Below are 192,500 nucleotides of genomic sequence, written 5' to 3' on the forward strand. Positions count from 1 at the left end.
GAACGCGGACCAGCCGAGCCTGATGAGTGAGAAGAACATGTTGGGAAGCATGGCCATAGCGGGTGACAGCCCCGTATTCTAAGCTCTGAGGGACGTATTAAGTAGGGCGGAACACGTGAAATTCTGTCTGAAGATCGGAGGACCACCTCCGAAGGCTAAGTACTCCTTACTGACCGATAGCGAACCAGTACCGTGAGGGAAAGGTGAAAAGCACCCCGGCGAGGGGAGTGAAACAGTACCTGAAACCGAACGCCTACAATCAGTTGGAGGCCCCTTGAGGGCTGACAGCGTACCTTTTGTATAATGGGTCATCGACTTGGTCTCACAAGCAAGCTTAAACCGTTAGGTGTAGGCGCAGCGAAAGCGAGTCTTAATAGGGCGAATGAGTTTGTGGGATCAGACCCGAAACCGAGTGATCTAGGCATGGCCAGGTTGAAGGTGCGGTAACACGCACTGGAGGACCGAACCCACATCCGTTGAAAAGGATCGGGATGAGCTGTGCCTAGGGGTGAAAGGCCAATCAAACTCGGAGATAGCTGGTTCTCTGCGAAATCTATTTAGGTAGAGCGTCATCCGAATACCCCGGGGGGTAGAGCACTGGATGGGTAATGGGGCCCCACAGGCTTACTGATCCTAACCAAACTCCGAATACCCGGGAGTACTAGATGGCAGACACACGGCGGATGCTAACGTCCGTCGTGGAGAGGGAAACAACCCTGACCTCCGGCTAAGGCCCCCAATTCATGGCTAAGTGGGAAAGCAGGTGAGACGTCCAAAACAACCAGGAGGTTGGCTTAGAAGCAGCCATCCTTTAAAGATAGCGTAACAGCTCACTGGTCTAATCAAGATGTCTTGCGGCGAAGATGTAACGGGGCTCAAGCCATGAGCCGAAGCCGAGGATGCACATAGTGCATGGTAGCAGAGCGTAGTGTGACATAGTTCCATGCGTCCTTATCTTCCTGCGGGAAGAATTGGACGCAAGGAGCTTTCGATGAAGCGGGCGCGTGAGCGATCCCGTGGAGAGATCACTAGTGAGAATGATGACATGAGTAGCGACAAAGAGTGTGAGAGACACTCTCGCCGAAAGTCCAAGGGTTCCTGCTTAAAGCTAATCTGAGCAGGGTAAGCCGGCCCCTAAGCCGAGGCCGAAAGGCGTAGGCGATGGGAACCACGTTAATATTCGTGGGCCAGGAGGATGTGACGGATTGTGAAGGTAGTTCATCCTTATCGGATTGAATGGGCTGCTGATCAGTCCCTGGAAATAGCCCTCCATCAGACCGTACCCTAAACCGACACAGGTGGACAGGTAGAGAATACCAAGGCGCTTGAGAGAACGATGTTGAAGGAACTCGGCAAAATACCTCCGTAAGTTCGCGAGAAGGAGGCCCGGGTCCTACGCAAGTGGAATCCGGGGGCACAAACCAGGGGGTGGCGACTGTTTATTAAAAACACAGGGCTCTGCGAAGTCGCAAGACGACGTATAGGGTCTGACGCCTGCCCGGTGCCTGAAGGTTAAAAGGAGGGGTGAGAGCTCCGAATTGAAGCCCAGGTAAACGGCGGCCGTAACTATAACGGTCCTAAGGTAGCGAAATTCCTTGTCGGGTAAGTTCCGACCTGCACGAATGGCGTAACGACTTCCCCGCTGTCTCCAACATCGACTCAGCGAAATTGAATTGCCTGTCAAGATGCAGGCTTCCCGCGGTTAGACGGAAAGACCCCGTGCACCTTTACTACAGCTTCGCACTGGTATCAGGATTGTGATGTGCAGGATAGGTGGTAGGCATCGAAACCGTGACGCAAGTCGCGGTGGAGCCTCCCTTGAGATACCACCCTTCGCACTCTTGATATCTAACCGCGGTCCGTTATCCGGATCCGGGACCCTGCGTGGCGGGTAGTTTGACTGGGGCGGTCGCCTCCTAAAGAGTAACGGAGGCGCGCGAAGGTTGGCTCAGAGCGGTCGGAAATCGCTCGTTGAGTGCAATGGCAGAAGCCAGCCTGACTGCGAGACTGACAAGTCGAGCAGAGACGAAAGTCGGCCATAGTGATCCGGTGGTCCCGAGTGGAAGGGCCATCGCTCAACGGATAAAAGGTACGCCGGGGATAACAGGCTGATACTGCCCAAGAGTCCATATCGACGGCAGTGTTTGGCACCTCGATGTCGGCTCATCTCATCCTGGGGCTGGAGCAGGTCCCAAGGGTACGGCTGTTCGCCGTTTAAAGAGGTACGTGAGCTGGGTTTAGAACGTCGTGAGACAGTTCGGTCCCTATCTGCCGTGGGTGTAGGATACTTGAGAGGAGTTGCCCCTAGTACGAGAGGACCGGGGTGAACGAACCACTGGTGGACCTGTTGTTGCGCCAGCAGCAGTGCAGGGTAGCTATGTTCGGACAGGATAACCGCTGAAGGCATCTAAGCGGGAAGCCCCCTCAAAACAAGGTATCCCTGAGGGCCGTGGAAGACCACCACGCCGATAGGCCGGAGATGTAAGTGCAGCAATGCATTCAGTTGACCGGTACTAATCGCCCGATAGGCTTGATTTGATCCAGTAACAGACAGTGTTACTCAAAACCAAACAAGCAAACACATCCCATAATACAAGACCTGGACAACGTTGATTGTAACCGACGCAAGTTGCACGTGCCTGCCGCCACCCGGCGGTGACACAGCAACCGGGCGGCATCTCGCGCATTTGCTGAAGCAAATACGCTGCCTGCCGCTCGCCAGCCTTGCTTCGCAAGGCCGTCGGAATTGGATTTTTCTTGGTTTGGTGGCTACAGCACAAGTGAAACACCCGGTCCCTTCCCGAACCCGGAAGTTAAGCACTGTCGCGCCGATGGTACTTGGGCTCAAGCCCTGGGAGAGTAGGTCACCGCCAAACCTAGTAAAATCCAATAATCTCTCAATACGGTCTCAAAAAAACCTGACGCGGGATGGAGCAGCCAGGTAGCTCGTCAGGCTCATAACCTGAAGGTCGCAGGTTCAAATCCTGCTCCCGCAACCAGAACTAATTAACCTGACATATCAAAGGCTTCGGATCTACCATCCGGGGCCTTCTTCGTGTTTAGGCCTTCCGCAACCGACGCCAGCCGCAACAGCCCGGCCAGATCCCCCTCCAGCGTCAGATCCAGGCCAGCGCCCGCCGCCGCAGGCGTCAGCACGATCCGCTCCACCAATGCGCGCAGTGACTCTGGACGTGTCCCGTTTTCGTGCCGCTCCAAGTGCTCGTTTAGGCCACTTTCCGTTCGAATGCGACGGGGCTTTTCCAGCCCAATGCTGAGTGCCGCCGTCGCGGATTGTAGAAGCCATTGATGTAGTTGAAGATGGCCAGTTCAACGGCCCTACGCGTTGGCCACGACCTTCGCCAGATCAGCTCTGCCTTGATCGTTTTGAAGAACGTTTCGACCGCCGAGTTGTCGTAGCAATTTCCCTTGCCGCTCATCCACTGCCCCGGCAGTGCATGTTTACATGCATGAGAGGGGGACACGCTGAACCCGTGTTGTCGCAGGATTATCTGATAGTCATGAGAACAGTATTGCGATCCACGATCCGTATGATGAATGCAGCCCATAGGCGGTGATCTGAAGGCTATAGCCATGTTCAGCGCCCGGATCGCCAAGTCCCGCTTCATCCGATTGCTGATGGCCCAACCGATCACCCGCCGGGAATGCAGATCAAGGATCACCGCCAGGTAGAGCCAGCCCTCGCGCGTCCACACGTAACTTATGTCACCTGCCCATTTCTGATTGGGCGCATCTGCGCAGAAATCCCGGTTCAGCAGATTGGGTGCGATGTTGAAGGCGTGGTTGCTGTCCCCCTCTCGGCTGATTGCTTCGCAATCGTCTGCCGGGCAATGGTCGTCACCTTGTATTTCTTAGATCGTTCGACACGGATGCCATTCTCACGCATCAAACGCCCGACGCGACGATGGCCAATGTTCAGGCCCAACTCCTTCAGTTCCTCGGTCATCCGTGGGCGGCCATAACTGCCCAGGCTGAGGCGAGATTGTTCCTTGATATGCGCCAGAACGACCATGTCAGTGCGCTGCCTTTGACTGGCCGGGCGGCTGCGATAGGCCCGTAGACCGCGCTCACTGACATCCAGCACATTGCACATCCGCTTGGCGCTGAAGGTATCAGTGTGTTCTTCGATGAACCTGAACCTCATGGCTTTTGGCCCGCGAAGAACTGCGTTGCCTTTTTTAAGATCTCCCTCTCCTCCTTGAGAATGCGGTTCTCCCGTCGAAGCCGTTCATTCTCTCGGGCAAGGTCGAGGTCTTTGTCGGATACCACCTCGGTGTCGCGATGCGCTGTGATCCACTTGTTCAGGGTCGAAAGGCCAACACCCAAATCAGAGGCCACTTGCTTCCTGCTCAGCCCGCTCGTCAGCGCAATCCGCACCGCATCGGCCCGGAATTCTTCTGTCCGTTTCAGTCCCATAGTTCGTCTCCTTTGCTGCAATAAATGCTATCAAAGGAGCGGCATCAAACCGCGACACGTCCACTCATTCGGCAATTGAACAGAAGACGGGAAGCTTGACTCAGTAAAATGGTTTTGCCATTCAGCAAGTGTGACCGGTTCCGCGAGTGTTTCAATGCGCAGCGGAAGAAATAGGGAACACGGTGCGGCGTACCCATTAGGGACCAAATCCGTGACTGCCCCCGCAACTGTGAGCGGTGAGTGACGCTGAACATGCCACTGGGATCTTTCCCGGGAAGGCCAGCCGAACCAAGACCCGCGAGTCAGGAGACCTGCCGGACACAGGACAAAGACTTCGCTAGCGGAGTGTCTGCCCTTTTCCACCGGACGCCGGGGTGCGCGTCTGGCGCGGCTGCCGTTCAGGCTTCTCCGTGCCACTCTCCCCGTTGTTCATTCCTGATTGCAGGTGCGCCTGTGTCGTCGAATGAGGACGAAATGAAACTGAATTATCTGGCTGCAGCTCTGGCCGTATCCCTGCCGGTCACCGCATCGGCGCATTTCCAGCTGAACTACACTGAAAACGTGCTAATCGGGAAGCCCGGCGATGTGCCGATGGGGCTGGTGTTCTGGCACCCGCTGGAAAACGGCCATGTGATGGACATGGGCAAACCCGAAGAATTTTTTATGGTTCACAAGGGCGAAAAGGTTGATCTTTCGGACCGCTTGGAACCGGCCACATTCAAGGGCGCGGAGAACGAAGCCGCCGCCTACAGGGCGTCGGTTCCGGTCAAGCGCTCGGGCGACTATGTGGTGGTGACTGTGCCCGCGCCCTATTATGAGGAAAGCGAAGACATCTATATTCAGCAGATTTCCAAAGTCGTGCTGAACCGCAACACCCTGCCCACCGATTGGGATCAGCCGGTGGGCCTGGAAACCGAGATCCTGCCGCTGAACAAGCCCTATAACGTCATTGTCGGCTCTACCTTCTCAGGTCAGGTGCTGGCGGATGGAAAGCCGGTTCCGGGCGCCGAGATCGAGGTTGAGTTCATGGCATCAGAGCCTGACCTTGCGGCCTTTTCCACAACCAACCCGACGGTTCAGCCGATGTCCGGCGGCGCCATCGTTGCGATTGCAGACCAGAATGGCGTCTTTTCCTTTGGCATTCCGAAAGCGGGCCACTGGGGCTTTGCTGCTCTCGGCTCCGGCCCGGCGACTGAGCATGACGGCAAGGAACTCAGCCAGGACGCTGTGTTGTGGATCCACGCTGAAGAGCTGAAGTGAGAATAGCGCCATGCATATCGTAGACGGCGCACTGTCGAATCCGGTTGTGATCGGCGGCGCGGTTGCCGCCGTCGGCGGTATCGCCATGGGGCTGCGGAGCCTGCCGCTGGAACGTATTCCGGCGGCGGGGGTTCTTTCGGCCAGTTTCTTTGTGGCCTCCCTGATCCATGTCCCGATCGGGCCGAGTTCGGTTCATCTGATCCTGAACGGGCTTGCGGGCTGGTTCTGGGCTGGGCGGCCTTTCCGGCCCTGTTTGTCGGCCTCTTGCTGCAGGCGGTGTTCTTTGGCTTTGGCGGGCTGACCGTGCTGGGCGTGAACGCCGTGAACATCGCCCTGCCTGCAGTTCTGGTCGGGCTGATATTCCGACCGCTGGTGGCCCGCGGCTCGCCTCTGCAGGGCGCCATCTGGGGCGGTATCGGCGGCGGCGCGGCCATTGCTGCCACAACACTTGCTGTTGCAGTCTCGCTGATGTTGTCCGGCGATGAGTTTATCCTGGCCGCGAAACTGGTGTTCTTTTCCCATATTCCGGTGGTGATCATCGAAGCGCTTTTGTCCGGCGCTGCCATTTTCCTGGCGCGGCGTGTGAAGCCCGAGCTGTTTTTCGACACAAAAGGAAGCCTTGCATGATCCGCTCCTGCATTCTGATCCTTGCACTGCTGGCGCCGCTCCCGGTGATGGCACACAATGTTATCTCAGCTGTCTTTCCGTCCGGTTCCGACATTGAAGGCGAAGTGGGCTTTTCCAACGGTGACATGGCCGCGGACCTGCTGATTGAGATCTTTGACGCGGCCGGCAGCAAGCTGGGAGAGTCCAGAACCGACAGTGACGGCTTTTTCCTGTTCACCCCGTCGGAGCCTGTGACACATATCTTCCGCGGCGATCTGGGTGCTGGCCACGTGGCCGAGATGATGATGGACGGTGCGGAGGTCGCGCAGATCATTGGGCAAAGCCCGGGCGCGGCAGCAGTTTCAGCGGCTGCTGTCCGGACACCTCTGCAGCGCCGGCGGCGGCAGGGTCCGCGGGCCTCTCCGATCAAACCCGCTCCGAGCTTGCCACCATGATGCGCAATGAACTGCGCCCGCTCCGGCAGGAGCTGACAGCGTTCAAGAACAAGTCGGACTTTCAATCCGTGCTTGGCGGCATCGGCTATATCTGCGGCCTGTTCGGGCTGGGCTTCTACATTGCCGCACGCCGCAAGATCGGCAGCAGCGCATGACCTATGTTCTGACGGGCGAGGAAAAACCGCTCGGCGGTTTCGGCACCTTCCACGCCAAGGTCACAGCAATTGACCCGCGGATGCGCATCGTGATGACGGCAGCCTATGCGGTGGTGGTTGTCTCGCTCAGCAATCTTTGGGTTCTGGCGGCCGCTCTCGGCCTGTCTATGTGGCTGCTGGCCTTCTCTGGCCTGCCGCCCCGGAAAACGCTGAAACGGATGGCGATGATGGACAGTTTCATCATCTTCATGCTGGTGCTGCTGCCCTTTACAGTGCCGGGAACCCGGCCCTGTCCATTTGGGGCTGGAGGCCAGCTGGGAAGGCCTGTGGCGTGCAACCGAGATTGCCCTTACCGCCAATGCGGTGATCCTTGCGGTTATGACACTGGTGGGTTCGATGGAGCCGGTAACCATGGGCCACGCGCTCTTTGCCCTCAAGATGCCGGAGCGGCTGGTGCACCTGATGATGTTCACCATCCGCTACATCGACGTTCTGCGCGAGGAATACCAGCGCCTGCGCACCTCGATGAAGCTGCGCGGCTTCCGACCCGGAACCAATTGGCACACCTACCGCAGCTATGGCTATCTGGTTGGCATGATGCTGGTGCGCTCCATCGAACGGTCGGAGCGCATTCTGGCGGCGATGAAATGCCGGGGGTTCTCCGGCCGCATCATCCTGCTGGAGGATTTTCGTTTCAACCGGTCCGACCTGCTGTTTGCCGCGGCGTTGTCCGCCGCACTTGCTGCCCTGATCTGGGCGGAGGCCGCCTATGCCGCTTCTTGATTTGAACAATATCCACTTTGCCTACCCAGGGCTTGATCCGGTGCTGGAAGGCGCCTCGATGCGGCTGAACGCTGGTGAACGGCTGTCGATTTCCGGGCCCAACGGCGCCGGAAAATCGACACTGCTGAAATCATTATGGGGCTGCTTGTTCCCGCCAGCGGCACCGTCACCGCCTTTGGCAAGCCTTGCATGGCGGAAGCGGATTTTCACGAGATGCGCCGCCGCGTGGGCTTTGTGTTTCAGGACGCCGACGACCAGCTCTTCTGCCCGACCGTGGCCGAGGATGTGGCCTTTGGTCCGCTCAACCTGGGCAAATCCAAACAGGATGCCTTGGCGATTGTTGACAGCGTGCTGACCCGCCTGGAACTGATGCACCTGCGCGACCGGGTGACCCACAAACTGTCGGCGGCGAGAAGAGGCTGGTGACACTGGCCACGGTACTGGCCATGGAGCCGGCGGTGCTTATTCTGGATGAGCCGACAAACGCACTGGACCCGGACAACTACGCGCGGCTGGCCGGGATCCTGAAAGGGCTTGATCAGGCAATCCTTCTGGTCAGCCATGACCAGGAATTCCGTAAACAGATTGCTCCTGGAGGATATCGCTTGAAGGGCCGCGAGCTTATACGGGCTTAGGACGTGCGGCTAATCGAAACGAATGGCCCAAACATGAACCGGCACCCGAAAAAGCCCCTGCCCAACAACCCGTCCTCGCTCCAGGCTGGGCGGCAGGCAGCTGGCGGGTTCTCCTATCCGCCACGACCGGCCGCATTGCCAAATGGCATTGGTAGCTCAGGGTAACTCGGAATCCGTGCTACTTTTCGACATGTTGTTAAAAAGTAGGAGGGATATGTGAGATGGAACGTGTTCGGCGTGGCTTGATGATGGGCAAGCGGTAGCTTTAGAAACAGCCTACAGAGCGGCGAAGGCTTTTCGCGAGGATCTGCCTCAGGGGCTGGCCCGCCCCAGCTTAGAACTTGGCGAAGCTGCAAACCGCTTCCTGGGGCCCCTTGCTGAAACAGGGGTGCCGGAGAGTAAGGTTATCGAGGATATCGTGCAGCAGGCTGACGGCGGGCTGCACAAAATGGCAGCCCCGACCTTCTTCGGCTATGTCCTTGGTGCGTCGCATCCCGTTGGTGTAGCTGCTGATTTTTTAGTGTCAGCCTGGGGGCAGAACGCGGGTTCATCCTTTGAGACACCAGCAATCACGGGTATGGAGCGCGCCGTCTGCAACTGGGTTATTGAATTGCTGTCGCTGCCTGCCGAAAGCGGAGCCGGATTGGTGACCGGCGGTACGGTTGCAAACATGGCTGGCATTATGGCGGCACGCCATGCGCTGCTGGCCGCTCAGGGTTGGGATGTCGAAGCTGATGGGCTTTTCGGGGCACCGGAGATTCCGGTTTTGATCGGACAAGACGCGCATTCTGCGCCATTTGCAGCCCTGCGCTACGCCGGATTTGGAGCAAGCCGCACACAAACTGTAGCTGCCGACAGCGAAGGGAGGATTAAGCCGGACGCCTTTCGGGCAGCAATAAACCGGTGCAGCAAACCGCCGCTTGTGATCCTGCAGGCAGGTCAAATAAACACTGGCGCCTTCGATCCGTTTGACGAATTGATCCCAATGGTACGCGAGAAGAAGGGCTGGGTTCATGTCGATGGAGCGTTCGGGCTATGGCTCGCTGCAGTGCCCGAGCTTGCAGATCGGCTGGAGGGGGTCGGCGAAGCGGACAGCTGGGCAATCGACCTGCACAAGTGGCTTAACGCTCCTTTCGATGCCGGCATGGTTATAGTACGCGACCGTGCGCCGCTCGTTGCGTCGATGTCTGCCCGTGGCGCCTATCTGCCTGAGACCACTGAGCATTGGGAGCCAAGTGATTCAACGCCTGAATTATCCCGGCGGGCAAGAGGTGTCCCTAGCTATGCGATACTGCGGCATCTCGGCCGGGCGGGTGTTCGCGATCTTGTGGCGCACCATTGCCGCCTCGCGGAGCGGATTGCCCGAACGGTGTCTAACGAGCCCGGCTTAACAGTCCTGAACCGCATCCACAGCAACCAGGTTGCGATTTGCTGCGGCGACGGGACCGATGACGGCAAGCTCACCATGCAGGTCCTGCGGCGTGTTCAGGAAAATGGCAAAGTTTACCCGACACACGGCGAATGGGCTGGCCGCAAGATCATTCGGGCTTCTGTCATTGGATACGGCATGCAGGAAGAAGATGCTGACCTTCTTTCAACTGAAATAATTGATGCTTATCGCTGCTGTGTCGCGGATGTTCGCTGAATGGCTTGAATAGCAACTTGAAGCCCCTCCAGTTTACGCAAGCGGCAGGTGCCGCGAAAACCGGCTAGCCCTGCGGGAACATTGCCTAATTTGAAATGCTGCACCCGATGTGCGCCTGTACTGCCTGCGCCCCTGGCGCACGCAGACTCCCGCCAATGCCTCGGTCTATTGCATATTTATGCCGGCGCAACATGCGGAGTGACTGGTCAGCGGAGCTGATCCGGGTGCGCCGCGGCAAAAGCAGGGTGCGCCGCGCAGGCTGTTTCCACGGCGCAGATCCGTGGCAGGTTCGCAAAGTCCACTTCCCAGCGGCGTGCATTGTAAAGCTGCGGCATCAGGCAGATATCGGCGAGCCCCGGTGTTTTTCCAATGCAAAAGGGTGACTGGCTGAAGCCGGCAAGTAATGCTTCAAACGCTTGCAGGCCAGGCCGGATGAAATGCTGCATCCAGGCCTTGGGCATGTCCGCCGCACCGCTGCTGATCTGGGTCGCGTGTCTGGCCACTTGCAAGTTACAGACCGGATGCACATCCACCGCAACCGAATGGGCCAACGCCCGTGCCTTGGCACGCAGGCCTGGGTCTTTGGGCAATAGGCCGAGGTTCCGGGTTTCGTCCAGGTAATCCAGAATCCCCAGTGATTGGGTCAGACGCAGCCCGTCGATCTCAAGCACCGGTACAAAGCCCTGCGGGTTGCGGGCCAAGTGCTCCGGGCTCTTGTGCTCGCCCTTAACCAGATCAACCGGGACCGAGGTGTATTCGATTTCACCCAGGTTCAGCGCGATGCGCAGCCGGTAGCTGGCCGATGATCGCCAGTAGTCAAAAAGAAGCGTGCTGCCCATCGGCGTCCTCCGGTGCTGAGGAGGCAGCCCGATGGGCTGCCTTAATTGGTTTGGCCATATTCAGGTCTTATGCAATTCCTTGGCGTGCAGCCATTCGGCATGCTTGGGGGCCTTCTTGGTCTTGGACCATTCTTCCAGCATTTCCCATTTCACCGAGTCCAGCTTCTTCAGCAACGCCTCTTCCTCGGGATCCGGACAGGCCAGTTCCACCCGGTGGCCGTTCGGGTCGAAGAAGTAGATCGAGTGGAAGATCGAGTGGTCTGTGACGCCCAGAACTTCGACACCGTTGGCCTCCAGATGCTCCTTGAACTGGATCAGGGTCTCGCGGTCTTTCACCTTGAAGGCGATATGCTGCACCCAGACCGGCGTGTTGCGGTCGCGGTCCATCTCCGGCTTGGTCGGCAGTTCAAAGAAGGCCAGAACGTTGCCGTTACCTGCATCCATGAAGATATGCATGTATGGGTCGGGTTCATGCGTTGATGGAACATGGTCCTCGGCAATTGCCAGGACAAAGTCCATGTGCAGCATCTTGTTGTACCACTCTACCGTCTGTTTGGCGTCCTTGCAGCGGTAGGCGACGTGGTGGATCTGTTCGATTTTCAAGCGGTGTCCTCCCCAGGTTTCAGCGCGGCCGCGGCCAGCGCCTGTTTCAGGATCGCGCGTTTTCCAATGTGATTAGCCAGCACCAGCACCAGACGCGCATTCAGCGCATCGCTTTCGGCTTTGCTGAGGCCCTCATGCGCGGTCAGGAGATCTGCATAGAAATCGTCGGCGCGCTCGAGGTTGGCGGTCAGGATCAATTGGTCTTCGGTCATCTTGATCACTCCTTGCCGATGGCCCGGCGGATTGCGTGCCGGAACTGGTTTTCGTCAAAGCCGGGGCGGCGGGCAGCAACATGCTGGTCCGGGCGGATCAGGTAAACACCGCTGTCATGCTTGCCCAGATACCGTTCCTTCAGCGCCAGCGTCTTGTCATCCTTGATGGAGAGCGCCAGCCGGGTGACTTCAATACCTTCTTCCTCGATCACATCGGGGGCATCGGCGTCGATGGTGAGCAGCACGAATTTATCTCCCAGCTTGTCTAGCAAGAATCCGTCGCCCAGCGGCACGTCGGGGCAGGAAGAGCCTGGGCGGGTACGCTCTGGCCCGTCCAGTGCATCTGCCGAATTCAGCGGCGAGCCGTCATAGGTGCATGGCACCGACAGGCGGCCCGAGTTCACCAGCGGACGGGCGAATTCAAACTGTTCGGACAGGTCCAGAACCGCGTCACGCAGCACCCGGCTCATCTCGGACTTGGGCGTGATGAAATCGGTGGAGCGCGATGAGTTCAGGATGTTTTCATCCGCACCGTGAACCCGCTCGGTGTCATAGCTGTCCAGCAGGCTTTCCGGCGCGGTGCCGTCGATCACCATCTGCAACTTCCAGCACAGGTTGTCGGTGTCCTGAATGCCGGAGTTCGCACCGCGGGCCCCAAAGGGCGAGACCTGATGCGCGGCATCGCCGGCAAACAGCACCCGGCCATGGCGGAATTGCTCCATCCGGCGGCATTGGAATGTGTAGATCGACACCCACTCCAGCTCGAACTTCACGTCCTCCCCCAGCATCGCCTTGAGGCGCGGGATCACGTTTTCCGGGCGTTTCTCGCGCTCCTTGTCGATATCCCATCCCAATTGCAGATCAATCCGCCAGACACCGTCCGGTTGCTTGTGCAAAAGCGCCGACTGTCCTTTGTTGAATGGCGGGTCGAACCAGAACCAGCGTTCGGTCGGAAAATCCGCCTCCATAATTACATCGGCGATCAGGAAGTTGTCCTCGAACACCCGGCCGACGAAGTCCAGCCCCAGCATCCGCCGGGTCGGAGAGCCTGCGCCGTCGCAGGCGATCAGCCAATCGGCCTCCAGGTTATAGGAGTCTTCGGGCGTGTCGATTTCCAATGTCACATGGCTGGGATGAGTGCCGATGGCCGAAACCTTGTTGCGGCCGCGGATTTCGAGTGGTGCGCCCTGCTGCTGCAGCTCGCGAACCCGGTTCACCAGGTATTCCTCAAAGTAATACTGCTGCAGATTGATGAAGGCGGGGCGTTTGTGGCCTTCCTCCGGCAGCAGATTGAAGTCATAGACCTGACGTTCGTCAAAGAACACCTTGCCGGCATTCCACTGCACGCCCTTGTCCACCATCGGCTGGCCGCAGCCCAACCGGTCGAGGATCTCCAGGGGCCGCTTGGCAAAGCAGATCGCCCGGGAGCCGAAGCTCACCTTGTCGTTGTCATCCAGAATCACCACTTCGGTGCCGGCTTGCGCCAGGTCTATGGCGGCAGCCAGGCCGATTGGGCCTGCCCCGATCACCACCACCTTGCGGCGCACGGGGGCAGGGGCGTCCTGATCCGCGTGGCGCGCATAGGGGTACAACGGGACTTCAAAGATCTTGTTCATCAGGTCTCCTCCCTAATTCGGGTGCCGTCAGGCACAGCTTTACCGCTTCCCGGCGTGGGCAGCCGAGAGGATGGTCTAGCGTCTCACAGGTTCTGCCGGGGCGACACGATCTGGATCAAACCGCCCCGGTTGCAATTCCTGGCCGGGGCTCAGCCCTGCAGGGCCTCCCACATCTCCAGATCGCGCTGGGCGGTCCAAATACGCGGGGTGTCGATGCCGCGGGCCTCGTCATAGGCGCGGGCGACGTTGAAAGGCAGGCAATGCTCGTAGATCGCATAATCCGAGAACTTCGGGTCGCACTCGGCACGCACGGCGTCCCAGGCCTCTTTCAGGGTGCCATTGCGGGCGGCTACCTTGGCGGCGGGACGGTACGTGCTCTCGACAAAGCCGCGGGTGTTTTCGATTGCGGCATTCACCATGTCCTTGCCAACCAGCGCGTCGCCGCGGCCAGGTGCGATGGCGTCCACGTCGAATGACTTGATGTTGTCCAGCGTATCGCCCCAGTCGCTGAAGTGGCCGTCACCGCAGTAGCAGGCGGAGTGGTATTCCACGATGTCACCGGTGAACATAACGTTCTGATCCGGCACATGGATCACGATGTCGCCTGCGGTATGGGCCCGGCCCAGGTGCATCAGATCGACCCGCCGGTTGCCAAGATACACGGTCATATCGTCGGAAAAAGTCGTGGTCGGCCAGGTCAGGCCCGGAATGCTTTCATGGCCTTCGAACAGCCGCGGGAAGCGCTGGAACTCGCTGTCCCAGTCTTCCTGGCCGCGTTCCACCACCATGGCACGGGCCGCATCGCCCATGATGACCTGCTGCGCGCCAAATGCCGAGGCGCCCAGAACCCGCACCGCGTGGTAATGGGTCAGTGCCACATGGGTAATCGGCTTGTCGGTCACTGACCGAACGCATTCGATCACCTTGTTCGCCAGCCGCGGGGTGGCCTGTGCCTCAATAATCATCACGCTGTCGTCGCCGATGATCACACCGGAGTTGGGATCTCCCTCGGCGGTGAAAGCATAGAGGCCTTCGCCAATCTCATCAAAGGTGATTTTCTTTTCGGTCATGTCCCCTTGGGACGCAAAAGCTTTTGCCATGGTGGTCTTCCTTATCTTGCGTAGGGGTCTTCAAGGGCGGCCAGAACGGTGCCGGTGCAGTCGCCGAACCCGATGGAATAGCCGTCGCCCTTTGCCGCGCCCCGCAGGGTCAGCGTGTCGCCATCGGCAATGAAGGAGCGCTCTTCGCCACTGTCCAGCGTCAGTGGTTCCTTGCCGCCCCAGCTCAACTCCAGCAACGAGCCGCGGCTTTCCTTGCTTGGGCCGGAGATGGTGCCGGACCCCAAAAGGTCGCCTGCATTCATCGGGCAGCCCGAGGTGGTGTGATGTGCCAGCTGCTGCGCGGCGGAGTAGTACATTTCCTTGTAGTTGGTTCGCGCGATGGTGGTCGCCTCTTTGCCTTCCGGCGCCATGGTGACTTCCAGGTCGATGTCATAGAGCATCGGCCCGCAGTCCTTCAGGTGGTCCAGCAGCTCCACCTCGCGCTCGGGCGTGTCGCAGCGGAACGGCTCCAGTGCTGCTTTGGTCACGATCCAGGGGCTGATCGAATTGGCGGTCGCCTTTGCCTGGAACGGCCCCAGCGGCTGGTATTCCCAGGCCTGAATGTCGCGCGCCGACCAATCGTTCAGCAGCACATAGCCAAAGATATGGTCATCGGCCTCTTGCACAGTAATCGGACCGTCCGAAGGCGTGCCGACAATGGCGCCCATCTCCAGTTCGATATCGAACCGCGCGCAGGGGGCCCAGCGGGGGGCTGCATCATTGGGGCCTTTCAGCTGTCCCCAGGGGCGGCGCACTTCGGTGCCGGAGACCACCACAGAGGATGCCCGTCCGTTATAGCCGATCGGGATGTGCAGCCAGTTCGGCGGCAGCGCGTTTTCCGGGCCGCGAAACATTGTGCCAACGTTGAAGGCGTGGTTTTTGCCGGCATAGAAGTCGGTGTATTCGCTGACTGCAAAGGGCATGTGCAGCTCGGCATCCACAGCGGAGACCAGCAGGGCTTCCACCTTTTCCTGTTCGGCAGCGCCGTCGGAAAGCAGCGCAGTCAGCCGTTCACGCAGTGCGGCCCATACTGCGGGGCCTTCTTCCATCAGGTCGTTCCAATAGGGCACGTCGAACAGCGGCGCATCGCCCAGCTGGATCAGCCCGGTCTCTTCGGCGGCCTGCATGTCCAGGATCATGCCGCCAATGGCCACGCCGCAGCGCGGGTCATCGCCCTCAACAGAGAACACGCCATATGGCAGGTTGTTCAGCGGGAACGGGTGGGCCGCGTCATTGGCCGAGGCCACCCAGGATTTCAGCAGAGGCATGGTGTCTCCAGTTTCCGGATCCGAAGATCCTTTTCATCTTTCCGGAAGTACTCCGGGGGTGAATGGGCCGGTCAGGCCCAGAGGGGGCAGCGCCCCCTCACCATATTCATTTCAGGCCGGGCGTGCCGTCGAATTTCTTTTCGATGTCGTTCCAGCAGTCGATGTAGTCATCCTGCAGCGGCGCTTCCTTGGCAGCAAAGGCAGTCAGATGTTGCGGGAAGCGGGTCTCGAACATGAAGGACATGGTGTTCTCCAGCTTTTCAGGGCCGAGGTTGGAATTCGACGCGCCCTCGAATGCGTTTTTGTCCGGCCCGTGCGGCAGCATCATGTTGTGCAACGACATGCCGCCTGGAACAAATCCCTGCGGCTTAGCGTCATACTGGCCATAGATGTTGCCCATCAGCTCCGACATGATGTTCTTGTGATACCATGGCGGGCGGAAGGTATTCTCCGCCACCATCCAGCGCTCGCGGAACAGCACAAAGTCGATATTGGCAGTGCCCGGAACGCCCGAAGGAGCGGTCAGAACAGTGAAAATCGACGGATCCGGGTGATCGAACAGGATCGCCCCAACCGGGCAGTAGGTGGTCAGATCGTATTTGAAAGGCGCATAGTTTCCGTGCCAGGCAACCACATCCAGCGGCGAATGGCCGATTTTGGTCTCGTGAAACTGGCCGCACCATTTGATGGTTACGGTCGAGGGGGCTTCACGATCTTCAAACGCTGCCACCGGCGCCCTGAAGTCGCGCGGGTTGGCCATGCAATTGGCGCCGATCGGGCCGCGGCCCGGCAGTTCGAATTTCTGGCCGTAGTTCTCGCAGACAAAGCCGCGGCAGGGGCCTTCCAGCACCTCAACACGGTACACCAGCCCGCGCGGAATGATGGCAATCTCCTGCGGCGCGAGATCGATGATGCCCAGTTCTGTCGTAAAACGCAGCCTGCCTTCCTGAGGCACTACCAGCAGTTCGGAATCAGCGGAAAAGAAGTAGCTGTCCACCATCGACTCGGTGACCAGATAGATGTGGCTGGCCATGCCTACTTGCGTGTTCACGTCTCCCGCGGTGGTCATGGTGCGCATGCCGGTGAGCCAGGTCATGCCCTGATCTGAATGCGGCACCGGATCCCAGCGGTACTGGCCCAGCGAGATCACGTCCGGGTCAACGTAAGGCGCGGATTTCCAAAGCGGCAGGTCGATTTTCTCATAGCGGTGCGAGTGCTTTACCGACGGGCGGATCCGGTAGCACCAGGTCCGTTCCGGCGGGTCGGCGGTAAAGGCGGTGCCGCTCAGCTGTTCGCCGTAAAGGCCATAGTTGCACTTTTGCGGACTGTTCATACCCTGCGGCAGCGCACCGGGCAGCGCCTCACTTTCAAAGTCATTGGCAAAACCGGGCATGTAGCCCTCGTTCGGCCCCTGAAGAGAGGGGGCCTGGATCATTTCATGGGGATCGGCGGGCCGATTCATCGCGCGTTTCTCCTCTTGCTGCTTGCGGAATATTAGTTGTTTTTGTAACTAACAAGGGAGAGGGGAGCAAAATGAACGAAAAAGATGATTTTGCCTTGCAGGATTTCCTGCCGTATCTGTTGAACCGGGCGGCTGAGGAAAGCTCGCTGGGTTTCCAAAAACACTACAAAAACCGCTATGGAATGCTGCGCACAGAGTGGAGGGTGCTGTTCCACCTGGGCAACTACGGTGAGATGACCGCCAAGGAAATCGGTACGCGGGCAAAGATCCACAAGACCAAAATCAGCCGCGCCGTGGCCAAACTATCGGAAAAGCGGTTTGTGACCCGCACCCGCGATGAAAATGACCGGCGGGCCGAACATTTGACCCTGACTGCCGCTGGGGAGGCCGCCTATAAAGATCTGCGCGAACATGCGTTGCAGTTCGACACCGGCATCTGCGCCCGGTTCACCACCGGCGAAGTTGCAATTTTGCGGTACATGCTGCGCAATTTAGCAGAGATAGACCCATAGACATCGGCGCCTGGAATACCCAAGTAAGGCGGCGGTATTGAAGGTGAAAACATGATACAGATTGATGTCAATTCCGGACCGTTGATTGCCTGGCTGATGGAGCAGGGGCTTCAAGGCGCGCAGCAGCAGGATCTTTTGCAGGGATATTGCCAGCGTCTGGTCGATGCCGGAGTGCCGCTGTGGCGGTTCCACCTGGCACAGCGCGCCTTCCACCCGAAGTTCGGTGGTCTCGGCTTCAATTGGACCCGCACCGACGGCATCAGCCACGAGCACTACGAATACCGCGAGTCCCCGCGCGAGGAATGGCTGCGCAGCCCGTTCTTCCATATTCTGGAGCACAATCTGGAAGAGTTCCGGGAAAGGATCGAAGACAGTGCCCCGGCAGAATTTCCGCTGTTGCCTGAATTGCGGGAGCGCGGGGCGACCGATTACTTCGCCAAAGGCGTGCGGTTTGCACCGCCCGAAGCGGGTCCGAACGATCCGCGCCATCCGCAGGAAGGCATGCTGGTTTCCTGGTCATCAGACCGGCCCGGCGGGTTCAGCAACCGCGAGCTGGATCTGATCCGTACCACGCTGCCGCATCTGGGGCTGGCGCTGAAATCCTCTTCCAACCGGCAGATGGCCAGTGATCTTTTGCAGGTCTATCTGGGCCGCGATGCGGGCCGCCGGGTTTTGTCAGGCGAAATTCAACGCGGTTCCTCGCAGCAGATCGATGCTGTGCTCTGCCTGTTTGACCTTAAGGGCTTTACCCAGCTGGCGGAACGGCTGCCCGGAACCGAGCTGATCGAGATGCTGAACGGCTATTTCGGCCTGGCGGTGGAAACCATCCAGGCGCATGGCGGCAATATCCTCAAGTTCATGGGCGACGGCATGCTGACCATGTTCAACCTCGGCAGTATCGAGGAGGACGCCCATGCGGCCCTTGCGGCGGCCAATGAACTGTGCGGCAAAGTGCGTGCCTTCAACTCCGAGCGCGAAGAGCGGGGACTGCCCACCGCGGGCTTTACCCTGGCGCTGCACGCGGGAACCATCCTTTACGGTAATATCGGTGCAGAGAACCGGCTTGATTTCACCGTCATCGGCCAGGCGGTGAACCAGACCGCCCGGATCGCGGGGATGCACCGTTCGGTCGGCCAAAGCATCATCATGTCCGAAGACGTGCAGAAGGCGGCCAAAGGCACCAACCACGATCTGGTGTCGCTGGGCCGCTACATGCTGCGCGGAGTGGCCGAGCCGATTGAGCTTTACACCATTTACCGCGGCAATTGCGGCTGCGATGGCTAAACCGCCGCGGGGCAGGATCAGATACTGATCTCGACCCCCGGCAGGTTCACTTCCTTCATCATGTCGCGCAGCTCCTGCCGGGCGGCGATGTTGGAAATGTTCAGCTGCTTGACGCCGATATCCTTGAGATCCAGCAGCGTCAGCCCGCGCGGGAACAACTCGCGGAAAATCACCCGCTCGGAAAAGCCCGGTGCGACCCGGAAGCCGATCCGCTTGGACAGCATATTGATGGCGCGCTCCATCTTTTCCTTGTTGACCATGCGCTGTGTGCCGACGCGGTTGCGGATCACGATCCAGTCGATCGGCTTGAGCCCCGCCTGCGCCCGCAGCTGACGGGCGTTCCAGACCATTTCCGAGTAGACGGACGGCCCGGTAATCGCCTCACCCTTCTGGTCCACATGCGCCAGCAGGTCGAAATCGACAAAACTGTCATTCAAGGGCGTGATCAGCGTGTCAGCCAGCGAATGCGCCACCTGGCTGAGACGCGTGTGCGAGCCGGGGCAGTCGATCAGGATGAAGTCATGGCCAGGCTCCAGCGCCGAGACCGCCGCTGACAGCCGGTGGTCATAGATGTTTTCCCCCGGCTGCAAGCTATCCGGATCAATCTCCGGCAGTTCGTGCATTCCCACCATCGGCAGGTCCAGCCCTGCCTTCGCGCAGAAATCCTTGCGGTTCTCCAGATACCGCCCCATCGAGCGCTGCCGCAAGTCCAGGTCAAGCGCCGCCACCTTGTGCCCAAGCCGGGCCAAGGTGGTAGCAACATGCATGGACACAGTGGATTTTCCCGCGCCGCCCTTCTCGTTGCCGACGACAATAATATGCGCCATGTACAGGTCCCTTCGCTCGTGCCTTTGGCACGCTTTTATCTTTGCGCCCCTGTATAGGCTCTGGATTCGGTCAAGAAAAGCGGTCTGCGCGGGCTGGTAAACTTAGTGTATCACCTGTGTTTTGAAGGTCCCGCCGGCTTGCGGTTGGGACGGGTGTCGCCGCCTTTCCCAGGTTTGGCAAATGGAGCGCGGGCCTTGTTTTTCTTGCTGTTCGGCTTGCCGGCCGGCGGTTTGGGGCCCTTGGCTTTGAACGGTTTGGCTGCCGGTGCGCCGGGCTTTGCCATCCGTTTGGACGGATCCGAAGCGCCTTTGGGCTTGGCCGTGACTGCCGGAGCGGGCTTGCGGGCGCGGTCATCGGGGCGCGGTTCGCGGCGTTCTTCCCGGTCCTGCTTGCCGCTCCATTCCTTGCGCGGCGGCCGGCTGTCGCGGCCGTCATCGGATTTGGCGCGATAGGGTTTGGGGCCATCCTGCTTGCCGCGGTGCGGTTTTTCGCCGCGATCACGGTCGCCCTTGAACCCGCCCTTGGGGCCGCCGGGGCCACGGCGCTGGGCTGGTCCCAGATCAGGGGCTTCGGACAGCTGTGTCAGCACCGCGCCTGGCTCCAGCTCGTTCTTGCCGCCCAGTGCTTTCAGGAAGCCATCAACCGCATCCTGGCTGATTTCGGCAAAGGTTTCGTTTTCTTGTATCCGGATCGCCCCGATAACGTCGCGATCAATATTGCCGGCCTTGCACAGCATCGGCAGCACCTTGCGCGGGTCCGCACCAGCGGCGCGCCCGCCTGACAGCGAGAACCACACCGACGGGCCGAAATCCTTGCGTTCTTTGCGTTCCTTGCGCGGTTCCTCCGCACCGGCCGGGCGCAGATCTTCCGGCGCCGAATGGCGGCTGCGGAAAAGGCGCAGGTAGGTGGTGGCAATCTGCTCGGCAGAGAAATGCTCCAGCAGGGTCTTAACGCCTGCCTGTTCCTGCTCCGCAACAGGCTCCTGCCAGACAGGGTCGGCCAGCATCCGCTCCTCGTCACGTGCCATAATGTCGTCGGCCGAGGGCGCTTCGCAGTGTTCTGCCGTCAGCTTGGCCCACTTCAGCAGCCGCAGCGCCTTGCTGCGGGCCTTGGGCGGCGCGATCAGCGCGCTGACGCCTTTGCGGCCCGCGCGGCCGGTGCGGCCCGAACGGTGCAGCAGAGTTTCGTGGTTCGACGGCAGCTCGGCATGTACCACCAGCTCCAGCCCTGGCAGGTCGATACCGCGTGCGGCCACGTCAGTGGCCACGCAGACCCGGGCGCGGCCGTCGCGCATTGCCTGCAGCGCCTGGCTGCGCTCGGCTTGGGACAATTCGCCCGACAGCGTCACCACCGACAGACCGCGGTTGGTCAGCCGTGCCGCCAGACGGTTCACCGCCGCTCGGGTGTTGGCAAAAACAATGGAGCTGGGCGCCTCATAGTAGCGCAGCACATTGATGATGGCGTTTTCCGCATCCTGCTGCGCGACACTCATCAGCCGGTATTCAATGTCGGAATGCTGTTTGGTTTCGCCTGCGGTCTGGATCCGCTGCGCGTCTTTCTGGAATGTCTTGGCCAGGCTGGCAATGCCCGACGGCACGGTGGCCGAGAACAGCAGGGTGCGGCGGTCTTCGGGCGCTTCGCCCAGAATGAACTCCAGATCTTCGCGGAAGCCCAGGTCCAGCATTTCGTCGGCTTCGTCCAGCACCACGCCGCGCAGATTGCTGAGATCAATAGAGCCGCGCATGATGTGGTCACGCAGCCGCCCTGGTGTTGCCGCGACGATATGCGCACCGCGGGCCAGCTCTCGGCGCTCGTCGCGCATGTCCATGCCGCCGACGCAGGAGGCGATCACCGCACCGGCGCCCTTGTACAGCCAGCTCAGCTCGTGTTTCACCTGCAGCGCCAATTCCCGTGTCGGCGCAATCACCAGGGCCAGCGGCGCGGCAGCAGCCTCAAATGCCTCAGCCTCACCCAGCAGTGTCGGTGCCAGCGCCAGTCCGAACCCGACTGTCTTGCCTGATCCGGTCTGCGCCGAAACCAGCAGGTCTCGCTCGTTCAGCTCTGGCTGGGTCACAGCCTCCTGAACTTGGGTCAGGGTTTCATATCCGCGCTCTTGCAGTGCGTTGGCCAGGGCTTGTTTCACGAGGAGGGCTGTCTTTCCCGCAAGGCGCATACCGCCTCAGCGTCAGGAGAAAAGAAAGAAGGCTGCCCGTCCGGGGCAGCCTTCGGGAGTTTGGCAAAATACGGCAGGTGGCTTAGAAGCCCAGGCCTTCGTATTTCTTCTTGAACTTCGACACGCGGCCGCCGGCATCCATCAGGCGCGAGGTGCCGCCGGTCCAGGCCGGGTGCACGGTCGGGTCGATGTCCAGCGCCAGCTGATCCCCTTCATTGCCCCAGGTGGAGCGCATTTTGAGGATGGTGCCGTCGGTCATTTTGACGTCGATGAAGTGGTATTCGGGATGAGTGTCTTTTTTCATGATACCGCTCCTCAGGCTTTCTTGGGCTTGTAGTGTGCATCTTCTGCGATACGGGCCGACTTGCCGCGGCGCTCGCGCAGGTAGTACAGCTTGGCGCGGCGCACGCGGCCGCGGCGCACAACGGTGATGCTGTCGATGTTGGTCGAATGCAGCGGGAACACACGCTCCACGCCTTCGCCGAACGAAATCTTGCGGACGGTGAACGAACCGGCAATGCCCGAACCGTTTTTACGGCTGATGCAAACACCTTCGTACATCTGCACGCGCGAACGCGAGCCTTCGGTCACCTTAAAGCCGACACGGATGGTGTCGCCGGCTTTGAAATCAGGGATATCTTTCCCCAGGGCGGCGATCTGTTCCGCCTCCAGCTGTGCGATCAAGTTCATCGCAACTCTCCTAAATTGGCCTGCGGTTCTTTCCGCAGAGGTTTGCGCCGTCATGAGAGCTCTTGGTCTTCACCGGGTCCCGCCTTAGGCAGCCCGCCAGAGATCACGCAGTCTGTTTCTTGCTTCTGGCGGTCAGATCCCGGGTGAAAACCGAAGAAGATCTTCAGGTGGATTGATCCAAAAGCCAGCAGTCCGGAGCCGCAAAAGCGAATCCAGACTTGCGGACGTATAGGCAGAAATGCGGGCCGGATCAAGGGAAAGAAATGCAGGTCCGGCCGCAGCGGGGGCAGAGCAGGGAACCTTCGAGGATGACAGGCGTTTTACCTGATCGGAGCCAAGAGAGGAAGACAGATGGAGCAGGTGGATGCGGATGTCGGCAATGTTTTTGAGAAGATAGACAGCTGGGTGGACGGCTTTTTCAGAATCCTGCCCAATCTTGGCATCGCGCTGGTTCTGCTTGCCGTGTTCTGGCTGCTGGCCAGGCTGGTTGCCGGTGTCGTGAGTAGGGCAGGAAAAAGACGCGGGCGGGACAATCTGGGCGAGGTCGGCGCAGCCCTGATAAAATGGGCGCTGATCATTGTCGGTCTGATGCTGGCGATCACGGTCATTGCGCCCTCCATCACTCCTGCGGATCTGTTTGCCGGCCTGGGTATCGGCTCCGTTGCCATCGGCTTTGCCTTTAAGGACATTCTGCAGAACCTGCTGGCGGGGATCCTGATTCTGTTGCGCCAACCGTTTTCAGTTGGTGACCAGATTATCTCTGGCGGGCATGAAGGCACGGTGGAGCGGATCGAAACCCGGGCAACGCTGATTAATACATACGACGGGCGCCGCGTTGTCATTCCGAATTCTGACATTTACACCGATGCCGTCACCGTCAACACAGCGTTTGAGCAGCGCCGTTCGCAGTATGACGTGCAGATCGGTTGCAACGACAGCTGGGACGACGCCAAGCGGATCATGCTTGAGGCTGCGCGCGGATGCGACGGGGTGCTGGAGGACCCGGCGCCGGAAGCGCTGCCTTGGGCGATTGCTGACAATGGCAACAATATCCGCTTGCGCTGGTGGACCAAATCCGACCGGGCAAGCGTGGTGCAGACCTTTGCCCAGGTAATCGAGGCTGTCTACAAGGCGCTGGATGACAGCGGAATTGACATGCCGTACCCGACCCAAGTGATGCTGTTTCACGACCAGACCGAGGAAACCGATGGCGACCGCAGCCGGCATCGTGAAGGCTGGCCTGCGCGGCCCGATGGCAACAACCCCAGGCCGCTCCGGATCGCAGATGCGCTGGCCGGGAGGCGGCAGACGCAAAGTGAGGAGAGCCAAGAGTAACCGGGTTCCCGGACGGGCGTGGCTGCACAAGGCCGGTGGGCCTTGTGTCTGTCATACCGGCAATCTTAGCCGGTTTTGTCGTCCACTGCTGCATCAGGGGCGTTTTTCTTGACGGACTCGATGCCATTGTCGCGGCCAGAGGCGCTGGCGTAGCTTTGCGAGGTGCCGATCACCTGGCCATTGGTGGCTTTCAGGTTGAACATGTGCTTGCCGGCGGCTGTTTCCTTGCGCTCATACCGCCCATCATCACCAGCGTTCTTTTTAACTGACTCAATGCCGTTCTCAGCACTGGCTTTCTGCTTGTAGCCTTCGCTGGCCAGAATGTTCTCGCCGTTGCCTGCTTTCAGGCGGAAGCGGAATTCGCCCGCATTATCGGTATAAAGTTCGAATTTCCCAGACACCCTGCTCACTCCTAATTCCTGATGAATATGAGGGGACTTAATCACGGCTTGGGTCATCCGGCAATGTTTTGGGGCTGCTGCAAACGCGGAATCGGCGGTGCGGGCCAATCACCCGATCAGCGATTGTTGTCTTTCTTGCTGCTGTGAGCTTCCCATAGGTCAGGACGGCGGGCCTTGGTAATGTCTTCGCTCATCCTGTGCCGCCATTCCGCGATCTTGCCATGGTGGCCTGACATCAGCACATCCGGGATTGCGCGGCCGTTCCATTCGGCAGGGCGGGTATATTGCGGATGCTCCAGCAGGCCGGAGGAAAAACTCTCCTCCTCGGTCGAGGCCTGATTTCCCAGCACGCCGGGGATCAGCCGGACGGTGGCATCAATCAGTGCCTGCGCAGCCAGTTCGCCGCCGGTCATCACGAAATCGCCCAAGGAGACTTCCTGAATACCGTAATGGTCCAGTACCCGCTCATCGACGCCTTCAAACCGGCCGCACAACAGGGTCATGCCATCGCATTGGGCGAAGTTCTGCATCATCTGCTGGTCCATCCGGCGCCCCCGCGGCGACAGGTAAATCAGCGGCCAATTGCCCTTGGTTCCGGCCATCGTGTGCTCAATTGCGTTGCCCAGCACATCTGCACGCAGCACCATTCCGGCGCCGCCGCCTGCGGGAGTGTCATCGACATTGCGATGCTTGCCGGCGCCGAACTCGCGCAGATCCACTGTCTCAAGCTGCCACAACCCGTCCTGCAGCGCCTTACCGGTCAGGCTTTCGCCCAGCACTCCGGGGAAGGCTGCGGGAAACAGGGTGATGACCTTGGCTTTCCAAACGCCTGCGAGGTCCGGCGTGGGTGTCATCAGTTCACGCGGTTTCAGGGTCGGACGGATGGCCTTGCGGCCGTGGGATTTGCTTGGTGCTGTCATAATAATGCTGTTTAGTTCAGTCAGATTTTCGCGCAATAGAAAGCTTTGGCCCCTGCATGAATTCGAAACGCACTTCTCTGCCAGCATCCATTGAGCAGCAGGGCGGGTTCGAGGCCGCGCAGCGCCGTGCCGAAGCGCTGTGGCCCGGGATCGCTTCGGATCTGGGGCTCCCGGCTGCAGGCGCTTTGTTCAGACGGATGCAGGTCAACCCCAAAAAAGAGGATCAATGCTGCGTCTTGAGAGTATCCTTGCAGGACGGCAGGGAACTTGTGATGCGGGCTGACTTCGCCGAAGGAAACCTTCACCGGTATCAGGCGAACCTGAAACGCCACCAAACCGCAGCAGAGGCGCTGAAATTCACGACGGGCGTATCGGTGCCGCAGATTCTTTGGTGCGATCCCCAGTATAAGTACACGCTGATGGAATTGGCTCCTGGGGATACAGCATTCCAGGCATTGTATCTGGCTGGCTATGGGCTTGGGGACCGCGACCGGCTATTGCAGCGGATCGGCGCCGCGGTTGCTGCGCTGCACCGCTGCTCGGAGACGGATGAGCAGGTATTCTGGCCGATGCGGCATCTTGAAACCGTGTCACGGACTGCCGGTACCGTTCGTGCAGGAGAGGTGACCGTTGTAAAACCGAAGCGTTTCCTGGGGCTGTGTGCGTATCTGCACCGTGCTGGGCGGCGCGCCAGAGGTGTCAGATACCAGCCCGGCCTTGCCCACGGCGACCTGCATTTCCGGAATATTCTGGCCTCAGATGATCAGATTTCCTTTATCGATTTTTCCAGCCAGAGGTTTTCTATCGCCGAGCGCGATATCTCCAACCTATGGCTTGCAAATGGCCTGGACCATTTGTCCGGCCTGGACGGAGACGCTGGATTTGGCGGGGTTTCACAAGCAGATTGGGCGGCGTTCGAAGAAGGCTACGGGCGGCATGTTTCCCGTGAACCGCTTTTCCAGTTCTGCTTTGCGCTGCGGCTTTGGGAATCCTGGATCAGGTTCTCGGCATCCGGCCGCGCCGCCGGAAAGAAAGGTCAGAGGCAGCTTGAGCAGGTGGTTAAGGTTCTTGATTTACTTCTGGATCAAGAGCCGGGCTGAGCGGGGCCTGCCCGCTCAGAACAGCCCTTCGGGCGGATCGGCGATGATGCGGCCCCGGGTCTGGTCCACGGTTGGCACCGCCTCCAGAGTGAAAGGCAGCAGCACCGTGGCTTTCAGGCCGGGGCCGTGGATTTCCAGCAGGTCGGCGGCGCCGTGGTTCTGCACCGATTTCACTGTGCCCAGCAGGGTGCCGCCGGTGTCATACACTTCCAGCCCGATCAGGTCGGTGTGATAGAATTCGTCATCCGGCAGCTTTGGCAGCTGGTCGCGGCGGGCAAACAGGCGCAGGCCTCTGACTGCATCGGCCTGCTCTTTGGTTTCAACGCCGCTCAGCCGGGCGGCAAAGCCGTTTTTGACCGTTCGGGTCAGGGTCACCGTAAAACTCCGGCTGCCGTCCTCGCTGGTAAGCGGTGAATAGTCGCTGATTTCTTCGGGAATGGCGCAGAAGCTCTTGAGCCGCACCTCGCCGCGCACGCCGAAAGCGCCGGCCACCGCTCCCACGCAGATCAGGTCGCTCATGGTGTTATTCCTTTGCACAGAACCCAGCGCGCAGCCATTGGCCGCCAGAGTGTTCGCAGAGTTCGCTTTGGTGGTTGCGTTCAAAAAAGATGCCTGCGGTAAAAGCCACTGCAACAAAAAACACAAGCCGGATCAACCGTCCCATCGCGGGCCTCAGCGGGTTTCAAGCGGCAGGCTGGCCATCCGGCTTTCCCAGCCGGTTTCTTCCAGCTCCGGCGTGTCCGAGAACCGTTCCGGATAGCCAATGCAGAAATAGCCGATCAGCTGCCAGCCTTCGGGGGCGTTCAGGTCGCGGTTCAACTGTTCGGGGTCCAGCACCGACACCCAGCCCAGACCCAGTCCTTCGGCCCGAAGAGCAAGCCAGAACAATGTGATAGCGGTGACCACCGAATAGCGGCGCATCTCCGGCATGGTTGCGGCGCCCAGGCCGTGGCCCTGCGCAGTTTCATCGTCGCAGTAGACCGCCAATTGCACCGGGGCGTCGCGCATACCGGACAGTTTCAGCCCGGCATAACGCTCGGCGCGTTCGCCGGAATACCCCTCCAAGGCTTGCGCATTGGCAGTCTCAAAATTCTTCAGCGCAGCGGCACGGGCGGGGCTGCTGTCCACCCGCAGGATGCGCCAGGGTTCGCTGAGGCCCACAGACGGGGCAAGCGGAATGGCAGAGAGGCAGCGCATCAGCACTGCCTCTTCCACCGGATCGCTGCGGAACCGGCGCACGTCGCGCCGGAGCCGCATCAGCAGATCAAGCTGGCTGCGGAACTCTTCGGGAAAAGCGCCCCGCAGCTCCACGGAATTATTCCGCGTCTGCAGTTGCTGCGGAGGCTTCAGCAGCCTTTGCAGCTTTCTCTTCTGCGCGCTCCTGGGCTTTCTTGCCCGGGGCGCCTTTCTTGGGGTTGCTGCGCTCGGTCTTGGCACGGACACCGGCCGCTTCCAGCATGCGGGCGATACGGTCGGTGGGCTGCGCGCCGTGGTCCAGCCAGTGCTGCACGCGTTCCATGTCCATTTTCACGCGCTCTTCGCTGTCTTTCGGCAGCAGCGGGTTGTAGGTGCCCAGCTTCTCGATGAAGCGGCCGTCGCGCGGCATGCGGCTGTCAGCAGCCACGATGCGGTAAAAAGGACGCTTTTTAGAGCCGCCGCGGGCCAAACGGATTTTCATTGCCATGGGTACATCTCCTTTGATGGCGTTGTCCGGGGTTTGCCCCGGTTGTTCCTGTTGTCTGTTGTTATTCTTGGTGTTTCTTGTGGTGCCGAATGACTTCACCGATGATGAAGTTCAAAAATGCCTTAGCGAATTCAGGGTCCAGATCGGCCTGTTTTGCCAAGTCTTCAAGCCGCGCGATCTGCGCCGCTTCGCGGGTTGGATCAGACGGCGGAAGGTCGTGTTCAGCCTTGAGCCGCCCCACTGCCTGGGTGTGCTTGAACCGCTCGCCCAGAGTATAAACGAGGATCGCATCCAGGCGGTCGATGCTTTCACGGTGGCCCTTCAGCAGCTGGGCTGCGCGGACGGCGGGGTCTTGGGTTTCGGTCGTCATCAGGTCCTCCGCAGGGCAGCAATGCCAGGGCGTGCCGGGACAGCAGCGGGCATATGTCCGCTATTCACAGCAAGTAGACCGCCACAGCGCAGCAAATGGGTGTTCTGGTGCAACTCAGTCAAGTGCCCAACCCTCCGGCTTGAACAACGGGTCGGCGTAGTGGCCGATTTCCATTTCGATGCCATGCGCAATCTGGCTGTCCTTCAGGGTGTCCGGCGCAGGGTGGCGGTAGACCGCATCATTGCCGTCGATGGTTGCGGCGCTGTGGTCCTTGGCAGCGCCGAGCCGCTCCGCCAGCCGGATCGAATCGAGATTCTTGGGATCGATATAGCTGACCGCGGTCTCCCAGCCCAGATTTGAATAAAAATGTCCGCGAGCGGCCTGTACCGCCTCCAGCGCATAGCCCTTGCCGGCGGCACCGGGCCAGATGATCCAGGCGATCTCACGCTCGGGCCAGCCTGCGGGCTGCCAGCCGCCGGCCATGCCGTAAGTCTCGTCCGTGGCCTTGTCATGGATCATCCACATGCCGAAACCGCGCACCTGCCAATGGCCGATCTCAGCCGCATAGAGCATCCAGGCCTCGTAGGTATTCAGCGGACCGCCCATAAAGCGCGAGCGGTAGGAGCTGAAGGTGGCTTTGAAATCGGGGTAGTCCTGCGGTTCGGGGCCACGCAGTACCAGACGGCGGGTTTCGATCACCGGGATGTCAAAGGGCATCAGCTCGCTCCCTTCAGCGGAAGGTCGCGGCCGGGCCGGACTATGATCCCGTAACGGCGCATTAGTGCAGCAGGCCCCGTTCGGCCTGCGCGCCGGACATGCGGGCGGGCGGGACATGGCGCCAGACGCGGATATTGGGCGCGGGCTGCAGGCGGAAGCTGACCGGCTTTTCCGGGCGGGCGCCGACGCGTTGGGCCAGTGCGATGGAGGCGCCGTTTTCCTCGGGCACGTAGGAGACGATGCAGTCCCACCCGGCCTCGGCAAACAGCCAGTCGAGAACACATTGCGCGGCTTCGCTGGCGTAGCCCTTGCCGCGGCCCGTTTCCATCAGGTGCCAGGACAGTTCCGGTTCCGGCCAGCCTTTGGGGAACCAGGGGCCAACCAGGCCCACGGTCCGGCCGGTGCTGCGTTCAACCACGGCAAACAGGCCGTAGCCGTGCAGATGCCAGTGGCCGATGATGGTGGCAATCGACCACCAAAGCGAATCCGGATCTTCTGCCGCATCGATGAAGCGCGCCGCGCCCGCGTCGAGGAAGGCGGCATTGGCGTCGAACTCCGGGTCCGCCGGAGACATCAGCATAAGCCGTTTGGACTTTAGCCGCGGATACGGCGTTTGCACGTCAGTCATCTTGTACCCCTTTGTCCGGGCGGCGGACCGCCCGGCATAAATTTCACCCATCCAATGAGGGAGTATCGGGGAGACTGCGTAATTTTCAGTTAAACGGGCTGCATCCCGGGCTGCCGGTGCGGCCTGGTTTGTGCAAATTTGACAGAAGCTCATGCGTAGGCCTCCATCCCGCCGTCGCAAGGCGCCTCGGGGGCAGGGTGGCGGTAGACCAGCTCACGCCCGTGTTTCGGGTTGTCGAATTCCGCCTCGAACACCGCGCCAAGCCGTTCGGCCAGCGCCACCGAACGGGTATTGCCCGGGAAGATGTTGGAACTGAGTGCGGGCAGGCCCATCACCTCGTAGGCGTGGGTGCGGGCGGCCAATGCGGCCTCGGCCATGACGCCGCGGCCTTCGCCGGCCGGGAACGCCACCCAGCCCAGTTCCGGTTCCGGCCAGCCTTCGGGCTGCCAGATGCCGGTGATGCCAAGCGCCTCGCCGGTTTCCTTGCAGGTTATGGTCCAGAAGCCGAAACCGCGCATTGCCCAGTGGCCCACCGACATGGTGAACCAGCGCCAGGCTTCGTTGCGGTCGAGCGGGCCGCCAAATCCCCAGGAGCGTGCTTCGTCGGAGAAGAACGCTGCCACCGGCCCGAAATCCGCCGCCTCCGGTCCGCGCAGGACCAGGCGCTCGGTTTCAAGCTGAGGGATGGCGGGGAGCTGCATAGGTTACTTCTTCTTGCCGAAACCGCTGAGGCCCGCGGGCAGGCCCATGCCGCCGCCAAGACCGGGGAGGCCGCCGGGCAGGCCGCCTTTGCCGCCCATTGCCTTGGCCGCGGCTTCCAGCGCTTTGGGGTCCATCTGGCTGGGATCCATGCCGCCCATATCCGGCATGCCGCCCTTGCCGAACATGCCCTTCATAGCCTGTTTCAGCATCTTGCCTTTGCCCATCTTGCCCATCTTCTTCATCACGTCGGCCATCTGCCGGTGCATTTTCAGAAGCTTGTTGAGGTCGGAGACCTCCATGCCGGAGCCGGCCGCGATGCGTTTCTTGCGGCTCGCCTGCAGCAGCGCGGGGTTGGCGCGCTCTTTCTTGGTCATCGACTGGATCATGGCGATCTGACGTTTCAGCACCTTGTCGTCCATGCCGGCGTCCTGCACCTGCTTGGCCATTTTGCCCATGCCGGGCATCATCTGCATCATGCCCTCCATGCCGCCCATCTGGAGCATCTGTTCAAGCTGCATCTTCAGGTCGTTCATGTTGAACTGACCCTTCATCATGCGCTTCATCATCTTTTCGGCCTGTTCGGCCTCGATGGTTTCCTGGGCCTTTTCGACCAGCGCCACGATGTCGCCCATGCCCAGGATGCGGCCGGCGATCCGGTCTGCCTCAAAGGTTTCCAGGGCGTCCATCTTCTCGCCCAGGCCGACAAAGCGGATCGGCTTGCCGGTGACGGCGCGCATCGACAGCGCCGCACCGCCGCGGCCGTCGCCGTCCATCCGGGTAAGCACTACGCCGGAGATGCCGATCTTGGCATCAAATTCCTCGGCCACCTCGACGGCGACCTGGCCGGTCAGGCCATCGACCACCAGCAGAGTCTCGCGCGGGGAGACCACGTTGCGGACGTCCTCGACCTCCTGCATCAGCACTTCGTCGATGTGCAGGCGGCCGGCGGTGTCCAGCATGTAGACGTCATAGCCGCCCAGCGTCGCCTGCTGCTTGGCGCGTTTGGCGATATCGACGGGTTTCTGGCCGGGTACGATCGGCAAAGTGTCGACGCCGATCTGGGTGCCGAGCACGGCCAGCTGGTCCATCGCCGCCGGGCGGTAGACGTCGAGCGAGGCCATCAGGACCTTCTTGCCCTCTTTGTCCTTCAGGCGTTTCGCCAGCTTGCCGGTGGTGGTGGTCTTACCCGAGCCTTGCAGGCCGACCATCAGGACCGGGGCGGGCGGGTTGTCGACCTTAAGCTTGCCGGGGTCTTCGTCACCGCGCAGCACGTCGACCAGCGCGTCATGGACGATTTTGACCACTTGCTGGCCGGGCGTCACCGATTTGGTGACGGACTGGCCGGTGGCCTGCTCCTGCACCTTTTTAACGAAGTCGCGGGCCACCGGCAGCGAGACATCAGCCTCCAGCAGGGCGACGCGGACCTCGCGCAGGGCGGATTTGACGTCCTCTTCATTGAGGGCGCCCTGTTTGGTCAGCCGGTCAAAGACGCCGGAAAGGCGTTCGGATAGATTTTCAAACATGCCTTGCGGCCTCCTGTGCCGGTTTCCAGTTGTAGCGCCCCCGTATGTAGGGGACATGCGATCCATGCGCAAATGCCCCCAAGCTCCTCGTGTCAGTCGTGGGGCAAACCAAACGGGTTTGCCCCCACGGGCGTAACACGCTGGTGGGGGGCGATCCCTGGCACGGGCAGGGACCGGAAGACTCAGTGCTTCCGGACGTTGGAGCAGGCGTTACGCCGATTAACCGTCAGAGTCAACTGTTGCAAGGGGGGCTGCAGGCAGCCATGCATTGATCGCATCGGCCAGCTGCAGCGGGCCGCGGCCATTGGTAAAGGCTTCAACCACCGGGTGGCGGCCGGCGCTCATGCCGCCGTCCAGTACCAGCACCGGGCGGTAAAGCGTGCGGGTGCGGCCCTCGCTGCGGCTGGTGGTGCTTTCCACCTCGGCGTGGGACAGGTCGGCGAGCCGGTGTTCGGCCTCGCTGTAGCCGAACACCGACTGGCGCCGGATCACGATACTGCCGCCGGAGCGGTCGAGGATCACCTGCACCCGGCGCACAAAGAGGCAGAAGGCGGCAAAGCCCATACCGCCGCCCGCGAGGGCAAAGAAGATGCCGAACCAGAGGTTCGCGCCGCCGGTGCTGGCCGCGCCAAGACCTGCGCCAACAAAGACTAGGATAAACAGGGTAAGGGCGATGCCGATGAACCAAGGGTTATCGGCCAGGATCAGCTGTTCAGGCGTGTTGCGGGTGATTTTCATGGTGTAAGCTTACCCTGGGGAAAGCGGTCCTTCAGGGGAAAATGGCGGACTTTGCGTCAAATTCGTGTACGGGGCGCCGCCGCTACGCCCTCTGCGCGCTTGACTCGGGGCGGGGCGCTTGGCCAACATCAAAAACGGCCCCCTGCTGTCCATTCACCGGCACGGGGCGCTCAGAAGAGCACCGAGGCAGATCTTTGGCACAGGTAAGCTGCACGCCCTTGGCGATTGCGGTCCTAGGCGGGCATTCGCATCAGCCAAGGGAGGATCTAAGAACATGCGCGTTTTCACTATTCTGGGACCGTCGCAGTCCGGCAAATCAACGCTGGCCACGGCGCTGGCCAATCTGGACAGCGCTGCCGGCAAGCGGCAGGAGGTTGCAGGCGTTGCCGCTTTGCAGCCTTTTTCATTCATGGGCGAGGACTGGGCCGCAATCGACATCGCGGGCGGGGCCGACAATCTGGCGCAGGCGGGGCCTGCACTGGCGGCCAGCGACGCGGCCGTCCTTTGCGTGCCGGCTGATGCCGGGGCTGCGGTGCTAAGCGCGCCGTATCTGCGCAAGCTGGAGGAGGCGGGCATCCCCGCCTTTCTTTTTGTCAACCGCATGGACCAGGCAGCGGACCGGGTGGCAGAGATCGTTGCCGCGCTTCAGGCCTATTGCAGCCACAACATCATTCTGCGGCAGGTGCCGATCCGCGAGGATGGCCAGGTTGTGGGCGCTGTGGATCTGATTTCCGAACGCGCCTGGCAATACCAGGAGGGTAAGCCTTCGGCGCTGATTGAGCTGCCGGTGGCAATGTATGCGCGCGAGCAGGAGGCCCGCACCGAGCTGCTGGAAGCGCTGGCGGATTTTGACGACACGCTGCTGGAAGAGTTGATCGAGGATCAGAAGGTGATGCCGGAAGAGGTCTATGATGTGGCGACCAAGGTGCTGCAGCATAACGACCTGGTTCCGGCACTGATGGGGTCGGCTGAGAATAAGAATGGCATCCTGCGGCTGATGAAGTCCTTGCGGCACGAGGCGCCGGATGTGGGCGTGGCACTGGAGCGGCTGTCGCAGGACGGCGCGGTGGTGGCCGTCGGCTGCATGGCGGATCTGGTAAAACATCTTGGCAAGACGGTGATGGTACGCGCGCTGGACATAGGCATGGGCAATGGCGCCCCTGTCGGCGGCGCGGCACTGGGGTCGCTGACAGGGATCGGCGGCGCCGTGAACAACGCGTTTCAGGCAGGAGACATTGGGCAGGCGGTTAAATCGGATCATTTGAACCTGGGTTTTGCCTATGGGCCGGAAGGGGCGGCGCCGTTGCCGGATTGGGCGCAGCCGCGGCCTTCGACATTCCGGCGGGTGATCACTCCGTTGAATGAGCGCGACGATGCGCGGCTGTCGGGCGCGCTGGAACGGCTGGCGGAGATCGATCCGGCGCTGGTGGTGGGGCAGGATGAGGCCAGCGGCCATCTGCTGCTGAACCTGCAGGGGCCGCTGCATATGCGACGCATCAAGCAGGCTTTGAAAGACGAGTTCGGCGTCGAGGTGGAGGAGGGGCAGGTGCCTCCGGCGCTGCGCGAGACCATCAGCAAGAGCGTGCAGATCCAATACCGTCACCGCAAGCAGTCCGGCGGCGCGGGGCAGTTTGCCGATGTGGTGATCGAGGTGAAGCCGTTGCCGCGCGGCAGCGGCTTTGTGTTCGAGGAAACAGTGAAGGGCGGCGCGGTGCCCAAGAACTACATCCCCTCGGTCGAGGCCGGCGCGCGCGAAGCGCTGGCGCAGGGGCTGAACGGCCATCCGGTAGTGGATATCTGCGTGACGCTGAAGGACGGCAAGCATCACTCGGTCGACAGTTCCGACTATGCCTTCCGCACCGCGGGCAAGAACGCGGTCCGGGAGGCGCTGTCTGAGGCCGGCGCGGTGCTACTGCAGCCGATCATGCGGGTGCATATCCATGTGCCGTCCGTCTTCACCGGCGGGCTGGTGCCGGTGGTGAGCGGCATGAAGGGGCAGATTCTGGGGTTCGAGGCTGAGGACGGCGTGGCCGGCTGGGACGTGTTCGAAACCCTGCTGCCAATGTCGGCGCAGGATAATCTGTGCAACACGCTGGCCAGTGCCACCCGCGGTACCGGCTGGTTCAGCACTGATTTCGACCACTATGAAGAGGCGCGGCGGGCGGATTTCGCCGAGGCCTAGGTCCAGGCTGGCGCAAATCGGGGCGCAGGGGGCGGAACACCTCTTGCGCCCCGCTGCAGTTTTGCGTGATCTGCTCTGCAATTCGTCACTGATTTCGCGGAGCACGCCATGGACGCCTCATCAACCTATCAGGACAGCCTGCCTGTCTCTTCGGACGCGCTGCTGAAGCAGCTGGACGACTGGGGCATTGCCTATCAGCTGCACACCCATGTGCCGCTACGCACGGTGGAGGATGCCAAGGGCGTCGAGGAGCAGTTCATGGTGCCGGGCGAAAACGCGCTGCGGCTGAAGAACCTGTATCTGCGCGACAAGAAGAAGCGGAACTATCTGGTGACGCTGCAGCAGGACCGCGAAATCGACCTGAAGGCGCTGGGCGCGGAACTGGGCGCAGGCAACCTGTCCTTTGGTTCCGCTGGCAGGTTGCTGGAGAACCTCGGCATCCGCCCTGGCGCGGTCAGCCCGCTGGCGATGATCACCGGCGCAAAGAAAGGCGTCACCTTCTATATGGACGCCGCTGCACAGGAAGTGGATGTGATCTATATGCACCCGCTGGTCAATGACCGCACGGTGGCGATGAAACGTGCCGATGTGATGGCATTCTTTGAAAAGACCGGCTGCGAGGTCAGCTGGGTCTAACCGGCCCGTTCCTCCTCCAGCGCAAGATCCAGCGCGGCGGCAACATGGGCGGCAGAGGGGTTCACGAACAGGAAGCCGCCGGTCTCGAAACTGACGTCGTCGATGTGGTCAGGGAAGGCCAGCGGCAGTTCGGTGCAGGCCAGCAGAATGGCGGTGCCGGGCCGGGCGTGTTTGGCGCAAAACCGCAGCAGACGGCTCTGTGCGCCACTGGCCGCGCCGCCATGGAAATCCTCGTCGATCATGGCCTGCATTCCGATGATCTCTTCCTCTGGCAAAGGGTCATTGGCGCTGACCCCGTGTTCGGCGAGTACGCTGGCATAGTTGCGGGCCTGCATGGTGACAGCGGTGCCCAGGACCAGCGCATGGGTCGCGCCGATGGCGGCGGTGGCTTTGGCAGTGGAGTCAAAGATGCTGAGGATGGGCATCATTACCCCGTCGCGGATCGCATGCAGTCGCGCGTGCGGAGTGTTGGAGGCGATTAAGGCAAAATCACAGCCCGCGCGTTCCAGGGTCAGCATGGCCTCTCGAAAGACGGCGTCGAAAGCGGCCCAGCTGGCCTCATCACCAGGGCGGCCGCGCAGAGCGCGGGTCTGGGCTTGAACAACGGATTCGATGGCAATGGGCGGTACCGGTAGCGGCGATGTGGCGCCGCGCTCCGCGAAGAACCGTCCAGCGCCCTCGCAGATGGCGCGGTAGTAATCGACGGTGGAGGCCCAGCCGGCGCCGCCGAGAATGCCGATCTTCTTCATTGAGTTGCCTGCCCTTTAAACGCTGATGCTGGCAGATTGGCACGGCAGCGGAGGGGTGCCAAACTTAAAAGACCGCCGGCCCTCCCGATGGAGAGCTGGCGGCCGTGCAGATGTGCAGAGGATCAGGCCGCCAGGGCTTCGATCTGGGATTTTGCCTTGGCCAGGGCGCTGTCAGCGCCGGCCATCAGGGCGTCGGCGGCCACGATCTCAACCTCGGTGATGCCGATGAAGCCCAGCACGTGGCGCAGATAGGTGGTCGCAAAGTCGATGTCAGAGCCCGCCTGAGTACCGCCGGAGGCCACTGCGATGATGGCGCGCTTGCCTTCCAGCAGGCCGACGGGACCGGTTTCCTCGTAGCGGAAGGTGACGCCCACGCGGGCCACCAGGTCAATCCAGGCCTTGAGTGTGGACGGCACCGAGAAGTTGTAGATCGGCGTGCCGATCACGATGGTATCGGCCTGTTTCAGTTCCTCCACCAGCGAGTCGGAAAGGGCAAGCTGCTGCTTTTGTTCATCGCTGCGCTGGTTTGCCGGGGTGAAGTTGGCCCCGATCCAGGCGCCGTCCAGCAGCGGCAGCGGTGCAGCCAGATCGCGGCGGATCACATGGGAGGCGCCAAGGCGGCTGGTTATCTGCGCCGAAAGATCGCGGGAAACGGAGCCATCGATGCGGGCGGAGGAGTCGATATGGAGGATGGTACGGGCCATTACTGTATTCCTGTGCTTGTTGCTGGCAGGAATTTGGGTTATTGCATTTTCGAACGCAATGCCGATCAAATCACATGAATTGTGCGTTTTTGTGGGAGATGCTATTCCGCTGGCAAGGAGGCCGCCATGGATAATTGGGACGAAGTCCGCACCGCCTATCAAGTGGCCCGCATGGGCACGGTCAGCGGTGCCGCCGAGGTGCTGGGCGTGCATCACGCAACGGTGATCCGGCATATTGATGCGATCGAGGCGCGGCTGGGCGTTAAGCTTTTTCAGCGCCACGCCCGCGGCTATACCCCGACGGAATCCGGTCAGGACTTGCTGCGGGTGGCGCAGGCGACCGATGACCAGTTCAGCCAGCTGGTCGGGCGGCTGAAAGGGCAGGGCGACGATGTGTCGGGGGAACTGGTTGTGACATCGCTGGCGTCCTTTGCGCCGATGATGGTGCCAGCGTTGAAATTGTTTCAGGATATGCATCCGGGGCTGATCATCCGCTACCTGACCGGCGACCGGCTGTTCCGGCTGGAGTATGGCGAGGCGCATGTGGCGATCCGCGCGGGCAATGCACCGGATCAGCCCGACAATGTGGTGCAGCCCTTTATGAAACAGCAGATCGGGCTTTATGCCTCCACGGCTTATGCCGAAGAATACGGAATGCTGAAGGGTGTCGAGGATATTCCCAATCACCGGTTTGTCGGTCAGGATGATGAGAGCAGCAGGGCGCCGTTTTCGCGCTGGTTGCGGGCCAATGCGCCGGCTGAGGCCATCGCCTTTCGCTGTACCGATGGCTTTACGCTGAAGTCAGCGGTCCGCAGCGGTGCCGGGATTGGCTTTATGGCGGCCTGGGAGGCGCGGCGGCAACCGGATCTGGTAGAGATGATGCCGCCGCAGGAAGACTGGGAAGGCGCATTGTGGCTGGTGACCCATGTGGATCTGCACCGGACCACTAAGGTGCAGGCGTTCCTGACGTTCCTCAAGGAACAGGTAAAGGACTGGCAGCTGTGAGCGAGGCACTGCGCGGGCATCTGGCGATGCTGTTGTTTTCGGCCCTGGTGGCGGGGTCTTTCTCGCTGGGTGTCATGGTCGCCAACGAGATTGCACCAGCGGCCTTGAATGCGGCGCGGTTTGGTATTGCCGCTGTGGTGATCGGTGTCGCGGCGCTGGCCACCACCGGGCTGCAACGGGCGCATTTCCGGGCGCCGTGGCGGTTTGCGGTGCTGGGCGGGCTGTTCGGCGGCTATTTCGTGCTGATGTTCTACGGGCTGCAGACGGCGGCGCCGGTCAGCGCAGCGGCAGTGTTCACGCTGGTGCCGTTGATGAGCGCCGTGTTCGGCTGGCTGCTGCTGCGGCAGATCACTACCGGCTGGATGGCATTGGCGCTGGCGATTGGCGCGGCAGGCGCGGTCTGGGTGATCGTGCGTGGTGATCCGGGCGCCTTGGCTGCCTTTGAGATCGGCCAGGGCGAGGTCATCTATTTCTGGGGCTGCGTGCTGCACGCGATCTATACGCCGATGGTGCGCAAGCTGAACCGGGGCGAGCCGGCGGTGGTGTTCACCTTCGGGATGCTGCTGGCGGGCGGCGCGTTGCTGGCGGTATTCGGCTGGCAGGACATTCTGGCCACCAATTGGTCCCAGCTGCCCGGTATCGTCTGGATCGGTCTGTTCTATCTGGCGGTCTGTGCCAGCTCTGCCACCTTTGTGCTGCTGCAATATGCGGCGATGCGGCTGCCCTCGGCCAAGGTGATGGCCTATACTTATCTCACCCCCAGCTGGGTGATCCTGTGGGAGATCGCGCTGGGCCGCGGCGCGCCGCCGGGCCTGGTGCTGATCGGGGTGGCGATGTCGGTGGTGGCGCTGGTGATGCTGCTGGAAGGGGCGCGGTCGCGGGTCCCGGCCTGAACGCAACGGGCCTGAACGCAACGGGCCTGAACGCATTGGGCCTGACCGCCGGCGGGCCTTCGCCGCCGCTTGCGGCAGGTCAACGCAATTCCCTTGTTTTCCGCTATACTGGTCCTGAGGGACTCTTCGGATAGAGGAGGGAGAAATGTTCAAGCATATCATGGTGCCCGTTGATCTGCACATGCCCGCAACGGTCAAGAAAGCCCTGGATGTGGCAGCGGACTTTGCCAAAAATCACAGCTCGCGCGTAACACTGGTGCATGTGACGGATCAGCAGGTCAAGCGCGGGCATACGGTCGGGCCGTCAGGTGACGAGCTGGCGGACCTGGCAAACAAGATGGCGGCAGAGACCGGTGCAAGGGTGGAGGGGCTGCCGGTCTATTCTGTGGATGTCGGATCAGAGATCAACTCCATACTGCCCCGGACCGCTAAGGAGCTGGAGGTGGATCTGGTTGTGATGGGCACCCATATGCCGGGGATCCTGGATTATGTGTTTTCGTCCCACGCCAGCCATCTGGTGCTGCATTCCGAAACCTCGGTATTTGTGGTGCGCTAGGGGTCCGGCTGCGCGTCCTCTGACAGATGCTCGGCCTCCAGAAAGCGTTCAAAGGCATCCAGATTGACCGGCTCGAACTGGCCGAAGCCCTGCATCCAGACCGAGGCTGCGCGCATGGCATCCGGTTGCAGCTTGCACCATTTGACCCGGCCATGCTTTTCCTGCGCGATCAGGCCTGCGCGGGTCAGGATAACCAAGTGTTTTGAAATTGCTGCCAGCGACATCTCAAACGGTTCCGCCACATCGGTCACCGCCATATCGTCCTCCAGCAGCATGGTGAGGATCGCCCGGCGGGTGGGGTCGGCCAAGGCCGCAAAGACGGTGTCAAGAGGGTCGCTCATGCCTGATACTCCTACCCATCGTCCGGCAGTTTGACAATCTGTCCTGAACCGTCATGGTGGCGCCTTTCAAGCGCACGGGGATTGATGGCATGGCATTGAAATACTGGCTGGTGATATTCATTCTCGGCATCGGCTGGGGCATGTCGTTCATGTTCAATGCTATTCTGCTGCGCGAATTGGGGCCGTTGTCGGTGTCGATGGGGCGGGTCGGATTTGGCGCGCTGGGCTGCTGGATCTATGTGCTGGCGGCACGCAAGCGGGTGCCGGCAGAGCCTGGGCGCTGGCTGGCGCTGTTTGGTTTTGGAGTGCTCAGCTATGCCGGGCCCTTTGCCTTTTACGCGCTGGGCCAGCAGCATATCGCCAGCGGCGTGGCCGGGATTGTCAATGCGACCACTCCGGCGCTGGCGGTGGTTGTCTCCCATTTCTGGCCCGGCGGCGAGCGCGCAACCGGGTTGAAGTCTCTAGGGGTCGTCTGCGGGTTCCTTGGGATCGTGCTGCTGTCGCTGCCTCTGCTGGATAGCGGCCGGTCGTCGGAGATCTGGGCGGTGCTGATCACTCTGTGCGCGCCGCTGTGCTATGCCTTTTCGGTCAACATCGCGCGCCGCTTTAAGGATATGCAGCCGGTGGTGCTGGTGGCCATTGCGCTGACCGGGGCCACCGCGGCGATTGCGCCGCTGGCAATCTGGAGCGAAGGCCTGCCGCATGTGACGCGGATTGAGACCTGGGCCTCCTTGTTCATCATCGGTTTTGTGCTGACCTCAGCCGCTTTCATCGCCTTTTACTGGGTGCTGCCCAAGGTGGGGCCAACCAACATTACCCTGCCAACGCTGATCGCGCCGGTTTCGGCGCTGTTCCTTGGAACCTACATCCTGAAGGAGCAGCTGCTGGCAGAGCACCTGTGGGGCATGGCAGCGATCCTGCTGGGATTGTTGCTGATCGACGGGCGGATTGTGCGCTGGCGGATGGCAAAACCGCCCATTCGCTAAAATCAACCTTTTGGTTGAATATAGAAACTGGGTTGGATTGGCGCCAACGATTGCTGCGGCAGAGCGGCGCGGTTTTTCGATATATCAAATTATAACTTATAAATCAGTGACTTGGTGGCGCGTTGAATCTTCTTTCCTTGTAATTGACTCCTAAGCCCCATGGCCTTAGCAACCTCATAGAAATCGCGTGAGGATGGCGCCCGTGACCGACGACGACCAAAAGCAGCGCATGGCGCAGCTGGAGGAAAAGCTCGCGGCGGCGCGTAAGGCACAGCAGCCCAAGCCGCGCGCGGATGAGCACTATTCCATGGCCAATCAGGCTTGGCGGATGGTGATTGAATTGGTGGCCGGTCTCGGGATCGGCTTTGGCATCGGATACGGGCTGGACCTTCTGTTTGGAACCCTGCCCATCTTCATGGTGCTGTTTGTAATGCTGGGCCTTGCGGCTGGAGTGAAGACAATGCTTCGCACCGCGCAGGAGATCCAGGAACAGAAACTGGCCGATGAGGCCAAGAAAAATGCGCAAGACCGGGACTGATCCGACGGGATCAAACGCCGGCGACAGGAGAAGCGGACCGATGGGCAAAATTTTCTTTTACGCAGCGCTGGCGCTGGTGCTGGTATCCGGCCTGATTTTCGCCCCGGCGGAGTCAAAACTGGCAATCCACCCGATGGACCAGTTCAACGTGGCAGCGCTGTTTGGCGATCACATCTCCTGGTACACCCCGACCAACGTGACCCTGTGGATGGCGCTGGCTGTTGCCGCGGTGTTTGCGCTGCTGGTCATGGGCTCATCGCGCCGCGCCATCGTGCCTGGCCGCGCCCAGTCGGTCGCGGAACTGGCTTACGGCTTCATCTACAAGATGGTTGAGGACGTGGCTGGCAAGGACGGCGTCAAGTTCTTCCCCTACATCATGACCCTGTTCATGTTCATCGTGATGGCCAACTTCCTGGGGCTGATCCCCGGCTCGTTCACCACCACCTCGCACATCGCGGTGACCGCGGTTCTGGCGGCGCTGGTGTTCTTCACTGTGACCATCGTTGGTTTCGTCAAGAATGGCGCTGGTTTCCTGGGCCTGTTCTGGGTGTCGAGCGCGCCGCTGGCGCTGCGCCCGATCCTGGCCATCATCGAACTTATTTCCTACTTCGTGCGCCCCGTCAGCCACAGCATTCGTCTGGCAGGCAACGTGATGGCCGGCCACGCGGTTCTGAAAGTGTTCGCAGGCTTTGCCGCAGCACTGGGCATGTTCAGCTTCCTGCCGATCTTTGCCATCACCGCGGTTTACGCACTCGAAGTTCTGGTGGCCTTCATTCAGGCCTACGTCTTTACCATCCTGACCTGCGTGTACCTGAAGGACGCACTGCACCCGAGCCACTAAGGCCAGGATCTGAAAATCCGCGGGCGCAGCCTGTCCGGCGCGCCTGCTCCCCGAAATGCACATTCCATCGTAAGGAGAAACATCATGGAACTCGTAGCAGCAGCAGCACTCGGCAAATTCATCGGCGCAGGCCTGGCAGCAATCGGTTCCGGCGCAGCCGCAATCGGTGTGGGCCACGTTGCCGGCAACTTCCTGGCAGGCGCTCTGCGCAACCCGTCGGCAGCTGCCGGCCAGACCGCAACCCTGTTCATCGGCATCGCATTTGCAGAAGCACTGGGCATCTTCTCGTTCCTGGTTGCGCTGCTGCTGATGTTCGCCGTCTAAGACCTCAGGAACCTATTTCCTTACGGCCGGGCAGTGCGGCCTAAATCCGCACTGCCCGGTGTAACGGCAAGTTCCCAAGGAGGACGACATGGCATCTAATACGCAAGACGCAGCACACGGCGCCGCAGACGCAGCGCACGGGTCTGCTCCGGGTATGCCGCAGCTGGACTTCTCGACCTTCGGGAACCAGATCTTCTGGCTCGCGGTCGCTCTGGTCGTGATCTACCTCATCCTGTCGCGCGTCGCGCTGCCCCGCATTGCGGCTGTGCTGGCCGAGCGTCAGGGGACAATCACCAACGACCTCGCCGCGGCTGAAGACCTGAAAGCCAAGGCAGTCGAGGCCGAAAACGCATATAACAAAGCTCTGGCGGATGCCCGTGCCGAATCTCAGCGCATCGTTGCTGAGACACGTGTGGAAATTCAGGCCGGGCTGGACGAGGCAATTGCCAAAGCAGACGAACAGATCGCTGCCAAGGCTGCCGAGTCCGAAAAGGCAATCGCCGAAATCAAGGCCGGTGCGCTGGAAAGCGTGAAGGCTGTTGCCACCGACACCGCAGAGGCGCTGGTGACGGCGCTGGGCGGTTCGGCAGACGCAGACGCAATTGCCGCGGCAGTTGCCGAGCGGACGAAAGGATAAGGACATGCGCAATATTCTCGCCCTTGCCCTGACTTTCGGTGCAGCGTCGCCTGCCTTTGCTGCCGGCGGCGGCCTGGACCTGTCCAACACCAATCTGGTTGTGGGTCTCGGCTTTGTACTGTTCGTTGGCATTCTGCTGTTTGCCAAAGTGCCATCGCTGCTCGCAGGCCAGCTGGATAACCGTGCGGAAGGTATTCAGAAGGAACTGAACGAAGCCCGCGCGCTGCGTGAAGAGGCCCAGACCGTTCTGGCGTCCTATGAGCGTAAGCAGCAGGAAGTTCAGGCCCAGGCTGATCAGATCGTTGCTGCGGCCCGTGACGAAGCTGCCCGCGCAGCGGAACAGGCAAAAGCGGATCTGCAAACCTCCATTGCCCGCCGTCTGGCGGCTGCCGAGGAGCAGATTGCTTCGGCGGAAGCCTCGGCTGTGAAGGAAGTGCGCGACCAGGCGATCACAATCGCTGTTGCTGCTGCGGACCAGGTGATCTCCAAGCAGATGACTGCCGCCGAGGCCAACAAGCTGATCGACGCCGCCATCGCGGATGTGGACGCCAAGCTGCACTAAGCTGGGCACCACTGCTGAAATCAAAGAACCCGGCCCAAGCGGCCGGGTTTTTTTGCAAATTTGGGAGGGGATGATGTGAACCCATTCCGCAAAGTCGCGCGCCGCCGCAGATTGCCCGTGCCGTCCACTTTACCCGTCGCGTCCAGGTTCGTTTGGATCGTTTGAGAACAGTGCGATCTTGTTGCCTTGAGGATCGCGCAGGTACCCCACATAGAAGTGAGGCCCGTAAGAGGCACGAAAGCCGGGCTGGCCCTCGTCCGACCCGCCCGCAGAAAGCGCGGCGGAGTGAAGGTTGCGAACCTGTTGTTGATTGCACGCTTCAAAGGCGACCATAGACCCGTTGCCAGCCGAGGCGGGGCGCCCGTCGAAAGTTGGTTTAACGTAGAAGTCAGGCAGAATCGGAGACTGACCGGACCCAACAGGCAGTGCGTAACTAAGGCCCTCAGACCCCTCTTCCAGTTTGTATCCAAGGGCTGGCAGGAACGCAGAATAAAACAGTTTCGCGCACGCGATATCATCCGCTCCGACTGTGATATAGGCTATCATTTTTCGTCTTTCTTTCCGGCCTCCAAAGCCGGCACTGGTTTGACAGTGGCACAATTCGGTTTGCCCCGAATTCTGTTCACGGTTTCAGCCTCACCCCTTGCCGATCTCATGCTCCAGCCGCTGCTTTGCCACTTCGGCGTTGCGCTCGGCGCGCTGGTGGTCGGTGAGGGCCTGTTTCACATAGTCCAGATGCGCCTCCACCGCGGAACGGGCGGCTTGCGGGTCGCGGGCCTGCAAGGCGGCGTTGATGGCGCGGTGCTGCTCCAGCAGCGCTTCATAGGTGGTGTGCTGCTGGAACATGATCCGGCGGTTGTAGAAGACGCCCTCGCGCAGCAGATCAAACATCGAGCGCATCATGTGCAGCATGATGACGTTGTGGCTGGCGTCCATGATGGCGGAGTGGAACTGGGCGTCGAGCTGGGCCGCTTCTTCAGAAATGGCGGGATTGCCGGCCGCCTCCATCTTGTCAAAGATCGCCTGGATCACCTGCAGGTCATAGTCCGATCCGAACCGGGCTGCGCGCTCTGCGGCCAGCCCCTCCATGTCGCGGCGGAAGGAGAGGTAGTCAAACACGGCTTCGTCATGGGTGGCGAACAGCTGGATCAGTGCCGGCGAAAAAGCCGATCCCAAAACGTCCCCCACAAACACGCCGGAGCCTGCCTTGGAGGCAAGCAGCCCGCGCGCCTGCAACTCACCGATGGCATCACGCAGGGAGGGGCGGGAGACACCAAGCCTCTCCGCCAGCTCCCGTTCGGCAGGCAGCCGTTCACCAGGTGAGAGGATGCCGCGCAGGATCAACTGCTCGATCTGCTTAACGACGGAGGCGGAGAGTTTTTCGGGCTGAACTTTCTGAAATGGCATGCGGAGGCTCATCTGAATTGGTCAAATCATATGACCACGGGGGAGGGGGGGCTGCAAGTGCGGGCAGGGATCACGAAGGCTGTAACATTAGGTCAGTATTGTTGACATTACTTCGCGCGCTCCTACCGTGACACCAGATCCCAAGCCAGGAGAGCCAGGATGCAGTTCGATCAGATCTATGCCAGCCGGAACACGCGGATGAAGGCGTCGGAAATCCGTGAACTGCTGAAGCTCTTGGACCAGCCGGATATCATCTCATTTGCCGGCGGTATCCCGGACCCGGCACTGTTTCCGGCGGATGAATTTGCCGATGCATTCAAGAATGCGCTGACACCGGAACGGCAGGCCATGGCACTGCAGTATTCAGTGAGCGAGGGATATCTGCCGCTGCGTGACTGGATTGTTGAGGAAATGGCGAAGATCGGTATCGCCTGTGATGCGAACAATGTGCTGATCACCTCCGGCTCCCAGCAGGCGCTGGATTATCTGGGCAAGCTGTTCCTGTCGCCGGGGGATACTGCACTGGTCGGCTGGCCGACCTATCTGGGCGCGCTGGCAGCGTTCAACGCCTATGAGCCACGTTATGACCGGCTGTCTTTGAAGGGCAACCGAACGGCGGAAAGTTATGCCGAGGATGCAGCGGACGCGGGCAGCGCGGTGAAATTTGCCTATCTGTCGCCGGATTTTGCCAATCCAACCGGAGAGACCCTGGACCGCGCCGGGCGGCTGCGGCTGCTGGAACTGGCTGACAGCCTGGAATGTGCCGTCATCGAAGATGCGGCTTACCAGTCGCTGCGCTATGATGGGGAGGTGGTGCCGCCGGTTCTGGCGCTGGAGCAGGAACGGAAGGGCTCGATTGAGGACTGCCGGACGATTTATTGCGGTTCGTTCAGCAAGACCCTTTCGCCGGGTTTGCGGATCGGCTGGGCGGTGGCAGCCAAGCCGGTGATCACGCAAATGGTGCTGCTGAAGCAGGCGGCGGACCTGCATAGTTCGACAATCAACCAGATGGCAGTCCATGGCGTTGCCGAGGCCCGTTTCGATGTGCATGTGGCGCAGCTGCACGTAGTCTACCAACGCCGCCGGGACGTCATGCTGGCGGCGCTGGAGGAGCACATGCCGGAGGGTGTCAGCTGGACCCGGCCTGAGGGCGGCATGTTCGTGTGGATGACCCTGCCGGACCGCATGGATGGGGCGCAGTTGCTGGCCCGTTCTTTGGAGACGGAAAGGGTGGCCTTTGTGCCGGGGCAGGCATTTTTCGCCGATGGCAGCGGCCAGGACACGATCCGGTTGAGCTTTTCCAACTCTAACCATGCGGCGATTGAGGACGGGATTGCCCGGTTGGGCCGGCTGCTGGGCTCTGTCTAAGGCCGGATTGCCACCGGCTTGGCAAAAGATCGCCGGGTTGTGCGGGTTATCCACAAGATATGGTGTAGTTTGAGGCTGGTTCGCCCCGATTTGGGGATGCAGAGCGTTGACACACACGATAGGAACCGCTGAACTTTCTCGATCCGGAATCACGGAGGGGCAGCTTTGCGGTTTTCCAAGCTCAGGCTGAACGGCTTCAAAAGCTTTGTTGATCCTACCGAACTGGTCATTGCCGATGGGCTGACCGGGGTAGTGGGTCCAAACGGTTGCGGCAAATCCAATCTTCTGGAGGCATTGCGCTGGGTGATGGGCGAGACCCGTGCCAAGGCAATGCGCGGCGGCGGCATGGAAGATGTGATCTTTGCCGGTACTTCGTCGCGGCCCGCGCGCAACTTTGCCGAGGTCAGCCTGCAAATCGACAATTCTGAACGGCTGGCGCCCTCGGGGTTCAATGAGGCGGACGGGCTGGAAATCGTGCGCCGCATCACCCGCGATGTGGGCAGTGCCTACAAGTCGAACAGCAAGGATGTGCGGGCACGCGATGTGCAGATGCTGTTTGCCGATGCCTCGACCGGGGCGCATTCGCCGGCGCTGGTGCGGCAGGGGCAGATCGCCGAGCTGATCAACGCCAAGCCCAAGGCACGGCGGCGTATTCTGGAAGAGGCGGCGGGTATTTCCGGCCTTTATCAGCGGCGCCACGAGGCTGAGCTGAAGCTGAAGAACACCGAAGCCAACCTGCTGCGTGTCGATGACGTGATCGAGCAGCTGGCGGCACAGCTGGCGCAGCTGGCCAAGCAGGCGCGGCAGGCGCAGCGCTACCGCGAGATCGGTGAAAAGCTGCGCCTGGCCGAGGGCATGCTGCTGTACCGCCGCTGGCGCGAAGCGGATGCGTTGCGGCTGGCCTCCGAGGATGAGCTGCGGGCGCGGGTTGAGCAGGCCGCCAAGGCTGAGGCGCTGGTGCGTGCAGCCGCGGCGCAGCGCGGCACGTTTGAAGAAAAGCTGCCGCCCTTGCGGGAAGAGGAGGCGATTGCCGCTGCCATCCTGCAGCGGCTGGCGGTGCAACGGGATTCGCTGGGCGATCAGGAGGCGCAGGCGCGCCAGACCATCGAACGGCTCAGCAGTCGTGTTGTGCAGCTGGGCAACGACATTGAGCGCGAAGCTGGGCTCAACAAGGACGCCGGCGAAACCATCGAACGGCTGGAGTGGGAGCAGCGCGAGCTGTCCAAGGCCGGCGACGGGCATGACGGCAAGATGGCCGAAGCAGCGGAGCTGGCGCGTGATGCCGGCTCGATCTTGCAGGCACGCGAGGATCATCTGGCGCAGGTGACCGAGGATGTGGCCCGTCTGGCGGCTCGCCACCAGTCGGCACGCCGTGCATTAGAGGATTGCCAACGAGCTTTGGGCCGTTCCGAGGGCGAGGCTGTGAAGGCCCGCGCCGCCAAGGGCGAGGCGCAGGATGCCTTGGAACTGGCGGTGGAGAAATTCGAAACTTCGGTGGCCGTTGAGGAAGAGGCCCGTGAGGCCTCGGAAATGGCTGAAGAGGCGCTGGCCGATGCGGATGAGACCCGCACCGAGACACAAAGCCGGGAGGCCGAAGCGCGTTCGCAGCGCTCGGAAGCCGAAGGCGGGCTGGGCGCATTGCGTGCCGAGGTTACGGCGCTGGCCAAACTGGTGGAGCGGGATACCGCCGAGGGGGGGCAGATCCTGGACGAGCTGACCGTGGCTCCGGGGTATGAAAAGGCTCTGGGTGCGGCACTGGCCGATGATCTGCGTGCGCCGCTGGCGGAGGCGGACGGGCCGACGGGCTGGGTGTCGCTGTCCGGTTATGACCAGGATGCGCCCCTGCCCGATGGTGTGCAGCCGCTGGCGCTGTTTGTTTCCGGCCCTGATGCCCTATCCCGCCGGGTGGCGCAGATCGGACTGGTGGATGGCGATGCGGCAGCAGGGCTGCAGGCGCAGCTGATGCCAGGGCAGCGGCTGGTGACGGTTGAGGGTGACCTATGGCGTTGGGATGGTTACCGCGCTTGGGCCGAGGACGCGCCAAGTGCAGCAGCCCTGCGGCTGGAGCAATTGAACAAGCTGGAAGCGTTGAAACAGGAGATGGAACGTGTCAGCGCCACGGCGGACGGCGCGCGTGCGGCACATGAGATGCTGTTGCGCAAGCTGGAGGAGGTGACGCTGGCCGACCAGAACGCCCGCCAGGCGCGCCGCCTGGCCGACCAGCGGGTGGCTGACGCCGCGCGTGCGCTGAGCCGTGCCGAGGCAGACCGCAACCTGGCTGAGGCCAAACTTGAGACATTGGGGATTGCCGTCTCCCGCCATGAGGAAGACGCGCTGAGTTCCAGCCTGCAGCTGAAAGAGGCGGAAAAGGCGCTGGGAGATCTCGGCAATCTGGACCAGGCCCGCATTGCGGTTGAGGACATCAAGCAGTCGGTGGAGGCGGCGCGGATCACCATGCTGACTCACCGGTCCTCCCACGATGAGCTTCGCCGTGAAGGCGAGGCCCGCACCAAGCGCGCCCAGGAAGTGACCAAGGAACTGTCCGGCTGGCGCCACCGTCTGGAGAGCGCTGAGGCACGGATCGCAGAATTGGCCGAACGCCGCGAAGCCTCGCAAGAAGAGCTGGAAGAGGCGAATGCGGTCCCGGCGGAGATTGCCGGGAAACGCGAGGAGCTGAACGAGGCGATTTCCGAGGCAGAGGTGCGCAAGTCTGCGGCAACAGAAGCGTTGATTGCAGCCGAGGCCGAACTGCGCGACGCGGTTCATAAGGAACGCGAATGCGAGCGGCTGGCATCTGAGGCACGCGAAGCACGCGCCCGCTCCGAGGCGCGCAGCGATGCGGCCAAGGAGGCGGTGACCCAGGCCGCGGGCCGCATCATCGAGGCGCAGCAGATCACCCCGCAGGCATTGCTGGAGAAGCTGGGCGTTTCACCGGATGAAATGCCCGCCTCGGATGACCTGGAACACGACGTGGACCGCTGCAAGCGCCAGCGCGATGCTATGGGTGCTGTGAACTTGCGGGCGGAGGAAGATGCCCGCGGCGTGCAGAACGAGCATGACACGCTGGTCGCCGAGAAGCTGGACCTGGAAGGCGCGGTCAAGACCCTGCGCGACGGGATTGCCAGTCTTAACCGCGAGGGGCGCGAACGGCTGCTGACGGCGTTTGAGCAGGTGAACAACAGCTTTGCGATGCTGTTCACCCATCTGTTCGGCGGCGGCGAGGCCAATCTGGTTATGGTCGAAAGCGACGATCCGCTGGATGCGGGCCTGGAGATCATGTGCCAGCCGCCGGGCAAAAAGCTGTCGACCCTGTCGCTGCTGTCGGGCGGCGAGCAGACGCTGACCGCGATGGCGCTGATCTTTGCGGTTTTCCTGTCCAATCCGGCGCCGATCTGTGTGCTGGACGAGGTCGACGCGCCGCTGGATGACGCTAACGTCACCCGCTTCTGCGACCTTCTGGACGAGATGTGCCGCCAGACTGACACCCGTTTCCTGATCATCACCCACCACGCTGTAACGATGGCGCGGATGGACCGGCTGTTTGGGGTCACCATGCAGGAAAAGGGCGTTAGCCAGCTGGTTTCAGTTGACCTGAAGAAAGCAGAGGCGATGGTGGCCTAAGGCAGAGGCACTACTGGGATTGGTGCTTTTGTTTTCGAATTTATTAGTGGAGTGACAAATGAATATGCTCAAAGCAATTGCCGCATCCGTGGTCTTGATGATCCCGGTTGCCGCGGCGGCCCAGAATGTAGTCGCCAAAACCGGCGACAGTGTTGCCGGTTTCTTCAAGGATGAGGGCGCCAAGGTCGAAGTAACCACGGACAGCGTAGGTGATCCCAAACTGAAAGTTGAGTATTACGGCAACGATTTCTCAGTCTATTACTACGGCTGCGACAACAACACCAACTGCGAGGCCATCCAGTTCTTTTCCGGCTATCAGACAGACGGCAGCGTGCGCCTGTCCAAGATCAACGAGTGGAACAATGAAAACCGTTTTGCCCGCGGCTATGTCTCGGAAGAGGGTTCAGCCCGGATCGAAATGGATGTGTTCCTGGGCAACAAGGGCATGAGCCCGGATGATTTTGCCGAGGCAGTGGGGATCTGGAACCGCGCAATGCTGGATTTCGAAGCTTTCATTGACTGGTGAACCCACGTGTCACCGGATCGTGACACCAGCTTAACAAGTGAACCGCTAAGGTAGGGGCATGAAATGGATCATGCCCCTTTTTCTATCTCTGATGGCAGGCAGCGCGTTGGCCGGCGATTGGCCGCTGCGGCCCGGCGACACGGTGTTGGCGCAGGACGAACTGGACGCGCTGTCAGGCCGGTCCTTTCGCTTTTATGATGGCGGAGAGTCTCTGTATGGCAGCGATGGCGCCTATGCTTATACTTACTCGGCGGAGAACGGCGGGGGCACCGCTTGGGGCACTTACCGGATTGCCGCAGATGGCAGCGTCTGCGTAGAGTTCGCCAACGGACTTGGCCGCTGCGATCTGTATGTGCGTAATGGAAGCCGGGTCATCCTGATTACCGAAAAGGGCGAGCGGTTCCCGGTCCGTTAAAGCTTCTGCAGCAGCGCCGGCGTCGGCCAGGCATCAGCGGGCAGGCCAAGGCGGGCTTGCTCTTTTTGCACTGCAATCCGGGTGCGGGCGCCAAGAATGCCGTCGATATCCCCAACGTTATGGCCGCGGGCCTGGAGTATCTGCTGCAACTGCTTCATCTGGGTGCCATTCAGCCCGCTTTCGGGTTGGCCGGCGCTAAAGGCTTCTGCGCCTTTCAACCGGTTGGCAAAGTAAGCAGCCGTGAGGACATAGGTAAAACTCTGGTTCCACTCAAAATAGACGTCAAAGTTAGGGTAAGCGAGGAAAGCCGGCCCCTTGTGGCCCTGCGGCAGCAGAAGCGACGCGCGCAAGGAGGGATCGGGGAGTTTGCCGTCCCGCGCCGAGACGCCCAGACCGCGCCACTGGGCCACGGATTTCTTGCGTCCAGTGCCTGTCAGCGTCAGATCCAGATCCTGAGGGATGATGACCTCTTGCAGCCAGGGCTGGCCCGGTTTCCAACCCAAATGGGACAGCATCCGCGCACCCGACATCAGCGCGTCGGCGGCAGAGGTTTTCAGACTGACCTGCCCATCGCCGTCGGCATCGACACCATGATCCAGAATATCCCCGGGCAGCATCTGTACCATGCCGATCTCGCCGGCCCAGGCGCCTGTTGTGCGTTTGGGATCGAAATTGCCCTGGTTGAACAGCTCCAGTGCCGAGAAGACCTGCGGCCGGAAAAGCTCCGGGCGGCGGCAGTCATGCGCCAGGGTGACAAGCGCATCGCGGGTGTTGAAATCGCCCTGATAGCCGCCATAGTCGGTCTCGAAGGCCCAGAACGCCAACAGCACACCGCGGTCAATGCCATAGGTGTTCTCAATCCGCTGGAAGGTGGCATCATGTTTTTGCGCCATCTGGCGGCCGCGCTTGATCCGGCTTTGCGAGATCAGGTGGCGGGTGAACTCGATGAAAGGTTTTTGGAACACACCCTGGGCACGGTCGGCCTTAAGCACGCGGGCATCTTTGCGGGTGCCTGAGAAGAAGGCGTTGACAGTGGACGTGTCATATCCGGCCTGCACCGCCTCGTCTTTCATCAGCTTAACAAAATTCTGAAAGCCGCCGCCGCATTGGGCAGTTGCCGCCGCAGGCAGCAGGCTTGCTGCAAGGACGAAGGGCATTAGGCGCATTGTTCCGGCGCTCCTTTGTCTGACCGCTCCCGCAGGGCCTTATGTGCTAGAAAACCGTGGCAATGGCAACCGTCAGGACAAGCGCAAGCGCCCAGGTCTGCCAAAGCAGGGTCACGGAGCGGGTGATGGTTTCGGCATTGGCGCTTTTGGCACCAAAGGCATGGACCCAGGGAAAATCGCGCATCTGCCCCTCATAGGATCGCGGGCCGGCCAGTGCGGTGTCCAGCGCCCGCGCCATGGCGGCTTCAGGCCAGCCGGCATTGGGCGACCGGTGCTTCCGGGCGTCTGCAGAAATTGCGCCCCAGTGGCGCAGCTGGCCGCTGGACAGGGCGATCAGCACCCCGGTAAGGCGGGCCGGGATCAGGTTCAACAGGTCGTCCAGACGGGCAGATGCCCAGCCGAAATCCTCATACCGGCTGGTACGGTAGCCGATCATGCTGTCGGCGGTGTTGACCATCTTGTAAGCAATCAGGCCCGGCAACCCGGCAATCAGAAACCAGAAGGCAGGGGCGATGACGCCGTCCGACATGTTCTCGGCGCCGCTTTCAATGGTAGAGCGGGCGGCTTGCGGCGCCGTCATGGCCGCGGTGTCGCGGCTGACGATCATGGCCACCGCTTGGCGGCCATCCTCCAGGCTGCTGCGCAGGCCCTTGGCAACGGCAGCAACATGTTCGATCAGCGAACGCTGGGCGATCAGGATGGCTGCCACCAGGATTTCCACCAGCGTGCCGGGCAGCGACAGCAGCTTGCCGGCGATAATGCCGCAAAGAACCAGCGCCAACGCCGCCAGCACGCCTTTGCCGCGGCGGTTTTGGCCGGTATTAAGCTTGCGGTCGAAGAAGCCGACTGCCTTGCCCATCAGCACCGCCGGATGGGTGATACGGGACCACAGCCATTTGGGCTCGCCGAAAACGGCATCCAGCACCAGGGCCACCGCGAGCATTGCCGCGGTAGTCATAGCGCGGCCTCCAGCCGGTCCCAGCCGTCAGCGGGCGGCAGGCCGAGGCGCAGATAGGTTTTGGAATAAGGGAAAATGCGGCTCCAGATGCGGGCGCGGGCAAGTTTATCCTGCCAGGCAGCAGCATCGTCAACATTGTAGAGCCTGAACAGATCGGTGCCGCCCACCAGGCTGGCGCCCTTGGCAAGCACCATTTCATCCAGCCGCGCCGCATCCGCCCGGAGCCGGCTGCGGGTGTCTCCGGCCCAGCCGTGGTCCTGCAGGGCCAGCGCGCCAGTTCGCAGGGCCGGGCCGGAGACGGCCCAAGGGCCTTGCCACGTTGACAGAGCGGCGATCAGTTTGGGATCGCCGATCGCAAAGCCGAGCCGCAGGCCGGCGAGGCCCCAGAATTTGCCAAAGCTTTTCAGGACAATCACGCCGGGGCGGGCGGCCATGCGAATCAGGCTCTCCGTTGGGCAGACGTCGCAAAAGCTTTCGTCGATAATAGTGAGCGGTGCGGTGAGCTGCTCTTCTTTCCACATCCGGCCGTCAGGGTTGTTCGGATGCACCGCGACACGGGCCTCAGCCGGGCCATCCACGCGAATCTTCCAGCCGCGGGCTTCAAAAGCAGCGGCGTGCTCGTTGTAAGTCGGCTTGCTGATCTGCACCCAGCGCGGCGCGGCCAGCGCAGGCAGGGCTGCGATCAGGGCTGATGCACCGGGGGCAGCCAGGACGGCGGCCTCATCCGGGATGTTCCAGAACGACCGCGCGGCGCGTTCCATATCGGTCAGCGCATCGGCGTCCGGAAGCGCGCCCCAATCTCCGGCAGTAAAGTCCGGCAGCGGATAGGGGTGCGGGTTGATACCGGTGGACAGGTCCATCCAATCGCTGCGGGTTCCGCCGAATTCTGCCATGGCAACGCCCAAATTACCGCCGTGGTCCCTGGATGGGGTTGCATTTTCATGCGGGAGTTCAAGCATCGCGGTAGCCACCGGTTGAATGTTGCTCCGAACGGATCGGACGTCAAATCAGACACAGCGGTTCATAAAGCAACCGGGACGGGGCGTGAACTCCCTAATTTTAGCGGTATCGTCCGGAATCGCCGGATTGGCGGCTGCCAGCGGCGGATCAGCCGCGCCGGTGCGGTTCTTGCCAGTCGATATCCGGATTGACCGGGATGATCCGGTGCGGGTTGATGGTGTCGTGGCTGTAGTAATAGTGGCGCACGATATGCTGCATGCCGACGGTTTCCGCCACGCCCGGCCATTGGTACAGCTCGCGGGTGTAGGCCCAAAGGTTCGGGTAGTCTGCCAACCGCTTGCGGTTGCACTTGAAATGCACGTGATAGACCGGATCAAACCGCAGGAGTGTGGTGAACAGCCGCCAGTCGGCCTCGGTCACGCGGTCCCCCAGCAGGTAGCGGTGTTGCGACAGCAGGTCCTCCAGCCAGTCCAGGCTTTCAAACAGCGGCTTGACTGCGGTGTCATAAGCCTCTTGCGTGGTGGCAAAGCCGCATTTGTATACGCCGTTGTTTATGGTGCTGTAAATGCGGGCGTTCACGGCCTCGATCGGCTCCCGCAGCTCTTCCGGCCAGTAATCGCCGGTGTTGCCGGTGATCCCGTTGAACGCTGAGTTGAGCATTCGGATGATCTCGGCGCTTTCGTTGGAAACGATCGTATTCTGTTCCTTGTCCCACAGAACCGGCACGGTCACCCGGCCGGTATAGCCTGCATCGGCGCGGGTGTAGATCTGGTGCATATGGGAACTGCCGAACAGAGTGTCGCCGGTGGCGCCATGGTCATCCCTGTCAAAGGTCCAGCCTTCGCCTAGCATATCGGGATGCACAACGGAAAAGGATATATGATCCTCCAGCCCCTTCAGCTTGAGGAAGATCAGCGTGCGGTGGGCCCAGGGGCAGGCGAGCGAGACAAAAAGGTGATAGCGTCCGCTTGCTGCCGGGAAGCCGCCTTTGCCCGAAGGACCGGCGCTGCCATCGGCTGTGATCCAGTTGCGGAACTGCGATTCGCTGCGTTTGAACGCGCCGCCATTGGATTTGGTATCATACCACTTGTCGTGCCATTTCCCGTCGATCAAAAGGCCCATCGGGTCTGCTCCTGCTGCTGTGCGCAGGAAACATAGACCTGCTCAGGCCGGGTGCCTATGCAGTGCAGCGCGCAAGCCCTCTGCGCCACTGCACAAGAGCAACAAAATTGCGCGACCGTCAAATTTCCGAAAATGTTCACTTGATTTTATATATTTGTGACGCACCGTTGAAAGAAGGACCCGAGAGACCCTAAGCATTTGGAAGGCCGGAACGATGAATACCTATGTGCCCAAAGCCGTGCAGGAAGCGCTGGACACCGCCCGCCTTCAGGGGATGCGCAAGAAAAGCCGTTTGCGGGTAATGGCGGACAATGAGCTGGTCCCGGTTCTGCGGATGTGGAAGACGGGTTTTTCGGTTGAGGCAGAGACCGCGCCGATGCTGCGCGGGCTGGTCGATCTTTACGAGGGAGCGCGGCACCTGTCGCAATGCCTGATCGTTGCCAGCGAAGAAGAGGGCGGCGAGATGCGCTATGAATTCAAGCGCTCAACACCCGCTGCGGACAGGGCACCGCTGGATTTCTACAAATCCCCGGACGCACCTGCCGGGCTGATCCCCTTCGACCAGTCGCAGGGCAAGATCTGAGCCGCTGGCTCAGGGACGGATTTCAATCTCCGTCCCGATTTCTGCCAGGCGCCACAGCGTTTCCATCTGTTCATTGGTGACAGCGATGCAGCCGGCGGTCCAATCGCCGGGCAGGGTGATCAGATCGCCCACCGAATTCGGCTGTCCATGAATGAAGATGTCGCCGCCGGGGCTGACCCCGGCCGCTTGGGCCTGCTTCCTGTCTTCGGGTTGCGGATAGTTGATTCCCAGCGACAGATGATAGGCACTGTTGGGGTTGCGCCGGTCGATCAGGAATTTGCCTTCGGGCGTTTTTCCGTCACCTTCCTGAAACTTGTCACCTGCCGGTTCGAACCCTAGCGCAATGGGGAACTCCAGCACCGTCTCACCCGCCCGGCTGGCGGTCAGGCGGCGGGCGGATTTTTCGATCAGGATGCGGTCGATCCGCTCCACCGCCGCGGCCTGTGGCGGTGGAGCGGGCCGCGGTGCAAAAGCCTGCCAGGCGGCCCAGGCGGCGCCGGTCAGAACAACCAGCGCCAGAAGACGCAGCAGGCGCTTCATGGTTACTGCAGATCCGAGAAGGCTGTAGTCAGGCGGCGGCAGGCTTCCTCCACCCGTGACCGCTGGGTGGCCAGGTTGAAGCGTTCCATGAGTTCGCCGCCGGTGCCGAAACCGTCGCCGGGCGAAGTCGCGATCTTTGCGTCTTCGCGCAGCCGTTTGATGAATTCCTCGCGGCTCATACCGGTGCCGGAGAAATCCACCCAGGCCAGATAGGTCGATTGCAGCGGCAGTGATTTCAGCCCCGGCAGGGCGTTCACGGTCGCGTCAAACAGTCTTCGGTTACCTTCCAGGTGGGCGACCTGGGCATCCACCCATTCGGCGCCCTCGGGAGAATACGCGGCGGTGATCATCGCAACACCAAGCGCGCTGGGATCATAGTCCAGCGTGTTCTGCCGGTGCCGCATTGCGGCGCGCAGCTCCGGGTCTGGAATGATCATGTTGCCGGTCCGTTGGCCGGCAATATTGAAGGTTTTCGAAGGCGCGGTCAGGGTCACAGTCCAGGCGCGTGCGTCGGGGGCCGCCACGTCCATCGGCACAAAAGTGCTGCCAGAATAGACTAGGTCATGGTGAATTTCGTCGGAGATCAGAATTAACCCGTTGCGCTTGGCGAACTCTGCCACTGCGCGCAGTTCCTCGGCGGTCCAGACCCGGCCTGAAGGGTTTTGCGGCGAGCACCACAGCAGCAGCTTCTCGGTTCCGTTCAGGCGCGATTGCGCATCGTCGAGGTCCAGATTGTAGGTGTCGCCGTCGCGCGCCAGCGGGCATTCGGTAACCTTGCGCCCCGACTTGTTCACCTTGTGCGCAAACTCATGATAAACGGGCGAGAAGATAACAGCGCCATCACCGGGCTGGCTCCAGACATCCAGGCAGAGGGCAATGGCATTGCCCAGCCCTTGCGATGTCAGTACCCAATCGGTTTCAATGTCCCAGCTGTGGCGGGTTTTCATCCACCATTGAACCGCCTGTAGATACTCCAGGTGCTGCCAGGAATAGCCGAAGACACCATGTTCGGCGGCGGCTTTGACGGCATCAATCACGCAAGGCGCAGTTTCATAGTCGGAATCCGCCGTCCACATCGCCAGACCGTCCTGCGCCGGGATGCCGTACAGTTTCTCCATCTTGTCCCATTTCGAACTGTGAGTGCCGCAGCGGTCGGTGATTTTGTCAAAATTCATGTGGTGAATTCCCGTGTCGTTGCCCGTAACTTTGCATGCGAAGCTAGCCGCTGCAGCGGCACGCGCAAGGGGGCGTTGCGATGGCGCTGCTGATCGCATACATGAAGCGCATGAAACGACCGATCCTGATCCATCCCGATCCCCGCCTGAAAAAGGTCTGTGTGCCTGTGCCGGACCTGAGCGATGATTTGCGCGTGCTGGCGGATGACATGCTGGAAACCATGTATGCAGCCCCCGGCATTGGCCTGGCGGCGCCGCAGATCGGTATTCTGCAACGGCTGATCGTGCTGGATTGCGTTAAGGAAGAGGACGGCGATGCGCGCCCCTTGGTGATGTTCAACCCGCAGGTCCTGTCGTCGTCGGACGACACCAACGTCTATGAGGAAGGCTGCCTGTCGATCCCGGACCAGTATGCCGAAGTGACCCGTCCCAGGGTCGTAGAAGTCGAATGGATGGATCGCGACGGCAATGCGCAGCGCGAGACCTTCGACGGGCTTTGGGCCACTTGCGTGCAGCATGAGATCGACCACTTGAACGGCAAGCTGTTCATCGATTACCTGAAACCGCTGAAGCGCCAGATGATCACCCGCAAGATGCAGAAGCTGAAGCGCGAACGCGCCCGCGCCTGAGGAAACATCAGACATGACCGTCCGCACCTGCCTGCCCTGGCCTGACAAGCGCCTGCGCACCAAGGCCGAAGACGTGAGCGAAATCACCAGTGAGATTCGTGAAATCTGGAACGACATGGTTGATACTATGGATGCGATGCCGGGCGTGGGCCTGGCCGCCAACCAGATCGGCGTGATGCTGCGGCTGGCAGTGGTGGACGGCTCCAGCGAACGCGGCCGCGCGGTGAAGCTGGCCAACCCGGAGATCCTGCACGCCTCGATCGAACTGCGAGAGCATGACGAAGCCAGCCCCAATCTACCGGGCGTCTCAGCCAAGATTAAACGCCCGCGTGCCGTGACCGTCCGTTTCATCAACGAACAGGGCATAGTTGACCGCAAGGATTTTATCGGGATTGAGGCGACCTCGGTACAGCATCAGATCGATCATCTGAACGGCAGGATGTATTTCGACCGTCTAAGCAAGGTGAAACGCGACATGCTGATCCGCAAGGCGAAAAAGCTGAACGGCTGAGGCCGGATTTCATTTCCCGGGCCGCTTGGGCCCGGTTCGCGCCCGGCCCCGTCCCCAGGACGGACGCGAAACTGCGTAAGGCCCGTTTTGACGGCTGCGGGCAAGGCAACCGGGGCAGGGGATGCAGATGCGTATTATCTTCATGGGAACGCCTGATTTTTCGGTGCCGGTGCTGGATGCGCTGGTCGATGCAGGGCACGAAATTGCCGCCGTTTACTGCCAGCCTCCCCGGCCTGCAGGCCGCGGCAAGAAGGACCGGCCCGCGCCCGTCCACGCCCGCGCCGCGGCCTTGGGACTGGAAGTGCGCCATCCAGTTTCTCTGAAAGGGGCAGAAGAACAGGAAGCCTTTGCAGCTTTTAATGCGGATGTGGCGGTGGTTGTGGCCTACGGTCTGATCCTGCCGCAGGCGGTTCTGGACGCACCCGAACATGGCTGCCTGAACATCCACGCCAGCCTCTTGCCGCGCTGGCGCGGTGCGGCGCCGATCCACCGGGCGATCATGGCGGGTGATCCGGAAACCGGCATTTGCATCATGCAGATGGAGGCAGGGTTGGACACCGGTCCAGTGCTGCTGCGGGAGGCCACCGCAGTCGGGGACGGGGAAACCACCGCCCAGCTGCATGACCGGCTGTCGGAGATGGGCGCTGCGCTGATCGTGGACGCCCTAAGCCGCCTGGCAGAGCTGACGCCTGAGGAGCAGCCGGAGGCGGGTGTTACCTATGCCGAAAAGATCGACAAAGGCGAGGCGCAGATAAACTGGACCCGTCCGGCGGCTGAAGTGGACCGTCAGATTCGCGGGCTGTCGCCCTTCCCCGGTGCCTGGTGCGAAATCGAGGGCCAGCGGGTCAAGCTGCTGGCGTCGCGTTTGGCAAAGGGTCAAGGCGCGCCGGGCGAAGTTCTGGATGACAATCTGACAATCGCTTGCGGGTCCGGGGCGGTCCAGCTGTTGCGCTTGCAACGGGCAGGTAAAAGCGCGCAGGATCCTGAAGTATTCTTACGTGGCTACCCTGTTTCGAAGGGCTGCCGCCTGTAACCTGGAGCCCGGCATGATTCTGACCCTGATGGGCACCGTGGTGATTGCCGGTATTGTCGGCTACGCTTCTGAACGCAGCGGCTTTACCAGCAATGGCTATGTGCCATCGATCATCATTTGCACTGGTGGTGCGTTCCTGTTCTATTTCATGCGGCTGATGTTCGGCATCGGCTTCAGCGCGCCGGGCTGGAATGCGATTGCCTCTTCCATCGGGGCCTTGGTGATCGTTCCGACCCATTGGCGCAGATAGGGAGATTGCTATGCCCGTTCTTGCATTGATTATCATCGGCGCTGCGGCAGGTTTCCTGGCGACCCGGCTGATGCGGCTTGAAACCGATATTATCACAACTGTTGTGATTGGCATGGCCGGTGCATTGATCGGCGGGCTGGTGCTGCGCGCCCTGCTGGCGGTCATGGGGTTCATGGCCGGCTTTGCCGGCGCGGTACTGGGCGCTTTGGTGCTGATCTGGCTTTGGCAGCGTTATCTGCAAAAGTAATCCCGGCTGAGGCACACAGGCCACAGCCGAAGGGAGAACGGGCGATTTCTGCTGCACCGGTCCGCTGAATGAATACAATATCTCAACCGCTGAGCAATGCGGTGGAAAATCGAGGCAGAGGGCATTTGCAGATGACACAGGACAGCGGCCAGCCCGGCGCGCCGAACGTGGTGGTTGTGACCACCATGAAGGATGAAGGCGCCTATATTCTCGACTGGATCAGCCACTACAAATCCATTGGTGTCAGCGATTTTGTCATCTTCACCAATGAATGCTCCGATCCCACGGACCATATCCTGCGCTGTCTGCACCGGATGGGTGTAATCGAACACCGGTTCAGCCGGGTTGTGCGCCGCGGCCCGCACAAAAGCGCACTGATGTGGGCGGAGTACGAGCCCAAGGTGAACAATGCCGACTGGGTTCTGGTGATCGACGTCGATGAATATCTGCAGATCAATTCCGGTGACGGCACGTTGCCGGGGCTGCTGGCAGAGCGGGCGGATGCAGATGCGGTTTCCTTTGTTTGGCGCATTTTCGGCAATGCGGGTGTTGGACCTGTGGATCACCCCCCTGTGCCTCAGGCCTTTGTGCTGGCTGAACCCGCGGCGGGGCTCCCGGATGAACACCGTTTCTTCAAGACCGCGTTCCGCAAAAATGGGAAATTCACCCGTATGGGGGTTCACCGCCCTTTTCTTGCGGACACGGCGGGCGAGGTGAACTGGCAGCTTGCCGATGGCACACGCCTGCCGGAGGATGAGCTGGAAGGCGCCCTGTACGTGCGCGGCGGCTACGGCTATTCTGCAGCGCAGCTCAACCACTATGCGCTGCGGTCGCGTGACGGGTTCCTGAACAAGAAAGCGCGTGGCCGGGCAAACCACTTCACCTCCTCCATCGAGCCAGGCTACTGGCACAAGTTTGATAAGAATGAAGAAGAAGACCGGCGGCTGGCGGACAATTTCTCAGCCGCGCTGCAGATCAAGGAAGATCTGCTGCAAGACGACAATCTGCGGGAATACCATGAAATGGCGCTGGTCTGGCATCGGCGCAAGGGCCGGAAAGCCAGGATCAGCAAGGACGGCCAGGAGTTTCTGAACTCGTTGGCTGACAGCCGCAAAACCGCCTGATTGCGGCTGATTGGTAGCGGGCGCCATTCGTGTCAGCGCGTCTTGGCTTCCGGTGGCGGCAGATTGAGCAGCCTTGCTCCGCAGCAGCCGCGTATCTGATTGCGCTGGTGACAGTTTCCGGATCCGGGTTGTGAAGATTGGGTTCACAATCAGGTAATTCCGGTTGATTGGAGGAAGGCGCCCATTGTTCTGACCGCAAGTCGGTCTTAGCTGCGCGGCGGGCGGCTTTTGTAGACAGGCAGGTGCCAGCCGAACAGGATGGAACCTGCCCGCAATGTCCAGCACACCCCGGCGCAGGCCAGCAGGGCAAACCGCACCTCCAGTCCCAGCCAGATCATCATAACGGCAGTGATCGCTCCTGCCATGGCGCAGGAGATGTACAGCTCACCCTGTTTCAACACCAATGGCACCTCGTTGCAGACGACGTCGCGCATCAAACCGCCCATGGTTCCGGTAGCCATGCCCATCAGCACGGTGATCACCGGCGGGCTGTCCAGCGCCAGCGCGGCACCTGTCCCCGCGGGGACAGCCACGGCCAGCGCAAAACTGTCGAGCCACACGACCCAGCGCAACCGGCTTTCCAGCAGATGCGCAGTGAAGAACACGGCCACCGCTGCAAAGGCCGCAAGCAGGATGTAATTCGGGTTGCCGATCCAAAACACCGGATTGCGGTCCAAAAGCAGGTCGCGCAGCGTGCCGCCGCCAAGCGCAGTCAGGCAGGCAACAAAAGCAAAGCCGACGATATCCAGCTGTGCCCGGCTGGCTACCAGTGCGCCGGATAGGGCAAAAACCAGAACAGAAGCGTAATCCAGCAGCGCCAGAAATGTCATGGGCAGTGCGCTTGCATCAGGCGCTCTTCTTTTTCTTGAAGGGCGCCATGCCCGCGCGGGCCAGTTCATCCGCGCGTTCGTTCTCCAGGTGGCCGGCGTGGCCCTTGACCCATTCCCAAGTCACTTTGTGGCGGGCTTGCGCTTCGTCCAGGCGCTGCCACAGCTCGACGTTCTTGACCGGCTTCTTGCTGGAGGTTTTCCAGCCGTTTCTCTTCCAGCCGAAGATCCAGCCGGTGACGCCGTTCTTCACATAGGCCGAGTCGGTCACCACGGTGAGCGTGGACGGGCGCGCCAGGCTTTCCAGCGCGTTAATCGCCGCCAGCAGCTCCATCCGGTTATTGGTGGTCTCGGCTTCGCCACCCTTCAGTTCTTTCTCCTTGACGACGGTGTCTCCATCCATCGCACGCAGCAACGCACCCCATCCGCCGGGGCCGGGGTTGCCGGAGCAAGCGCCATCGGTATAGGCAAACAGCTCAGCCATGGGCGGTCACCAGAATGAAGGGGGCCATGGTGCCATCCAGGCCCTCAGCCTCGCCGAATTTGCGGGTTTTCACGTCAAAGCCAGTCTGTTCCAGAAGCTGCACCAGTTCGTCCTCGGAGTAATAGGTATAGAGGCGGCCGATACCGTCGCGGGCTTCGCCTTCCCCCAGTTTCATGCCGATGTGAAACACACCGCCGGGTTTCAGCGCCTGCTTGAGGGCTGCCAGATGCCGGGGCATATCGGCGCGCGGGGCGTGCAGCAAGCTGAAATTTGCCCAGATGCCATCATAGATCGCGGTGCCTCCGATCTGATCGAAGGTCGCCCGGCGGGCGTTGACGCCAGCGTGCTGGTCCGCCAATGCGACCATCTCGGCAGAGGCATCCAGCGCGTCAGCTTGCAGGCCGGATTGGGCCATGCACGCAGCGGCAGTACCGGGGCCGCAGCCAAGATCAAGCACCCGGCCACCCTTGGGGCAGGCTTCGATGAAGGCCGCCAGGCTTGGGTCGTTTCCGGCTTGCTCATCTGTCAGTGCGGCATAATCTGCGGCGCGGCTATCGTAGACGCGGATGGTTTCTGAATCGGTCATACTGCGGTCTCCGTAGGCTCAGGCGCGTTCCAACGCTAGCCGGGCTGCGAGGCCTGCAAACACGGCGGCGAAGCCTCGGCTCATCCATTTCAGCACCCGCTCGCTGTTCAGCAGATAATTGCGGGCCTGTGCGGCAAACAGTCCGTAGAACACAAAAATGACGAAGGTCATCATCATGAACACCAGTCCCAGAACGGACATCTCCAGCGTTGCGCTGGCGGGGGTGCCGCTCAGGAACGGCGGCAGCAGCGCCAGAAAGAATACCGACAGTTTGGGGTTCAGAATGTTGATCAGCGCTCCGCGCCAGGCGATGGTCCAGCCGGGCTGGCTGGTACGCTTAGAGCTGACGGCCAGGACGCCGCCGCTGCGCAGGGCCTGCCAGGCCAGATAAAGCAGATAGGCAACGCCTGCGGCCTTGACCATCTGGAACAGCAGCGCCGAACTGTGCAGGACCGCCGCCAGCCCGAGGGTTGCTGCAGCCAAATGCGGAAGAATGCCGAAGGTGCAGCCAAGCGCAGCCCAGATCGCAGCGCGGCGGCCTTGGCCGAGGCCCAGGGCCAATGTGTAAATGACGCCGGTACCCGGGGCGAGGACAACAACAAAGGCGGTGATCAGAAATTGCAGGGTAATCATCAATGCGGCTCCTGAAAAAATGTCCGAGTGCTTTTGGGTAACATGAATAGCGTACCGCAGGCGTGTTTTCTGTGACTTTCGCCGCAATCCAGCCGCGTGTCGTCAGGCGGTTTCGCGCAACACCTTGGGCACCTTGAATTCCACGGTTTCGACAGCGGTTTCCACTACCTCGACCGTCACGTCGTAGCGGCCGCGGAAGGCGTCGATCACTTCGTTGACCAGCAGTTCCGGGGCCGAGGCGCCGGCGGTGATGGCAACCGAGCGGATGCCCTCCAGCGCGCGCCAGTCGATGTTGTCCGCGCGTTGCACCAGTTGGGCGTAATCGCAGCCGTTTTTGGCGCCGACCTCGACCAGGCGGCGGGAATTCGAGGAGTTCGGCGCCCCGACCACCAACAGAGCGTCTGCTTTGGGCGCCACCGACTTCACCGCCTCCTGGCGGTTGGTGGTGGCGTAGCAGATGTCTTCCTTGTGCGGGCCGGTAATGTTCGGGAACCGCTGGTGCAATGCTGCCACGATGCCCTTGGTGTCATCGACCGACAGGGTGGTCTGGGTGACATAGGCCAGCTGATCCGAGTCGCGAACCTCCACCGCGGCCACGTCCTCGACGGTTTCCACCAGCAGCACCTCGCCGTCGGGCAGCTGTCCCATGGTGCCGATGGTTTCAGGGTGGCCCTTGTGGCCGATCATGATCATCTGCAGGCCGGCTTCGGCGTGGCGCTGGGCCTCGATATGCACCTTGGAGACCAGCGGGCAGGTGGCATCGACATAGACCATTTCGCGGCGGCCGGCCTCAGCCGGGACTGATTTCGGAACCCCGTGGGCGGAAAAGATCACCGGGCGGTCATCAGGGCATTCGTCCAGCTCCTCGACAAACACCGCGCCCTTGTCGCGCAACGAGTCGACGACGAATTTGTTGTGCACGATTTCGTGGCGCACATAGACCGGCGCCCCCCATTTACCGATCGCCATTTCGACAATCTTGATGGCGCGGTCCACTCCGGCGCAAAAGCCGCGCGGCGCAGCAAGGTAGAGTGTCAGGGCTGGCTTGGTCATTGGCGTCTCCTTATGGCCAGAGGTAAGCGGTTCGGGCCGTAAGGTCCAGTGCCGGCGGGGCCGCAGCCGGTGCCTGCGGAACTTGCCGCGGCGACCGGCCGCAAATAGGCCGGAAGTGCCGCGCGGACAGCGGTGATTGTATGAAAAAGACAATTTCTGCCTTTAACAGGCAGCGGCTGGCGCGGCCGTTCAGGCGGCCCCGCCCAAGCTCAAAGCAGCTTATTGATGCCGGCGGATCCACCGGTTCAGGGCACTGCCGTCACGCTGGATGCGCCACACGCAACAATACGGGCAACCCGCCGCAATCAGACCAATAGTCAAGCGGGGGAACGCGCTGTCCGGAACAAGGCGCCACCCCATCAGGCGCCTTGTTCCGGCAGGTTTTTCTTAGCCGTGCGCAGCGGTCGCTGAACGCGGTTCGCTTTGCTCGCGCGGCGGGCGGCCGATGACATCGCGCAGTTCTTCCAGCTCGATGAAATTGTCAGCCTGGCGGCGCAGATCGTCCGAGATCATAGGCGGCTGGCTGCGGATGGTAGACACCACCGAGACACGCACGCCCTGGCGCTGCAGGCTGGCAATCAGCGGCCGGAAATCGCCATCGCCTGAGAACAGCACGATATGATCCACCCGCGGGGCCAATTCCATGGCATCGACGGTAAGCTCGATATCCATGTTGCCTTTGACTTTGCGGCGGCCCATGCTGTCGGTGTATTCCTTGGCCGGTTTGGTGACCATGGTGAAGCCATTGTAATGCAGCCAGTCGACCAACGGGCGGATCGGTGAATACTCGTCATTCTCCAGCAGGGCAGTGTAATAAAAGGCCCGCAGAAGCTTGCCGCGGCGCATGAATTCCTGCCGCAAAAGCTTATAGTCGATGTCAAACCCAAGCGCCTTAGCTGCGGCGTACAGGTTCGACCCGTCTATGAACAGCGCAAGCCGTTCGTCTTTATAAAACATAAAATGTTCCTTCCGGTATAACCGTCCCGGCCGGGTGTTCCGTGAGTGAGTGCTTGAAATCAGCGGGACGGGTGGACTTAATGTAAGTTATTTGTCATCTGCCGCAAGTATACTGCCATTCTGAAATAGGGTCAAAAATGGCCGGAAACCGGAAAACGTCGCTCATCGCGCTTGGCGGCAACCTGCCTGTTGAGGCAGATGCGCCGCAAGCCACCTTGTCAAAGGCTCTTGCCGCTTTGCAATCGGATGATGTTGTGCTGCGCTGCATCTCGCGGTTCTTTCAGACGCCCTGTTTCCCGGCAGGGGCGGGGCCGGATTATGTGAACGCCGCGGTTACGGTTGAGACGTCTTTGTCCGCGCGCGCGCTGCTGGCGCGCTTGCATGAGATTGAAGCGCAGTTCGCGCGGGTGCGCCAGCAGCGCTGGGGGATGCGTACGCTTGATCTGGATCTGATCGACCATGGCGGCGCGGTGCTGCCGGACGCGGAGGGGTTTGCCCGCTGGCAGGGGCTGCCGCTGGAGACCCAGATGCAGGAGGCGCCAGGGCAGCTGATCCTGCCGCATCCGCGCATTCAGGACCGCGCCTTTGTGCTGGTGCCGCTTTGCGATATTGCCCCGCGCTGGCGCCACCCGGTGCTGCAGAAAACTGCCGCCGGGCTGCTGGCGGAATTGCCACCGGAAGATGTGGCAGAGGTCACGCCGTTGCAGGACGCGTGATGCGGTGTTTTCCGCTCTTGTCAAGGGAAAGGTTTGGGCGTAAATGTCTGCCTTCTGGACCCGGAATGATATGGAGAGTCGCTGATGGCCCGCGTGACGGTTGAAGATTGCGTAGACAAGGTGCCCAACCGCTTTGAGCTGGTGATGCTGGCAGCGCATCGCGCCCGCGAAATCTCGGCTGGAGCCCCAATCACTGTGGACCGCGACAACGACAAAAACCCGGTCGTTTCCTTGCGTGAAATCGCTGACGAGACTCAAAGCGCAGACGATCTGCGCGAGCGTCTGATCGAAGGCAACCAGACTCAAATCGAAGTCGATGAGCCGGAAGAAGATTCGATGGCTCTGCTGATGGGCGCGGATCACGACAAGCCCGCCGATGACGATATGTCTGAAGAGAAACTGCTGCGCGCGCTGATGGAGGCCCAGGGCCAGGGCTGAGGCATACGCTGACGAATTTGAGGCTGCGGACCGGACATGAACTCCCCCGATATTTCCGCTGGAGATCTGCTTGCTCTGGTCCGCAACTACAACCCAAAGACAAATGCGGACAGGATTGCTGAAGCTTTTGCATTCGGCGAGCAGATGCATGAAGGGCAATACCGCCATTCGGGCGAACCCTATTTCACGCATCCGGTGGCCGTTGCCGCCATCCTGACCGAACAGCGCCTGGATGATGCAACAATCATCACCGCGCTTTTGCATGACACCATCGAAGACACCAAGGCCTCTTACGAGGAGGTAACCCGCCGTTTTGGCGATGAGGTGGCGATGCTGGTCGATGGCGTCACCAAGCTGACCAATCTGCAGCTCAGCAGCCGCGAGACCAAGCAGGCTGAAAACTTCCGCAAGCTGTTCATGGCAATGTCCAAGGACCTGCGGGTGATCCTGGTCAAGCTCGCCGACCGGCTGCACAACATGCGCACAATCAAGGCGATGCGCCCGGAAAAGCAGGCCCAGAAGGCGCGCGAGACGATGGACATCTATGCGCCGCTGGCGGGCCGCATGGGGATGCAGTGGATGCGCGAAGAGCTGGAGGATCTGGCCTTCCGCGTGCTCAACGCCGAAGGGCGTCAGTCGATCATCCGCCGCTTTGTGACCCTGCAGCGCGAAACAGGCGATGTGATCCACCGGATTACCGGCGACATGCGGCTGGAGCTGGAAAAGACCGGGATCGAGGCCGAAGTGTTCGGCCGCGCCAAGAAGCCCTATTCGATCTGGCGCAAGATGCAGGCCAAGGATCAGGGCTTTTCGCGGCTCTCTGATATCTACGGTTTCCGGGTAATCACCCTGTCGGAAGAGGACGCCTACCGCGCGCTGGGCGCCATCCACCAGCGCTGGCGGGCGGTGCCGGGCCGGTTCAAGGATTACATCAGCCAGCCGAAATCCAATGGCTACCGCTCAATCCACACCACAGTGTCGGGCCGCGACGGCAAGCGGGTTGAGGTGCAGATCCGCACCCGGCAGATGCACGATGTGGCCGAAACCGGGGTTGCGGCGCATTGGTCTTACCGCGACGGTGTGCGGACGGAGAACCCCTTTGCCGTGGATCCGGCCAAGTGGATCGCCTCGCTGACCGAGCAATTCGACGCCGAGGATGATCACGATGAATTCCTCGAGGCGGTGAAGCTCGAGATGTATTCGGACCAGGTGTTCTGCTTCACGCCAAAGGGCGATGTGATCAAACTGCCGAAAGGTGCGACGCCGATCGACTTTGCCTATGCCATCCACACCCGCATCGGCCATGCCTGCGTCGGCGCCAAGGTAGACGGGATCCGGGTGCCGCTGTGGACCCGGCTGCGCAATGGCCAGTCTGTGGATGTGATCACCGCCGAGGGCCAGACCCCGCAGGTCAGCTGGCTGGAGATTGCCACCACCGGCAAGGCCCGCACTGCGATCCGCCGCGCCCTGCGCGAAGCGGACCGGGCGCGGTTTGTGAAGCTGGGCCATGAACTGGCGCGCTCGGCTTTTGAACATGTCGGCAAGAAAGCCACCGACAAAGCGTTGGAAACCGCAGCGCGCGCCTTGCGGGCAGGCGGGGTGAATGAGCTGCTGGCGCGGCTTGGCGCGGCAGAGATCACCGCGCATGACGTGGTGCAATCGGTTTATCCGGAACTGACCACCACTGGCGATGGCGACGAAATCTCTCCGCGCCGCGCGGTGGTCGGCCTGGAGCCGGGTCAAAGCTTTGAGCGGGCACCCTGCTGCCAGCCGCTGCCGGGTGAGCGCATCATTGGTATTACCTACCGCGGCCGCGGGGTTGTCGTGCATTCTGCGGATTGCGACAAGCTGGGCGAGTTTGAGGACCAGCCGGAACGCTGGATGGATGTGCAATGGCATAGCGGCACCCACCCGGCGGCTTATGGCACCACGCTTGAACTGACCATTGGCAATGACGCCGGTGTGCTGGGGCGCATTTGCACATTGATTGGCGAGAAAAAGGCCAATATCTCGGACCTTGAATTTGTCGACAGGAAACCAGACTTTTACCGGCTTATGATCAATGTGGAGCTGCGGGATGTGGAACAGCTGCACTCGCTGATGCTGACGCTTGAAGCCGAAAGCGATGTTGCCGCGGTGGCGCGGTTCCGGAACAAGCCGGAAGAACGCCATTTTCCGGGATAAGCCGCTGAAATTTTGAGCCGGGAACTGGGAAGGACGCACAGCTTTGGTATTCAGGCGCCGGGACAGACGTCCGCCCCTCCGGGCGCTGGCGAATTTTCTCTGGCCGCGCGGCGGCTGGGGAAGGGCGTTCCTGTATGTAAAGCACCGGGTGCGGCGTCTGCCCGATTCGCCCGAGCGCATCGCCCGCGGCATCTGGGCCGGAGTGTTCACCACCTTCACGCCTTTTTACGGGCTGCATTTTCTTGTGGCGGCGATCGTTTCCCGGCTGATGAACGGAAATATTCTTGCCTCGCTCAGTGCCACCTTCTTTGGCAACCCGCTGACCTATGTGCCGATCGGAGTGGCCTCGCTGCAGACCGGGCATTGGATCCTGGGCACCGAGTTCGACGAGGAAGTCGACAAATCCCTGGTTGGCAAATTCATGGCAGCCGGCGGCGACCTGAAGGACAACCTGATTGCGCTGTTCAACGACCGGCCCGCCGATTGGCAGGGCCTGTATTTGTTCTACAACGAAGTGTTCTACCCTTACATGATCGGCGGCATCATCCCGGGCATTATCACGGCCACGGTCTGCTATGTGCTAAGCCTTCCGGTGATCCGCGTCTACCAGCAGCGCCGGCGGTCCAAGATCAAGGCCAAGTTCGAGGCAATCAAACAACGGGCAGAAGTCGGGACTGACGCCTGACCCGTGCAGCCGGATTGTACCATTATCACTTGCGGGGTTGCTCTTGCCGGGCTGGTGTCTAGTCTTTGGTTAAAGCTTTGACTTCAGACGGATGAGACAGCTGTCATGACACAGAACAAATTGCGCCTGGGCGTGAACATTGACCATGTTGCCACCGTGCGCAACGCCCGCGGCGGTGCCTATCCGGACCCGGTCCGCGCCGCGAAGCTGGCCGAGGAGGCTGGCGCAGACGGGATCACGGCGCACCTGCGCGAAGACCGCCGCCATATCACTGATGCAGATATCGACGGGTTGATGGAAGCGCTGACCGTGCCGCTGAATTTCGAGATGGCAGCGACCGAGGAAATGCAGCAGATCGCCTTGCGCCACAAGCCGCACGCGGTTTGCATCGTGCCGGAAAAACGCGAGGAACGCACCACTGAAGGCGGGCTCGAAGTCGCCCGTGAAGAAAACCGTCTGGCCCATTACATCGCGCCCTTGCGCGATGCGGGCTGCCGGGTGTCGATCTTCATTGCGGCTGACAAAATGCAGATCGAAGCCGCGCACCGGATCGGTGCCGAGGTGATCGAACTGCACACGGGCGCCTATTGCGACTATCACGCCGAGGGCAAGGCCGAGGACCGCGACCGCGAACTGGAAGCACTGCGCGAGATGTCCGCGTTTGCCCATTCGCTGGGGCTGGAAGTGCATGCAGGTCATGGCCTCACCTATGAAACAGTAAAGCCGGTGGCGGCCTTTCCCGAGGTGAAGGAGCTGAATATCGGCCACTTCCTGATCGGCGAGGCGGTCTTCCGCGGGCTGACCCCTGCAGTGCAGGAAATGCGCCGGCTGATGGATGATGCACGGGGGTAACGCGGCTATGCCAGTCAATCTGATCCGCTACGGGCTGCTGTGGATGGCGGCCTCAGTCGCGATGCTTTTGCTGGGATTGGTGCTTGCACAGTTCGGGGTCGGTTTGCCGGCCGGGCTGGCAACGGTTCTGCCGCCGATGTTTGCTGCGGTTCTTGAAGGGATCCGAATTGCCGATTCAACCCGGGCGCCGCTGGCAGGTAAAACGGCCTGGATCAACGCTGCGGCGATGACCGGGGTGGTGGCCGTGCTGACCATCATTCAGCTGCCGCTCTACTGGAACTCGCCAATGGTCGCCGAGGCGCGGGAGACCATTCCAATTGTTTTCCTGGCCGGAATTTTCCTGCTGCTTCTGGCAGTCATCCTGATGGTCAATCGCCTGTTTTTGGCACATGGCATCAAGCTGGGGTTGAAGCGGTTGGAAGAATGATCCTGGGTGTTGGAACCGATCTCGCCAATATCGAGCGCATCCAGCGCACGCTGGACCGTTTCGGCGACAGGTTCCGCAACCGGGTTTTCACCGAAACCGAACAGAAGAAGGCCGAACGCCGCCGCGACGTGGCGGGCACCTATGCCAAACGCTGGGCCGCCAAGGAGGCCTGTTCCAAGGCGCTGGGTACCGGCCTGCGCATGGGGATTGCCTGGAAGGACATGGCAGTTACCAATCTGCGCACCGGCCAGCCGGTGATGCATGTGACCGGCTGGGCCGCCGAACGTCTGCGCGAGATGACGCCTCCTGCCCATGAGGCTGTGATCCACGTGACACTGACTGATGATCACCCCTGGGCGCAGGCCTTTGTGGTGATTGAGGCGCGTCCTATCCCCGCGAACCCGGCGGAATTGCCCGCCGGAACTTGACTTGCCCCCCTCAGGCCCGCATGTAGCGCCGGACCCTGTTTCCAATCCGGAGAGCCTGATGACGGCCAAAGCAAAGACCAGCAGTTCGATCATCGAGACGATAAAGACCATCGTCTATGCGCTGCTGATCGCCGGTGTCTTCCGCACCCTGTTTTTCCAGCCCTTCTGGATCCCCTCCGGATCGATGAAAGAGACCCTGCTGATCGGGGATTTCCTGTTCGTGAACAAGATGGCCTATGGCTATTCTTACGCGTCCTGCCCCAGCGTGCGCATCCCTGCTGTTGGCCTCAACATCGACGCCAAGAACATCTGCGGCTTCCTGGACGGCGACAACAACCGTTTGATGGGCAGCCAGCCTGAGCGCGGCGATGTGGTGGTGTTCCGCCATCCGGTCAACAGCAATGACTTCATCAAACGGCTGATCGGTCTGCCGGGCGACAAGATTCAGATGAAGAACGGCGTGCTGTTCATCAACGGCGAACCGGTCAAACTGCAGGACGCGGGCCAGTTCGCGGAAGTGATGGAACGCCAGGGGCCGCAGGGTTCCTTCCCGCGATGTGAAAACGCGCCGGTGGGCCAGGGTGCTGTCTGCAATAAATCGCGCAAACTGGAAACCCTGCCGGGCGGCAATGAGCATATTGTGCTTAACATCACCAATCAGGGCATGGATCATACCGGCGTTTATCAGGTGCCGGAAGGCCACTATTTCTTTATGGGCGACAACCGGGACAATTCCTCGGACAGCCGCTTGCCGCAGTCTGCCGGCGGCGTGGGTTTCGTTCCGTTTGAAAACCTGATCGGCCGGGCCGACCGGATCATGTTCTCCTCAGCCGGGCGGTCCATGCTCTACTTCTGGACCTGGCGGAGCGACCGTTTCTTCAAGGGGATCCAGTGAAGCTGTCCAAGGAATTGCGCGCGTTTGAAGACCGGATCGGGCATCGCTTTGCCCGCCCCGACCTGTTGCAGCGCGCCGTGACCCACGCGTCTGTGTCCTCGCCCAACCGCAAAGACAACCAGCGGCTGGAATTCCTGGGCGACAGGGTTCTGGGGCTGGTGATGGCAACGGCTCTGCTGGAGCATGACAAGACCGCCACCGAGGGCCAGCTGGCGCCGCGTTTCAATGCGCTGGTGCGCAAAGAAGCCTGCGCTGATGTTGCCGCTGAAATCGATCTGGGCGAAGTGCTGAAACTGGGCCGGTCGGAGATGATGTCGGGTGGCCGGCGCAAGCAGGCGCTGCTGGGTGACGCGATGGAGGCGGTGATTGCTGCAGTCTACAAAGATGCAGGCTTTGAGGCCGCAGCAGAGATGATCCTGCGTCTGTGGGGCCGCCGTGTTCATCAGGTCGAAAGCGACGCGCGCGACGCCAAAACCTCGCTGCAGGAATGGGCACAGGCACGCGGACAGAAACCGCCGGCCTATGTCGAAGTGTCCCGCAGCGGCCCGGATCACGCACCGGTCTTCACTATCGCAGCGCGGCTGCAGGACGGCACCGAAGCACAAGCCACCGCAGGCTCTAAGCGGCAGGCCGAACAGGCCGCCGCCAAAGCTCTGCTGGAACAGCTCGGCTGAAAACTCAGGTCACGCGGATATAGCCCGCGAGACCGGTTTTCTGATGTTCGATCACATGGCAGTGGAACGCCCAGTCGCCGGGATTGTCGGCGACCAGCGCAATCTCGGCCACCTCATCCTTCAGCAGCAGCATGGTATCGGTCACCAGCGGCGGCAGCCTGCGCAAGTTTGAGCGGATCGGGACAAAGGCCAGCCCGTGCAGGTGGATCGGATGCAGGTTCGGCGATTCATTCCTCAGCCGCAGCACATAGCTTTTGCCGCGTTTCAGGGTCGCCAGCGGCCCGGTGCCCTTGGCCGCATCTCCGGCCCAGGGCGTGCGGTTGATCGACCAGAAACTGTATCCCAAGGAACCGCAATAGCCGTCATTCGGCGGCCCGCCCTCTGGCGTCCAGCCAAAGACGAAGTCGAGCATCTCGGCGCTTGAAAGGTCTGGACGTGAAACGGGGTTGGCAGCCAGCGGCTTCAGATCCCGCAGGTCCCGTTTTTGATTAGCTCCAACGGACCTCAGCTGCGCCATGGTGCGGGTGGGCTGTCCTGGCAGTTCTGCCAGCAGATCCGCCGTCTGCCCCTCGCTTGCTGGCATCCGCACCGCGAAATCCACCCGCTGGCCGGGGCCGATCAGCAGCGGTTCGTCAACAGACGGCAGGGGAACGTCAATTTCTACGGGATGCCCATCCCAAGCGATAATCCTTGCCTGACCGGTGCTGAGGTGCAGCTTGTAGATCCGTGTGGTGTCGCTGTTCACCACCCGCAACCGCACCAGCCCGCCCGTGGGATGATCATAAACCGGCGCCTGCAGCCAGTTCGCGGTCAGCACATTGCCGTGGGTTCCGCTGCGGGCCGCGCCGCGGGCGGTGTAGTAAGGCAGGAAGCCGCCATTCCCATCCAGCCGGAAGTCGCGCAGGTTGATCACCTGATCACTGTCGAAACCGGGGTCCTCTGCTTCCCTGATTACCATTACCCCGGTGAGTCCATGCGCCATCTGCGCCATGGTCATGCAATGCGGGTGATACCAGTAGGTGCCGGCATCCGGCGGGGTGAAATCATACTCAAACGACTCGCCGCCTGCGATCGGCATTTGGGTCAGATAAGGCACCCCGTCCATTGCGTTGGCGATCCGCAGCCCGTGCCAGTGCATCGCGGTGTAATCTTCGGTGCCGTTGACCACCCGCAGGCGCATGGGGGCGCCCTGGGTTCCGTAAAGAACCGGCGGCGGCGCATCCGGCGACAGGCTCACCAGCCCGTCTGTAGGTCTTTCGCGAAATGCAAAACGGGCGGTCTGGATGGTCAGCTGCTGTACGGTGCTGCGAGCGCTGCCCCAGGACGCGGCGCCCATCACCCCTGCCGTCGCAGCAGACCCAAGCAGAAAATCACGGCGTCTCATCGGAAGCCTCCCCAAGGCATAAATGTCATGAAAAGCCTGGCTCGCGGAATGGCTCGGCGCTGCGGTTGTCACATTGGATCTGCCACAGGTCTTTGACATAGGGCAAGGTTGCGGAAGGTGCCGGATCCCCGTTGAAAACGCCTCTGGCCCCTGTGGGTAAAATCCTGTAGGGGGTCTACTCTGCAAACAGGACCAGTAAAGATGACCACACGCGCCGGATTCGTTGCCCTGATCGGAGAGCCCAACGCGGGCAAATCGACCCTTTTGAACCGTATGGTCGGGGCCAAGGTCTCGATCGTGACCCATAAGGTGCAGACCACCCGAACCCGGATCCGCGGCGTGGCGATGGAGGGTGACGCGCAGTTGGTGTTCGTCGACACACCAGGTCTGTTCAAACCACGCCGCCGCCTGGACCGGGCAATGGTCGCCGCTGCCTGGGGCGGCGCAGCGGATGCCGACGTCGTGGTGCTGATGGTCGAGGCGCACCGGGGTATCACCGAAGGCGTGGAAACCATTCTGGACGGACTTGAAGAAATCGGCACTGGCCGCAAAGTGGCGCTGGCCATCAACAAGATCGACAGGGTGCCGGCAGAAAAACTGCTGGGCCTCGCCGAAAACCTGAACAGCCGCTACGGTTTTGCCGAAACATTCATGATCTCGGCCGAGCGCGGCCATGGTGTGGATGACCTGCGCCAGTGGCTGGCGGGCAAACTGCCGGAAAGCCCCTGGCTCTACCCCGAGGATCAGATTGCCGACCTGCCAATGCGGATGATTGCGGCAGAAATGACCCGCGAAAAACTGACTTTGCGCCTGCACCAGGAACTGCCCTACCAGCTGACGGTTGAAACCGAAAATTGGGAAGAACGCAAGGACGGCTCAGCCCGGGTGGATCAACTGATCTATGTGGTGCGCGACGGGCATAAGGGGATTATTCTGGGCAAACGGGGCGAGACGATCAAAGCGGTCAGCCAAGCGGCCCGCGCTGAGCTGGAAGAGTTCCTGGACCGTAAGGTGCATCTGTTCCTGCAAGTGAAGGTGCGCCCGAATTGGCTGGAGGAATCCGAACGCTATTCCGAAATGGGCCTCGACTTCAAAGACGGTAATTGAAGCTGCCCATGCGCTTCACCTTTGTGAAAATACTCCCGCCGGAGGCTCCTGTGCGTTCAACCTGCGGCACCGCCGGAAAACACGCAGCATGACCCGCCTTACTGCTGAATTCTGGGTGCAGGCCTATCTGGCCCGGCTGCGGCTGATGGGGATCCCTGCCTTTGTAACGTCGCATGGTGACGACACGGCGGGTGCCGTGCTGGTCAAACTCAACACCCTGGACGGCCAGGCACGCGCTTTCCACCGCACCTATGATCTGATGAGCGGCGCGCGCAAATGGGATGGGCTTTCAGCCGGGCCGGAGGCTGAGGTCGACACTTCTATCCTGCGTCAGCGGTCGTTTGATCCCGACCTCTGGGTTATTGAGGTCGAAGACCGGGCCGGACGCCACCTGCTGGACGAGCCTGGGTTGGAATAGTCTTGACGCTTGCGGAACGCACCGCAATGCGGTCTGCTGAGGCTGCCAGAACAACAGTGAGGGCCGCCAGTGGAATGGCGTGATCACGGCATTTTGCTTTCGATGCGCCGCCACGGTGAAAACTCGGCCATCATCGACGTCTTTACAGAAGAGCATGGCCGCCATGCGGGCATGGTGCGCGGCGGTGCCAGCCGCAAGCTGGCCCCGATCCTGCAGCCCGGTGCGCAGCTGGACCTGACCTGGAGAGCGCGGCTGGAGGATCATCTGGGCAGCTATCACGCTGAACCTTTACGCAGCCGTGCTGCAGCTGCGATGTCCGGACGGCTGGCGCTGGCCGGCCTTAATGCGGTGACAGCGCTGCTGTCCTTCTGCCTGCCAGAGCGTGAACCGCATCCTGACCTCTATACCCGCAGTGAACTGTTGCTGGATCTCTTGGGTAATGAAGAGCTCTGGCCGCTTGCCTATCTGCGCTGGGAGCTGGCGCTGCTGGAGGAGATGGGTTTCGGCCTTGATCTGACAGCCTGCGCCGTGACCGGCAGTGGCAGCGCCCTGTGCTATGTCTCGCCGAAATCTGGCCGGGCTGTTTCACGTGAAGGCGCCGGAGGCTGGGCGGATCGGCTGCTGCCTTTGCCGCCGGTGATGCTGGGGCAGGGCAGCGCGGAGGATGCGGAAATTGTGCAGGCGCTGCACACCACCGGCTATTTTCTGGACGCGCATCTGGCGCCGTCTTTGGGCAATCAGCCAGTGCCGGAGGCGCGGGGACGGCTGACGGACCTGCTCATCCGCCGGCTGTGAACAGCATCTCGCGTCCCTGGCCGTTGCTGAGGATCAGCACATCGCCGGAAACCTCGGCCAGCGTCATTTTCTGAAGGGACTGCAGGAAATCGGCTTCGAGTGCCAGTTCCGGGCAGGCAGCGCGTGCAGCGGTAAGCGCCTCAGCGCTGAACCAGGGGTAAGGCGCCGTCTGAGTGCCCTGGAAACTGTTGCAGGGTGCCCGCCCCGTGATTTTTCCAGGTTCCGGGAAGGTCAGCCTGGCCAATGCGGGATAGGGCTCATTATCAATGCTGGAGAGGTGCCAGACCTTTCCCGCCGCCCCGTAAGCTGAAAGCGTTTCGTCGCCGGTGCAGGCACTGGCAAACAGCAGAGAACAGATCCAAGCGATGCGCGGCACCGGGTTACCCAATTGAAGTATTTTGCACACTCTGGCCAAGAGGGGGCAGAAATTGCAAGGCTTCGCCCTGAAAAAGTGACGGCTCCCGCCCGTTGCGGCGGCATTAAAATGCCTTGCTCCCGTTGGGCGTGGCGCCGCGCAATGCGCGGCGCAGGCCGGGTCCGGGCGCAACGGCGCAGAAGGTGCATTCCAAGAATGTATCTGAAGGGGCGGGAGGGGCCGCTGTTTAATTCGACTGGATGATTTCGGCCACCTTGCGGCCGATCTCGTCGCTGGCCTTTGCCGACGGATGGATCATGTCGAGCGCGTGATAAGACCGGTCGCCGAAGGGCACCAAATCCTTGAGAGACAGGAAATGAATGCCTGTGTCCAGCGCGGCCAGCCGTTCGATGCGGGTTTCCAGCTCGTTTCCTTCGTCGCGGCAGTGCTCGATCATCGATCCCACTCCGGGGCTGCGCAGATAACCGACGTAAATCACCTTGGCACCGGTTGCGCGCAGTTCAGACAGCATGCCCGGAATCGCACCTTTGCGTCCGTCGGGGGAAACCAGTTTGTTCAGTTTTCGATTGCACGCAAAACAGCCGCAGCCGAGCCACAGGTCATTTCCGCCGCCATTCACGATCACCCAGTCCCATTTGCCGGGCTTGTACTGCTTGCGGATCTGCATCCCAGCCGCGCCGGAAATCGGCAGCTTGTAGATGATCCGCGCGGCAGAGACCGAGCGATCAACAACTGGTTCCTGCAACTCGCGAGCAACGGTGTCTGCGATGGATTTACCTGCCAGGCTGTGCCAGGCCAGCAGGGAATCCCCCATCGCCAGGATGCGGGGGGATTGTTCCGGCGGCACGGCACCGGCACAGGCGGAAAACAAAAACAGCAAGGGAAGCAGGAAGCAGCGAAAGAGTGTCATGGACTCTTGTTAACCACAATTTATGAAAAACCGAATAACCAGGATTGGAAACAGTCTTATTCCGTGTGCTGGTTGCAGCGTGACCGCACTTTGGATGGGATGCGGCTGCAAAAAGCCCGGCGTAAACGCCGGGCCTGAACAGGATTGCTCCCTTAGGAATTGCTTTCAGCTGGTTCAGCCCAGCAGGCGGCGGGCGATAACCTGAGCCTGAATTTCTGCTGCGCCTTCAAAAATATTCAGGATCCTGGCGTCGCACAACACGCGGGAGATTTTATACTCTGTCGCAAACCCGTTGCCGCCGTGGATCTGTAACCCGTTGTCCGCGGCGGCCCAGGCAACCCGGGCACCCAGGAGCTTGGCCATTCCGGCCTCCAGGTCGCAGCGGTGACCGTGGTCCTTTTCCCAGGCCGAGAAATAGGTCAGCTGGCGGGCGATCATGATTTCCACCGCCATCATTGCAAGCTTGCCGGACACACGCGGGAATTTGATCAGAGATTTGCCAAACTGCTTGCGGTCCTGCGCATACTGCATGGCGATGTCCAGTGCCGACTGGGCCACGCCGATTGCACGTGCCGCAGTCTGAATGCGGGCCGATTCAAAGGTCTCCATCAGCTGTTTGAAGCCTTTGTTTTCCTCGCCGCCCAGAAGGTTCCCGCCCTTTACGTGGAAGTTGTCGAAACCCAGCTCGTATTCCTTCATGCCCCGGTAGCCGAGAACTTCGATTTCGCCGCCGGTCATGCCCTCAGTCGGGAACGGTGCCTCATCGGTTCCTGGCGTTTTTTCCGCCAGGAACATCGACAGGCCGCGATGATCCGTGGTGTTCGGATCAGTGCGTGCAAGCAGGGTCATCACATGAGTGCGGGCAGCGTGGGTGATCCAGGTCTTGTTGCCGGTGATCTTATAGTCGCCGTTGTCATCCTTCACAGCCCGGGTGCGCAGGGAACCGAGGTCGGAACCGGTGTTCGGCTCGGTGAACACGGCGGTGGGCAGGATCTCGGCGCTGGACAGCTTGGGCAGCCAATTGGCTTTCTGCTCCTCGGTGCCGCCGCACAGGATCAGCTCGGCTGCGATTTCCGAACGGGTGCCAAGTGATCCGACACCGATATAGCCGCGCGACAGTTCCTCCGAGACCACGACCATCGACGCCTTGGACAGACCGAACCCGCCGTATTCCTCGGGGATAGTCAGGCCGAATACGCCCATCTCGGCCAGCTCTTCGATCACGCTGAGCGGGATAAGCTCGTCCTTCAGGTGCCAGTCATGGGCGTGCGGCTCTACCTTCTCCACCGCATAGCGGCGGAACTGGTCGCGGATCATTTCCAGTTCTTCTTCCAGGCCTGAAGCGCCGAACATGGTGGCGCCGGCCTGCTCTTCCATCAGGTCCACGAGGCGGGTACGGGCGGCTTGGCTGTTGCCTTGTTCGCAAAGTGTCATCACTGCAGGCACCATCAGCCCGCGCTGCGCGTCTTGGGAAAGGCCCAGATCCTGCAGGCGGATAATCTCGCCCTGGTTCATCTGGATGCCGCCGTAGACCTGCCAAAGGTATTCGCCGAAACCGATCTGATGGATCAGCTGATCCAATTCGCTGAACTTGCCCTCGGCTTGCAGCTTTTCGGCCCATTTTTGCATCTGCCGCAGGCTGTAGACATAGGTTGCCAGCCACGACAGGCCATGTGCGGCAACCTGGTTTTCCTCAATCAGGCGGCCGGAGACCCGGCCCTCTTCGCTCACCATGTCCTTGACCGAGGCGCGAGCGGCCTCCAGCAGCTGGTCCAGGGGTTCCAGGGATGCGGCGGTCAACGCCAGCAGGTCGGGGATGAGTGTCGGTTTCATATGCAAGTCCTGTCCGTCGCGGGCCATGAATCAGATCCTTTTCCGGTCGCCCGGTGGTAAATCATTTTGCAGGCGCAGCGCAACAAAAATACTCACAGATGCGGCGTTTGGATCAAATATTGCGTATTGATTTTGCCCGTGCAGCACGGCCCGGATGTGGTACAGCGGAGATATGACGGCATTGTTTTCACTCCTTTCCCCGGCAGAGCTGGCAGCGGCTTTTGGCATCGCGCTGCTGGCAGGCACTGTCAAAGGCCTGGTTGGTTTTGCCATGCCGATGATTTTTGTTTCCGGTCTCAGCTTGTTCCTGGCTCCGGATCTGGCATTGGCGGGACTGATTCTGCCGACCTTGGTGACAAACGGCATGCAGGCGCTGCGCCAGGGGCCGGACGCGGCGATGGCCTCGATCCGCAAGTTCCGGGTGTTCCTGCTGATTGGTCTCGTTTGCCTGCTGCTGAGCGCCCAGTCCGTGCGGCTGCTGCCGCAGCAGGCGCTGCTTTTGGTGATTGGCCTGCCGGTTACGGTCTTTGCCTGTATCCTGCTGATGGGTAAGACATTCACCATCACCTATCCCTCCCGCCGCAGCGAGGCCATGGTGGGCGGCATCGCCGGGCTGATTGGCGGTGTCTCCGGAGTTTGGGGGCCGCCGACGGTCGCCTACCTGACCGCATTGAATACTGAAAAAACAGAGCAGATCCGGGTGCAAGGAGTGATCTATGGCCTTGGCGCGGTGGCGCTTCTGGTCGCACATATTGGATCCGGCGTGATGCGGATTGAAACTGCGCCCTTTTCGCTGGTGCTGATTGCGCCGGCAGTGGCAGGCATGTGGATCGGCGGCCTGTTGCATGACCGGATCGATCAGGTGCTGTTCCGCCGCGCAACACTTGTGGTTCTGCTTATTGCGGGGGTGAACCTGCTGCGCCGCGGCTTGCTGATGTGACCATGGGCCGGAGGATGGGAACATGCATCAACGGCTAAGTGCCGAGCAGCTGGCAACAGGCTCTATCCTGATCGCGCTGGCGGTTATGGGGCTGAAAACGGCGGCATGGGTGATGACGGGCTCAGTTGCGTTGCTGTCTGACGCGCTGGAGTCGCTGGTGAATATCGGGGGCGCGGTTATGGCGTGGTTTGCTGTGCGCTACGCCCAGCGGCCGCCGGATGCGGGCCACCCTTTTGGTCATCACAAGGCCGAATATTTTTCTGCTGTGGCCGAAGGCATCATGATTGTCATCGCCGCTTTGGTAATCGTGCATGAAGCCGTGAATGCTTTGGGCCGCCCGGCTGCAGCCGAATGGGGCACCGCCGGAATAGTCGTCAATGCAGTGGCAATGGGCGTGAACCTGGCCTGGGCGCGGGTGCTGTTGCGGGCGGGCAGGCGGCTGCATTCACCGGCGCTGTCTGCCGGCGGGCGGCACCTGATGAGCGACGTCTGGACGTCGGCAGGGGTGTTGCTGGGCCTGGTGCTGGCACTGGCCAGCGGCTGGGCTGTGCTCGACCCGCTGCTGGCGCTGCTGGTTGCGGTCAATATTCTGCGCGAAGGCTGGCTGGTGATTGCTGCATCGGTGAACGGATTGATGGACACCGCCGCCCCCGAAGGAGAGCGTGCGGAGGTCAAGGAAATCATCCACAGCTCTGCCGCCGGAGCGTTGCAGGTGCATGGCCTCAAGACCCGCCGCGCAGGCAGGGCGTTGTTTGTGGAGTGCCACATGGTGGTTGCTGGCAGCATGACTGTTCAGGAAGCGCATGACATCTGCGACCGGGTGGAGGCTGCACTGCACAAGGCCTTTCCGGACGCGCAGCCGGTGATTCACGTGGAGCCTGAGACCAAGCTGGAACCTGCCGGGATCACGCCGCGCTGAAGCGATTGCATTTCCGCCCGGCCTCCCGTTTAACCGCTTACGAAAACAGCAAAGGAGCAGGCAATTGGCGATGGAGTGGAACAGGCTGCTGAACCCGGGGCGGCTGTGCCGGCCGGATTACCCTGAAGCGCCGGGGCGCGAGGCCTATTTGCAGGACTATGACCGCATTCTGTTCTCCGAGCCCTTCCGCCGTCTGGCCCAGAAGACCCAGGTGCATCCGCTCTACAGTCACGACCATGTGCATCACCGGATGATCCACAGCATGGAGACCTGCAGCGTCGGGCGTTCTCTGGGGGCCGGCGTCGGTCAGGCGCTGCTGGCAGCAGAACGCATCACTCCGGATCAGGTTCTGCGCATTGCCGGCCACGTGCAGGCCGCCTGCCTGCTGCATGATATCGGCAACCCGCCCTTCGGCCATTCCGGCGAGGACAGCATCGGCGGCTGGTTCGCCGTGCAGTTCCGCGCGAAACAGGGGCTGGCAGCACAGGTGCCTGCGGACCGGCAGGCAGAATTTGCGCATTTCGAGGGCAACGCTCAGGGCCTGCGCATCGCCGGGCGGCTGGAAATGGCCCGGCGCGAGGGCGGCATGCGGCTCAGCTATGCAACGCTGGGTGCCTTTTTGAAGTACCCCTGTACCCGCCAGGTGCGGGACGCGGCCTGCGGCGGCGGCCCGGCGCCCTATGCGGGCCTCAAGAAATTCGGTGTTTTTGCCTCTGACATTGCACTGCTTGACGAAATCTGCGCGGCCACCGGCATGATCCGCGAAGACACAGGCTGGTACCGCCGCCATCCGCTCGCCTTCCTGGTCGAGGCGGCGGATGACATCTGCTACCGGATCATGGATATCGAGGACGCAGGCGCAGTCGGCGACCTGGATCGCGCCGACGTGGCCGCGGTGCTGGAGGACATCACCGGCAAGCGCAACCGTGAAGAAGACGCTGCCATGCCGCTGAATGACCGGGTCGCTTTGCTGCGCGCCTTGTCGATCGGCGCTGCCACCAGCGCTGCGGTGCAGGCGTTCATGGACAATTATGACGCCATCATGAGCGGCGAGTTCGACGGCGACCTGATTGGCGCTTCCGCCAAGGCAGATGCGTTCGCCGAGCTGCAGCGATTGTCGGTGGAGCGAATCTTTGCCGCGCGCCGCAAAACCGAGCTGGAAGTGGCAGGCCGCCACGTGCTGCATCGCCTTCTCGACCAGTTTCACGGGCTTTATGCCGATCTTGCTGCTTGTGAGTGGGATCAGGATCAGCTGGGCAACAAGCACAGCCATTGGAAGCAGCTGATCCGCGCTGTGGATTTGGATTTGCGCGGCGTGGAAGACCCGTACACGGCGATGCACTCGCTTGCCGACTTCGTTTCCGGCATGACCGACCGTTACGCGGTCAAGGTCCGGGACATGGTTACAGGCAGTCTGAATATTTGATCTGCTCAGTCATCTGAAACGAAAAAACCCGGCCATTGGCCGGGTTTTCTATTCGCGGAGCAAATGGTTCAGCCGATCGCGGCGGCTTTCACGTCTTCGTCAATGAACGGCAGGTACTGCTCGAAATTGTCGGAGAACATCTGCACCAGCTTGGCCGCCTGCGCGTCATATGCACCTTTGTCGTCCCAGGTGCGGCGCGGATCCAGCAGCATTTCAGGTACACCCGGCACGTCGACCGGCACGTCGAAGCCAAAGTTGGCATCCTTGCGGAATTCGACATTGGCCAGCGAGCCGTCCAAAGCTGCGGTCAGCAGGGCGCGGGTTGCCTTGATCGGCATCCGGCTGCCGGTGCCATAAGCGCCACCGGTCCAGCCGGTGTTCACCAGCCAGCAGGTCGCGCCGTGCTGGGCGATCTTTTCGCGCAGCAGGTTGCCGTAAACTTCCGGGCGGCGCGGCATGAAGGGGGCGCCGAAGCAGGTCGAGAAGGTCGGTTCCGGTTCGGTCACGCCGCGCTCGGTGCCGGCCACTTTGGAGGTGAAGCCCGACAGGAAGTGGTACATCGCCTGCGCCGGGGTCAGCCGCGAGATCGGAGGCAGCACGCCGAAAGCATCACAGGTCAGCATGATGATGTTTTTCGGGTGGCCGCCGCGAGCGCTGTCCGAGGCATTGGAGATGTAATGCAGCGGATAGGCACAGCGCATGTTGGCGGTCAGGCTGTCGTCGTTGAAATCCAGCTCCTTGGTCTCCGGATCAAACACCATGTTTTCGATCACGGTGCCGAATTTGGAGGTGGTGGCATAGATCTCCGGCTCTGCCTCGGCATTCAGGTTGATGGTCTTGGCATAGCAGCCGCCTTCAAAATTGAAGGTGCCGTTGTCGGCCCAGCCATGTTCGTCATCGCCGATCAGCACCCGGTCCGGGTCGGCGGACAGGGTGGTCTTGCCGGTGCCCGACAGGCCGAAGAACACGGCGGTGTCGACCGGGTTGCCCTTGGCGTGATTGGCGGAGCAGTGCATCGGCATGATGCCTTTCTCCGGCAGCAGGTAGTTGAGCAGGGTGAAGACGGATTTCTTGTTCTCGCCTGCGTATTCAGTGCCGCCGATCAGGATCATCTTGCGGTCGAAATTCATCGCAATGACGGTCTCGGAACGGCAATCATGCTTCTTGGGGTCAGCCTGGAAGCTCGGGCAGTTGATGACCGTGAAGTCTGCGATGAAGTCATCCAGGTCTTCGCGGTCCGGACGGCGCAGCATGGTGCGGATGAACAGGTTGTGCCACGCCAGTTCGGTCACCATGCGGACATTGATGGCATGGGCAGGGTCGGCACCGCCGACCAGATCCTGGACGTAATAGTCCTTGCCCTTCATATGCTCCAGCATGTCGGTGTAAAGCGCATCAAAGCCTTCCGGGCTCATCGCTGCATTGTTGTCCCACCAGATGGTGTCGCGGACGCTGTCCGACTTGACGACGTGTTTATCTTTGGGCGAGCGGCCGGTGAATTTCCCGGTGGTCACAAGGAAGGCGCCGCCATTGCCCAGCGTGCCTTCGCTGCGCTTCAGCGCGGCTTCGATCAGCGCGGGCTCCATGAAGTTGTAGAAGACATTGCCCAGACCCTCGATGCCCTGATCCTCGAGGCGGAATTGCGGGTTAACCCGTCCAGATGTCATACGTTTTTTCTCCTGTGGCGGCGCGGCTGCACGCAGGCTGCGGGGCTGCGCCAATGGGGCAATAGAACACGGCATCGCTGCCGGTGGCGGGGTCTTAACACGGCGTTTCGGGCGGTGAACAGGCCGGTTCCCCCGAGTTAGCGCCACCAAGGCGATGTTTAGCGCAACCATCAGTTTAAGCCTGCGCCGGTGCCTGCTTGTTCAGCAGGCGCTAAGGTATTTTTGCCCCAATTGAGACCAAAGATCGCCCTGATTCTTTAAATGGGATTGATTCGGGGCACCATAACGGCGATGAAAGTGCTAAAAAACAACACAGAACAGAGCAGATTAGGGGCAATTCCGATGTCAAAAATTGCATTGGTAGATGATGACAGGAACATCCTGACATCCGTTTCCATGACGCTTGAGGCCGAAGGCTTTGAGGTGGAAACCTACAACGACGGCCAGGCGGCGCTGGACGCATTCAACAAGAAGCTGCCGGATATGGCCGTGCTGGATATTAAAATGCCGCGGATGGACGGCATGGATCTATTGCAGCGGCTGCGCCAGAAATCCCAGATGCCGGTGATCTTCCTCACCTCCAAGGATGATGAGATCGACGAGGTTTTGGGTCTGCGCATGGGCGCCGACGATTATGTGAAAAAGCCGTTCTCGCAGCGCCTTCTGGTCGAACGGATCCGGTCGCTGCTGCGCCGCCAGGAGGCGATCAACAGCGACGCCGCCGGAACCGCCTCGCCCGAAACCAAGGTGATGGAACGCGGCAATCTGCGGATGGACCCGCTGCGCCATGCGGTCAGCTGGAAGGGCAATGATGTGTCGCTGACTGTGACCGAATTCCTGTTGCTGCAGGCGCTGGCCCAGCGGCCGGGTTTTGTCAAAAGCCGGGACCAGCTGATGGATGTGGCCTATGATGATCAGGTCTATGTGGACGACCGGACCATCGACAGCCACATCAAGCGCTTGCGCAAGAAAATGCGCACGGCAGACACGGATTTTGCGGCAATCGAAACCCTTTATGGAATCGGTTACCGTTATAACGAAGAATAAGCGGCACGTTTAAGCGGGGCTGTTTGCCCCCGGGGCCGAAGGAGTGGGCGCGCATGCGCGATACCAGCATTACGCAACGCCAGCAGGACGGCGATGTTGTTCTAGGGGAAGACTGGGTCACCCCGGAACAATCCGTCACGCGTGAAATGCAGGTCAAGCGCGCGCGCCGGGGGCTTTTGTCGCTCAAGGGTTCGCCGCTGACCCGGAAGATCATCACTTTCAACCTGATCGCATTGATCATTCTGGTCACCGGGATCCTGTACCTGAATTCCTCGCGTCAAAGCCTGGTCCAGCAGCGGGCGGGCACTCTGGTATCCGAAGCCATGCTGGCGGCGGATGTCTTTGAAGCCGAAATGCCGGCCGCAGGCGCGGTCAGCTTCGTTGCAGGTGACGGCATCCAGGTCGAGGACACCCTGGCGCGGCTCAGCCTGCGCGGCGGCGTCGAAGCCTTTGTGTTCGACACCACCGGCAATCTGATTTCCAGCATCAAGGGCGTGGACCGCAGCGATGCGCTGAACGTGTTGAATGACAGCGGCCGAAGCCGCACGCTGATCAGCGACGGGCTGTCGGCCATTTGGGGCATTGCGGATGGCGGCGATGCGGCAGCCGAAGATGCCGCCGCTTTGGGGCCGTCCTTAGAGGAACGGCTGGGCGGTTTGGTTGACCGGGCGATGAGCGGCGGCACCGGCATTGAAACTGTGGTGGACACCACCGGCAGCCGGGTGATTTCCGCGGCCACGCCGATCATGCATAACGGCAGGGCAGTCGGCGTTATCGCGCTGACGTCCCCCACCGGCGAGGTGGACGCTTTGGTGCGCGGCGAGCAGGAGCGCGTGCTGCAGATGTTTGTCGTCGCCCTGCTGGTTTCGGTCGGGTTGAGCTTGGTGCTGGCCTCGACCATCGCCAACCCGCTTGCCGATCTTGCCGAGGCTGCCGAACTTGGCCGCGAGCGCGGCAGCCGCAAGTCAAACCCGGGACGGATCCGGATTCCGGACCTGTCTGCCCGGCCGGATGAGATCGGCCGCCTCAGCCGGGCTCTGCGCGGGATGGTCAAGGCGTTGTACTCCCGGATCGACAGCAACGAACAGTTTGCAGCCGACGTGGCGCATGAAATCAAAAACCCCCTGGCCAGCCTGCAGTCGGCGGTCGGCACATTGCGCATGGTTCACCGTGATGACCAGCGCGAGAAGCTGATGGATGTGATTGAACACGATGTTCGCCGCCTCGACCGGCTGGTCAGCGACATTTCCAACGCGTCGCGGCTGGATGCCGAGCTGGTCAAGGAGGAAGAAGAAGACTTCGATCTGCTGGCCATGCTGGGCAATCTCAACCAGTACTTGGGGGAAGACGCCCGCACCAAGGGGATCGATTACATCACCGACCTTCCGGCCCAGCCCATTCAGTTGCAGGGCCTTGAAGCACGATTGGCGCAGGTTTTTGTCAATCTGATCACCAATGCGATCTCGTTCTGCGAAGAGGGTGACGCCATTCGCGTTTGGGCCCGGCGCCGTGCCAACCGGGTGCTGATTGTGGTTGAAGATACCGGCCCGGGCATCCCGGACCAGGCGTTGTCGAAGATTTTCAAACGCTTTTACTCACAGCGCCCGGTGGAGCATTTCGGCAATAACTCAGGACTCGGTCTGGCGATCTCGAAGCAGATTGTCGAGGCGCACGGCGGCGTGATCTGGGCCGAAAATATCCGTCCGACAGAAGCCGACGTCACCTCCGAGCCCTTGGGTGCGCGGTTTGTAGTTGGTCTTCCGGTGTAACCATGCCTGATACCGAAAGCCTTATCCTGCATGCCTCCTGCGTCGCGCTGGAGGGGCGGGGGCTTTTGATCACGGGAAATTCCGGGCAAGGCAAATCCGCTTTGGCACTGCAGCTGATGGCTTTTGGCGCGCAGCTGGTGGCGGACGACCGGGTGCTGCTGCAGCTTTTGGACGGGCAGGTTGTGGCCAGCGCGCCAGAGCCGATCCGCGGACTGATCGAGGCGCGGTTTATGGGGCTGCTGCACGCGCAGATCCGCAGCCCTGTGGCGGTTGCTGCACTGGTGGACCTGGATGAGGCCGAAACTGAACGCTTGCCGATGCGGCACAGCACGCAGTTGCTGGGGCAGGAGGTGCTTCGGGTCAAGCGCGTGGACGGTGCGCATTTTGCTCCGGCGCTGATGCAGTATCTCAGATGCGGAGCTTTGGACCCCGATGCCTGAGGCAGAGCAAAAGGCGGTCCCGGCGGTGCTGGTCACCGGCCCCTCCGGAGCGGGCAGGACCACGGCGATCAACGTGCTTGAAGATCTTGGCTTTGAGGCGATCGACAACCTGCCGCTGCGGCTGCTGCCGGGGCTGATTGATGCAGCTGCGGCTCCGCGGCCGATGGCATTGGGGCTGGACAGCCGCAACCGGGATTTCTCGCCGCGGGCGCTGCTGGATGTGATCGACATGCTGTCCGGCCGCCGCGAGGTAGAGCTGACGGTGCTCTACCTTGATTCGAAAGCTGACGTTTTGCTGCGGCGCTACTCCGAGACCCGCCGCCGCCATCCGCTGGCACCCGCGGAATCTCCAGGCGAAGGCGTGCGCCGAGAGCTGGATCTGATGGCGCCGATCCGTGACCGTGCTGATATCCTGCTGGAAACTTCGGATATGAATGTGCACCAGTTGAAGGCAGAGATCGAACGCTGGTTTGCGCCTGAAGGCCGCGCGCTGGCGCTGTCGGTGCAAAGCTTCTCTTACAAACGCGGGATGCCGCACGGAATTGACATGGTGTTTGATTGCCGTTTTCTGGCCAACCCTTATTGGCAGCCCGGTTTGCGGCAGTTCAACGGCATTGATCAGGCTGTGCAGGACTTTGTACGGGCCGACGACAGGTTCACCCCTTTCTTTTCCCGGGTGCTGGACCTCACCCGTCTGCTGCTGCCGGCTTACCGGGAAGAGGGGAAGTCGCATTTTTCAATCGCCTTCGGCTGCACCGGCGGGCAGCACAGATCGGTAACGATGGCGGAAACCCTGGCCAAGGCCCTTGCGGAAGACGGCCTGCAAGTGTCAATTAGACACCGCGAGCTGCAAGGCCAGCAAAAGAAGTGAGAGGCCGGGTTGATCGGGATTGTGATCGTAGCGCATGGCGAGCTGGCAAGGGAATACCTTGCCGCTGTGGAACACGTTGTGGGCCCGCAGCCCTGCCTGATGGCCATCGGCATCGGACCCGAGGACGACAGGGACAGCAAGCAGGACGAAATATGCTCGGCTGCGAATGAAGTGGACACCGGCGACGGGGTCGTTGTGGTCACCGACCTGTTCGGCGGCTCGCCTTCCAACCTCAGCCTGAAGGCATGCGCCCCGGCGGATCGCCGTATTCTGTACGGGGCCAATTTGCCGATGTTGATCAAACTGGCGAAATCCCGCCACTTGCCGGTTGCCGATGCAGTCCGGCAGGCAATGGAGGCCGGGCGCAAGTATATCAACGCGCAAAACGTTAACCCTGACGGGGAGCAAGCACACTAAATGGCTCTGAAGACGCTGGAAATCATCAATGAAAAGGGGCTGCACGCCCGCGCCTCGGCCAAGCTGGTAGAGGTTGTAGAAGGGTTTGACGCCACGGCAGAAGTTATCAAGGACGGCCTGTCTGCCTCTGGTGACAGCATAATGGGTCTTTTGATGTTGGCAGCCTCGAAAGGAACGACTATTGACGTCGAGACTTCGGGGCCCGATGCTGATGCGCTGGCGCATGCGCTGGAGGCCCTGGTGGCCGGCAAGTTCGGCGAGGGCTACTAGGCCCGCGCCGGCAGCGGAACGGGAAAAACACTTTGGCGGATACCGCACACGACAGGAATACCGGCGTCGCGCCGGAAACCGCTGATCAGACGGGCGAGGTCTATGACCGCCGCACGCTGACCTATGCCAATTCCTTTGACGACCGCTGGACCTCGCTGGCGATCAAGACCATCGAATGGCTCACCGGAAAACTGACCATCCTGCGTATGGTCAGCAAGTTCGAAAAACAGAATGCAGAGTACCGCGGTCAGAAGTTCTGGCGCGGAGCCCTCAATATCATGGGCATTGAACTGCAGACACCGGAACAGCAGATCAACAACATTCCCAAGGACGGGCCTGTGGTGATCGTCGCCAACCATCCGCATGGAATGGTCGATGGCATGATTTTTGCCGACCTCATCGGCCGCCGCCGCCTGGATTACCGGATCCTGACCCGCTCGGTGCTGACAGGGCTGGACGAGGCCGCAACTTCCTTCATGATCCCGGTGCCCTTCCCGCATGACCCCGAAGCGCAGCGCAAGATGGTCGACATGCGGGCAAAAACCATGACTTTCCTCAAGGATGGCGGCGCAGTGGCGTTGTTCCCGTCCGGCGTGGTGATGTCCTCCGACAGCTGGTTCGGCCCCGCGATTGAACGTGAATGGAATGTCTTCACTGCCCAGCTGATCCGCCGTTCTGGCGCCCGGGTGGTGCCGATCTACTTCCCCGGCCACAATTCCCGCTGGTATCAGATCGCCTGCCGGATTTCCCCGATCCTGCGCCAGGGGCTGCTGTTGCGCGAAATCGTGCGTTCCTGCAATAAGCCGCAAGCGCCGGTTGTGGGTGAACCGCTGACGGACGCGCAGATGGAACAGCTGCAAAGCGATCCGCGGGGCTTTATGGCCTGGCTGCGCGAACATACCCTGAGCCTCGGCAAAAAAGGCTAAGCCTGTCTTATCACCGGGAAAGGCTAAGCCTGTCTTATCACCGGGCCGGAAACAGAAAAGCGCCCCGCGGGGCGCCTTTTTTGTTCCCTCTACCGTGTCGGCACCGGCGTTTCCCCGCGATAGTCATAGAAGCCGCGCTGGGTCTTGCGGCCCAGCCAGCCGGCCTCGACATATTTGGTCAGCAGCGGGCAGGGGCGGTATTTGGTGTCTGCCAGCCCGTCATGCAGCACGTTCATGATGGCCAGGCAGGTGTCCAGACCAATAAAGTCCGCCAGCTCCAGCGGACCCATCGGGTGGTTGGCGCCAAGTTTCATCGATTCGTCGATCGATTTGACCGAACCAACGCCCTCATACAGGGTATAGACCGCCTCGTTGATCATCGGCATCAGGATCCGGTTGACGATGAAGGCCGGGAAGTCCTCGGCGCTGGCAGAGGTCTTGCCCAATCGTGCCACGACCTCCTGGCAGGCCGTGAATGTCGGCTCATCCGTGGCAATTCCGCGGATCAGCTCGACCAGCTGCATGACCGGCACCGGGTTCATGAAGTGGAAGCCCATAAAGCGTTCCGGCCGGTCGGTGCGGCTGGCCAGCCGGGTGATAGAGATTGACGAGGTGTTGGAGGTCAGGATCGTGTGCGGCAGCAAATGCGGCAGCAGATCATCAAAGATCGCTTGTTTGACAGTTTCCCGTTCGGTGGCCGCTTCGATGACCAGATCGGTTGCGCCGACATCTGCAAGCTTCAGTGAGGGCGTAACGCGGGCCAATGCAGCCTTTACGTCTGCCTCCGAGATTTTTCCCTTGCTTGCCTGGCGTTCCATGTTCTTGAGAATAAGGCTCAGGGCGCTGTCCAGCGCAGGCTGGCTGACATCATTCAGCACGACCTCGTACCCGGCAAGCGCCAGAACATGGGCAATGCCATTGCCCATCTGCCCGGCGCCGATCACTCCAACCTTCTGAATTTCCATGCCTCAGGCTCCCGAAATATCTGCGGCAACCTTACTGGCGGGCGAAGGGCAGGCACAAGGGCGGCTGGGGCTGATTTGAGGCAAATTCTCACTTTAGGGAATTTGCAATGCTTGCGCGGCAAGGTGAGTCTCGGGTGAAAAATTGGTGGTGAAATGAGCTATGAACTCAAAAGCGCGGGGGCGCTTTCGGGGGAACCATGCAGATACGGGCAATCCAGACTGTTGGTCCGGGGCCCGCAGCGGTCCCTGGAAGATCCCTATGTTGCCTTTCTTGGTGGAACCGAAGTTTACGGGCGATTCGTTGAATTTCCCTTTGTCGACTCCCTGCAAACCCAGCTTGGACTGGATTGCATCAATCTGGGCAGTGTGAATGCCGGGCTGGACAGTTTTGTGCAGGATGATTCCCTGATCGGTATCGCCAGACAGGCGGATGTATCAGTGGTGCAGATGCTGGGGGCGCAGAACATCTCAAACCCCTACTACCGGGTGCATCCACGCCGCAACGACCGGTTCCTGCAGGCCCATGCGGCCCTAAAGACGCTTTATCCCGAAGTGGATTTTACGGAGTTTCATTTCAACAAGCATCTGCTGTGCACCCTGCGTGAAATCTCCAGCCAGCGGTTTGAGCAGGTGCAGGAACAGCTGCAACGCAGCTGGATAGAGCGGATGAGCGTTTTGATCGAGGCACTTGATGGCCGTGTTCTGCTGCTATGGCTCCGTTATGAATTGGATGCCGAAGCCGGATTTCCAGAAGAGCCGGTCCTGGTAGACCGTTCCATGGCCGATGCCTTGCGCCCCAAGGTTCAGGGGGTGCTGGAGTTCAGAGCCTCTTCGGCGGCAATGGCACAGGATATCGCCGGCATGATCTTTGGCCAGATGGAATTACCCGCCGCCCGCCACATGATTGGCCCGAAGGAACATCTGCGGATCGCCGATGCGCTGGCTGACCGCCTGTTGCCGCTTGTTCGTAAATAGGAACAGCGCCAGTGGCGGAAGCAAAAAAGGCCCGCCGGATGGCGGGCCTTTCCTGATTGATTAGCTGTCGAACAGGGCTTAGCCCAGTTTTGCGGTCAGGGCCGGGACGGCTTCGAACAGGTCGGCAACCAGGCCGAAATCAGCAACCTGGAAGATCGGTGCTTCTTCGTCCTTGTTGATCGCCACGATGACCTTGGAGTCCTTCATGCCGGCCAGGTGCTGGATCGCACCCGAGATGCCGATGGCGACATACAGGTCCGGTGCAACAACCTTGCCGGTCTGACCGACCTGCCAGTCGTTCGGGGCGTAGCCCGAATCAACCGCGGCGCGCGATGCGCCAACTGCGGCGCCCAGCTTGTCGGCCAGGGTTTCGATCAGTTTGAAGTCATCCTCGGAGCCAACGCCGCGGCCGCCGGAAACAACGATACCGGCCGAGGTCAGCTCGGGACGGTCGCTTGCGGCAACCTTGTCTTCAACCCACTCGGACAAGCCCGGGTTTGCTGCAGCCGAGATGCTCTCAACCGAAGCCGAGCCGCCGTCACCGGCTGCATCAAAGGATGCGGTGCGGATCGAGACGACTTTTTTGGCGTCTTTCGACTTCACGGTCTGGATCGCGTTGCCGGCATAGATCGGGCGCTCGAAGGTGTCGCCGTCGACAATGCCGGACACGTCCGAGATCACCATCACGTCCAGCAGCGCGGCAACGCGCGGCAGAACGTTCTTGGCGTCGGTGGTGGCTGGCGCGACGATGTGCTCAAAATCGGAGGCCAGGCCTGCGATCAACGCCGCGGTCGGCTCTGCCAGGCGGTGGCCCAGCGATGCGTCCTCGGCAACCAGAACCTTGGCAACGCCTGCGATCTTGGCAGCTTCTTCGCCGGCCGCAGCAGCAGAGGCGCCAGCGGCCAGAACGGTCACGTCGCCCAGCGATGCGGCAGCGGCCACGGCTTTTGCGGTTGCGTCCAGCGCCAGCGCGCCGTCGGTCACTTCAGCAAGGAGAAGAACAGCCATTACACAGCCCCCGCTTCTTTGAGTTTCTCAACCAGCTCGTCGACGGAACCGACGATGATGCCTGCGGCGCGGGCCTCCGGCTCTTCGGTCTTGACGATTTCCAGGCGCGGGGTGACGTCGACGCCGTAGTCGGCTGCGGTCTTTTCGGCCAGCGGCTTTTTCTTCGCTTTCATGATGTTCGGCAGCGACGCATAGCGCGGCTCGTTCAGGCGCAGGTCCACGGTGATGATGGCGGGCATCTTCACGGAAATGGTCTGCAGGCCGCCGTCGACCTCCCGGGTCACCTTGGCGTTGTCGCCTTCGATGTCCAGTTCAGAGGCAAAGGTGCCCTGGGACCAGCCCAGCAGCGCCGACAGCATCTGGCCGGTTGCGTTCATGTCGTTGTCGATTGCCTGCTTGCCGCAAAGCACGACACCCGGCTGCTCTTCCTCGACCACTTTGGCCAGGATTTTCGCAACGGCCAGCGGCTCGATGTCGGTGTGCACGTCGTCGGCTGCAACCACCAGGATGGCGCGGTCCGCACCCATCGCCAGCGCGGTGCGCAGGGTTTCCTGGGCCTGCTTCACGCCGATCGAAACCGCAATCACCTCGTCGGCCTTGCCGGCTTCTTTCAGGCGGATCGCCTCTTCGACGGCAATTTCGTCGAAGGGGTTCATCGACATCTTCACGTTGGCGAGATCGACACCGCTGCCGTCCGCTTTGACGCGGACCTTCACGTTGTAGTCAATCACGCGCTTGACAGGCACAAGTACCTTCATTTTGCGTTCTCTCCTTAACAAACGGCAAGCCGCCTTTGGGCGACTCCCCTCCATGCTCTCGCTGCGTTGATACCGGCTGGTGTGCGTCTGCAACAGGGCAAAATCGTCACGTTAGCGCACGCCGACGTCGCGTTTGCTTATTTGGAACATCATTTTTGCAAGAATGTTTCCGGAGGGAAATCAGCCTGCCGGATTGGCGCTGCCGCGGGCGCGAAAATGACGCGTTGCCCGCGGGATCGGCCGAAAACCGGCGTGAAATCGCGAATCAAGCCGGTAGCTGGGGAATTAGCGGTTGGCGCCGGGAACCCACAAAACGTCGTCCTTGCCGCCGTTGTTCGCCATGCGGGCGGCGACAAAGAACCAGTCGGACAGCCGGTTCAGGTATTTCACTGCTGCCGGGTTCACCTCTTCAGCGGTGCTTAGATCTGTAGTCAGCCGTTCGGCGCGGCGCGCGACGGTGCGGCAGACGTGCAGATGCGCCGCCAATTTTGATCCGCCCGGCAGGATGAAGCTGCGCAGCGCTTCCAGTTCCTTGTTCATCACGTCGATTTCGGCTTCCAGCCGCTCGACCTGTGCGACGGCAACCCGCAGCGGCGGGTATTCTGCATCCGCGTCTTTTGCCATTTCCGGCCGGCACAGGTCGGCGCCCAGGTCGAACAGGTCGTTTTGGATCCGCGCCAGCGCTGCATCCATGTCGCCGTCTGCTTCCAGCCGTGCGACGCCGACAAAAGAATTCAGCTCATCCGAGGTGCCATAGGCATTGACCCGCGCCGAATGCTTGGCAACGCGATCACCGTTGCCCAGAGCGGTCTCACCCTTGTCGCCGGTGCGGGTGTAAATCTTGTTCAAAACGACCATTGCCGGTTATCCTCCCTTGCTGCGCAGGTAGACGTAGGCCAGCAGCACCGCCACTGCAATGAACTGAAACAGGATACGCAGCCGCATCATCTTGTTTGCGTTCTTGCGGTTGAACTCGCCGCCCTTGCCAAAGCCGCCGATGCCGACGACCAGTGCCACAACCACGGCGGCAACGGCTGCCAGTCCCAGATAATACAGCGGATCGCTCATCTTGTCCCCCAAAGGCGCATCAATTCTGTTGCCTCCCTCTACCCTGCGTCAGGGCCATTGGCGACTGCGAATCCGCTATCCGAGCTTCACCAGGATGCGGTCAATTGCCCTTGTGCTGAGGATCCGGCGCAGAAATCCGGCGATATGGGTGGGGGTGGTGACGTAATAGCGTTCGCGCGGACGGCGGGATTCGCAGGCGTGCGCCAGCTTCGATGTCACGGCTGAGGCCGGCAGTTCGAACCGGTCCGGTCCATTGCTTTCATACAGCCGCTTCAGCAGGCGCGATTCGTAAAGCTCCCGCAGCGGCGACGCCTGCCAGTCGATGAAGCGTTCGAAATGCGGGATCGACTTCTCGCGAATCTTCGACGTGACCGGTCCCGGCTCAATAAGCACCATATGGATCCCGGTGCCCCGCAGCTCCACGCGCAGCGTGTCGGTCAGCCCTTCCAACGCGTATTTCGTCGCCACATAAGCGCCGCGCCAGGGAAAGGTGACAAAGCCGAGGATCGAGGAATTCTGTACGATCCGCCCGTGCCCCTGCTTGCGCATCACCGGAATCACCTGCCGGGTCAGCTCGTGCCAGCCAAAGAAATTAGCTTCGAAAATTGTGCGCAGCGCGTCGGTCGGCAGATCCTCCACCGCGCCGGGCAGCCCGTGGGCGCCATTGTTGAACAGCGCATCCAAAGTGCCGCCCGTGGCCGCCAGTACTTCGGCCAGGCCTGTTCCGATGCTGGCGGGGGCGGTGTAATCGATGCGCGGGCTGTCAAACCCCTCGGCGCGCATCCGGTCGCAATCGCGCTGCTGGCGGCAGGAGGCAAACACCCGCCAGCCGCGTTCCCGCATACCGCGCGCCGCATCCAGGCCGATCCCAGAGGAGCAGCCGGTAATCAGAATGGTTTTCTTCATGTGAACGCCTCTTGCCGCGGAATGCTCCGCAGCAGTTATGGGCGTTTCTTGCTTACCAGGGAAGCCGCAATCCAGCCGGTATGGCCTTTGTCCGGGGCACGGAGATGCAGCCAGCCGGTGCCACTGTCATCGATCACGATGACTTCCTCGCCGCCCAGAAGGCGGGTGATGACCGGATAGGATGTGCCGGGCCCCTGGCGCATATTCACGCGTGAGGCACGGATGCTGCGGCGGTCCAAATATGAAACTTCTGCAGGCTGCGGGATCAGTTCTGCAGCGGGGGCCGCGGTGATGGCTGCCAGGCCGCCGTCAAGCGATGCCAGCTGCAGGCCACCGGGTGCCGGCTCGTCTGAAAAGGCGGTTTGTGTCGTGGCTAGCACACCGGATGCGCTGGCCAGATGCCCTGCTGCCACGCGCTGGCGCAACGCCGGATCCGCTGCCGGGCGGGCCGGTCTCTGAATCTGCGCCCGCTGAGTGAGAACAGGCTGGGCCGCGATTGAGGCCGCGGAGAGTCTTGGCCGTTCGGCCGGCTGGGCCGCGGTATCAGTCTCTGCCACGGCAGCGGGCCGTTTGGGCGGCTCGAAATCCGCGCCTCCGCTCAACTCGTAAAAGCCCCACCCAAGGAAGGCGAAAGATACCATAACAAATCGCGACATAACCCGGTCCCCCCAGACCAACAGACAGCAGCTGCACTTTATTGCATGAGTTTGGAATTAAACGCGCGGTGCGGCAGCTTGGTTCCCTTTTATCTAGGGCAAGTTAAAGCTGCGGAAACAGGGGAGAGTCGGCCGGCTTCTCCCCCGAACCGCATCCGCTGCCGCCAAAGCTGCGCAGGACTGTGCGAATTTCGCGCGCGCCCGCTTTACCAATTCCGGCGGCGGCAGTATCACCGATTCATGACCGATCTGGTAGAAGACCCCGACATGCCGTCCGCCCCCGAACAAGGCGAAATCCTGGAACCGCTGCGCCGCGCCATTGGCGAGCGCTATCTGACCTATGCGCTGAGCACTATCATGCACCGCGCACTGCCCGATGCACGTGACGGGCTGAAGCCGGTACACCGGCGCATTCTCTATGCGATGAACCGCCTGCGGCTCAGCTCCACTGGCGGCTTTTTGAAGTCCGCCAAGATTTCCGGCGACACCATGGGCGACTTCCACCCGCATGGCGACGCCGCGATCTATGACGCGATGGCGCGTTTGGCGCAGGATTTCAACGTCCGCTACCCGCTGGTCGACGGCCAGGGCAACTTCGGCAACATCGACGGCGACAACCCGGCGGCCTCGCGCTACACCGAGGCACGGATGACCTTCGTGGCCGAGGCGATGCTCGAAGGCCTGAACGAAGATTCGGTGGATTTCCGCGACAACTATGACGGCCGCCTGACGGAACCGGCGGTGCTGCCCGCCACATTCCCGAACATCCTGGCCAATGGCGCGGCCGGCATTGCGGTCGGCATGGCGACCAACATCCCGCCGCACAATATTGCCGAGCTGATCGACGCCTGCCTGCATCTGATCAAAACCCCGGATGCCCGTGACGAAACGCTGCTGAACTATGTGCCCGGTCCGGACTTCCCCACCGGCGGCGTCATTGTCGAACCCAAGGAAAGCATCGCCAAGGCCTACAGCACCGGACGCGGCTCCTTCCGCCTGCGCTGCACCCACGAGGTCGAGGACCTGGGCCGCGGCCAGTGGCAGATCGTCGTCACCGAGATCCCCTATCAGGTCCAGAAATCCAAGCTGATCGAAAAAATCGCCGAGCTGATCCAGACCAAGAAGGTGCCGATTCTCGCCGATGTGCGCGACGAATCAGCGGAAGACATCCGCATCATCCTCGAACCCAAGTCCAAAAACGTGGACCCCGAGGTTCTGATGAACATGATGTTCCGCAACTCGGATCTGGAAACCCGTTTCAGCCTGAACATGAATGTGCTGATCGACGGCGTCACCCCCAAGGTCTGCTCGATGAAAGAGGTGCTGCGTGCCTTCCTCGATCATCGCCGCGACGTGCTGCAGCGCCGCTCGCAGCACCGGATGGAGAAAATCGACCACCGGCTGGAGGTCCTGGAAGGATTCATTATCGCCTTCCTGAACCTTGACCGTGTGATCGACATCATTCGCTATGATGACGACCCCAAGGCCGCCCTGATCCGCGAGGACTGGAGCCGCGACCACCCCCGCGCTTTCACCGAGGCGGACTATGTTACCCCGGCTCAGGGCGTGGGCGAGCTGACTGAGGTCCAGGCCGAGGCCATCCTCAACATGCGCCTGCGGTCATTGCGCAAGCTGGAAGAGATCGAGCTGGTCCGCGAGCGCGACGCGCTGCGTGCGGAACGGGCCGGGCTGGTTGAGCTTCTGGGGTCCGAAGAGCTGCAGTGGAGCCGGATCTCAGAACAGCTGAAGGACACCAAAAAGCAGTTTGGCAAAGACTACGCCGGCGGCGCCCGCCGTACCCGCTTTGCCGAGGCGGGCGAGGTCGAGGACGTGCCGCTGGAGGCGATGATCGACCGCGAGCCGATCACTGTTGTCTGCAGCCAGATGGGCTGGATCCGGGCAATGACCGGCCATATCGACCTCAGCCGCGAATTGAAGTTCAAGGACGGCGATGGTCCGCGCTTTGTCTTCCATGCGGAAACCACCGACCGGCTGTTGGTGTTCGGTTCCAATGGCCGTTTTTACACCCTGTCGGCGGCGAATCTCCCCGGCGGCCGCGGCATGGGCGAACCGCTGCGCCTGATGGTCGACCTGCCCAACGAGGTGGAGATTGTCGACCTGCTGATCCACAATCCCGAAGGCCGGCTGCTTGTTGCATCCGATGCGGGCAACGGCTTTATCTGCGCAGAGAAGGAAATCGTCGCGCAGACCCGCAGCGGCAAGCAGGTGCTGAACGTCAAGGATGACGATCACGCCAAGATCTGTATCCCGGTCGAAGGCGATCACGTCGCCATTGTCTCGGAAAACGGCAAGTTCCTGGTCTTCGCGGTCGAGGAAATGCCGGAGCTCACCCGCGGCAAGGGCGTACGCCTGCAGAAATACAACATGGCCCGCGGCAAGCAGGGTTCGCTGGAACTGGACGGCGGTCTCAGCGACATCACGACCTTCAATTGGGATGATGGGCTCAAATGGGAAATGGGCGGTGGCAAGACCCGCCACGAAACAGATCTTGGCCAGTGGCTGGGCAAGCGGGCCGGCGTTGGCAAACGCCCGCCGCATGGCTTCCCGCGCGACTACAAGTTCAAATAAGGCGGCTGAAACCTGCTGCCTGCCTGTGCCCCCCGCGCCACCCGCGCGGGGGGCAGCTGTTTCCACCTCTTTACCCGCTGTGCCGTGCCCGGCTATCTGGGCGGTGTCGAATTTCCTTGGGGGGCTCCATGATCCGCTTTCTTTCCATTCTGGCCACGCTGGCCTTGCTCGCGTCCTGCGGTGAAACCCGGTTGGACGAAGCGCCCGAGGACCTTGGCGCTTTTCAGGCACGGGTAACGCATGTCTACACCGAAAAAGCGCTGCAATGGCCGTTGTCCCGCAATGCGGAACACAGCGAATGGGATGCGGCGATGAAGAACGCCCTGGAAACCCGCCTGCGCCGCTATCAGGGGGCGCAGGAATATGATGTGGCGGTTACGCTGGAGGGGTTCATGCTGGCACCGCCCGGCGTGCCGGTGCTGTTCTCCCCCAAAAGCGCGGTGGTGGTGAATGTCTTTGTCTATGACGTTGCGGCAAAGAAATTCCTGGCCAAGAAGCACCAGATGGAGATCTTTGAAAGCACTACCGGCGAAAGCGCGTTGCTGGGATCCGGCCATGCCCGCACCAAAGAGCAGCAAATCCAGGGCCTGGCGGTCAATATTGCCGACAAGGTGGAAGAATGGATGGCTAAGCAGCACGAGGACGAGGGATGGTTTGCGCCACGTCCGGCGGCAGGTTCCGGAAGCGGAGCTGCTGCGGATGCCGCCGCGCCTGCGCCAGCCGGCTGAGCCTTGCGATTTCCGCCTCCGTCAAGCAGGAACGGGTTGATTTTTCCGCTCAAACCAAATAATCCGCCCGCGCAGAGGTAACCGGGTCAATGCATGACCCCTGTTTCAAAAGGGCGCCTAAGGAATGGCTAAGGAAAAGTTTGAGCGTACAAAACCGCACGTCAACATCGGCACCATCGGCCACGTTGATCACGGCAAAACCACGCTGACCGCAGCAATCACCAAATACTTCGGTGACTTCAAAGCCTACGACCAGATCGACGGCGCACCGGAAGAAAAAGCCCGCGGCATCACCATCTCGACCGCGCACGTCGAGTATGAGACCGAAGGCCGCCACTACGCCCACGTCGACTGCCCCGGCCACGCTGACTATGTGAAAAACATGATCACCGGCGCGGCGCAGATGGACGGCGCGATCCTGGTTGTGAACGCAGCTGACGGCCCGATGCCGCAGACCCGCGAGCACATCCTGCTGGGCCGCCAGGTCGGCATCCCGCACATGGTCGTGTTCATGAACAAAGTCGACCAGGTCGACGACGAAGAACTGCTTGAACTGGTCGAGATGGAAATCCGCGAGCTGCTGTCGTCCTACGACTACCCGGGCGACGATATCCCGATCATCGCGGGTTCGGCTCTGGCCGCAATGGAAGGCAACAAGCCTGAAATCGGCGAAGAGAAGATCAAAGAGCTGATGGCCGCTGTGGACGAGTACATCCCGACCCCGGCGCGTGCTGTTGACCAGCCGTTCCTGATGCCGGTTGAAGATGTGTTCTCGATCTCGGGCCGCGGCACCGTTGTGACCGGCCGGGTTGAGCGCGGCGTGATCAACGTTGGCGATTCGATTGAAATCGTTGGTATCCGCGACACCAAAACCACCACCTGCACCGGTGTTGAAATGTTCCGCAAGCTGCTGGACCGCGGTGAAGCCGGCGACAACATCGGCGCCCTGCTGCGCGGTATCGACCGTGACGGCGTTGAGCGCGGCCAGGTTCTGTGCGCACCGAAATCGGTGAACCCGCACACCAAGTTCGAAGCCGAAGCCTATATCCTGACCAAGGAAGAAGGCGGCCGTCACACGCCGTTCTTTGCGAACTACCGTCCGCAGTTCTACTTCCGCACCACCGACGTGACCGGCACCGTGACCCTGCCTGAGGGCACCGAGATGGTTATGCCCGGCGACAACCTGAAGTTCGACGTTGAGCTGATCGCGCCGATCGCGATGGAAAACGGCCTGCGCTTCGCCATCCGCGAAGGCGGCCGCACCGTCGGCGCCGGCGTCGTTTCCAAAATTACCGAGTAAGACGGCTTTGCCGTCTGGCGGGCGGCAGGTGGTTTTGCGCAGCAAAATCATTGAGAGCCCGCACCTCTGAGATAATAGAAAGGGCCGCTCGAAAGAGCGGCCCTTTTTCGTTGTGGCATCCGGAAACCAGCGCGGTTTCCGGGCCGGAAGAAACAATTTTCCGGGCCGCCTCTCTTGCAGGGAACGGTGCTCAGGTGGTTCGGGGCTGCGGGCGCTTGCTAATTCGTCCGGCGGCGCTGTCTGCCGCAGCGGTGATGGCCTCCAGAGAGGCTTCCAAGCTTAAGCGCAAACTTTCTGCCTCGGCATCGGTCGGCTTTTTCGGAACTTCATCTGTCCACTCCTGGCACATCAGCACACCCCGCGAAAACGGCAGAGGCAGCATCTGGCGGTCCCAGGTCGGCAGCTCGACTACTTTTTTTCCGGCGAACGCGACCGTGAACACCCGGCAGCCGGTCATCCGGGCCCAGACAACAGGGACGGTTGAGGATATGCGCGCCGGGCCGCGCGGCCCGTCGGCGGCAATCCCGATTGAACAGCCGTCCCTGGTTCGGCGCAACACTTCACGCGAAAGCGCCACATGGCGTTTGTGGCTGGACATCGGAATGGTCTCAAACCCAAGCCTGACCAGAATCTGGCCGGCCAGCCGCCCGGCGCGGGCCGAGGAAGTCAGGGCGCAGATGCGGCCCAGCGATGTGTCAAACAGATAAGGCGCCATAATCAGCCGCTGGTGCCACAGCACAAAGATCACCGGTTCGCCACGGCGCACGCAGGCATCCATTTCTTCGAAACCGCTGCGGCTCCAGCGCGAGGTGCGGAAGGCGAATCGCACATAGGCGGCAAGCAGCCCCTCGACGGCGCGGTTGACGCCGGGGCTGTCGGCGATTTTCTTTCTCAGACTCACGGTAGGCGGCTCGTATTTTCGGGCGTCCCGGCGCAGGGGCGCAGTTATCTGCTCTGTCTAACTGCTTGGCTGCGCCATGGCAAAGCCTGCAGCGGCCAAACCGAAGGCCTGTACGCAGAAAGCCCGTTTTTCCTCTTGCCAGCGCAACACGTCTGCCTTAGGAAATGCCGCACCGCAGGGGTATAGCTCAGTTGGTAGAGCGACGGTCTCCAAAACCGTAGGTCTCGGGTTCGAACCCTGATGCCCCTGCCATTTTAGACAAACAGCTTTTTCCGATTTCGCCGCGACTGGTTTGAGCCAGTTGGGAGTTTTTGTTCCCCGTTCGTCCTCTTCCAGCTTTCTGATGGCCGATTCTGCCAACCGTGTGTTCCGGTTGAGATAGTACGCATCTAGGATCGCGCCGACATCTTTCAGGCTGTGGCAGGTTATGGTCGCAATCTCCGGAACTTCACATCCTGCGACTGCCAAGCGGGTTACCGCTGTGCTGCGCAGATCGTGGAATGTCAGCCCGGACACCTTTGCCTTGATCAACGTCTTGCGCCATGTCGCGCCGAACCCATGGGATGTCCAAGATGTTCCTTTGGATGTTGTCAGGATCGTCACGGCGGCCTTGTTCTTTGCTGCTTGATCCAGAACGGCCTTCAGCGGGCTAGCCACCGGGATGACCACGCGGCGCTTCGTCTTGTTTTGGCGAAGCCGGATGTGAGTACCATCATAGGCACTCCACGTCAGGCACAGCAGATCGCCTTGGCGTTGGCCGGTCCAAGCCGCCAGAATATAGGCAAGGCGGATGCGTTCGGGCGCGATGGCAAACAGGGCCTCTTCGTCAGCCTGTGTCCAAATGCATTCCGCCCGTTCGGACCGGTAGAGCTTGCCGGGGTTTTTCGCACGGGTTGGCATCGGTCAATCCCCGGTCCAAAGCCCACGCGAGAATCGAAGCGAATGTGGCGAACACGTAATCTGCCTGCATCCGGGATTTCACGGCCATCTTGTCCCGCCACTCAAGGAAGGCGGCGCGAGCGCGGCGGTCGGGCAGGGCGGAAATGGGGAAGTCCCCGAATTCTGGTTCGATCTTCCGAATATGTCCGATGTAGTCTTTATTGGTTCTGGCCCCGAGACCTTGCCACTTGAGGGGCTCTTGGTACTTGTTCAGCAGGGCCTGAATGGTGTCAGACTTTGGCTGTGACTTTTGCGCGACGGCTTCGTTGCAGGCGGCTACAAACTCCGCGGATCCGGGTTTTTCGGGCAGTCTGGGGCCGCCCTTCCAAGCATAGTAGTAGGCGACGCGCTGGCCGTCCGCTAGGCGTTTGCCGACCTTGTTAATTCCTTTGAGCTTCACTCTCATTGCGGTTGGCCTTCCATTTATCAAATGGGGAATCCGCTACAGGTTCGGATTCTGATAAAATGCGGATTTTTCCTGCCTCTGTCACAATTTCGACAATGGCATTGGGATCAGCAGCACGCGCTGCTTAAACAAAGCGTGTGATCTGGGCAGAAGTGAACTGCTGGCGTTTCACCATCAGACCCTCCCCTTGTTCCTGCGGTGAGCGGCATATTTCGCCCGCCGCGCGCGCCGGTTTCCGCCGGGCGGCTTTGGCGGCCCCCAGCTGGCAACGGGGATTTCGATCCGGTCGCCAGGATCTGCTGCGTCATGGATGGCGCGCAGGAAGTCTTCGGTTTTTCCCATGGATGATGATTTCAAGAACGTCACCAGCGCACGCGTTCTGGAACCTTTACGTACATGGCATGCCGTCCCATTCCTGTCCGTCCAGCGTCCGGCCTGCCTTCTGCTTTGCGGTGCGCTTCATCAGGCAGACCCGATCGCCGTGAAAGCCGTGGCCGCCGGTTAGGTTCAGGATGCGGAAGCCGGGTTTTGAAAGCGGCGCAGAGTAATTCGTGCGCCAATCCGGGGCGTCGTGGTCACGATCAATTGCAAGCGCCCGTGCCCCCATCGCTTGAAGAAGAACGGAGTGCCGGCCGATTGGCATTGGTCGCGCAGGCTGCGTGCCCAGTCCGGGTGCATTGGCCGGGCCTTGGGGCCGCTTTCGCCGCCGCAGACGACCAGATGCACCCGCCGGGGGCCGGGGCCGCTGGCGGTGCGGCCTGTGAAGGTTTCGAACCCTTCGCCGCGCAGGGCGTCCAGCGCCGTACCGCCACGCTGCGTCAGGTTCATCGGCCCCGGCAGCGGTTCGGGGCTGACAAAACGGACGGCGGCGGGCACGGCCAGCAGCTGCTAGTCCAGCTTGTCGCATTCCCGGATCAGCGCCCAAAGGTCATCACGCCACGCGGCGTCCACGGCATTATCAAAGACATCAGCCAGAGACGCGCAGAAGATCCGCTGACGCCGCCCGTGGCGGGCAAAGAAGGCATCAGCCTGACGCTGCCACGTGCAGGGCTTTTGCCAGTTCTGGGGGCTTGTCCTGCGGCGTGGAGCCTTCGGCCCCTAAAGGGTGCCGCCGGTAAACCGCTGGTCGCGGGCTTCAGCCTAGCAGTGGTCGCATTCAATCGCGACCTGCTGGCACCCTTCCCACGGGTTGAACGTGTGGTCCGTCCATTCGATTTTCGACTGTTCAGCCATTGCAGGTTCCCTTCACGCTTGCGGCCATCGCCGCGTGCACAGCACCCACTTCCGCCCACTCTTCCGGGGGCAGGAATTCGGCGGGGACAATGATTACCTTGACTTCCTGTTCCGTTGCGGTGATCTCGGCATGCTCCGCCGCGCCTCCAAAATCGGTGCACAGCAATCGCGGGATGTTTTCCTGTTCGAAGTCCGCAAGGTCATGGCGAAAAATCATCCAGACACGCGGCATTTTCTTTGCATCGTTGACCCATCCCATGACCTTGAATTTCAGAAATTCACCGATGCGGGCGGCGGAGCTGCAATGTGCCTTGTCACGACCATAGGTAGTGACGTGTTCGCCGTTCGGGTCATCACCGACGCGCCGGGCGATGATAACAACTTGGTCATAGCCGTAAGCCTTGGCAATGCGCTCTGCGGAGCTGACCGGGATGGGGTTCATCGGCTTTGACATGCTGGAACTCCTTTTTTGGTGCCCTTCGCTGGCTCCTGTTTCCAAGGGCCAGAAAGAGACATCAGGCTTCCGGGGTGCCCCGGAAGGTAGGAAGGCCGGTCTCTTTGGTGGCCTCTTCGATGGCTTCCTTGAAGGCGGTTTTAAAGGCTTTTTCCGGGTTGTAGACGGACTAGCAGGAATTTCACGGTGCTGCCTGCCTTGCGGTAGCGGAGGCGCACGGGCATGCGGTATGCCGCTCCACCCATGAAGACCGGGATCGCGATGATGATCAGCTTCGGAATTTTCAGAGGCTGGCCAGCCGCGTCCTTGTGCTCGTTCAGGAACTGGATTTCGCCTTCGCCGGTGTCGCTGACCAGCGCTAGATCGCTGGTCTCGTACACCTGAAATTGGCGCGACATCTGCAGCAACTGGGTCAGCTGGCCATAGCGGCCTTCGATCTGCTGCGCCAGGCGCATGGCAGTCTGCAACGCAGGTGATGGTCGGTGGCTGCATGTCAGGCTTTGCGAGCAGGACGGATGGGCGTTGATGATGTGACCGCCCCCCGACGGCATCACTGTGCCAAGGTGGGCCTGCAACGATCCGCAAAGTAGAGCGGTCATGTCAGAGATTATCACGGTCGGGCTTGATCTGGGGCAGAATGTGTTTCAGGTCCACGGGACAAATGCAGCGGGGCAGCCTGTCCCGCGCAAGAAACTCGAAGCAGAGAGACCGCTGAAACCTAGGAAGCCGAAGCTGGAGGCAGGCGGAAGATTTGGCAGAAGCACCTGGCAATGCTGCGTCAAATCAACGGCCGCCGTTCGGGCGCGGTCAATTCGACCATCGCCACCTCGGCAAGCGCGGGCAGGTCCCTGATCTGCAGATTTCCATTCTGCCATTGTGCAAGTTTGCTGTCCCGCAGCGTTTTCAGCATCTTGTTCGTGTGTACCAAAGACAGGCCAAGCGCATCTGCCAGGTCCTGCTGGCGGTATGGCAGCGGCACTGTGTCCTTCACCTCCATGCCAACAGATTTGAGCCGCTCGTAAATCCGCACCAGTGCCCAGGAAATGCGCTGCGAAGCATCCCGCTGCCCCAGAGACGCAATGGTTTCGCCCAGGAAATGCTCCTCGACCGCGGCAATCCACGTCAAGTCGTATGCGCGCTCTGGCTGCCGCTGAAACAGCTCATACAACGCAGCGCGGCGGAACACGCACAGCGTCATCGGGGTGGCCGCTTCCACTGAATGCTTCATCTCTCCCATCAGGCTGGCCTGCAGACCGGCTATATCGCCGGGGAAAAGAAAATTGATCACTTGCCGGCGGCCATTTTCCAACGTCGTGTAGCGCGTGCCCATGCCGCTCAGCACTGTATAAAACTGCGGGCTGTTAGATCCTTCCAGCAGGATCGTCGTGCCTGCATCCACCGTTAGCTCTCCAGTTTTAAACTCCTGGGTAAAGATGACTTCTTCACGCGACATTGGTGTAAAAACGGGCCGCTTGCGCAGCGGGCAATTCTGGCAGGCGGTTGGTGACACGGGCCTTCCCCTTTCGCAGCTATGTCACAGTTTAATGCGCCTGAACCGGAAAAGTTCCAAAATGCTTGACTGTAGGGGGGAGCGGAAGCAATGGAAGAGCCCAATCAAGACAGGGCACATGTCTATCTGATCGTGTCCAGAAACTACCTGATCACTTGCGATATCTGCGATACCATTTCGGACTTTGACCCGGTGGCCGAAATCAGTGTGCAAAAGGGGCATGAATGCGCGCTGATGTCGATCACGCCATTCCGGCGGATTGCGGTGGCCTTTGTCGAAGCGGGATCCGAACAGGTTACCAGTCTCAAGATTGATCAGGCGGTTCAGGGACGCGGCGGGAGGCTGGTCCTATTGGGTGATGCTGCCGAAGACGAACTGGACGGGCATTCACCGCGCTTAAGATGGCCGGTGCTTGCCCGCCCAGTTTCCACCCGGATGATTCAGGCGCATCTGGCGCAGGAGCAGTGCAGGACGCGGAGCAATCGCGGTGTTGCCGGGCAAAGATAGGGATTGCAGCAGAATTGCCGAAGTCCGTGAATGTTGATGGCTGTTGCACTGGAAGCGCGTGTTAAAGTGCACATGAATGCCTGGGTCGTCTGGTCACTCTTTCCCGGAATTTCTCCCGTTTTTTGCATACTTGAGACTATAAGCTGCGTGTTTCAGATTGACCGGCCTATTTATTTTGCGATCGCATCCATAGCGCGGCCGACAGTGAAGCCGTGCAACATGGTCGAAAGCAGGATGGTCAGCCCGATCAGTGCCCATAATTCCGGTTCGTTCACAAACTCCAAATGTGCGCCGGCGTAGCAGAGATAATAGATTGACCCGATCCCCCGGACACCAAACACGGACACCACAAAACGGTCGCGTTTGCGGAGCTGCGAACCAGCCAGCGAGATCCAGCCAGCCAGAGGCCGGATCACACCGATAAGCAAAAGCGCCAATAGGAGATGTGCCCAGGTTAGATCTTCAAGAAGAACCGGCAGGACATTGCCAAGGGCAACTAATAGCAGTGCTGTCAAAGCGTGTTCGATTGTTTCGCAGAAATCGTGCAGCCTGCGGTGAAAACGGTGTTCATTTTCGATCCGGCGCAATGTCAGGCCCATGACGGCGACGGCGATGAACCCGTAGCCTTCGACCAGTTCGGTCGAGCCGTAGCAAAGCAATACCCCGGCAACCGCCACAACACCCGACGCTGTGTCAGCCAGAACCGCAGAACGGGGAAACCGAAACAGCACTTGCCCCAGCGCCCAGCCACCGCAGGCGCCCATCACAACACCTGTTGAGATACGGTACGCGACATCAATAATAAGCCAGTCAGCCAGCCATGCCTGAGGGTTCAACCCCTGCACGGCAACAATGAGGCCGAGGTAGACAAAGGGGAAGGCGAGCCCGTCATTGAGCGCCGCTTCAGTTGTCAGAGTAAAACGCACCGGGTGTTCGTTGCCTTCCATCGGCGGACCGACTTGCACGTCACCCGCAAGCACCGGGTCTGTCGGGGCCAGCACGGCACCCAGGAGTATTGCGCCGGCAGCAGTCATGCCGCCCAAGCCCCACCCCAGCACGGCAACCGCCAGGATTGTGAGCGGCATCCCGATGAGGAGAAGCCGGACCGTCGGGCCCCATTTTTTCCATGGCCTCAGGCTGTCGAGGCGGAGACCGGCTGCAAACAGCGCAATAATCACAGTCAGCTCGCTGACAACTTCCCAAGGCTTCGGGTGAGCGCGCGGGTCTGGAAGCTGGGGCAGGCCAGGAACCAGCCAGTATGCCGCCATTCCGAGCAGGATGAGAAGCGGTGCGGCGGCAGGCTCTCGGGTTGAAAAGAAGCGCGGTGACCAATGAGCAAGAATGATCACTACACCCATGGCTGCAAGCATCAGGTGATAGGAGGCTAAGCCAAAGAATTCAGTGTGGTCCATGAGCGCCATTGAGCAGCATTTTGCGCCGCCAGACCAGTCTTAGGCAGTCTGGCGGACCGGTCTTTGAATTGCAGGAGAGCGTGCGGCCTAAGATGTAGTGGTTCCGATGTGATCTGACAGTTGGCCGTTTTTCCGGCGGCGTCTGTCAGGTCAAGTTTGGTTCAGGAACTTTTCCTTCCAGATTTCTTTGCCCTCGATCATGGTCTGAAACGGCGTTCTGCCGCAACACATTTTGCCCTGATGAGTGCGCTCGTGGTTGTAGTGGTGCAGCCATTCGTCCAGATCGGCCTGCAAGGCTTCGATGCTGTCGTAGAGCTTCTTGCGGAACGCGACCTGATAAAACTCCTGCAACACCGTCTTGTGAAACCGTTCGCAGATGCCATTGGTCTGCGGTGATTTCACCTTGGTTTTGGTGTGGTCGATATCGTTGATCGCCAGGAAGAGCTGGAAATCGTGTTTGTCGACGCGCCCGCAGTATTCCGTCCCGCGATCTGTCATGATCCGCAGCACCGGCAGGTCGTGCTCGTCATGGAATGGCAGCACTCGGTCATTGAGCAGGTCGGCTGCGGTGATCGGTGTTTTGGTGGTGTAGAGCTTGGCATGCGCCACCTTGCAATAGGTGTCCACGTAAGTCTGCTGATAGACCCGCCCGACGCCCTTGAGGGTGCCGACATAAAACGTGTCCTGTGATCCCAGATAGCCGGGATGGGCTGTTTCCACCTCGCCGCAGGCTTCATCGTCGAGCTTCTTCTTCTCCAGCGCCTGCACCTGGGCCTCGGTCAGGATCATGCCGTCCTCGGCCACCTTGGCTTCCAACGCCCTCAGCCGGGCCTTGAAGTTCGCCAGATCGTGCCGCAGCCAGATCGACCGGACACCCGAGGGTGAGACGAAGACACCCAGCTTACGCAACTCGTTCGAAGTGCGGGCCTGACCGTAGGCCGGGAAATCAGTGGCGGATTTGATGACGGCCTGCTCGGTCGCGTCGTCCACCCGGTTTGCCAGATTGGGCTTGCGCCGGGTGCGCTCAAACAGCGCTTCCACGCCGCCTTCTTCAACGGCTGACTTGTAGCGATAGAAAGTATCCCGGCTATAGCCCATCACCTGACAGGCTTTCGAGACATTCCCCAGTTCCTCGGCCAGATTCAGCAGGCCGGTTTTGTGTTTGATGATCTTGTCGGTAGTATTCAACATCGTGGTTTCCTCGTTTCGATGGTTTGGTTGGCACCACCATCAAAACGGACAACCATCTCCCTTCAAGGGAACCACCGCCCCCAATCCAATTTGAAAAAATGGGGGCGGTGTCAGATCACATCGAGACTAATTCACCTAAGAATATTGCCACCAGATGGCCGCACGGCTTTGGTACCTGATAGGCGGAACTCACCGCATAGTGTGAAAAACGCTATGCGGTCTGCGCCTATTTCAGATGCTCTCCAGCATGCGGTCGACAGCTTGGCGGACTTCGTCCTTGGTCTTGCCCAGTTTCTGCTGAAGCAGCCCTTCCAATTGTTCGCGCTCGCCCTTGGCCTGTTCCAGTTCGTCGTCGGTCAGATCGCCATAGGTCTCGCGTAGGCGGCCCTTGAGTTCGGTCCATTTGCCGGTGAAACGGTCGTCGTCCATGTCGTGTTCTCCTTTCAAGATCGGGCGGAAACCGGGGGTGTGCCGCGGTGACGCGCTCTCAATTAGAAAACGCTGCCGAGGCCGTAAGGTTCCGTGTAGGCCGTGAAACTTGCATCGGCAGAAATCCACAGCCGGCGTGCGGCAGTGGCCACCTTGGAGTTTCAGGACCGGCTGGCTGCCGGGCGGTCTCTGCCGTCGTGACAGCGTGTCTCCCTTCGAAGCCGGGCATGACCTTCATTCATTGTGCCGGAATGCATTATTCGCTGACCATCTCCATCACAGCATCCAGGTGGGATGTCTTGAACGGGCGAGAAAGCATGGGCAGGGACTGCAGTTCCGGCTCGGTGGTGTCCCCATTCACCAGGATGACAGGCCAATTTTTTGACAGAGCTGTGAAAAGCCAGTCACGCGCCGCCGGTTCACTAAGCGGGAAGGCAAAGAACACCAGCCGGGGCGGCGGTTGGCTGTCATCGAAAAATGCGGAACACTGCTCAATTTTGGTTTCGCTCAAAACGGTATCGAGACCGCGGCGGATCAGATAGTCGCTTATGTCAAGCGCTTCAAAAGCGTTCTTAGTCAGGATCAATACCGGCGCTTCCGCGCCGCGAGTTTCAGTACCCATAAGGTCTCCATTCACTTGTAGAGGAGCCATGGCATTGCGCCGGGCAGCTGGCATTAAACTATGACATATCGAGTCTCGAAAAATGTCGTCAGAGTGTTTTTCCGTCCGGACACAGCCGCGGGATGGCTAACCCGAAGGCGGGCAAGGGAGGGTGTCGGCTAACCTGTTGATAAATATTGGTTGTCGTGCATTGCCCTGGGGTAGTGCGGTTGGAAGAGGAAGGTCTTCCCTGAAAGCTTCGGCCGCAACGGCGGGTAAAGTCAATTGTCACAGGACACTTCACTCCAGCGGGCGGCACGTTAGGGGCTATGCCCCTTGGCCAGCGCGGGATATCCGGGCGTCATATGGCGGATTTGCAACGTGATCCAAGCCGAACGGCGCGGTTGCCTCCAGGCGTTTTAAAGCCAGGGGGACTGCTTTATGGATTTTTGTATGAGGACAATCCAGGTCGCCAGTCATCCAGCGTCTTGCCTGCGGACCGTTTGCAGCAGCCGGATGCGGAGAGCGCACTGCTCCGGCAGGCGAACCGTCACCTGCATAACAGTGCGGACCTGCCGCAGCGATGGCCGCCGAGTGGTGCAACTGCCTTGGAATTGATCGGGAGGATGCGGATTTGAACCGTAGAAAGATTTATACCGGGCGGCATCAGGGGCGCATCCTGACGCTTGGGCATGGATTGAAGGCGTTTTTAGTGTGCCTGGTTGCTGCGGCTGCACTCTGCCTTGGAACGGCCAGCGGCCAGGCACAGACCGCCACTGATCCGGTTCAGACCGACGGCCTGATCGAAGTCGGCGACGCGGCAGTGCGCGATAGCGCGATTTTGAGCAGGATCGAAAAACTGCTCGCTGAAATTGAAGGCTATGGGGCCGTGACAGTATCGGTTTCCGAAGGTGTTGTCCGTATCACCGGCCAGGTGATCGACAATGCGGCGCAAGACAGGCTGACGCAGATCGTCAACCGCGTGGCCGGTGTGGTGGCGATTGAGAACGAGACCGAAATCAGCGGCACGCTCGAAGAGAGGCTGGCCCCCGCGGTGGACCGGATTGCCGCCCGCACGCGGAATCTGCTGGCGAACGGGCCGATTTTTCTGGTTGCGGTGACGGCCTTCTTTCTGGTGGCGGCAGGAGGCTGGCTGCTGACGACGCGGATCGGCATCTGGACCCGGCTGGCGCCCAACCCCTTTATCGCGGATGTCTACCGGGCGGTTGCGCGTATCATGTTCATTCTGACGGGGCTGGTTCTGGCGCTTGATATCATGAACGCAACGGCGCTGATTGGTGCCGTGCTGGGGGCGGCGGGGGTAGTTGGCCTGGCGCTTGGCTTTGCGGTGCGTGACACAGTGGAGAACTTCATTGCCTCCATTCTGCTTAGCCTGCGCCAGCCGTTCAGGCCCAATGACTACGTGGACATTCAGGGCGATCAGGGAACGGTGGCGCGGCTGACTTCGCGGGCAACCATCCTGATCTCTCCCGAGGGCAACCATATCCGAATTCCCAATGCCACTGTCTTTAAGGGGCGCATCGTGAATTTCACCCGCGATCCGCATCGCCGTTTCGGCTTTGATCTGGGCGTGGATGCCGACGCGGATCTGGCAGCGGCGTTGTCCACAGCCGTGGCCGCACTCGAGGCGCAGCCATTTGTGCTGGAAGATCCGGAGGTTGGCGCCTGGATCAGCGAAGTCGGGGATTCCAATGTGATCCTGACCTTCACCGGCTGGGTAGATCAGACCCAAGTGGATTTCGCCAAGGCGCGCGGTGAGGCGATCCGGGCAGCCAAAATGGCGCTGGAAGGCGCGGGATTCGGCCTGCCCGAACCAATCTACCGGGTCCGTCTGGACGGGGCGCAAGACGCTGCTGCTGCCGCCCCGGCGAAGCGCGTTGACACCCGGAAAACCCCGCCAGCGGCCAGCAGCGCAGATTTGCCCGAGGCCGCCGATCCGGCGCGGGCGGAACCGGCGGTGACCGGGGCCGCCGAGCGGGAGCGTGAGGGGCTGGATGGTGTGGAGAACTTGCTGGATGCGCAGCAGCGCGCCGAGTAAGGACCGGCTGCCGCCCGCACCTGGCGGTGCGGGCATATTCCACTCACATAATATTGTGCAATGGATCCTCAGCCGTCTTTGCAGGCAGGCTGTGGCGCGGATCCAGCATAACTCCCAGCCACAACAGAAGCGGCAGCGCCACAAATGCACCGATGGGACCCCACAGCCACAGGCCGAAAACAATGGCCAGAAAGACCAGCAACGGGTTCACTGCCAGACGGTTGCCGACCAGTAATGGCGTGACGATATTCGCCTCGGTCAGGTTAATGATAAGGAACAGCACCGGCGGCGCCACCGCAAGGGCACCGGTGAATTGCAGGGCGCCGGCAATACCCAGCCCCAGAATCATCAGCAGCGGGCCAAGGTAAAGAACGTAGTTCAGCAGGGCTGCCGCAAGCCCCCAGAGCACGGCGTATTCCAGCCCCAAAGCCAAGAAAATGCCTGCAGTCACCACACCAAGACCAGCATTCACCACGGTGATCGCGGCAAAATAGCGGGCCACGGCCTTGTCGGCATGCTTGAGCCGGCCGTACAACGGACCGGTGAGGCGGTAGAGATCGTCCCGGGTCAGCGTGAAGAAGAACAGCGTGCCCACGAAGATGAACACTTGAGAGAGAAAGCTGGGCGCCAGCCACAGCGCGTCCCCCACGGATGGGATGGCGGTCTGGGGCTCCATCGCTTCAGCGCCGACAGTGTTTTCGATTTCCTCGCTGATGGTCTCTATCCCGCGCAGCAAGGAAGAGGCCTTGTCGATCAGTGAGGATATGACAGCCTTGATGCGCGGCAGTTCCTCGATCAGGGCATTCACGACCGGCTCGATCAGCAGTACGGCGGTGGCCACAAACAATGTGCAGGCAAGCAGCAGAGACAAGGCAATCACCAGCCGCGGCACGCCATAGCGTGCCAGCTTGTCAGCAAGCGGCGACACAACGATGCCCAGAACCAGAGCAAAACTCATCGGTGCCAGGATCTGCTGTGCATGCTGCAATGCCGCTGTGATGCTGATGATCGTGAGGATCATCAGCATCACCCGGACCCCCCGGCCGCTGAGTGTGGTCTTTAGATATCCTGGCATTGCCGTCAGACAGAAGCCGCATGCGGTGCCGGGCCGGTATCTGACGGATCGAGGCTTGCGCTGGCCTTGCGGTGCAGCTTGTCCATTTCCTCGCGCAGGGCGGCCTCGGCTTTGGCGGCCAGCGCATCACGGCGGGCGCCAAGCAACTCGTCCTCCTGACGGGTAGAAGGCAGCAAGGCCCCGATCAGTGCGCCCAGGCCTAGGGCAATGGCCCCGGCGGCCAGCGGGTTCTGATCGAAAAAAGTTCGCGAGCGGGCCGCGGCTTTGGCGGTATGCGATTCAACTTTCTCCTGCGCCTGCAGGGCAGCAGTGCGCGCCTTCAACACCCGCTTGCGGGCAGCTGCGGGCAGGGCGTCCAGCCCTGCGTCCAGTGTCTCGCGCATCTTGCCAGCGCGGAGGGTTTCTTCACTCATACCGGTCATCTCCTGTTTAATGGCGGCATCTGCCGCGGCGACACGCGCGTCAAAACCGGCAAAAGCGGCTTCGGGGGGAACGGCGGCGGCCGGCTTGGCGGCGGTGCGCGGGCGGCTGCTGCTGCCGGTTCCGGTGAACAGAAGGGCCAACCCAGCCCCGGCCAGAACCAGGGCTGCGGGATTGCGCTTGGCTGCGGTAATTGCCTGGCGCCCCAGTTCGCCGCCATAGCCGTTTGCCGCTGCCGAAAGCTGTTCGGTCACCGATTGCGGCGCAACGGTGCCGGACAGGCTGGACAGGCTTTCTGCCAGCCGGCGGCGGTTTGCGTCCACGCGCTGTTCGATCTCTTCAGTAGCGGGCATTTGCGGCCTCCTTGATGCTGGCGGCATCTTTTTTAACATTGCTGATGGTGCGCGATGGCAGCAGCGCCTCGCTGCTGAGCTGCGACTTGCCGAACAGCAGCAGACCCAGGGCAATGGCGATCAGCCCGCCGCCGACGATCAGCGCGGCCCATCCGGCGGACAGGCCTGCGGATGCAATCCAGGCGACCAGCGCTGCCGCAAGCACATGCAGTCCAGCCAGCGCCACCAGAGCGGCAATAGCGAAACAAGCCAGCCCGGTTCCGGCGCGGGCGGCATTCTCCTTCAGCTCGCTCTTGGCAAGCTCGGCCTCACTGCGCAGCAGTGCCGTGAAATGCCGGAGAGCTTCCAGGAACATATCCGGCGCTTGGCGCAGATCATGACGTGCCATGCCCGGCCTCCTGCGTCATATCTGCCGGACCGTTGCTGCGGCCGTCCGGTTCGCTTGCCTTGAGGAAGCGGGTGGCGGCGAACCCGGCCAGTGCCGCGCCGCCCAAAAACAGCAGCGGATTGCGGCGCGCAAAGGCACTGACATCACGCACAGACTGTTCAATGTCCAAGCTGCGCACCCGGTGGGCGGCGTCCTCAAGGTGGCCGGCAACCATCTGCGCGGCCTGCGACTGCATGGAGCCCAGTGCAAAAGCATCCGCTGCGGCGCCAGCGGCATCCGCTGTAGCCTGCACCTCGCGGGCGGCCTGCGACTGCGCGGCGTCTGCGGCATCGCGAACCGTGCCTTTAACCGCACCCTTGGCCTTGCGGCCCAGATCGGCAGCTTGGGCGCGGGCTTGCGATTCCAGATCAGAAGTATCGGTCATATCATCTGCCTCTTTGGTCTCGGGGTTCTAGGGGAAAACGCGCGCTGACGCTTTTTGTTCCCTTGGTCGAATGAAAACGGCCCGGCGTCCGAAGCCCGGGCCGCACAATGGCTGCAGCAGCCGAGTCAGATTTTCGCGGCAGAGGACTTTGGACCTGCAATCAGCCAGATGATAAATCCCACAACGGGCAGAATGAGGATCACCAGCGTCCAAAGGATCTTGGCTGCGGTGGAGGCGCCAGAAGACAGGATCTGAATGATCGCATAAATGTCGGCGGCCAGCACCAGCAGGCCAATAATTCCATATTCCATGATTTGCTCCCTTCGGTTTGTTGTTCTGAAGGGAAAACGCGCGGAACCGGCAAAAGGTTCCCTGCCAGGGCAAAAATGGAAGGTGACCCATTTAGGGATGGCGGCCGGCCAGCCGCAAAAAAGCCGCGCTGGCTGCGCGGCTTTGGCAAATTTCGAGTAATTCGGACGGCCCCTGCGGGCGGCAGGGTCAAAAACGGCTGCGCATGGCAAGGCCCAGCAGCACCCCAACGCCCAAGGCGCCGGCAATGGCAAGGCCCGGGTTTTTCCTGACAAATGCTTGTCCCTCTTTGGTCAGACGCTGCATTTCACCGGAACTGTACTGAAGCCCGGCGTCAATCTGCTCTTGCGCCTGCTGAACCGTTTGAGCGGCCTGCTCTTTTACGCGTCCTGCGAGGTTGCCGGACTCGCTGTCTGAAGTGGATGCGGCGCTGCTTTTGGATTTCTGCTGTGCTTCGGCTGTGTTGGTCATGTGTCGGGTTCCTTTTACTAGCTGCCATTCTGCTGTGTGCGTGCGGCGGGTCAGGTCAGCCTTTTATCAGGCGGACAATGATCGAGAGGACAAAGAGCACCAGGAAAATCACAAAGAGGATCTGTGCGATCCCGGCGGATGCGCCCGCGATGCCGCTGAATCCAAGAACTGCGGCGACGAGTGCCACGACGAGAAACGTGATTGCCCAACCAAGCATGGCTCTTTCCCTTCATTGTTTGCGCGCTGCGAAGAGCGCCATCTGGCAAGTTAACGGCTGAGCGGGCGAATGGTTCCGGATTTCCGTTGCCATGACTGCAATGCTGCGGATTCTTAGCAAAAGAAAAAGCGCAGCGGCCGGCGCTGCGCTTTGTGAAACCGGGACGCTTGATCAGCCGCCGTCGCTGGCGTCTTCTTCAGGGCTTTGAATGTCGACGGTGGGGACGGTCACGGTCACTTCTTTGGTGCCGGTTTCAATGTCGCCAACCTCGGCGTCGAATTCCGGCAGCTGACCGCCTTCGACGGAGACCTCCACATCAGGAAGACGGGTATCCTGGGTCTGATCGATGTCGATCATATAGATGCCAAATACCAGCACAAGGATGCCAGCGACTGCGGCAAGAATAATAGGAGGTTTCACGATACTGTCCTTTCGGGTTGCTTCATCCGGCTAACGCGCCCGCGAGCGGAAAGGTTCCGTAAAAACCGCCCGGCACAGCAAAAAAATGCAAGTCGATTCAAGGCTCAACGCGCTAAGTGAAAAAGAAAAGGACCCCTGCCGGATTAAAGGCAGGGGTCCAGTGAATGGACCAAATCGGGGACGGGCCCTGCAGCGTTTTCAGGCTGCTAACTGTTGAAAGACGCACAGCACGCGGAAATGTTCCGCAAGAAATGCGCGGAGCGCAAAATTCTGTGGCTCATTCGCCTGCGCAAATGCGCTGCGGGGCGCCAGTCTGGCAATGCGAGGGATCAGACCAGCGGGCGTTCACGGACATGGCTTTCCTCACCCGCCAGCTCTTCCAGCTTTTCCATATCATGGATCGTCAGCGTACCTTGCTGCCAGCTCAGAACGCCATTCTTGCGCAATTCGGCAAGTTGTTTGTTGGTGTGGACAAGAGAAAGGCCCAAAGCGTCTGCAATATCTTGCTGGGTATAGGGAAGGGGCGCCGTATTTTTGCGGGCCTGCCCGGTTCCTTCGGCACGTCGAAAGAAACGGGCCATTGCCCAGGCGATCTTCTCATAGGCCGGGCGCTGACCGACAGCGGCCAGCGCATCGCCCAGGAAATGTTCCTCGACCGCAGCCAGATGGGCAACAGCAAAGGCGCGTTCGGGGTGGCAGGTAAACAGATCCCAGATGCCGGCCCGGTTGAACACGCAGAGCGTCATATCCGTCACCGCTTCGACCGAGTGGCCCATTTCCCCCATCACCCCGGCCTGCAGGCCCAGGAAATCGCCGGGCATCACAAAGCCGACCACCTGGCGGCTGCCATCGCTTAGCATTTTGTATTTCAGCCCCATGCCAGACAGGGCGGTGAACAATTGCGGTGATTTTTCCCCCTGGGTCAGCAGGTGGGTTCCGGGGCCTGCCTGCATTTCACCAGTCTTGAAGCGCTGCATGAAATCGGCCTCTTCCGGCGAGAACTCCAGGAACAGGGACTGCCTGCGCAGCGGGCAGTTTTCGCAATTGGTTGTCATGACCAGCCTCACCGGCAAAGGCGCGGCTCCGTTCTGCCTGTGCGGATGCCCAGCGGATGCACCTGCGCCACTATTGTCCGTCGGTCCGGCCTCTGGGAAGAAAAAAGACGCAGGACAAGACCGCGCTCTCCGCCAGGAGCAGCGCAGTACTGACACACAGACCGGACATTCAGGCAGCGGGGGTCTTGGATAGAATCCCGGCTGTCACGCTGTCGGTCAGCTCCAGTGCCTCGTCATCTTTCAGGTGCAGCAGATCCGCAAGGGATGCACGGGCGCGTCCGACCCGGCTTTTGATCGTGCCGACTGCGACACCGCAGGTTTCTGCGGCTTCCTCATAGGAAAATCCGCCCGCACCCACCAGGGTCAGGGCTTCGCGCTGGGTGTCAGGCAGCTGGTCAAAGGCCTGCATAAAGTCGCGCATGTTCAGGCGGCCGTCGTGATCGGGCTTGGAGGCCAGCGCCAAAGCCAGCGATCCGTCGGCATCCTCCACCTCGCGCTTACGCTTGCGGCGCAGTGAATAGAAAGTATTGCGCAGAATGGTAAACAGCCAAGCCCGCATGTTGGTGCCGGTTTTGAACTTGCCGATGTTGGTCCAAGCCTTGATCAGCGTGTCCTGCACCAGATCATCGGCGGTTGCGGAATTCCGGGTGAGACTGAGCGCAAAGGCGCGCAGCGCGCCGAGATGCTCGGTCAACTCATCGCGCGGATCAGCTGTCATTGGATGTCCTTCTTAGGAAGCTCAGCTTTGCGCAGCTGCTCAAGCAGATCGGTGAACCGCTCGGGCAGCGGTTCCGCTGCCAGTTCGTCAAAGGCCTTCTTCAAATTGCGGTCGATATGGTCCGCAGCACGGGGCACTTGTTGGTGGTGTTTTAGGTTTGCCATTTTTCCCTCTGCTCGACGCTCACCGGAAGCCAACGCGTCAAGATGGGAATGGTTCCTGCCGGTGCCGTATAAAACAGGGGCTGGCTGGACGAGCACCTTGGCCGCCGCAGATATCAATAGGCGCGTTTACGCTGGCTTGCCTGCCTGCTCCCAGCCGGAAACTCCCCAGGAGAGTCATTTGATGTCAGGCCGGTCATCTGCGCCACGGTGTGTCATTAAACGGCTGACCGACAGAAGCAGGGCCGCCAGCCCCGCCGTGAGAAAAGCCATCACAGAGAAGCCGAGGCCCGCCGCCATTCCAACCGCTCCGGCAACCCAAATGCTGGCTGCCGTAGTAATGCCGCCGACCCGCTTGTCACCCTTGATGATCGCCCCCGCGCCGATAAAGCCGATAGCGCCCATCAGCCCCTGGGCCACGCGGGTCGGATCGGAAGACAGGCCCTCGGCTTGCATCTGACGGCCGAATTCCAGACCCAAGATAACAAAAGCGGCAGCACCAAGCGAAACCATCATGTAGGTGCGGATGCCCACCCGGCGGTGGCGCAATTCCCGGTCCAGCCCCAGCAGCGCACCGCCTGCCAGGGCAACGGCCAGCCGCAATGCCCAGTCCAGCTGTAAGGCCCAGTCCAGCTGTGTTGAAAAGCTTCCTGCACCTGCGAATATGTCCATTCAGCCGATCCTCCCGACAATACTCCTGGTCCCCGCGCGGCTGCAGGGGCACGACTGGCAAACGCCTGAAACGGCGCCGAGTTCCCTGGCCGGGCTCCCTTGCGGGTTCGCTGCCAGGCGCCGGTTCAAATGCTCACCTGCGCGAGCAAGCGCTTGCACCCTTACTCAGCTTCCTGCGCCTAAGGGCCTATCATTATAGGAAAACTTGCGGGAATCCGATCATTTAAAAAGTTTCTCCAGCCAATTCAGGAACCTTTCAAGAAGCCCGCGCGTTGCTTCGGTGCATCCCCAAGAAGGGGCAGAAACGTAAGGAGCTTAAAACATGACTCATCTGATCCGCACCACCGCCCTTGTTACGGCTATGGCGACGGCAGCTGCAGCCGGCTCAAAAGTCTCCGAAATAGACGTGACGGCAGACCTGAGCGCGATCGAGAATTATCCGGCAGCCGCAGTCTGGACCAGCCTGGAAACAGACTTGGAAACCGCCCTGGCGGAGCGCCTTGTCGGCCAAATCGCGGATGAAGATGCTGAAGAGGCGGCGGAAATCCATGTTGAGATCGACTCCGTCATGCTGGCCAGCAATTTCGAACAGGCTCTGGGCGTTGGAGAATGGATGCTGAAAGGCGATGTGGACATTGATATGCCCGACGCATCCAAGGACATGCGTTACGATCTGACCGTTTCAGCTGACCAGCTGAACACATATTACCCCGAAGGCACTGACCCGGCCGCCGTCGCTGTAGACAGCGAGGTGTTTTACACCGCCATCATCGATGCCTTTGCAGGCAACGTTGCGTCGAAACTGAAGTAAGGAAAACACTATGCGCATCATTCTCGCACTATTCGCACTGGCCGGCCTGGCCGCCTGTGAAACCACCGAAGGCTTTGGCAGGGACGTGTCGAATCTCGGCAATGAAATCACCGAAGAATCCCAAGAAGCACAGTAGAGAGCTGCTGTACTTCCTGGATGTTTATTGGCCCGGCGGCTTATCGGCGCCGGGCCTTTTTTGCGCCGGTTGTGCTGAAGCGCCAGGCAACGGGACTGGTGGCGGTTCAGACGATGTCTTCAGTCGCCCCCGGCAAAGGTTGCCGCAATTCTGACATCCTATCGGGGTCATGCGGAACCAATAGTCCGCGGCGCGCCTCGGGACGGCGCACCTTGTTGCGGCGGATTTCGTTCTGCCACCAAGCGGCTGCACGGGCCGGATCCAATGCTTCAGCCGGCAATTCTTCTTGCCACCAGTGCCGCGTCAGCGCATGCCACAACGTCCTGATCCTGTCTTGCTGCGTGATCCGCAGCGCTGCCTCAGTATCCCATCGCATTGAGCGCCCGTTCAGATTGGCTGAACCCACCATGGCGAAATCCTGGTCAGTGAGCAGAACCTTGCTGTGCAGATAGATCATCGGAGATCCCGCCAGCACCGAAGGCGCTTCGCGGGCTGCCATGCGCCGCTGCACCGGGCTGGCAATACAGGCGCGCGCACCAAAGGCGGCGCTTATCTCCTGCAGCGCTTCGGCCTGCAGCGCCATGCCATAGCGCGCATCCAATCCGCGGTTTTCATCAAAGGCGACCTCCTCGGGCAGCGCGGGAAGGATCAGGATCAGCGACAGGTCCGGGTTGCGGCGTGCGGCATCGGCCAGCCCGCGCGCAATTACGCTGGAGCGCAGGTATTGGGTTTCCAGATAAATCAGCTGCCGGGCTCGTTCGAAGGCCTCCAGGTGGTCCTCCTCAATCTCCTTCAGGACCGTCCTCGGTGATAAGGCCCAGAAACCGGCGCGGCGCGGTGCAGACAGCGTGCGGCGGATATGCTTGCCATCGGGCGGTTGCTTGCGCAGGGCGATTTCGTCCTGAAAGCGCTCCAGATGGCTTGCGGCTTCTGCGGCTTCGGGGCCGCGCAGCATCAACTGCACATCGGCCCATGTTTCATGCGCCGGCTGGTCATGCTTCTGCGTGTCATAACGGCGCCGGTTCAGATCCAGCCCGCCGATATACAGAACCTCACGGTCGATCACCGCGACTTTCTGGTGCTGCGAAACCGGGTAAAGCTGCGGCACACCCTGACGGCTGGCCGCGGCAGGCCGCAGACGTCTAGGCAGCTTGCGCAGTTTGCGCATCACGAACGGAGAAAAGGCAAGCCGCGGCAAGAGACCCGCCCGCGCCGGATGCAGAACGGCCGAGACCGATAGCCGCGCAGCCTGATCCGGTTCAAGCCGGGCCGCGATCCCTTGCGCCTGTTTCAACGTGTCTTGTGCGGCGGCATGCAGCGGCGCGGCCATGACAGGATCAAAGTCGCTTACAATCAGCCGGACCCGAACCCCGCGCTGTAATGCGTCAACAATCAGATCGGCCCAGGTTTCCCCGGTTTCCAGCGCTTCGGGGCTTAGCAGGCGGTTGGCGAAATCGAACAGGCGGAAGCTGGCGGTGATTTCGCTCCGGGCATCCAGGACTGCGCGCTCAAACGCGGGCCAGGCCTGCTCCGCGGTGATCAGAACTTCAAAATCACCGCGGCAGAGTTCAGGCGGCGGGTTCTGCTTCATCTTGCTCCTGTTCCGGCATCGGCGCTGCTGGTGGTACGGCTCCTGCAACGGCGGGAAAGCCCAGCCGGTACGTAAAACTGTGCTCTGTTTCATGCGTGACGGCTTCGCCGTCAAGTTGAGTGGCAAACGCTGCCATCAGCCGTGTTCCGATGCCAGTTCCGCCGATTTCCTCCGCCGGATCCAGCAGAGGTTGCCCTTTGGTGTTGGTCAATTCCAGCTCCAGCCAATTCTCGGCGGTTTCGCGCAAACTGACACTGATTTCCGGCCGTCCCCCGTCGGGCACGCCAATGTATTTGACCGCATTGGTCATCGCCTCCGATACAAGCATTGACAAGGTTACGCCCTGATCCTGGCTGAGCGGCATCTGTGCAAGGTTCGTTTCGATCGCAATGTCCTGTCCGGTTCCTGCATTCATGGTGCCGATCTCCGCGATCAGCTCATTGATCAGCTCCCGGCTGTCCACGGTGGAAATGTCGGGGTTGGTGTTCAGGCTGCGATGGATCGTCGCCAGGCCGCGCACCCGCCGCTGCAGCTGTGCCAGCATCCTCCGGGCTTCGGGGGTCTGTGCGTTCCGGCCCTGCATATTCATTATGGACGCCACAAGCTGGAGGTTGTTTTTCACCCGGTGATGCACCTCGCGCAGCAGCATGGTCTTTTCCTCAAGGTCAAGCTCGCGCCGACGCTCTGCTTCGCTGAGAATCGCCACCATGCGGTTAAAAGACAGCCGGGCTTCCTCAAACTCGCGCGGAGGGCTGTTGAGTTTCAGGCTTGGGTCATCCCGCTCTCCCAGCGCATACAGCCGCATTGCCCTGCGCAACGCGCTGAGATGGCGGATCACCATTTGCTGAAGACCGAGGACAGCAACCGAAATCCCGGCAAGCCACATCAGGACCGGGAAAGCGAGCGTCATCCAGGATGTTGGGCTGGCGCTTACGGTCATGGCATTTTCCACCGGCCAGCTGCCGACTACGGAAACTTGCCCGGGGAGAATTTCACTCACTGCGAAAAAACGTTCCTGGCCAGAGCGCGCGTCTTCAAAAAACGTGTCGCCGGTGCGTTGCAGCAGTTCCCGGCGCGGTACTGAAACCGGCAGGGCCTGTGCGGCTTGCTGCTCTGGAATGCTTGCGGACAGGATCTCCCCCTGCGCGTCCAGAGTGACAAACCGAATACCCTGCTCGGCCCATTTTGTGCCGGACAGTGATTTGGTCAGCTGATGCGGAACCGCGATGGAGACGTAGCCCAGCAGGATGCCGTCGCGCTGCACCGGGCTGGTTGCCACCAGCTGGGGACCGCTTCCGCCCAGTATCTCCTGGCCCGCCGCAAACGAGAGGCGAGCAGCCTGCCGGGCTTTGAGAAACGGCCACTTCTCGGAGATATCCCCGATGCTGCCGTCCGAGGTGCATTCCATCGAGCCGCCGGGCGTGATGAAGGCGGCAAAAGTGAACGGGTTCTGGCCCTGGGTGAACGATTTCATCAGGTTTGCACAGCGGTCATCACTGCCGAACACTGGCAGGATGGCTGCGGCCAGGCCTTCTGTCGCGCCGCCGGCCCGCTGTAAAAGTTCACGCTCCTTGGCGGCGGCCTGCTGTGTGTGTGCCAGCAATGATGCATGGGACAGCCTGTTGGCTTCTGCCACCACGGCGTTGGTCTGGTACAGAGCGATCAGGCCCAGCGGCAACAGCGCAAATGTCATCAGCGCGGCCAGGCGTACCAGCAGGCTGCCGGCCTGCAGCCGCGGGACTTTGATCATGCGGCGCTTTGCTGGGCGACGATCCCAGCCGTGACCGTATCAGTCAGTTCCATTTTGCTTTCTTCATCCAATTCCATCAGCTCTGCCAGGCGGGCACGGGCACGGTTTACACGGCTTTTGACAGTTCCGGTCTTCACGCCGCACATTTCTGCTGCTTCGTCATAGGAAAATCCGCCTGCGCCAACCAGCACCAAAGCTTCGCGCTGCTCGTCGTTCAATTGCGCAAAGGCGGCGTTGAAATCGCGCATGTGAAGCCGCCCGTCGTGATCGGGCTTTTGCGCCAGGGCGCCGGACAACGCGCCATCTGTATCCTCCACCTCGCGCTTGCGCTTGCGGCGCAGCGAATAATAGGTGTTGCGCAGAATGGTGAACAACCAGGCCCGCATGTTGGTACCGGTTTTGAACTTGTCGATATTGGTCCAGGCTTTGACCAGCGTGTCCTGCACCAGATCATCGGCTGTGGCCCCATTGCGGGCAAGGCTAAGGGCAAAAGCGCGCAGGGCGCCCAGGTGGTTGACCAGGTCCTCTCTCGGGTCATGCGCGGAGTCAGTCATCGGAGCGGTTCTCCTCCGGCTGGTCCGGGGCGCGGGGTGCGTGCGCTTCCTTTTCCTTCAGCTGTTTCAGCAGATCGGTAAACCGGTCCGGCACCGGTTCACTCGCGATCTCATCGAAGGCCCGCTTGAGGTTTTCGTCTATTTCGCGGTCGGCCTGTTCATTGCGCGGCCGGGCGCGTCGTGGCTGTGTCATGCAATCCATCGGTTTTTTGCGCAGTTTCTGGAACCAAACGCGTTGAGGCGCGTATAGTTCCATATGTATTGCAAAAAAAGGGACGACGCAAAATGACTGCTCACTCGGGAGAATTGATCGCCAGCCAGATTGGCGCAAACCTGCCCTACCTGCGCCGCTATGCCCGGGCGCTGACCGGCAGCCAGAGCAGCGGCGACAAATATGCGCTGGCTTCGCTTGAAGCCATTCTGGCTGGCGAAAGTGATTACGACAGCGAACTTTCACCCAAAGTTGCGCTGTTCCGCGTCTTTCATGCGATCTGGTCCTCTTCCGGCTCGCCCGCCGGGGAAGAAGAAGTCGATACAAGCCTGGCGGCGAAGGCGCAGAGACACATGCGGCGGCTTACGCCGAACACCCGTGAAGCGCTGCTGCTGCACACGATCGAGGAGTTCAGTGCAGCCGATACCGGCATCGTCATGGGGGTGAGCGATGACGAAGCTTCAGAACTGATTGCGATCGCTTACGAAGAAATGTCGCGCGCCACTTCCGGCCGGATCATGATCATTGAGGACGAAGCGATCATCTCAATGGACCTTGAGGCCATCGTGACCGGAATGGGCCACAGTGTGACAGGCATTGCCCGAACCGAAGCCCGTGCTTTGGATCTGGCGTCCGAGGCCCCGGCCGATTTGATCCTGTCGGACATTCAGCTGGCGGATAATTCCAGCGGCATCGACGCGGTCAACGGCATTCTGGCCAAGCATGGCGACCGCCCGGTGATTTTCATCACGGCCTACCCCGAACGCCTGCTGACCGGCGAAGGGCCGGAGCCGGCCTTCCTGATCTCAAAACCCTACACCGAGGATCAGGTGCGTTCGGCAGTGAGCCAGGCGATGTTTTTTTCCTCGACCGAAACGCTGAAAGCCTGATCAGGTCCGGGGATGAAAAGCGCATGGCCCGGTCCGGATTGCGGACCGGGTAAGATGCGGGGCCAGCCGCTTTTACGAGCGCACCTCAATTGCAGGCACAACCAACCTCGTTGCCAGTGAATGGCCCTGCGTCTTAGCCTATGCCAAGATGCCGGGGGGCACTGCTCACCGCAGATTTTTGCCGGCTGGGGCTTGAGCCGCCACATCGGTCACAGCCAAAGCCAGCTCTGCGCGCATCTGGGCGAGCGAGCCATGGCGCAGCTGCCATTTGCCGCCGGAAACCGCCAGAGTCGGCACCGCACTGATCCGCCAGGAGGCGGCCAGCTGCCGGTCCTGGGAAACCAATTGCGTAACTTCAGCACTGTGCATGTCCTTGCGCAGCCGTCCGGCATCCAGCCCGCAGGAACGGGCCGCATCCAGCAGCACGCCTTCGTCCGCTATATTGCGGTTCTCCGTCAGATGCGCGGCCTGCACCGCATCGAAATAGTCCCAGTGCCCGGCGTCCCCTGTCTGCAGTTCAGCGGCCTTGCAGGCTTTGGCGCTCAGCAGGCCGGTGGGATAGGGGAAGCGCTGGCGGCGCATCCCCTCCACGTTGATGCGGCTGCCTTTGTCATGTTCGGCGCATCGCTCCCAATGGCCCAGAATGGCGGATTTGGCTCTCTCCGCAGAGCCAAAGGCCGCTGCCAGTTTGGCGGGCGAGTCCTGCAGGACAAAGGTGCGATGACGCACCCGGATTGGAAATTCGGCGGCCAGTTTGCGCAGCTTAGGGGACATCACAAAGCACCAGCCGCAAACGGTGTCGTGGAAGAAGTCGATGGTCAGAACGGGGGATTTCATCATTTCACCTCGATGAGAAGGAAAAGGGCTGCCGGCAGGTCAGGCGCCGGCAGCCGCAGATGCGTCAGTTGCCGCTCAGCGGGGTATCCAGAAGCACCGGCTTGTCCCCGGAGAAGTCGATCCAGGCATTGGTGCCGTTCAGGCGGGAACCGGCCGCATTGTCCGCATCAAAATGGATCTCGAACTGCTCGGGCCCGTGCGCATAAGCGACAACCAGACCATACTCGGGGTTCAGGAAACCGCCGTGCGGGCGGATGCCGGGGTAGCTGATGCGCCAGGCTTCGCCTTCCGGGCCGACATGACCAAGCGTAAGCTTGCCGATGACATCGCCGGGCAGCTCAAAGAACCAGACCCAGGGGCCGCCGGAGACAATTGTCATAACCTCATCAATGCCAGTGCCGTCCTCGGCGTGGTTGATGTGCAGCGGGCCGAATTTCTTGTGGACCCAGACCCGGGTGTCCGCATCCATCTTGTTCATGTCATAGACCTTGGGGTAGGGCGCAACACCCGGTTCCGAAGTGGTGAGGGAGCCGCCCTTTTCGACCGTTGGCTGCCGTCCCGCAGCTGCGATTTCCGCCAGCAGATCTTCGCGGCTGAGTGCAAAGGCAGAGATCAGCTGCGCCTCCTCCTCGGCGGTGATGGCGCGGCTGCGGGAGGCCTCAAGGACCGGCAGCGCCTGGTCCGGGATCGCAACTGTGCTGACGCGGACCTCGACGCTGTGCAGCACCGTGTTCACATCTTCCACGCCGATCGAGGCGGGACGGCCGTCGGTGTATTCCAGTTTCAGGAGGCCAGCGGTGTCCTCGGCGCCGGCAAGACCCTGGGCGGGCAGCCACAGCACGGCTGCGGCTGCGGCAAGTTTCGAAAGCAGTTTCATGGTGGAACTCTCCATTTCTGTTTCCGGGGAAGCGGCCCCGGTCCGGTTGCGGGGTGAGAGGTTCAGGCGCGAAGGGCTGTCCTGTCCCGCCCGTGAGGCTGGCTCAGATCCTGGTCCGGACCGACAGAGATGATCCCATGCGGGTTGATGTGCCGGTGGCTCAGGAAATAGTGCTGGCGGATGGCCTCCATATCGATCGTGGCGGCCACGCCTGGGACCTGGAAGAGGTCGCGCAGATAGGGGCCGAGGTTGCGGTAGTCGGCGATCCGCTTGCGGTCGGTCTTGAAATGCGTCGCATAGACCGGATCGAACCGGACAAGGGTGGTGAACAGGCGCCAGTCGGCTTCGGTGAGCCGCTCCCCGGTCAGGTAGCGACGGGTGCCGAGCAGGGCGTCCAGCTCATTCAGCTTGCCGAACAGGGCGGTGATCGCCTCGTCATAAGCCGCCTGGGTGGTGGCAAAGCCTGCGCGGTAGACGCCATTGTTGACCGGGGCATAGATTTCGGCGCTGATCCGGTCGATCTCCTGCTGCAAGTCCGGCGGATAGAAATCCGGGGCGGTGCCCGTCAGCCCGGCAAAGGCTGAATTCAGCATCCGCATGATCTCGCCGGAATCGTTGCTGACAATGCGGCCGGTGCTCTTGTCAAACAGAACCGGCACCGTGACCGGGCCGGTGTGGCCGGGATCCGCCCGCTGATAGACCTGATAGAGGTGCTTATCTCTTGGCACCCCGGCGGCAGGGTCATGCCCCGCGGTGTCGATCTGCCAGCCGTCAGGGCCTGCCAGCGGCACCATCTGGGTGACGGTGATGATCTCCTCCAGCCCCTTCAGCGCGCGCAGGATCGTGGTGCGGTGGCTCCAGGGGCAGGCCATGGAGACATAAAGGTGGTAGCGGCCCGCTTCGGCCGGGAAGTCCGCATCCACCCGCGGCTCGACCCATCCACGGAAGCCGCTGCTCATGCGGCGGAACACACCGTCTCCCGGTTTCGGCTTTTCGGTGAGCACACCGTCGATCAGCATCTTTGCCATGGCTCGTCTCCTTGATGACCCGGCAAAGGTATTCGGTTTCCAGCCACGCGATAATCCGGATAGAATGAAACCTGATGTTGAGAAAAACTCACCCTTCTCGGAGTAAGAGAGAGAAATGGAAGGAATGGGAGATATCCCGGTGATTGTGGCGGTTGCCGAGACACAGGGGTTTGCCGCAGCGGCGCGGCGGCTGGGGGTGAGCAAATCCGCGGTCAGCAAACGGATCACGCTCATCGAAAAGAGGTTGGGCGCGCAACTGTTTCACCGCTCCACCCGTAATGTCAGCCTGACCGAAGCGGGCGAGCATTTCTATGCCCATGCGGTCCGGGCGCAGGAGGCGGCACAGGAGGCCGAGGACAGCGTGCTGGCTCTGCAGGAGGCCCCCAAGGGGCGGCTGAAGGTGAATGTTCCGATGGCATTCGGGCGACTGCATGTGGCGCCGCTGGTGTCCGAGTTTCTGGCGCGTTACCCCGGCGTGTCGGTGGATATGGTGATGGATGACCGGGTGGCGGATCTGTTTGCGGAAGGGTTCGACCTGGCGCTGCGCGGCGGAACCCTGGCGGTTTCCGCGCTGGTCGCCCGCAAGATCGCGCCCTTGCACAACGTCCTGGCTGCTGCCCCGGCATACCTTGATCGCTATGGCACACCGGAAACGGTCAGCGGTCTGAGCCGCCACAACTGCCTGCAGTATTCCTACAGCCGGGATTTTCAGGAGTGGGTTTTCGATTGCGATGGTGAGGTGCAAACCTTCCGGCCCGGCGGGAGTTTCAGCGTCAACAACGGCGAGGCGCTGCGGGAAGCGATCCTGGGCGGGACGGGGATCGGCCGGCTGCCGACCTTCACTGCCGGCCCGGACCTGGCGGCGGGGCGGCTGGTGCGGGTGCTGCCGCACTGCCTGCTGCCGTCGCAGACCCTTTATGCCATCTACCCGGAGCGCCGCTATCTGCCTGCCAAGGTGCGGGTTTTCATTGATTTCATCCTGGAACACCTTGGCGGTGAGGTGCCGCCCTGGGACCGGGACGCACGTGTGTGAAAGCCGCGAAAGTGCTGCCCGCCGGTCTCCTTTTACTAGCGGCATAGGCATCAATGAGGCCAATTCGCTTGTTCATTCAATGCTGTGAACTCTGGCAGCGGAAACCATAGGGCTACGACGCCTGTGCTTTTGCCCAGTAGGGCAAGCAGCGCGCGCCCTTACACGGCGCTTTCAGTTTTGGTCCGGCGGCAGCCGGATGAACGGCCAAGCCTGCTTAGAGGCCGCCCGGTGGCGCTGTTTGAACTTGGCGGCGGCCGGGCGGCTGCAAAGCGTGTTTGCGGTCTTGAACCGGTGTGACTCCATAGAACTTCCGGTAATGCAGTGTCAGGGTCGAGGAGCTGGCATAGCCAACAGCATGGGCTATGCGGGACACGGTATCCCATGAATGAAGCACCATCTGCCGGGCGGCCTTCAGGCGCTGGCGGCGGTAGTATTCGCCGGGGCTGAGGCCGGTGGCGGCGCGAAAACTGCGCTCCAGCTGGCGCGGCGAGATGCCGGCCATGCGGGCCACGTCGCGGATGCACACCGGTGTTTCGTAATTCTCCGAGAAGATCGCCATAGCCTCTTTTACTGCGGGTGGCATCTGGTCGACGGTGCGGTCGCTTTGCAGCACCGGGACCTTCTGACGGGCGCTGCCGTTGCGGATGACGGGATGCTGGAACAGGCAGGCGATTTCATTTTTGGCGTCTGCACCGAGAACAGTGCCGATCAGCTCCAGTGACAGGTCGAACATGGCGGTCGCACCAGAGATCGTATGAATATTGCCGTCCCGCACAATCAGCCGGTCAACAGCCGGGCAATCGGGAAAGGCGGCCTCAAAGGCGCTGCGGTAACACCAGTGAACAGCGCAGCGCCGTCCGGACAAAACCCCGCTGCGCGCCAGCGGGAAAACACCACCGGACACTGCGCCCAAGGTCACACCATGCCGCGATAAGTAGCGCAGCCGCCCATGCCCTGAGACAGGATCTTCGAATTCACCTTCCGGGCCGGACAGCAGGAACAGGCAGTCCAGCCCTTTGATCCCGGCAAGGCTGGCATCTGCTGGAAAAAGGACCCCGGCTGAAGCCGCTGCGTCCGCGCCGGTTTCCGTCACCAAGGACCAGGAAAACACCTGGTGCCCGGCGATTTCATTGGCGGAGCGCAGCGGCTCCATTGCCGAGGTCAGGCAGGCCATGGGAAAGCCTGGAAACAGCAGAAAGCCTATGCGGGTGGATGGGGCGGGGCCAAAGTCGTTGGAATGGATAGTCATGATGTCACTCCAGCCCCAGCGCATCTTTCTTGGTCTTCGCCCAGGTGGTGACCAGGTGGTCGACCATCAGCCCCATGAAAGCGACGGCAAGACCAAGCACCAGCCCTTTGCCCACATCGGTGGAAGACAGCGCACGCTGCATCTCCTGGCCCAGATCCTGGGTACCGATGAAGGCGGCGATGATCACCATGAACAGCGAGAACATCACCGACTGGTTCACCCCGACCATGATGGTAGGCAGCGCCATCGGCAGGCGGACTTTCCACAGGGTTTGCATCCGGGTGGCACCGGCCATATCAGCGGCTTCGATCAGGGTTTCGGGCACCTGGCGCAACCCTTCAATGGTGTAGCGCACCAGCGGCACGGCTGCGAACAGGACCACGGCGCCGATCACCGCCACATCGTTCACCCCGAACAGCATGACCACCGGGATCAGGTAGATGAAGCTGGGGAAGGTTTGCAATGTGTCGCAGATGAGCAGGGCAAGGGCGGCACGTTTCTCGTGAAACGATCCCCAGATGCCCAGCGGAAAACCCAGCACAGTCGCAATCGAGACCGCGACGACGACAGTATAAACAGTGATCATCGCACGATCCCACCAGCCGGACATGGCGATGAGGCCGAAGAAAGCAACGCATACCAAAGCTGACCGCAGCCCGCCGATGGCCCAGCCTGCGGCGGCCAGCAGCGCCAGCACTGCGGCATAGGGCATCCATAGGAAGGCATCGCGGATCGGGATCAGCACCCAGGTGATCAGGAACCAGCGCAGCCATTGGGTGACCGGATCTATCAGCACGATGAACCAGTCCGCGACGGCATCAATCGGCTTGGAGATGGTGAAGGCGTCGCGGCGGCCGATCTGGTCCATTACTGGAATGAACTGTGCCAGCAGGATGCAGGCCAGCGACAGGCCCGCAGCGATCAGCAGGAACTTGTTGCGGACCGCAAAGGAGATGCCTTTTTCAAAATGCTCAGGCTGCTTGGTCGCCCAGGCCTTGGTGCAACGGTCCAGCATGACGGCCAGCAGCACGATGGTGATGCCGATCTCGACCGAGCGGCCGATCTTCAACGCCTGCAGCAGTTGCAGCAGCTTCTGGCCCAGCCCCGGCATGCCGATGAAGCTGGCCAGAACCACCATCGCAAGACACTGCATGATGACCTGGTTCACACCGACCAGGATCTCGGTCCGGGCGGTGGGGATGCGGACGTGGCGCAGCAGCTGCCAGCGGGTTGAGCCGCACATGTGTCCGCTTTCAATCACCTCATGCGGGACCTTGCGCAAACCCAGCAAGGACATGCGGATCATCGGCGGCACCGAAAAGATGATGGTGACAATGGCACCCGCCTTGGGGCCGACGCCGATAAAGACAACCACCGGGATCATATAGGCGAAATGCGGCAGGCTTTGCGCGATGTTGAGGATTGGATTCAGGATCCGTTCAAAGCTCTTCGAGCGCCAGGCGAGGACGCCCATGACCAGCCCGAACAGGATCGAGAACGGGGCCGCGACAACGATAACCGAAAGGGTTTCCATCGCCCATTTCCACTGTCCCATGACGGCGATCCAGACAAAAGTGCCGCCGGTCAGCAGCGACAGCCGCCAGCCTTGTAACGCATAGCCGATAACAAAGCCGATGCTGGCAATCACGGTCCACGGAATGGGGCCGACGCGGGGCCAGCGGTTCTTGCCGTAAAGCAAGTTGGCGGTCACATCGAGCAGCCATTCAACCCCATCAGCAAAGGCGCGGGTCAGGTAGATAAGTCCAAGATCATCGCGCAGGAAGTTAAAGATCGCGTTGATCCAGTCGGCAAAAGGCAGCACCAGCCATTCAGGCGGCCTTACCAGCCCTGCCGGCAGCACGGCATTGCCCGCCGCCAGAACGCAGGCCAGCGCAAACAGCGCCCAGCCGGTTCTGGCGCGTGTCCATGTCTGAGGTTTTCCAGAAAGGACCATCGTCTGATCTGTCATGACGGCTCTCCCAGAAGCACGTCCAGCGCTTCTTGGCGGTTCATCGCACCGATCAGGCTGCCTGCGGTGTTGGCAACCGGCAGAAAGTCGCGGTTGTCATTGACCAGCAGGCGCGCCAGTTCGGCGATGGTCTGTTTTTCTCCGATCGGCGTGCCGGTCAGGCTGTGTCCATTCACCTCGCGTGCCAAAACACCGGCATGCACCACGCGGGATTTCTCAATTTCTTCGGTGAATTTCGCAACATACTGGGTAGCCGGGTTCAGCACGATCTGATCGGGGGTGTCGCACTGTTCAACCACGCCGTCCTTCATGATGGCAATCCGGTCGGCAAGGCGCAGGGCCTCGTCAAAGTCGTGCGTGATAAAGACGATGGTCTTGCCCAGCATTTCCTGCAGCCGCAGGAATTCGTCCTGCATCTCGCGGCGGATCAGCGGGTCGAGGGCTGAAAACGGCTCGTCCAGGAACCAGATATCAGGTTCAATTGCCAGGCTTCGGGCGATGCCGACACGTTGCTGCTGGCCGCCGGATAGTTCGCGCGGGAAGTAATCCTCGCGCCCTGACAGGCCTACCAGTTCGATCACCTCCAGCGCACGGGCGCGGCGTGCGTGGCGGTCCTGGCCGCGCATTTCCAGCGGGAATGCCACGTTGTCCAGCACGGTACGGTGCGGCAAAAGACCGAAGCTTTGGAACACCATGCCCATCTTGTTGCGACGCAGGCCGATCAGCTCTTTCTCGGACATCTCGCCGATGTTCTGACCGTCAACCTGAACCTCGCCGCCGGTGATATCAATCAGACGGGACAGGCAGCGTACAAAGGTGGACTTGCCGGAGCCTGACAGCCCCATGATCACCAGCATTTCCCCCTTGGCAATATCCAGAGAGACGTCGCGCACAGCTGCGATGTAGCCAGCCTGGCGGATCTCATCAAAGCCGGGGTTGCCGGTCAGTGACTTCAGATACTGTTCTGGTTGGGCGCCAAACAGCTTCCAGACGTTTTTGCAGGAAATGACGGGGGTGGCGGCGGTCATGGCTTTTCTTTCATTGGCAGAGAAACCGGGGCAGCGCGCTGCCCCGGAATAAGGGTCTGAAGGGGGAATCAGGAACCGGTCCAGGGCTTCCAGAGACCCTCATTCGCGGCCAGCCATTCAGCTGCGGCGTCCTCAGGCTCCATCTCGTCAATATCGACCAGCTTGGCCATTTCTGCGATTTGCGGGTTGGTAAAGCTGATTTCGGTCAGCGTTTCATAGGCCGCCGGCCATTTCTCTTTCATGCCGTCCCAAGCGGCCTTCTTGAGGTAGCCGTTGGCCGGATTGCCGCAGTCATAGGTGGCGTCCGGGTTCGGGCCGACGGACGGGTCCTTGTCGCAGCCTTCGACCCAGGTGGGGAATTCGACGAATTCACCTGGCCAGACAGCTTCGGCAAAGTTCGGCGTCCAGTTGAAGATCACCACCGGCTTTTTGGTCCTTTCAGCAGCGGCAACTTCGGCCCAAAGCGCCGAGGCAGACCCTGCGTTCACAACTGTGAAGTTCATGCCGAGGGCCTCAACACGCTCGGCGTCGTGCTTGAGCCAGTCAACAGGACCGCCCAGGAAACGGCCCTTGTCGCCAGTTTCAGGTGTGGCAAAAGCCGCAGCGCAGTCGTTCAGCGCTTCCCAGCTTGGCAAGCCAGGGCAGGCGTCTTTGGTCCAGGCCGGATACCACCAGTCTTCGCGGGTCACGGCATTGTGGTCGCCTGCGTCATGCAGGCCGCCTTTGGACAGCGCCTCGTTGAAGGACTTGCCAAAGGCGCCTTCCCAGACTTCCAGTTCCAGGGTCACATCGCCAAGGCGGACGGATTCATAGACTGCCTGGCTGTCGGTCGACACATATTCGACACTGTTGCCCATTGATTCAAAGATTTGTCCGACAACGTGGCTCATCACGATCTGGCTCGACCAGTTGTGGATCGGAATAATGATAGGGTCCGAGGAATCCTCGGCCATCGCCATCGGGGCCGTCATCATCATGGCCGCAGCGCTGGCCATTAGGTATTGCCGGTATCTCATGTGTGTCTCCCTGTTGTCGCAGCCCTGGTCCTGATGGCCTGAGCCTTTCCGCGTTTTGAAAGCCGGGCTTTCGAGACAAGAAGTTAGGCAGCAGTTGTGAACAGGTCAGCCCGGCGGGATGAACAGGCTGGTCAGGTATGTTAAAATTTGTTAACCGGTAGGAATATTTTCGGGGGTTTCAAAATCATGGCGCATATTTTGATCATTGAGGACGAGCCCGTCACCCGGGCCACTCTTGCCAGTTACCTGGATGCCCAAGGGTACAGTGTTTCGCAGGCTGAAACTGCCGAAGACGCGGAAAGTATACTGGAAGAACAGGACGTTGATCTTTTGTTGGTCGACATCAACCTGCCCGGAAAAGACGGGCTGCAAATTACCCGGGAACAGCGTGCCAAGTCTGAGTTGGGGATTATCCTGGTGACCGGCCGGGATGATGAGATTGACCGGATTGTCGGATTGGAGCTTGGCGCGGATGATTATGTCTGCAAGCCCTTCAACCGGCGTGAATTGCTGGCTAGGCTGAAAAACCTGCTGCGGCGGACGCAGGATGTACGGCGACTGTCGCGCCGGATCTACAAATTCGGGCGGTTCCAGTTCGACGTCGCGGCGCGGCATCTGCAAACGGTCGAGGGTGACAGCATTTCCCTGACCCGGGCTGAATTCGAAGTGCTGGAGATGCTGATCAGCCGGGCAGGCGAGGTGGCCTCGCGCGATGCGCTGATGAGCCGGGTCACCCACCGGCAATACGGTGCAAACCCCCGCACCGTGGATGTGCTGATCCGGCGTTTGCGCGGCAAGCTGGAGGAGGACCCCGCCAATCCGCGGGTGATCACAACCGTGCATGGCGAGGGCTATGTGTTCACGGCGCCTTTGAACTGACAGTTTCGCACTCGCGCAGCACTGCGGCCAGCGCGTCCAGAATGTGCGGGACCAGACCGGTCAGCTTTTCCAGCTGGTCTTGGGCTGCGTTCAGTTCCCCATTTTCCGAGTGTGCTTCCAACGCTGCCAGCAGCGCCGCGAGATCCTGCTGGCCAAAGGTGCTGGCAGCCCCTTTGGCACGGTGCGCTTGTTTTGCCAGTGATCCCCAATCTTGCATTTCCAAAGCCGCAGTCATCTGTGCAAGGCTTCGCGGAAGCTCCTGTTTGAATATTCTTGCGATGTCCAGAGCTTGCAATTTGCCAAGGTCCCGTATGTTTTCCTGCATCTGTTTCTGAAGGCCGGCGCGGCGGTCCGGCTGTTCCAGAACTGCCTGGCGGGCCGATAAATAGATCGCGCCCTCGCGCCCTTGCATGACGCTGTCCAATGCCTTGGCCAGCCGTTCTGGGGAGACAGGTTTGGCGACAAAACCGTTCATGCCGGCCTGCAGGTGAGTCTCGATCTGGTCCTTTTGCACATGCGCCGAAATGCCGATGACCGGCAGTTCGGCAATCCGCCGGTCGGGCAGGGCGCGCAGGCGGCGGGTGGCCTCGGTGCCGCTGATGCCCGGCAGGTTCACATCCATCAGCACCAGATCAAAACCGGAGCCGGGCAGCAGTTCCAGCGCGCTTTCGGCGCTGCCGGTGCATTGGCAATTGTGCCCCATACGCTCCAAGTACCCGCGAGCGACCATCTGATTGATTTCGTTGTCCTCGACCACCAGCACTGACAGGGGGTGTTCGGCTTTTGTTGCCGGCGCGGGCGGGTCTTCAAGCACAAGATCAGCGGGTTTGCCCGGTTCCAATTCCAGGGACAGTGTAAAAACGGATCCCACGCCGGAGGTGCTTTCCAGCGACAACCTGGCACCGATGGTTTCGGCGAAATGCCTGCTGATTGCCAGCCCCAGCCCGGTGCCGCCGAATTTGCGGGCGGTATCTGTGTCCTCTTGCTCGAAGGCCTCAAAGATTCTGGTCTTTGCTTCCGCCGATATGCCCTTGCCGGTGTCACTGACTTCAAAGGTCACCCGGTGGCGTCCGCTGGCAGTATCGTTGATCCGGATCCGCAGAATGACCTCGCCGTCGTCAGTAAATTTCAGGGCGTTGGAAAGCAGGTTGAACAGAATTTGACGGAGCTTGGCGGCATCGCCCTGCACGGCCTCTGGCAGGTTTCCGGGGGCATCAAGCCACAGGTGGACGCCCTTGCTGTCAGCGCCGGGCCGCAGCAGCACGACGATGTCGGTTACCAGTTCCCGCAGGGAAAATGTGCTTATCTCCGGCTTTAGGGCGCCGCTTTCGATTTTCGAGTAGTCCAGGATGTCATTCAAAATCTTCAGCAGATTTTGGCCGGAGACCAGCGCTGCCCGCAGCCGCTCCATCTGCGTAGGCGGCAGGCCATCGTCCGAAAGGCTGCGCAGCATGCCAAGCACGCCATTCATTGGCGTGCGGATTTCATGGCTCATCATGGCGAGGAACTCGGATTTGGCTTGGTCAGCGGTTTCCGCTTTCCGGCGGGCCTCGTCATGGGCTTCGACTTCTTCCTGCAGGCGCTCGGTCTGTTCATTGACCAGGACCTGCAGATTGTTGCGGTGTTCGCGAAGTTCCTGTTCATTGCGGTCCCGGACACTTTCCAGTTCCAATTTGTCGATGGCTTGCTGGCGGAAAACTTCCACCGCGGCCTCCATCCGGGCGATTTCGTCATGCCCTCGCGGTCTTACCCGGTGGTCCAGCTGGCCGCGCATCAGGGCCGCCATTGTGCCCGACAGCTGATTAAGGCGCCGGGTGATGCTGCCGCGCACATAAAACCACAGGACTGCAAGCGACAGCACAAACCCTGCAATCGCAGCAAAGCCGTTGCGCAATTGGGCCCGTTGGACGTCGAGAGCGGCAGCATTGCCGGACCGGATCACCCGTGCCTGGGCCTGGTCCGCAACGGCTGCGGCCTCGTCGCCAAGCCGCAATGCGGTAGCTTGCAGGCCCTGCTGGAGCGCGGTTATGCGGGTTTCGGTGGCCAGAATCCTGTCGCGCAGCACAAACAGCCCGATGTCCTGCTCTGAGACGGTACGCAATTGCGCGGCATAGCCTTCGGCCTGCTGGCGCCGCCCTGGGTCGCGGATCGCCTTGATACGGCGGGACACGACGAGCAGCCGGCTGGTCAGCGTTGCCTCGATCTCACCCAGTTCAGTTTCATCGCCGGCGTCTTCGATCCGGTTGATCAGCAGCCCGATTTCAGCGGTTTGCGAGCGCAGCTCGAACATCAGGCCCAGTTGGAACAGGTCAACCTCGATCAGCTTGTCCAGCGTATCGGTACGGGCCTGCTCCTCAATCGGGGAGGAGCCGGGACCGTAAAGGCTTGAGATAACTGCAGTAGTGCCCATCTCGGCGTTTGCCACCAAAGTGTCGGCCATGCTGAGCAAGTTGTTCGCAGCGGATAGGTTTTGCCCGGCCAACTGGTTGAATTCGCTGTGCAGAGCGATGCGGGTTTCGACCAGGGCGTTCAGCAGCGGCAGCACGCGGGACGCTTCCGTCACCGTGTCACGCAGCCGGGCGGATCCTGTGCCGCCGGCTGTCTCCAGCGCTTCAAGCCGCCGGGTCAGTGCTTGGACTTGGGCGGACAGGAATTTTGCCCGGTTTTCCCGCTCGGACTGGGTGTCAACTGCGGCCAGCTCAGGGGCGATGGCAATGATGCGGGTGCTTTCTTCGGCCATGCCGCGGACTTCGGCAATGGCAGGTATGGTCTGGCTGATCACCTCTGCCTGGCGGCGTGCAAGCACCCGCAGTTCAACCAGGCCAAGGATGCCCGCAAGGGTGGGCAGTCCTGCAATGACGACGAATGCGAGGCTTAATTTTCCGCCAAGACCAAGCTTTTTCAACATCCCTGGACTGTCGCGCGCATTTGCCTGTAGTGCAAATTTGAATTTCCCTTTTGCGTTCTGCTGCCTATCCTCAGTGTCTGGAAGGGATTTTCATGCGCGCATTCTGGTTTTTGTTCTTCTCTGGGCTTTGCACTGCAGCCGCCGCGGACAGCTGGCGCCTGCAGGTTCCGCGAACCCCGTTCGATTACGAAAGCGGATACGAGGCCGCAGATTATCAGCCGTTGGAGCGGGCGGCGCAGATGTGGCGGCTGTGCATCGCGTATCCGCATTTGAAGGACGCCTATTGGCTGAGCGTCAACTACGGAATGGTGGCTGAGGCTGAACGGCTGGGGGTGTCCTTTAAACTGGTTGAGGCCGGCGGGTATCCGAATTTGCAGCGGCAGATCCACCAAGCCGAAGACTGTGTGGAGGCGGGGGCAGATGCGCTGATCCTGGGGACGGTCTCTTTTGCGGGTCTGACCGGAACGGTGGAGCGGATTTCGGCAAAGGTTCCGGTAATTGCAGCGGTGAATGACATCGCCGATGCGGGGATCACTGCCAAGGTCGGTGTGTCCTGGACGGAAATGGGCGCTGTGGCCGGGCGTATCATCGCGGCGCGGCACCCCAAAGGCGCACCGCCAGTGAAAGTGGCCTGGTTTCCCGGTCCGGAGAATGCGGGCTGGGTGAAATTTGTTGAGCAAGGGTTCCGCGCGGCACTGGCGGAAAGCTCGGCGGTGGTCGCGGTGACGAAATACGGAGACACCGGTCGGGAGATTCAGGTCCGCCTTGTCGAAGAGGCGCTGGATGAGGCGCAGGACTTGGACTACATCGCCGGGTCTGCGCCTGCTGCCGAGGCCGCGGTGTCGGTCCTGCGTGCCCGTGGTTTGCAGGGGAAGGTTCTGGTTGTGTCTGACTACATGACCCACGCCGTCTACCGGGGTGTTCTGCGTGACCGGATCATTGCAGCACCCACGGACTTCCCTGTTCTGCAAGGGCGGCTGGCGGTGGAAATGGCGGTGCGGGCTATAGAGGGAAAGCTGAGCGTCAAACATACCGGGCCGGAAATCCAGGTCTTTGATCAGAACTCGCAGCGCGGGGACATGCTGGAGCAATCCCTGGCGCCGGCAAGTTTTGTCCCGGTGTTTGATTTTCATCCGCAGCGGTGACGGTGTTGCAGCAGGCTAGTCCGGCAGGCGGCAGTTTTGTTGACCGGCGGCGTGTGATCCAGCATCCTTATCTGAATATTGCGGGATACCAATAGGCGGCCAGCAGATGTTCTGTGGCAGTCATGACAGTGAGGCCTGCCCCATGCCAAAGGCGCAGCAGAAGGGATATGTTCTGGACACCCACCGGTTGTGCGATCCGGCGCAGACGCTGGCTGCAGTCCGGCCGCATCTTGCCGGTATGGGCATCACCCGCATTGCCAATCTGACCGGGCTGGACCGGATCGGCCTGCCAACCGTTATGGTGACGCGGCCTAATTCCCGTTCAGTCGCGGTGGCGCTGGGCAAGGGGCTGACGCTGGAAGCGGCACAGGCCTCGGGCGTGATGGAAGCGATTGAGACCTGGCACGCGGAACGGATCGCGCTGCCTCTGCGGGCGGCCAGCTATCACGACTTGCGGCAAGGCACATTGGTGGCGGATGTTGATCGTCTGCCCCGCGTGACCGGAGGCCGCTTTGATCCGCACCAGCCGATGTTGTGGATTGAAGGAACGGACCTGATAACTGAAAAGGCGCATTGGCTGCCCTATGAAATGGTGGATACCGATTACACCGCGCGGCCCTGCGGCGGGCAGGGAGCGTTTCCGCGCACTACCAACGGTCTTGCGTCCGGCAACAGTCTCGCAGAAGCCACCTGCCACGCGATTTGCGAATTGATTGAAAGGGATGCGATCACCCTGTGGCATCATGCACCGCCGGGCCCGCGTATCAATCCCGAAACTATAGACGACCCGCGCTGCCGTGCGGCGCTGGAACGGTTTGCTGCAGCAGGAGTGGACGCCGGCATCTGGAGTATCGCGACAGACACCGGGGTGGCGGCGTTTCATTGCATGATTTGCGAAGCCGGCAGCCGGCCCGGCCATATCGGCATTGGCAGCGGCTGCCACCCGGACCGTGCCATTGCCCTGCTAAGGGCGCTGACCGAGGCGGCCCAGACACGGCTGACCTATATCTCCGGTGCGCGCGACGATCTGGATCCGGATGAGTTTACCCCCAAGGCGTCGGCAGAACGCGCGCAGTATGTCCGGGCGTTGTTGGCTCGAACCGAGCCGGTGGACCGGCTGCAAGATTGCCCGTCCTACTCAGCGCCGTCCTTTGAAAGTGACCTGGCCTGGCTCCTGAACCGGCTGGGGGATGCAGGGATAGAGCAAGTTCTGACGGTCGACTTGTCGCGTCCGGGTCTGGGAATTTCTGTGGTGCGTGCGGTGATCCCGGGCTTGGAGGCGCCGCATGACGATCCGGATTTCATAGCAGGCCCGAGGGCCCTGAGAACAGCGGAGGCGCAGGTTTGACGGCGGTTGTTTTTGCAGGCCCGACAATCAGCGCTGAGGAGGTCTTGAACCTGCTGAATGCCACTGTTCTGCCGCCGGCTGGTCAAGGCGACATTTACCGGGCCGCCCGTCAAGGTGCATCTGTCATCGGATTGATCGACGGGTACTTTGAAGGTGTGCCCTCGGTCTGGCACAAGGAAATCCTGTGGGCGCTGGAGCAGGGGATCGCGGTGTTCGGCAGCGCCAGCATGGGCGCGCTGCGGGCGGCTGAGCTGTCTGCGTTCGGGATGGTGGGCATCGGAGACATCTATGAAGCCTATGCTGCGGGTGAGATTTGCGACGATGACGAAGTCGCGGTCCTGCACAGCCCGGCAGAATTGGGCTTTGCACCGCTAAGCGAACCGATGGTCTCAATCCGGGTAACCGTGGCGCGCGCGGTCGCTGACGCGGCGCTGGAAGCGGATCAGGCTGCGGAGCTGCTCAGAACGGCCAAGCAACTGTTTTACCACGACAGGACCTGGGAACAGATCCTTGCGGGACTTGCGGATGCATCCTGGCTTGGCAAATTTTCGGCCTGGCTTGAAACCGGGCGGGTGGACGCCAAGCGCGAGGACGCGCAGATGATGCTGATCCGTATGGCGGCCTTTCAGGAGACGGAGGGCAAGGCCGTTTCCATTCCGCCTGAAAAGGTTGAACGCTCGCTTGCCTGGCAGGGTTTGGTGCAGCGGATCGAAGCGGAGGCGTACAGCCTGCCGGACGCGGACTTGCAGGTGCTGGATGAGTTGCGCCTGGAGCCTGGGCGCTTTGGTGAATTCCGGATCCGCGCTGCAGCGCGCTGTTTGGCGCTGGAGAATGCAAGGCGAAAGGGGCTGCGCCCGGACCGGCAAGAGATATTAGAGCAATTGAGCAGACACCGGGAAACGCTCCAGCTTTTCCGCAGTCGCGACCTGCAACAGTGGCTGGCAGAAAACGGGCTGACTGCTGACGGGTATGAAGCGCTGCTTGGGGAAACAGCGCTGGCTGGCACTGCTGTGAACACCTTGGGCAAGCAGTTGGAACTGCACCTGCTGGCAGAGCTCCGGCAGGCAGGCGCCTATGCGCAATTGAAATCCCGGGCGATTTCCAAGTCGCAGCGGCTGGCTGAGCAGGACCAGCGGGGCAGCGATCAGCCTGAACAGGACCGGTTGCGCTGGGCCCTCTGGTATTTCGAAACACGCCTGCAGCGGGAAATCCCTGAAGATCTGGGTGAATATGCTGCGGGTATCGGCCTGAGAGACCTGGATGAATTCTATGCGCTGATCCGGCGTGAATTCATGTATCATCAAAAGGGCAAAACACAGTCTGCACCGCAAAGCAGAGACCAGGCAGGGCATATACGGTGAAACCTCCGCAAATTTGGAGGGCTCATGGACGACATGTTTGAGATGGCTGAAGAAGCGCCGGGAACCCGGTTTCTCCTGTTTCCGCAATCTCCGTTCCGGACTGCGGATCCGGAACCGGAACTGGTCGAGATTTCCGCGCCGCCCGGTTCTATCGGGCCGGGGCCGTCGGGACCGCGGATGTATACAGTCAACCCTTTGGGCAAAACCATTCCGTTTGGGGCCATAGTCCCTGGCCCGTCGGGGCCTGGCATGTATCTGCCGCCTTGGCATGGAGAGGTACAGGAACCGCCGGCGCCGGATGAAGATGGCCACTTTACGCATGTCCTGCCTTCGGACCCCGGTTTTGAGGCGGTGCATTTGTTTGCGGCCGCCCATTTCACGCTGGATGTGTGGGAGGCGTATTTCGGGCACCCGATCCCCTGGCATTTTGCGCGGGATTATGACCGGCTGGAGCTGTCGCTGCTGCCAAGCCTGGACAACGCGCATATCGGCTGGGGATTTCTGGAAACCGGCGGCACCTGGGAGCATGGCGGCGAATACCGCGCCTACAGCCTGAATTTTGATGTGGTCGCCCACGAAATCGGCCATGCCATCATCTACAGTGTTGCGGGCATGCCGGTCTCGGATGATGTGCCGGGCGAGTATTTTGGATTTCACGAATCTGCAGCTGATATGGTGGCGCTGATAGCCTCGCTTCACTTCGGGTCGGTTGTCGAGGAGCTGTTGGAGAACACCAAGGGCAATCTTTACACGTTCAATCAGTTGAACCGCTTCGCCGAGCTTGCCGGGAATGCGCAAATCCGGATGGCGGCAAACACCCGGTCGCTGCAGGAGTTTGTTTCCGGCTGGAGCAGTGAACACGCGCTGTCCGAACCGTTGACGGGGGCGATGTTCGATATCCTCGTCGATATCTTTCACGAGCGGCTGCTGGTGCATGGTCTGATCACACCTGAAATGGAGGATCTGTCTGATCAGTTGGAGGAAACCCCCTATTACAGCGATGTCATGCAGGCGCTGTTTGATGCGCGCTATGCTCTTGATCCCGAAGGGTTCCGGGTATCGCTATTGGAAGCCCGTGACTTTCTGGGCGCCTATCTGGCGGCGGCGTGGAGCATGCTGGATGCCGAAAACCTCACCTATGCGGCAGTGGAGAAGGCGTTGCTGATTGTTGACCAGGAAACAACCGGAGGCGCCTTCCACTCGATCATAGAAGGCAACTTCCGCATGCGGGGAATTGGCTTTGCCCAGGCTGGACCGCGACTGGCCGAAGCGGATGAGGACAGCCATGCCAATTCCGTGCGGACACGGGTGCCCGGCGGCTGACAGGCTGATTGTCTACAAATTCTATTCTTTTTGTGCTATTTTACCTCTCAGGGGGACATTCAAGGCATCAGAACCTGCAGAAATTCCAGACCTGTCCTTTTTTGAATTGTCATCCTGAGTTGTTTCCATAGCCACAGGAGTGTGTACAGTGGCCGAGTCTTTGCTGAGTTTTTCTGAAGTGTTGTTATTTGGCCGTTTGATCGACGACATGAAAATTGTCCCCAAAATTGCGGGGGCTGTTGTTGGTACAGTTGGTAATTTGCAGAAATTGGAAGGTACCAAAGTAAACGGCGAAACTGTTGCGGCTGGTGACAAAGTCCTGGTTATGGGCCAAAACAACAAGGGGGAGAATGGTCTCTATGAGGTTGGGTCGGGAAGCGAAAATCCTTGGATTCACCAGCGCCAGTTTCCTAAAGGAACCCTACTAGAGATTGCTCACGGTCCCCGCCAAGGTTTATGGCGTCAGGTCGGCGACTATGGCGCTGGGCAGCAGGACTATGAAAAGGCAGGAAAGCGGCGGCAGAAAGGCCAGGGCAGAAACAACCTGCTTGGCGATCAGCTGAGCGATGATGCGAATCTCGCCCGTATCTACGGGTTTTCCTATGAGGGCACCTATTTTGAACTGCCGGAACCGGTGATATTCCTTGTGCATGGTGACGGCGAAAGTGCGACGGGTCAACAATCGCCCGCCGGCCAGGTTCAAGTTTCCCGGGCACCTTTGGACCCTTCGGTGACCGGGGTTGCCTCGGCCGAGTACCAGATCGCAAATGACATCCGGGTTTGGGATTATGACAAGGCCGATTACACGATCCGGATGGACGTGATGACCGGCATGCTGGAACAAGTTCTTTTGGATGTCTTTTTCGGCGACGGCGGACCTTCAGTCAGCGGTGCCAAGGTGAGCGGCGCGAAAGTTAGCGGCGCGAAGGTCAGTGGAGCCAAAGTCAGCGGTGCCAAGGTCAGCGGCGCAAAAGCACGCGGGTCCGGCGACTGAGATTGAGTATCTGGCAGAGGTTTGCTGTGACTTGATAAGAAAGGGTTGGCGTTCCTATCCTGGGCGCCGGCCTTTTAGAAACCTGCTTTCTTCAGGCCTTCAACAAAGTGCTGGGTGTCTTCTTCCAGCCGGTCAGGCTGCACCTTGGTCCAGCGTTCCAGTGAAAAATTCGGATGTGCTTCGCGGTGCCGGGCGGCCATATCCCGGGCCAGTTCCATCTTGCCCATCTGCGCATAGCTGGCGGCCAGCATCCGCTGTCCCTCGGTCGGGTTATTCATTTTGGTGAGCGTTTCAATAACCGCCTCATAGTGTTTGAGGTTATAGTAGGCGCCACCCAGGTGCCAGAGGTATTGATCGGGGAAATAGGGGTTCAGCCGCATCGCCTGTTGCAGGTTTTCGATGGCTGTTTCATTGTCACCGGAATGGGCCAGCGCATCGGCGTAGTCCGACAGAAGGTCGGCATCATTCGGGTTAAGCGCAAGGGCGCGCCGGTAAGCGCCGATCGCTGCGTCATGCTCTTTCCGGTAAAGATGTACAAATCCCAACTCACCGAAACCGCGGGCATCGGTCGGGTCCAGCTCAACTGCTTTCTGGGCGTAAGACAGGGCTGTGTCCAATGCGTGTTCGGCGTCTTTGGCCCAGGAATAGCGCCAATCAATGTTCAGGGTGCGTGATAGTGCGGCCGAGGCCCGGGCATAATCCTGATCCCGCGCAAGGGCGCGTTCGTACAGGGTCTGGGCTTCGCGGTTATCCTGCCTGGTGTAGCGGAAGATAAATTGCTGCCCGCGCAGAACAAAGCCATAGGCTGCAAGATCTGCCGGTGCTGCCTGCGCCATCCGTTTGCGCTCCTGGGCTTCGATCAGAACGGCCGTTGCTGCAACGATTGCATCGGTTACCTCGTCCTGGATGGCAAAAATATCGTCAATGTTCCGGTCATAGCGCTCGCCCCAGATCGTCCGCCCCGAATCCGCGTCAATCAGTTCAATGGCGATCCGTACCCTTGCTCCGGCCCGGCGGACGCTGCCGCGTGCGACGTAGCGTACCCCTAACTCACGTGCGGCTTCCTGTGGGGGCATCGAACGGGTCTTGAAGAAAAAGGCAGAATTGCGCGCTATGACAAAGAGATTTTTGAATTTGGACAGGTTCAGGATGATGTCTTCTGTCAGCCCGTCCGCAAACCAGTTGTCGGATTGGTCGCCGCTCAAGCTGGCAAATGGCAGCACGGCGACGGATGGTATGCCAGGGGGCGGGCGGCCTGCGGGCTGAGCCTCCGGAGGGCGCCGGGTGGCAGCCATGGCCGCTCCGGCGACCTCGCTGCGGACACAATAGGAGGGCACCGGGTCCGCAATATTCTTAAGGCGCTGCGGGCCAAGAAATTCAAAACCGAAGCGCAAGCGGTTGCGGATCTGTTCATAAACCGACCCGCTGACAAAAACCCGGCCCGGTTCGGCAATTTCCTGCAGCCGGGCGGCAATGTTGACATTGTCGCCGTGAATGCCGCGGTCATCGACCAGGATTTCGCCCATATGCACACCGGCCCGAAACCGAAGCTGCTGGTCTTCTGGCCGTGCACTGTTGTTCTGCTCTGCAATGCGGTGCAGTTCGACACCGAATTTCACCGCGTTGGTCGCTGTTTCAAACAACGCTAGAACCCCGTCGCCGCGAACTGCAACCACTTGACCGTCATGCGCATTGCATGCTGTTTCCAGTTCTTCCAGCAGGGATTTCAGTGCGCTGTATGTGTCGATTTCGTCATTGCCCATAAGCCGGGCATAGCCGACAACATCGGCAAACAGCACTGCTCCAAGCTGGCGCCGGACCGTTGTTTTTTTACTATGGCCGCTCACAAGCTGTCCTCCTCCTGTGAGTGTCGGCAAGAACTGCCGGAGAAGCCGGTTCTGCCCTTTTGGTCTGCCGGTCAGCCTGCTGGCGGATCTGCCGGGCCCGGCGGCCAGGCCCAGCCTGTAATCTCCGCGCCGTGGAAGCCTGCCTTCACACTGGCGTCAAGTTCCTGCGCGAGAACCCTGCGGCTGGCCTCCCATTCCTCCCTGAGGAGGCCTACTGTGATCATGTCGAAGTACCGGCCTTCTGCATACCAGGCTGCTCGCATCCTGCCTTCGGTTGCGAAGCCTGCGCGCGTGGTGAGTTCCTCGCTGCGGGTATTGTCGGCACGGTAATATGATGTAATGCGATTTAGCCCGATCTGACGGAATGCAAAGTCGAGAAGCAGCGCAAGCGACCGGATCCCGATGCCCTGCCGGCGCTTGGACTGCTCAATGAAAAGCGCAATAATGGCGTCCCGGTTGACCATGGAGATGCTTTCCAGCCCGGCAATGCCGCACAGTGCATTGGTATTTGTAACAATTGCAAACCAGCACTTGCTGGTATCCGGCGCAGTACCGGCAGGGGGGATCCAGGCCTGTGCAATGGCAGGCAGGCTGAGGGGGGACCGGGCAGCGCGGTCAAAGCAGGCCAGGTCGGTCACATTCTGAAACCAGCCGGCCATAGTGGCGAGGTCTTCCGCTTCCAGCGGCCTGAGCTGTAACTCTGCGGACTGCCGGTCCGGCATTTTCTGTCCCCTTATTCCGTTTCTAAGTGTTGCCTCCCCTAGCTCAGGGGCGGTGGCGAGATCGTCAGCTTTGGCCTTATACCACATTTAGCCGGGCTGTGGTTGCAGAAGCTGGCAGTGCTCAACCGGCCTGTGCACTTTGGCGGGAAAGGCAGGCAAGGTTAGCGTCCGAGTCCGTGGTGTAATTTCCGCGCCTTCAACGGTGTGATCCTGGGTTGCCATCGAGGTGTATGGTCGAGGTGGAGTTTCGACGCTTCAGCCACGATCCGCACGGAGACCCCGATGACCAAGACCAACATGGACCTTTCCGAGCTTCTCGCAAAGCAAAATGGCGGCGGCTTTCTGCGTGCCGTCGCGGAGGCAGTTTTACAGCTGATCATGGAGGCCGACGTGGAAGGCCTGATCGGTGCCGGCAAGCATGAGCGGGCCGATCATCGCACGACCTGGCGAAATAGCCGTCGCCGCAAACACCGATGGACGTCGCGAACTCATTGGTCCGGGGCTTGGTCCGTCAGAAGCCGGGACTTTCTGGACGGGCTTCTTGCGCGGCTTGAAAGCCCGGGGGCTGGAACGGCACCAAGCTGGTGTTCAGCGACGCGCACAGCGGCCTCAGGGCGGCCATCGTGCTGGCCAACATGGCGTTCCCGCGCCAGCACAGAACGAAGTTGCACAGTACCAATCCGATCGAGCGCTTGAACAAGGAGGTGAAGCGCCGGGCCGATGCCGCCGGTATCTTCCCGAATGAGGCCTCCATCACCTGCCTGATCGGCGCCGTGCTGTTCGAACAGAACGGCGAATGGCAGACCGCCAGCCGCTACATGATGGTTGAGGCCTTCGCCGAAACCGGCGCAGAGGAGACAGACCCCATTCTCAGCCTTTCAACACAAGCCGCCTGATCATGACCTCAGGCCATCCGGGAAATCACACCAGCTTGACGGACGTGAACCAGGCAAGAAATACGTGCATTGATCTCTTTAGGGGTTGCGACTCTCCAGCGCTATGATTACACCCCGCGGCAGTGGACCGATAGCTCAGCTGGATAGAGTACTTGACTACGAATCAAGGGGTCGGGGGTTCGAATCCTCCTCGGTCCGCCATTATACCCTTTGTCAGGCGACACATAGTTCTGCCTTTTGCGACAGAACATTGCCTTTGCGCCGCGTAGTGTTGCCTTCGGCCCTGTGATGACGCTGATCATATTTCCCTCTTTCAAAACTGGTTTTGAGCGAAGCCCTTCAGGGCGCTCGTCTCTAAAACCTGCTCCCGGCGAGGGTTCGGGATAGCAAATGCAATACAATTCGATGGTGTTGGTGCGGCCCGCAAGCGTCGGCCGAGGACACGGCCATGTCTAATTGTATTGTAGGCGCGTGGGGATGATGTCCCCTAGCTCTTCTATTGGGTAGTTCGGGCGGAAAGCGGTCTTTCTCTGCGCATGCAATCTGCTGAGTCATCAAGTTAAGTAGGAGACGTTCAGCATTGAGCCGGGCTTAACCTTGCTGAGTGAAGGTTGCGGGATTGTCTCGGTGGTGGTGGCAGCACCTTCACGCCGCAAATGCGCCGCGTGTTGGGGGCACGGTAGGCAGGCTGGGGATCGTCGCGGAGAAGATGTTGCGTGGGCCGCAGAGCTTGGATGCAGGCTCGGGTGGCCGGCGTTTCGGTAGCACAGGTTGCGCGGCCATACGCGATGAATGCCAACCTGATCCACAATTGGCTACTCAATCCGCGCTTTGCGTCCGAAGAGACTGGCGACGAGATCGAGGGGACGACTTTCCTCCCGGTGGAAGTTGAAGGGGCGTTATCCACGCCAAGCCAGCCGCCTTTAGCACCCGCGCCCGACGCTCTGCTGTCTGTGCAACGTGTGGACATTACACTCTCAGATGGCCGCCGCATTCTGGTTAAAGGCACCACGGCTTTGTCAGCAGTGTCCGCGCTAGTCGAAGGGGTGATGCGTTGATTCCTGTAAACACCCGACATATACAGCAAGATCCAGACAACGAAGTGTCGGGAAGAGGTGCCGCAACGTATACGACCACATGCTTTACAGCTAGAATCGCAAACGTATGGGGCAGTAAAGAGATAAGAAGATGAAAAATCAGAAAGTTACGGCATCCAAATACACGACTGGCGAACTTTTCTGTGGTGCAGGCGGGTTGTCTCGTGGCTTCAAAGCCCTGGGCTGTACTCCAAGTTTTGCCAACGATATCTGGCCCGTGGCCCTTCATACTTTCATGATGAACTTCGATCCTCTTTACGCTGAGACGAATGGGGACAGAAGCAGGATACTAGCCCTACCTCAGTCAGTCGAAGACATATCGATCGACGAAATACTGGAGAATGCGCGGAGCAACTCAGATGCTCCTCTCACGCCAGGTGCATTGGACATTCTACTTGGAGGGCCTCCTTGCCAAGGCTACTCACTGAACTCTCACATTCGTTCAGCTGAGGATCCGAGGAACTTTCTTTTCCGGCATTATGTGAGACTTCTACGCGGACTTTCGCCAAAGGTTTTCGTCCTTGAGAATGTCCCTGGGATGTTCTCACTCGAGGGCGGACGTTTCTTTGACGAACTCATCGCCAAAATATCGAAGCCGACCGCTGCGTGCGTCGGGTATGACATCGACTTTAAAATACTCAACGCCGCGCACTACGGTGTTCCACAGGACCGTTTTCGTGTTGTGGTGATAGGCACGAGACGAGATGTTTCAGCCCAAGTAGGGAAAGCAACGGTTCCCACGCCTCGCCACTATTCATTAGCGCAAGCTCATTTTAAGGGTGGCCGTGACCACACCTTCCACTACGCGATTGGCTACCGGAAGCGCCTTGAAAGATGTGACTTCGATCAAACTGACCCAGCACTTCTTCCACCCATTTCGGTCCGAGAAGCAATTGGAGACTTGCCACCCTTGACCAATGGTGGAGGGCAAGATCGAACAGTCTACTCAGCAGCGCAATCCCCCGCGTCTCATTTTCAGAAGAAGATGCGCCTTAAAGCCGACGTTCTTACCAATCACTGGTGCAGAGCATTGGCACACCCAAACACAGAACGTATCAAACACATTCCGGCAGGGGGCGATTGGCGATCGATCCCAAAAGAACTGTTGCCCCCAGGGATGCGAAGAGCGAAGCGAAAAGACCATACTAAGCGGTACGGTCGACTATTACCGGATGAAATCTCCGGCACACTACTAACCAAACCGGACCCGCATTGGGGAACGTTCATTCACTATGATGAAAACCAGCAGAGGTTGATCTCTGTTCGGGAGGCTGCGCGTATCCAATCGTTCCCAGATTGCCATGTTTTCTTTGGAGGGCAAGTCGATCAGTATAAACTTTGCGGGAACGCGGTGCCTCCAATGATGGCTCAAGCTATTGCCGAAAAGGTTTCACAAGTACTTGATCTCTATTATTCAACCACAGAAACATTCAACTCAAATTCAACACTGGAATTAGACAGGGCTTAATATGGCGAAGGATTCTGCTCTTCAACAGCGCTTGGTGGATATTTCAAAAAATTCCAGCAAAATAACAATTGAACGACTAACTACTTCTGAAGTGAATGAAAGGACTGGCTTATCACTGGGGCGTAGCCCTAACCCCATTTATAAGTTCAGCTTTGAAGAAGATGGCGTGCAAATTGAGGCTATTGCGTTCACTCTGATTCTCAACGGCGCTGGCCGCCCAGCAACACGAGCTGAGGCATTAGGGCAAGCTATCGCTTCAAATGGTGAAAATCTATTCCAGTTCAATCCATTTCTTTTAGTATTCGACTACTCAGCAAGTCGTTTTCTTTCGGTCTCCGCGGCAAAACTATTTGGCGCGTTCTCGAGAGAGTCGTCGGACAGGGAAATACCTTTTTCCGACAGCGCATCGTTTTCTTTAACACCCAGTTTTGAACATCAGACAATCAATATGTACACGACTGTCAGCAGCGATGACCTCTGGTCGTGCAACAATCTGGAAGACCTAAGCTCAGAAGAAATCCAACACAACATTCTGAGGTTCCAAGGGGAAGCGCAGACAGAAAATCTTTCCAACATTGTCGCGGCTGCTTCAGAAAGGTTGGATGCTAACGCCGCGAGGCTCAATACCGACGAAATCTTGAACCACTCCCAAGATCGCCTATCCTACACTGCTAGCCTTGTTACGCAGGGCAGGCACAGGTTCTACAGCTTGACGATCCCGTCCGAAACGCTTGCAGACTGTTCGTTTGTAGTAACCCGAAACGAGGATCGAGACCAAGGGTTTCAACGCTATCTGAGCAAGGATCGAGCAACTGAAATCGCAACATACTTAGATTCTGGTCTAGGAACCATTCCAACTTCAATAATCGTGTCCGCACAGGAAGAGTGTGCGTTCAAGTACGACGGGAAGAAGAGAACTGTATCATTCGACAAGATAGACAAGGCATTCCTAATATTAGATGGTCAGCATAGAGTGTATGGTTTCAAGCTTGCAAAAAACACCATGCGCGTTCCCGTAGTTATTTACAATGGCCTCAGCAGAAGCGAAGAGGCTCAGCTATTTATTGATATCAATACCAAACAAAAACCTGTACCTTCCGAATTGCTTTTGGATATTAAAAAATTGTCTAAAACGCAGGGGGATGATGAAAAAAGGATAAGTACAGTATTCGATCTTTTCGATAGCGAGCCTGGAAGCTCACTGCTTGGAAAATTATCCCCTCATGAAAAGAAGAATGGCCTCATCTCGAGAGTTACCTTCAACGCAGCACTCAAGCCACTCATTGATTTCTTCGGTGAGGCGAGCCCAGAGGTAATTTACGCGACCCTAAATCCATATTATGATGGAGTTCAATCGGCATTTTCGGCGATATCTCGAGACATTGACTTTTTCTCGCCGATGACATTTCGCGGGATGACACTTGTTTTCCCAGAAATCCGAGAAAAGGTCATGTACAAAAGCGAAGGGGACCTTAACAAGCGCATCTACCACAATTTCCTAGTTGATGCACTTTCAGGGCAAAAACTGGCACCTCTGAAGGGTCGTCAAAGATCCTATACTGGCATTGTTACCCTAATAACAGAAGCATTGAAGCCAAAGAGATTGTTTTAAGCGACGCACAATGGAAATCGAAAATTTTTGGTCGATCGCCCACTCTCCAAAACTGCTAAGAGTAAAAAAAGTATCGAAAAATGGAGTGCAGGAGTGGATTAAGAGTGCTAATTTCACTCCAAATGCAGACGCCAACCAAATAGACCTCGCCGCCTTTGATTTAGACGATCTTCTATGTTCTTGGGCAAGCGACACATCACGGCTGCTTGTTGCAGCACGTGACACTTTATCTGCAATCGATGGAATTAGGGGGAAGCCCAAATCTACGGCTTGGATATTGATTAAGTCCTACTATGCCGCTTTCTACTATGCCCATGTGATGTTGAGACTTACACGCTGCTCCCTTACATACACACCTACTTCACAGTTGATGAGAATTCGCGGACTGTTGGATGCCTATGGTATACCCGAGCCGTTCCCCCTTAAGACAAATCAATACATATTGAAGTACAATGAAATTCCGCCGAGACTTCAAGTCAAGCAAAAATCTGGCGGAGATGGAACGCACGAGAACACTTGGCGGCAATTCGAAGCGATGGTCTTCGAGTGTGAAGCAGCCCACGAGATCAAGTGCATAAACTCTGCAGAAAAGGGGGAGCTAAAATCCATTGCAGACAAATTGAGGAGATCTATTTATGCCGCGGAAAATTCCGGAAAGCTTCTTTCGTCTATTCGAAATGAAGTTCAATATACACAATTACATGGAGTATGGCCGCCCTATGGAAGCACTCTTAAATCGGACTATTGCCTGAGGCGCCTTAGAGAAGTTCACTCAAAGACAACAAACATCGGAGACTTCGACTTGGATAGTGGAGATAAGGCGACCTGTTTTTTGAACTGTTGTCTACTAATTTGCTGGTCGGCAGAAAAATTCGTTATGTTTTCGACAAAAGACAAACCTAAAAGTTTTCTCAGGTCCAAAGCTCTGGCATAATTTACCCAGCGCCTTCTCTCCATGAAGTAGCGCACTTCGGCAAGCACCGAGGCCACTTTTCTGCCGGCTTCCGCCATTACGGTTTGCCTTGGCGCCTAAAGGCCTCGATTGGTCTTGCGCGCGCAAGCACCCCGGCAGCCAGGTCAAAGACCTACTCCCCTAAACACCATTACATCAAGCTAATCTCATGTGAGATTAGGGGAAAGCGGCATCATAGTCAAAATGAAGTTATCTTGTCGCAAGAATATCTTCTGATAATTGGGTCAATCCGGTGAAAATGGATCAATAGCCTTAAATACTCCTGTCGCGGTCATTTTGCGGCGGTGCTCCAAAGCAGTAACTGCACTTACAGGATCAATCGAAGTCAGATCGTCAAAATTCAGTTGCTCTAACCTGCCACGGGTGAAGCGGGCAGAAAGCAGATATTCATCGTTCGTATGTCCCGTTGCTACGTCCATACGCTGTGAGTACCCGGAAACCACGACCTCATCCGCCCAAGGGAGCACGGCTGAGACGAAGCAGGCTAGTCGCAATGCGATGCCGTGAATATGGTTGGCATACTCCAATCGAAGCGCTTTCTGCGGTTTGTTCTTCACGTTCAGTTTCTTGCCTGAAACCGCGATGGTGGCAACACGCTGAGGAAGGTCCTCAATTTCGGGCAAATCGACATCGAGCCAAACCTGCTTTTTGTCCAAATTGAGGTCGAAGGAAGTGAGGGTTTCGCGTGGCCAATCCAAGGAATTCAGAACATCCTCTAACTCAGATGCCGCGTACTCCTGATCAGTCGATAGTCGTATGCGATGCTCTTGTTCAGCCATGGCAGCGTTGCTGGCGTGAGCGGCTCTAGCCTCAACCCAACGTGAGTGCTCAGATTTCCAGTGTTCCATGGAAGTTGCGAACTCATCATCGATCCGAGCAATTTTTTCTTTGTGCTGCTCACACGCCCGCGAATGCTCCTCAGTCAGTTGTTGAACGCGTTTTTCGAACCGTTTCTTGCCCCCGAGAAAGCCCAACAACAATCCTGGCTCTCTAGGAAGTTCAAGACGTGGTTCGTTTGGGTAGCGCTTCCGGATTGGCTTTGAGGGCTCCCTCACTGAAAAAGGTTCGATGGCTAGAAGGTTTTCCGGAGATGGGTGAGGAGCGTCTTGGAATATGCCCTCAAGCAGATCAACGTCCCCATTTATCTTTTGCATTGCATCGCCCATGAGGGTTCGGATGGCTTCGCCATTCTGTTCCCAGGCCAGGCTCAATTCACGGCCTTTCAAGAGGTCACCGTTGGCATCAGTGCAGGACACGGTACCTTGATCATCAATGGACACACTGACCTTAGACAACGCCTCCGCACGGCGACGCTCACGCTCGGCCTTCTCCAGATGTCTCTGGTTTGCACGCGAAGAACTTCGTGACGAGCTTGTATAGCTCAAGCCGGTGCCTGGGATCGATAGTGATGTACGTGTCCCACGCTTGGAAATGTTGGTTGTTACTCCACGCCCGCCAAGTGAAACAGATGTTCCTGATCCTGATACATTCAACCTAACGCCAGGAGCGACTTTAAAACTTTTGCGAAAGCGTAGTGCCATGTCTGTCTCAAATCTATTAGTCAACGGCCACACGGTAACACCCTATAGGAGAGCCCTCAACAGAGCACACCGCATTTGGTTGCTTCCTGCTCAGCCCGCTCGTCAGCGCAATCCGCACCGCATCGGCCCGGAATTCTTCTGTCCGTTTCAGTCCCATAGTTCGTCTCCTTTGCTGCAATAAATGCTATCAAAGGAGCGGCATCAAACCGCGACACGTCCAGTCCGCAGTGAACTGACGCCAAGCCAGATCAGATAGCAAGCGCCAGCCAGCAGCAGCAAGGCGAAGGCCATATCAGACATAGTGGCCGCCAGCGCAAAGATAACGGTCGCATAAATAACATGGAGCAGCGCGCCTATGGATACGCCTGCTGCAGATACAATGCCCGCCGGCACGCCCTGACCCATCGCACGCCCAAGAATATAGGCCATATCTTGCCCTGGCGTGATGTTTAAGACCAGAACGACCAGTAAGAAGGCGCCCCAAAGTTCAATCGTCATCTACAGGTCCCCTTGTGCTGGAGTCTGTAGAATGTCAAGCAAAGCTGACCTTCTTGTCAGATTTCTGACCCAAACCCAAAAAACAAACGTTCATGCGGTAGGCAGCGAAGGTGCCAAAAGAGCCCAATGCAACGGATGCTGCGCTAGACATAAACGGGCAAAAAACGCGCTAAGCCGCCGCTGGCCGAAGTAGTGTCGGCAATTATGCGGGCCTCGTCATGACCTGGCTGTTTCACGGCGCATCCCAGCTTTACGGTCTTTCGGACATCGTGCAGCCTATTGGGAGTGCTATTGGGGGAAAGCGACTCGAAGTAACCTTTCGGCCCTGCGACCGCTGTGTCTCCCGGCTTGGCGATTTTGGCACCAGCTAGGTCACGGCAGACAGCACAGCGTACGACAATGCCCTGGCCGAGACGATCAACGGCTTGTTCAAAGCCGAGGTCATTCACCGCCGCGGCCCTTGGCGCAACTTGGAGGCAGTGGAATACGCAACACTCGAATGGGTGGACTGGTTCAATAACCGCCGTCTGCTTGAGCCAATCGGGAACATTCCGCCGGCAGAAGCAGAGGCCAATTTCTACGCCGCTCTGGAAACTGAGGACATTGCAGCATAACAAACTGAAATCAGCCTCCGGCAAACCCGGGGCGGTTCAACTCGCCGTGAAGCAGCTATCCAATTGCAGACGCTGACAGCGGCACAGAATAGGAGGACGTCTGGCGTGTTTCAAAATGCAGGTCAACATTTGCACGCCTCAAGGAGCTGGATGTTGAGGACGACTTCGGCTTACGTTGTCAAGTATTGAGGTGAATTAGTCTCGATGTGATCTGACACCGCCCCCATTTTTTCAAATTGGATTGGGGGCGGTGGTTCCCTTGAAGGGAGATGGTTGTCCGTTTTGATGGTGGTGCCAACCAAACCATCGAAACGAGGAAACCACGATGTTGAATACTACCGACAAGATCATCAAACACAAAACCGGCCTGCTGAATCTGGCCGAGGAACTGGGGAATGTCTCGAAAGCCTGTCAGGTGATGGGCTATAGCCGGGATACTTTCTATCGCTACAAGTCAGCCGTTGAAGAAGGCGGCGTGGAAGCGCTGTTTGAGCGCACCCGGCGCAAGCCCAATCTGGCAAACCGGGTGGACGACGCGACCGAGCAGGCCGTCATCAAATCCGCCACTGATTTCCCGGCCTACGGTCAGGCCCGCACTTCGAACGAGTTGCGTAAGCTGGGTGTCTTCGTCTCACCCTCGGGTGTCCGGTCGATCTGGCTGCGGCACGATCTGGCGAACTTCAAGGCCCGGCTGAGGGCGTTGGAAGCCAAGGTGGCCGAGGACGGCATGATCCTGACCGAGGCCCAGGTGCAGGCGCTGGAGAAGAAGAAGCTCGACGATGAAGCCTGCGGCGAGGTGGAAACAGCCCATCCCGGCTATCTGGGATCACAGGACACGTTTTATGTCGGCACCCTCAAGGGCGTCGGGCGGGTCTATCAGCAGACTTACGTGGACACCTATTGCAAGGTGGCGCATGCCAAGCTCTACACCACCAAAACACCGATCACCGCAGCCGACCTGCTCAATGACCGAGTGCTGCCATTCCATGACGAGCACGACCTGCCGGTGCTGCGGATCATGACAGTCGCGGGACGGAATACTGCGGGCGCGTCGACAAACACGATTTCCAGCTCTTCCTGGCGATCAACGATATCGACCACACCAAAACCAAGGTGAAATCACCGCAGACCAATGGCATCTGCGAACGGTTTCACAAGACGGTGTTGCAGGAGTTTTATCAGGTCGCGTTCCGCAAGAAGCTCTACGACAGCATCGAAGCCTTGCAGGCCGATCTGGACGAATGGCTGCACCACTACAACCACGAGCGCACTCATCAGGGCAAAATGTGTTGCGGCAGAACGCCGTTTCAGACCATGATCGAGGGCAAAGAAATCTGGAAGGAAAAGTTCCTGAACCAAACTTGACCTGACAGACGCCGCCGGAAAAACGGCCAACTGTCAGATCACATCGGAACCACTACACTTCAGGCGCTCAAAGAATATTCGGCAGCGCATACTGTCAATCCGCGCCTATCCAGTTTTGACTAGCTGCTTGATCTCTCGAAGATAGTTGTCTCGCGTTGCAAATAGGCTCGCTTCGAAGGCCTCAACAAGTGCGCTCGCTGGTTGGAACTTTGACCGCAGCAAAGTGCTCTTGAAGGGCAAGGTCGTTGTGAACCTCCGGAAGACAACAGGCCTGTGTTTGAAACTGAGGGCCGAAAACGGGTTGATGATTGCAACACCAACCCCCTGCGCAACCGCTTCTGCGGCCATTATGGAGTTATGCACTTCAATCGTTGTCGCAGGGACAACTCCCAAAGCCTCAAGCACACCGTTTAAACGCTGTGTATAGGCATCGTTCTGCCCTAATGCGACAAATCTCTGCTGGTCCAGATCCTGCGGGGAGATTTCCGCTTTTCTGCAAAGCGGGTGGTCTTCAGGCAGCATGCAGATTTCCGGAGCATCCGTGAACGGCTGATGCACCGTTCCCTCTGGTTCAATCGCATAGGCGGCAAGCCCGATGTCGCATTGCCGGGACGCCACCAGTTCCGAAATTGTCGGGGTTTGCCGGGTCGTTACCACCGTTTGGACATCCGGTCTGCTGGAATTGAACGCCTTCACGGCTGATACCAGAAACCCCTGCGAGTAGGCCGGGGCACAAGCAATGTGGATTCTGCCTTGCTGTAGGTTGCGGATTTCCTCGGCAGCCCGGCTGATACGCCGAATGCTGCGAAAGGATGTGTCGACCTCCTCGTAAAGCAGAAGTGCTTCCTGCGTCGGCACAACGCGGTTCCCCGACCGATTGAAGAGCGTCATTTTCACGGCGTCTTCCAGCTGCCGGAGCGACCTGCTGACGGCAGGCTGCGAGGTGTTCAGAATCTCGGCTGCGCCGGTCACGGTGCCCACTGACATCGTCGCGTGAAAGCACTCCAGAAGTCTTGAATTCAGCTGCATCTGCTTTTCCGCCTTTAGAACCGCGCTCCGGAACTATCCTTGTTAGCATATCAAAAGTGAATGCTGAAGTCGCAAACTTGCATTGTTCTTTAGGCTAAAGGCCGGGCCACACTGCTCTCGAACCAAAAAACGGGAAGAGATTCAGGGATGCGGAACGGCGGTGCTGGCTGCTCTCTATCCAAGTCAGGGAAGAGCACATGACGATGTATGATTTCTACGCGGACACCAAGACCAAGCCGACGGCAGAGATGCGTAAGGCCGTGCTGGAGTGTGCTGTCGGCGACGAGCAGAAAGATGAGGACCCGACCACTTCGGAACTGTGCGCCCGTGTCGCCAAGCTTCTGGGCAAGGAAGCGGCAGTTTTTCTGCCGTCTGGCACCATGTGCAACGAGATTGCCATCAAGGTGCATACGAACCCCGGCGACGAAGTGATCTGCGAGCAAAGCTGCCACATCATCAATTTCGAAACCGGAGGCCCTGCAGCCATCAGCGGAGTGATGATACGGGCGATTGAAGGCAGCAACGGGATCTTCACCGCAGATCAGGTCCGCGCCTGCATCCGCCCCAATTCGCGCTACATGCCGGAAAGCACGCTGCTGTGCGTAGAGCAGACCGCCAATATGGGCGGTGGCGCCATCTGGCCGCTTGAACAGCTGGACAACGTGGCAAAGGCCGCGAAAGACGCAGGTCTTGCCACGCACATGGATGGTGCGCGTCTCATGAACGCGGTTGCCAAGACCGGTATCCCCGCCGCGCGCTATGCACAACACTACGACACGGTCTGGATTGACTTCACCAAAGGGCTCGGTGCGCCCGTGGGCGCTGTTCTGGCGGGCACGCAGGATTTTATCGTTCAGGCCTGGAGGTTGAAACAGCGGCTTGGCGGCGCGATGCGGCAGTCGGGCATCGTCGCCTCCATGTGCCTGTACGCCCTGGACCATCATGTGGACCGTCTTGCCGAGGATAATGACCTTGCGGCACACCTCGGGCAGGAAATCGCCAAGCTTCCGATGGTCAGCCAAGTGCTGCCGGTTGAAACAAACATCGTGATTTTCGACCTGACAAGCGACGCGCCAAATGCGGCCGAAGTGGTCGAACAGCTGAAAGCAGAAGGCATCCTGACGGGCGCGTTTGGCGAACGGCGCCTCCGAGTGGTCACCCACATCGATGTCAACCCGGCTGCGGGCGAGGTGCTGCTTCAAGGCCTCTCAAGACTGCTCGGAACCCCTAATAATGAGGAAGTGTTCAATGATGCATGATGCTTTGACACCTGCCGAGGCGCTGGTTCGCGTCGAAGAGCTTTCCAAGGTGTTTCACACGGCGGACGGCCGGACCATCAACGCGCTGAAGTCTGTATCAACCCACGTGAGCAGGGGGGAAGTGGTCGCCATCATCGGCCCCAGCGGATCCGGAAAAAGCACCTTCTTGCGGGCTTTGAACGGGCTGGACCCGTTGACGTCCGGCCATATCTACATCGATGGCGTCGATTTGGCCGACCGCTCCACGGACATGAATGCGCTGCGCGCGGACGTCGGCATGGTGTTTCAGCATTTCAACCTGTTCCAGCACAAGACATCGCTCGAAAACATTACTCTGCCTCAGACCCTGGTCCGCAAACGCTCCAAGAAAGAAGCCGAAGAGACTGCAATGGATCTTTTGCGCCAGCTTGGGCTGGATCATCTGGCCAACAATTACCCTTCACAGCTTTCTGGCGGCCAGCAGCAGCGCATTGCAATTGCCCGCGCCTTAGCGATGCAACCGAAATTGATGCTGTTCGACGAGGCCACTTCGGCACTGGATCCCGAAATGGTGGGTGAAGTGCTTGACCTCATGAAAGGTCTGGCAGCTGACGGCATGACCATGTGCCTGGTGACCCATGAAATGAACTTTGCCCGCGAAGTCTGCGACCGGGTCCTGTTCATGGACGGCGGCGAATTGGTGGAGACCGGCAAACCTGCCGAATTCTTCGAAAATCCGGAAACCGACCGGGCAAGCCAGTTTCTCGACAAAGTTCTCTAACCATCACGCAATCTTAGGGAGGAAATGTGATGAACTTCTTCAAAACCCTGCTTGCAGGGGCCGCTACTTTTGTGGCTGCTCACACTGCATCGTTTTCAGAAGCCGAGGCGGATACAGTCTCCGACATTGTGAACCGCGGCGCGCTGAACATTGCTGTTCAGACACAGGGCCCGCCGTTCAGTTTTGTTGACAAGCATGGTGAACGCACCGGGTTCGCCGTCGAAGTGGTGAAGCTGATTGCCCAGGATATGGGTGTCGAAATCGAATTTCACGACTACGAATGGAAAGGGCTGATCCCGTCGCTTCTGGCGAAAAAGGTCGACTTTATTGCCGCCGATATGACACCCACGCCGCAGCGGGCGCTGCAGCTCAACTTCACTGAACCGTTCTACTACAGCGAAGTCGTGGCTTACACCAATGGCAACAGCACCGCTGCCACTTGGCAGGACTTGAACCAGGAAGGCGTCAAGATTGGCGTTCCGCAGGCCAGCTCACACGTCAAATTCGTGCGGGACAACCTGCCCAATGCAACAGTTGTTGAGCTTTCCGGCGGCAGCCCGGCCGTCGCCCAGGCACTCTCTGTCGGCCGTGTGGACGCGGGTGTAACGGCCCGTGAAATCGCGGTCCAGTTCACCCGCGAATTCGAAGGTGTGCGTGTCGTTGACGGGGTGATCGTGAAGTCGCCGCTGAGCTTCCCGGTTCGGCCTCAGGACACGCACCTGCAGTCCTGGCTGAACAACTGGTTCCGGATCAAACACGCCGACCGCACAATCGAACGGATGCTGGAATACTGGGTCCTGACCGACGCCTGGGAAGCCGATCACAAGTAATCCTCTTCGACCTTCATCGAGGGGGCAGAAGCGGCCCCCTCGAAACGGCATGATCCAAGGGAGGCGATTATGAGCCTTATCGAAATCTATAACTACCGGGTCGTGTCCAAATACCTTCCCGAGTTCGCTTGGGGTCTTTGGGCAACGCTTTGGATTTCCTGCCTGTGCCTAGTATTGGCCTTGGTTCTGGGAACCCTGATTACAGTTGCCCGGCGCTCCCGCAAGCGGTGGTTGTCAGCTCCGGTGGCAATCTACGTCGAAGCCATCCGCAGCACACCGCTGCTGGTTCAGCTCTACCTTGTCTATTACGGGCTGTCTCAAATTCCCGTGTTGAACATTCCTGTCCCCGCGCTAGCCTGCGGTATCTTCGCACTGACCGTACATACGGCAGCCTACATGAGCGAAATCATCCGCGGCGGCATTGAGTCCGTGGACCGGGGGCAATTTGAAGGCGCCAAAGCAGTCGGCATGACCGAGCGCCAGGCTATGCTGCACATCATCTACCCGCAGGCTTTTGCAAACATTGTGCCAGCGCTGCTGGGCCAGACGGCGGTCCTGATCAAGGACAGCTCCATCCTCAGCTTCATAGCTGTATTCGAACTGCTGGGCGCCGGGCTGATGGTTCTGTCCGACCGGGTGATGCCCGTCGAAGCCTTCCTGACCGCGGCCTTCGGATACCTGCTGATCTACATTCTCATGCTGCAGTTGTCATCCATCGCCAAGCGCAAGCTGGCAGGCAACACCTGGCGCCAACGGTAAGGAGGCCACCATGTGGGAACTCACTCTGCAAACCATGCCATTCCTTCTGGAAGGCTTTCTGAACACGATCCTCATTTCACTGGCAGCAATCACCTGCGGCAGCCTGGTGGGCCTGCTGCTGGGGCTGGCACGAACTGTTGGACCAGGATACCTGGGAAACTTGGTCGGGCTTTACGTGCATCTCGTGCGGGCGACACCATTCCTGGTGCAGATCTACATCGTCTATTACGTGCTGCCGACGTCAGGCTGGGGCATCTTCGATTTTTCGAACTTCGTAGCCGCAGTGATCGCGCTCACGATCTACACCTCCTCGTACACGGCCGAAATTATACGCGGATCTCTCGAGGCCGTACCGAAAGGACAATGGGAAGGTGCCGCAGCAGTGGGCATGACAATGTGGCAAAGGCTGCTGAACGTCATCCTGCCGCAGGCTTGGAAACTCACCCTGCCACCGCTTGCTGGGGTCTACGTCCTAGTTATCAAGGGCACTTCCATCTTGTCGGTGATCGGCGTGGTCGAACTGATGCGGCAGGGTGAGGATGCGATCCACCGCCATCCGGCACATATCATGTGGATCCTGTTCCTCTGCGCCGCCCTTTACTTCCTCTACTGCTTCCCGATCCTTCGCGGCATCAAACATATGGAAGCCCGGATCGCCCTCCGCGGCCGCCGGAACCCGGCCAATGAGGAAGGCTGGTAAATCCAAGTCGTCCTAGCTTTCCGGTACAAGGGCGGCCACCCGAGACTCCCCGTGAGACAGGCTGGCATTAACCCGTCGAGCAGTCCCAAATCAACGAGGCAAAGCCATGGTAAAACAATCAAAAACAACTCTTTTCATTGGGGCTGGGAACATGGCTCAGTCAATTCTGACTGGATATAAAGCCAGTGGCGGCGACATGGCCCAAGTCTCGGTTCTGGATCCATTTGCGGATGTGGAATTGGCAGTTGGCCTGAACCTGAAAGGCCTCTACCGGCGGACTGACGAAATTGAACCGGACACGCTGTTTGATGTTGTCGTCCTGGCTGTCAAACCGCAGATTTTCGAGACCATCGGCACTGATTGGGCTTCTGTTTTGATCGACGGTGGGACAGTCATTTCGATTATGGCGGGTGTCAGCAGCACGCGTATAACCGCCTGCGCAGGGAAGCCTTGCTCTGTCGTTCGCTGCATGCCGAACATGGCCGCTGCCGTCGGTAGATCAGTCAACGTTGCTTACACCGCGGATAGCACTCGGAAAAAGACCTTTGAAACGCTCTTCTCAGGCTCTGGTGCCATTCGATGGCTCGCAAACGAGGACGACATGCACCTTACCACAGCCATCTCCGGCAGCGGCCCAGCTTACTTCTTTGCGTTCGTCGAAGCTCTTGCGCAAGCGGGAACAAAGGCCGGTTTGCCTGCGCAACTTTCTCTTGATCTGTCGATTGACACAATGATCGGAGCCGCCGACCTGCTGAAAACGAAAAGGGCCCCAGCGGACCTGCGTCAAAGCGTTACGTCTAAAGGAGGGACTACTGCGGCTGCATTGGATGCCTTTGGACTGCACGACAATCTGAAGGCTGTTGTTGATGATGCCGTAGCAGCAGCCGTGGCCCGCTCCCGTGAACTCTCTCTTTGAGTAAGGCTCAGGCCCCATTGTTTTCAGCCGATAGCCATAGTTCATCATCGGAAAATCGAGCTGTTACATGTTTGATCGTTGCGAACTAGGCAACTCCGAAAACTGAGGAGAGAGCCGCTTAACCAACTGAAATCTGCCTCCGGCAACCCCGGCGCGGTTCACAACAATCATCTATAGGCTATCAGTCCCGGCTTTATTAATGGGCTGCGTGTCCTGCGATTTAGGACACGCAGCCCGATAGGAGTTGCCATCCTACTCTTATTGACTATCCGCGCAGCGGTTAACCACTTTCCCTGGATTCATGACACCTAAGGGGTCAAAGGCATTCTTCAGTGCGTTCATGAAATGACGCTTGATCGGGTCTCCATAGTTTTGATCAAGCGGCAGCTTGTCCTGCCCAAGACCATACTCAGCGCTGAACGAGCCGTCGAGTTTTGCGACGAGATCGTAAATACAGGGAGAAACCTTTGCGCTCACTTCATCGAGGTAGGCTGGAGACTCGGCACCTTCCGGGGCAAGCACGTTGAAGTGTACATTGCCATCCCCAACATGGCCGTAAACAGAAAGACGGGCTCCTTGCCCGTACCGGTTGACGAGATCGGAGCCAAGTTCAATGAACCTGGCCATATCAGAGATACGAACAGAAACATCATGCTTCACTGAGCCGCCGTTGAGCACTTCACCTTCGGGGATGTGTTCACGCAGGTTCCAAAAGTCCTGTCTTTGCTGTTCGCTTGTTGCAATGACACCGTCCACGATTATTTCGCCGGACATTCCATCCTCAAAGAACGCTTCGATGGCCTGGTCGAGGCCCAGAACCGGGGAGGACGATGCGGCCTCGATCAGCACGAAATGTTCGGAAGGGGTTTGAATGGGGCGGCGCAATTCAGGCTTGCCGGCAAAGAGAAGGTCGAGAGATGCACCAGAGATGTATTCGAACGACGTGACCGCCTCACCTGTATACCGCTGAGCTTTTGCCAAGAGCGGCATCAAATCACTGATCTCATTGATCGCCAGAAAGGCAGTGACGCGGCTCGCTGCAGGCAAAAACAGACGCAAAGAGGCTCCGGTGACGATACCGAGCGAGCCTTCCGCGCCAATCAGAAGCTGGTGCAACGCATACCCTCGATTGTCCTTCCGCAGTGGTGACAAGTTGCTGAGCACTTGGCCATCCGGCAGCACGACCTCGAGGCCCAGAACCAGGTCCCGGGTAATCCCGTAGCGAACTGCCGAAACCCCTCCGGCATTTGTCGAAATGTTCCCGCCAATTTGGCACGATTGCTGAGAACCAAGCGACAAGGGGAACATCAAGTTCTCCTGTTCCGCCGCTTCATGGATCTCGGAGAGAATGCATCCCGCGTCCACAGTGATCGAGAGGTTGTCGGCATCCACCTCCCGGATCTTGTTCATGCGCTGCAAGCTGATCAGCAGTTGCTGGCCGCTTTCGTCCGGGGTCGCGCCACCGCAATATCCTGTGTTGCCGCCGACCGGGACAAGGGCGACGTTGTGCAGATTGCAAAGTTTGACAATTGAGGCCACTTCCTCAGTCGAACGGGGGCGCAACAGTGCTGGGCTTTCACCGGTATACTTCTTCCGGAAGTCAGTTGTGTAGCCGTTGATTATGTCTTTGTCGTTCACCACGATCTCTGCCGGCAGCTCCGCCAGCACTTTTTCATATGGAGTCATCACGCACCCTCTTGTGTTTGACCGGCATGGTAATGGGCGCTCGTTTCATGAAATTCTGTTTTCTTGTCCGGAAAAGGCATTCTGTGCCGCCTTGGCAGAAGTTTGGGCCATCAAACTGTTTGCCGTCTCATAGATCGCTGAACGAACGCTCCGCCAAGATCACGAGATCCAGGCACCAAGCTGCAACTCGCCAAAGGCAGGCCGTCAGTAAAAAATAAGCGCTAGAATCGGCACCCTGACGGCAGTCGGCGCAAAACAAAAGATGGCACTGAAGGACTTGGTTAAGCCCACAGATTCTGCCGTTTCACTGCAGCCTTCAGCATAATCAGGATTTTCCGTGCTCCTACTCTGTTTGGACCAAAGAGGAGGAGGGGAACCTTTGGCGATGCCGGAAGCACCACAGTTTTATGACCTTGCGAACACAGGCGCTTGGCTGGCGGTGGTCTCGGCAGGCTGGACCGCAAACCGCTGCTGACCTTGTTCGCTCTGCTGACGCTCTCACAGCCGAGCACGAGAAAGCCGCGTGCGGGAACACCCTCGACCACGACATCCTTCGGTTATGAGGAGAGATACTGAAGATGAAAACATTCCTGAAATATCTGGCAGCTGGATCTGTTGCATTGCAGCTTGCCGCGCCCGCATTTGCCGCCGATATGCGGCTGAAGTTCGCCGGGGTTTTCCCGGTAGATCACCAGGGTTCCAAAATGATGGAACAGGTCAAAGCAGACATTGAGGCCGCAGATGTAGGCCTGAAGATTTCGGTGTTCCCAGCAAACCAGCTTGGGTCCGGCGAAGCACTGCTGGAAGACGTCGCGCGCGGGAACATCGATTTTGCCGCTGCATTTCTTTATGCAGACACCGATCCGCGACTTGAAATCCTGTCCATGCCGTTTCTTGTGAGCGATTGGGACGAGATGAACTCAGTCATGCGCGACCTGGATTCCGAGTTCAACACCATCATTCAGGAAACCCTTTCTGACCATGGTGTGCGCCTTCTGGGTCAAAACCCTGAAGGTTTTGTCGGCATCGTGGCCACTGAAGAGCCGGCAAACTGGAACAACTTCGACGCTAAGAACATGAACATTCGTGTCTGGTCCTCGAACGTTGTGAAGTCGATGGTTGAGACCCTCGGCTACCAGGCGACAACCATGTCGTGGGGCGACATCTTCCCTGCAATTCAGTCAGGCATTGTTGATGGCGCAATCTGCTGCACGAAGACTGCAACTTACTCAATCTTTGCAAAGAGCGACGTGGGTTCGCATTTCGTCCAGTACAATTCGATCCCCGAGAACACGTCCTACTACGTTTCGGAAAAGACCTGGGAAGACCTGAACGAAGAGCAGCGTGAAGTCGTGCAAGCGGCCTTCACCAAGGCATCGGATGATTTCTTCGCCTACAACCGTGAAAACGATGCGGTCTTCGAGCAGAAGCTGGTCGAAAGCGGCTACACCATTCTGAAGTTGTCGCCGGAAGAGCAGCAGGCCATGGCCAGCAAGGTACGCAGCGAAATCTGGCCCATGCTTGAAGAAAGCGTCGGTAAGGATAACATCGATCGCCTTCTCTCCAGCCTGAAATAAACTACTCAAAACACAAGAAGGGCCGGCCGTCACAGGTCGGCCCAAGTGTATGAATACAGGGGGAAATCTATGGCGCATATAGCCGAGATATTACCAAAGGGTATCGCAACGCCTCTTCAGGGCTCCCTGAGGATGATGCGCTGGATCGTGATCCTCAGCGGATTTCTGATGTCAGTCACGTTCTTTCTGGTCGTGATCATCAGATATGGTTTCAATGGTGATCTATTCGCCTATGAGGAATGGCTGCTGACAGCCTGTTTCTGGGGCTTCTTTGCTGGATCAGCTTTGGCCTCCGAACGCGGACACCACATTAATGCAGACATCCTCGGGATTATTATCACAAACCCAAGACTGCGATGGTGGCGCCGATTGATCGTGCTGACCATTGAACTGGTGGTGACCGCAGCAATTCTCTACTGGGGGTATCTGATGCTGGCCGAGGAGCTGGCCAAATACCCGATCTGGAAAACCACCCCGGCCCTGAAGATCCCATATTTCGCTTGGCGGGTCTCAATCTTCCTTGGCTTCTTCTTCATGACGATTTTTGCCGCGGCGTATCTTTACGCGCACATCAGAGGCATCGAAATTGACTATGGGGATGACACAGACGCCGAAGATATGAACAAGAAAAAGGAGGCGGGCCAGTGATTATTGCAGGCAGTCTGGTCATTATCTGCGGCATGCTGCTGCTGGGTGTCAGCGTCTATGTGGCATTTGGTGCAGTTCTTCTTTTCCTTGCGGCCATGGGAGGGCACGAAGTTTCAGGCTACCTGCCGTCGGGCTCAACGAAACTGCGTTCCCTGGTTCTTCTGGCCATTCCTCTCTTCATGATTGCAGGGACAATAATGGAGCGTGGCAAAATCGCGGCTCCGCTTGTCAGCCTTGCCGAGCTGTTCATCGGCCACCTGAAAGGCGGGTTGAGCGCAGCAACCGTTCTGGCCTGCGGGATTTTCGGATCCATCTCCGGTGCCGCCAATGCGACGCTGACTTGTATCGGCAGTATCATGATGCCGCATCTTCGTCGCGCGAATTACCCGGAAGGGCAATCTGCCGCGCTGATCGTATGCGCAAGCCCCTTGGGCCTTCTGATCCCGCCCAGTGGAAACCATATTCTCTATGGCTGGGTGGCGCAGCAGTCAGTTCTTAAGTGCTTTCTATCGACTGTCGTCCCTGCGCTCATTCTGATAACTCTGCTTATCGCTGTGAACCAGTTCATGCTGCGTAAGTATGACGATATCGAACTGCTGGAGCGCCCGCAGGAATTTGGCATGGCATTCCGCCAAAAGGCCACTCTGGCCTTTCCGGCTTTGCTGATGCCGCTCATCATTCTGGGGGGGATCTACGGCGGTATCATGACGCCGACAGAAGCCGCCGGCGTTGCGGTTGTCTACGCTATTCCTGTGGCAATCTATGTCTACCGCGGCCTGACTTGGCGGGCTCTGGTTGAAGCGCTGACGGATTCAGGCGTGATCATCGGCGTCGTCATGGTGATGATCTTCATGGTGCTTATCGTCAGCAAATTCCTGATCTTTGAGGATATCCCGAACATCGCAAAGGATCTGGTCTACTCTGTGTCAGACAACCCGATTGTGATCCTGCTGATGGTCAATCTGGTCATGATCCTGATCGGTATGCTGATGGACGACATCTCTGGCCTTCTGCTGTCGACACCGATTCTGCTGCCAATCGTGCAAGGCGTAGGAATGGACCCGATCCATTTTGCCGCTGTGCTGGGGGTCAACCTTGGAATGGCAAACATTACGCCGCCGACGGCACCCTTGCTTTATCTCGGGGCGAAAATCACCAAGACGCCGGTATCCAGCATGTTGCTGCCGACGCTGATCTTTATCATCTTCGCGTGGCTTCCAACTCTGGCTCTGACGACATTCGTGCCGGAGATCGCTCTCTGGCTACCTGAGCTGCTGCTGGGGTGATCCCAAAATTCGGCTCCTCCGCAGTTGGAGCTAAGTTTTGAAAAAAGAACCGGCCGCACCTTCGCAGGTGCGGCCGGTTGGCCTTCTCCGCCTTTGGCCTCTGCCATTGGCGGCAGTGATTCCCGGAAACGTCTTAGAGGTCAGGAGTGCTTCAAATCTCCCTTGGCGGAGAGCTCCAGCAGAAATTGCTTCGTGCTAACACGGCTGCAGCACAAAATTCCACCAAAGGAGAGTGGCGCGAAACTCACTCTCTCAAGGCATGCAAAGCTGGCATACCAGGGATGATGAGTTGGTAGTTTATTGAGTGAAAGCAGTGTCTTAAAAGTTCTCCCAAGCTCAACAACAGAGCTTGCCGATATCATTCACAGGAGACGAAAATGATCAAAGACCTCAGAAATACGGTGGAACTTTTCGGGTTTGTTGCAACTGGCCTCGCTGTCATTGGAGCAATGGTTGTCGCTTCGCTGACATGAGTTCTTCAGCGGAGTGTACCAGCACTGAAATTCCAAAACATACCTTTTGAAAGCCGGCCTAACCGCCGGCTTTCATAGTCTTGGAGGAACAAGTTTAGGCACGAATGAGCTGAACTTCCACTTAAGCCTTAGACTAAGGCAGAGTTCGGTCACGAGCTGCCAATTTCCCCGCCCGCCGGGGTGAAAACAGATTGTGCTGACAGCAGCTGCCATCAAAGCATCCTATGCTGAATGCCGGCTGAGAACAGCATAAAGCACCGGGCAGAACAGTCCTCAATAAAGAAACAGTCAGTCCTGATTGTTAGTTGAGGAAGACCATGCTCGAACACCAAAACCGCTTCTCCGCTCTCGAAGAGAAAATCAAGAAGGCAGGCCTGGACGCCTTTCTGATTTCGACGAAAGACAGCATCTTTTACTTCACTGGTTTCCGCTACGAACCCTTTGAACGACCCTTCTTCATTGTCGTCCGTCCGGGTAACCAACCTGTCTTTCTGACACCCCGGATCGAAGCCGAAAACATGGCGACCATTGCTGTGCCGCACCAGATCGTCGAGTACATCGACTACCCCGCACCGGCCGGCGGCAGCTACATCGAAGCTCTGCAATCTGTGTTGCCTGCCGATGCAAACATCGGCGTCGAAATGTCGATCACCGGTGAATTGCTGGTGGCGTTGTCCAGCTGGTCGCCTCAGGTCCTGCCTTATGTCGAACAGCTCCGCATGGTCAAAAGCCCTCACGAGGTTGCTGCCATCCGTAAGGCGGCGAAGTATTCAGACCGTGGCCTGAAGCTAGCGATGGATTTGGCCCGCCACGGCGGCCGCATTGCGGACACCGACAAGGCGAACAGCCTGTTGCGAGAGGAAATCACGCAACAAGAAGGGTATCTTGACCCTTATATTTCAAACATCTGGCAGGGTATTTGGTCCGCACCCTTCAGTGCCCAGCCACACCGCTTTCCAGAGCCCTCGGACACCCTGATAGAAGGGCCGAATGTCGGTCTCTCTTTCCTGCGTGTGAATGGGTATTCCGCGGAAACCGAACGCACCTTCTTTGTGACCTCTCCCAGCAAAGAAGATGCCGAGGTCTTCAACACCATGGTCGAAGCCGGAAAGATAGGGTTCGCAGCTCTGCGCCCAGGTGTCAGTTGCCACGATGTCGACCACAAGGTGATGGAGTTTCTTCGCGCCGAGGGCTTTGGAAACAATCTGCTGCACCGTACCGGACATGGGATCGGCATGGGAGGTCACGAAGGCCCCTGGGTTGCCGAAGGCAGTGACGACGTCCTGCAGGAGAACATGGTGATCAGCATCGAGCCAGGCATCTACTGGCGCGGTCAGGGCGGGTTCCGCCACTCGGACACCGTTCTGATCACCAATGACGGATACGAGATGCTGACCGACATGCCCCATGACATTGCGTCAATGACACTGGGCAGCTGACGTCCAAATCAAAACGAAACCAACAAGGAGAACCCAAATGAAACACATGCTTCTCGCAAGCGTCGCGGCGCTGTCGTTTGCTGTCACCGGCACCACAGCAATCGCGGACAATGTCACGCTGAACCTTTCCAATGAGTATTCCGCCACGTCCATCCACGGGGTTGGCGATGCGCGCTTTGCCTCATTGGTCGCCGAAAAGACCGGCGGGTCCGTCGAAATCGTGGTCCACTACGGTGGTGCCTTGGGCTACAAATCGGCTGATCACTTTGACGCCGTCGGCGAGGGAGCCCTGGAAATCGCCGACACCTACGGCGGCGCGCTTGGCGGCATTGATCCGCTTTTCCTGATCTCTTCGTTGCCTTTCTTCGTGACCACAGTGGAAGAGGCCGAGTTGCTCTACAAGGTGGCTGAACCCGAGTTCAAAAAGGTCTTTGAAGAAAACGACCAGATCCTGCTCTACGCCTCTCCCTGGCCGCCGTCAGGCATCTGGGCCACTGATGCGAAGAACTCGACCGATGCATTGGCGGGACTGAAAATCCGCACCTATGACAAAAACGGCACCACTGCTCTGAACGAACTGGGCGCAGCCGCGGTTCGCTTGTCCTGGGCCGACGTTGTTCCGTCTATCTCGACGGGAGCTATCGATGCGGTCCTGACCTCTGCTGAGGGCGGGGTCTCTGGCAGTTTCTGGGAACACTTCGACACGTTCACTGAAATCTACAACTACGCGATCCCGCTGAATTTCGTCCACATCTCGAAGGATACCTTCGACGGTCTTAGCGAAGAGCAGCAGGCTGCCGTCCTCGAAGCCGCCGCCGAAACCCGCGATCAGAACTGGGCTGCCATCCCGGACCGTCTTGCGGAAACTTACGGTCATCTTGCTGAAAACAAGGTGTCCGTGGTCACATCAGACGACGACACCTACCGGACCGCTCTTCAAACCGCCGGCGAAGCTGCTCTGAAGGACTGGCTGGAGACCACCGGCGACCGGGGGCAAGCCCTGATCGACGCCTTCAATGCAGCGAAAGCTCAATAATACCCCACAAGTCGGTGGCGTCCCCTGATGCCACCGACGATCCTGGAGAATACCATGCGACTTCTTCTGCGTGCGATTGATGCTGTGTCCTATTCCGCCCTGATTTGCGCGGCTGCCATTCTCATCTACGCCGTTTCACACATCCTTCTCGAAACCGTCATGAGGACTTTGTTCGATACCTCGACCCACGTTCTGGATGAGTTCATTGGCTTCGCGGTTCTGTCCATTACCTTCTTGTCGCTGTCCTGGACACTGCGGGACGGAGGCATGATCCAGGTGAACCTGCTGACACTCAGGCTCCCGCGCAGAATTAAGCAAGCGATCGAATTCATCGTGGCCGCCTGTGCAACAGGTCTGGGTGCCTACTTCTGCACTTTCCTATGGCGCAACCTGATCAAGAACTGGAAGCGCGGCGCAGTCAGCGAAAGCGTGGCCGAAGTTCCATTGTGGATACCCGATGCCATCGTTTTTGCCGGGGCCTGCTTACTGGTGTTGCAGTTATCGGCCCTTGCCATCCGCCCATTCATTCCAAAGACACAGGAGGGCTAATCATGGACCCCGTTACAACAGCACTCGCCGTTTTCATTCTGATGCTCGCTGTTTTGGCGACTGGTATGTGGGTATTTCTTGCTCTCGCCACCGCAGCGTCAGTTTCGCTGTTCGCCTTCATGGGTTTCCCGCCTGACAAAATCGGAGCGATTGCCAGCCGGATCATTGTGCGAAGCGCCTCCTCCTGGGAACTTGCTGCTGTTCCAATGTTCATCTGGATGGGAGAAATCATGTTCCGGACGGATATTTCCGAACGGCTCTACAAAGGTCTCTCTCCGCTCGTATCAAAAATTCCTGGAGGGTTGCTGCATACCAATGTTTTGGGATCAGCTCTCTTTGCCGCCGTTTCCGGATCCAGCGCGGCGACAACTGCCACTGTGGGCCGGATCACCACAAGTGAGTTGAACCAGCGGGGATATTCCCAAAGCCTCGCGCTTGGTTCCCTTGCCGGTGCCGGCAGCCTTGGGCTTCTCATTCCGCCATCCATTGTCCTGATCATCTACGGGGTTCTGGCCGAAGTTTCGATTGCAAAGCTGTTTATCGCTGGTGTGGTTCCTGGCCTCATGATCGCAGCATTTTATGCTGCCTATTTGGCCGCAAGATGCGCAATTACACCAGCACTTGCACCCAAGGACGCAATCAGCAAGGAAGACGCCCGGCCAAGTGCTATTCTAGGAAACCTTGCTCCGGTCTTTGGCCTTATCCTGGTCGTTCTGGGGTCGATTTATACCGGGTGGGCAACGCCCTCTGAAGCAGCAGCCATCGGTGTCTTTGCCGCACTCTGTTTCGCGGCAATCAGCAAGCAAATGTCACGCGCCATGCTGGCAGAGTCGCTGATCAATGCGCTCAAAACCTCATGCATGGTCTGTTCAATCCTGATGTGCGCAGCCTTTCTGTCGTCCGCTATCGGCTACATGCACATCCCGCGAAATATTGCAGTGGCGATCGATGCACTGAACCTGTCCCCCTATGTCCTGATCGCTTCACTGGCTCTATTCTACATTCTGCTCGGGTTCTTCCTGGATGGCATTTCGATCATCGTGATGAGCCTGCCGATCACTCTGCCTGTTGTCGTTGCCGCTGGCTTTGACCCGATCTGGTATGGCATTTTCCTGGTTATCATGATTGAGCTGGGCCAGATGACACCGCCTGTTGGCTTCAATCTGTTTGTCATTCAGGGTTTCTCCGGCGTGCCGATCCACAAGGTGGCGGTCTATGCCATACCTTTCTTCCTTTTGATGTGTTTCGCCGTACTGCTGATGGTCGTCTTTCCGCAAATTGCGCTTTGGCTTCCAGCCTATCTGGCAGGCTAAGACATGACGGCATCCAGCAAACCACGGCGAACACAGGCCGAAAGGTCCGCGGCGACCCAGGCCCGGATTTTGGAAGCAGCACAGTTCCTGATCGTTGATCGGGGGCTGGCGCACACGTCAACACAAGACATCGCGCGCCAGGCCAACGTGTCGCGGGGTGCGATGCTGCACCACTTCCCGTCACGCAAGGAACTCATTCAGGCGGCCTATGCTGGGATGCTTTGCCGCGAGGCGGATCTGCTGCGCAGTTTCACTCGGGCGCTGAAACCTGGTCAAAACCGACTGAAAGCCCTTACCGAGTACATCTGGGAAAGATACCAAAGCGGAATCTTTCAGGTGTCCATGGATTATCTGTCCGAGGCCCGCGTGAATGAGACAGAACTGGCTTATGTCGCTGCAGAATCCCAAAAATTCAACGAGGCGCTCAATGACGTCTGGCACGTTGAACTCGCGGCGTTCGGCTGTAGCGCAGACATACGGCAAGCCATGATGAACGAATTCATGTGCCTCGTTCGCGGCATGGCATTCCAAAGCCAATGGCGCGATGATCCGGTGTACTTTCAGAATATGCTGCAAAACTGGCTTCTTAGAGCACGATCCACTTTAATTCCCGCAAAGTCAGCCGGGTAGATGCAGCACAAAATGCTGTCAAAGGAAAAACGACGGCTGAAAATGCCGTTCCCAGCTGCAAAACGCACTTTCCTTCCGGCAGTTTCCCTTACCCTCAATTGAAAGCTCATACGGGAAAGAAACCGATGCGATCCAACTCTCTTATCGAAAAAGACCGGGCCCACTATTTCCACCCTGTGGTTCCAATCCGCGCTCACGAAAAGCGGGGCGTAACTGTCATGCAGTCGGGGAAGGGTGTGTTCCTGACTGACTCCGAAGGCAATGAACTGCTCGACGGCTTTGCCGGTCTGTGGTGCGTGAACGCAGGCTATGGCCACGAGAATGTTGTTGCCGCTGCCACTGAGCAAATGCAGCGCTTGCCTTATGCAACCGGGTATTTCCACTTTGGCAGCGAGCCGGCAATTGAACTGGCAGCCAAGCTCGCCGAGTTGTCTCCTGGCGATCTGGACCACGTGTTCTTCACCCTGGGCGGTTCGGACGCGGTGGATACAGTGATCCGCATGGTGCGCTACTACTTCAACGCCCGCGGCGAAAGCGCCAAGAAGCACTTCATCGCGCTGGAAAAGGGCTACCACGGCTCCAGTTCGAACGGGGCCGGGCTGACAGCTCTGCCGGTCTTTCACGACAAGTTCGATCTGCCGATGCAATGGCAGCACCACATTGCATCGCCCTATCCGTATCGCAACGAAGCAATCTCAGATGAGGAAATCATCGCGCAGGGCGTCGCCAACCTGAAAGCCAAAGTGGCTGAGCTTGGTGCTGAAAACACTGCTGCGTTCATCATGGAACTGGTCCAAGGCTCAGGTGGTGTGATCGTACCGCCGGAAGGTTATGCCAAGGTTATGCAGGACACCTGCCGCGAGTTGGGTATCCTGTTCATCGTGGATGAGGTTATCACGGGCTTCGGGCGGACCGGACCTATGTTCGGCTGCGAGCATGAAGGGCTAACGCCGGACTTTCTGACCACGGCCAAAGGCCTGACCTCTGGCTACGCGCCGATGGGCGCGGTGTTCGTTTCGGATGCCATCTATCAGGCGATTGCAGATGCGGCGCCCGAGGGCGTGCCCTTCGGCCATGGCTTCACCTACTCAGGTCATCCGGTCAGCGCGGCTGTCGCGCTGGAGGTAATCAAGCTTTATGAAGGTGGTATGATCGAGAATTCGAAAAAGGTTGGTGCCTATTTCGAACAGCAGCTTAAAACCCTGCTGGATCATCCGGTTGTTGGCGACGTGCGCGCCAAGGGACTTCTGGCCGCCATTGAGATCGTCTCGAACAAGGAAACCAAGGCGAAACCCGCCAAGGACAAGAATGTTGCGGGTCGTCTTGCCGCAGCGGGCTACGAAAATGGCGTAATTTTCCGGGCCTTTGCCGATGACGTCATCGGGCTCGCCCCGCCCATCTGTATCACCGAAGCTGAGGTGGATCTATTGATCACCCGACTTCGTGCAACACTGGACACTATTCTGGACGTAGAAGGATAATCCTCATGAAACTGTCTGACTTCAAAGCCCTCACATTCGATGTCTATGGCACCCTGCTCGACTGGGAAACCGGCATGGTCACCGGCCTGAAGCCGCTGACCGACCGTGTGAGCCGCAGCCTGACACGCGACGATATTCTCGAAGCGCATGCCTTTTACGAAAGCACGACTCAGCGCTATACGCCGTCGAAGAAATACTACGAGCTGCTGCCCGTGGTGTATCGCCGCCTGGCCGAAGAATGGAACGTCGAAGTGACCTGGGAAGAGTGCGAAGCCTATGGCCGTTCCGCACGTCACTGGCCCGCGTTTGACGACACAATCGAGGCGCTGACCTACCTGAAAAAACACTTCAAACTGGTGGTTCTGACCAACACTGACAACCTCACCTTCTCGGGCGCCAACACCCGCCTTGGTGTGCATTTCGACGGCGTCTACACCGCCGAGGACGTGGGCAGCTACAAGCCGTTTGATCGGAACTTCGACTACATGATCGAGATGCTGGCACGTCAGGGCATTCAGAAGCATGAAATTCTGCATACCGCAGAAAGCATGTTCCATGACCACGCACCTGCCAACAAATATGGCCTGTCCAACTGCTGGATCTACCGCCGCCACGACCAAGAAGGTTTTGGCGCCACCATGAACCCCGGCGACATGCCGAAATATGGCTTCCAGTTCAATAGCATGATGGACATGGTCAAGGCACATCAGGCAGAGTTGGCTGGCTAAACTCCAGGAGGGAAGAATATGGTGGGGACGCCGAAACTCGACCGGATCGACATCAATATTCTTTCCACCCTGCAAGCGCAGGGCAATATCACCAATGTAAACTTGGCAGAGGCTGTGGGACTGTCTCCCAGCCCCTGCCTGCAAAGGGTAAAGCGGCTTGAGAAAGCGGGCTACATCCAGAACTACCGGGCCGTCATCAACCTCAAGAAACTGGCTGAGCACGTTACGGTTTTCACTGAAGTCACACTGGCCGACCACCGCCGCAAGGACTTCGTGAGGTTCGAGAACGAAATCCGCAAGCATGACAACGTAGTGGATTGCTACTTGCTGAGTGGCGGATATGACTACCTGTTGAAGTTTGTCGCGCGCGGTGTGTCCCAGTATCAGGAGATCATGGAGGATCTTCTGGAGCGGAACCTCGGCATCGATAAGTACTTCTCCTACATCGTTATTAAGCCGGTTGTCGAAAAGCATAGCGTGCCGATCCAGGACCTGGTCGACCGGGACTAAGGTGCCGCACAAAATGCTGAAGCCCGGCCAAATGCGGCGCAGGATGCTACCGGATTGGCAAATTCAAGACTTCCCCTCGCGCAAACCCGATAGGATTTTCCTAACTGCTGGAGTTGGAAATTATGAACCTTCAAGACATCTCTCTGTTTCGTCAGCAAAACCTGGTGGCGGGCGAATGGATCGACGCCGACAATGGCGCGACGATCGAAGTTGACAACCCTTCAACACTTTCTGTTGTCGGCACTGTGCCGAACTGCGGTTCCGACGAAACGCACCGCGCAATTGCAGCTGCCGAGGCTTGCTTTGCGACCTTCCGCAAAACCACAGCAGCACATCGTGGCGCACTGCTGGAGAAGTGGTTCGACCTGATCATGGAAGCTCAGGATGACCTGGCCACGCTCATGACCCTGGAGCAGGGCAAACCTTTCGCTGAAGCCAAAGGCGAAATCGCCTATGCTGCGTCGTTCGTGAAATGGTTCGCAGAAGAGGGGAAGCGCGTCTATGGCGAAACCATCCCCAGCCCGGTTCAGGACCGGCGTATCATCGTGCAGAAACAGCCTGTCGGCGTCTGCGCCATCATCACGCCCTGGAATTTCCCGGCGGCGATGATCACCCGGAAAATCGCTCCGGCCCTGGCCGCAGGTTGCCCGGTCGTTATCAAGCCGTCGGAGTTCACGCCTTTCACGGCCCTTGCACTCGGTGTGCTGGCGGAACGCGCGGGTTTCCCGACCGGCGCTGTCAACATTGTCACCGGAGATCCTGCAGGCGTCGGCGGCGCGTTGACCGGCAGCTCCGTCGTGCGCAAGCTGTCCTTCACCGGCTCCACCCGCGTGGGCAAGCTGCTTATGGAGCAATGCGCAGGCACCATGAAGCGTCTCAGCCTAGAGCTGGGCGGCAACGCTCCCTTTATTATCTTTGACGATGCCGATCTGGACCTGGCCGTCGAAGGTGTCATGGCCTCAAAGTTCCGCAATGCGGGGCAGACCTGTGTTTGTGCCAATCGGATCTTTGTCCAGGCCGGTGTCTACGATGCCTTCGCTGAAAAGCTGGCAGCTGTAGTTGGAAACATGAAGCTGGGTGACGGGTTTGAGGACGGCGTCGAAATTGGTCCGATGATCAATGAGGCGGCCATCGCCAAGATCAAATCGCATCTGGACGATGCCACGGCCAAGGGCGGAACGGTCATCGTTGGCGGCACCCAGAACGACACCAGCACGCGCTTCATCAGCCCGGCGGTCGTCACAGGTGTGACCACCGATATGATCGTGGCGGACGAAGAGACCTTTGGCCCCGTCGCGCCGCTCTTCAAGTTCGACACCGAGGAAGAAGCGCTTGCAGCAGCCAACGCGACTCCTTACGGGCTGGCGGCCTATTTCTACACCAACGACCTGACCCGCACATTCCGTGTTAGCGAAGAGTTGGAAACCGGTATGATCGGCATCAATGTCGGCGGCTTTGCCACTGAGGTCGCGCCCTTCGGCGGCATCAAGGAAAGCGGCCTGGGCCGTGAGGGTGCGCATCAGGGTATCGATGAATACCTGGAAGTCAAAACCCTGCATATCGGCGGCATCGCGTAAGGAAATCTGGCTATGACAAAAACATATCGTATCGCTGCCATTCCGGGAGACGGGATCGGCAAAGAGGTTCTGCCAGTCGGCCAGCGCGTCATTGACCTTGTGGCGCAAAAGCACAACTTCACTGTGGACTGGACCGAATTCGACTGGTCCTGCGAACGCTATCACGAAACGGGCCGGATGATGCCCGAAGATGGCATCGAGCAGATGAAGGCGTTTGACAGCATCTATCTGGGGGCCGTCGGCTTTCCCGGTGTTCCGGATCACGTGTCGCTTTGGGGTCTGTTGATCCCGCTGCGCCGCGAATTGGATCAATACGCCAATGTCCGGCCTGTGCGCCTGCTGAAGGGCATTACCTCGCCCCTGGCCGGGCGTGGTTCCGATGATATCGACATGATCATCGTGCGCGAAAACGTCGAGGGGGAATACTCCGAGATCGGCGGGCGCGTCTATCAAGGCACGGAAAACGAGGCCGCCATTCAGGAAAGCATCCTGACCCGCCGCGGCACGGACCGGATCATGGACTATGCGTTCAACGTAGCTAAAACCCGTAAACGCAAACATGTGTCTTCGGCTACCAAGTCGAATGGAATCATTCACACCATGCCGTTCTGGGACGAACGTTTTGCTGCCGCAGCCGAGCGCCATCCGGGCATTGATACGGCTCAGTTCCATATTGACATCATGACCGCGAACTTTGTCCTGCATCCGGATTGGTTCGACGTGGTTGTGGCCTCGAACCTCTTTGGCGACATCCTGTCCGACCTGGGTCCGGCTGTCGCTGGATCGATCGGTATCGCGCCCTCGGCCAACATCAACCCGGAGGGCAAATACCCTTCGATGTTTGAACCGGTCCATGGCTCGGCGCCTGACATCGCAGGCAAAGGCGTCGCCAATCCTGTTGCTGCTGTCTGGACGGCTGCGATGATGCTGGAGCATCTGGGCGAAGCAGACGCCGCGGCCGAGATTGAACAAGCCATTGAAACTTCTTTGGCAAGCCCTGATACAAAGACACGCGATCTGGGCGGCACCGCCGACACTGCAGGATCGGAAGCCGCCATTCTGGCTGCACTGTCGTAAGGAATAAAGACATGAAAAAAGCAGAGATCGTCTATGATGATTTTGCCAAGGTAGAGATGCGCCTGGGCAAGATCGTCGAGGTCAAGGATTTCACCCGCGCGCGCAATCCCTCCTACAAGGTTTGCGTAGATTTTGGTGAGCTGGGCCAACGCTGGTCCAGCGCTCAGATCAAAAACTACTCCGAAGAAGAACTGCTTGGACGGCACGTTGTCTGCGTGGTGAATATGCCTCCACGCAACATTGCCGGTTTCAAATCTGAAGTCCTGGTTATGGGTGTCCCGAACGAAGCTGGTGAGACTATCCTGCTGCAGCCCTCTCAGGATGCGGTTCTGGGAAGCGAAGTCTTCTGATGTCGGCCCGGCACACAGGATTGGGGTCACTGGCGGTTCTCTCATGGGGCACATTGGGGGTTCTTGGCGCCTTTTCAGCCTCCCTGCCGCCCTATCTGGTCCTGACGTTCTGCTTTGCGATCGCGGCGGGCATGGGGCTTGCTATATGCGCCGCCACGGGCCGCAAGCCAGTGCGTCTGCTGGACCGCAGCACCCTCTTGTTTGCCGGGCTTTTGGCCGCCTACCATTTGGCCTATCTGGAAGCTTTCCATCACGCAGATCCCATCCCAGTGTCGCTGATCAATTACCTCTGGCCTGCTTGCCTGATCATCCTTGGCAACCTGTTCTTCCAACTGCGCAGCGGGTTCCCGGGTTACCTTGGAGCCGCGCTTGGTTTTGCCGGGGTGTTAATCCTGATCGGCAAAGATGGATTTGCACTCCAGCTATCTGAGACACTCGGCTACGGCCTTGCCTTTGTTGGCGCCATTCTCTGGGCGTTGTTCTCAAACCTGCGCCGCCATGATCAGTCAGATGCTATCTCTGCAATGACGACAATCTGCTTTGCCTCCTCATTGCTTTGCGGTCTCTGGTGGATTGCAAAAGGGGCGGACCTGCCTGCGCTGAGCGCCTCGGATGTTTGGGTCATTGCAGCGCTTGGTCTGGGGCCTGCCGGGGGAGCGTTTTTTCTCTGGGATCTGGGTATGCGTCAGGGTCATGCTGCTCTGCTTGGCGTCCTAGGGTACTCAGCTCCGGTATTCTCCACCATACTCATGCTCGCGCTCGGGTTGGGTCAGCCAGGCTGGGAAATCTTTGCTGCGATAGCCTTCATCACTGCAGGCGGGATCGTGGTTCACACCGGATCAAAAGGCTCGGCGAAGGGCGCTGTTGAAGCTGAAACCAGGTGAAAGGGAAATGGAACAACGTCCGCTCTTGCCTCAGAACAAGCAGATCGTCTCACGCAGATCAAAAATGCTGCTTTGCTGGGGCTTTTGTGTTTTCGTTCTGATCTCTGTGGGGGCCGCAATCCTGCTTGTCTGAGTTTAGGTGCAGTTTCCTTTTCGTTTTCCTGCGGTTTGCTGAACGTTCACAATTTTGCAGTGTGGTGAGACGAAGCTGCCGATAATGCTCAAGGTAGCGAGCGCCCGCCTCCGGCTCTTACAGTGGGTTTTCACAGGCGATTTGCGTAGATCGACGCCAATGGAACAGCTGCAGTGCCTTTTACTTTGAGCTACTCCCCAATGTTTGGACAGGTTTTGACGTAGGTTAAGCTACTCTCTGCTCCTGCTGATCGGTTTGGGTTTCTTCTTTTCTCAGCCAATAGACCACGGCTGGGGGTTTGCCGCCAAGGGCGGAGTGTGGGCGTTTTCGGTTGTAGAAATCGATCCATTTCCCAACGCCCGCCTTCGCCTCTGATCCGGTCTCCCAGGCGTGCAGGTAGACGCATTCGTATTTCAACGACCGCCAGAGCCGCTCGACGAAGATGTTATCGAGGAAGCGCCCCTTGCCATCCATCCGCTGCCCGGCAGCGCATGTGTGCATGCGCGAGAGGGGAGATCCGCACGCCGGATCGGCGCAATCTGCTCGTCCAGGCAAAAGATGTGAACTGGCTGCCCTGATCCGTATTCATGATTTCCGGTGGGCCAACCTTCATCTGGCTGCGCACAAGATCAATGCAAGCACGGCGGCGCGAGGGGCTCAGGGGCTCCGCCCGTTCAGGCCTGAATTGATCCACAGGATCAATTCCTAGACGGCCATCACTCCCTTTGCGGCTTCCGACAGGATCAATTTGTCCAATGTCAGATCCTAGACGGCCCGGCGAAGACGCTCGTTCTCTTTCTGGAGCCGCTTCAGTTCCTTGAGTTGTTCCGTGCCCATTCCGCCGTACCCTCAGCATCTCTCTCGAACCAATGGCGTTCGATGCTTCGATCTTCCAGCGGTAATAGGTTTGTTCAGTCACACCGATCTGTCTGATCGCGTCTATCCGAGGCATGCCTTGCCCTATCAGGACTTCAACTTGCCGTAACTTCACGACAATCTTTTCAGGCTTGGGCCTTTTGGTCGCCATCTATGGTCTTCCGTTTCCTAATCATAGGGACGGACCACTTCTTTGGGGGAGGCTCATGGATCGCAGGGAAGATGCCGCCCCACGACATGGTTGTCGCCTGGTAGCTGAGGGTCACCGGAGCATGCTCCTATTTGTTGCCGATGTTGCGCAACAGATGGCGACGCCGGGTATTGAAATCTCTTGGAATTGGTTGGATATGTTGCGGGTAATTTGAGTAGGTTTTTCAGAAGGACTTCCGACGCCGCCGCTACATGCAGGGATTGACTGCATGCCGTTGCCAGACAGGCGGCTATGGGCAGAGACATTTTCTGATCCGCTGTCTTCATGCCTTTTCAGGGCAGCTATAATTTATTTTTTCCGGAGTTGTTCGTTGGATAACAAAGTCGACCGTTCCCCTTTATCTTGTTTGACTGCCGGCCTGGCCGCTGACACGGCTGTTGAGATGTCGCCGGATGGCGGGTTGCATATGCTGGAGATGGCGATTCAAAGGGCGGGAGAGGGTTTGACCCGATGGCAAGCGGGCAGTTTTGAGCTGCTCAGCACCGTGTCCTTGGCAAGTGCAGAGATTACTCTGCTGCAGTTGATCGGCAAGGGCGGCCAGTCCAAAACGATCAAGGAACTGGCCCGGGCCACCAACCGGACCGACATTCCCAACATCCAGTATTCCTTGCGCAAACTTGCCTCTGCCGGGCTGACCCGCAAACAAGGGGCGGGCCGCTCCGGAGTCACCTACAGCTTGACTGAGGAAGGCTGCCATGTGTCAGAGAGACTGCAGGATGTCCGTGAACGCCTGCTGCTGCAGGCATTGGCGGGGCACCCGGATCTAACCAGACGGTTGCACAGCGCTGCGGAAACCCTGGAAGAATTGACCGAATTATTCGGCGTCGCTGTTCGTCAGGCCGAAGCGCGCAGCGGCTCTTGAGGGCGCAGCAGATCCCATTGCGCGGTGCGGCAGCGGCAGCGTAAGGTTTGGTCATGATCGAACTTAAAGACCTTCAGTTGCTGACGGCGCTGGCGCGGCATCAGCATTTCGCCAAGGCCGCTGCTGATTGCGGTATTTCGCAGCCCGCGTTTTCGATGCGGATCCGCAATCTGGAGGAACGGCTGGGTCTGTCCATCGTGCGCCGGGCCAACCGGTTTCAAGGGCTGACCGAGGAAGGCATGATGATTGTGCGCCGGGCGCGCTCGATCCTCGACGATGCCAAGGCGCTGGAGCAGGAGATTGCGGCATCCCGCGGCGAAGTGACTGGCACTCTGGTGCTGGGGGTGGTGCCGACCGCCACCGCTTGGGCCGCGCAGCTGGTGGATCAGGTGCATCTGGCCTATCCTCGGATCCTGGCCCGCGTCGAAGTCACCACATCGCTGGCTATTCAGCAGCGCCTTTATGATGGTACAATCGATGCCGGGATTACCTATTCCGACAGCATGGGCCGGGATCTGGTGACAGTTCAGCCGCTCTATGAGGAAAGCTATGTTCTGCTGGCGCCGGAGCAGATGGTGGCGGACCGGGGCGATGCGATCAGCTGGGCTGATGCGGCAGAGCTGCCGCTCAGCTTGCTGGATCAGCAAATGCAGAACCGCCGCATTCTGGACCGGATCTTTGCCGATCTGGGTCTGAAGCCGGAGATTGTGTCCGAATCCAACGGTTTCATGGCGTCGATGGTGCTGGCACGTGAAGGTTCGGTGGCGACGATTCTGCCGCGTGCGTTGATGCAAGCCTTGGGAAACCTCGGCGGAACCCGGGTGCTGACGTTGAACAAGCCGGAACAAACCCGGCAGATTTGCATCGCTTCTCTGGACCGGACACCGGAACTCACAACTGTGCGCGCTTTAAAAGAGGTGGTTGCGACGTTTGTGGACGATGGGATGCCGCAAATGGCGTGATAAGCACAGCTTATCGTGCAATCCAATTTCCAGATTTGACGATATTCATTCTTGATGGCATTTCGGGTTGAATTACGTGCTGACTGGAGGACCCCATGGCACCATTGGATGATAGCAAGGGCGTATGGAAGTCCGGCAAAGGCAAAGGGCGCAAGACGCCCAAAGGCCGCCAGGTTGACGACATTGCGCTGAGCGAGGTTCAGGAGCTGCTGGGTGACCGCCCGCGCAACCGTGACCTCTTGATCGAGTTCCTGCACCTGATTCAGGACAAATACGGCTGCCTCAGCGCCGCGCATATCCGGGCGCTGGCGGAGGAGATGCGCACAGGCCAGGCGGAAATCTATGAGGTTGCAACCTTCTATGCCCATTTCGATGTGGTGAAGGAGGGCGAGACCCCGCCGCCCGCGCTGACCATCCGGGTTTGCGATTCGCTATCCTGCGAGCTGGCCGGCGCCGAACAGCTGCAGAAGGCGCTGGAAGACGGTTTGGACGCCTCCCAGGTCCGCGTGCTGCGCGCACCCTGCATGGGCCGCTGCGATACTGCGCCGGTTCTGGAAATCGGCCACAACCACATCGACCACGCCACGGTTGAAAAGGTCGAAGCAGCGATTGCGGCAGATGACACCCACGCGCATATCCCCGAATACGAAACCTTCGCGGCCTACGAGGCCGAAGGCGGTTATGCCACGCTGAAAGATCTGCGTGCCAACGGCGACTGGGAAGCGGTTCAAGCGAAAGTCAAAGAAGCCGGCCTGCGCGGTCTTGGCGGTGCTGGCTTCCCGTCCGGAACCAAATGGGGTTTTGTGCGTGCCAACGAAGGCCCGCGCTATCTCGCCGTGAACGGCGACGAGGGTGAGCCCGGCACATTCAAGGACCGCTACTATCTGGAACGTACCCCGCATGTCTTCCTTGAAGGGATGCTGATGGCCGCCTGGGCGGTAGAGGCCGAGAAAGCCTTTATCTACATGCGTGACGAATATCCGGCGGTGCTGGCAATCCTCGCAACCGAGATCAAGGCGCTGGAAGACGCCGGCATCGTTGAGGCAGGTTATATCGATCTGCGCCGCGGGGCTGGTGCCTATATCTGCGGTGAAGAAAGCGCGATGATCGAGTCCATCGAAGGCAAGCGCGGCGAGCCGCGCCACCGTCCGCCGTTTGTAGCGCAGGTGGGTGTTTTCGGTCGTCCGACCCTCGTGCATAACGTCGAAACCCTGTATTGGGTCTGCAAGATCAACCGCGAAGGTCCGGAATGCCTGAATTCGGTTGAAAAGAACGGCCGCAAGGGTCTGCGCAGCTATTCGGTCTCGGGCCGCGTGAAGAACCCGGGCGTGCATCTGCTGCCCGCCGGCTCCACCATCACCGATGTTATCGAGGCCTGCGGCGGAATGCTGGATGGCCACGCCTTCAAGGCATACCAGCCGGGCGGCCCGTCCTCCGGCCTGTTGCCTGCGTCGATGCACGACATCCCGCTCGACTTTGACACGTTGCAGCCGCATGGCACCTTTATTGGCTCCGCTGCCGTTGTGGTGCTGTCCGATCAGGACTCGGCCCGCGACGCCGCGCTGAACATGCTGCGCTTCTTCGAAGATGAAAGCTGCGGCCAGTGCACCCCCTGCCGGGTGGGCTGCGAGAAGGCCGTCAAGCTGATGGGCGAAAAGAAGTGGGATCAGGGGCTGTTGGAAGAGCTGAGTGCCGCGATGGTTGATACGTCGATTTGCGGGCTGGGCCAGGCAGCGCCCAACCCGATCCGCCTGACCATCAAACACTTCCCCGAGGAGGTATAAGCCATGAGCGATAAAATCACTTTCACACTCGATGGCGAACAGGTCACGGCAGACGCAGGCCTGACCATCTGGGAAGTCGCCAACGGCCGCGGATTGAAGATCCCACATCTGTGCCATAAGCCGCAGCCGGGCTACCGTCCGGACGGCAACTGCCGGGCTTGTATGGTCGAGATCGAAGGCGAGCGCACGCTGGCGGCCTCCTGTATCCGCGAGCCTGCTGATGGCATGGTTGTCACCACCAATAACGCACGGGCTGAGAATGCCCGTAAGATGGTGATGGAACTTCTGGTGGCTGACCAGCCAAAGAAGGAAGAGGCGCACGACAAGTCCTCCCACATGTGGGACATGGCCGAGTTGAACGGCGTCACTGAAAGCCGTTTCCCCAAGCTGGAAGAAGGCCGCATCCCGCTGCTGGATGATAGCCATGTGGCGATGTCAGTGAACCTGGATGCCTGTATTTCCTGCGGTCTGTGCGTCCGCGCGTGCCGCGAAGTTCAAGTCAATGACGTGATCGGCATGGCCGGACGCGGCCACGATGCTTATCCGACATTTGACATTGCCGACCCGATGGGCGCGTCCACCTGTGTGGCCTGTGGTGAATGTGTGCAGGCCTGCCCGACCGGCGCGCTGATGCCTTCTGCGGTACTGGACGATGCAGGTCAGGGCGACCTGAAAGACTATGACAGCGAGACCGAAAGCGTCTGCCCGTTCTGCGGCGTCGGCTGCAAGGTTTCGCTCAAGGTCAAGGATGGCAAGGTCAAGCATATTGAGGGCATCAACGGCCCGGCAAACGAAGGCCGTCTGTGCGTCAAGGGCCGCTTTGGCTTTGACTACATCCACCACCCGCACCGCCTGACCAAGCCGCTGATCCGCCGTGACGATGCGCCGGCCAAGGGCCTGAATGTCGACCCGGGCAATCTCTCCACCCACTTCCGCGAAGCGACTTGGGAAGAGGCGATGGATTTGGCTGGCAAAAGCCTGATGAAGCTGCGCGATGAGGATCCGAAATCGGTTGCTGGTTTCGGCTCGGCAAAATGCACCAACGAAGAGGCTTATCTCTTCCAGAAATTCATCCGCCAGGGCTTTAAACACAACAACGTTGATCACTGCACCCGTCTTTGCCACGCATCTTCGGTTGCGGCGCTGATCGAAAACGTTGGCTCCGGTGCTGTGACCGCGACCTTCAACGAGATCGAAAACGCGGATGTGGCGATCATCATCGGCTCCAACCCGATCGAAAACCACCCGGTGGCGGCGACCTACTTTAAGCAGTTCACCAAACGCGGCGGCAAGCTGATCGTGATGGATCCGCGCGGCGTGGGCATGCGTCGCTTTGCGACCGAGATGCTGCAGTTCCGCCCTGGCGCGGATGTGTCGATGCTCAACGCGATCATGCATGTGATCGTCGAGGAAGAACTGTATGACAGCCAGTACATCCACCGCTGGACCGAGAACTGGGAAGCTGAAAAAGAGCATCTGAAGCAGTTCACACCCGAGAAGATGTCGGAAATCTGCGGCATCGAACCGGACCAGCTGCGCCGTGTGGCGCGGATCTTTGCTGGTGCAAATGCAGGGTTGATCTTCTGGGGCATGGGCATCTCCCAGCATATTCACGGCACCGACAATTCGCGCTGCCTGATTTCGCTGGCCCTGATGACCGGCAATGTGGGCAAGCCGGGTGCGGGCCTGCACCCGCTGCGCGGTCAGAACAACGTGCAGGGCGCGTCCGACGCGGGCCTGATCCCGATGTTCCTGCCGGATTATCAGACCGTGACCTCGGATGATGTGCGCAAGAGCTTCACCGATGTCTGGGGCGGCGGCGACTTCTCGAACGAGAAGGGCCTCACCGTGACCGAGATCGTTGACCAGGCCTATGCCGGCAATATCAAGGGCATGTACATTCAGGGTGAAAACCCGGCGATGTCCGACCCGGATGCCGACCACGCACGGGACGCCTTTGCCAAGCTGGAGCTGATGATCGTTCAGGATATCTTCCTGACCGAGACGGCGAACTATGCCGACATCATCCTGCCGGCCTCGGCGCTCTATGAGAAGAACGGCACCGTGTCCAACACCAACCGCCAGGTGCAGCGTGTTCGTCCCGCCGTTGCGCCTCCGGGTGAGGCGCGTGAGGACTGGAAAGTCACCGTGGAACTGGCGCAGCGCATCGGTCTGCCTTGGGATTACAAGGACGTCAGCGAAGTCTTCAACGAGATGAAGCTGAACATGAAGTCCTTGAACAACATCACCTGGGAGCGTCTGGAGACCGAGACCATCACCTATCCGTCGCTGCATGAGACCGACCCGGGTCAGGCGATTGTGTTCGGCGATGGCTTCCCGCGTCCCGAAGGCCGCGCCCGCTTTACTCCGGCCTCGGTGATCCCGCCGGATGAGGCGCCGGATGCGGAGTATCCGATGATCATGACCACCGGCCGCCAGCTGGAGCATTGGCACACCGGGTCGATGACCCGCCGCTCCCTGGTGCTGGACGCTGTTGAACCGGAAGCGAACTGTTCTCTCAACCCCAAAACCCTACGGGCGATGGGCGTGGAGCCGGGCGAGATGGTGCGCTTGTCCACCCGCCGCGGCTCGATTGAGATTATGGCACGGGCTGACCGGGCAATTGCCGAGGACATGGTGTTTGTGCCCTTTGCATATGTCGAGGCAGCAGCAAACATCCTGACCAACCCGGCTATCGACCCCTATGGCAAGATCCCCGAGTTCAAGTTTTCGGCTGTCCGGGTTGAGAAGGTAGAAAGCCAGATCGCTGCCGAGTAATCCCGGCCGCGTGTGAGCGAGATCAGAACGGGCGCGGAGCTGATGGCTTCGCGCCCGTTTTGCGTTTGAGGTTATCCAGCGGAATATCTGAGGCAGGCGGCCGGCCTGTGTTCCGAGGGTAAGTTACATCAGCTGTGGCGGGCCAAAAAACGGTCCAGATCCCGCTTTGACGGCGGCGCGCCGGTGAAAACCTCAACCCAGCCGGGCATAAGTGAAATCCGGTATTCCGTGCTTTCGTGTACCTGCATCGAGATATAGCCGATCTGGGTGTAGATCATCGCCCGGGCGCGGATCAGTGCGACGCCGGCGTCGAAACCAAAGCGGATGAACATCTCTGTTAGTGCCTTCTCACGCCGGGTATCGGCTTGGTCCAGCCGTGCCTGCAGGTCAGGATCGTTGCGCGCCCAATTGCGGATCGCCAGATCCAGCCGGGAGTCGAACAGGCCTGCATCAATCCAGCAGTCAAACAGGTTGAACAGCGCCTCGGCAATGGTTTCCGCATAAGCCTCGGACCGGGCGATCAGGTTGCCGGTGTTCTTTTCCTCCCAGCGCCGCACCATCGCCTCCAGCAGCGCCTCGCGGTCTTTGAAGTGCCAGTAGAAACTGGTGCGGGCCACGCCAAGCCGCTTGGCCAGAGGCATCACCTTCACGGCTTCCACGCCGCTCTCGGTCAATACTTCGTAAGCGGCTGATAGCCAGTCTTCGTCACCCAGCCGGGTGCGGGTAATGTCCTGAGTGTCCATGTGGCAGCCATAACAGCGGGGCAGGGCGGGTGCAACTTTTCTTGACAGGTATGAATGTTTAATTGACACATATGTCAAGAACGGTTGGCGACTCGCCAATGCCGCGCTTGCCCAGACATCGTTCCAGGAGACCCGCATCATGTCCAAGGACCCGCTGCTGCAGCCCTATCAGCTGAAGCACCTGACGCTTCGCAACCGGATCATGACCACCAGTCATGAACCGGCATATCCGGAAGACGGGATGCCCAAGGCACGCTATGCCGCCTATCACGCGGAACGGGCCAAGGCGGGCGTGGCGCTGACGATGACCGCCGGGTCTGCTGCAGTCAGCAAGGACAGCCCGCCGGTCTTCAACAATATCCTTGCCTACAAGGATGAGGTGGTGCCGTGGATCCGCAGCCTGACGGATCAGGTGCATGAACATGGCGCCGCCGTGATGATCCAGCTTACCCACCTTGGACGCCGCACTGGCTGGAACAAAGGCGACTGGCTGCCCTCTGTCAGCTCGTCCAGGCACCGCGAACCGGCGCACCGCGCCTTTCCGAAACTGGCCGAGGATTGGGATATCGCCCGGATCATCAGCGATTTCGCCGATGCAGCAGAGCGGATGAAAGAAGGCGGGATGGATGGGATCGAACTCCAGGTCTATGGCCATCTGATGGATCAGTTCTGGTCGCCGCTGACCAATGATCTGGACGGGCCATACGGCGGCCAGACGCTGGAGAGCCGGATGAAATTCCCGATGGACGTGCTGCAGGCCGTGCGGGACCGGGTCGGAGAGGAATTCATCGTCGGCCTGCGCTACACGGCGGATGAGGCGCAGAAGGGTGGCATCACTCCGCAAGAAGGCCTTGAGATATCCAAGCGCCTGGCGGGCAGCGGTATGGTGGATTTTCTGAACGTGATCCGTGGCCGCATCCATACTGATCCTGCGATGACCGATGTGATCCCGGTTCAGGGCATGAAATCAGCCCCGCATCTGGATTTTGCCGGAGAGGTGAAGAAGGCAACAGGCATGCCCACATTCCACGCCGCCCGCATCCCGGATGTGGCAACTGCCCGCCATGCGGTTGCCGCGGGGCTTTTGGACATGGTTGGCATGACCCGCGCTCATATGGCTGATCCGCATGTGGTGAAGAAGATCATGGAAGGGCGCGAGGATGAGATCCGCCCCTGTGTGGGGGCCACCTATTGCCTGGACCGGATCTATCAAGCGGGGGATGCGCTGTGCATTCACAATGCAGCGACGGGCCGCGAGTTGACGATGCCGCATGAAATTGCGCCTGCTAAGGCCAGCAAGAAGATTGTGATCGTTGGTGCCGGACCCGCCGGGCTTGAGGCTGCGCGGGTGGCGGCAGAGCGCGGTCATCATGTCACCGTGTTTGAAGCTGCGGCCGAGCCGGGCGGCCAAATCCGCCTGACAGCGCAGAACCCGCGCCGGGCAGAAATGATCGGGATCATTGATTGGCGCATGGCTCAATGCGCCGCGCGGGACGTGGAGTTCCGCTTCAGCACTTGGGCTGAGGCCGCAGACGTGACAGCGCTGAACCCGGATGTGGTCATCGTCGCGACGGGAGGTTTGCCAAACACCGAACTGTTCGAAACCCGTGGCGAGGCTTCGCATGTAGTCTCTGCCTGGGACATTATTTCCGGTGACGTGAAACCGGCCGCAAATGTGCTGATTTATGACGAGAGCGGCGACCATCCTGGGCTGATGGCAGCAGAGATCGCCGCCAATGCTGGTGCCAGAGTAGAAGTGATGACGCCTGACCGGACCTTTGCCCCGGACATCATGGCGATGAACCTGGTGCCCTACATGCGGGCGCTGCAGGACAAGGACGTTACCTTCACCGTGACCCGCCGCTTGCTGGAGGTAGCGCGGACCGGCAATAAGCTGACAGCTTCCATCGGGACAGACTACAGCGGTGATGTGTATGAGGCCGGTTATGATCAGGTGGTTCTCAACTACGGGACGCTGCCGCTGGATGACCTGTACTTCGACCTTAAGGAACAGTCGTCCAATCGCGGTGAGATCGAACAAGGGGCACTGATTGCGGGCCGCCCGCAGAAGATAGTCTCCAACCCGCAAGGGCAGTTCCAGCTGTTCCGCATCGGTGATGCGGTTTCTGCCCGCAACACCCATGCGGCGGTTTATGATGCGCTGCGGCTGATGAAGGACATCTGATATGCGTTTGGGATTTTTGGGATGCGGCACCATTGCTTCTGCCGTGGTGCGGGGACTGGCGGGCAAGGGCCACCAGATCACGGTTTCGGAACGCGGCAAGGCGCAGTCCGCGGCGCTTGCTGAGGCTTTCGAGGATGTGACCGTTACTGGAAACCAGGCAGTGATCGACGCCAGCGATGTGATCTTCCTCGGCTTGATGGCTGAGTCCGCTGAGGGCATTCTGAAGGAGCTGGTCTTCCGCGAAGATCAGCAGGTGGTCTCCCTCATGGCCGGTGCGGATCTTGGCCGCGTGGCAGAACTGACCGCGCCGGCTGAAGCCGTTGCAGTTATGATCCCCTTTCCGGGCATCGCACAGGGCGGCTCTCCGGTCATGGCGCTGGGGAATACCGCGCTGCTTGGCAGTCTCTTCGAGCCGGACAATCAGATCTTTGTGCTTAAGGATGAGGGAGAACTGAATGCGTATCTGTCAGCTCAGGCTGTGCTCTCACCAGCGGCGCGCCTGGTGGGGGATGCAGCGGAATGGCTCGGCGATCGGGTCTCAGACAAGGCGCAGGGCGAGGCCTTTTTGCGGATGCTGGTGTCGGCCAGCCTGCAGGCTTCGGGCTGCGCGGAACTGATCGAAGCACTGAACACCCCGGGAGGCTATAACCAACGGCTGCGGCTGCATATGGAGGACGCCGGCCTTCGCAGCAGCCTTTCGAAGGGTTTGAGTAACCTCGAAGGCTGAAGGGCAAACTGATTGAATAGGAAGGCGGTCCTGTTTGGGCCGTCTTTTTGTTTTGTGCTGTTCTCTTTCGGGCTTTGTCCGTGGCGACTCGTTTTCTGGGGTGATTTGCTGTGATTCCTGGCTGCGGGTCTGTGGATAAGCTGGACTGGTCTGTGGGTAAGTCCTGTGGCGGGGTGTTTTGGGTGTTCCGGGGTGTTTGCGGCTGCAGCATCCGGGTCAGTATTGCTGACTTTTTTGACGCGTAAGCTGTTGATTTTGTTTTATTTTCATCT

General features: G+C 59.8%; 193 protein-coding genes, 3 tRNA genes, 2 rRNA genes, 12 pseudogenes and 1 riboswitch (1 of these 211 only partly in view). Of the genes and pseudogenes, 113 read left to right on the forward strand and 97 right to left on the reverse strand.

The window, feature by feature from the left end; translation table 11 throughout:
* The 3 genes from ETW24_RS00350 to ETW24_RS00360 all read left to right on the forward strand — a co-directional run.
* A 23S ribosomal RNA gene (locus tag ETW24_RS00350) occupies positions 1-2,538 on the forward strand; it begins 305 nt to the left of the window's first position.
* Positions 2,539-2,761: 223 nt separating this feature from the next.
* Positions 2,762-2,876 (forward strand): 5S ribosomal RNA (rrf, locus tag ETW24_RS00355).
* Positions 2,877-2,922: 46 nt separating this feature from the next.
* A tRNA-Met gene (locus ETW24_RS00360) sits at positions 2,923-2,999 on the forward strand.
* Positions 3,000-3,006: 7 nt separating this feature from the next.
* Here the strand turns inward: ETW24_RS00360 and ETW24_RS00365 are convergent.
* Positions 3,007-3,156, reverse strand: coding sequence for a hypothetical protein (locus ETW24_RS00365; RefSeq protein WP_164982658.1), 150 nt, complete (start codon positions 3,154-3,156; stop codon positions 3,007-3,009).
* A gap of 68 nt (positions 3,157-3,224) precedes the next feature.
* Positions 3,225-4,434 (reverse strand): annotated as a pseudogene (locus ETW24_RS00370) (IS3 family transposase).
* Positions 4,435-4,552: 118 nt separating this feature from the next.
* A riboswitch (cobalamin riboswitch) is annotated at positions 4,553-4,767 on the forward strand.
* Between the two features lie 141 nt (positions 4,768-4,908).
* Here ETW24_RS00370 and ETW24_RS00375 point away from each other — a divergent pair.
* From ETW24_RS00375 to ETW24_RS00400, 7 genes and pseudogenes are all read left to right on the forward strand, one after another.
* Positions 4,909-5,694, forward strand: coding sequence for a DUF4198 domain-containing protein (locus tag ETW24_RS00375; RefSeq protein WP_129369263.1), 786 nt, complete (start codon positions 4,909-4,911; stop codon positions 5,692-5,694).
* Positions 5,695-5,704: 10 nt separating this feature from the next.
* Positions 5,705-6,321, forward strand: a pseudogene (gene cbiM, locus ETW24_RS00380) (cobalt transporter CbiM).
* Positions 6,318-6,755: a hypothetical protein gene (locus ETW24_RS00385; RefSeq protein WP_254695663.1), complete on the forward strand. Its 438-nt coding sequence runs from the start codon at positions 6,318-6,320 to the stop codon at positions 6,753-6,755. The pseudogene cbiM and the gene ETW24_RS00385 overlap by 4 nt, the downstream one beginning before the upstream one ends.
* The gene (locus ETW24_RS24605; RefSeq protein WP_254695664.1) at positions 6,752-6,910 is read left to right on the forward strand and encodes a hypothetical protein; all 159 of its coding nucleotides are present in this window, start codon (positions 6,752-6,754) and stop codon (positions 6,908-6,910) included. The genes ETW24_RS00385 and ETW24_RS24605 overlap by 4 nt, the downstream gene beginning before the upstream one ends.
* A 297-nt stretch (positions 6,911-7,207) precedes the next feature.
* On the forward strand, positions 7,208-7,693 hold the full coding sequence (locus tag ETW24_RS25145; protein ID WP_368075855.1) for an energy-coupling factor transporter transmembrane component T family protein: 486 nt from the start codon (positions 7,208-7,210) through the stop codon (positions 7,691-7,693).
* Positions 7,680-8,328: pseudogene (locus ETW24_RS00395) on the forward strand (energy-coupling factor ABC transporter ATP-binding protein). Before ETW24_RS25145 ends, ETW24_RS00395 begins: the two are co-directional and overlap by 14 nt.
* Before the next feature lie 388 nt (positions 8,329-8,716).
* Complete coding sequence (locus ETW24_RS00400; RefSeq protein WP_164982659.1) at positions 8,717-9,973, forward strand: pyridoxal phosphate-dependent decarboxylase family protein; 1,257 nt, start codon at positions 8,717-8,719, stop codon at positions 9,971-9,973.
* Positions 9,974-10,179: 206 nt separating this feature from the next.
* Here ETW24_RS00400 and maiA read toward each other — a convergent pair whose 3' ends face one another.
* The 7 genes from maiA to hmgA all read right to left on the reverse strand — a co-directional run bounded on the left by maiA (position 10,180) and on the right by hmgA (position 17,073).
* Positions 10,180-10,812, reverse strand: a complete 633-nt coding sequence (gene maiA, locus ETW24_RS00405; protein WP_129369265.1) for a maleylacetoacetate isomerase — start codon at positions 10,810-10,812, stop codon at positions 10,180-10,182.
* A 60-nt stretch (positions 10,813-10,872) separates the two neighbouring features.
* A complete protein-coding gene (locus tag ETW24_RS00410) occupies positions 10,873-11,415 on the reverse strand; it encodes a VOC family protein (RefSeq protein ID WP_129369266.1) in 543 nt (180 codons plus the stop codon).
* Positions 11,412-11,627, reverse strand: coding sequence for a DUF2783 domain-containing protein (locus ETW24_RS00415; protein WP_129369267.1), 216 nt, complete (start codon positions 11,625-11,627; stop codon positions 11,412-11,414). Before ETW24_RS00415 ends, ETW24_RS00410 begins: the two co-directional genes overlap by 4 nt.
* Before the next feature lie 5 nt (positions 11,628-11,632).
* On the reverse strand, positions 11,633-13,243 hold the full coding sequence (locus ETW24_RS00420) for an FAD-dependent oxidoreductase (protein ID WP_129369268.1): 1,611 nt from the start codon (positions 13,241-13,243) through the stop codon (positions 11,633-11,635).
* A gap of 149 nt (positions 13,244-13,392) precedes the next feature.
* On the reverse strand, positions 13,393-14,343 hold the full coding sequence (locus ETW24_RS00425) for an MBL fold metallo-hydrolase (protein WP_129369269.1): 951 nt from the start codon (positions 14,341-14,343) through the stop codon (positions 13,393-13,395).
* 11 nt (positions 14,344-14,354) lie between these two features.
* On the reverse strand, positions 14,355-15,611 hold the full coding sequence (fahA, locus tag ETW24_RS00430) for a fumarylacetoacetase (protein ID WP_129369270.1): 1,257 nt from the start codon (positions 15,609-15,611) through the stop codon (positions 14,355-14,357).
* A 106-nt stretch (positions 15,612-15,717) separates the two neighbouring features.
* On the reverse strand, positions 15,718-17,073 hold the full coding sequence (gene hmgA / locus ETW24_RS00435) for a homogentisate 1,2-dioxygenase (RefSeq protein ID WP_129369271.1): 1,356 nt from the start codon (positions 17,071-17,073) through the stop codon (positions 15,718-15,720).
* Positions 17,074-17,144: 71 nt separating this feature from the next.
* Here hmgA and ETW24_RS00440 point away from each other — a divergent pair, with 71 nt between their 5' ends.
* Positions 17,145-17,585 carry a MarR family winged helix-turn-helix transcriptional regulator gene (locus ETW24_RS00440; RefSeq protein WP_129369272.1) on the forward strand — a complete coding sequence of 147 codons (441 nt, stop codon included), beginning with the start codon at positions 17,145-17,147 and terminating at the stop codon, positions 17,583-17,585.
* A gap of 51 nt (positions 17,586-17,636) precedes the next feature.
* Positions 17,637-18,869, forward strand: coding sequence for an adenylate/guanylate cyclase domain-containing protein (locus ETW24_RS00445; protein WP_129369273.1), 1,233 nt, complete (start codon positions 17,637-17,639; stop codon positions 18,867-18,869).
* Between the two features lie 17 nt (positions 18,870-18,886).
* Here ETW24_RS00445 and ETW24_RS00450 read toward each other — a convergent pair whose 3' ends face one another.
* From ETW24_RS00450 to rplS, 4 genes are all read right to left on the reverse strand, one after another.
* Positions 18,887-19,696 carry a division plane positioning ATPase MipZ gene (locus tag ETW24_RS00450; RefSeq protein WP_129369274.1) on the reverse strand — a complete coding sequence of 270 codons (810 nt, stop codon included), beginning with the start codon at positions 19,694-19,696 and terminating at the stop codon, positions 18,887-18,889.
* Between the two features lie 110 nt (positions 19,697-19,806).
* Positions 19,807-21,840 carry a DEAD/DEAH box helicase gene (locus ETW24_RS00455; protein WP_129369275.1) on the reverse strand — a complete coding sequence of 678 codons (2,034 nt, stop codon included), beginning with the start codon at positions 21,838-21,840 and terminating at the stop codon, positions 19,807-19,809.
* A gap of 112 nt (positions 21,841-21,952) precedes the next feature.
* Positions 21,953-22,174, reverse strand: a complete 222-nt coding sequence (gene rpmE, locus ETW24_RS00460) for a 50S ribosomal protein L31 (protein ID WP_129369276.1) — start codon at positions 22,172-22,174, stop codon at positions 21,953-21,955.
* Positions 22,175-22,185: 11 nt separating this feature from the next.
* Positions 22,186-22,560: a 50S ribosomal protein L19 gene (gene rplS / locus ETW24_RS00465; protein ID WP_129369277.1), complete on the reverse strand. Its 375-nt coding sequence runs from the start codon at positions 22,558-22,560 to the stop codon at positions 22,186-22,188.
* A 351-nt stretch (positions 22,561-22,911) separates the two neighbouring features.
* On the opposite strand from rplS, the gene ETW24_RS00470 reads away from it, so the two are divergent.
* Complete coding sequence (locus ETW24_RS00470) at positions 22,912-23,895, forward strand: mechanosensitive ion channel family protein (RefSeq protein WP_129369278.1); 984 nt, start codon at positions 22,912-22,914, stop codon at positions 23,893-23,895.
* A gap of 65 nt (positions 23,896-23,960) precedes the next feature.
* On the opposite strand, the gene ETW24_RS00475 is transcribed toward ETW24_RS00470, so the two are convergent.
* Both ETW24_RS00475 and trmD read right to left on the reverse strand, forming a co-directional pair.
* Positions 23,961-24,404 carry a YegP family protein gene (locus ETW24_RS00475; protein ID WP_254695665.1) on the reverse strand — a complete coding sequence of 148 codons (444 nt, stop codon included), beginning with the start codon at positions 24,402-24,404 and terminating at the stop codon, positions 23,961-23,963.
* A gap of 8 nt (positions 24,405-24,412) precedes the next feature.
* On the reverse strand, positions 24,413-25,216 hold the full coding sequence (gene trmD, locus ETW24_RS00480) for a tRNA (guanosine(37)-N1)-methyltransferase TrmD (protein ID WP_129369279.1): 804 nt from the start codon (positions 25,214-25,216) through the stop codon (positions 24,413-24,415).
* Positions 25,217-25,413: 197 nt separating this feature from the next.
* Here trmD and ETW24_RS00485 point away from each other — a divergent pair, with 197 nt between their 5' ends.
* Positions 25,414-26,316, forward strand: a complete 903-nt coding sequence (locus tag ETW24_RS00485; RefSeq protein WP_205877312.1) for an aminoglycoside phosphotransferase family protein — start codon at positions 25,414-25,416, stop codon at positions 26,314-26,316.
* A gap of 15 nt (positions 26,317-26,331) precedes the next feature.
* Here ETW24_RS00485 and rimM read toward each other — a convergent pair whose 3' ends face one another.
* The 9 genes from rimM to ETW24_RS00530 form a co-directional block, all read right to left on the reverse strand.
* Positions 26,332-26,835, reverse strand: coding sequence for a ribosome maturation factor RimM (gene rimM / locus ETW24_RS00490; protein ID WP_129369281.1), 504 nt, complete (start codon positions 26,833-26,835; stop codon positions 26,332-26,334).
* Between the two features lie 153 nt (positions 26,836-26,988).
* Positions 26,989-27,573, reverse strand: a complete 585-nt coding sequence (gene bluB, locus ETW24_RS00495) for a 5,6-dimethylbenzimidazole synthase (protein WP_237455888.1) — start codon at positions 27,571-27,573, stop codon at positions 26,989-26,991.
* 58 nt (positions 27,574-27,631) lie between these two features.
* Complete coding sequence (gene rpsP, locus ETW24_RS00500; RefSeq protein WP_129369283.1) at positions 27,632-28,000, reverse strand: 30S ribosomal protein S16; 369 nt, start codon at positions 27,998-28,000, stop codon at positions 27,632-27,634.
* Positions 28,001-28,061: 61 nt separating this feature from the next.
* Entirely contained in the window at positions 28,062-28,370 is a 309-nt protein-coding gene (locus tag ETW24_RS00505) for a chorismate mutase (RefSeq protein WP_129369284.1), read from the reverse strand.
* Between the two features lie 114 nt (positions 28,371-28,484).
* On the reverse strand, positions 28,485-29,087 hold the full coding sequence (locus tag ETW24_RS00510; protein WP_129369285.1) for a GNAT family N-acetyltransferase: 603 nt from the start codon (positions 29,085-29,087) through the stop codon (positions 28,485-28,487).
* A gap of 61 nt (positions 29,088-29,148) precedes the next feature.
* Positions 29,149-29,715 (reverse strand): GNAT family N-acetyltransferase, encoded by a 567-nt coding sequence (locus tag ETW24_RS00515; RefSeq protein ID WP_237455872.1) that lies wholly within the window; start codon positions 29,713-29,715, stop codon positions 29,149-29,151.
* 149 nt (positions 29,716-29,864) lie between these two features.
* Positions 29,865-30,416 (reverse strand): GNAT family N-acetyltransferase, encoded by a 552-nt coding sequence (locus ETW24_RS00520; RefSeq protein ID WP_129369286.1) that lies wholly within the window; start codon positions 30,414-30,416, stop codon positions 29,865-29,867.
* Between the two features lie 3 nt (positions 30,417-30,419).
* Positions 30,420-31,940 carry a signal recognition particle protein gene (gene ffh / locus ETW24_RS00525; RefSeq protein WP_129369287.1) on the reverse strand — a complete coding sequence of 507 codons (1,521 nt, stop codon included), beginning with the start codon at positions 31,938-31,940 and terminating at the stop codon, positions 30,420-30,422.
* 219 nt (positions 31,941-32,159) lie between these two features.
* A complete protein-coding gene (locus ETW24_RS00530; RefSeq protein ID WP_129369288.1) occupies positions 32,160-32,678 on the reverse strand; it encodes a hypothetical protein in 519 nt (172 codons plus the stop codon).
* 274 nt (positions 32,679-32,952) lie between these two features.
* On the opposite strand from ETW24_RS00530, the gene ETW24_RS00535 reads away from it, so the two are divergent.
* A complete protein-coding gene (locus ETW24_RS00535; protein WP_129369289.1) occupies positions 32,953-34,860 on the forward strand; it encodes an elongation factor G in 1,908 nt (635 codons plus the stop codon).
* A gap of 108 nt (positions 34,861-34,968) precedes the next feature.
* The gene (locus ETW24_RS00540; RefSeq protein ID WP_129369290.1) at positions 34,969-35,496 is read left to right on the forward strand and encodes a prolyl-tRNA synthetase associated domain-containing protein; all 528 of its coding nucleotides are present in this window, start codon (positions 34,969-34,971) and stop codon (positions 35,494-35,496) included.
* Here the strand turns inward: ETW24_RS00540 and ETW24_RS00545 are convergent.
* Positions 35,493-36,245 carry an aspartate/glutamate racemase family protein gene (locus ETW24_RS00545; protein WP_129369291.1) on the reverse strand — a complete coding sequence of 251 codons (753 nt, stop codon included), beginning with the start codon at positions 36,243-36,245 and terminating at the stop codon, positions 35,493-35,495. The two genes, ETW24_RS00540 and ETW24_RS00545, sit on opposite strands and share 4 nt — an antisense overlap.
* Before the next feature lie 122 nt (positions 36,246-36,367).
* Complete coding sequence (locus ETW24_RS00550; RefSeq protein WP_129369292.1) at positions 36,368-36,949, reverse strand: FMN-dependent NADH-azoreductase; 582 nt, start codon at positions 36,947-36,949, stop codon at positions 36,368-36,370.
* A gap of 126 nt (positions 36,950-37,075) precedes the next feature.
* Here ETW24_RS00550 and ETW24_RS00555 point away from each other — a divergent pair, with 126 nt between their 5' ends.
* From ETW24_RS00555 to ETW24_RS00565, 3 genes are all read left to right on the forward strand, one after another.
* A complete protein-coding gene (locus ETW24_RS00555) occupies positions 37,076-37,954 on the forward strand; it encodes a LysR family transcriptional regulator (protein ID WP_129369293.1) in 879 nt (292 codons plus the stop codon).
* Positions 37,951-38,847, forward strand: coding sequence for a DMT family transporter (locus ETW24_RS00560; protein WP_129369294.1), 897 nt, complete (start codon positions 37,951-37,953; stop codon positions 38,845-38,847). The genes ETW24_RS00555 and ETW24_RS00560 overlap by 4 nt, the downstream gene beginning before the upstream one ends.
* Before the next feature lie 145 nt (positions 38,848-38,992).
* On the forward strand, positions 38,993-39,403 hold the full coding sequence (locus tag ETW24_RS00565; protein ID WP_129369295.1) for a universal stress protein: 411 nt from the start codon (positions 38,993-38,995) through the stop codon (positions 39,401-39,403).
* Here the strand turns inward: ETW24_RS00565 and ETW24_RS00570 are convergent.
* Positions 39,400-39,744, reverse strand: a complete 345-nt coding sequence (locus ETW24_RS00570) for an ArsR/SmtB family transcription factor (protein WP_129369296.1) — start codon at positions 39,742-39,744, stop codon at positions 39,400-39,402. The genes ETW24_RS00565 and ETW24_RS00570 overlap by 4 nt on opposite strands.
* An 89-nt stretch (positions 39,745-39,833) precedes the next feature.
* Between ETW24_RS00570 and ETW24_RS00575 the strand changes: the two genes are divergently transcribed.
* The 6 genes from ETW24_RS00575 to ETW24_RS00600 all read left to right on the forward strand — a co-directional run bounded on the left by ETW24_RS00575 (position 39,834) and on the right by ETW24_RS00600 (position 43,632).
* Entirely contained in the window at positions 39,834-40,730 is an 897-nt protein-coding gene (locus tag ETW24_RS00575; RefSeq protein WP_129372792.1) for a DMT family transporter, read from the forward strand.
* A gap of 193 nt (positions 40,731-40,923) precedes the next feature.
* Positions 40,924-41,268: an AtpZ/AtpI family protein gene (locus tag ETW24_RS00580; RefSeq protein WP_239032530.1), complete on the forward strand. Its 345-nt coding sequence runs from the start codon at positions 40,924-40,926 to the stop codon at positions 41,266-41,268.
* A 40-nt stretch (positions 41,269-41,308) separates the two neighbouring features.
* Positions 41,309-42,109 (forward strand): F0F1 ATP synthase subunit A, encoded by an 801-nt coding sequence (locus ETW24_RS00585; protein ID WP_129369298.1) that lies wholly within the window; start codon positions 41,309-41,311, stop codon positions 42,107-42,109.
* 84 nt (positions 42,110-42,193) lie between these two features.
* Positions 42,194-42,433: a F0F1 ATP synthase subunit C gene (locus ETW24_RS00590; RefSeq protein ID WP_027242466.1), complete on the forward strand. Its 240-nt coding sequence runs from the start codon at positions 42,194-42,196 to the stop codon at positions 42,431-42,433.
* 88 nt (positions 42,434-42,521) lie between these two features.
* A complete protein-coding gene (locus ETW24_RS00595; RefSeq protein ID WP_129369299.1) occupies positions 42,522-43,070 on the forward strand; it encodes a F0F1 ATP synthase subunit B' in 549 nt (182 codons plus the stop codon).
* 4 nt (positions 43,071-43,074) lie between these two features.
* Positions 43,075-43,632: a F0F1 ATP synthase subunit B gene (locus ETW24_RS00600; RefSeq protein ID WP_129369300.1), complete on the forward strand. Its 558-nt coding sequence runs from the start codon at positions 43,075-43,077 to the stop codon at positions 43,630-43,632.
* A 129-nt stretch (positions 43,633-43,761) separates the two neighbouring features.
* On the opposite strand, the gene ETW24_RS00605 is transcribed toward ETW24_RS00600, so the two are convergent.
* Both ETW24_RS00605 and ETW24_RS00610 read right to left on the reverse strand, forming a co-directional pair.
* Complete coding sequence (locus ETW24_RS00605) at positions 43,762-44,178, reverse strand: VOC family protein (RefSeq protein ID WP_129369301.1); 417 nt, start codon at positions 44,176-44,178, stop codon at positions 43,762-43,764.
* A 90-nt stretch (positions 44,179-44,268) separates the two neighbouring features.
* Positions 44,269-45,039 (reverse strand): FadR/GntR family transcriptional regulator, encoded by a 771-nt coding sequence (locus ETW24_RS00610; protein ID WP_129369302.1) that lies wholly within the window; start codon positions 45,037-45,039, stop codon positions 44,269-44,271.
* A gap of 159 nt (positions 45,040-45,198) precedes the next feature.
* Here ETW24_RS00610 and ETW24_RS00615 point away from each other — a divergent pair, with 159 nt between their 5' ends.
* The 4 genes from ETW24_RS00615 (at position 45,199) to ETW24_RS00630 (ending at position 50,969) form a co-directional block, all read left to right on the forward strand.
* A complete protein-coding gene (locus ETW24_RS00615; RefSeq protein WP_129369303.1) occupies positions 45,199-46,407 on the forward strand; it encodes an aminotransferase-like domain-containing protein in 1,209 nt (402 codons plus the stop codon).
* Between the two features lie 165 nt (positions 46,408-46,572).
* The gene (locus ETW24_RS00620) at positions 46,573-50,028 is read left to right on the forward strand and encodes a chromosome segregation SMC family protein (RefSeq protein ID WP_129369304.1); all 3,456 of its coding nucleotides are present in this window, start codon (positions 46,573-46,575) and stop codon (positions 50,026-50,028) included.
* 58 nt (positions 50,029-50,086) lie between these two features.
* Entirely contained in the window at positions 50,087-50,554 is a 468-nt protein-coding gene (locus tag ETW24_RS00625) for a YbjN domain-containing protein (protein ID WP_129369305.1), read from the forward strand.
* A 70-nt stretch (positions 50,555-50,624) separates the two neighbouring features.
* Complete coding sequence (locus ETW24_RS00630) at positions 50,625-50,969, forward strand: hypothetical protein (protein WP_348773135.1); 345 nt, start codon at positions 50,625-50,627, stop codon at positions 50,967-50,969.
* Here the strand turns inward: ETW24_RS00630 and ETW24_RS00635 are convergent.
* The 4 genes from ETW24_RS00635 to ETW24_RS00650 form a co-directional block, all read right to left on the reverse strand.
* The gene (locus tag ETW24_RS00635; RefSeq protein ID WP_129369307.1) at positions 50,966-52,135 is read right to left on the reverse strand and encodes a lytic murein transglycosylase; all 1,170 of its coding nucleotides are present in this window, start codon (positions 52,133-52,135) and stop codon (positions 50,966-50,968) included. The two genes, ETW24_RS00630 and ETW24_RS00635, sit on opposite strands and share 4 nt — an antisense overlap.
* Before the next feature lie 46 nt (positions 52,136-52,181).
* Positions 52,182-53,093, reverse strand: coding sequence for an adenosylcobinamide-phosphate synthase CbiB (gene cbiB / locus ETW24_RS00640; RefSeq protein WP_129369308.1), 912 nt, complete (start codon positions 53,091-53,093; stop codon positions 52,182-52,184).
* Positions 53,090-54,052, reverse strand: a complete 963-nt coding sequence (locus ETW24_RS00645; RefSeq protein ID WP_129369309.1) for a threonine-phosphate decarboxylase — start codon at positions 54,050-54,052, stop codon at positions 53,090-53,092. The genes cbiB and ETW24_RS00645 overlap by 4 nt, the downstream gene beginning before the upstream one ends.
* Positions 54,053-54,200: 148 nt before the next feature.
* Positions 54,201-55,175 (reverse strand): glutathione S-transferase family protein, encoded by a 975-nt coding sequence (locus ETW24_RS00650; protein ID WP_129369310.1) that lies wholly within the window; start codon positions 55,173-55,175, stop codon positions 54,201-54,203.
* A 214-nt stretch (positions 55,176-55,389) separates the two neighbouring features.
* On the opposite strand from ETW24_RS00650, the gene ETW24_RS00655 reads away from it, so the two are divergent.
* Complete coding sequence (locus ETW24_RS00655) at positions 55,390-55,758, forward strand: hypothetical protein (RefSeq protein WP_027257273.1); 369 nt, start codon at positions 55,390-55,392, stop codon at positions 55,756-55,758.
* A 9-nt stretch (positions 55,759-55,767) separates the two neighbouring features.
* Here ETW24_RS00655 and ETW24_RS00660 read toward each other — a convergent pair whose 3' ends face one another.
* Positions 55,768-56,298 carry a L,D-transpeptidase family protein gene (locus tag ETW24_RS00660; protein WP_129369311.1) on the reverse strand — a complete coding sequence of 177 codons (531 nt, stop codon included), beginning with the start codon at positions 56,296-56,298 and terminating at the stop codon, positions 55,768-55,770.
* A 2-nt stretch (positions 56,299-56,300) separates the two neighbouring features.
* Complete coding sequence (locus ETW24_RS00665) at positions 56,301-57,473, reverse strand: MalY/PatB family protein (RefSeq protein ID WP_129369312.1); 1,173 nt, start codon at positions 57,471-57,473, stop codon at positions 56,301-56,303.
* Positions 57,474-57,583: 110 nt separating this feature from the next.
* Here ETW24_RS00665 and def (ETW24_RS00670) point away from each other — a divergent pair, with 110 nt between their 5' ends.
* The 6 genes from def (ETW24_RS00670) (at position 57,584) to ETW24_RS00695 (ending at position 61,267) form a co-directional block, all read left to right on the forward strand.
* The gene (gene def, locus ETW24_RS00670; RefSeq protein ID WP_129372793.1) at positions 57,584-58,102 is read left to right on the forward strand and encodes a peptide deformylase; all 519 of its coding nucleotides are present in this window, start codon (positions 57,584-57,586) and stop codon (positions 58,100-58,102) included.
* Between the two features lie 13 nt (positions 58,103-58,115).
* Positions 58,116-58,613 carry a peptide deformylase gene (gene def / locus ETW24_RS00675; RefSeq protein WP_129369313.1) on the forward strand — a complete coding sequence of 166 codons (498 nt, stop codon included), beginning with the start codon at positions 58,116-58,118 and terminating at the stop codon, positions 58,611-58,613.
* A gap of 127 nt (positions 58,614-58,740) precedes the next feature.
* Positions 58,741-59,646, forward strand: a complete 906-nt coding sequence (gene fmt / locus ETW24_RS00680) for a methionyl-tRNA formyltransferase (protein ID WP_129369314.1) — start codon at positions 58,741-58,743, stop codon at positions 59,644-59,646.
* A 13-nt stretch (positions 59,647-59,659) separates the two neighbouring features.
* Positions 59,660-59,896 carry a hypothetical protein gene (locus tag ETW24_RS00685; RefSeq protein WP_129369315.1) on the forward strand — a complete coding sequence of 79 codons (237 nt, stop codon included), beginning with the start codon at positions 59,660-59,662 and terminating at the stop codon, positions 59,894-59,896.
* A 10-nt stretch (positions 59,897-59,906) separates the two neighbouring features.
* Entirely contained in the window at positions 59,907-60,143 is a 237-nt protein-coding gene (locus tag ETW24_RS00690; RefSeq protein WP_129369316.1) for a GlsB/YeaQ/YmgE family stress response membrane protein, read from the forward strand.
* Between the two features lie 131 nt (positions 60,144-60,274).
* Entirely contained in the window at positions 60,275-61,267 is a 993-nt protein-coding gene (locus ETW24_RS00695) for a glycosyltransferase family 2 protein (RefSeq protein WP_164982661.1), read from the forward strand.
* 206 nt (positions 61,268-61,473) lie between these two features.
* Here the strand turns inward: ETW24_RS00695 and ETW24_RS00700 are convergent, their stop codons facing one another.
* The 6 genes from ETW24_RS00700 to ETW24_RS00725 form a co-directional block, all read right to left on the reverse strand.
* The gene (locus ETW24_RS00700; RefSeq protein WP_129369318.1) at positions 61,474-62,097 is read right to left on the reverse strand and encodes a trimeric intracellular cation channel family protein; all 624 of its coding nucleotides are present in this window, start codon (positions 62,095-62,097) and stop codon (positions 61,474-61,476) included.
* A gap of 16 nt (positions 62,098-62,113) precedes the next feature.
* Positions 62,114-62,578, reverse strand: coding sequence for a ribonuclease HI (gene rnhA, locus ETW24_RS00705; RefSeq protein ID WP_129369319.1), 465 nt, complete (start codon positions 62,576-62,578; stop codon positions 62,114-62,116).
* Positions 62,571-63,164 (reverse strand): class I SAM-dependent DNA methyltransferase, encoded by a 594-nt coding sequence (locus ETW24_RS00710; protein ID WP_129369320.1) that lies wholly within the window; start codon positions 63,162-63,164, stop codon positions 62,571-62,573. Before ETW24_RS00710 ends, rnhA begins: the two co-directional genes overlap by 8 nt.
* 18 nt (positions 63,165-63,182) lie before the next feature.
* Positions 63,183-63,797 (reverse strand): LysE family translocator, encoded by a 615-nt coding sequence (locus tag ETW24_RS00715; protein ID WP_129369321.1) that lies wholly within the window; start codon positions 63,795-63,797, stop codon positions 63,183-63,185.
* Between the two features lie 102 nt (positions 63,798-63,899).
* Complete coding sequence (gene ispH / locus ETW24_RS00720) at positions 63,900-64,850, reverse strand: 4-hydroxy-3-methylbut-2-enyl diphosphate reductase (RefSeq protein WP_129369322.1); 951 nt, start codon at positions 64,848-64,850, stop codon at positions 63,900-63,902.
* A gap of 387 nt (positions 64,851-65,237) precedes the next feature.
* Positions 65,238-65,807, reverse strand: a complete 570-nt coding sequence (locus ETW24_RS00725) for a LabA-like NYN domain-containing protein (protein ID WP_019296609.1) — start codon at positions 65,805-65,807, stop codon at positions 65,238-65,240.
* A 137-nt stretch (positions 65,808-65,944) separates the two neighbouring features.
* Between ETW24_RS00725 and folK the strand changes: the two genes are divergently transcribed.
* The 9 genes from folK (at position 65,945) to rnc (ending at position 73,106) form a co-directional block, all read left to right on the forward strand.
* A complete protein-coding gene (folK, locus tag ETW24_RS00730) occupies positions 65,945-66,523 on the forward strand; it encodes a 2-amino-4-hydroxy-6-hydroxymethyldihydropteridine diphosphokinase (RefSeq protein WP_129369323.1) in 579 nt (192 codons plus the stop codon).
* A gap of 84 nt (positions 66,524-66,607) precedes the next feature.
* The gene (rpoZ, locus tag ETW24_RS00735) at positions 66,608-66,961 is read left to right on the forward strand and encodes a DNA-directed RNA polymerase subunit omega (RefSeq protein WP_129369324.1); all 354 of its coding nucleotides are present in this window, start codon (positions 66,608-66,610) and stop codon (positions 66,959-66,961) included.
* A gap of 36 nt (positions 66,962-66,997) precedes the next feature.
* A complete protein-coding gene (locus tag ETW24_RS00740) occupies positions 66,998-69,145 on the forward strand; it encodes a RelA/SpoT family protein (protein ID WP_129369325.1) in 2,148 nt (715 codons plus the stop codon).
* Between the two features lie 43 nt (positions 69,146-69,188).
* A complete protein-coding gene (locus ETW24_RS00745) occupies positions 69,189-69,830 on the forward strand; it encodes a DUF2062 domain-containing protein (RefSeq protein WP_129369326.1) in 642 nt (213 codons plus the stop codon).
* Between the two features lie 105 nt (positions 69,831-69,935).
* Positions 69,936-70,682: a pyridoxine 5'-phosphate synthase gene (locus ETW24_RS00750; protein ID WP_129369327.1), complete on the forward strand. Its 747-nt coding sequence runs from the start codon at positions 69,936-69,938 to the stop codon at positions 70,680-70,682.
* Between the two features lie 7 nt (positions 70,683-70,689).
* Positions 70,690-71,109: an ABZJ_00895 family protein gene (locus tag ETW24_RS00755; RefSeq protein WP_129369328.1), complete on the forward strand. Its 420-nt coding sequence runs from the start codon at positions 70,690-70,692 to the stop codon at positions 71,107-71,109.
* Complete coding sequence (gene acpS / locus ETW24_RS00760; protein WP_129369329.1) at positions 71,106-71,537, forward strand: holo-ACP synthase; 432 nt, start codon at positions 71,106-71,108, stop codon at positions 71,535-71,537. Before ETW24_RS00755 ends, acpS begins: the two co-directional genes overlap by 4 nt.
* 58 nt (positions 71,538-71,595) lie before the next feature.
* Positions 71,596-72,432, forward strand: coding sequence for a signal peptidase I (lepB, locus tag ETW24_RS00765; protein WP_129369330.1), 837 nt, complete (start codon positions 71,596-71,598; stop codon positions 72,430-72,432).
* On the forward strand, positions 72,429-73,106 hold the full coding sequence (rnc, locus tag ETW24_RS00770) for a ribonuclease III (protein WP_129369331.1): 678 nt from the start codon (positions 72,429-72,431) through the stop codon (positions 73,104-73,106). Before lepB ends, rnc begins: the two co-directional genes overlap by 4 nt.
* 4 nt (positions 73,107-73,110) lie before the next feature.
* Here the strand turns inward: rnc and ETW24_RS00775 are convergent, their stop codons facing one another.
* On the reverse strand, positions 73,111-74,490 hold the full coding sequence (locus ETW24_RS00775) for a multicopper oxidase family protein (protein WP_129369332.1): 1,380 nt from the start codon (positions 74,488-74,490) through the stop codon (positions 73,111-73,113).
* Positions 74,491-74,691: 201 nt separating this feature from the next.
* Between ETW24_RS00775 and era the strand changes: the two genes are divergently transcribed.
* From era to recO, 3 genes are all read left to right on the forward strand, one after another.
* A complete protein-coding gene (gene era / locus ETW24_RS00780; protein ID WP_129369333.1) occupies positions 74,692-75,597 on the forward strand; it encodes a GTPase Era in 906 nt (301 codons plus the stop codon).
* A gap of 88 nt (positions 75,598-75,685) precedes the next feature.
* The gene (locus ETW24_RS00785) at positions 75,686-76,015 is read left to right on the forward strand and encodes a DUF1491 family protein (protein WP_129369334.1); all 330 of its coding nucleotides are present in this window, start codon (positions 75,686-75,688) and stop codon (positions 76,013-76,015) included.
* 69 nt (positions 76,016-76,084) lie between these two features.
* Entirely contained in the window at positions 76,085-76,810 is a 726-nt protein-coding gene (recO, locus tag ETW24_RS00790; RefSeq protein ID WP_129369335.1) for a DNA repair protein RecO, read from the forward strand.
* On the opposite strand, the gene ETW24_RS00795 is transcribed toward recO, so the two are convergent.
* The 3 genes from ETW24_RS00795 to ETW24_RS00805 all read right to left on the reverse strand — a co-directional run bounded on the left by ETW24_RS00795 (position 76,794) and on the right by ETW24_RS00805 (position 79,956).
* Positions 76,794-77,186: an META domain-containing protein gene (locus ETW24_RS00795; protein WP_129369336.1), complete on the reverse strand. Its 393-nt coding sequence runs from the start codon at positions 77,184-77,186 to the stop codon at positions 76,794-76,796. The genes recO and ETW24_RS00795 overlap by 17 nt on opposite strands.
* Before the next feature lie 226 nt (positions 77,187-77,412).
* Positions 77,413-78,096, reverse strand: a complete 684-nt coding sequence (locus tag ETW24_RS00800) for an SGNH/GDSL hydrolase family protein (protein WP_164982662.1) — start codon at positions 78,094-78,096, stop codon at positions 77,413-77,415.
* 174 nt (positions 78,097-78,270) lie between these two features.
* Positions 78,271-79,956 carry an acyl-CoA dehydrogenase family protein gene (locus tag ETW24_RS00805; RefSeq protein ID WP_129369337.1) on the reverse strand — a complete coding sequence of 562 codons (1,686 nt, stop codon included), beginning with the start codon at positions 79,954-79,956 and terminating at the stop codon, positions 78,271-78,273.
* 145 nt (positions 79,957-80,101) lie between these two features.
* Between ETW24_RS00805 and ETW24_RS00810 the strand changes: the two genes are divergently transcribed.
* From ETW24_RS00810 to dgt, 3 genes are all read left to right on the forward strand, one after another.
* The gene (locus ETW24_RS00810) at positions 80,102-80,869 is read left to right on the forward strand and encodes a sulfite exporter TauE/SafE family protein (RefSeq protein ID WP_129369338.1); all 768 of its coding nucleotides are present in this window, start codon (positions 80,102-80,104) and stop codon (positions 80,867-80,869) included.
* 22 nt (positions 80,870-80,891) lie between these two features.
* Positions 80,892-81,788, forward strand: coding sequence for a cation diffusion facilitator family transporter (locus ETW24_RS00815; protein ID WP_129369339.1), 897 nt, complete (start codon positions 80,892-80,894; stop codon positions 81,786-81,788).
* 70 nt (positions 81,789-81,858) lie between these two features.
* Entirely contained in the window at positions 81,859-83,214 is a 1,356-nt protein-coding gene (gene dgt, locus ETW24_RS00820; protein ID WP_129369340.1) for a dGTP triphosphohydrolase, read from the forward strand.
* A 68-nt stretch (positions 83,215-83,282) separates the two neighbouring features.
* Here the strand turns inward: dgt and ETW24_RS00825 are convergent, their stop codons facing one another.
* A complete protein-coding gene (locus ETW24_RS00825) occupies positions 83,283-84,881 on the reverse strand; it encodes a phosphoenolpyruvate carboxykinase (RefSeq protein ID WP_027257306.1) in 1,599 nt (532 codons plus the stop codon).
* A gap of 342 nt (positions 84,882-85,223) precedes the next feature.
* Here ETW24_RS00825 and ETW24_RS00830 point away from each other — a divergent pair, with 342 nt between their 5' ends.
* The 7 genes from ETW24_RS00830 to ETW24_RS00860 are packed head-to-tail and all read left to right on the forward strand — an operon-like array spanning position 85,224 to position 90,621.
* Positions 85,224-85,928, forward strand: coding sequence for a response regulator transcription factor (locus ETW24_RS00830; RefSeq protein ID WP_129369341.1), 705 nt, complete (start codon positions 85,224-85,226; stop codon positions 85,926-85,928).
* 53 nt (positions 85,929-85,981) lie between these two features.
* Complete coding sequence (locus ETW24_RS00835) at positions 85,982-87,697, forward strand: sensor histidine kinase (protein ID WP_129369342.1); 1,716 nt, start codon at positions 85,982-85,984, stop codon at positions 87,695-87,697.
* A 2-nt stretch (positions 87,698-87,699) separates the two neighbouring features.
* Positions 87,700-88,137: an HPr kinase/phosphorylase gene (locus ETW24_RS00840; RefSeq protein WP_129369343.1), complete on the forward strand. Its 438-nt coding sequence runs from the start codon at positions 87,700-87,702 to the stop codon at positions 88,135-88,137.
* On the forward strand, positions 88,130-89,008 hold the full coding sequence (rapZ, locus tag ETW24_RS00845; protein WP_129369344.1) for an RNase adapter RapZ: 879 nt from the start codon (positions 88,130-88,132) through the stop codon (positions 89,006-89,008). Before ETW24_RS00840 ends, rapZ begins: the two co-directional genes overlap by 8 nt.
* A 9-nt stretch (positions 89,009-89,017) precedes the next feature.
* Positions 89,018-89,425, forward strand: a complete 408-nt coding sequence (locus ETW24_RS00850; protein WP_129369345.1) for a PTS sugar transporter subunit IIA — start codon at positions 89,018-89,020, stop codon at positions 89,423-89,425.
* Complete coding sequence (locus ETW24_RS00855) at positions 89,426-89,695, forward strand: HPr family phosphocarrier protein (protein ID WP_129369346.1); 270 nt, start codon at positions 89,426-89,428, stop codon at positions 89,693-89,695. It begins immediately after the preceding gene.
* 32 nt (positions 89,696-89,727) lie between these two features.
* Positions 89,728-90,621, forward strand: coding sequence for a lysophospholipid acyltransferase family protein (locus ETW24_RS00860; RefSeq protein WP_129369347.1), 894 nt, complete (start codon positions 89,728-89,730; stop codon positions 90,619-90,621).
* An 89-nt stretch (positions 90,622-90,710) separates the two neighbouring features.
* On the opposite strand, the gene ETW24_RS00865 is transcribed toward ETW24_RS00860, so the two are convergent.
* Positions 90,711-91,586 carry a 3-hydroxybutyryl-CoA dehydrogenase gene (locus ETW24_RS00865; RefSeq protein ID WP_129369348.1) on the reverse strand — a complete coding sequence of 292 codons (876 nt, stop codon included), beginning with the start codon at positions 91,584-91,586 and terminating at the stop codon, positions 90,711-90,713.
* A 153-nt stretch (positions 91,587-91,739) separates the two neighbouring features.
* Here ETW24_RS00865 and ETW24_RS00870 point away from each other — a divergent pair, with 153 nt between their 5' ends.
* Positions 91,740-92,561: a DUF6473 family protein gene (locus tag ETW24_RS00870; RefSeq protein WP_129369349.1), complete on the forward strand. Its 822-nt coding sequence runs from the start codon at positions 91,740-91,742 to the stop codon at positions 92,559-92,561.
* A 78-nt stretch (positions 92,562-92,639) separates the two neighbouring features.
* On the opposite strand, the gene ETW24_RS00875 is transcribed toward ETW24_RS00870, so the two are convergent.
* The 6 genes from ETW24_RS00875 to ETW24_RS00900 all read right to left on the reverse strand — a co-directional run bounded on the left by ETW24_RS00875 (position 92,640) and on the right by ETW24_RS00900 (position 96,957).
* A complete protein-coding gene (locus tag ETW24_RS00875) occupies positions 92,640-93,569 on the reverse strand; it encodes an electron transfer flavoprotein subunit alpha/FixB family protein (protein ID WP_129369350.1) in 930 nt (309 codons plus the stop codon).
* A complete protein-coding gene (locus tag ETW24_RS00880; RefSeq protein ID WP_129369351.1) occupies positions 93,569-94,327 on the reverse strand; it encodes an electron transfer flavoprotein subunit beta/FixA family protein in 759 nt (252 codons plus the stop codon). Before ETW24_RS00880 ends, ETW24_RS00875 begins: the two co-directional genes overlap by 1 nt.
* Positions 94,328-94,612: 285 nt before the next feature.
* Positions 94,613-95,185 carry a cob(I)yrinic acid a,c-diamide adenosyltransferase gene (locus ETW24_RS00885; RefSeq protein WP_129369352.1) on the reverse strand — a complete coding sequence of 191 codons (573 nt, stop codon included), beginning with the start codon at positions 95,183-95,185 and terminating at the stop codon, positions 94,613-94,615.
* 6 nt (positions 95,186-95,191) lie between these two features.
* Positions 95,192-95,395 carry a twin transmembrane helix small protein gene (locus ETW24_RS00890; RefSeq protein ID WP_129369353.1) on the reverse strand — a complete coding sequence of 68 codons (204 nt, stop codon included), beginning with the start codon at positions 95,393-95,395 and terminating at the stop codon, positions 95,192-95,194.
* Positions 95,396-95,470: 75 nt separating this feature from the next.
* Complete coding sequence (locus tag ETW24_RS00895) at positions 95,471-96,301, reverse strand: SDR family NAD(P)-dependent oxidoreductase (protein WP_129369354.1); 831 nt, start codon at positions 96,299-96,301, stop codon at positions 95,471-95,473.
* 35 nt (positions 96,302-96,336) lie between these two features.
* Positions 96,337-96,957 (reverse strand): SH3 domain-containing protein, encoded by a 621-nt coding sequence (locus tag ETW24_RS00900; protein ID WP_129369355.1) that lies wholly within the window; start codon positions 96,955-96,957, stop codon positions 96,337-96,339.
* Positions 96,958-97,197: 240 nt separating this feature from the next.
* Here ETW24_RS00900 and ETW24_RS00905 point away from each other — a divergent pair, with 240 nt between their 5' ends.
* From ETW24_RS00905 to tuf, 3 genes are all read left to right on the forward strand, one after another.
* A complete protein-coding gene (locus ETW24_RS00905) occupies positions 97,198-99,546 on the forward strand; it encodes a DNA topoisomerase IV subunit A (protein ID WP_129369356.1) in 2,349 nt (782 codons plus the stop codon).
* Between the two features lie 128 nt (positions 99,547-99,674).
* Complete coding sequence (locus tag ETW24_RS00910; protein ID WP_129369357.1) at positions 99,675-100,274, forward strand: hypothetical protein; 600 nt, start codon at positions 99,675-99,677, stop codon at positions 100,272-100,274.
* A 124-nt stretch (positions 100,275-100,398) separates the two neighbouring features.
* On the forward strand, positions 100,399-101,574 hold the full coding sequence (tuf, locus tag ETW24_RS00915; protein ID WP_072503619.1) for an elongation factor Tu: 1,176 nt from the start codon (positions 100,399-100,401) through the stop codon (positions 101,572-101,574).
* Positions 101,575-101,764: 190 nt separating this feature from the next.
* On the opposite strand, the gene ETW24_RS00920 is transcribed toward tuf, so the two are convergent.
* Complete coding sequence (locus ETW24_RS00920; protein WP_129369358.1) at positions 101,765-102,475, reverse strand: lysophospholipid acyltransferase family protein; 711 nt, start codon at positions 102,473-102,475, stop codon at positions 101,765-101,767.
* A 176-nt stretch (positions 102,476-102,651) separates the two neighbouring features.
* Here ETW24_RS00920 and ETW24_RS00925 point away from each other — a divergent pair.
* Positions 102,652-102,727 (forward strand) — tRNA-Trp (locus ETW24_RS00925).
* A gap of 222 nt (positions 102,728-102,949) precedes the next feature.
* Here the strand turns inward: ETW24_RS00925 and ETW24_RS24610 are convergent.
* Positions 102,950-103,375: pseudogene (locus ETW24_RS24610) on the reverse strand (tyrosine-type recombinase/integrase); the annotation flags it as partial.
* Positions 103,302-103,820: a hypothetical protein gene (locus ETW24_RS24615; protein WP_254695666.1), complete on the reverse strand. Its 519-nt coding sequence runs from the start codon at positions 103,818-103,820 to the stop codon at positions 103,302-103,304. The gene ETW24_RS24615 and the pseudogene ETW24_RS24610, both read right to left, overlap by 74 nt.
* 340 nt (positions 103,821-104,160) lie before the next feature.
* Here ETW24_RS24615 and ETW24_RS24105 point away from each other — a divergent pair, with 340 nt between their 5' ends.
* On the forward strand, positions 104,161-104,325 hold the full coding sequence (locus ETW24_RS24105) for a hypothetical protein (protein ID WP_164982663.1): 165 nt from the start codon (positions 104,161-104,163) through the stop codon (positions 104,323-104,325).
* A 2-nt stretch (positions 104,326-104,327) separates the two neighbouring features.
* On the opposite strand, the pseudogene ETW24_RS24620 reads toward ETW24_RS24105, so the two are convergent.
* From ETW24_RS24620 to ETW24_RS24110, 3 genes and pseudogenes are all read right to left on the reverse strand, one after another.
* Positions 104,328-105,053 (reverse strand): annotated as a pseudogene (locus tag ETW24_RS24620) (DUF5131 family protein).
* Positions 105,046-105,507, reverse strand: coding sequence for a hypothetical protein (locus tag ETW24_RS24415; protein ID WP_205877319.1), 462 nt, complete (start codon positions 105,505-105,507; stop codon positions 105,046-105,048). Before ETW24_RS24415 ends, ETW24_RS24620 begins: the two are co-directional and overlap by 8 nt.
* 140 nt (positions 105,508-105,647) lie before the next feature.
* Positions 105,648-105,962 (reverse strand): DUF2303 family protein, encoded by a 315-nt coding sequence (locus ETW24_RS24110; protein WP_164982664.1) that lies wholly within the window; start codon positions 105,960-105,962, stop codon positions 105,648-105,650.
* Between the two features lie 142 nt (positions 105,963-106,104).
* Here ETW24_RS24110 and ETW24_RS24625 point away from each other — a divergent pair.
* Positions 106,105-106,221: pseudogene (locus ETW24_RS24625) on the forward strand (IS110 family transposase); the annotation flags it as partial.
* A 64-nt stretch (positions 106,222-106,285) separates the two neighbouring features.
* On the opposite strand, the gene ETW24_RS00955 reads toward ETW24_RS24625, so the two are convergent.
* Positions 106,286-107,017 (reverse strand): Crp/Fnr family transcriptional regulator, encoded by a 732-nt coding sequence (locus tag ETW24_RS00955; protein ID WP_129369360.1) that lies wholly within the window; start codon positions 107,015-107,017, stop codon positions 106,286-106,288.
* Between the two features lie 90 nt (positions 107,018-107,107).
* Here ETW24_RS00955 and ETW24_RS00960 point away from each other — a divergent pair, with 90 nt between their 5' ends.
* Complete coding sequence (locus tag ETW24_RS00960; RefSeq protein ID WP_129369361.1) at positions 107,108-107,524, forward strand: hypothetical protein; 417 nt, start codon at positions 107,108-107,110, stop codon at positions 107,522-107,524.
* 170 nt (positions 107,525-107,694) lie between these two features.
* Here the strand turns inward: ETW24_RS00960 and ETW24_RS00965 are convergent, their stop codons facing one another.
* From ETW24_RS00965 to ETW24_RS00980, 4 genes are all read right to left on the reverse strand, one after another.
* A complete protein-coding gene (locus ETW24_RS00965) occupies positions 107,695-108,936 on the reverse strand; it encodes a cation:proton antiporter (RefSeq protein WP_441328135.1) in 1,242 nt (413 codons plus the stop codon).
* A gap of 150 nt (positions 108,937-109,086) precedes the next feature.
* Positions 109,087-110,127: an IS481 family transposase gene (locus ETW24_RS00970; protein ID WP_129369363.1), complete on the reverse strand. Its 1,041-nt coding sequence runs from the start codon at positions 110,125-110,127 to the stop codon at positions 109,087-109,089.
* A gap of 231 nt (positions 110,128-110,358) precedes the next feature.
* Positions 110,359-110,556, reverse strand: coding sequence for a CsbD family protein (locus tag ETW24_RS00975; RefSeq protein WP_129369364.1), 198 nt, complete (start codon positions 110,554-110,556; stop codon positions 110,359-110,361).
* A 256-nt stretch (positions 110,557-110,812) separates the two neighbouring features.
* On the reverse strand, positions 110,813-111,178 hold the full coding sequence (locus ETW24_RS00980) for a hypothetical protein (RefSeq protein WP_129369365.1): 366 nt from the start codon (positions 111,176-111,178) through the stop codon (positions 110,813-110,815).
* Between the two features lie 613 nt (positions 111,179-111,791).
* On the opposite strand from ETW24_RS00980, the gene ETW24_RS00985 reads away from it, so the two are divergent.
* Entirely contained in the window at positions 111,792-113,216 is a 1,425-nt protein-coding gene (locus ETW24_RS00985; RefSeq protein WP_254695667.1) for a mechanosensitive ion channel domain-containing protein, read from the forward strand.
* Positions 113,217-113,259: 43 nt separating this feature from the next.
* Here the strand turns inward: ETW24_RS00985 and ETW24_RS00990 are convergent, their stop codons facing one another.
* The 12 genes from ETW24_RS00990 to ETW24_RS01045 form a co-directional block, all read right to left on the reverse strand.
* Entirely contained in the window at positions 113,260-114,243 is a 984-nt protein-coding gene (locus ETW24_RS00990) for an AI-2E family transporter (RefSeq protein WP_254695668.1), read from the reverse strand.
* 53 nt (positions 114,244-114,296) lie between these two features.
* Positions 114,297-115,064, reverse strand: coding sequence for a hypothetical protein (locus ETW24_RS00995; RefSeq protein ID WP_129369368.1), 768 nt, complete (start codon positions 115,062-115,064; stop codon positions 114,297-114,299).
* Positions 115,051-115,452: a phage holin family protein gene (locus ETW24_RS01000; RefSeq protein ID WP_129369369.1), complete on the reverse strand. Its 402-nt coding sequence runs from the start codon at positions 115,450-115,452 to the stop codon at positions 115,051-115,053. The genes ETW24_RS00995 and ETW24_RS01000 overlap by 14 nt, the downstream gene beginning before the upstream one ends.
* On the reverse strand, positions 115,439-115,876 hold the full coding sequence (locus ETW24_RS01005) for a hypothetical protein (protein ID WP_129369370.1): 438 nt from the start codon (positions 115,874-115,876) through the stop codon (positions 115,439-115,441). Before ETW24_RS01005 ends, ETW24_RS01000 begins: the two co-directional genes overlap by 14 nt.
* Positions 115,877-116,001: 125 nt before the next feature.
* Positions 116,002-116,187, reverse strand: a complete 186-nt coding sequence (locus ETW24_RS01010; protein WP_129369371.1) for a PLD nuclease N-terminal domain-containing protein — start codon at positions 116,185-116,187, stop codon at positions 116,002-116,004.
* 187 nt (positions 116,188-116,374) lie between these two features.
* The gene (locus ETW24_RS01015; protein WP_129369372.1) at positions 116,375-116,656 is read right to left on the reverse strand and encodes a hypothetical protein; all 282 of its coding nucleotides are present in this window, start codon (positions 116,654-116,656) and stop codon (positions 116,375-116,377) included.
* Positions 116,657-116,711: 55 nt separating this feature from the next.
* Positions 116,712-116,873 (reverse strand): DUF1328 domain-containing protein, encoded by a 162-nt coding sequence (locus ETW24_RS01020; protein ID WP_129369373.1) that lies wholly within the window; start codon positions 116,871-116,873, stop codon positions 116,712-116,714.
* Positions 116,874-117,044: 171 nt separating this feature from the next.
* Positions 117,045-117,293 carry a hypothetical protein gene (locus ETW24_RS01025; protein ID WP_129369374.1) on the reverse strand — a complete coding sequence of 83 codons (249 nt, stop codon included), beginning with the start codon at positions 117,291-117,293 and terminating at the stop codon, positions 117,045-117,047.
* A 329-nt stretch (positions 117,294-117,622) separates the two neighbouring features.
* Positions 117,623-118,348: a Crp/Fnr family transcriptional regulator gene (locus ETW24_RS01030; protein ID WP_129369375.1), complete on the reverse strand. Its 726-nt coding sequence runs from the start codon at positions 118,346-118,348 to the stop codon at positions 117,623-117,625.
* Between the two features lie 169 nt (positions 118,349-118,517).
* Positions 118,518-119,066 (reverse strand): RNA polymerase sigma factor, encoded by a 549-nt coding sequence (locus ETW24_RS01035; protein WP_129369376.1) that lies wholly within the window; start codon positions 119,064-119,066, stop codon positions 118,518-118,520.
* Complete coding sequence (locus ETW24_RS01040; protein WP_129369377.1) at positions 119,063-119,230, reverse strand: NepR family anti-sigma factor; 168 nt, start codon at positions 119,228-119,230, stop codon at positions 119,063-119,065. Before ETW24_RS01040 ends, ETW24_RS01035 begins: the two co-directional genes overlap by 4 nt.
* Positions 119,231-119,404: 174 nt before the next feature.
* The gene (locus ETW24_RS01045; RefSeq protein ID WP_254695669.1) at positions 119,405-119,899 is read right to left on the reverse strand and encodes an MgtC/SapB family protein; all 495 of its coding nucleotides are present in this window, start codon (positions 119,897-119,899) and stop codon (positions 119,405-119,407) included.
* Positions 119,900-120,221: 322 nt separating this feature from the next.
* On the opposite strand from ETW24_RS01045, the gene ETW24_RS01050 reads away from it, so the two are divergent.
* Positions 120,222-120,710, forward strand: a complete 489-nt coding sequence (locus ETW24_RS01050) for a hypothetical protein (protein WP_129369378.1) — start codon at positions 120,222-120,224, stop codon at positions 120,708-120,710.
* Positions 120,711-120,720: 10 nt separating this feature from the next.
* Entirely contained in the window at positions 120,721-120,846 is a 126-nt protein-coding gene (locus ETW24_RS01055) for an entericidin A/B family lipoprotein (protein ID WP_129369379.1), read from the forward strand.
* Positions 120,847-120,952: 106 nt separating this feature from the next.
* Here the strand turns inward: ETW24_RS01055 and ETW24_RS01060 are convergent, their stop codons facing one another.
* From ETW24_RS01060 to ETW24_RS01075, 4 genes are read right to left on the reverse strand one after another with little or no spacing between them, the layout of a single operon-like run.
* Complete coding sequence (locus ETW24_RS01060; protein WP_129369380.1) at positions 120,953-122,437, reverse strand: phospholipase D family protein; 1,485 nt, start codon at positions 122,435-122,437, stop codon at positions 120,953-120,955.
* On the reverse strand, positions 122,415-124,187 hold the full coding sequence (locus ETW24_RS01065) for a sensor histidine kinase (protein ID WP_129369381.1): 1,773 nt from the start codon (positions 124,185-124,187) through the stop codon (positions 122,415-122,417). Before ETW24_RS01065 ends, ETW24_RS01060 begins: the two co-directional genes overlap by 23 nt.
* Complete coding sequence (locus ETW24_RS01070; protein ID WP_129369382.1) at positions 124,184-124,741, reverse strand: RNA polymerase sigma factor; 558 nt, start codon at positions 124,739-124,741, stop codon at positions 124,184-124,186. The genes ETW24_RS01065 and ETW24_RS01070 overlap by 4 nt, the downstream gene beginning before the upstream one ends.
* Positions 124,734-124,934: a NepR family anti-sigma factor gene (locus ETW24_RS01075; protein WP_129369383.1), complete on the reverse strand. Its 201-nt coding sequence runs from the start codon at positions 124,932-124,934 to the stop codon at positions 124,734-124,736. The genes ETW24_RS01070 and ETW24_RS01075 overlap by 8 nt, the downstream gene beginning before the upstream one ends.
* Positions 124,935-125,026: 92 nt before the next feature.
* Between ETW24_RS01075 and ETW24_RS01080 the strand changes: the two genes are divergently transcribed.
* Entirely contained in the window at positions 125,027-125,842 is an 816-nt protein-coding gene (locus ETW24_RS01080) for a response regulator (RefSeq protein WP_129369384.1), read from the forward strand.
* Positions 125,843-126,007: 165 nt separating this feature from the next.
* On the opposite strand, the gene ETW24_RS01085 is transcribed toward ETW24_RS01080, so the two are convergent.
* The 3 genes from ETW24_RS01085 to ETW24_RS01095 all read right to left on the reverse strand — a co-directional run bounded on the left by ETW24_RS01085 (position 126,008) and on the right by ETW24_RS01095 (position 128,584).
* Positions 126,008-126,679, reverse strand: a complete 672-nt coding sequence (locus ETW24_RS01085) for a DsbA family oxidoreductase (protein WP_129372796.1) — start codon at positions 126,677-126,679, stop codon at positions 126,008-126,010.
* 64 nt (positions 126,680-126,743) lie between these two features.
* Positions 126,744-127,556, reverse strand: a complete 813-nt coding sequence (locus tag ETW24_RS01090; RefSeq protein ID WP_129369385.1) for a hypothetical protein — start codon at positions 127,554-127,556, stop codon at positions 126,744-126,746.
* A 62-nt stretch (positions 127,557-127,618) separates the two neighbouring features.
* A complete protein-coding gene (locus tag ETW24_RS01095; protein ID WP_129369386.1) occupies positions 127,619-128,584 on the reverse strand; it encodes a glutathione S-transferase family protein in 966 nt (321 codons plus the stop codon).
* Between the two features lie 115 nt (positions 128,585-128,699).
* Between ETW24_RS01095 and ETW24_RS01100 the strand changes: the two genes are divergently transcribed.
* Positions 128,700-129,617, forward strand: coding sequence for a LysR family transcriptional regulator (locus ETW24_RS01100; RefSeq protein WP_129369387.1), 918 nt, complete (start codon positions 128,700-128,702; stop codon positions 129,615-129,617).
* 214 nt (positions 129,618-129,831) lie between these two features.
* On the opposite strand, the gene ETW24_RS01105 is transcribed toward ETW24_RS01100, so the two are convergent.
* The 4 genes from ETW24_RS01105 to ETW24_RS01120 all read right to left on the reverse strand — a co-directional run bounded on the left by ETW24_RS01105 (position 129,832) and on the right by ETW24_RS01120 (position 134,879).
* Positions 129,832-130,866 (reverse strand): GlxA family transcriptional regulator, encoded by a 1,035-nt coding sequence (locus ETW24_RS01105; RefSeq protein WP_129369388.1) that lies wholly within the window; start codon positions 130,864-130,866, stop codon positions 129,832-129,834.
* A gap of 4 nt (positions 130,867-130,870) precedes the next feature.
* The gene (locus ETW24_RS01110; RefSeq protein WP_129369389.1) at positions 130,871-132,835 is read right to left on the reverse strand and encodes an ABC transporter permease; all 1,965 of its coding nucleotides are present in this window, start codon (positions 132,833-132,835) and stop codon (positions 130,871-130,873) included.
* On the reverse strand, positions 132,832-133,863 hold the full coding sequence (locus ETW24_RS01115) for a quaternary amine ABC transporter ATP-binding protein (protein WP_129369390.1): 1,032 nt from the start codon (positions 133,861-133,863) through the stop codon (positions 132,832-132,834). Before ETW24_RS01115 ends, ETW24_RS01110 begins: the two co-directional genes overlap by 4 nt.
* Positions 133,864-133,931: 68 nt before the next feature.
* On the reverse strand, positions 133,932-134,879 hold the full coding sequence (locus ETW24_RS01120) for an ABC transporter substrate-binding protein (RefSeq protein ID WP_129369391.1): 948 nt from the start codon (positions 134,877-134,879) through the stop codon (positions 133,932-133,934).
* Positions 134,880-135,065: 186 nt separating this feature from the next.
* On the opposite strand from ETW24_RS01120, the gene ETW24_RS01125 reads away from it, so the two are divergent.
* Positions 135,066-135,758, forward strand: coding sequence for a response regulator (locus ETW24_RS01125; RefSeq protein ID WP_129369392.1), 693 nt, complete (start codon positions 135,066-135,068; stop codon positions 135,756-135,758).
* On the opposite strand, the gene torS is transcribed toward ETW24_RS01125, so the two are convergent.
* Positions 135,739-138,666: a TMAO reductase system sensor histidine kinase/response regulator TorS gene (torS, locus tag ETW24_RS01130; protein ID WP_129369393.1), complete on the reverse strand. Its 2,928-nt coding sequence runs from the start codon at positions 138,664-138,666 to the stop codon at positions 135,739-135,741. The genes ETW24_RS01125 and torS overlap by 20 nt on opposite strands.
* A gap of 92 nt (positions 138,667-138,758) precedes the next feature.
* On the opposite strand from torS, the gene torT reads away from it, so the two are divergent.
* The 5 genes from torT (at position 138,759) to ETW24_RS01155 (ending at position 144,837) form a co-directional block, all read left to right on the forward strand.
* Entirely contained in the window at positions 138,759-139,811 is a 1,053-nt protein-coding gene (gene torT, locus ETW24_RS01135) for a TMAO reductase system periplasmic protein TorT (protein WP_129369394.1), read from the forward strand.
* A gap of 142 nt (positions 139,812-139,953) precedes the next feature.
* Entirely contained in the window at positions 139,954-141,159 is a 1,206-nt protein-coding gene (locus ETW24_RS01140; RefSeq protein WP_129369395.1) for a YcaO-like family protein, read from the forward strand.
* Positions 141,156-142,520: a TfuA-like protein gene (locus ETW24_RS01145; RefSeq protein WP_129369396.1), complete on the forward strand. Its 1,365-nt coding sequence runs from the start codon at positions 141,156-141,158 to the stop codon at positions 142,518-142,520. Before ETW24_RS01140 ends, ETW24_RS01145 begins: the two co-directional genes overlap by 4 nt.
* A gap of 24 nt (positions 142,521-142,544) precedes the next feature.
* The gene (locus tag ETW24_RS01150; RefSeq protein ID WP_164982665.1) at positions 142,545-143,843 is read left to right on the forward strand and encodes a hypothetical protein; all 1,299 of its coding nucleotides are present in this window, start codon (positions 142,545-142,547) and stop codon (positions 143,841-143,843) included.
* Positions 143,844-143,991: 148 nt separating this feature from the next.
* Positions 143,992-144,837: a hypothetical protein gene (locus ETW24_RS01155; protein ID WP_129369397.1), complete on the forward strand. Its 846-nt coding sequence runs from the start codon at positions 143,992-143,994 to the stop codon at positions 144,835-144,837.
* Between the two features lie 74 nt (positions 144,838-144,911).
* Here ETW24_RS01155 and ETW24_RS01160 read toward each other — a convergent pair whose 3' ends face one another.
* Positions 144,912-146,684 carry an adenylate/guanylate cyclase domain-containing protein gene (locus tag ETW24_RS01160; protein ID WP_129369398.1) on the reverse strand — a complete coding sequence of 591 codons (1,773 nt, stop codon included), beginning with the start codon at positions 146,682-146,684 and terminating at the stop codon, positions 144,912-144,914.
* Positions 146,685-146,755: 71 nt separating this feature from the next.
* Entirely contained in the window at positions 146,756-147,406 is a 651-nt protein-coding gene (locus ETW24_RS01165) for a GNAT family N-acetyltransferase (RefSeq protein ID WP_129369399.1), read from the reverse strand.
* Between the two features lie 297 nt (positions 147,407-147,703).
* Between ETW24_RS01165 and ETW24_RS24630 the strand changes: the two are divergent.
* The 7 genes and pseudogenes from ETW24_RS24630 to ETW24_RS01200 form a co-directional block, all read left to right on the forward strand.
* Positions 147,704-147,791 (forward strand): annotated as a pseudogene (locus ETW24_RS24630) (hypothetical protein); the annotation flags it as partial.
* Between the two features lie 21 nt (positions 147,792-147,812).
* A pseudogene (locus tag ETW24_RS01170) lies at positions 147,813-148,302 on the forward strand (transposase); the annotation flags it as partial.
* 124 nt (positions 148,303-148,426) lie between these two features.
* Positions 148,427-148,503, forward strand: a tRNA-Arg gene (locus ETW24_RS01175).
* 587 nt (positions 148,504-149,090) lie between these two features.
* Positions 149,091-149,360 (forward strand): hypothetical protein, encoded by a 270-nt coding sequence (locus ETW24_RS24580; protein WP_217621268.1) that lies wholly within the window; start codon positions 149,091-149,093, stop codon positions 149,358-149,360.
* Positions 149,361-149,490: 130 nt separating this feature from the next.
* Positions 149,491-150,867: a DNA cytosine methyltransferase gene (locus ETW24_RS01190; RefSeq protein ID WP_129369400.1), complete on the forward strand. Its 1,377-nt coding sequence runs from the start codon at positions 149,491-149,493 to the stop codon at positions 150,865-150,867.
* A 1-nt stretch (position 150,868) separates the two neighbouring features.
* Positions 150,869-152,479 carry a DGQHR domain-containing protein gene (locus ETW24_RS01195; RefSeq protein ID WP_129369401.1) on the forward strand — a complete coding sequence of 537 codons (1,611 nt, stop codon included), beginning with the start codon at positions 150,869-150,871 and terminating at the stop codon, positions 152,477-152,479.
* 10 nt (positions 152,480-152,489) lie between these two features.
* The gene (locus tag ETW24_RS01200; protein WP_129369402.1) at positions 152,490-153,413 is read left to right on the forward strand and encodes a hypothetical protein; all 924 of its coding nucleotides are present in this window, start codon (positions 152,490-152,492) and stop codon (positions 153,411-153,413) included.
* Positions 153,414-153,676: 263 nt separating this feature from the next.
* Here the strand turns inward: ETW24_RS01200 and ETW24_RS01205 are convergent, their stop codons facing one another.
* Both ETW24_RS01205 and ETW24_RS01210 read right to left on the reverse strand, forming a co-directional pair.
* Positions 153,677-154,993 carry a DUF4236 domain-containing protein gene (locus ETW24_RS01205; protein WP_129369403.1) on the reverse strand — a complete coding sequence of 439 codons (1,317 nt, stop codon included), beginning with the start codon at positions 154,991-154,993 and terminating at the stop codon, positions 153,677-153,679.
* Between the two features lie 201 nt (positions 154,994-155,194).
* Positions 155,195-155,491: a LysE family transporter gene (locus ETW24_RS01210; RefSeq protein WP_129369404.1), complete on the reverse strand. Its 297-nt coding sequence runs from the start codon at positions 155,489-155,491 to the stop codon at positions 155,195-155,197.
* Between the two features lie 389 nt (positions 155,492-155,880).
* On the opposite strand from ETW24_RS01210, the pseudogene ETW24_RS01215 reads away from it, so the two are divergent.
* Positions 155,881-156,105: pseudogene (locus ETW24_RS01215) on the forward strand (integrase core domain-containing protein); the annotation flags it as partial.
* Between the two features lie 325 nt (positions 156,106-156,430).
* Positions 156,431-157,470 (forward strand): annotated as a pseudogene (locus ETW24_RS01220) (IS481 family transposase).
* Between the two features lie 105 nt (positions 157,471-157,575).
* Here the strand turns inward: ETW24_RS01220 and ETW24_RS01225 are convergent.
* Entirely contained in the window at positions 157,576-158,499 is a 924-nt protein-coding gene (locus tag ETW24_RS01225) for a LysR substrate-binding domain-containing protein (protein WP_129369405.1), read from the reverse strand.
* A gap of 197 nt (positions 158,500-158,696) precedes the next feature.
* Here ETW24_RS01225 and ETW24_RS01230 point away from each other — a divergent pair, with 197 nt between their 5' ends.
* From ETW24_RS01230 to proC, 6 genes are all read left to right on the forward strand, one after another.
* Positions 158,697-159,758, forward strand: a complete 1,062-nt coding sequence (locus tag ETW24_RS01230) for a threonine aldolase family protein (protein WP_254695670.1) — start codon at positions 158,697-158,699, stop codon at positions 159,756-159,758.
* Positions 159,748-160,518, forward strand: coding sequence for an amino acid ABC transporter ATP-binding protein (locus ETW24_RS01235; protein WP_302664663.1), 771 nt, complete (start codon positions 159,748-159,750; stop codon positions 160,516-160,518). Before ETW24_RS01230 ends, ETW24_RS01235 begins: the two co-directional genes overlap by 11 nt.
* A 29-nt stretch (positions 160,519-160,547) precedes the next feature.
* Positions 160,548-161,348, forward strand: coding sequence for an ABC transporter substrate-binding protein (locus tag ETW24_RS01240; RefSeq protein ID WP_129369406.1), 801 nt, complete (start codon positions 160,548-160,550; stop codon positions 161,346-161,348).
* A 69-nt stretch (positions 161,349-161,417) separates the two neighbouring features.
* Positions 161,418-162,107, forward strand: a complete 690-nt coding sequence (locus tag ETW24_RS01245) for an amino acid ABC transporter permease (RefSeq protein WP_205877321.1) — start codon at positions 161,418-161,420, stop codon at positions 162,105-162,107.
* Positions 162,108-162,117: 10 nt separating this feature from the next.
* Complete coding sequence (locus ETW24_RS01250) at positions 162,118-162,807, forward strand: amino acid ABC transporter permease (RefSeq protein ID WP_129369408.1); 690 nt, start codon at positions 162,118-162,120, stop codon at positions 162,805-162,807.
* Positions 162,808-162,913: 106 nt separating this feature from the next.
* Positions 162,914-163,723: a pyrroline-5-carboxylate reductase gene (gene proC, locus ETW24_RS01255; protein ID WP_129369409.1), complete on the forward strand. Its 810-nt coding sequence runs from the start codon at positions 162,914-162,916 to the stop codon at positions 163,721-163,723.
* Positions 163,724-163,981: 258 nt separating this feature from the next.
* Here the strand turns inward: proC and ETW24_RS01260 are convergent, their stop codons facing one another.
* Positions 163,982-165,409: an FAD-binding oxidoreductase gene (locus ETW24_RS01260; RefSeq protein ID WP_129369410.1), complete on the reverse strand. Its 1,428-nt coding sequence runs from the start codon at positions 165,407-165,409 to the stop codon at positions 163,982-163,984.
* A gap of 578 nt (positions 165,410-165,987) precedes the next feature.
* On the opposite strand from ETW24_RS01260, the gene dctP reads away from it, so the two are divergent.
* The 15 genes from dctP to ETW24_RS01335 all read left to right on the forward strand — a co-directional run bounded on the left by dctP (position 165,988) and on the right by ETW24_RS01335 (position 180,967).
* A complete protein-coding gene (dctP, locus tag ETW24_RS01265) occupies positions 165,988-166,986 on the forward strand; it encodes a TRAP transporter substrate-binding protein DctP (protein ID WP_129369411.1) in 999 nt (332 codons plus the stop codon).
* A 132-nt stretch (positions 166,987-167,118) separates the two neighbouring features.
* Positions 167,119-167,634, forward strand: coding sequence for a TRAP transporter small permease (locus ETW24_RS01270; protein ID WP_254695671.1), 516 nt, complete (start codon positions 167,119-167,121; stop codon positions 167,632-167,634).
* The gene (locus ETW24_RS01275; RefSeq protein ID WP_102848410.1) at positions 167,631-168,920 is read left to right on the forward strand and encodes a TRAP transporter large permease; all 1,290 of its coding nucleotides are present in this window, start codon (positions 167,631-167,633) and stop codon (positions 168,918-168,920) included. Before ETW24_RS01270 ends, ETW24_RS01275 begins: the two co-directional genes overlap by 4 nt.
* 778 nt (positions 168,921-169,698) lie before the next feature.
* Positions 169,699-170,832, forward strand: coding sequence for a M24 family metallopeptidase (locus tag ETW24_RS01280; protein ID WP_129369413.1), 1,134 nt, complete (start codon positions 169,699-169,701; stop codon positions 170,830-170,832).
* A 37-nt stretch (positions 170,833-170,869) separates the two neighbouring features.
* Positions 170,870-171,868: a TRAP transporter substrate-binding protein gene (locus ETW24_RS01285; protein ID WP_129369414.1), complete on the forward strand. Its 999-nt coding sequence runs from the start codon at positions 170,870-170,872 to the stop codon at positions 171,866-171,868.
* 54 nt (positions 171,869-171,922) lie between these two features.
* A complete protein-coding gene (locus tag ETW24_RS01290; protein WP_164982666.1) occupies positions 171,923-172,417 on the forward strand; it encodes a TRAP transporter small permease in 495 nt (164 codons plus the stop codon).
* Between the two features lie 2 nt (positions 172,418-172,419).
* Positions 172,420-173,730, forward strand: coding sequence for a TRAP transporter large permease (locus tag ETW24_RS01295; protein WP_129369416.1), 1,311 nt, complete (start codon positions 172,420-172,422; stop codon positions 173,728-173,730).
* 3 nt (positions 173,731-173,733) lie between these two features.
* Positions 173,734-174,360 carry a TetR/AcrR family transcriptional regulator gene (locus tag ETW24_RS01300; protein WP_129369417.1) on the forward strand — a complete coding sequence of 209 codons (627 nt, stop codon included), beginning with the start codon at positions 173,734-173,736 and terminating at the stop codon, positions 174,358-174,360.
* A gap of 125 nt (positions 174,361-174,485) precedes the next feature.
* Positions 174,486-175,841, forward strand: a complete 1,356-nt coding sequence (locus ETW24_RS01305; protein WP_129369418.1) for an aminotransferase class III-fold pyridoxal phosphate-dependent enzyme — start codon at positions 174,486-174,488, stop codon at positions 175,839-175,841.
* Between the two features lie 5 nt (positions 175,842-175,846).
* Positions 175,847-176,569, forward strand: a complete 723-nt coding sequence (locus tag ETW24_RS01310) for a haloacid dehalogenase type II (RefSeq protein WP_129369419.1) — start codon at positions 175,847-175,849, stop codon at positions 176,567-176,569.
* A gap of 18 nt (positions 176,570-176,587) precedes the next feature.
* Complete coding sequence (locus ETW24_RS01315) at positions 176,588-177,079, forward strand: Lrp/AsnC family transcriptional regulator (protein ID WP_129369420.1); 492 nt, start codon at positions 176,588-176,590, stop codon at positions 177,077-177,079.
* A 122-nt stretch (positions 177,080-177,201) separates the two neighbouring features.
* Positions 177,202-178,656 carry an NAD-dependent succinate-semialdehyde dehydrogenase gene (locus ETW24_RS01320; RefSeq protein WP_129369421.1) on the forward strand — a complete coding sequence of 485 codons (1,455 nt, stop codon included), beginning with the start codon at positions 177,202-177,204 and terminating at the stop codon, positions 178,654-178,656.
* A gap of 12 nt (positions 178,657-178,668) precedes the next feature.
* The gene (locus ETW24_RS01325) at positions 178,669-179,733 is read left to right on the forward strand and encodes a tartrate dehydrogenase (protein WP_129369422.1); all 1,065 of its coding nucleotides are present in this window, start codon (positions 178,669-178,671) and stop codon (positions 179,731-179,733) included.
* A gap of 11 nt (positions 179,734-179,744) precedes the next feature.
* The gene (locus ETW24_RS01330; RefSeq protein ID WP_129369423.1) at positions 179,745-180,083 is read left to right on the forward strand and encodes a tRNA-binding protein; all 339 of its coding nucleotides are present in this window, start codon (positions 179,745-179,747) and stop codon (positions 180,081-180,083) included.
* Positions 180,083-180,967 carry a DMT family transporter gene (locus ETW24_RS01335; protein ID WP_129369424.1) on the forward strand — a complete coding sequence of 295 codons (885 nt, stop codon included), beginning with the start codon at positions 180,083-180,085 and terminating at the stop codon, positions 180,965-180,967. Before ETW24_RS01330 ends, ETW24_RS01335 begins: the two co-directional genes overlap by 1 nt.
* 358 nt (positions 180,968-181,325) lie before the next feature.
* Here the strand turns inward: ETW24_RS01335 and ETW24_RS25295 are convergent.
* Both ETW24_RS25295 and ETW24_RS25300 read right to left on the reverse strand, forming a co-directional pair.
* Positions 181,326-181,737, reverse strand: a pseudogene (locus ETW24_RS25295) (transposase); the annotation flags it as partial.
* 131 nt (positions 181,738-181,868) lie between these two features.
* Positions 181,869-182,127: pseudogene (locus ETW24_RS25300) on the reverse strand (transposase); the annotation flags it as partial.
* Positions 182,128-182,629: 502 nt separating this feature from the next.
* Between ETW24_RS25300 and ETW24_RS01350 the strand changes: the two are divergent.
* The 4 genes from ETW24_RS01350 (at position 182,630) to fdhF (ending at position 188,573) form a co-directional block, all read left to right on the forward strand.
* Positions 182,630-183,049: a winged helix DNA-binding protein gene (locus ETW24_RS01350; RefSeq protein WP_254695672.1), complete on the forward strand. Its 420-nt coding sequence runs from the start codon at positions 182,630-182,632 to the stop codon at positions 183,047-183,049.
* 53 nt (positions 183,050-183,102) lie between these two features.
* Positions 183,103-184,011 carry a LysR family transcriptional regulator gene (locus ETW24_RS01355; protein WP_129369426.1) on the forward strand — a complete coding sequence of 303 codons (909 nt, stop codon included), beginning with the start codon at positions 183,103-183,105 and terminating at the stop codon, positions 184,009-184,011.
* A 95-nt stretch (positions 184,012-184,106) separates the two neighbouring features.
* Positions 184,107-185,795 carry an NAD(P)H-dependent oxidoreductase subunit E gene (locus ETW24_RS01360; RefSeq protein WP_129369427.1) on the forward strand — a complete coding sequence of 563 codons (1,689 nt, stop codon included), beginning with the start codon at positions 184,107-184,109 and terminating at the stop codon, positions 185,793-185,795.
* Positions 185,796-185,798: 3 nt separating this feature from the next.
* Positions 185,799-188,573 carry a formate dehydrogenase subunit alpha gene (gene fdhF, locus ETW24_RS01365; protein WP_129369428.1) on the forward strand — a complete coding sequence of 925 codons (2,775 nt, stop codon included), beginning with the start codon at positions 185,799-185,801 and terminating at the stop codon, positions 188,571-188,573.
* A 128-nt stretch (positions 188,574-188,701) separates the two neighbouring features.
* On the opposite strand, the gene ETW24_RS01370 is transcribed toward fdhF, so the two are convergent.
* Positions 188,702-189,316 carry a TetR/AcrR family transcriptional regulator gene (locus ETW24_RS01370; RefSeq protein ID WP_129369429.1) on the reverse strand — a complete coding sequence of 205 codons (615 nt, stop codon included), beginning with the start codon at positions 189,314-189,316 and terminating at the stop codon, positions 188,702-188,704.
* Between the two features lie 139 nt (positions 189,317-189,455).
* On the opposite strand from ETW24_RS01370, the gene ETW24_RS01375 reads away from it, so the two are divergent.
* Both ETW24_RS01375 and ETW24_RS01380 read left to right on the forward strand, forming a co-directional pair.
* Positions 189,456-191,501 carry an NADH:flavin oxidoreductase gene (locus tag ETW24_RS01375; protein ID WP_129369430.1) on the forward strand — a complete coding sequence of 682 codons (2,046 nt, stop codon included), beginning with the start codon at positions 189,456-189,458 and terminating at the stop codon, positions 191,499-191,501.
* A 1-nt stretch (position 191,502) separates the two neighbouring features.
* Positions 191,503-192,228, forward strand: coding sequence for an NAD(P)-binding domain-containing protein (locus ETW24_RS01380; protein ID WP_129369431.1), 726 nt, complete (start codon positions 191,503-191,505; stop codon positions 192,226-192,228).
* Positions 192,229-192,500 lie beyond the last annotated feature (272 nt).

Origin of the sequence: Leisingera sp. NJS204, assembly GCF_004123675.1 — a bacterium.
Lineage (GTDB): Bacteria > Pseudomonadota > Alphaproteobacteria > Rhodobacterales > Rhodobacteraceae > Leisingera.

Excerpts from the sequence above, each read along its gene's own strand:
- ETW24_RS00375 (WP_129369263.1), top strand. The coding sequence starts at position 4,909 with ATGAAACTGAATTATCTGGCTGCAGCTCTGGCCGTATCCCTGCCGGTC.
- ETW24_RS00385 (WP_254695663.1), top strand. The coding sequence starts at position 6,318 with ATGATCCGCTCCTGCATTCTGATCCTTGCACTGCTGGCGCCGCTCCCG.
- ETW24_RS24605 (WP_254695664.1), top strand. The coding sequence starts at position 6,752 with ATGATGCGCAATGAACTGCGCCCGCTCCGGCAGGAGCTGACAGCGTTC.
- maiA (WP_129369265.1), bottom strand. The coding sequence starts at position 10,812 with ATGGGCAGCACGCTTCTTTTTGACTACTGGCGATCATCGGCCAGCTAC.
- ETW24_RS00415 (WP_129369267.1), bottom strand. The coding sequence starts at position 11,627 with ATGACCGAAGACCAATTGATCCTGACCGCCAACCTCGAGCGCGCCGAC.
- ETW24_RS00420 (WP_129369268.1), bottom strand. The coding sequence starts at position 13,243 with ATGAACAAGATCTTTGAAGTCCCGTTGTACCCCTATGCGCGCCACGCG.
- ETW24_RS00425 (WP_129369269.1), bottom strand. The coding sequence starts at position 14,343 with ATGGCAAAAGCTTTTGCGTCCCAAGGGGACATGACCGAAAAGAAAATC.
- fahA (WP_129369270.1), bottom strand. The coding sequence starts at position 15,611 with ATGCCTCTGCTGAAATCCTGGGTGGCCTCGGCCAATGACGCGGCCCAC.
- hmgA (WP_129369271.1), bottom strand. The coding sequence starts at position 17,073 with ATGAATCGGCCCGCCGATCCCCATGAAATGATCCAGGCCCCCTCTCTT.
- ETW24_RS00440 (WP_129369272.1), top strand. The coding sequence starts at position 17,145 with ATGAACGAAAAAGATGATTTTGCCTTGCAGGATTTCCTGCCGTATCTG.
- ETW24_RS00445 (WP_129369273.1), top strand. The coding sequence starts at position 17,637 with ATGATACAGATTGATGTCAATTCCGGACCGTTGATTGCCTGGCTGATG.
- ETW24_RS00450 (WP_129369274.1), bottom strand. The coding sequence starts at position 19,696 with ATGGCGCATATTATTGTCGTCGGCAACGAGAAGGGCGGCGCGGGAAAA.
- rpmE (WP_129369276.1), bottom strand. The coding sequence starts at position 22,174 with ATGAAAAAAGACACTCATCCCGAATACCACTTCATCGACGTCAAAATG.
- rplS (WP_129369277.1), bottom strand. The coding sequence starts at position 22,560 with ATGAACTTGATCGCACAGCTGGAGGCGGAACAGATCGCCGCCCTGGGG.
- ETW24_RS00470 (WP_129369278.1), top strand. The coding sequence starts at position 22,912 with ATGGAGCAGGTGGATGCGGATGTCGGCAATGTTTTTGAGAAGATAGAC.
- trmD (WP_129369279.1), bottom strand. The coding sequence starts at position 25,216 with ATGACAGCACCAAGCAAATCCCACGGCCGCAAGGCCATCCGTCCGACC.
- ETW24_RS00485 (WP_205877312.1), top strand. The coding sequence starts at position 25,414 with ATGCAGGTCAACCCCAAAAAAGAGGATCAATGCTGCGTCTTGAGAGTA.
- rimM (WP_129369281.1), bottom strand. The coding sequence starts at position 26,835 with ATGAGCGACCTGATCTGCGTGGGAGCGGTGGCCGGCGCTTTCGGCGTG.
- bluB (WP_237455888.1), bottom strand. The coding sequence starts at position 27,573 with ATGCGGCTCCGGCGCGACGTGCGCCGGTTCCGCAGCGATCCGGTGGAA.
- rpsP (WP_129369283.1), bottom strand. The coding sequence starts at position 28,000 with ATGGCAATGAAAATCCGTTTGGCCCGCGGCGGCTCTAAAAAGCGTCCT.
- ETW24_RS00505 (WP_129369284.1), bottom strand. The coding sequence starts at position 28,370 with ATGACGACCGAAACCCAAGACCCCGCCGTCCGCGCAGCCCAGCTGCTG.
- ETW24_RS00510 (WP_129369285.1), bottom strand. The coding sequence starts at position 29,087 with ATGCCCTTTGACATCCCGGTGATCGAAACCCGCCGTCTGGTACTGCGT.
- ETW24_RS00515 (WP_237455872.1), bottom strand. The coding sequence starts at position 29,715 with ATGACTGACGTGCAAACGCCGTATCCGCGGCTAAAGTCCAAACGGCTT.
- ETW24_RS00520 (WP_129369286.1), bottom strand. The coding sequence starts at position 30,416 with ATGCAGCTCCCCGCCATCCCTCAGCTTGAAACCGAGCGCCTGGTCCTG.
- ffh (WP_129369287.1), bottom strand. The coding sequence starts at position 31,940 with ATGTTTGAAAATCTATCCGAACGCCTTTCCGGCGTCTTTGACCGGCTG.
- ETW24_RS00530 (WP_129369288.1), bottom strand. The coding sequence starts at position 32,678 with ATGAAAATCACCCGCAACACGCCTGAACAGCTGATCCTGGCCGATAAC.
- ETW24_RS00535 (WP_129369289.1), top strand. The coding sequence starts at position 32,953 with ATGCGCGTTTTCACTATTCTGGGACCGTCGCAGTCCGGCAAATCAACG.
- ETW24_RS00540 (WP_129369290.1), top strand. The coding sequence starts at position 34,969 with ATGGACGCCTCATCAACCTATCAGGACAGCCTGCCTGTCTCTTCGGAC.
- ETW24_RS00545 (WP_129369291.1), bottom strand. The coding sequence starts at position 36,245 with ATGAAGAAGATCGGCATTCTCGGCGGCGCCGGCTGGGCCTCCACCGTC.
- ETW24_RS00550 (WP_129369292.1), bottom strand. The coding sequence starts at position 36,949 with ATGGCCCGTACCATCCTCCATATCGACTCCTCCGCCCGCATCGATGGC.
- ETW24_RS00555 (WP_129369293.1), top strand. The coding sequence starts at position 37,076 with ATGGATAATTGGGACGAAGTCCGCACCGCCTATCAAGTGGCCCGCATG.
- ETW24_RS00565 (WP_129369295.1), top strand. The coding sequence starts at position 38,993 with ATGTTCAAGCATATCATGGTGCCCGTTGATCTGCACATGCCCGCAACG.
- ETW24_RS00570 (WP_129369296.1), bottom strand. The coding sequence starts at position 39,744 with ATGAGCGACCCTCTTGACACCGTCTTTGCGGCCTTGGCCGACCCCACC.
- ETW24_RS00575 (WP_129372792.1), top strand. The coding sequence starts at position 39,834 with ATGGCATTGAAATACTGGCTGGTGATATTCATTCTCGGCATCGGCTGG.
- ETW24_RS00580 (WP_239032530.1), top strand. The coding sequence starts at position 40,924 with ATGGCGCCCGTGACCGACGACGACCAAAAGCAGCGCATGGCGCAGCTG.
- ETW24_RS00585 (WP_129369298.1), top strand. The coding sequence starts at position 41,309 with ATGGGCAAAATTTTCTTTTACGCAGCGCTGGCGCTGGTGCTGGTATCC.
- ETW24_RS00590 (WP_027242466.1), top strand. The coding sequence starts at position 42,194 with ATGGAACTCGTAGCAGCAGCAGCACTCGGCAAATTCATCGGCGCAGGC.
- ETW24_RS00595 (WP_129369299.1), top strand. The coding sequence starts at position 42,522 with ATGGCATCTAATACGCAAGACGCAGCACACGGCGCCGCAGACGCAGCG.
- ETW24_RS00600 (WP_129369300.1), top strand. The coding sequence starts at position 43,075 with ATGCGCAATATTCTCGCCCTTGCCCTGACTTTCGGTGCAGCGTCGCCT.
- ETW24_RS00605 (WP_129369301.1), bottom strand. The coding sequence starts at position 44,178 with ATGATAGCCTATATCACAGTCGGAGCGGATGATATCGCGTGCGCGAAA.
- ETW24_RS00610 (WP_129369302.1), bottom strand. The coding sequence starts at position 45,039 with ATGCCATTTCAGAAAGTTCAGCCCGAAAAACTCTCCGCCTCCGTCGTT.
- ETW24_RS00615 (WP_129369303.1), top strand. The coding sequence starts at position 45,199 with ATGCAGTTCGATCAGATCTATGCCAGCCGGAACACGCGGATGAAGGCG.
- ETW24_RS00625 (WP_129369305.1), top strand. The coding sequence starts at position 50,087 with ATGAATATGCTCAAAGCAATTGCCGCATCCGTGGTCTTGATGATCCCG.
- ETW24_RS00630 (WP_348773135.1), top strand. The coding sequence starts at position 50,625 with ATGCCCCTTTTTCTATCTCTGATGGCAGGCAGCGCGTTGGCCGGCGAT.
- ETW24_RS00635 (WP_129369307.1), bottom strand. The coding sequence starts at position 52,135 with ATGCGCCTAATGCCCTTCGTCCTTGCAGCAAGCCTGCTGCCTGCGGCG.
- cbiB (WP_129369308.1), bottom strand. The coding sequence starts at position 53,093 with ATGACTACCGCGGCAATGCTCGCGGTGGCCCTGGTGCTGGATGCCGTT.
- ETW24_RS00645 (WP_129369309.1), bottom strand. The coding sequence starts at position 54,052 with ATGCTTGAACTCCCGCATGAAAATGCAACCCCATCCAGGGACCACGGC.
- ETW24_RS00650 (WP_129369310.1), bottom strand. The coding sequence starts at position 55,175 with ATGGGCCTTTTGATCGACGGGAAATGGCACGACAAGTGGTATGATACC.
- ETW24_RS00655 (WP_027257273.1), top strand. The coding sequence starts at position 55,390 with ATGAATACCTATGTGCCCAAAGCCGTGCAGGAAGCGCTGGACACCGCC.
- ETW24_RS00660 (WP_129369311.1), bottom strand. The coding sequence starts at position 56,298 with ATGAAGCGCCTGCTGCGTCTTCTGGCGCTGGTTGTTCTGACCGGCGCC.
- ETW24_RS00665 (WP_129369312.1), bottom strand. The coding sequence starts at position 57,473 with ATGAATTTTGACAAAATCACCGACCGCTGCGGCACTCACAGTTCGAAA.
- def (WP_129372793.1), top strand. The coding sequence starts at position 57,584 with ATGAAACGACCGATCCTGATCCATCCCGATCCCCGCCTGAAAAAGGTC.
- def (WP_129369313.1), top strand. The coding sequence starts at position 58,116 with ATGACCGTCCGCACCTGCCTGCCCTGGCCTGACAAGCGCCTGCGCACC.
- fmt (WP_129369314.1), top strand. The coding sequence starts at position 58,741 with ATGCGTATTATCTTCATGGGAACGCCTGATTTTTCGGTGCCGGTGCTG.
- ETW24_RS00685 (WP_129369315.1), top strand. The coding sequence starts at position 59,660 with ATGATTCTGACCCTGATGGGCACCGTGGTGATTGCCGGTATTGTCGGC.
- ETW24_RS00690 (WP_129369316.1), top strand. The coding sequence starts at position 59,907 with ATGCCCGTTCTTGCATTGATTATCATCGGCGCTGCGGCAGGTTTCCTG.
- ETW24_RS00695 (WP_164982661.1), top strand. The coding sequence starts at position 60,275 with ATGACACAGGACAGCGGCCAGCCCGGCGCGCCGAACGTGGTGGTTGTG.
- ETW24_RS00700 (WP_129369318.1), bottom strand. The coding sequence starts at position 62,097 with ATGACATTTCTGGCGCTGCTGGATTACGCTTCTGTTCTGGTTTTTGCC.
- rnhA (WP_129369319.1), bottom strand. The coding sequence starts at position 62,578 with ATGGCTGAGCTGTTTGCCTATACCGATGGCGCTTGCTCCGGCAACCCC.
- ETW24_RS00710 (WP_129369320.1), bottom strand. The coding sequence starts at position 63,164 with ATGACCGATTCAGAAACCATCCGCGTCTACGATAGCCGCGCCGCAGAT.
- ETW24_RS00715 (WP_129369321.1), bottom strand. The coding sequence starts at position 63,797 with ATGATTACCCTGCAATTTCTGATCACCGCCTTTGTTGTTGTCCTCGCC.
- ispH (WP_129369322.1), bottom strand. The coding sequence starts at position 64,850 with ATGACCAAGCCAGCCCTGACACTCTACCTTGCTGCGCCGCGCGGCTTT.
- ETW24_RS00725 (WP_019296609.1), bottom strand. The coding sequence starts at position 65,807 with ATGTTTTATAAAGACGAACGGCTTGCGCTGTTCATAGACGGGTCGAAC.
- folK (WP_129369323.1), top strand. The coding sequence starts at position 65,945 with ATGGCCGGAAACCGGAAAACGTCGCTCATCGCGCTTGGCGGCAACCTG.
- rpoZ (WP_129369324.1), top strand. The coding sequence starts at position 66,608 with ATGGCCCGCGTGACGGTTGAAGATTGCGTAGACAAGGTGCCCAACCGC.
- ETW24_RS00740 (WP_129369325.1), top strand. The coding sequence starts at position 66,998 with ATGAACTCCCCCGATATTTCCGCTGGAGATCTGCTTGCTCTGGTCCGC.
- ETW24_RS00750 (WP_129369327.1), top strand. The coding sequence starts at position 69,936 with ATGACACAGAACAAATTGCGCCTGGGCGTGAACATTGACCATGTTGCC.
- ETW24_RS00755 (WP_129369328.1), top strand. The coding sequence starts at position 70,690 with ATGCCAGTCAATCTGATCCGCTACGGGCTGCTGTGGATGGCGGCCTCA.
- acpS (WP_129369329.1), top strand. The coding sequence starts at position 71,106 with ATGATCCTGGGTGTTGGAACCGATCTCGCCAATATCGAGCGCATCCAG.
- lepB (WP_129369330.1), top strand. The coding sequence starts at position 71,596 with ATGACGGCCAAAGCAAAGACCAGCAGTTCGATCATCGAGACGATAAAG.
- ETW24_RS00775 (WP_129369332.1), bottom strand. The coding sequence starts at position 74,490 with ATGAGACGCCGTGATTTTCTGCTTGGGTCTGCTGCGACGGCAGGGGTG.
- era (WP_129369333.1), top strand. The coding sequence starts at position 74,692 with ATGACCACACGCGCCGGATTCGTTGCCCTGATCGGAGAGCCCAACGCG.
- ETW24_RS00785 (WP_129369334.1), top strand. The coding sequence starts at position 75,686 with ATGACCCGCCTTACTGCTGAATTCTGGGTGCAGGCCTATCTGGCCCGG.
- ETW24_RS00800 (WP_164982662.1), bottom strand. The coding sequence starts at position 78,096 with ATGACACTCTTTCGCTGCTTCCTGCTTCCCTTGCTGTTTTTGTTTTCC.
- ETW24_RS00805 (WP_129369337.1), bottom strand. The coding sequence starts at position 79,956 with ATGGCCCGCGACGGACAGGACTTGCATATGAAACCGACACTCATCCCC.
- ETW24_RS00810 (WP_129369338.1), top strand. The coding sequence starts at position 80,102 with ATGACGGCATTGTTTTCACTCCTTTCCCCGGCAGAGCTGGCAGCGGCT.
- ETW24_RS00815 (WP_129369339.1), top strand. The coding sequence starts at position 80,892 with ATGCATCAACGGCTAAGTGCCGAGCAGCTGGCAACAGGCTCTATCCTG.
- dgt (WP_129369340.1), top strand. The coding sequence starts at position 81,859 with ATGGAGTGGAACAGGCTGCTGAACCCGGGGCGGCTGTGCCGGCCGGAT.
- ETW24_RS00825 (WP_027257306.1), bottom strand. The coding sequence starts at position 84,881 with ATGACATCTGGACGGGTTAACCCGCAATTCCGCCTCGAGGATCAGGGC.
- ETW24_RS00830 (WP_129369341.1), top strand. The coding sequence starts at position 85,224 with ATGTCAAAAATTGCATTGGTAGATGATGACAGGAACATCCTGACATCC.
- ETW24_RS00835 (WP_129369342.1), top strand. The coding sequence starts at position 85,982 with ATGCGCGATACCAGCATTACGCAACGCCAGCAGGACGGCGATGTTGTT.
- ETW24_RS00840 (WP_129369343.1), top strand. The coding sequence starts at position 87,700 with ATGCCTGATACCGAAAGCCTTATCCTGCATGCCTCCTGCGTCGCGCTG.
- rapZ (WP_129369344.1), top strand. The coding sequence starts at position 88,130 with ATGCCTGAGGCAGAGCAAAAGGCGGTCCCGGCGGTGCTGGTCACCGGC.
- ETW24_RS00855 (WP_129369346.1), top strand. The coding sequence starts at position 89,426 with ATGGCTCTGAAGACGCTGGAAATCATCAATGAAAAGGGGCTGCACGCC.
- ETW24_RS00865 (WP_129369348.1), bottom strand. The coding sequence starts at position 91,586 with ATGGAAATTCAGAAGGTTGGAGTGATCGGCGCCGGGCAGATGGGCAAT.
- ETW24_RS00870 (WP_129369349.1), top strand. The coding sequence starts at position 91,740 with ATGAGCTATGAACTCAAAAGCGCGGGGGCGCTTTCGGGGGAACCATGC.
- ETW24_RS00875 (WP_129369350.1), bottom strand. The coding sequence starts at position 93,569 with ATGGCTGTTCTTCTCCTTGCTGAAGTGACCGACGGCGCGCTGGCGCTG.
- ETW24_RS00880 (WP_129369351.1), bottom strand. The coding sequence starts at position 94,327 with ATGAAGGTACTTGTGCCTGTCAAGCGCGTGATTGACTACAACGTGAAG.
- ETW24_RS00885 (WP_129369352.1), bottom strand. The coding sequence starts at position 95,185 with ATGGTCGTTTTGAACAAGATTTACACCCGCACCGGCGACAAGGGTGAG.
- ETW24_RS00890 (WP_129369353.1), bottom strand. The coding sequence starts at position 95,395 with ATGAGCGATCCGCTGTATTATCTGGGACTGGCAGCCGTTGCCGCCGTG.
- ETW24_RS00895 (WP_129369354.1), bottom strand. The coding sequence starts at position 96,301 with ATGAAGAAAACCATTCTGATTACCGGCTGCTCCTCTGGGATCGGCCTG.
- ETW24_RS00900 (WP_129369355.1), bottom strand. The coding sequence starts at position 96,957 with ATGTCGCGATTTGTTATGGTATCTTTCGCCTTCCTTGGGTGGGGCTTT.
- ETW24_RS00905 (WP_129369356.1), top strand. The coding sequence starts at position 97,198 with ATGACCGATCTGGTAGAAGACCCCGACATGCCGTCCGCCCCCGAACAA.
- ETW24_RS00910 (WP_129369357.1), top strand. The coding sequence starts at position 99,675 with ATGATCCGCTTTCTTTCCATTCTGGCCACGCTGGCCTTGCTCGCGTCC.
- tuf (WP_072503619.1), top strand. The coding sequence starts at position 100,399 with ATGGCTAAGGAAAAGTTTGAGCGTACAAAACCGCACGTCAACATCGGC.
- ETW24_RS24615 (WP_254695666.1), bottom strand. The coding sequence starts at position 103,820 with ATGAGAGTGAAGCTCAAAGGAATTAACAAGGTCGGCAAACGCCTAGCG.
- ETW24_RS24105 (WP_164982663.1), top strand. The coding sequence starts at position 104,161 with ATGGATGATGATTTCAAGAACGTCACCAGCGCACGCGTTCTGGAACCT.
- ETW24_RS24415 (WP_205877319.1), bottom strand. The coding sequence starts at position 105,507 with ATGTCAAAGCCGATGAACCCCATCCCGGTCAGCTCCGCAGAGCGCATT.
- ETW24_RS24110 (WP_164982664.1), bottom strand. The coding sequence starts at position 105,962 with ATGCGCCTGGCGCAGCAGATCGAAGGCCGCTATGGCCAGCTGACCCAG.
- ETW24_RS00960 (WP_129369361.1), top strand. The coding sequence starts at position 107,108 with ATGGAAGAGCCCAATCAAGACAGGGCACATGTCTATCTGATCGTGTCC.
- ETW24_RS00965 (WP_441328135.1), bottom strand. The coding sequence starts at position 108,936 with ATGGACCACACTGAATTCTTTGGCTTAGCCTCCTATCACCTGATGCTT.
- ETW24_RS00970 (WP_129369363.1), bottom strand. The coding sequence starts at position 110,127 with ATGTTGAATACTACCGACAAGATCATCAAACACAAAACCGGCCTGCTG.
- ETW24_RS00975 (WP_129369364.1), bottom strand. The coding sequence starts at position 110,556 with ATGGACGACGACCGTTTCACCGGCAAATGGACCGAACTCAAGGGCCGC.
- ETW24_RS00980 (WP_129369365.1), bottom strand. The coding sequence starts at position 111,178 with ATGGGTACTGAAACTCGCGGCGCGGAAGCGCCGGTATTGATCCTGACT.
- ETW24_RS00990 (WP_254695668.1), bottom strand. The coding sequence starts at position 114,243 with ATGCTGATGATCCTCACGATCATCAGCATCACAGCGGCATTGCAGCAT.
- ETW24_RS00995 (WP_129369368.1), bottom strand. The coding sequence starts at position 115,064 with ATGCCCGCTACTGAAGAGATCGAACAGCGCGTGGACGCAAACCGCCGC.
- ETW24_RS01000 (WP_129369369.1), bottom strand. The coding sequence starts at position 115,452 with ATGGCACGTCATGATCTGCGCCAAGCGCCGGATATGTTCCTGGAAGCT.
- ETW24_RS01005 (WP_129369370.1), bottom strand. The coding sequence starts at position 115,876 with ATGACCGATACTTCTGATCTGGAATCGCAAGCCCGCGCCCAAGCTGCC.
- ETW24_RS01010 (WP_129369371.1), bottom strand. The coding sequence starts at position 116,187 with ATGGAATATGGAATTATTGGCCTGCTGGTGCTGGCCGCCGACATTTAT.
- ETW24_RS01015 (WP_129369372.1), bottom strand. The coding sequence starts at position 116,656 with ATGACCAACACAGCCGAAGCACAGCAGAAATCCAAAAGCAGCGCCGCA.
- ETW24_RS01020 (WP_129369373.1), bottom strand. The coding sequence starts at position 116,873 with ATGCTTGGTTGGGCAATCACGTTTCTCGTCGTGGCACTCGTCGCCGCA.
- ETW24_RS01030 (WP_129369375.1), bottom strand. The coding sequence starts at position 118,348 with ATGACAACCAATTGCGAAAACTGCCCGCTGCGCAGGCAGTCCCTGTTC.
- ETW24_RS01035 (WP_129369376.1), bottom strand. The coding sequence starts at position 119,066 with ATGACAGCTGATCCGCGCGATGAGTTGACCGAGCATCTCGGCGCGCTG.
- ETW24_RS01040 (WP_129369377.1), bottom strand. The coding sequence starts at position 119,230 with ATGGCAAACCTAAAACACCACCAACAAGTGCCCCGTGCTGCGGACCAT.
- ETW24_RS01045 (WP_254695669.1), bottom strand. The coding sequence starts at position 119,899 with ATGGACATATTCGCAGGTGCAGGAAGCTTTTCAACACAGCTGGACTGG.
- ETW24_RS01050 (WP_129369378.1), top strand. The coding sequence starts at position 120,222 with ATGACTCATCTGATCCGCACCACCGCCCTTGTTACGGCTATGGCGACG.
- ETW24_RS01055 (WP_129369379.1), top strand. The coding sequence starts at position 120,721 with ATGCGCATCATTCTCGCACTATTCGCACTGGCCGGCCTGGCCGCCTGT.
- ETW24_RS01060 (WP_129369380.1), bottom strand. The coding sequence starts at position 122,437 with ATGAAGCAGAACCCGCCGCCTGAACTCTGCCGCGGTGATTTTGAAGTT.
- ETW24_RS01065 (WP_129369381.1), bottom strand. The coding sequence starts at position 124,187 with ATGATCAAAGTCCCGCGGCTGCAGGCCGGCAGCCTGCTGGTACGCCTG.
- ETW24_RS01070 (WP_129369382.1), bottom strand. The coding sequence starts at position 124,741 with ATGACTGACTCCGCGCATGACCCGAGAGAGGACCTGGTCAACCACCTG.
- ETW24_RS01075 (WP_129369383.1), bottom strand. The coding sequence starts at position 124,934 with ATGACACAGCCACGACGCGCCCGGCCGCGCAATGAACAGGCCGACCGC.
- ETW24_RS01080 (WP_129369384.1), top strand. The coding sequence starts at position 125,027 with ATGACTGCTCACTCGGGAGAATTGATCGCCAGCCAGATTGGCGCAAAC.
- ETW24_RS01085 (WP_129372796.1), bottom strand. The coding sequence starts at position 126,679 with ATGAAATCCCCCGTTCTGACCATCGACTTCTTCCACGACACCGTTTGC.
- ETW24_RS01090 (WP_129369385.1), bottom strand. The coding sequence starts at position 127,556 with ATGAAACTGCTTTCGAAACTTGCCGCAGCCGCAGCCGTGCTGTGGCTG.
- ETW24_RS01095 (WP_129369386.1), bottom strand. The coding sequence starts at position 128,584 with ATGGCAAAGATGCTGATCGACGGTGTGCTCACCGAAAAGCCGAAACCG.
- ETW24_RS01100 (WP_129369387.1), top strand. The coding sequence starts at position 128,700 with ATGGAAGGAATGGGAGATATCCCGGTGATTGTGGCGGTTGCCGAGACA.
- ETW24_RS01105 (WP_129369388.1), bottom strand. The coding sequence starts at position 130,866 with ATGACTATCCATTCCAACGACTTTGGCCCCGCCCCATCCACCCGCATA.
- ETW24_RS01110 (WP_129369389.1), bottom strand. The coding sequence starts at position 132,835 with ATGACAGATCAGACGATGGTCCTTTCTGGAAAACCTCAGACATGGACA.
- ETW24_RS01115 (WP_129369390.1), bottom strand. The coding sequence starts at position 133,863 with ATGACCGCCGCCACCCCCGTCATTTCCTGCAAAAACGTCTGGAAGCTG.
- ETW24_RS01120 (WP_129369391.1), bottom strand. The coding sequence starts at position 134,879 with ATGAGATACCGGCAATACCTAATGGCCAGCGCTGCGGCCATGATGATG.
- ETW24_RS01125 (WP_129369392.1), top strand. The coding sequence starts at position 135,066 with ATGGCGCATATTTTGATCATTGAGGACGAGCCCGTCACCCGGGCCACT.
- torS (WP_129369393.1), bottom strand. The coding sequence starts at position 138,666 with ATGTTGAAAAAGCTTGGTCTTGGCGGAAAATTAAGCCTCGCATTCGTC.
- torT (WP_129369394.1), top strand. The coding sequence starts at position 138,759 with ATGCGCGCATTCTGGTTTTTGTTCTTCTCTGGGCTTTGCACTGCAGCC.
- ETW24_RS01140 (WP_129369395.1), top strand. The coding sequence starts at position 139,954 with ATGCCAAAGGCGCAGCAGAAGGGATATGTTCTGGACACCCACCGGTTG.
- ETW24_RS01150 (WP_164982665.1), top strand. The coding sequence starts at position 142,545 with ATGGACGACATGTTTGAGATGGCTGAAGAAGCGCCGGGAACCCGGTTT.
- ETW24_RS01165 (WP_129369399.1), bottom strand. The coding sequence starts at position 147,406 with ATGCCGGACCGGCAGTCCGCAGAGTTACAGCTCAGGCCGCTGGAAGCG.
- ETW24_RS24580 (WP_217621268.1), top strand. The coding sequence starts at position 149,091 with ATGAATGCCAACCTGATCCACAATTGGCTACTCAATCCGCGCTTTGCG.
- ETW24_RS01190 (WP_129369400.1), top strand. The coding sequence starts at position 149,491 with ATGAAAAATCAGAAAGTTACGGCATCCAAATACACGACTGGCGAACTT.
- ETW24_RS01195 (WP_129369401.1), top strand. The coding sequence starts at position 150,869 with ATGGCGAAGGATTCTGCTCTTCAACAGCGCTTGGTGGATATTTCAAAA.
- ETW24_RS01200 (WP_129369402.1), top strand. The coding sequence starts at position 152,490 with ATGGAAATCGAAAATTTTTGGTCGATCGCCCACTCTCCAAAACTGCTA.
- ETW24_RS01205 (WP_129369403.1), bottom strand. The coding sequence starts at position 154,993 with ATGGCACTACGCTTTCGCAAAAGTTTTAAAGTCGCTCCTGGCGTTAGG.
- ETW24_RS01210 (WP_129369404.1), bottom strand. The coding sequence starts at position 155,491 with ATGACGATTGAACTTTGGGGCGCCTTCTTACTGGTCGTTCTGGTCTTA.
- ETW24_RS01225 (WP_129369405.1), bottom strand. The coding sequence starts at position 158,499 with ATGCAGCTGAATTCAAGACTTCTGGAGTGCTTTCACGCGACGATGTCA.
- ETW24_RS01230 (WP_254695670.1), top strand. The coding sequence starts at position 158,697 with ATGACGATGTATGATTTCTACGCGGACACCAAGACCAAGCCGACGGCA.
- ETW24_RS01235 (WP_302664663.1), top strand. The coding sequence starts at position 159,748 with ATGATGCATGATGCTTTGACACCTGCCGAGGCGCTGGTTCGCGTCGAA.
- ETW24_RS01240 (WP_129369406.1), top strand. The coding sequence starts at position 160,548 with ATGAACTTCTTCAAAACCCTGCTTGCAGGGGCCGCTACTTTTGTGGCT.
- ETW24_RS01245 (WP_205877321.1), top strand. The coding sequence starts at position 161,418 with ATGAGCCTTATCGAAATCTATAACTACCGGGTCGTGTCCAAATACCTT.
- ETW24_RS01250 (WP_129369408.1), top strand. The coding sequence starts at position 162,118 with ATGTGGGAACTCACTCTGCAAACCATGCCATTCCTTCTGGAAGGCTTT.
- proC (WP_129369409.1), top strand. The coding sequence starts at position 162,914 with ATGGTAAAACAATCAAAAACAACTCTTTTCATTGGGGCTGGGAACATG.
- ETW24_RS01260 (WP_129369410.1), bottom strand. The coding sequence starts at position 165,409 with ATGACTCCATATGAAAAAGTGCTGGCGGAGCTGCCGGCAGAGATCGTG.
- dctP (WP_129369411.1), top strand. The coding sequence starts at position 165,988 with ATGAAAACATTCCTGAAATATCTGGCAGCTGGATCTGTTGCATTGCAG.
- ETW24_RS01270 (WP_254695671.1), top strand. The coding sequence starts at position 167,119 with ATGATGCGCTGGATCGTGATCCTCAGCGGATTTCTGATGTCAGTCACG.
- ETW24_RS01285 (WP_129369414.1), top strand. The coding sequence starts at position 170,870 with ATGAAACACATGCTTCTCGCAAGCGTCGCGGCGCTGTCGTTTGCTGTC.
- ETW24_RS01290 (WP_164982666.1), top strand. The coding sequence starts at position 171,923 with ATGCGACTTCTTCTGCGTGCGATTGATGCTGTGTCCTATTCCGCCCTG.
- ETW24_RS01295 (WP_129369416.1), top strand. The coding sequence starts at position 172,420 with ATGGACCCCGTTACAACAGCACTCGCCGTTTTCATTCTGATGCTCGCT.
- ETW24_RS01300 (WP_129369417.1), top strand. The coding sequence starts at position 173,734 with ATGACGGCATCCAGCAAACCACGGCGAACACAGGCCGAAAGGTCCGCG.
- ETW24_RS01305 (WP_129369418.1), top strand. The coding sequence starts at position 174,486 with ATGCGATCCAACTCTCTTATCGAAAAAGACCGGGCCCACTATTTCCAC.
- ETW24_RS01310 (WP_129369419.1), top strand. The coding sequence starts at position 175,847 with ATGAAACTGTCTGACTTCAAAGCCCTCACATTCGATGTCTATGGCACC.
- ETW24_RS01315 (WP_129369420.1), top strand. The coding sequence starts at position 176,588 with ATGGTGGGGACGCCGAAACTCGACCGGATCGACATCAATATTCTTTCC.
- ETW24_RS01320 (WP_129369421.1), top strand. The coding sequence starts at position 177,202 with ATGAACCTTCAAGACATCTCTCTGTTTCGTCAGCAAAACCTGGTGGCG.
- ETW24_RS01325 (WP_129369422.1), top strand. The coding sequence starts at position 178,669 with ATGACAAAAACATATCGTATCGCTGCCATTCCGGGAGACGGGATCGGC.
- ETW24_RS01330 (WP_129369423.1), top strand. The coding sequence starts at position 179,745 with ATGAAAAAAGCAGAGATCGTCTATGATGATTTTGCCAAGGTAGAGATG.
- ETW24_RS01335 (WP_129369424.1), top strand. The coding sequence starts at position 180,083 with ATGTCGGCCCGGCACACAGGATTGGGGTCACTGGCGGTTCTCTCATGG.
- ETW24_RS01355 (WP_129369426.1), top strand. The coding sequence starts at position 183,103 with ATGATCGAACTTAAAGACCTTCAGTTGCTGACGGCGCTGGCGCGGCAT.
- ETW24_RS01360 (WP_129369427.1), top strand. The coding sequence starts at position 184,107 with ATGGCACCATTGGATGATAGCAAGGGCGTATGGAAGTCCGGCAAAGGC.
- fdhF (WP_129369428.1), top strand. The coding sequence starts at position 185,799 with ATGAGCGATAAAATCACTTTCACACTCGATGGCGAACAGGTCACGGCA.
- ETW24_RS01370 (WP_129369429.1), bottom strand. The coding sequence starts at position 189,316 with ATGGACACTCAGGACATTACCCGCACCCGGCTGGGTGACGAAGACTGG.
- ETW24_RS01375 (WP_129369430.1), top strand. The coding sequence starts at position 189,456 with ATGTCCAAGGACCCGCTGCTGCAGCCCTATCAGCTGAAGCACCTGACG.
- ETW24_RS01380 (WP_129369431.1), top strand. The coding sequence starts at position 191,503 with ATGCGTTTGGGATTTTTGGGATGCGGCACCATTGCTTCTGCCGTGGTG.